We start from the raw sequence: 195753 nt of genomic DNA, 5'->3' as shown, positions 1-195753 counted from the left end.
GGAGGCGAACTATACCGGCCGGACGCAGGGTCGTCAACACCCTTTCTGACAAAAAACGGTAACTTTACGCTAAGCCACTGAAGAAAAAGGCAATAAAAAAACGGCGGGCTGCGCCCGCCGTTGATCTCTTTCTCCGTCCTACTTGCTGCCCCGCTTGCTGCGTGGTTTGGCAGCCGGTTTTCCTGCCGCCGGCGCGCTGCCACTGGCCGGCCGCTCCTGCACCAGCTGGAAGTCGATCTTCGAACTTTCCAGATCCGCGCGCACTACCTTGACCGTCAGCGGATCGCCCAGCTGATAGCGCATGCCGCTCTTCTCGCCCACGATGGCCTGAATGTCCTTGCGGAAGTGGAAGTAGTCCTTGCCCAGCTCGGAGATGTGCACCAGCCCCTCGACATAGACATCATCCAGCAGGACAAACACCCCGAAGCTGGTGACGGCATTGATCTTGCCCTTGAACACCTCGCCGACCTTGTCGCGCATGTAATAGGTCTTGAGCCAGGACTCGACATCGCGACTGGCATCATCGGCACGCCGCTCGGTCATCGAGCAATGCTCGCCCAGCACCGGCCATTTGCCTGGCTTGTAAGTCTCGCTGCGCAGGATGGCCTTGATGGTTCGATGCACCAGCAGGTCGGGATAACGACGGATTGGCGAGGTGAAGTGGGTATAGGCCTCATAAGCCAGACCGAAGTGGCCGGCATTGTCCGGGGTATAGACGGCCTGCTGCATGGAGCGCAGCAACATGGTCTGCAGCATCAGGGCATCCGGCCGACTGCGGATCTTGTCGGCCAGGTCGGCATAGTCCTTGGCACTGGGCTTTTCGCCGCCGCCCAGTGTCAGGCCGGCCAGACGCAGATAGGACTGCAGGTTTTCCAGACGATCAGCAGTCGGACCTTCATGCACGCGATACAGACATTTGTGCTTGTGCTCGCGGATGAATTCGGCGGCACAGACGTTGGCGGCCAGCATGCATTCTTCAATCAGTCGGTGGGCATGATTGCGCACCACCGGGACGATGCGGTCGATCTTGCCGTTGTCGTTGAAGATCATCTGGGTTTCGGTGGTATCAAAGTCGATGGCGCCACGCTTCTCCCGTGCAGCCAGCAGCACCTGGAACAGCTCATACAGCGTCTGCAGCTGATCCATCAGCGGTGTCGTTCCGCCCTCGCTCAGCCAGGACCAGACCTGGTTATAGGTCAGACGAGCGCGCGAACGCATCACGGCCGGGTAGAAACGGTAGCTCTTGACCTGACCCTTGGCATTGACCTGCATGTCGCACACCATGCACAGGCGCTCGACATCCGGATTCAGCGAACAGATGCCATTGGACAGTGCCTCGGGCAGCATGGGGATCACCCGGCGCGGGAAATACACCGAGGTACCCCGCTCGTAGGCGTCATGATCCAGCGCATCGCCCGGCTGGACATAGTGACTGACATCGGCAATCGCCACCACCAGACGGAAACCCTTGCCGACGCGCTCGGCATACACGGCGTCATCGAAGTCACGCGCGGTTTCACCATCAATGGTGACCAGCGGCAGGTCGCGCAGATCGACACGGTCTTTCAGATCCAGCTTGCGCACCTTGGCGGGCGTCTTTTTCGCCTGGGCCTCGGCGGCGTCGCTGAACCGATGGGGCAGCGCGTGCTTGCGCAGGGCAATTTCGATTTCCATGCCCGGGTCGGCGTAATCGCCAAGGATCTCCAGCACCCGGCCAATGGCCTGACGATGGCTGTCCGGCTGCACCAGGATTTCTGCCATCACCACCTGACCGTGCCGGGCCTTGCCCTCTCCCCCCTGCTCGATCAGGATATCCTGGTTAATGCGACGGTCCTCCGCCACCACAAACCAGACTCCCCGTTCTGCATAGATACGTCCGACCACCTGATTGACGGCCCGGTCCAGCACCTCGGCAACACTGCCCTCGGTACGACCGCGGCGATCCGTACCGGTAATGCGCACCATGACCCGGTCGCCATGCAGGACCTTGTGCATTTCGCGTTCGGACAGGAAGATATCTTCCCCCTCGCCGTCCTCCGGCACGGCAAAGCCGTAACCGTCACGATGCCCCATGACCTTGCACTTCACCAGATCCAGCTTTTTGGAAATACAGACCGCACCCTTGCGGTTGATGATGATCTGACCAGCGCGCTCCATGGCGCCCAGGCGACGATCAAAGAACTCCCGCTCCGAGCGATGGATCGACAACATCTGCGCCAGCTCGTCGGGAAACAGCGGCACCCCCTGCTCGGCAAGAATGGAGAGCAGATACTCACGACTCGGCAAGGGATTGGAATATTTGAGTTTTTCGCGTTCAAGATAAGGATCTTGCTGGCGAAGCGTCGGCGTTTTGGATTTTTTTTGTTTCGCGACCATTGACATCCTCTGTAAGGTCAATATAATTCGCACTTCGTTGCAGCGCGAGTCGCTGCGATGATACAGCATAAGCAAGCCCAGGTGGCGGAATTGGTAGACGCACTAGGTTCAGGTCCTAGCGGTGGCAACACTGTGGAAGTTCGAGTCTTCTCCTGGGCACCAGCTGATTATAATCGCCGGTGCCGTGCTGTAGGAAAATTTAGGTATGCCCAGGTGGCGGAATTGGTAGACGCACTAGGTTCAGGTCCTAGCGGTGGCAACACTGTGGAAGTTCGAGTCTTCTCCTGGGCACCAAATCAAAACAACCCGCATTCGCGGGTTTTTTGTTGCCCGCCGTTTTTGCATCCGGCAGATTGCCTTTTCCCCATCGCTGATTCATCCTCGCTGCATTGTCTTGCGGAGGTTCCATCATGCCCACCCCCCCTACCCTGAATGTCGCGCTCTCCGGCTATGGTTATGCCGGCAAAACCTTTCACGCTCCCCTGATCAGCGCCACGCCCGGCCTGACCCTGCACACGATTGTCAGCCGCCGCGAACAGGAGGTGAAGGCAGAGCGTCCGGGCAGTCAGGTCGTCCCGCATCTCGAGCAGGCACTGCATGACCCGGCCATTGATCTGGTGGTGATCGCCAGCCCGAACGAACTGCATTTCCCCCAGGCGCGTGCTGCCCTGCTGGCCGGCAAACATGTCGTGGTAGACAAACCCTTCACCACCACGCTGGACGAAGCATTGCGCCTGCATGCCCTGGCCGGCGAGACACAACGTCTGTTGTCGGTCTTCCACAACCGCCGCTGGGATTCGGACTTCCTGGCCCTGCGCACCCTTCTCGAGCAGGACACACTCGGACGCATCAGCCGCTTCGAGTCACGCTTCGACCGCTATCGCCCCCAGACCCGCCAGCGCTGGCGCGAGGAGGACCGCCCGGGCGCGGGCCTGTGGTATGACCTCGGCGCCCATCTGGTCGATCAGGCGATCCATTTGTTCGGGCTGCCGCTGGCTGTACACGGCATGTTGCTGCGCCAGAGAGAAGGGGCTCAGGTGGATGACTGCTTCGATGTCCGGTTGCGTTATCCGGATTTCGTTGCCAGCCTGCAGGCAGGCTGCCTGGTGCCGGGAGGTTCGCCGCGCCTGACGGTGCACGGCAGCAGGGCCAGCTATGTGAAATATGGGATGGATACCCAGGAGGCCGCCCTGAAACAGGGCCAGACACCGGACAGCGAGTCCTTCGGGGTCGACGGGCAAACTGCCCTGCTGTGGCAGGCGGATGGCGACAGCGCGAGCGAAACCCGTCTGACCACGCCCAGAGGTCGCTACGTCGACTATTACACCGCCGTGCGCCAGGCCATCCTCGGCCATGGCCCGAATCCGGTCACGGCACTCGAGGCGGCACAGGTCATTCAGGTCATCGAGGCGGTACAGGTCAGCCAGCGCGAGGGGCGGGAAGTCACCCTGGACACCTTCTGATGGTTTCAGCCGACGGCAGGATGCTGAAAGACCTGACGCAGATAAGCCAGAAAGGTTTCATCGCTGCACAGCGTCTTGCCCGGCGCGTCCGAGAGCTTGGCCACCGGCTGGTCATTACAGTTGACCAGCTTCATCACAATATTGAGCGGTTCCAGCCCGAGATCATTGGTCAGGTGGGTTCCGATGCCAAAAGCCACCTGAATGCGGCCGGCGAAATGTGCATGTAGCGCCAGTGCCGCCTCCACGGTCAGACCATCCGAGAACACCAGACGCTTGGTCATGGGATTGATGCGCAGCTTGCGGTAATGGGCAATCGCCTTTTCGCCCCATTCGTAGGGATCACCCGAGTCATGGCGCAGTCCGTCGAACAGCTTGGCAAAGTAGAGATCGAAGTCCGCCAGGAAGGCGTCCATGCCCACCACATCGGTCAGGGCAATGCCCAAATCACCACGAAACTCATGCACCCAGCCCTCCAGGGCAGCTTTCTGGAAGTCGCGCAGACGACTGCCGAAGGCCTGATGCGCCTGCAGATACTCATGGGCCATGGTGCCAATCGGCACCAGCCCGAAGCGCATGGCCTGATAGACATTCGAGGTCCCCTTGAATGCCTGGGGCAGCGCCTTCTGCAGGGTCTCGACCACTTCATCGTGCCAGCGTGCACTATAGCGCCGCCGCAGACCAAAATCGGAAAAGGCAAAGCTGGCGGCATCGCCCTGCGCATCCAGCGACGGACGCAGCCGTGCAATCTTGTCCGCCAGGCGTTGCCGCCCCTGCGCGAGAATGGCTGACTCCCGGCCGCGACTCAGACGGCGGAAATACAGCTCGTTGACGATATACAGCACGAAGATTTCAAAACCCATGACATGCACCAGCGGGCCACGGGCACGAATCATCAGCGACTCCCCTTCCACCCCGGTTTCAATGAAGCGGCGCTGAAAGCGGAACACATTGAGAAAATCGATGAAATCGCTCTTCAGGTAACGCAGCGTGCTGAGGTAGTCCAGCTCCTGCTGGGTAAACAGCATATTGCACAGATGATCCAGCTCCCGGTCCAGCTCGGCCTTCAGCTCGGTCAGCGGGTAGTGCGGATGGTTGCGACAGACGAACGCATACTCGGCCGTCGCACCAGGATGCTGGTGCAACAGGGCCTGCCACATGGTGAACTTGTACAGATCATTTTCCAGCAAGCTGCGTACAACGAATTGCGATGACATCGAGGTCTCCAGATCCATGGGGCTGCCAGCGCAATTTATCATGCGAGACGGGTTGACACCATACTAGCTTATAGGTATAGTGACCCTCCTCGGTTGCAGACATGTCTGCACCAGGCCCAGGTGGCGGAATTGGTAGACGCACTAGGTTCAGGTCCTAGCGGTGGCAACACTGTGGAAGTTCGAGTCTTCTCCTGGGCACCAGATTACAAAAACCCGTTGAGCACGCTCAACGGGTTTTTTCATTTCGGGGTCAGGTCTTTCATTGTGCATGCGGAATGCAAAATGAAAGACCTGACCCCGTCCGAAAAAAAACCCCGATGCTGGCATCGGGGTTTTTTGTCTCTGCCGGTCTTACAGACCGAACGGATGACGCAATACAATGGTTTCTTCGCGATCCGGACCGGTCGAGATGATGTCGACCGGCGCCTCGCAGATCGCTTCGATGCGCTGGAGGTAGGCGCGGGCATTGGCCGGCAGGTCTTCCCAGCGCTTGATGCCCACGGTGGATTCGCTCCAGCCCGGCAGCGTTTCGTAGATCGGCTCGCATGCCGCCACGGCATCGGCGCCAACCGGGAAAATGTCGATCTTCTCACCGTTGAGCAGGTAGCCCACGCACAGGTTGATGGTTTCCAGACCGTCCATGACATCCAGCTTGGTGACACACAGGCCGGAAACACCGTTGATCTGAATGGAGCGCTTGAGCAGTGCCGCATCGAACCAGCCGCAACGACGCGGGCGACCGGTCACCGAGCCGAACTCATTGCCACGCTTGGCCAGGAATTCACCCACGTCATTTTCCTGCTCGGTCGGGAACGGACCCGAGCCGACGCGGGTGGTGTAACCCTTGACGATGCCCAGCACGTAGTTGAGCATCTGCGGCGCCACACCGGCACCCGGGGCAGCCGCCCCGGCGACACAGTTGGAGGAGGTCACGTACGGATAGGTACCGTGATCAATGTCCAGCAGCGTGCCCTGCGCGCCTTCGAACAGCAGCGGCTTGCCGGCTTTGTTCATTTCGTACAGGGTACGCGAGACATCGGCCACCATCGGCTTCAGCCGTTCGGCCAGTTGCATGATGGTGTTGTACACCGTGTCGAAATCCACGGCATCGGTCTTGTAGAGCTGGGTCAGCTGGAAGTTGTAGAACGCCAGGTTCTCACGCAGCTTGTCGGCAAAGCGGGCCGGGTCGAACAGGTCGCCGACGCGCAGGGCACGACGAGCCACCTTGTCTTCGTAGGCCGGGCCGATACCACGACCGGTCGTGCCGATCTTGCTGGCGCCCTTGGCGGCTTCGCGAGCCTGATCCAGTGCGATGTGGTACGGCAGAATCAGCGGGCAGGCTTCGGCAATCTTCAGGCGGCCGGAGACGCTGACGCCAGCGGCTTCCAGCTCGTCGATTTCCTTGAACAGGGCTTCCGGCGACAGCACCACGCCGTTACCGATGAAGCACTCGACACCGGCACGCAGAATACCGGACGGAATCAGGCGCAATACGGTCTTTTTACCATTGACGACCAGGGTATGACCGGCATTGTGACCACCCTGAAAACGCACCACGCCCTGAGCGTGATCGGTCAGCCAGTCAACGATCTTGCCCTTGCCTTCATCACCCCACTGGGTACCAATCACGACAACGTTCTTGGACATAGGAAAGAATCCTTCTCTCTGTCTTGCTACAAAAATCAGTCAAACGGCACAACCTGCCAGCCTGCGGGACCGGCGATCAATTCACGATCGCAGTTCAGCGCGGCGGCAGATTCGCCAAGGTAATCAATCATCACGACTTCACCAGCCTTGCGCAGCGAGGCGATCTCGGCCGCCGCGGCATCCGCCACCCGGGCCGCCACACGAATGCCACTGGCACTGCTGCGCTCCGGCAGAATGCGCAACAGATCGCGCAAATCCAGGCTGAAACCGGTTGCCGGACGTGCACGTCCGAAGCGACGGCCGACATTGTCGTAGCGGCCGCCACGCGCCAGCTCGTCGGGCCAGCCCGGGGCATAGATCGCAAACATCAGACCGGTGTGATAGGCCGTACCACGCAGCTCGGTCAGATCGAAACTGATCTCGACCCGATCCTGCAGGGCATTGGCGATCGACTGCAGCTGGCCCAATGCCAGGTCCACCTCGGGAATCGACGGCAGACGGCTGCGCGCCCGATCGAGGATGGCACGCGGGCCATACAGTTCCGGCAAGGCCACAAAGGCACTGCGGTACGGCTCGGCCACGCTCTGCACCAGCAGGGCGACCCCGGCCGCATCCTTGCTGCGCAGGGCAGCGAAGACTTCACGGGTCAGTTCGGCCCCCAGTCCGGCGGCTGCGGCCAGGCCGCGGAAAATCGCGATATTGCCGATATCCAGCCTGGGCTGTTGCACGCCGACCAGATCCAGCGTATCGAGTGCCAGCCGGATAATTTCCAGGTCCGCCTCGATGCCGGCGAAGCCATACAGTTCGGCGCCGACCTGCAGCGGCTCGCGCGAACTCATCAGGCCGGCGGGACGTGCGTGCACCACACTGCCGGCATAACACAGACGGGTCACCCCGGTGCGTTCCGCCAGCAGGTGGGCGTCGATGCGGGCGACTTGCGGGGTAATGTCGGCGCGCAAGCCCATCTGGCGACCGGACAAATGGTCGTCGAGCTTGAAGGTTTTCATTTCCAGCGAGTCGTCACCTTCCGCTACCAGTGAATCGATGTACTCGATCATTGGCGGCAGCACCAACTCATAGCCCGCCGTACGGAACAGCTCCAGCATGGAAGACTTGGCAGTCTCCAGCTGGCGCGCGGTCGCCGGCAGAATATCGGCAATGTATTCGGGTAACAGCCAGTTTCGCATAGTGATCTGAAACACAATAAAAGGCGGGACGCTGGGACCCGCCTTGTTTGCCGGGACGCACGACGACCTGGGGTCTGACGTGGCGGTACCGGGAATGAATGTCTGGTTGCAGCCAACCCTGGATGAGGGTTTATAGGCCTGAGCCGGCAACGACAAGCGTCGCGGCTTCTGTGAATGACGTGGGCGCAAAAACGTCCACGCTCTTCAGGCAGTATTCTACGCGCATCTCGCAGAATATGCTCATATAAAAACAAAACATTACTGCCAGGACAGATCTTCGTCCTGTGTTTCGCCGGCCATTTCTGCCGGTGCAAAGCGCTCTGCCAGGGCGGTACGCAGCAAATCCAGACCGGCGCCGGTCAGCGCCGAAACGCGCACAGCGACCGGCAAACCGTCCGCATCCCGCTCTATACCGGGCTCCTGGCCCTTCAGATCGATCTTGTTCCAGACGATCAGCTGCGGTACATCGGCGGCACCAATTTCCTGCAGCACCTTGTCGACTTCTTCGATTTGCATGTCGCGCATCGGATTGGCAGCGTCTACAACATGCAACAACATGTCAGCCTGAACCGTTTCTTCCAGGGTGGCACGGAAGGCGGCAACCAGGGTGTGGGGCAGATTGCGGATGAAGCCGACAGTATCGGACAGCACCAGCGACAGCTCGGGATTCAGGTACAGCTTGCGACTGGTGGTATCCAGTGTGGCAAACAGCTGGTCAGCCGCGTAGCTGCGCGCCTTGGTCAGGCTGTTGAACAGTGTCGACTTGCCGGCATTGGTATAACCGACAATGGACAGCGAGGCGATGCCGGAGCGCTGACGCCCGCGACGCTGGGTATGGCGCTGACGTTCAACATGCTTCAGACGATCCTTGAGCAGCTTGACGCGATTGCCCAACAAGCGACGGTCGGTTTCCAGCTGGGTTTCACCCGGTCCGCGCAGGCCAATCCCCCCCTTCTGACGTTCAAGGTGGGTCCAGCCGCGCACCAGGCGCGTTGCCAGGTGCGACAGCTGAGCCAGTTCGACCTGCAACTTGCCCTCGTGGCTGCGTGCCCGCTGGGCAAAGATGTCCAGAATCAGGCTGGTACGATCAATCACGCGGCACTGCAACTGGCGTTCGAGGTTACGTTCCTGGGCCGGCGACAACTGATGGTTGAAGATCACCACGTTGGCAGCACAGCTGCGCACCACGGCAGCGATCTCCTCGACCTTGCCCTTGCCGGCGAACAGCGCGGCATCGGGGCGCTGCCGCTTGGCGGTCACGGTCTCGGCCACTTCCACGCCTGCACTGGTGACCAGCTCCACACACTCGGCAACATCCTCGGCAAAATCCGGCGTGCCAAAATCCAGACACACCAGAACAGCCCTGTCACCCACTTCCGGACGATCAAACACGTTCAACTTGCCTTCTGACAATTAAAAAGGGCCAACGCCACACTCCCTGCGGAGTACGGAGCGCCGGCCCCAGGCCTGGAGAGGAAGATTACTCTTCGCTCTGATCCAGTTTCTGTGCAGTGTAATGCTCGTGCGGGATGTTCACCGGACGGGCAGGCACCACAGTGGAGATGGCATGCTTGTACACCATCTGCGTCACGGTGTTCTTCAGTAGAACCACATACTGATCAAAAGACTCAATCTGCCCCTGCAGCTTGATACCATTTACCAGATAGATGGAAACCGGGACATGTTCCTTGCGCAGAGTATTCAGGAACGGGTCTTGTAACATTTGCCCTTTTGAGCTCATTCGTTATTCTCCGAAACGTCGATTGTTTTAATGATTGACTGCCAAGCCCGGCTACACGCTTACGTTTTAGCAGAAATCATACCAGTGTACTATTTTTTCACGTCTTTCATACGCTTATCGCGCGCCTTCTTTTCTGCCACCTTGGTTTTGTACTTTGCCAACGGGGACAGCTTGGGCTTGTGCTTGGCATCTTCCTTGTCGAAAGGATTGTCGCCGGTCTTGTACTGCACGCGCAGCGGGGTGCCCTGCAGTTTGAACACCTTGCGGAAGGTATGTTCCAGATAGCGGGTATAACTATCGGGGACATGCTCCAGCGCATTGCCATGCACGACGATGATCGGCGGATTCATGCCACCCTGGTGGGCATAGCGCATCTTCGGCCGCACAGGTCCGACTCGCGGCGGCGCCTGTCGTTCAATCGCCACTTCCAGCACCCGGGTCAGTTTCGGCGTGGCCAGCTTGGCCATCGCTGCCTGATAGGCTTCGTCGATCGACTTGAACAGATCGGCGATGCCCCGCCCTTCCAGCGCAGAAATATGGTGGAACTTGGCAAAATCGAGAAAAGTCAGCTTGCGGGCGATATCCCGCTTGATCTGCTCTTTCTTTTCATTGTCCAGGTGATCCCACTTGTTGACGGCGACAACCAGGGCACGGCCGGCTTCAAGCGCAAAACCGGCGATGGTGGCATCGTGTTCGGAGATATCCTGCTGGGCATCCAGCACCAGCACGGCCACGTTGGCATCTTCGATGGCCTTCATGGTCTTGATGACCGAGAACTTCTCGACCGCCTCATTGATCTTGGTGCGCCGGCGCACACCAGCGGTATCAATGATGGTGTAGTTGCGGCCAGATCGCTCGAAATCAATATAAATACTGTCGCGCGTGGTCCCCGGATGGTCGAAGGCAATGACCCGCTCTTCACCGAGAATGGCGTTCACCAGGGTCGACTTGCCCACATTCGGGCGACCGATCACGGCAAATTTCGGGTGGCGGGTGTTCTCTTCCTCGACCTCGTCGGGGAAGGGTTCGAGCACGCGGTCCATCAGTTCGCGCACCCCGTCACCATGGGCCGAAGAAATAGCCCAGGGCTCGCCCAGCGCCAGCTCATGGAACTCGGCAGTGGCAATCGCCTGATTGACCCCTTCCGCCTTGTTGACCACTAGATGAACCGGACGGTCCAGCTGACGCAGGCGGTTGGCGATGATCTTGTCCTGCGGCGTGACGCCGGTACGGCCATCCACCAGGAAAACGACGGCGTCGGCTTCATCGACGGCCTGCAGGGTCTGCTTGGCCATCTCGAACAGAATGCCCTCGTCGACCACGGGCTCGAAGCCACCGGTATCGATCACGAGATAGGGTTTGCCGCCGACGCGGCCATGGCCATAGTGGCGATCACGGGTCAGACCCGGCTGATCGGCCACCAGGGCATCACGGCTGCGCGTCAGCCGGTTGAACAGGGTCGATTTGCCGACATTCGGGCGGCCGACCAAAGCAACGGTTGGTTTCATCTAGAACTGCATTATCCAAGTGACAGCATCACCAGGCGGCCATTCGGTCCCTTGACCAGAGCCGATGTGCCCAGCGATACGGGTTGCGCGGTCTGGCCGTCGGTACCGGTACCGACACGACCGACGATACTGCCGCTCTCGTTGGACAGCAGGTGCGCATAGCCTTGCGCATCCACCACCAGCACGAAGCGACCCAGCATGGCCGGACCAGACAAACCACGGAATTTGAGCGCATCCTGTTTCCAGACATTGCGCCCCGTCTGGCGATCGAACGCCAGCACCGAATCATTTTCATCGGTGACGTAAACATTTTGAGCGTCCAGCGCAATCGCGCGGCTGGACGATACTTCGCGTGCCCAGACCAGATTGCCGCTGCGCGAATCGAAGCAGGCCACACGCCCCTGATAAGCAACGGCGCAAACCTGCTGATCGGCGAACTGCGGCCGGCTGACCACATCGGTCACGCGCTCCAGTTCGGTCGCCCCCTTCGGCGAGGCAACGACGCCCTCCCAGAGCACATTGCCGTTTTGCGCGGCGATGACCTGCATCTTGCCGCCGGACAGACCGGCCAGCAGCACATCCGACCCCGCCACGGCGGTGAGCGAGCCGGTATTGCGCACCAGCAGTTCGCCCTGGAAGTGCGGCAGCGACCACAACTGCTTGCCGTCACTGATCTGGAAACCGCTGATACGGTCGTCGTTGGTACGCACCACGGCCACCGAACCGCTCACGACCGGTGCCTCCAGGGTGACACTGGTCAGACGTTGCTGCCACAGGGTCTTGCCGCTGGCACGATCCACCGCCAGCAGGAAACCATCGCTCGTCCCCAGCAACACGGTATTGCCGGCCACACCCGGTCCGGCCGACAGCTCGCGCTTCAGGCCCAGACGGTTGCTCTGGCGACCGGTATCGGCATTGTAGATGCGCAGCTCGCCCTGCGGATCGGCCACCAGGACTTCCCCGCGGTCATAGGTCGGCAGGAAGCTGCCCGGTACGCCGGCAGAAGCCGACTCCGACCAGTTGACCTTCAGCGCCTGAACCTGCTGAATCGCCGCCAGCGGCGTCGGCTCGGGACGCGACGAAGACTGGAACCAGCTGGCGCAACCGCCGAGCATGGATGTGGACAACAATACCAACAGCAGACGTTGACGCATCAATCAGCCTCCCAGGGCATCGAGTTTGGTCTGGATATAATCGTGATTCGGGGCATCGTTGCCCAGCTTGGCCAGGGCGGCCTTGTAGGCGTCGCGCGCCGCAGCCTTGTCGCCCTTGAGCGAGAACACATCGCCCTTGGCATCGAAGAACAGCGCATCAAAGGCGGCATCGTGCGGCTGGTTCAGCTGAACAATTGCTGCATCGTATTGCTTTTGATCCATCAGCACACTGGCCAGACGCAACTGCGCCAGGGCCACCAGCGACGGCTCCTTGGCATGAGTGGCAGCCCAGCTCAGTTGCTCGCTGGCATAGGCCAGATCATGCTTGTCGAAACCTGCCTTGGCCGCCATCAGGGCAGCGCGGGCGGCATAGGGCGAAGCAGGATAATCCGCCTCGATGCTGGCAGTACCACGCTTGATGGCGGCCAGATCCTGCGCCCCTGCAGCCTGCTCCACCGTCGCGTAGATGGCGGCCGATGCTTCGATCTGCCGCGACTGGTAGAGGTTGTAAGCCTTGTAGCCGAGATAGCCGACAGCCAGGCAGCCGACGCCGGCGACAATCCATTTTCCCCACTGATTCCAGAATACTTTCAGCGAATCAATCTGTTCCTGTTCCTGCAAGTCGAACGCCATTGCGTCCCTCCCCTCAAACTTTGAACGCAGCGATGGCTGCCGCCACCTCTGCACAGGCCACGGTCACTTGCTCGGCCTCGTGGCGCAGCGGCTTCACGATAGCCAGACCACTGGCGATTTCGTTCTCTCCGACGATCACGGCACACAGTGCACCGCAACCATCGGCCTTTTTCATTTGCGACTTGAAACTGCCCTCGCCCAGATGCTGCATCACCGACAGACCGGCGGCACGCAACTGCTTGGCCAGCTTCATGGCATACAACGGAGCGCCTTCGCCCTGCTGCACCAGATAGACGTCGACACCCGGCTGCGCCGGAATCAGCCCCTTCTCCTGCAGCAGCAACAGCACGCGTTCCATGCCCATGCCGAAGCCGATCCCCGGCGTCGGCTTGCCACCGAGCTCTTCGACCAGGCCATCGTAGCGGCCACCGGCGCAGACAGTACCCTGAGCGCCCAGCTCACTGGTCACCCACTCGAACACCGACAGGTTGTAGTAATCCAGCCCACGCACCAGACGCGGATTTTCCACGTAGCGGATGCCCACCGCATCGAGCATGGCCTTCCAGCCATCATAGTGCGCCCGGGAGTCCGCACCGAGGTAGTCGGTCAAACGCGGCGCGGCATCGCAGATGGCCTGCAGCGCCGGGTTCTTGGTATCCAGTACACGCAGCGGATTGGTGTAAAGACGCCGCTTGCCATCTTCATCCAGCTGGTCGACATACTGCTCGAGATAGGCGATCAGGGCCGTGCGGTGGGCACTGCGCTCTTCGCGATTTCCCAGGGTATTGATCTGCAGCTCGACAAAATCGGCAATGCCGAGACGCTGCCACAGATCCGCGGTCATCAGCAGGATTTCGGCATCGATATCCGGCCCCGGGAAGCCCAGCACCTCGACACCGGTCTGATGAAACTGACGGTAACGTCCCTTCTGCGGACGCTCGTGGCGGAACATCGGGCCGGCATACCACAGACGCTGGGTGGCATTGTAAAGCAGGTTGTGCTCGACGGCGGCACGCAGCACGCTGGCCGTGCCTTCCGGACGCAGGGTCAGGCTTTCGCCATTCAGACTGTCGGTGAAGGTATACATTTCCTTTTCGACAATATCCGTCACCTCGCCGATCGAGCGCACGAACAGCGGCGTGGTTTCGAGCATCGGCGTACGGATATGCTGATAGCCATAGTCACTCAGCAGCTTGCGCAGAACGGATTCAAGATACAGCCATTGCGGAGAGTCGCTTGGCAGTACGTCGTTCATGCCGCGTACCGCCTGGATTTTTTGAGCCATGTTATTCAGTCTTTTCCATTCACTACCGGAGCCTCGCGGCTCACAATTGCCTGATCGGGATCGTCTTGCCGGACGGGGCGACGGCACGGCGGCTGCCACCTTCTCCGAAGCGTGACTGCACATATTGTTCGACGATGCGGGTAAACGCCTCGGCGATATTGTCCCCCTTGAGCGTGACGTCCTTCTGGCCATCCACATACACCGGGGCCACCGGCACCTCACCGGTTCCCGGCAGGGAAATGCCGATATCCGCCAGTTTGGACTCACCCGGTCCGTTGACCACGCAGCCCATCACCGCCACCTTCATTTCCTCCACCCCCGGATACTGCAGACGCCATACCGGCATCTGGGCGCGCAGATATTGCTGGATCTGCTCGGCCAGTTCCTGGAACAGCGTGCTGGTGGTGCGGCCACAACCCGGACAGGCGGTGACCAGCGGGGTAAACGAGCGCAGCCCCATGGTCTGCAGCAGCTCTTGCGCCACCACCACCTCGCGGGTGCGGGACTCGCCCGGCGCCGGCGTCAGGGAAATGCGAATGGTGTCACCGATCCCCTCCTGCAGCAGCACGCCCAGCGCCGCGCTCGATGCGACCACCCCCTTGGTTCCCATGCCCGCCTCGGTCAGGCCGAGATGCAGCGGGAAATCACAACGTCCGGCCAGATCACGGTAAACCCGGATCAGGTCCTGGACATGGCTGACCTTGCACGACAGCAGAATCTTGTCGGCCGACAAGCCGAGATCAATGGCCTTCTCGGCACTTTCCAGCGCCGAGACGATCAAGGCCTCGCGCATCACCTGATCCGCCGGCAGCGGCTGGCTCAGACGATTGTTGGCATCCATCAGGCGGGTAGCCAGTGCGGCATCCAGACTGCCCCAGTTCACGCCGATACGCACCGGTTTGTCGTATTCAATCGCCGTGCGAATCATGTAGGCAAACTTGTCGTCACCCTTGGCACCCTTGCCCACATTGCCCGGATTGATACGGTACTTGGCCAGCGCGCGCGCGCAGTCGGGGTGATCGCGCAGCAGCCGCTCGCCATTGAAATGAAAATCGCCGACCAGCGGCACATTGCATCCCAGATCATCCAGCCGCTGGCGAATTTCTGCCACGGCAGCCGCCGCCTCGGGCGAATTGACGGTAATGCGTACGATCTCCGAACCGGCCTCGGCCAGTTCGAACACCTGCTGCGCGGTAGCTCGGGCATCCGCGGTATCGGTATTGGTCATCGACTGCACCACGACCGGCGCATCGGAGCCAACAAGAACATGCCCCACCCGTACCTGACGAGTGGGGCGGCGAGCAATGCTCACGCTATCCATAACAAACTGCCTTGTCGCTATTTGAGTTCAACGTTGGCCGTTGCACCCTTGGTATGCTCGGCCAGGTCAACCGCCTGACCGTTGTAGGTGAGGGTCGCCTTCTCGGCATTGCCGATCCGGACCTTGAAGGGCGGCGTCCCGCTGACTTCGCGCGGCGTGCCCGGCACGACCATCGAATACACCAGTTTCTTGCCGTCGGCATCGACCACCGCCACCCAGGACGGCTCGGTCACCGACACGGTCACCTTGCCGGCCCCCGCCGAAGCCGGGTGCACCGCACCAGGCGCCGAGGCCGCACGGGCAGCCGCCTTGCTGGCGTTCAGTTTGGCCGCGGCGCGAGCCTTGGCACGGGCGGCGGCCGCCGAAGCATCGGTCTGAGCTGGCGCGGAGGCCGGCCGGCCCTGCACGGCGGGCGCCGAAGCAGCCTTGGCCACTGCCGGCGCGGAAGCCGCCTTGGCCATCGATGCCGAAGCAGGCGCCGTGGACACCACCGGCACGGAGGCCGCTGCCGCCAGATCCGAGGCGGTCTGTGCACTGACGACCGGAGCCAGATCAGGCTGCTGCTCACCGTGATGACCAAAGATCCACAGAACGCTGGCCCCCAGCACCACACCAACCAGCCCCACAACCATCCAGGTCCCCGAATTGGCTGCGCTTTCGCGCTTTTCGGCAGACTCCTCGGCATGCTCTTCGCGCGCCAGATTGGCGACTTCGGTGGCGGCCGAGGGGAAATGCGAGTCCAGCGCCTCCATCAGCGGCGTCGGGTCGATTTCCAGAAAACGAGCATAATTGCGTACAAATCCGCGCACGAACGTGGCGCCCGGCAAGGCACCAAAATCATCGCGTTCAATGGCATCCAGCTGCCGCAGCGACAGCTTGAGTCGCTCGGCCACTTCATTCAGAGACAACCCGGCGGCTTCGCGCCCCGCACGCAGGGCACTGCCCACGCTTACCGGATCCGGCTGATTATTCTGTTCGGATTGTTGTTCCATCCATCAGATCCCGCTCAACAACTGCTGTGTTTCCCTGGAGTCCGGAAAGCGAGTCTGCAACTCGCCAGAGAACGCCTCTTCCCGGACACGATCCCCGGACAGCCTAGCCACGCGCACTCCCAGCAGGAGGTCATCGGCATTCAGCGGCCCGGCATGCTCAATCAGACGGCCAAAGTAATAAGACGCTAGTGTGACGCTCCCCTGGTTGGTATACAAGGCCGCCAGCTGCCTCAGCGCCGGCGGGAAGGCCGGCCTGAGCTGCAGGGCAGACAGCCAGTGTTCAATCGCCTGCGAAGCCTGACCTGCCGACAGGCTGCAGCGCCCCAAATTCAAATAAGCCGACTCGCGCGCCTCATAGCGCGGATCCAGCAAGGCCCGCTTCAGGTGCACCACCCCCTCGTCCACCCGGGCGCGCTGACACAAGAACAGACCGAAATTATTGTTTGCCTCGCCATTGTCCGGCGCCAGATGCAAGGCCCGGCGATAGTCCTGCTCGGCCGCTTCGTCCTGAGACAAGGCCGCCCGGACATGCGCCCGCGCCAGCCAGGCCGGCGCAAAGGCTTCACCGGCATCGACGGCTCGCCCTGCCGCATCGAGCGCCAGCGCCAGCTGATCTGCCTTTGCATACTCAAAAGCCAGCTGGGCATGCACGGAGGCTAACTCATGTGACGGTGAGGTGGCAAATGCCCCGACAGAAAAAACCATCGGCAACAGCGCCTTTTCCCACCGGTATTTTTTCACTCTGAGTCGCTCTCCGCAATCCGGATCCACTTTTCCTGACGGCGCGTCTTGTCCTGCACCTGCCCGGCCAGCTGCCCGCAGGCAGCGTCGATATCGTCGCCGCGCGTCTTGCGCACCGTCACCACCAGCCCGGCGTCCTGCAGAATTTCCCGGAACGCCCGAATCGAATTGTTGCTCGAGCGGCCGTACCCGGAGTTCGGGAACGGATTGAACGGAATCAGGTTGAATTTGCAGGGCACGTCACGAACCAGCTGCAACAGCTGCCGGGCATGTTCGGGCCTGTCATTGACCCCGTCAAGCATCACGTACTCGAAAGTAATGAAATCGCGCGGTGCAAACGCCAGATACCGCCGGCAGGCTGCCATCAGTTCCGACAGCGGGTATTTTTTGTTGATCGGCACGATCTCGTCGCGAATGGCATCATTCGGCGCATGCAGACTGACCGCCAGCGCCACCGGACAGGCGGCCGCCAGACGATCCATCTGCGGCACGAGACCAGAAGTCGACAACGTGACACGGCGGCGAGAAAGACCGTAGGCATGGTCATCCAGCATGATCTGCAGGGCCGACACCACATTGTCGAAATTGGCAAGCGGCTCGCCCATCCCCATCATCACCACATTGGAAATGACCCGTTCGTTTTTCGGCGTCACGCCCATGGCCTTGTTGGCCCACCACAGCTGGCCGATGATTTCGGCGGTCGACAGATTGCGGTTGAAGCCCTGACGACCGGTCGAGCAGAACGTGCACTCCAGCGCACACCCCACCTGGGAAGACACACACAAGGTGCCGCGATCGTCTTCGGGAATGAACACGGTTTCCACGCCGTTCCCGGTACCGACATCCAGCAGCCACTTGCGTGTGCCATCACTGGCCTCCTGCCCGGCCATCAGCGACGGCACGCGCACCTCGGCCGACTCGTGCAGCTTGGCACGCAGACTCTTGGCAATGTCGGTCATGGCGTCGAAATCGTCTTCACCCATCTGATGCATCCAGCGCATGACCTGCTTGGCGCGGAAGGTCTTTTCACCCATCGCGGCAAAATGTTCGGTCAGCTGGTTCAGGTTGAAGTCGAGCAGGTTGGTTTTCATTTAAATCTCTTGCAGCAGAAACGGCGGTCGCCGAAACGACCGCCGTCTTGAATCAACGGGAGCAGATTTCGGAAGCCGCAAAGAAATAGGCGACTTCGATGGCAGCATTTTCAGCGCTGTCAGAACCGTGTACGGCATTGGCATCGATCGAGTCGGCGAAATCAGCGCGGATGGTACCGGCATCGGCCTTCTTCGGATCGGTGGCACCCATCAGTTCACGATTCTTCAGGACGGCGTTCTCGCCTTCCAGCACCTGGATCATCACCGGGCCGGAAACCATGAAATCAACCAGATCCTTGAAGAAGGGACGCTCTTTGTGCACGGCGTAGAAGCCTTCGGCTTCCTTGCGCGACAGCTGCTTCATGCGGGCAGCGATCACTTTCAGACCGGCCGATTCGAAACGGTCGTAGATCTTGCCGATCACATTTTTGCCGACGGCGTCCGGTTTAACGATGGACAGGGTGCGTTCAATTGCCATATAAATCTCCCAATTACCTTGTTGACTGGCTAAACTATCGACTTGCTTGCGCCAGAGCGGTTTAAGCCGAATTTGCAGAACCCGTTATATTACCAGTCTTTTTAGTCATTTGCCGCATAAAAATTAAGCACAATGAGCGACCAGCGCAGAGACCCGCCCCAATACGAAGATGACGAAGCCTCCGACTTCGGCGCCAAACTGAAAGTTCGCCTGGCCATTGCCGCCGGACTGGTCGGTCTCGCCCTGGCGGCCATTCCGCTCCTCGATACCGTCACCGGCAAGAAGACCGACATGGCCGACAACAATGCCGGCAATATTGTCAGCTCGGCCGGCCTGGCTGCGGTCCCGCCGGCCCCGGCGAGCGCCCCCACGGCCAGTGCGCCGGTGGCCAGCAGCCAGCCTGTCGGTACGGCCCCGTCCGGCCCGGATGTCAACCAGACACCGGGCATGACCGCCACACCGCCGCTGTCACTGCCGACAGCCACCACGCCGCCGCCGTCAGCGCCACCGGCCGCCAACCAGGCGACGCCGCAGCAGCACAGCAAAATGGTCACCGTACAGCCGGGTGCCCCCTCTGCGCCGCCCGCAGCCAATCGCGACAATACGCGTGCCTTCAAGCCTTCGACACCCGCCGTCACCGGCAACCAGCCCTATCGGGCGCCGGCGGCCCAGCCGCAGGCCATGCCCAACATTCAGCCGGTCCAGCCCCTGCCGCCACAGAACTCGGCCAGCCCGATCGCACGGCCATCCGGCAGCTCGGTGGGATACAACGTCCAGCTGGGTCTGTTCAGCAGCACGGAAAACGCCCAGAAGCTGATCAACGAACTCAAGAGCAAAGGCATTGAAGTGCAGAGCGAGACCCGGGTTCACCTGGCGCCCTTCCGCACCCGGGCTGAGGCCGAACAGGCCATGGCCAAACTCAGAGCCATGGGCTATGCCCCCATGCTCAACGTCCCCGGCAGCAACCAATAAAAATCCCGCAGACGCCTGACGGCGCTGCGGGATCATCACGAGAGGACCGGGGATTACAGATAACTGTCCTGATCCCACTCGTCACGTATCGAATCAGCAAAGGACTCTCTCTCCATCGCACTCATCGTATCGAGATTGTCCCTGGATGGCGCCAGCATCGACTCATCGAATTCTTGTTCATCCATGCCGCAATCTCCCGTAGACAAAAAAAGGGGAGTTCTAGTTATAGCAGGCAAAGATGAAAATTACATGTCAAAATCAGTCACTTAGCTGGCAAAAAGGACAGCTGCACCAGATGCGGCATGCGCAGCATCAGAAAGACAACCCCACCCCGAGATAAGCGCCATCGGCCAGGGTGCGATTGCGGCTGGCATCCTGACGCTCGATCTCGAACTGCCGGTAACCGGCCGTCAGCGTCAGCGGGCCGACTGGCTGCCACTGCACACCGGCCGAGCGATCAATCACCTTGCCGACACTGCCGCTGGCCAGGGCCGAAGGCGCCTGAAACGCGCTGGCATAGACGCTCAGTCCGTGCCCCAGCGCCAGACTGGCACGCGCCCCCGGCAGGGCTGCCGTCGCCGAGCCGGCATCGGTATCGATCGCCATGGCCTTGACCCCGCCGCCGAGGGAAACCGGTCCGAGCGACACCCCCATCATCAGACCAAGGCCCCCGGCGGAGCCCTGATGATCATGATGCAGATAATCCAGTGTAAAACCGGGAATGATCCCTTCCGGGGTACGAGAGAACTGTTGAAAATCCCGACCGGCTGCCACCCCGTACTCCGCCGCATGGGCAGAAACCGCCAGCGCCAGCAAGACACCACTCAGAACAACCTGTTTCATACACACTCTCTGACTCGGTGAAACAAGGCATGACTCCGGCAACGCCGCGGAGTTCCCGCTGACAGACAGAAGAGCGCGTCTCAAACCACGGGGCTAGGACGACTGTGCAATCGTGGCGATCACGGCATCCGCCCCGGCAGCAAAGCGATGCGACAGACCGGAAGGAATCTCGATCATCTCGCCGGTCCGCGCCTCACAGGCGCGCCCCTGCTCATCCTCCAACACCAGCGTCCCTTCGAGACAAAGCAGGAATTCATGATGCACATGGGACTCAAAAGCATACTGACCGGGGCGCAAATTGATCAGCAATAGTTGAGATGGCCGCAGTTGCGTCAACAGATGATCACTGTCCGGCATCAGCGAACGGCCAAGACTCGGCAGACGGTGCAAGATAAAAGCGCTCATGACAAATCTCCTTACGCGGTATGTAAACGGGGCACACCAGGTCGTCCTCACCTGCCTGCCCCTCCATGCCGACAAGCCCCATCAGAAGACCTGCCAAGACATCATCATCAATAAATCAAAAAGCATATTAATGCAATTTCACCAGCGGGCGCGCACGCTTCACCAGATAACGCGCCAGCGCCAGCACCCCCGTGCGCATCGTCCCCAGCACAGCACGGTGATGCAGCAGATGCAGACTCACATACATACAACGCGCCAGAAAGCCCTCCACAAACCAGGAGGCATCAAACAGATTCCCCATCAGGTTCCCGACCGAGGTCCGGGTGCCCATCGACACCAGAGAACCATAGTCACGATAGACATAGGATGCGGCCGGCTCGGCCTGCCCCCGAACGCGACGCAACAACAGACGGTACAGATAATCAGCCTGCTGATGCGCACTCTGCGCCCGCGGAGGCACCCACTTCCCCTCGGCATACTCGCAGGCGGCGCAATCCCCCAGCGCGAACATGTCTGCAAATCCCTCGACCTGCAGACGTCGATTCACCAGCAACTGCCCGCTCCTGGCCAGCGGCAGGCCAAGCGTCGCCAGCAAGGGAGGTGCCTTGATACCGGCGGCCCAGACAATCAGATCCGCCGGATACACATTCCCCTCACTATCCAGCACCTTGTCGGCATCAATCCGGGTCACCTTGCAGCCGGTATGCACCGTGATCTGCCGCTCGGCCAGCAATTGCAACGCCGTACGCGACACCCTGGCAGGCAACGGCGAGAGAATCCGCGCAGCACCCTCCAGCAAGGTAATGCGGACATCGCGCAGAGGGTCGAGCCGCGGATAACCATACCGCCCCTGCACCTCGCTGGCCTCACGCAACTCGGCCGCCAGCTCTACCCCGGTCGCCCCGCCGCCAATGATCACCACATCCACCGCCACCTGAGGATTCTGCGGCTTCTGCAAATCGGCCAGCGTCAGCAACTTAAGCATGCGCAGCCGAAACCACTCGGCGTCATGCGGGCCATTGAGGGACAAGGTGTGTTCGGCCGCACCGGGGACGCCAAAATAATTCGAAGTACTGCCGATCGCCAGCACCAACTGGTCATACCCCAGTTGCCGGGCAGGCAGAATCACCGAGCCATCGTCAGCCAGCGTCTCGCCGACACTGATCATGCGGCGCGGCGCATCCAGCGCCGTCAGCGCCCCAAACACAAAGGTAAAGCCGTTATCGTGCGCCAGCATCTGATAAGACAGGCCCTCCTGATGGATATCCAGCGTGCCGGCGGCCACCTCATGCAAGGAGGGCTTCCAGATGTGAAACAGATTGCAATCCACCAGCGTCACCGCAAGCGGCCCCAACTGACGTCCCAGTTTGCAGGCCAGCTCCAGGCCACCCGCTCCGCCACCGACAATCACGATTTTCATAGGCACTCTCTCTGCCCCCAGGGCTCGGTATGCAAAAAATACTCTGGGCAGCATGACGACATGCTGGCCGGATGACTCTTGTGCACCGCACCAATGTACTCAACTCCCTGCCGCAGAACAATCTTTCCTGCCGGACAGCAACAGATTCCTTCCCTATACCCCAAGAATATGGTCATCGGCGCGCGCAACCATGCCGCACCGCAACAAGCAATTTACTTGCACCCGCCCGGCAATCCCAAGAAACTCAAGGCATCCAGCGCCCCAGAGTCCCCCATGTCAACCCTGCACCTTTCCCGACAAGCTGCCCGCCACCTGCACCTGAGCGCTCAGGGACTGCTGAACCCGCCGCGCCGCCGGGCCACCCGCGCCGATGTCCTCGCCTGCATCCGCCGCATGGCCCTGCTGCAAATCGACACCATCAATGTCGTCGCCCGCAGTCCTTACCTGGTGCTCTTCAGTCGCCTCGGTCACTACCAGCCCGCCTGGCTGGATGAATTACTGGCAGAAGGTGCGCTGTTCGAATACTGGGCACACGAAGCCTGCTTCATCCCCATCGAAGACTACGGCCTGTTGCGCCACCGCATGCTGGACGCCACCTCGCTGGGCTGGAAATGCCCGAAAGACTGGCTGGCACGCCACGGCACGGAAATCGAAGCGCTGCTGAGCAGAATGCGCCAGCAGGGGCCGCTGCGCTCGACCGATTTTGCCCGCCAGCACGGCACAGGCAGCGGCTGGTGGGACTGGAAGCCGGAGAAGCGCCATCTGGAGGTGCTGTTCGCCCAGGGAAGGGTCATGGTCAGGGCCAGGCACAACTTCCAGCGCATCTACGACCTGGCCGAGCGCGTCTTGCCGCAGTGGGATGATGCACGCGACCTGCCGACGCCGGAGCAGGCCAGACAAACCATGCTGCAGCAAAGTTGCCGGGCCCTGGGCATCATCAGGGCGGGATGGCTGAGCGACTACTACCGCATCAAGGGGGGGCGTCACGAAGCCCTGCTGCATCACTGGGCCGATCAGGGCGAACTGATCCCGGTACGGGTCGAAGGCTGGCAGCAGGATGCCTTTGTACATGCCAGCCTGGCCCCCGAACTGGCGCGCGCCGAGGCCGGCAGCCTCAAAGCAGGCGCCACGGCCGTACTCTCCCCTTTCGACCCGGTCGTCTGGGATCGCAAGCGGGCACGCGAGCTGTTCGACTTCGACTATCGCATTGAATGCTACACACCCGCAGCCCGACGTCAGTACGGCTATTTTGCGCTGCCCATCCTGCATCGCGGCAAGCTGATTGGCCGGCTGGATGCCAAGGCACATCGGCAACAAGGTATTTTCGAGATTCGTCGTTTCCATCTGGAACCGGGCGTGCGCGTCAGTCAGCGGCTGCTCAAGGACCTGGGCCAGACCCTGCACAAGCTGGCCGACTGGCACGGCACACCTCAAATCCGAATGACGCACGGGCCGGACGGACTGATTGCCCCCCGGGGGGATGACACGGCATGAACAAGAAAGGTGGCGGCATGAAAAAACGGCGACATGGCTGGCGAGTCCTGTGGCTGGTGGCGGCATGCCTCTGCCCGCTGGTGCAAGGCGCACAACCGGTCTACCTGCCGCCGCCCGAATCCGTCACCGACCACCGCTCGGATTATCAGTTCCAGCTATTGCAGCTGGCGCTGCAGGAAGATGGCCATCGCTTCCAGGCGCTACGCGGTCAGCAAGCCATGCCCCAGGCGCGGGCACTGGGTGAACTGGCAGCCTGCCAGCCCGGCGTGGATGTCGTCGCCAGCATGACGACCATCGAACGGGAAAGCAGGCTGTTGCCGATTCGCATCCCGATCGACCGTGGCCTGATCGGCTGGCGCATCGCCCTGATCCGCGCAGAGCAGCCGGAGCGCCTGGCCAACGTTGACTCGCTTGCCACACTGGCGCAGCTGACTGCCGGACAGGGCCCGGACTGGCCCGACACCCGCATCCTGCGAGCCAATGGTCTGCCCGTGAACTCAAGCGGCCAGTACGATGCGCTGTTTCGCATGCTGCAGAACCGGCGTTTCGACTACTTCCCGCGCTCGGTCAACGAGATCTGGCCCGAACTGGACCGTTACCGGCAGGCCGGCCTGGGCGTGGATCGCCATCTTGTCCTGCACTATCCCGCTGCCGTGTATTTTTTCGTCTGCCCGCACAATCAGGTGCTGGCCGAAGCCATCCGCCACGGCCTGGAGAAAGCCCTGAGGGACAACCGCTTCAACCAGCTGTTCACGCAGTACTATCAGGACGCCCTGTCACGCGCCGACCTGGGCCATCGCACCATCATCGAACTGGCCAATCCCGAGCTGCCGCCGCAGACCCCCTTGCAACGACAGGATCTGTGGCTGCGCATCGAGGCATCAGGCCGTCAGCCGGGCAAATGAAACCCGTGAGCTTCAATCTCCACCAGCAGATCAGCGCGACAAATATCTGCCTGCACAAAAGTCAGCACGGCCGATGAGCCAATGATCCCGGCCAGAGTCTGCCGCACCAGGTCCAGGTCATCGGCATGGCGGATGTATACGCGATACACCAGCCCGTCCAGCGCAAACAGCGAGGCCCCGGCCAGTCGGTTGGCCTCGGCCAGCAACACCGAGATATTCCTCATACTTTCCCGCGTCTGCTCGGCCACATCCCCCTGGTGCATGGTCTGATGACCGACGATGCTCGCCGTGCCGGAGATCAGCAGAATCGACTGCTCTCCCGCACGCGCCAGTGCTGCCCGGGTAAAAGTCGGGCTGCGCGGACCATATTCCGCCGGATAGACAAAGGCACTGACCTGACGGGGATTTTCAATCTGCCGGGCCGGCGTGCGCGCCGCCAGAAAAGCAATCGACAGCGGTCCGGCAGCCACGCCCAGCGCACAGGCTGCCGGGCTGGCATCCACCGGACGCTCAAAGGCGCAGAAAGCCTGATGACGCCCGATATTGAACTGCCGATAACGTTCGAGCCCCTGGTCAATACGATTGATATCCGGCACGTAGTTCCAGACGCGCCAGAGATAAGGACAGGCCTCCTGCGCCAGCAGGGCAAAGATCTGTCGATAGGCACGTTCGGCAATCTGCTGCAATGCCGGGGCATCCCCCGCAGAAGTCGCGACATCGGCCTCATCGAGCTGAACCACACCAAACAGCAGGTTGGCCGAGGCGGCATAACGCACATCCTGGAACGTACCCTGACGGCAAGCGGCACTCACCCCCCACGATTCGACCTGCAGTGCATCCGTACCGAGCAGTGGCGTAGCGACCGATTGCAGCGGCACCGGGCCGGCCGGGCCGCAGGCCAATGCCTGCCCACCGATGACAGCCATGCCCAACAGCCCGGCCACGTTGTCCCCCGGCGGCAGGAAGGCCTGCGCACTCACCGCAGACTGGGTAAACCACAGAGATTCAGCATTCATGACAGAAAGAAAACAATGCGCAAATGGAAAACAGCCCGGCAGCGATCAGCCCCCCGGTCGGCAGGCATGACGCTTCAACCCGGAGCACCAGGCCGTGAAAAGCCCCAGCACGGTGCCGGCGAGCACATCCAGGGCCACATGCTGCTTGATCGCCATGGTGGACCAGGCGATTGCCAGACACCACAAGATATTCAACCCCTGCAACCAGCCGGGAAAATGCCAGAAACGGAAACGCCAGAACAGCCAGACGGCAGAAAAAACGGCGGTCGCCACATGCAGGGAAGGACAGGCATTGCCTGCCGTATCGACCTGCTTCAGAAAAGAGACGCCGGGGTGCAGCGCCCAGTCGATGCTGGCAGGCGCAATGGCATTGGGCCAGACATAAAATACCGCCAGACCCGCCAGGCAGGGCAGCGCCACCTTCGCCCCGTAACGGGCAATTTCCCGGCGCGACAACATCAAAACCGGCGGAAGAGAAACATAAAACCAGAGAGACAAGTAGACCGGCAGCGCAGCAGGGGAAAAATCCACCAAAGAATCAAACCATGTCAGCGGGATAATATGTACCGGGCCCGATGGATTTTTCAGCAGGTAAATATACCCGACAAAAAAAATCAGGGTAAAACCCATCGTTCCGAACATCTTGAACCAGAAACGGGTGAAAACCAGTTTCACCATATCAATCCGGTCTCGCGAGAACCTACCCTCTCCTTGGTTCAAATCAACTCCTTAAAGCAATTTCACACTATACCGGACGCTATTGATCTTGCTATAATTTTGCCCTTTTCCATCAGGGAAGTAGTTAGCCGCAATAACGGTCACGCCATCGGGTTCGAGATCATACCGAAACTGAATTGCCTTGGCGAATAACAGCCATCCCTGACCAACTCTTTTTCGCGAAATTACCATCATGGATATTCAAAACTCCGCAGACACCGCACATAACCCGGCGCTGGAGCAAGAAATTGCCGGCCTGATCGTTACGGCACTGAATCTTGATATTTCGCCGGAAGCCATTGTGCCAGAAGAGCCCCTGTATGGAGACAAGCTGGGCATTGATTCAATCGATATTCTGGAAATTGCCCTGGTGATGTCCAAACAATATGGCGTACAGCTGAAAGCCGACGGCGAAGACAACGCTCGCATTTTTGGTTCCCTGCGCGCCCTGGCCAACTATATTGCCGAGCACCGCAGCAAATGATGTCGTTGTGGCGCAAGGCGAAATTCCTGCTGCTGGCCATCGTGTTCGCCGCCTATGCCGGGCTGAGCTATCTGGCCTCGGCCTCGCACCACCCTCCGGTTCTGGCTGTCATTGTCGGCTCCCTGCCGCTGGCCACCGGGGTCGTGATTGCCTGCTGGCATTCCGCGTTCCGCTGGCCCGCGCTGGCCGGCTGCCTGGCCGCCACCATCGCCATTGCCCTCAACATTGACACCCTGCTGACCCATGCGGCCTGGCTGTATTTTGTCCAGCACCTGGCGGCCATGGTCTCGCTCGGCATCATGTTCGGCAGCACACTGGGCACCCACCATGGCGCCCTGTGCTCACGCATTGCCCGCATCGCCATCAGTGAGGTGCTGGATGCCGATTACCTGCGCTACACCTGGGGCGTCACGCTCGCCTGGACCATCTACTTTGTCGCCAGCGGGCTGATCTCCATCGGTCTGTTCTGCCTGGCACCGCTGCCGGCCTGGGCCTTCTTTGCCACCATTCTCACCCCGGTATCGCTGGGCATCATGTTTGGCGGCGAATTCCTGATCCGCTTGCGCCTGCTGCCGGACAGACCCCATTTCAGCATCGCCCAGACCATCGCCTCCTACCGCGAATACACCCGAAATCATCCGCCGGGCAAACCCTGGCAAACAGAAGCCAAAGCGCCGCGAGACTGTTGAATCCGTCACCATGAATGCCATTCCCCTGTTTCCGCCGCTCGACCCGAGTACCCCCTTTACCTGGCGCCAAGGTCAGGTCATCCGTCGCGGCCGATTCCAGCACGATGTCCTGAGCCTGGCGGAGAGACTGCCGGCCCAGGGCGCATTACTGAACCTTTGCCAGGACCGCTATCATTTCGCCGTCTCTCTTTTTGCGGCCTTTGCCCGCGGTCTGCTCACCGTACTGCCCAACTCGGCCGCCCCCGAGCACCTGGCAGCCGTTGCCGCAGAGCAAACAGACCTGCTGGTACTGGGCGACCAGGCAGACAATCCACTGCCGAGCCACCCGTTTCTGCACATCAACCTGGATGGCGAGGACCCGGCCGACTGGCGCCGCGACAACCCGCTGATCCCTGCGGGCCGCCGCGTCGCCTGTGTCTATACATCGGGCTCCACCGGGACGCCCAGCGCCCACTACAAGACCTTCGGCCGGCTGCGGCTGGCCATTCTGGCCGGCGCCGAACGAGTATGGGATACGGCGGGAGGCCGCTGTTCGGTACTGGGCACGGTACCAATTCGCCATATGTATGGCCTCGAATCCAGCGTCTTGCTGCCGGTCCTGGCCGGTGGCCGCATGTCGACCCGCCTGCCTTTCTTCCCGGCCGACATCGCCGCCAGCCTGGCAGAGATGACCGCCCCCAGACTACTGGTGATCACCCCCTTCCATCTGCGCAAACTGCTGGAAGCGGACATCACCTTGCCTCCCGTCGCGGCCATCCTGTCGGCCACCGCCCCCCTGAGCGTTGAGCTGGCCCGCCAGGCAGAAGCACGACTCGGCTGCCCGGTACTGGAAATCTACGGCTCGACCGAAACCGGCCAACTGGCCACCCGGCAACCCTGTCGCGACGACATCTGGCATAACGTCGCCGGGATTACCCTGCAACAACAGGGAGAAGACACCTGGGCTGTCGGCGAGGTCTACGAAACCCCGCAAATCCTCAACGATACGGTTGAATTGCTTTCGGCCGACACGTTCCGGCTCATCGATCGCAAAGCCAATATGATCAATGTGGCCGGCAAGCGCAGTTCGCTGACCTACCTCAACAACCTGATCACCCGCCTGCCCGGGGTGGAGGACGGCGTCTTCTGCATCCCCCGGACACGGCACGCACGCGAAGTGGAGCGCCTGGCCGCCTTTGTCGTGGCCCCGAGCCTGCAACGCGAGGCCATTCTGGCCGGCTTGCGCGCCCATATCGATCCGGTTTTTTTGCCCAGACCCATCGTTTTCGTGGACTCGCTGCCGCGAGATGGCAACGGCAAGATCCTGGCACGCACCCTGGAGGCACTGATTCAACAACACATTGACGGGCCGGAGTCGCCATGACCGAATTGCCACTGATCATCGCCAACGACCACCCGGCCTTTGCCGGCCACTTCCCCGGCCGGCCGATCGTCCCCGGCGTGGTACTGCTCGACCTGGCCCAGGCAGCCATCAGCCAGCATGAAGGGCTGACCCTGACCGGACTGGCCGTGGTGAAGTTCTACGCACCGGTCAGCGCAGGGGGAACGCTCAGCCTGCGCTACGAGGCCGGCCACGCACAGGTGGCCTTCAGTCTGTATCACGCAGCGCAAAAGGTCGCCGATGGCAAATTCATCGCAGAGGCAGCCGCCTGCCATGAGTGACCACATGCCTCGCCTCGCGGTCAAGGACACACCGGCCTGGATGCAGCGCAAGGAGCGCGGCAGTGCACTGCTGCTCGGCTTCATGAGTCAGCTCTCCCTGCGTCTTGGCAGAGCGGTTTCGCGCCTGGTGCTGTTCGGCATCGCCGCCTATTTCACCCTGTTCGGCGGCAAGGCAGGCCGTGCCTCGCGCCAATACCTGACACGCAGTCTGGGACGCCCGCCACGCTGGCACGAACGCTACCGCCATGTCCTGGCATTTGCCACGACCATCCATGACCGGGTCTATCTGCTGCGCGACCGCTTCGACCAGTTCGACATTGAGCTGGTCGGTGCCGAGGCCCTGCATCAGCACTGCGCCAGTGGCCAGGGCTTGTTGCTGTTCGGCGCCCATCTGGGCAGTTTCGAAGTCCTGCGCAGCATGGCGCGCCAGCGGCCGGACATGCGCGTCAGCATGGCCATGTACCCCGAGAACGCACGCCAAATCCAGCAGACACTGGCGGCCATCAATCCGGGGGCCGTTCAGGACATCATCCCCCTCGGCTCGCTGGATGCCATGCTCCGGGTCCACGAGCGGCTGAAGCAGGGCGCGCTGGTCGGTTTGCTGGCGGATCGGGCGACCGGCCCCGACACCTATGTGCCGCACCCCTTCCTCGGCACCCCGGCCCCCTTCCCCGGCGGACCATTTCGCATGGCGGCCATGCTGGGGCACCCGGTGTATTTCATTGCCGGTCTTTACCTGGGCGGCAACCGTTATCAGCTACACTTTGAACGTCTCGACGACCCTTCTGCCGCAGCAGGACAGCCGCGCGATGCCCTGGCCAGCGATCTGATGGCACGCTATGTCGCCGTACTGGCCCGACACTGCCAGGCGCAGCCGTTCAATTGGTTCAATTTCTACGATTTCTGGAATGAAGCTTAAAACGATCATGTTTGCCCATCGACTCTCCCCCCTGCTCGCCAGCCTGCTGCTGATCGCCGGCACCGCCACCTTCGCCGCCGACTGGGGCATGCCGGATCTGATGCAGATGCTGGGACAAAAAAAATCCGGCACGGCCACCTTCGTCGAAAAGAAAACCCTGGCCGTGCTCGACCAGCCGCTGGAGTCCTCCGGCGAACTGTCCTTCACCGCACCGGACCGGCTGGAAAAGCGCACACTGAAGCCAAAGGCAGAGGCCGTCATCCTGCAGGGTGACAAACTGATGCTGGAGCGCAGTGATGGCCGACGCATCACAGTCTCGCTGTCAGACCGGCCCGAGGTCGCCGCCTTCGTCGAGAGCATCCGTGCCACCCTGGCAGGGGATCGCAACGCCCTGGAGCGTTATTTCAACGTCAATCTGACTGGCCGTGCCGAGCAATGGCAGCTGACGCTGGTTCCCCTGCAGGCACGCATGCTGAAGCTCATCAGCCAGGTCCGTATCAGCGGCGCGCGGGCACAGGTACGCACCATCTCCTTCCTGCAGGCCGACGGGGACCGTTCTGACATGACCATCACCAGCACCCGATGAAAACCCGCTCGCAGAAACTGATCCTGACCCTGTGGCTGGCCGCCATGCTGGCCGCCTGCCTGGTCATCAGCCAGACCCGCTTTGTCGCTGATCTGTCGGCCTTCATGCCGAAAACCCCGAGCGCCAGACAGCAGATGCTGGTTGACCAGTTACGCGATGGCGCCATCGCCCGGCTGGTGCTGCTCGGTATCGAAGGGGGCAATGCCAGCCAGCGCACCCAGCTGTCGCGCGAGATGGTGCAGCGGCTGAACGGCAACGCCCTGTTCAGCGCGGTACAAAACGGCGACTCGGCCACCCAGCAACGCGATCAACGTTACTTCTTCGACAACCGCTACCTGCTGAGCCCGGCGATCAGTGTCGACCGTTTCAGCCCGGCCGGTCTGCACGAGGCCATTCAGACCTTGCTGCTGGACATGGCCGGCGACGGCGGCCTGCTGGTCAAACAGATTCTGCCCCGGGACCCCAGCGGCGAAACGCTGCGCATCCTGGATCAGTTCATCGGTGATGCCGCACCGCGCAGCGACGGCGAAGTCTGGATTTCGCGCGATGGCAACCGCGCGGTGCTGCTGGTCCAGCTGGCCGACTCTGGTCTGAACACCGATGCGCAGGCCCATGCGCTGGACACCCTGCGCCAGACCTTCGACCGGTTGCCGGGCAAAACGGCAGATACCCGGCTGGTCATGAGCGGCACCAGTGTCATGTCGGTCGCCTCGCGCGACACCATTCAGGATGAAGTCGGCCGACTGGCCACATTGGGCACCGCGCTGGTGGTCTGCCTGCTGTTATTGGTCTACCGCTCGCCCTCGCTGCTGCTGCTGGGCCTGCTGCCGGTGGTCTCGGGTGCCCTGGCCGGGATTGCCGCCGTCAGTCTGGGCTTCGGACATGTCCACGGCCTGACACTCGGCTTTGGCACCACCCTGATTGGCGAGGCGGTCGACTACTCCATCTATCTGTTCATTCAACGGGCGGGGGGCAGTCATCCACGCAGCTTCTGGCGCACCATCCGCCTGGGGGTTCTCACCTCGATCACCGGTTTTGCCGCCCTGCTCTGCTCGAGTTTTCCCGGCCTGGCCCAGCTCGGCCTTTACTCCATCAGCGGTCTGCTGACCGCCGCGCTGGTGACCCGCTATGTGCTGCCGATCCTGATGCCGGCCCGGGCCAGGCTGCGTGACCTGAGCCGGGTAGGCCGGACGCTGCAGGCCCTGCTGGACGGCCTGTACCGCTGGCGTGGCGTGGTCATCGTCATCAGCCTGCTGGCCGTGGTGCCTCTGCTGGTTCAGAAACAGGACATCTGGAGTCGCCAGTTGTCCGCGCTCAGCCCGGTTTCCGCCGCACAAAACCACCTCGACGCCCAGCTTCGCGGCGATCTCGGCGGCAACGATATGCGTTATGTCGCCAGTTTTGTGGCGCCGGACCAGCAAACCGCGCTGAGCCTCTCGGAACGTGCCGCCTCGACGCTGCAGACCCTGACCCGGCAACAAGTCATCGGGGGCTTCCACGCACCCAGCCAGTTGCTGCCCAGCCTGAAGACCCAGCACACGCGCCAGCAGGCACTGCCGGCGCCGGAGCAGGCTCGCCACACCCTGCAGCAGGCGCTGTCAGGCTTGCCCCTGCAGGCCGGTAAGCTGCAAGGGTTTCTGGCTGACCTGCAGAACGCCCGCCAGCATGCCCCCCTGACCCGTGCCGACCTGAAAGGCACCGCCTCAGGGATGCTGCTCGACTCCATGCTGATCCCGCGCCAGCACGGTTATCTGGTCCTGATGCCCCTGCGGCCGAGCGGCCTGGGCGCCCAGCCGGATCTCATGGATATCAACCAGGTGCAATCTGCCCTGGCGGCGGCAGGGCTGAGCCAGATCACCGTGATTGACCTGCTGCAGGAAACCACCGGCATTTTCGACAATTACACGCATGAAGCCTTGCTGCTCTCCGGCCTGGGATGTCTCGCCATCCTGCTGTTGCTGGCCCTGTCGTGCGGCCCGGGCCGGGCCGCACGCATTGCCCTGCCGCTGGGCTGTGCGGTGCTGTGCGTCGTTGGTCTGCTGCACGCCTGTGGCATTCAACTGACGATCCTGCATTTGGTGGGCTTGCTGCTGGTGGTGGCCATCGGCTCCAACTACGCCCTGTTCTTCGTCAGCGAACAGACACCGGAAACTGCCGGGGAACAACAACAGATCGAAACCTCTCTGCTGATCGCCAACCTGGCGACGGTCATGAGTTTCGGCTTGCTCGGGACATCCCGAGTACCGGTGTTGTCCTATATCGGCTCGACGGTGGCCATTGGTGCCCTGCTGACCCTGCTGTTTGCCGCAGCACTGACCCGGAAGCCCCGCCATGCGGCTGATACATGAACCCGTATGCGCCGGCTTGCACGCCAGGACCCTGCTGGTCCTGCTGCCGCCGGCCATGGCCAGGCCGGAGGACATGATCGAGCAGGGCATGGTGCAGGCCGTGCGAGCGCGCGGACTGAATGTCGACATCGTGCTGGCCGAAATCGGGTACCAGCAAGTCATGGCCCAGACCGTTGCCGCAGACATCGAACAAGCCATCCTGACGCCGGCAGCTCGTCAGGGCTACCGGCAGATCTGGCTGGCCGGCATTTCCCTCGGCGCCTTCAATGCCCTGCACTGCGCGGCAGCGCATGCCGACAAACTGGCCGGACTGATGCTGATCGCGCCCTACCCCGGCACCGGCGACGTTCTGGCGGAAATCCGTGCAGCCGGCAGCCCGGCAGACTGGGCCGGGCTGCCCGACTGCTCTCAGCATGACGAACGTCGCTGGTGGCACTGGTTGTGTCGGCAGCCGCGCACCGAGGACGCCATGCCCGCCATCTGGCTCGGCCTGTCGGATCAGGATCGTTTCCGGCAGGGTCAGGCCATGCTGGCCAGCCTGATCGCGGACAGACGAATACTCCACACCCGGGGGAAACATGACTGGCCTGCCTGGCAGGCATTGTGGTCCGGCTGGCTCGATCAGGGGCCGTTTGCTGACGAAGCGCAGGCGATCACATGACCATCCCGCCACTCACACCCTTTTTGCGCTTCTGTCTCGCCCTTCACCTGCTGGCGCTGGTGCTGCTGCTGCGCTGGCCGGCTCACTGGGACGCGGTTGTGCTGGCCTTGCTGCTGCTGCATGGCCTCATTGCCACCATCGGCCTGCTGCCCCGCAGCCAGTGGCTTGGCACCAATCTGACCCGCCTGCCTGACGCGGCGGCACAACGCAAGGAAATCGCCATCACCATCGATGACGGTCCCGACCCCGAAGTCACGCCTGCCGTGCTGGACATCCTGAAACAGCATGGCGCCCGTGCCACCTTTTTTTGCATCGGCACCCGGGCAGCCCGACATCCCGACCTCTGCCGGCGCATCCTGGCCGAGGGGCATCAGATCGAGAATCACGGCCAGCGACACCCCGTGTTGCTGGCCCTGTCCGGCCCGCGGGGCTGGCAGCGGGAAATCCTCGACGGCCGGCAGACGCTGCAGGCCGTCTGCGGCCATTCGACGGGCTTTTATCGACCGGTCGCCGGGCTGCGCAACCCCTTCCTTGCCCCCTGCCTGGAAGCCTCCGGCCTGATTCTTGTGAGCTGGACCCGACGAGGTTATGATACTCGGGATAAAAACCCGGATAACGTGTATTCAAAACTGATCCGCGGGCTGCAAGCCGGGGACATTCTGCTGTTGCATGACGGCAATGCCGCACGAGATGCCAATGGCCAGCCGATCATTCAGCAGGTTTTGCCTCGCTTGCTGTCGGCGCTGAAGGCACATGATCTGCATACCGTGACCCTGCGGCAAGCCTGCCAGCCGCCGTTGGCCCGTGATCTGCATGCCCTGCCCCTCTCTCTGAAACCCGACGCCAGCGCGTCTCACCCAACTGATCCGTCGTGACGTTATGATGCAAGCCCTCAGACTTAGTGCCTACACACTGACCAGCGCGCTTGGCGCCGGCATCGCCCCCCATGTGGATGCCCTGCGGCACCAGCGCAGCGGAATCGTGCGCCAGCGCTGGGAAACCATCTCATCCGAATTCTGCATGGGCGAGGTTGCCGGCCTCGACGATTTCACCCTGCGACCGGATCTGGCACGCTTTGATTGTCGCAACAACCGTCTGGCCCAGCTGGCGCTGGAACAGGACGGCTTCGCCGGACACGTCAGGCAGGCGATTGCCCGTCATGGTGCCCAGCGCGTGGCGGTGATTCTCGGCTCCAGTACCTCCGGCATCCTGAGTTCGGAAGTGGCTTACCGCTTCCGCGATCCGGAAACCGGCCGACTGCCGTCCGATCATCGCTATCGCGAAACCCACAATACCTTCTCGGTGGCAGACTTCGTCCGTCACTATTTCGGCATCAGCGGCCCCGCCACCGTGATTTCCACCGCCTGTTCTTCCAGTGCCAAAGTCTTTGCCGCCGCACAGCGCATGATCAGCCTTGGCCTGGTCGATGCCGCCGTGGTTGGGGGCGTGGACTCTCTGTGCCTGACGACCATCTACGGCTTTTCGTCCCTGCAGCTGGTCTCGGCCAGTCCCTGCAAACCCTGGGATGCAAACCGTGACGGCATCTCGGTCGGTGAAGGAGCTGCCTATGCCTTGCTGGAACGCCACGATCCGGCCGGCGTAGGCGACATTTTGCTGACGGGCGTCGGTGAAACCAGCGATGCCTATCACATGTCCTCGCCGCATCCGCAGGGTCTGGGCGCCCTCGCCGCCATGCAGGCGGCGCTGGACAGTGCCGGCCTGCAACCGGCACAGATCGACTATATCAACCTGCATGGCACGGCCACCCCGAGTAATGACGCGGCGGAAGATGCCGCGGTCAGCAGCCTCTTCGGCACACAAACCCCCTGCAGCTCGACCAAGGGGCACACTGGTCATACCCTGGGTGCCGCCGGCGGGATCGAAGCCGTGATCTGTGCCCTGCTGCTTGGCCATGGCTTCATGCCGGGCGGTGCCGGCACCCGGGAGACCGATCCGCGCCTGCAAGCCAACTATCTGCTGACCACACGAACGCAGCCCTTGCAGCACGTCCTCAGCAACTCTTTCGGTTTTGGCGGCAGTAACTGCAGCCTGATTTTTTCGCGCGTCGCATCATGAGCATGAACACTATCTATCTTGAAGGTATCAGTCTGATCGGTCCGGGCCTGCCCAACTGGTCTGACGCCCAGCCTGTCTTGCGTGGCGAGCAGCCGATCGACATGGCGCCGGTCGTCATGCCGGTGGCCGAGTTGCTTCCCGCCACCGAACGGCGCCGCGCGGGCAGTGCCATCCGTCTCTCCATGGCCATCGGCCTGGGCGCGGCCAGGGCCGCCGGACGAGACCCTGCCACACTGGCGAATATTTTTTCTTCCACGGGCGGGGACTGCGAGAACTGCCACAGCCTGCTGGATACGCTGGCTTCGGATGACCGCATGATTTCGCCGACCCGCTTCCATAACTCGGTTCACAATGCAGCCGCAGGGTATTGGGGCATCGCCACGCACTGCACCGCAGCCTCGACCAGCCTGTGCACCTACGATGCGACCTTCGGTGCCGCCCTGCTGGAAACGGCGTGTCAGGCACTGAGCAGTGGCCAGCCCTGCCTGCTGATCGCCTTCGACACCGCCTATCCCGAGCCTTTGTACTCCTTGCGCCCGATTCCCTGGCCCTTCGGCGTCGGTATGGTCCTGAGCCCGATGCAGACGGCGGCACACCAGCCGTCCTTGCGCCTGTCGCTCTGTCAGGAGCCAGCCGATACCCTGGCGCACAGCGATCTCGAGTCGCTGCGCCTGCAAGTCCCCTCGGCACGCAGTCTGCCCCTGTTGCAGCGCCTGGCCCGGGGCGGCAGCGGCCGTGTCGTCATCGACTATCTGGCGGAAACCAGTCTGGCCATTGAGGTGGCGGCATGATCGATCGTCAGTGGATCGCGGCACACATCCCTCATCAGGGCAAGATGTGCCTGCTGGACAGTGTGCGGGACTGGAATGAGCAGGAGATTTACTGTCTGACCGACAGCCACTGCCAGGCAGATAACCCGCTGCGTGCCCATGACCGGCTGGGGATCTCGACGGCAATTGAATACGCCGCCCAGGCCATGGCCGTGCATGGCGCCCTGCTGGCGCAAGCGTCGCCGGCTCCCAAGGCCGGTTTCCTCACCAGTGCGCGGGATGTGCGCTGGCATGTCGCGCGGCTGGATCAATCCACGGGTCCCCTGACGGTCCATGCCACCCGTTTGTCGGGCTCGGCGGTCAATGCCCTGTATCAGTTTGAAATCCTGGCGGACGAGCAGGTGCTGGCCAGCGGTCGGCTGGCCGCGATTCTCGATGCCGACGCCTATTCCCCGAAAGTCTGATCACCATGAAACGAGCCCTGATTACCGGTGGCAGCGGTGCCATCGGCGCTGCCATCAGCCAGCGACTGGCACGAGAAGGCTTCCATGTCATCGTCCACGCCAACCGCCAGCTGACGCAGGCACAGCATCTCTGTGAAACCCTGATCGCCGAGGGTTACTCGGCCGAAGCGGTGCAATTTGACGTGGCGGATGAGGCGGCCTGTGCGCAGGCCGTGGAAACCCTGCTGCAGCAAGGTCCGATTCAGGTCGTAGTGAATAATGCAGGGATTCACGACGATGCCGTGTTCCCGGGCATGAGCGCCGCTCAATGGCACAGGGTCATCGACGTGTCATTGCATGGTTTCTTTCATGTCACCCAGCCACTGACCATGCCGATGATCCGTACCCGCTGGGGACGCATCATCAATATCACCTCGGTGGCCGCCCTGGCCGGCAATCGTGGTCAGACCAACTATGCCGCCGCCAAGGCGGCGCTGCACGGGGCGACCAAGTCGCTGGCCCTGGAGCTGGCAAGCCGCGGCATCACGGTCAATGCCATTGCGCCAGGCGTCATCGAATCGGAAATGAGCAAGGACAGTTTTACCGAGCAGCAGATTGCCTCGATGGTACCGATGAAGCGCGCCGGCACGCCGGCGGAGGTGGCCGGCCTGGTCGCCTATCTGGCCTCGGAAGATGCCGGCTACGTCACCGGGCAGATCATTTCCATCAATGGCGGCATGATCTGAGCACACCAGGCAGGTTCAGCCTGCCAGTACCTGCTGGCGCGGCACATAGGCAATGGAGAGGTCGAGCTTGGCCACTTCCGTCGCATCCACTTGCACCCGTGCCGTCGCCTGCACCAGCGCCGGCGCCAGTTGACGGCACTGGATGTCAAATCTTACTTCGCTGTCCGGCCTGACCGGCTGCTTGAACCAGCAGCTGCGCACCCCTGCCAACACCCCGATGGAATCTTCCGGCAGGGTCTTGATATAGGGATCCCCCACCAGCAGACCGGCGCCGGTCAGCTGGGCCATCGCCTCGATCAGCAGTACGCCCGGCACGATGGGCATGCCGGGAAAATGCCCCCGGATCAGCGGATGATCAAGCGACCAGCGGGCCGTGCCTTCAAAGGCATGCGGCCCGTTGATCGTCAGTTGATGGCAAAAAAAGATATCGCCACGGTGCGGCAAGACCTGTTCGATCTCGGCGCGGGACAGCTGCAACGGGTAGTCTGGCTGTGCTTGGCTCATGGTTGATAACGTCTCGCCAGCAACGAGGCATTGCTGCCACCAAAGGCAAACGAGTTGGACATGACCGCCGACACTTCGACGCCCCGACGCGCTTCGCGCGCGATGTAATCCAGATCACAACGCGGATCGGCCCGGTCCAGCGTGGCCGTCGGCGGCAAGGCCCCCTGCTCCATGGCCATGACGCTGATGAGGAATTCCAGAATCCCGCTGGCGCCGATCAGGTGTCCGTGCATGGACTTGGTCGAGCTGACCGCCAGCGCATCGGCAGCATCGCCAAACACGGCGCGGATCGACTGCGTCTCGACCACATCACCGGCATCGGTGGCCGTCCCGTGGGCATTCAGATACTGCACCTCGGCGGCGGACAATCCGGCCTGGGACAGCGCCTGCTGCATGGCCACCACCTGCTCCTCGCTGGAAGGGGCCGTGAGATGGGCCGCATCACTGCTGCAACCGTAGCCCGCCACCTCGGCAATGCCCGCGGCACCGCGCTGCCGGGCCCGAGACTCACTCTCCAGTACCATGGCCGCCGCACCTTCGCCCAGAACAAAGCCGCTGCGATCCTGCGCAAAAGGTTTGCAGCTGCGCGCTACATCGGCGGGATCCGGTTTGGCCATCACCCGCAGGGCATTCCAGGCCAGCATGGCCCCCCCTGTCAGCATGGCCTCGGTGCCGATCACGACAGCGGCATCAAGGTAGCCATCACGAATAGCACGGAATGCCTCGCCGATGGCGACGGCAGACGAGGCACAGGCGACAGAATAGGTATTGCTCGGTCCGCGCAGACCATACTGCATGGAAACCAGTGCTGCCGCGGCATTGGACATCATGCGAGGCACGGACAGAGGATGGACCACGGTCGGGCTGCGCCCCTGCTGCAAAGTGGCCTGCAGCCTCGTGTAGAGCGCATCGACGGTACTGGCGCCACCGAAGCCGATGCCGACATACACGCCGATACGACGGGCATCTTCCGGTTGCGGGGTCATCCCGGCTTCAGCCAGCGCCTCGTTGGCCGCCACCAGGGCAAACTGGCTGGCCCGGTCCAGACCGGCATGCTTGTCACTCAGCAGACTGAGCGGATCAACCTTGACCGGGGCGGTCAGCACATGCGGCAACCATTTGGCAATGTCCTCTCCTGCCGGACCAATGGCACATTCGCCATTCAGTGCGGCGGAAAAGGTCTGATGGCGACCGACGCCCAGGGGGCTGATCGCCCCCATTCCGGTAATCAGGACGCGAGCCAATTATTTACCTGCCTGCAGAGCCATCTCCGGCAACTCGCCGTTATGATGCTCGCGAATGACTTGTTCAATATCTGCCAGCATTGCCTTGTAGCTCATACTGGCGTAACGCATCGGATCAGGCAGCTGGAAACCACAGCGATCTTCAATTTCAAACAGCATTTCCACCATATCCAGAGAATCCAGCCCCAGATCGGATACCGACAAATCGGGGTTGTCGAACAACGAGACATCCTTGCCTTTGGTAGAAATCAGGTAGTTTTTGACAATATCTTCTAGCATGAACATTCCAACATGAGGGATGGTGACATATCACAAACTTCAAGATTATAAAGTAAAAGTGTGCAAAAATGCTTGACCGGCATCCATAAATCCATGGACTGGCGTCGTAAATACGCGGATATCCAAGCAATGACGAAAACTGTCAATAGCAACCGTACTTGACTCGTAATGTCATCGGTCTTTTCAGGCCATATCATTGCCAGATTGTTTTTGAACCTTAAAGTTAATGCTGAAGCAAATCCATCGCCTGCATCAAATCATCCTGTTCTATTCCATGCTGTTATGGCTTGGCAGTATGTTGCTAGCTGGCAACCTGCTGGCACTGCCCTTGCTCCTGACGCCCCGGTGGCTGCGCGAGCCCCTGGTGCAATGGTCTATCAGCCTGATTTGCCGAATATTTCTCGACGGTGCGGCAGCCTGTCGGCTGATGCGTCTCGATCTATCGGCACTGGACGCACTGAATGGCCGTTCACGCATGCTGCTGGTCCCCAATCATCCCGGCATGATTGATGCCTTTCTGGTGCTGTCTCGGGTCCGGCAGGCCGTCTGTCTGATGAAGGCCAGCATCAGCAGCAATCTGTTTCTGGGGGCAGGCGCCTATCTGGCCGGCTATGTCTCCAACCGGCAGCCGGATCTGATGTTCCGCGCGGCCATACGCAGTGTGGAACAGGGCAATCTGCTGATGATCTTTCCGGAAGGCACCCGCACGACACGCCAGCCGGTCAACCCGCTGCAAGGCTCCGTCGCCCTGATTGCCAAAAAGGCCGCCGCGCCGCTGCAAACCATCCTGATCCGCACGAATTCTGCTTATTTGTCCAAGGGCTGGAAAATTTGGCGCCCACCTGAGTTTCCTTTGGTTTATCGTGCCGAATTGGGCGCGCTATTCGAGCCGGATGATAATCTGGCCATCACGACACTCAAATTGCAGCAATATTTTGAATCACAAATGACGCGATCGATTGATCCCGATCTGCGCATCCGGTGAGTTTCTTGACCATGCAATGGCATTTCAGCTATGTTCCAGCTCATTTTTACTGTGCCAATCTGGCCATTTTAATCCGGCTTTCCGATGAATAATTCCCCCAGCACCAGCCATCTGGTTTTGATCCCGAGTTACAATCCGGGCCCCAAAGTCATTGACACCGTCAAGGAAGCCCGACGCTTCTGGAATCCGGTCTGGGTGGTGGTGGACGGCAGTACGGACGGTTCCGCCGAGGCGCTCCAGGCCCTGGCCGCCGAGGATGACGGCCTGCGCGTCATGGTCTTGCCGCATAACGTCGGCAAAGGTGCCGCGGTCCTGCATGGCCTGGAAATGGCCAGTCAGCAGGGCATGACCCATGTGTTATGCATGGACTCGGATGGACAGCATCCGGCGCAGCGCATCCCCGACTTCATGCACTGCTCCCAGACGCACCCCGAGGCGATGGTACTGGGTGTACCGGTATTCGATGCCAGTGCACCCTCCCTGCGGGTCAAGGGGCGCAAAATCTCCAACTGGTGGGCCAACCTGGAAACGCTGGGCATGGGCATCGGTGATTCGCTGTTTGGTTTCCGTGTTTATCCGGTGGCTCCGTTGCGGCGCGTGATGCGCGGTCAGCGCTGGATGCGTCGTTTCGACTTCGACCCGGAGGCGGTCGTGCGCCTCTGCTGGCTTGGCGTTCGGCCAATCAACCTGCCTGCCGCGGTGAAATACTTCCAGCCAGGAGAAGGCGGGGTTTCCCACTTCAACTACTGGCGGGATAATCGGCTGCTGACCTGCATGCACATTCGTCTGATGATCGGATTCATCCTGCGCCTGCCAATGCTGACCGCGCGGCGACTCCTGACCAGAGTACGCCGGCAAGCCCGTTAAACGTACCACTGCCGAGTCAAGAACCGAAACCTGCCTGTCCATGTCCGCTACACAAATGTTCTACCACCTGCTGATGGAGCAGGTCATGCGCCATCCACTGCCCAGAGTCCCGGAGCACGATGCCGTCATGCGCGATCCGGCGCAGGTGCATGCTTTTGCCGATAGCGGACGTGATCAGGGCATCCTGCAGCCTCTGTATCTTTACCATGCCACGCAATGCCTGCCCGTTCTGCGCACGGGCGATACCGTGCTGGATCTGGCCTGCGGGCCGGCCAATCAACTGGCCTGCATGGCCCGGCTGAATCCGGACTGCCACTTCTTCGGCCTGGATGCCTCTCCGGCCATGCTTGATCTGGCGGGAGAAACGCTGCGGCAGCAGCAGATCGATAACGTCACGCTCATGCAAGGCGATATCACCAATCTTCATTTTCTCCATCAGGCCTCGCAGGATGCCGTGATGTGCACCATGTCACTTCACCATTTGCCCGATACCCGGTCGCTCGGACAGGCCAGCAGGGAAATCCGTCGAGTCCTGCGTCCTGGCGGCGGGCTGTATCTGGCTGATTTCGGGCGGCTGAAGCGCCTGGCCAGCCAACGCTACTTTGCCCATGATCGCGCCAGCGAGCAGTCCCCCGCCTTTACGCGCGACTTCCTGGCCTCGCTGCGCGCAGCATTCAGCGTGGCCGAAATGCGCCACGCATTACAGTCGGCCAATCTGGAAACCCGCACCGATCAAACGGCACTGGCCCCCTTTCTGATGATCTTTCGCAGTACCACGCGAAGACAAATTGACCGGCCCCTGCAACAGCGCTGGCAACAGGCGTGGCATACGCTGGACGCGCAGGCACAACAGGATTTTCACAACCTGGTGCGCTGGTTTCGCCTGGGCGGCCTGGCCTTGCCGCCAGGGATTCCGGGCTGAATCGACCCTCACCCCTGCACTTGCTGCAAGTCGCCCTGAGGGACAGGCTTGCCCCCCGATCGCTGCCCCAGCCATACCCCGAGCAAAATGGCCAGACAGGCCAGCCATTGCAGACGCGTCAGGCGCTCGTCCAGCAGCATGAAGGCCAGTGCCATGGAAAACAGCGGAATCAGGTTGGTAAAAACGGCGGCATGCGCCACCGGAACGCGGCTGATGGCCCAGGTATACAGCGCAAACGCCCCCAGGGTCACCACCGCCCCCAGATACACCAGCCACACACAAGGCCAGAACGGCCAGGCCGTCGGCCAGGTGCCCCATGGGGTCAACAGGCCGAAGCCAAACCACAGCAGGCCAATCATGGTCTGGATGAAAATAATGGTCAGCGGGGCATAGCGTGCGGCAAGACGTTTGAGCAGCAGCATATAGCCGACCCCGCACAGCACGGCCAGCAACTCCAGGAAATTGCCCAGCAAGGGATTCGGTGCATTGGCCGAGGCAGGCGAAGCCAGGGTCAGGGCCAGCGCGCCCATGGTGGAAATCACCACGCCAGCCCAGCTGCCGGCTCGCTGCGGTTCGCGCAGCCACAGCCAGGCACTCAGGGTCGCCAGCACCGGAATCAGCGCAGCCAGCACGGAGGCTTGCGAAGCACTGGTCAGCTTGAGTGCGGCAGACTCGAACAGGAAATACAGACAAGGCTGGCACAGCCCCAGCAGCAACAGACTGCGCCAGTCCTCGCGCCGAACGCGTAGTGAAACGCGCAGCACGCCGAGCAAGGGCAGCAGACAGAGCATGGCAATGGCCATGCGGGCAAACAGGACGAAAACCGGATCAAAGCTCAGGAAAATATACTTGACCGCAATAAAGGTACTGGCCCACAGCAGCATGGACAGCAGCAGGACAACATAAGGCATGACCAAACACTTTCATACGGAATAAATTATCTACCACTTTACTCCTATCCCCCTCAGGGAAGCGATGTCTTCCGCGCGCAGACTGCCGCCCAGCAGGCCGAGCGGCACCAGATCCAAAGACCATGCCTGCCACATGGACAATAAATCCACGTTGAAACTATACATATTCATTAATAGTATTAACTAAAACGATCACACCCAGACAACAAACCTTAAGCGTTTGCTAACAACGCAGACTGTCCCTCTCGCGGAGAACAAGAACATGAAACTGTCCACCAGACTGGCCATTATCGTCATCGCGGCGATTCTCGGCCTCATCACCATTGGCGGCGTGGCGCTGCACACCCTGAACCGAACCATTCTCGACGAGCGTCAGACCAGCCTGTCCCTGGTTCTGCGACTAGCCAGTCATGAGATTGCCACCTATCAGGCTCTGGAAAAATCCGGCAAGCTGACGCGCGAACAAGCGCAACAGCAAGCCATGAGCGCCATTCGTGGTCTGCGTGAGGCGGACGATTATGTGTTCATCCGTCGGATGGATGGCTACGTGCTGGTGCATCCGGACGCCCGCAAGGAGGGCAAGATCGATTCTGGCGGCACCTTGCCGGATGGCCGCACCAGTATGCAGGGTTATCGTGAGGCTGTTGCCCAGAGCAAGATCGGCTTCGTCAGCACCGTCACCAAACGTCCCAATGGCAATGATCTGGTCCCCAAGCTGGTGGGGATCACGCATATTGATGACTGGGACTGGCTGGTCGGCTGTGGCACCTATATCGATGACGTCAACACCATCTTCTGGCAACAGGCAATCAAATTCGTCTGTATCGGCCTGGTGGTCATGATGCTGGTGATCGCTGCCGCCGCACTGCTGGCCCGCCAGATCTATCGCCGTCTCGGCGGGGAACCCGACTATGCCGCCGAGGTGGCCACCGCGATTGCGCGCGGTGACCTGAGCCAGGAAATCCAGGGCTCCCCGGCCAGCGACAGTTTGCTGGGTGCCATCAACGTCATGCAGCACAATCTGCAGAAAGTGGTCCACGATATTCAACAGGGGGCACGCAAGCTGCACGACACGGCGCAATCGATCTCCGGTCGCATGGCCCAGATCTCCTCGGCCTCGCACGAATCCTCGACTGCCACCACCGCCACGGCCGCGGCGATCGAACAACTGTCGGTCAGCGTGGATCAGATCTCGGACAGTGCCCGCGAAACCGAAAGCAACTCGGCTCAGGCCAGCAAGCTGTCCGAACAAGGCGGACAGCTGGTCAATCAGGCCGCGCAGGAAATCCAGCGTGTCGCCAGCCAGGTTGAAGATGCCTCGCGTACCATTGCCTCACTGGATGAGCGGGCCGGCACCATCGACACCATTGCCAACGAAATCAAGGACATTGCCGACCAGACCAACCTGCTGGCCTTGAACGCAGCCATTGAGGCGGCACGGGCCGGTGAACAGGGACGTGGTTTTGCCGTGGTGGCCGATGAGGTGCGCAAGCTGGCCGAACGGGCCGGCAATGCGACCGGAAAGATCACCGAGATGATCAACGCCATCCAGCAGGACACGCACTCGGTGGTCGGCAGCATGCAGCAGATCAAGCCGCAAGTGGCCCTCGGGGTGGACAAGGCCTCGCAGGCCGCCGAAGCCTTGCGCCAGATCAGCGAGGGGACGTCGGAAACCCTGCACAAGATTCGCGAAGTGGCCCACTCGACCTCGGAGCAAAGCATCGCCAACAGCAATGTGGCCAGCAATGTCGAGAAAATTGCTCACATGGTGGAAGAGTCGGCCCTGTCAGTTCAGGCCGCGCGTGACAGTGTGCTGGAACTGGAAAAGCTGGCTGGTGAATTGAATCAGTCGGTGGCCAGCTTCAAGGTCTGAGTCATTCTGATGGACGGCCAAAGACCCCGGACGGGTTCCGGGGTCTTTGACCACTACTACCTGCCAGTCCGGCACGGTGCCGTGGGAGCGGACGGCGCGGACTGACGGGTTTAATCAGCCTGTGGCTGCGGGATGACCTTGGTCACGTCTTCTTCGGCCGACTCGGCCTTGTCAGAGCGGACCGACAGCAGGAACAGCGCCAGGGCAACGATCAAGGTCAAGGCCAGTTGACCCTGCGTCCCGCCGGCAATGGCGACAAAGCAGAACAGCATGCCGAGGATCGCGGCGGCAGTCAGCAAGGCACCCTTCTTTTCCTGACGCTTCAGCAGATACAGGATCGAGTAGAAGTACGGGAACAGGACAAACAGCGAAGCCAGTACAGCCGTGGTACCGAAAATCGAGACCAGGTTCTGCTTCATGATGATGGCGACGATCATGGCCGCGGTCATGATGGCAGCTTCAATGATGATGCCCTTGGCCGGCACACCACGTGCGTTGGTTTCAGCAAAGATTTTCGGCAGCGTGCCATCCTTGCCCGCGCGGGCGGCGGCTTCGGCCACGATGAAGATCCAGGAGCACAGCGAGGCAAAGCACAGCACCGACTCGGCAGCGGCCACCAACGGGCCCAGCTTCGGCGAGAACAGCGTGCTGACGGCCAGCACCCACGGTGCAGGCGTATTGGCCAGTTCCTTCATGGTGAACAGACCACCAACGACCGTGCACGACAGGAAGTAAGCCAGACATACCAGACCAACACCCAGCATGGTGGCCAGCGGAACGGTACGGGTCGGGTTCTTCACCAGGCCACTGTTGACGCTGGCGGTTTCAACACCGAGGAAGCTCCACAGGCAGACCAGAATGCCGGAGAAGATGGCCGACATGGAGCTGGTACCGGAGACATTCCAGTTCTGCGAGAACAGGGTCGGGCTGAAATCGACCCAGCCATAGGAGCCGACCGAGACAATCTGCAGCGCAATCATCACGACACCCAGCGTCGCCAGACGGGCCACCCAGCCAATCCCCATCATGGCGATAAAGGCCAGTATCCAGGTTTCGACAATAATGGCGATCGAGGAGACCAGCGGATCCTGCAGCACCGGGAACAGCATGCTGAAATAGGCGATCGAGGTGGCTGCGACGGCGAGGTTACCGGTCAGGTTGGCCAGAACGTAGAAAATCTGCGTCTGACGCCCAAGCACCGGCGAAACCTTGGAGGCATAGGCCACGACACCACCTTCGGCCGGATCGACAATCGCCAGCCGGGAAAACACCAGTGCCAGAGAAACAGCCCCCACGATGGCAATCAGCCAGCTGACCATCCCAATGGTGCCGATCGATGCCATATAGGCCGGAACCATGGAAATACCCGAGCCCAGCATATTTGCCATGACCAGAAACGTAGCTAGACCTACGCCAATTTTATATTCGGACTTCATTATTACCCCCAGTGCCAGGTTGATATTGCCAACAACGCTGCATGGCATGGTCTGTCATCGCACAAAGCAAAAAGAATGGATTGGCAAAATGACAGCTGCCAAGGAGAAACCATTAAAGGCTGACTGACCGGATTCCCTTACGGAAAACGGACAGGTTGGAATGGTCTGGTGCCTGACTCAAAACGTGCAGCACCAACCAGATCGGGGGTAGTAAAACAAGCGAGGCTGTTTTCGAATCACCAACTTCCTCGAGTCAAAGCCTATCTTAGCAATGACATATTTTCAAGACATTAAATAACTCTAATGCATATGTTTGACTTAAAGCAAAGGGGGTAATTCTGCCTGAATGCTAATAAAACCCGGCCTGAACAGCTGAATGAGCGAACCGTGATATCGCACAGAAGGACGCTGAATCAAGGGGATACCTCGCTCAGCCGGCGCATCAGACCGATCCTGGGCCGATGATGAAGCATGGGGAACAACAGGCACAGACAACGGTCAGATTCGGGTTACTCCGAACAAGCCCGCCGCACGCGACAGGAGCGCAATCCGCATGACCACGACCACCCCTTACGATACCCATCGCCTCTATCTGACGCTGCGAAAAACCGGTGTGGATGATGCGACCGCGAGCCGGGTGCTCAGACTGGTGGCAATGGTGACAGGCGCGATCCGCCAGGAGGCGGAAAACCGCTACGTCAGCCGCCCGGAGGCAGAGGCAGAGCGCAGCGCCATCGTACTGGCCATGGCAGATCTGCGCCGCGATCTGACGGCCGAGACCCAGAGCCTGCGCAGCGAACTCACCACTGAAACGCAGAACCTGCGCTGCGAACTGGCCGCCCAGGCCCAGAGCCTGCGCAGCGAGCTGGCCGCCGAGGCCCGGAGTCTTCGCAGCGAGCTGGCCAGCGAAGCCCAAAGCCTGCGCAGCGAGCTGGCCAGCGAAGCCCAAAGCCTGCGCAGCGAGCTGGCTGCCGAAACGCAGGGGCTGCGCTGTGAAATACATGATTTGCGAACCGAGATGCACGGGCTGCACAGCAACATGCACGCCACCATCAACCGCATGACCTTTGCCATCATTGGCGCCATGATCGCCATCGTTACCATCATGCCGGTGCTGGCACGGCAACTCGGGCTGGACGGAAGCTAGCCCCCCCTCCTCTGCTCAGCGCTGCAGAAAGGGCACCAGCGTCTCTGCCAGCACGACAGCGTCAAATTTCGAGACATAGGCATCCACGCCGGCATTGGCACCCATTGCCTTGCTGGCACTGGAAGACAGTGAGGAGTGCATGATGACCGGAATGCCATGGAAGCGCTTGTCCGACTTGACCTTGCGGGTCAGGGTATAACCGTCCATCTCCGGCATTTCCGCATCGACCAGAATGACCTTCAGATGATCGTGCAGGGTTTCGCCGTCGTCGAAACGGTGCCCGGCGAGCAGGTTGAGCCGCTCCCAGGCTTCGCGTCCATTATTGGCCTGCTGGAAGCGCACGCCCATTTTCTCCAGAACCGTGGTGATCTCCTTGCGGGCAATCACCGAGTCGTCACAGAAGAAGACATACTGATCCGGGGCAAGCGCAACTCTCGGCACATCCGGGATCACCGCCTCGCCGGTCACGCGCGTCAGAATCTGCTCGACATCCAGAATGGAGACCAGACTGCCGTCGTCCATTTCGGTCACGGCAGTAATCAGACCGGATTGCTCTGCCCCGGCACCGACCAGCATGATGCGATCGGGCGAGCGGATTTTCTCCCAGTCGACCCGGATGATGCGATCCACGGCATCCACCAGAAAGGCGTAGGAGCCGCGATTGAACTCGGTCACGATCATGGTGGGGTATTCCCGGTCTGCCGGGCCATGGATGAAATCAGCCAGCTTCAGCACCGGGATGATATGCCCACGCATCGACAGCACCCCGACCACCCCTTCCGGCATGTTCGGCGTCTTGGTAATGGCTGGTGCCTGAGCCACCTCACGGACCTTGAACACATTGATGCCGAAGATTTCCCGCGTTCCGAGTGAAAACAGCAGGATTTCCATGCCGCCGGCACTTTCACGTTGCCCGCCGGCAGGAGAAAACAGGGACACCTCTTTAGCATGCATGGAAACACCTCGACAGGGTTAAGGCCCGCACAATCAAAAGATTCGTCAGCGCAATCTGACAGGCGCTGGCTCACATGGCAATCTGCCGTGCACCAGAAAGACAAAAAGCCCGACTTCGCCAACCATTTTATCTGGTGTTGAAATCGGGCTTTTCAGAATGCTGGCGGAGAGAGGGGGATTCGAACCCCCGTCAGGGTATTACCCTGAACACGCTTTCCAGGCGTGCGACTTAAACCACTCATCCATCTCTCCGGATTGTCGCCTCTGAGCGAGTTTTCGACCTCAGAGGCTGCGCAGTATAAAAGCCCGGCCGGGTTTTGGCAAGCCTTTTGCTGAGGAATTCTCCTACGCCTTCAGGCGCCGTCTGCTCAGGCTCGGCCAAGACCTCAGCGACATCTTCGGGTAGAATCAATGCATCTGCCTATTGTTCAAGTTACCAACAATGCGTATAGCCCTTGCTCAGTTCAACCCGGTGGTCGGCGACATTGCCGGCAATACCGACAAGATTCTCGCCCTGGCCGAGCAGGCCATTGCCCAGGGGGCGGAGGTGCTGGTCACACCAGAGCTGGCGCTGACCGGCTACAGCCCGGAAGACCTGCTGCTGCGCGATCATTTTTACCGCGAATGCAGCAAGGGCCTGGGCCGTCTGATGGATCTGGATGGGATCACCCTGGTTGTCGGTCACCCCTTCAAACAGGGCAATGAGCGCTTCAATGCCGCCACCGTGCTGCGCGACGGCAACCGGCTTGGCACCTACTGCAAGATGATGCTGCCGAACGAAGAAGTATTCGACGAGTGCCGTTACTTCACCCCCGGCGCCGCGCCGCTGGTCTTCGAACAGAACGGTGTCAAAGTGGGCGTGGTGATCTGTGAGGATATCTGGCAGGTCGAACCGGCCGCCGCGGCGGCAGAAGAAGGGGCGGAGGTTCTGGTGGTCCTGAATGCATCCCCCTTCCATCGCAACAAGGTCGAAACCCGCCACGAGGTGGTGCGTTACCGCTGCGAAGAGACCGGCCTGCCGATTGCCTATGTGAACCTGGTTGGTGGTCAGGATGAACTGGTGTTTGACGGTGCTTCGTTTGCCCTGGACAAGTCAGGTCAGGTGGTGGCGCAGGCCGGCACCTGCCGCGATGAGCTGCTGCTGCTGGACATGGTCGATGGCGACTTCCGCCAGGGCAGCATGGCGCCCCTGCCGGACACACTGGAAAGCACCTACCAGGCACTGGTGCTCGGGGTGCGCGACTATATCGGCAAGAACGGCTTTCCGGGCGTCTTGCTTGGCCTGTCCGGCGGGATCGACTCGGCGCTGACCATGGCCATCGCCTGCGACGCCCTGGGCGCCGACAAGGTTCACGCAGTCATGATGCCCTCGCGCTATACCGCCGACATCAGCGTGAATGACTCCCGCCAGATGGTGCAGACCCTCGGCGTGAAATACGACGAGATCGAAATCTGGCCGATGTACGAACGGTTCATCGACGGCCTGGCCCCCGCCTTTGCCGGCCTGAAGGAAGACACGACCGAGGAGAACCTGCAGGCCCGTATCCGCGGGACCTTGCTGATGGCGCTCTCCAACAAGACCGGCAAGCTGGTGCTGACGACCGGCAACAAATCGGAAATGACCACCGGCTACTGCACGCTGTACGGCGACATGGCCGGCGGCTTTGCCGTGCTGAAGGATGTAGCCAAAACCCTGGTCTACCAATTGGCCAACTGGCGCAACCGTGATGGCGAGGTGATTCCGCAGCGCATCATCACCCGCCCGCCTTCCGCCGAACTGCGCCCGGATCAGACCGATCAGGACAGCCTGCCGCCTTACGATGTGCTGGACGCCATCATGGCGCGCTATATGGAAGACAATCAGTCGGCCGCCGAGATCATTGCCGCCGGCTTTGAGCGGGCCGATGTCGAGCGGGTGGTACGCCTGCTGAAAATCAATGAATACAAGCGGCGCCAGGCGCCGGTCGGACCGCGCATCACGCATCGCGGCTTCGGCAAGGACTGGCGCTATCCGATCACTAACCGCTTCAGCTGAGTTCCCATGAAAAAATTCCTACTTGCCGCCAGCCTGCTGGCGCTGGCCGGCAGCCTGCAGGCTGCGGCAATTCCTCAGCTCAAGGCCTTCATTGCCAGTACCTCGACCCTCACGGCCGACTTCCAGCAGGTCATCAGCAGCAAGGGCAAGCGCAACGAGGCCAGCGGCACCCTGTCGATCGCCCGCCCGGGCAAGTTCCTCTGGGTGTACACCAAGCCCTACGACCAGATTATCGACGGCGATGGCAAACGGCTGTGGATCTACGACAAGGAGCTGGCACAGGTCACCACCCGGCCGCTGAATGCCGCACTGGGCTCCAGCCCGGCGGCCCTGCTGGCCGGCAGCAATGCCATCGAGCGCGACTACAAGCTGAAGGAATCCGGCAGCGACAAGGGACTGGAGTGGCTGACCGCCACGCCGAAGAAGGATGAAAACACCTTCCGCGCGATCCGCATGGGCTTCAGCAACAATGTCCTGCAGGTCATGGAGCTGTCGGATACCTTTGGTAACCTGACCCACATCAGCTTCAGCAATATGAAGAAGAATCCGGACCTGCCGGCCAACCTGTTCCACTTCACCCCGCCCAAGGGCGTGGATGTCATCAGTGATCAGTAACCATGGCTGACCTGTTTGCCGCCGAACCCGCCAAGCCGCTTGCCGAGGCCCTGCGCCCCGACAAGCTGGATGCGGTCATCGGCCAGCAGCACCTGATCGGCCCCGGCAAGCCGCTGCGGGTGGCGATCGACAGCGGCATTCCGCACTCGATGATTCTCTGGGGGCCACCAGGGGTGGGCAAAACCACGCTGGCCCGCATTCTCGCCAATGGCTTCGCCGCTGAATTCATCCCGGTGTCGGCCGTGCTGGCCGGGGTCAAGGAAATCCGCGAAGCGGTCGAGCGTGCCCATCAGGTGCTGGCACTGCACGGTCGGCGTACCATTCTGTTCGTCGATGAAGTACACCGCTTCAACAAAAGCCAGCAGGATGCCTTCCTGCCCTTTGTCGAATCCGGACTGCTGACCTTTATCGGCGCCACCACGGAAAATCCGTCTTTCGAGGTCAACGCGGCGCTGCTCTCGCGTGCCCAGGTCTATGTACTGACACCGCTGGCCAACAGTGAGTTGCAGGCCCTGCTGGAGCGCGTGCAGCAGCTCGGCGAGCTCAGCGGCCTGCGCATCGAGCAAAGCGCTGTCGACACCCTGATCGGCTATGCCGACGGCGATGCCCGGCGCTTTCTCAATCTGATCGAACAGGCGCGCACGGCGGCGCGCGCGCGCAAAACCGACAGCATCGATGCGGCCTTCCTCAGTGAGGTGCTCTCGCTGAACGCGCGTCGTTTCGACAAAGGTGGCGATGCCTTCTACGACCAGATCTCGGCCCTGCACAAATCGGTGCGGGGCTCCAACCCGGATGCCGCGGTGTACTGGCTGACGCGCATGCTGGACGGCGGGGCCGACCCGCGCTATCTGGCACGACGGCTGGTGCGCATGGCCTGGGAAGATATCGGCCTGGCCGATCCGCGCGCCGCCCGCGTGGCACTGGATGCCGCTGACACCTTTGAACGTCTGGGCAGCCCGGAAGGGGAACTGGCACTGGCCCAGGCGGCGATTTATCTTGCCGTGGCCGCCAAGAGCAATGCGGGCTACATGGCGTATAATGCGGTTCGTGCCCATATTCGCCAGGACGGCTCGCGGCCGGTTCCGGTGCATCTGCGCAATGCCCCTACCCGGCTGATGAAAGAGCTGGGCTACGGCAAGGAATACCGATACGCCCACGACGAACCGCACGCCTACGCTGCGGGCGAAACCTATTTGCCTGACGGGCTGGAAGACCAGCAATGGTACTTTCCGGTCAATCGCGGGCTGGAAGCAAAAATTCAGGAAAAACTGGCGTTCCTGCATCAGCTCGATCAGGACGCCAAGGATAAACAGGACTAGCTATGCTCGACATTCAATTGCTTCGCACCGATCTGGACAATGTGGCCAAACGACTGGCCGGCCGTGGATATCAGCTGGATACCGCGCTGTTCTCGCAACTGGAATCCGAACGCAAGACCCTGCAGACCCGCATGCAGGAGCTGCAGGCGCAGCGCAACGCCAGCTCCAAGCAGATTGGCGAAGCCAAGCGCAAGGGCGAAGACGCCAGCGCCATCCTGGCGCAGGTTGCCACTTTGGGCGATGAGCTGAAAGCGGCGGAAGACGCTTTTGCCGCCGTACAGGGCAAGCTCGACCAGTGGCTGATGAGCATCCCCAACCTGCCGCACGAGTCGGTACCGGTCGGCAAGGACGAGCATGACAATACCGAAGTGCGCAAGGTCGGCGTACCGCGTCACTTCGAGTTCGAGGTCAAGGACCACGTCGATGTCGGCGCACCGCTGGGCATGGACTTCGAGACCGGCGCCAAGCTGTCCGGCGCCCGCTTCACCGTGCTGCGCGGCGGCATGGCCCGTCTGCATCGCGCCCTGGCGCAATTCATGCTCGATACCCACACCAGCGAGCATGGCTACCGCGAACACTACACGCCTTACATCGTCAACGCCGATGTGCTGTACGGCACCGGCCAGTTGCCGAAATTTGCCGAAGACATGTTCAAGGTCACCAAGGGTGGCGACGAAAACGGCCCGGATCAATACCTGATCTCCACCTCGGAAATCTCGCTGACCAACACCGTGCGCGAAAGCATCCTCAAGGCCGAAGACCTGCCGCTCAAGCTGACGGCACATTCGCCCTGCTTCCGTTCCGAAGCCGGCTCCTATGGCCGTGACACCCGCGGTTTCATCCGCCAGCACCAGTTCGACAAGGTCGAAATGGTACAGATCGCCCATCCGGACCACTCGATGGCCGCGCTGGACGAAATGGTCGGCCACGCCGAAACCATTCTGAAGAAGCTGGAACTGCCCTACCGTGTCATCACCCTGTGCACCGGCGACATGGGCTTTGGTGCCATCAAGACCTTCGACCTGGAGGTCTGGCTGCCAGCGCAGAACACCTATCGCGAAATCTCCAGCTGCTCGAACTGCGGCGATTTCCAGGCGCGCCGCATGATGGCGCGCTTCAAGGATGAAAGCGGCAAGAACCAGTACGTTCATACCCTGAACGGCTCTGGCCTGGCCGTGGGCCGCACCCTGGTCGCCGTCCTGGAGAACTACCAGAACGCCGATGGCAGCGTGACCATTCCGGCCGTGCTGCGCCCCTATATGGGCGGCATGGAAACCCTGCGCGCCTGATACCCGGCAGACAGTCATAAAAAAAACCGCCTCAGGGCGGTTTTTTTTATCGTGAGGCAGCCACCCGGCACAAGGCTCGGGCAACCTGCCGGCTATTGCAGCAGCGAGGTAAACGCAGCACGCCCCTCGCGACGCAGCAGGCTTTCAAAGGCCTCCGCTGTCATCGGGCGGCTGTAGAAGTATCCCTGGCCGGCATGGCAGCCCTGGGCGATGAGGAAGTCTCGCTGTTCGGGGCGCTCGACCCCTTCTGCGACCAGATCCAGCCCCAGGCTGTGGGCAATCGAGATAATGGCGCGGGTGATCGCCACATCATCACTGTCGGCGTGCAGATCCATGATGAAAGAGCGATCAATCTTCAGGCCCTGCACCGGCAATCGCTTCAGATAGGACAGCGAGGAATAGCCGGTGCCGAAGTCGTCAATCGACAGATACACCCCCAGCTGCTTGAGTTGCTGCAGCACGTCGGTCATGGCCTCACCTTCGTCCATGGCCACACTCTCCGTCACCTCCAGCTCCAGACATTCACTGGGCAGGTCAAACCGCTGCAAACTCTGGCGCACGGTATCGACGATGCTGCCGTACTTGAACTGACGACCGGATACATTGACTGCAATGCGTCCGGCAGGCAAGCCGGCATCGCGCCAGCGGCGCATATGCCCGCAGGCGGTATGCAATACCCACTCACCGATATTGATGATCAGGGAGCTGTCTTCGGCAATCGGAATGAACTCGTCCGGCGGCACCAGCCCCCGCTCCGGATGTCGCCAGCGGATCAGGGCTTCGGCACCGCACAGCTCACCGCTGCTCAGGTCCACCTTGGGCTGGTACCACAGCTCCAGCTCGTCCTGCGCCAGACCGCGCCGCAACGCCGACTCCAGGCTCAGTCGCTCCAGCGCACGGGCATTCATGTCCCCGGCGTAGAACTGGAAGGTATTCTTGCCACATTCTTTGGCCCGCACCATGGCGGCATCGGCATTGGCCAGCAGGCCCTGCGCCGAACGACCATCGGCCGGATACAGGCTGATCCCGATACTGGCTGACACAAAGACATCATGACCGGCAACCATGCGCTCGCCGGACAGCGCATCCAGCAGGTTCTGCGCCTGGCAGGCCACCTGCTGCACACTCTCGATTTCCGGAATCAGCACCACAAACTCATCGCCGGCCAGCCGGCCGCACAAGCTGCCCTCCGGCATCAGATCCTGCATGGTATCGGCCACCCGCGTCAGCAGCTCATCGCCCGCCTTGTGCCCCAGGGTATCGTTGAACAACTTGAAGCGATCCAGATCGACATACAGCAGCGCCAGGCTGATTTCATTGGTGGCGGCCTGCTCCAGAGCCTCCTGCAGACGTTCGGTAAACAGCAGCCGGTTGGCCAGCCCGGTCAGGGCATCATGACTGGCGAGAAATTTCAGGCGAGCCTCGGTCTGCTTGCTTTGGGTAATGTCAGAGAATACGCCGACGAAATAGTGCGCCTGCCCCTCCTCACCCGTCACGGCGGTGACACTCAGATGCTCGGTATACAGACTGCCGTCTTTGTGGCGATTGATGACTTCGCCCTGCCAGCGTCCTTCGCTGAGCAGGCAATGCCAGAAATGCTGGTAAAAACCAGGCGGCTGTTTGCCGGACGACAAAACCGACGGCGACTTGCCGACGACTTCGTCGGTCGCGTATCCCGTGATGCGGCAGAATGCCGGGTTGACGGACTGGATCAAGCCATCCCCGTCGGTAATCATGATGCCTTCGCGGGTCGACTCGAAAACCGTTTCCGCCAGCAACAGGCTGCGCTGCGATTCGGACAGTGCCCGGTCGCGCTCGAACAGCATCTGGTGCAGTTCCAGCAGAAAAGCCTGCTCGATGCTGTGCAGAATATCGGAGAAGCCGACCAGCCCGACCAGCTCGCCCTCGTTGTCCAGTACACCGAGGTGGCGAATGTGATGGGTGAGCAGCAGATTGCGGGCATCGGCCAGCGTGGTACGACCACTGACGGCCAACAGCGAGCGCGTGCAGTACGACGACAGCGGGCCCTGCGGCATGCCCTGCGCCATCAGACGCACGACATCACGCTGAGTCAGAATCCCATAGCTGGCACGCCCCAGGCGCACCACCACGGCATCACGACCTTGCGCACGCATCTGGCTCACGGCCTGCTGCAGCGCCTCGTGTCCGTCGAGCATGCAAGGCGTCTGCACCGGCACCGTATCCAGCCGGCGCAAGGCCAGAAAAGCGTCACTACCTTGTTGGCGAATGATGTCGGACATCGACAGGATGCCCAGGGGGTGCTGATCGTGCTCGATCAACGCATGACGAATGCGCTTGTCGTGAAACATCACTACGGCATCCTGCACAGTGGTTTCCGGCGGCAGGGTTGCCACCGGGGAGGTCATCACATCTGACAGGCGTAATGGGGCGACGGCGCCTTCATGCAACTCTGGGCGTACCGCGTCTGTCTCGGTCCAGATGCCCAGCGCTCGACCGGCTTCATCCACGATCAGAATCGCACTGCACCGGCGTTCGGACATGCGTTGGGCAGCCTCGGTCACCAGCATGGAGGGGGGGCCTGTAAGGATTTCCCGGCTCATGATGCTGCTGACAGGCTGAAACAAAATCGACATCATTTACTATTTAAACATTCTATTTAATATTACACCTGTAATTGAACAGCATTCTATTTATATCTGAGTTTACCCGCAATAACTATGACAAAGATGAATAGGTCGAGGTTCAGTCGATGGCGATTTGGCGAGCACAAAAAACAAGACCCCGCCGCCGGAAACCGGCGACGGGGTCGTATGCCATGACAATCAGGACTTGTCTTTGTCGCCGTAAGGCGGGAAGCCGAAGCCGGAGAACATCTGCTTGGCCTGTTCCTGCATGCGGGTCTGCATCTCCAGGTACATGCCGGTGCTCTGCTCGAGATAATTCGACATCATGTTCTGCATTGCCGGCCCCTGGAATTTCATGAACTCGCTCCAGAGATTGGTATTGAACATGGCGTTATCGCCATACAGCGCCTGAGCCTGCTCGCGGATTTTCAGCTGCAGCTGCTCGAACATCTGCAGGTTCTTCTCCAGGAAGGGCCCCATCATGCCCTGCATGGCCTGGCCATAGAAACGGATGAACTGGGTCAGTACCTCGTAGCTGAACATCGGGGCACCACCGTTTTCTTCTTCCAGGATGATCTGCAGCAGCACGCTGCGGGTGATGTCCTCTTGCGTCTTGGCATCCACCACCTGGAGGTCGACCTGGTCAAGCACCAGCTGCTTGACATCACCCAGAGTGATGTAGGAGCTGGTCGCCGTGTCATACAGGCGACGGTTCGGGTATTTTTTGATGACCCGCTTTTCAACACTCATTCAATACTCCCTGTATTGTGTGTGAGCCTACACTGTCGAATCTACCATAAATGCAACAGTCTAAAGCAATAGCACTAGAATTTTGGCAATTGTACATGATACATTCTGCCGTCATGTTGCGGTGCGTCAATTTATTATGGCCATCGCGCATTTTATCGACTCCTGCGAGGGTACAACATGTTTGCCATCAACGAATCATTCAGCCAGTTTTCCAGTAACGGTTTTGAAAACCTGCTGCGCCTGGCGCAGATCTCTCTGGACAGCAGCGAACGCCTGATCAAGCAACAGTTCGAGCTCTCCAAGCAGGTGCTTGAAGAGAATGTCAAGATTGCTCAGGAACTGAGCAGCCTGAAAGATCCGCAACAGGCGCTGGGCCAGATCAACAAGGTCTTCAGCCAATCCTTCCAGCAATCGCTGAAAAACTCCCGCGGTCTGTACGAGATCGTGTCGCAGACGCAAAGCGAACTGACTGCCCTGACCGAAGACAGCCTGGCTCGCCTGAACAAGTCTCTGCTCAGCTCGCTGGATACCCTGTCGCAGAACAGCCCGGCCGGTTCCGATGCCGCGCTCAATGCGATCAAGTCTTCGTTTGCAGCCGCCTCGGCCACCATCGGCAGTCTGACCCGTGCCGCCCAGCAAGTGGCCGAGTTTGCCGATACCAGCGTCAAGGCCGCCACCAGCGCCACGGCCGATGCCGCCAAGACCCCGACCAAGCGCGGTGCCGCCGCACAGGGCTGACCCCCCGCTTGCCGGTCTGACAGCGGCCACCCCTGGGTGGCCGCTGTTGCTTTGCACAGCGCCACCGCACAGGAAGTCATGCAAGGCAGGTCAGACAGGTTTACAATCCGGGGTTTTGAACCCTCCCTTCATGGTTCAGCGCATGAAAATCAGTCATAACTTCGATGCCGGTAGTATCGAGATCGTTTCCGCTCAACAATTCGACGATATCCAGCTGCGAATCCGTGCGGACAATGCCGCCAGTTTCGCCCAGTGGTTTTATTTCCGCCTGCAAGGCGCGGCGTACGAGAACTGTACCATCCGCTTCCTGAATGCCGGGGCCTGCGCTTACCCCAAGGGCTGGGTCGATTACCAGCCGATGGCGTCCTACGACCGCATCAACTGGTTCCGTGTCCCCGCCGAGTTTGATGGCGAAGTCATGACCATCGAACATGTGCCGCTGGCCAATAGCATCTATTACGCCTATTTCGAGCCTTACTCCTACGAGCAGCACCTGAACCTGATCGGTCAGGCACAGGGCTCGGGGCTTTGCCAGGTATCCTGCCTGGGATCGACCGTGGAAAACCGCGACATCGATCTGCTGACCATCGGCCACGAAGTCGAATCCGACCTGAAGGTCTGGATCATCGCCCGCCAGCATCCCGGCGAGACCATGGCCGAGTGGTTCATCGAGGGACTGCTCAACCGCCTGCTCGACACCCAGGACCCGACATCGCGTGCCCTGCTGGATCGCGCCACCTTCTACGTGGTGCCGAACATGAATCCGGATGGCGCCATTCACGGCAATCTGCGCACCAACGCCGCCGGCGCCAACCTCAATCGCGAGTGGCTGGCCCCGACCGCTGAACGCAGCCCGGAAGTCCTGCATGTCAGAGAGAAGATGCAGCAGACCGGCGTCGACCTGTTTCTCGACATTCATGGCGATGAAGGCCTGCCCTATGTGTTCTTCTCCGGCACCGAGGGTGTGCCTTCCTACGATGCGCGCATCGAAGCCATCGAAAACGAATTCAGGTCACTCTTCAAGCAGGCCAGCCCCGACTTCCAGGACGAGTTTGGCTACGCGCGCAGCGCACCGGGAACCGCCGATTTGTCGATGGCCACCAACTGGGTCGGCGAGCAGTTCCGCTGCCTGGCCTACACGCTGGAAATGCCCTTCAAGGACAATGCCAACCTGCCCGATGACGATTTCGGCTGGAACGGCCAGCGCAGCCTGCGGCTGGGCGAAGCCATGCTGAGCGCCATCTATGGCATTCTCGGCAAGGTACGCTAACGCCGATGCCCGCCGGGCATAAAAAAAGCGCCTGTTAGGCGCTTTTTTATTTGCCTGCCGGCAGAATCAGATTGCCAGATCCTGCATGGTTTTACCGGCGTTCAGCAGCTCCTGTACCCACACCGGCTTGCGGCCACGACCGGTCCAGGTCAGTTCCGGATGCTGCGGATGGCGGTACTTGGCCTCTACCGGCTTGCGCACACCGCCGGACTTGCCGAGGACTTCTTCGATGGTCAGGCCATGGGCCTTGGCCAGATCCATAATCTGCTTTTTAGCCTTGGCTTTTTCTTCTTGCTCGCGAGATTTGATCTCGACATCCAGTTTTGACTTCAAATCAAGCAACTCTGCATAGCTGAGTTTATTCAGTTCCATTTATCTGCCTACCTTGTCATGTTCATTGGGTATCCCACAGAAATATGCGGGAGATAGAATTCATGCATTTACACCTGTTTCGCCAGCCGAGTACCGGCGTACTGGCTGTGTTTTTTATTTATTTTATTCATCAGAAACTGAATAAGGCAAGGACTGAATTTCGATTTTTTGTGACAGCGCCTTATCGAGATAAATTCCCTCGTCAATTGTCGACAACTGAATAACGGCCAGTGCAAGGCTAAATCCAGGCTGCTCCCGCGCCACATTGACAATCGCCCCAACCGACTGATCCCCCATGCTTTGACAATATAAAGGGGCGCCGGAGACTGCCTCGCCGGGCAGGCGGATTTTCAGCATGCGGCGTTTGATTTTGCCAAGATATCGCGTACGGGCAATGATCTCCTGCCCGGGGTAGCAGCCTTTGGTAAAACTGATCGCATCGATCAGGTCCAGATTGACCATTTGCCCGACAAACTCATCCTGAACAGCCAGGGAAATCCAGGGCACCCCGGCCGCAATATCCAGCAGAGACCAGACCTCAGGTTCAACCGGCAGCCCGGCCTGCGGCAATACCACACCACCTTGCGCCGGAGACAACAGCAACAGGGCGCCATGACGCAAACGCAGCAGCATCGTTCCAGGCACAGCAGCAGTCAATTGCAGAGGAGATTCCGGAATCACATGCCCTTGCTGACTCAGCCAAGATTCCGCATCGGCACCATTCAACCCGCTCAGCACCCAGTCATCACAAATGGTCAATTTGACTTTCGAGCGCAGGATAAACATCGCCAATCTTCTTGCTATCGTTTCAGCCAAATCTGACGCAACAAGAAGATAATAATCTTCGCCAAATTGCCATAACAAAAAAGAGGCCAACAGACGTCCCTTGGCCGAGGAATAACCGGTATATTGAGCGTTACTACCATTGAGCAAACGGACATCATTGCTCAACTGCCCCTGCAGAAAACTCCCCGCCTCTTCACCCGTTACCCTGAGCAAGCGAAACTGACTCAGCGAACAAACCACGGAGGATTGCTGCAGGGCGGCCAACTGTGCCGGATAATCGGAAAAGACCATTTCAGCATCATGGCTTAGTGCACCAGATAACCCAGATTGCAATTCGCTGCTCATGGCTGGACTCCCTTTAGTTTTAATACTGAATATCCTACCAAAATGCCGACGTCAGCCATAGCAGGATCCTTGGCGCAGAAAAATGTCATTTTCATAATATATTTTAATTCATGGCCTTAGACACAAAGCTAAAATAATATCGCTGCCGACACAAATTATCGTTTGACACACTGCCAATTGGCCAGTATAGTTCTGCCTCACGATTCCCTGATAGCTCAGTTGGTAGAGCGACGGACTGTTAATCCGCAGGTCGCAGGTTCGAGCCCTGCTCGGGGAGCCAAATTCAAAAACCCCAGTCATGAATGACTGGGGTTTTGCATTTCTGACCGACAAAAAATGACAGAACGACCGCAACACGGCCTGAATTTTCAACAAATACGTCAGACAGACATTTAGACCACCAAACCAGCGACAACAGGCCCCGGCCGCCTTAGGCTTTCTTGACCACACCCCGGCTGCTGGCTAAGCTTCGGGCTTCTGCGCACCCACCCACATCTCACATCACCATGATCACACTCACGCTCAAACCCGGCCGGGAAAAATCCCTGCTCAATCGCCACCCATGGGTTTTTTCCGGTGCCATTGATCGCATGGACAGCCAGCCGACAAGCGGTGAAACCGTCCTTCTACGGGCACACGACGGTCGCTTTCTGGGCTACGCCGCCTTCAGCCCGGCCTCTCAAATCCGTGCCCGGGTATGGAGCGTCAACGAACAAGCGGTGATCGACGAGGCCTTTTTACACCGCCGGCTACAGCAAGCCATCGCCGCCCGACCCGCCATTCGCCACGATGCCGGGCAGCGCCTGGTCCATGGCGAGTCCGATGGCCTGCCGGGACTGGTGGTCGATCAATACGGTCCGGTTCTGGTCCTGCAAGCCCTGTCAGCCGGCATTGAGCGCTTCAAACCGGCACTGGTCGAATCACTGCGACAACTGACAGACTGCCAGTGCATCTATGAACGCTCGGATGTGGACGTACGCACCCTGGAAGGCCTGCCGCCTCAGGCTGGCGTCTTGTGGGGCCAGCTGCCGGCCGGGGTACTGAATATTGAAGAGTACGGTCTGCGCATGCAGGTGGATGTGGTCAACGGCCAGAAAACCGGCTTCTATCTCGACCAGCGGGAAAACCGCCGCCGCATCGGCGAACTGGCGCGTGACCGCGACATGCTCAATTGCTTCTGCTTCAGCGGCGGCTTCTCGCTCGCCGCCTTGCGCGGCGGGGCCAGGCACGTCGTCTCGGTAGACTCTTCGGCGGAAGCCCTGCAGCAGGCCGAACGCAACCTGCAACTCAACGGACTGGACCCGGCACGCGCCGACTGGGTAGAGGCCGACGCCTTCAAATACCTGCGTCTGCTGCGCGACCAGGGCCGCAGCTTTGACCTGATCATTCTCGACCCTCCCAAGTTTGCACCGACGGCACAGCACGTGGAAAAGGCTGCCCGCGCCTACAAGGATATCAACCTGCTCGGCCTGAAATTGCTGCGCCCGGGCGGCCTGCTGGCCACCTTCACCTGCTCGGGCGGCGTCAGCGCCGACCTGCTGCAGAAGATCGTCGCCTCGGCGGCGGTCGACGCCCGCTGTGACGCCAGCATTGTCGAGCGCTTCACGGCCGCCCCCGACCACCCGGTCGCCCTGTCCTTCCCGGAAGGCGACTACCTGAAAGGCCTGCTGGTTCGCAAGGCCGGTGCCTGATGATCCCCCTGCGCCGGGCCGTCGCCGTACGGTCCGGCGTCACGCCTGTCAGAAAATCGCTTCTGACGCGACTAACCTACAGACAACTTGCTGCCGCACATTCATCCATGCTACACAGGGATTTTTCCCCTGGAGACAGCATGACCGTCCATGCCGAGGAGCTGGAGCCACATCGCCAGGGTTTGCTGCGCTACGCACTGTTTCGCCTGCGAGACGAAGATGCCGCCCACGATCTGGTACAGGAGACATTTGTCGCCGCGCTGGAAAAACCGGACAGCTTCGCCGGCAACTCGGCGCTGGCCACCTGGCTGACCGGCATCCTCAAGCACAAGTTGCTGGATGCTCAACGCCGGCAAGGTCGCGAGTTGACGCTCACCCCTGATGAAGAGGAAGACCTGTCTGATCTGGCAACCCTGTTCGACCATACCGGACACTGGGGATCGGATGGACCAAGACGTTGGCAAAAGCCTGAAAGCAATCTGGAAGACCAGCAGTTCTGGCAAGTCTTCCGCGAGTGCAGCCAGCGCATGCCACCCCGCAGCGCCCTGGTCTTCACCCTGCGCGAGGTTCAGGACATGGAGATCGGCGAAATCTGCCAGCAACTGGAGATCACCGCGTCTCACTGCTCGGTACTGCTATACCGGGCACGCATGAGCCTGCGCTTATGCCTTGAGAAGAACTGGTTTGGAGAAACATCATGCGATTGACTTGCCAACAGGTGTCACGACTGCTGTCGCAGGCTCAGGATCAACCTCTGTCATTGGGTGAACACATCAAGCTGCGGCTGCACCTGAGCGTTTGCGATGCCTGCAGCAACTTCCGCCGGAGCCTCGGCTTCATCCGCCAGGCCGCCCGACGCACGCCCCCGCAGCCATAAATAGCGCGCAGAGAAGATGCCGCCCATACGACAAAGCCCGGTTACTCGATGAGTAACCGGGCTTTGAACTTGGAGGCGGGGGTCGGAATCGAACCGGCGTACACGGCTTTGCAGGCCGCTGCATAACCACTCTGCCACCCCGCCATGAGGTGTTGATCGCAATGCGATCCAGTCTGGAGCGGGAAACGAGGCTCGAACTCGCGACCTCAACCTTGGCAAGGTTGCGCTCTACCAACTGAGCTATTCCCGCGTAAAACTGTTTGTGTGTCGCTGGAGCGGGAAACGAGGCTCGAACTCGCGACCTCAACCTTGGCAAGGTTGCGCTCTACCAACTGAGCTATTCCCGCATACGGCACAACATTAAATTTTGGAGCGGGAAACGAGGCTCGAACTCGCGACCTCAACCTTGGCAAGGTTGCGCTCTACCAACTGAGCTATTCCCGCGTCGCTAAAAACTTTACCGGGGTGTTGGAGCGGGAAACGAGGCTCGAACTCGCGACCTCAACCTTGGCAAGGTTGCGCTCTACCAACTGAGCTATTCCCGCACTCCGGATTTCTTCCCGAAGCTTGCTTCGAGAGACTGCGAATTATAAAGATTAATCCGCTTCTGTCAACCGATTACAGATCAATTTTTTTACCTGAAAATTCACCGGCGGCCATTCGGAGGTAATAAACCATTGACCACAAAGTCAAAATGACGGCGACAACCATGCAAATATTTCCCAGCAGCAATGTGTCAAACCCCGGGATCACCGGACCTGCGTACAGCAGCAGCAGAATCGCCACCATCTGCGCGGTCGTCTTGAGCTTGCCGATATAGGCCACGGCAACGCTCTTGCGGCTGCCCATTTCCGCCATCCATTCGCGCAAGGCGGAAATGGCGATCTCCCGCCCGATAATGATCATCGCCATCCAGCCCGGGGTGCGATTGAGCTCGACCAGCAGGATCAGCGCCGCGGCGACGATCAGTTTATCGGCCACCGGATCCAGGAACGCACCGAATGCCGAGGTCTGCTTGAGGCGGCGGGCCAGATAGCCATCCAGCCAGTCGGTGATCGCAGCCAGGGCAAAGATCAGCGCGCCGACGATGTTGCGCATGTCGAAATTCAGCACCGTATCGGGCAGAAAAAAGACCGCGACGCAAATCGGAATCAAGGCGACCCGAATCCAGGTCAGTAATATCGGCAAATTGAACGGCATCGCACTGCTTCTTGTAATTTGCACTGCCAGGGCTAGTGCAAGGCGTTATAAATTTGTTCGGCCAGCGTCCGGCTGATTCCCTCGACCTGGGCCAGATCATCCTGACTGGCTGCCACCACCCCGCGCAATCCGCCAAAACGCATCAGCAGCCGCTGACGCCGTTTGGCCCCGACCCCCGGGATCTCTTCCAGGCTGGAGGCGATGCGTGCCTTGGCCCGTCGCGCACGGTGACCGGTGATGGCAAAGCGGTGAGATTCGTCACGGATGGTCTGAATCAAATGCAAGGCCGGATGGTCATGCGGCAATTGTACCGTTTTTTGCAAGTAGGGAAGGATCAGTGTTTCCAGACCCGGTTTGCGCTCCTCGCCCTTGGCCACCCCGACAATCGGCACATCAAAGCCCAGTTCGGCAAAAACCTCCAGCGCCACCCCCACCTGCCCTTTGCCGCCATCGATCAGCACCAGATCCGGGCGTTTGCCCTCACCGGCCATCACTTTGCCATAACGACGTGACAGAACTTCGCGCATGGCACCGTAATCATCCCCGCCCTTGGCGGTTTCGATATTAAAACGGCGATATTCCGAGGGCTGCATGTCCGTCTGGTCATACACCACGCAGGAAGCCACGGTGGCTTCACCCTGAGTATGGCTGATATCAAAGCACTCGATCCGCTCAACGCCTTCCAGCGACAACACTTGATTGAGCTGCGCCAGACGGTGCGCTTGATTGGCGTGACTGGCCAGTTTCTGCAGGATGGCCAGATCGGCATTTTTCTCTGCCATTTCCAGCCAGACACGGCGCTCGCCGATCGGGTTGTGTACCAGGGCCAGCCGGCGCTCGGCCTGCTCCTCCAGCCGTTCGCGCAGGGCGGCGGAAATCTCGCCATTGGTGACAATCAATGGCGGCAAGGGGGCACCGAGATAATGCTGCGCCAGAAAGGCCTCACGCACCGCGTCGAGATCCGCGCCCTCGTCATTGCTCGGGAACAGGCTCTTGTCGCCCAGATGGCGCCCACCGCGAATCATCACCAGATTGACGCAATACACGCCCTCGCGCGCCACCACCGCCACCACATCGGCGTCATGCTGGGCCGCATTGCTGGAAACGAATTGCTTCTCGCGCATGGTCGACAGCGCCTGAATCTGGTCGCGCAGCTCGGCCGCCTGTTCGAAGGCCATCTGTTCCGCCGCGGCCATCATGCGCTCGGTCAGGCGATCCGTCAGATCCGAGTCCCGTCCCTGCAGGAAGGCCACAGCGCTGGCAACATCGGCGGCATAGCCCTCCTGATCGATATGCGCCACGCAAGGCGCCGAGCAGCGCTTGATCTGATACAGCAGACAGGGCCGCGAGCGATTGGTGAAAACGGCATCCTCACAAGTACGCAGGCGAAAAACCTTCTGCAGCATCTGAATGCTCTCGCGCACGGCATAACTGTTGGGAAAGGGGCCGAAATACTGATGCGGCCGCTTTGGCTCGCCGCGGTAATAACGGATCTGCGGAAAGGCATGCGCCGTCAGCATCAGATAGGGATAGGACTTGTCGTCGCGGAACAGGATGTTGTAGCGCGGCGTCAGGGCCTTGATCAGATTGTTTTCCAGAATCAGCGCTTCGGCCTCGGAGCGCGTCACGGTGGTCTCGATGGCCGCAATCTGGCGCACCATCAGCTGGATGCGCGGCGACAGATCGCTTTTCTGGAAATAGGAACTGACCCGACGCTTCAGGTCGACGGCCTTGCCGACATACAGCACTTTGCCCTGGGCATCCAGCATGCGATAGACACCGGGCAACTGAGGCAGATTGGCCAGAATCGGTTTAGGGTCAAACGGGGGTGTTTTGCTCATGGCTTCCATGCTTGCGACTCGCGGTCCGGCCGCGCCCAGCGCTCATTCTATCAAGCATTTCAACCCGCTTGGCGTATGCTGCAAAAGCGGCTTGCCAACACAGGGTTTTGCATCCATAACCCTTGTACCTGTATAATGCTCATTTGCCGCAAAGGAAACGCCAGATGCGTATCATCGAGAAAGCCTATACTTTCGACGACGTTCTCCTCGTCCCCGCGCACTCCGCAGTACTGCCTCGCGACGTACAACTCTCCACCAAACTGTCCCGCAACATTCAGCTGAATCTGCCATTGCTGTCCGCAGCCATGGACACGGTGACCGAATCCCGCCTGGCGATCGCCATGGCCCAGGAAGGCGGCATCGGCATTCTGCACAAGAACATGACTGCGGAAAAACAGGCGCTGGAAGTCTCCAAGGTGAAACGCCACGAAAGCGGCGTCGTCAAAGACCCGATCACCATCGCCCCGGACATGCTGGTGCGCGATCTGGTGCTGCTGACCCGCCAACACAAGATTTCCGGCCTGCCGGTCATCGAGAACGGCAAGGTCGTCGGGATTGTCACCAACCGTGACCTGCGTTTCGAAACCCGTCTGGATCAGACGGTCGGTTCGATCATGACCCCGCGCGAGCGCCTGGTGACCGTCAAGGAAGGCGCCAGCATCGACGAGGCACGTGAGCTGATGCACCACCACCGCCTCGAGCGCGTGCTGGTGGTCAACGATGCCTTTGAGCTCAAGGGCCTGATCACCGTCAAGGACATCATCAAGACCAGCGAACACCCGTTCGCCTGCAAGGACAGCCAGGGCAGCCTGCGCGTCGGCGCCGCCGTCGGCGTCGGTGCCGGCACCGACGAGCGTGTCGAACTGCTGGTTGCCGCCGGCGTGGACGTGGTGGTAGTGGATACCGCCCACGGTCACAGCCAGGGCGTGATCGAGCGCGTACAGTGGGTCAAGAAGAACTTCCCGCACGTGGACGTCATCGGCGGCAACATCGCCACCGCCGCTGCCGCCAAGGCACTGGCCGACGTGGGCGCCGATGCGGTCAAGGTCGGTATCGGTCCGGGCTCCATCTGCACCACCCGTATTGTCGCCGGTGTCGGCGTACCGCAACTGACGGCCATCCACAACGTCTCCGAAGCCCTGCGTGGCACCGGCATCCCGATGATCGCCGACGGCGGCATCCGCTTCTCCGGCGACATCGCCAAGGCGCTGGCAGCCGGCGCCAACTGCGTGATGCTGGGCGGCATGTTTGCCGGTACCGAAGAGGCGCCGGGCGAAGTCGAGCTGTATCAGGGCCGCTCCTACAAGTCCTACCGTGGCATGGGCTCGCTGGGCGCCATGACCCAGGGCTCGGCAGACCGCTACTTCCAGGACAACGAAGCCAACACCGACAAGTTCGTCCCGGAAGGCATCGAAGGTCGCGTTCCTTACAAGGGTCCGATTGCTCAGGTCATCCACCAGCTGATGGGTGGTCTGCGCTCCTCGATGGGCTATCTGGGTTGCAACAGCATCGACGAGATGCACCAGAAAGCCGGCTTCGTCGAAATCACCTCGGCCGGCATGCGTGAATCGCACGTGCACGATGTGCAGATCACCAAGGAAGCGCCGAACTACCACGTCGACCGCTGATACCCGCCGTCCTGACAACAAAACGCCGCGAATCACTTCGCGGCGTTTTTTTATCGACCCGTCACGGGGAGGTCTCAGACAGGCATCAACAAGCGTTCCAGCATCTCGGCCTGGCTCTGCGCCTCCGGCGACCAGCTCACCCCCTGCAACAGAATGGTCTGTTGCAGCGTGCTGTCACCGGCATCGAACAGCTGCAGCGCCGTACCCTCGGTACCTGCTACCAGCACCGTATCCATGCCTTGCGGCAGATAGAGGTGATCGATACCCAATTCAAAATCGGTAATCGTATCGGTCCCGCCCAGCTCCTCGCGGTGCCAGAAGAACTCATCACGGCCCTCGCCACCGGTCATGAGATCCTCACCCGCCCCACCGGCAATACGATCATCACCACGCCCGCCCAGCAGCACATCATTGCCGTCGCGCCCCTCCAGTGAGTCATGGCCATCGCTGCCGTCGATGCGATCGTTACCGGCGGCACCATCCATGATCTCGCCGTAACGCCCCCCCTGCATTACGTCATCCTGATCGCTGCCATCGATAAACAGCGGCGGCACAAGCAGGGTGGTGCCATCTTCCACTTGAACGGCCGAAGTCGTGGACGACCAAACATTATGCTTTTGCATGGATTCGCTCCTATAAGATGAAAAGTGTGAACGCCTGCCATCCGGCATCCACGCTCTGAGAGCGACCCTGCGGGCGGAAATTTCCGCCTTGGCACGGCTTCAGTACCGACCGACGCAACCTGACTCCCTCGCCGTCAGCATCGCTACCGCAAGGGAATCCACAAATCCGTCTGCAACGCCATCGGCGCTGTCGTGCGCGGGTTGTTCAAATACTCCTCAATACAAGGCAAGTCGGCCGGCTCCTCGCCACTTTGCGGCAACCACTCGCGATACAGGCTGCGCCAGCTGCGGGTCAACTCATTGTACGGACCGGTGTGGCGGGTCGCTGCGAAACGGCCTGCTGGCAAGCGCCACAACACCAAGCCCTCCGGCGCGGGCCGATCCGCAGGCCAGCTCATGGCGGCTGCCGAGCGCAGGCGTTCGACCGGCACGCTGTCCGGATCGTCGTCATAGAGGCCGAATACGCGTGGCGACTCACCCGAACCACAGCCCGGCATGCCGCGCAGCATCAAATCATCAAAAGCCTCGCCAATGCGCATGTAATCGCCCTGATGCGGGCGCAACAGCAAGGTCATAGGATGGTCGAGCGTCACGATTCGAACAGTCTGCATAAACGTCTCCAGATCGAAGCGGGGGGCACGCCGGACTCCGGCGCGATAGCGGCCGGGCGACATGCCATAATGCCGGGCAAAACGCCGCACAAAGGCAGCCGGACTGCCATATCCTGCCTGTCTGGCCACCTGCTGCAGCGACAGATCGGCATGCGACAGCTGGCGCGCTGCCCGCAACAGCCTGGCACGCTGCACCGTATCAAACACGGTTTCCCCCATCAGTCCGCGATAAATACGGTGAAAATGACAGGGCGAGAAACAGGCCACCTCGGCCAGACGCTCGAGCGACACATCCTGATCCAGATTCGCCCACAGGAAACGCAAGGCCAGGCGCAATCGGGCCAGGTAGCGGAGATCTGTGTCATGACGACGGTAGCCAGTTTTCATGTTCACAGCCTAGCGGATCCTCATTGATCGTTTTTGCGCAAATGCACAGCCAGCCTGCGAGCTGGCTGATGTCGTTATAATCAGCGAAAACCATGACGAATGACCAAACATAATGCACACAACATGCCGTACCGAATCCTTGCTGCTGCGCCAGCACCGTTATCACATCCGCCACTGGGGCGATGAGGGAGCACCGAAACTGTTCATGCTGCACGGCTGGATGGACTGTGCGGCCACCTTCGAATTTCTGGTCGCAGCCCTGCAGCAATCCTGGCACGTGATTGCCCCCGACTGGCGCGGTTTTGGTGATAGTGAATGGAATCGCGACCATTACCACCCGGCCGATTACCAGGGTGATCTGGATGCCCTGCTGAGCCATTACAGCCCCGACGAACCGGCGCGCCTGGTCGGCCACAGCATGGGGGCCATGATCAGCGGCCTGTATGCCGGCATTCGCCCGGAAAGGGTCAGGGCGCTGGCGCTGGTCGAGGGGTTCGGTCTGCCGGACAGCAAGCCGGATGAGGCGCCGGGTCGCTATGCGCGCTGGCTGAAGGAGCTGCGTCAGCCACCGACCTTCCCGCCGCTGCCTTCGCTGGCGCAGGTGGCCGACAAACTGATCGAGCGCAACCGGCGACTGAGCCGGGAACGCGCCGACTGGCTGGCCGCCCAGCTGACCCGCCCGCTGCCTGACAACGAGCAGTGGACCTACCGCGCCGATCCGCGCCACAAAATGGTCAACCCGGTGCTCTATCGGCTGCGCGAAGCCCAGGCTTGCTGGCGCCGCATCACGGCACCCGTCCTGTGGGTCATGGGGGGCGATATGTGGGATCACCCGATGGCCAAAGGCGTATTTGATACGCTGGACCAGCGTCGAGGCTGCTTTGCCAATCTGCGCGAGGAAACCGTGGCCGATGCCGGCCACATGATCCAGTGGGAGCAACCCGAGGCACTGGCTCGGGTATTGGAAGATTTCTTCAGTCCGGGCAGCGCGGACGCAGACTGAAGCGCACATCGCGGCCGACCAGGCGTACGTCATCGATGGTGACGCGCTGCTTGTCGGCCAGGTCTTGCAGTGCCGGCCAGGCAAACAGGCCGCGGGCCGCATCCCCGGCCAGGGCCGGCGCCAGATACAGCACGATCTCATCCACCAGTCCGGCCCGCAGCAAGGCGCCATTCAGCCCGGCACCCGCCTCGACCATCAGATGATTGATACCGCGCTGCGCCAGCACACTCAGCAGCACGGTCAGATCGGCGCGCCCCTCCCGGGCAGGCACGCTCAGCAGCTCGACCCCGGGCAGCTGAAAACGCGCCCGCTTTGCCGCATCCGACTCACACGTCGCCAGCCAGGTCGGCAAACCCTGATAAATCCGGCTCTCCGGTGCCGTCACCAGCGCACTGTCCAGCACCACGCGTTGCGGCTGAGCGGCCTGGGCGATGTCGCGCACGGTCAGTTGCGGGTCATCTGCCAGCACCGTGCCACTGCCGGTGAGAATGCCATCATGGAAGGCGCGCAGCCGCTGCACATCCTGGCGCGCCTCCGGGCCGGTAATCCATTGGCTCTTGCCATTGAGCAAGGCGGTCTTGCCATCCAGCGTGGCCGCCGCCTTGAGGGTCACCCAAGGCCGCTGGCGCGACACACGCGACAAAAAACCGCGATGCACCCGCCGCGCCTCGGCCTCCAGCAAGCCGGACTGAGCGGGAATCCCTGCTGCCTGCAGCATGGCCAGCCCGCGGCCGGAGACTTCGTGATAGGGATCGACCATGGCCGCGACCACCCGCGCCAGGCCGTGGCGAATCAGGGCCTCGGCACAAGGCGGGGTACGACCGTAATGACTGCAGGGCTCCAGCGTGACGTAGGCCGTGGCCCCGGCCGGCGACTCGCCGCGCGCCGCACAGTCCTTCAGTGCCTGTACCTCGGCATGATCACTGCCGGCCTGCAAGGTGGCACCGCTGCCAATGATGCGGCCATCACGCACCAGCACGCAGCCCACCCCGGGGTTGGGCGCCGCACGGCGCGTGGCCGCCTCGGCAAGACGCAGCGCCTGCTGCATGAAGACATGATCATCGGCAGTGAACATAGATGGTATTCCGTGAAAACTCAGGACGCCTGCCGCGCACGCCATTGCGGCAGCAGCAGACCATAGATGGCATGGTCAAGGACACGTTCTCCCACCCATTCGCGACCATGCAGAATCCCCTCGAGCGTGAAGCCGAGATGCTCCGGCAAGGCGCGGCTCGGCAGGTTATCCACAGAGCAGGCAATCTGGATCCGATAGAGATTGAGATGGGTAAAGCCATAGTCGATCAGCGTCTGGCAGGCTCGCCGCATGATGCCGCGCCCCTGCCAGGCCGTACCGAGCCAATAGCCGATTTCGCTGCGGCGCATGGCGGGCTCCAGTGCAAAGAAACACAGCACCCCGGCCGGAAAACCATCCACACAGAGCAGCAGATTGAGAAAACGACCATCGCGATTGCCATCGCGGGAAAAGCGGATATAGCTCAGGCTGTCGGTCACATCGCGCATTTGCGCCAGCCAGGGCATCCACGGCGCCAGCAGTGCGCGGTTGTCGTTGATCAAGGCCAGCAAGGCCTCGGCATCGCTCTCTTCCGGCTCGCGCAGGACGATGCCGTCACCGACCGACAGCATCATCCCTGGCGACTGGACTTCTGCACTTCCTGGATGGCCTCGCTGAACTCGGCGACATCCTCGAAACTGCGGTAGACAGAAGCGAAGCGCACATAAGCCACCTTGTCCATGCGCGCCAGTTCGTTCATCACCATCTCGCCGATCTGGCGCGAGCTCACTTCGCGCTCGCCCAGCTGCAGCAGACGGTGGCTGATACGGTCGATGGCCTCATCCACCAGGGTGGTGGATACCGGACGCTTGTGCAGGGCACGCATGAAACTGGTACGCACGCGTTCCGGATCGAACTCGGCACGATGCCCGCCGGTCTTGACCACCTGCGGCATGCGCACATCGGCCGTTTCAAAGGTGGTAAAGCGCTTTTCGCACTTCAGGCAACGACGTCGGCGACGGATGCTGGTGCCGTCCTCATTGACACGCGAGTCAATCACCTGGGTATCGGCATGGCCGCAAAACGGGCATTTCATGGCTTTAAACCCCTGTTGACAGTCCGGAAAATGCGATCTTAACAGCAATAATATGCCAAGTTAATGATTTCGCCATCAAAATCGCAAAATGTGTCGCAATTAGTGCGGTCTGACGGAACATCTTGGGTCATGCCCCATGGGCACAAAAGAAAAACGCCACGACCTGCGTGGCGTTCTTTCCAGGACAACAAACCGCCGCTTACTTGCGGCCGTAAACCGGGAAGCGTTGGCACATGGCCTTGACCGCTTCGGCCACATTGGCCAGCACGGCCTCATCCTGCGGCGCTTCCAGCACATCGGCAATCAGATTGGCCAGTTCACGGGCTTCCTGATCACCAAAGCCGCGCGTGGTCATCGCCGGCGTACCGATACGGATACCGGAAGTCACAAAGGGCTTTTCCGGATCATTCGGAATAGCATTCTTGTTCACGGTGATATGGGCGCGACCCAGAGCGGCTTCGGCATCCTTGCCGGTAATCTTCTTGGCACGCAGATCCAGCAGGAACACATGGCTCTCGGTCTTGCCGGAGACAATGCGCAGACCACGCTCGATCAGGGTTTCGGCCATGATCTGGGCGTTCTTCTTCACCTGCTGCTGATAGGCCTTGAACTCCGGGCTGGCGGCTTCCTTGAACGCCACGGCCTTGGCTGCGATCACATGCATCAGCGGACCACCCTGCAGGCAGGGGAAGATCGCCGAATTAAGGATCTTCTCGTGTTCGGCACGCGACAGGATGACCCCGCCACGCGGCCCGCGCAGGGTCTTGTGGGTGGTGGTGGTCACGAAGTCTGCATACGGCACCGGGTTCGGATATTCACCGGCGGCAACCAGGCCGGCGTAGTGGGCCATATCGACGAACAGATAGGCACCGACGGCGTCGGCAATCTGACGCATCCGGGCCCAGTCGATCTTCAGCGCATAGGCCGAGGCACCGGCAACAATCATCTTCGGCTTGTGCTCGCGGGCCAGTTGCTCGACTTCTTCATAATTGAGCACTTCATTGGCATCGAGACCGTAGGTAATGGCGTTGTACAGCTTGCCCGAGATATTCACCGAGGCACCGTGGGTCAGGTGACCGCCGTGCGCCAGGCTCATGCCTAGAATGGTATCGCCCGGTTTCAGCACCGACACGTAAACCGCCTGATTGGCCTGCGAACCGGAATGCGGCTGAACGTTGGCATACTCGGCGCCGAACAGTGCCTTCAGGCGCTCGATGGCCAGCGCCTCCACCTTGTCGACATGCTCGCAACCACCGTAATAACGCTTGCCGGGATAACCCTCTGCGTACTTGTTGGTCAACACCGAACCCTGCGCTTCCATTACGGCCGGACTCACATAGTTCTCGGAAGCAATCAGCTCCACATGGTCTTCTTGACGGCGGTATTCGTCCTCCATGGCGGCGGACAGTTCCGGGTCATACTTGGCAATCGTCAGATCGGCTGCAAACATCTTGGCACATCCCATAAGGTGGGTTAACGATAACGGCGATTTTACATGATTTACCCACTACTGCGTCATGTCATTCCACGCATTTATTCAGGCAAAAAACGCATACAAATCAAGCACGGGCGGGCAAAACGATCTCTTCAATTCGAACCATTTCCACCTGACACTCATGCAGCAGCGCCAGCACGTCCTGTTCGATGCGTTCGACATGATCCAGCGGGGCCAGGGGCCAGACAAACCGCTCGGCCACGTCCGGCTGGTCGGCCGTGGCGATCGACAGCTGCAACTCTCCGCCCTCATGGGCCGACAAGGTCACCACCGGCTCACGACCCTCGCTGCGCAGCTTGCGCAGCAAGGCGCTGACAAACACCTGCATAGCGACCTCAAGGCGCGCCTGATTGCCGGCCACCATGGCCTGCATCAGCGGAGCAGGGGCACGGAAAATCGGGAACAGGGTCACCCCCTCGGTCTTCAGCGCCTCACCGAGGAACTTCATCATCGCCGTCCCCCAGGCACCGATACGGACTGAATAATCGACCGGCGCGACATGGTCCTCCTCACGGATCGCCACCCCGACCAGATAGCGCAGAAACACCCCCTCCTCCTTGACCGTCACCGCACTGGCCTCCAGCGGCAGCGGCAGCCCCCGCGCAGCATCCGCCAGCTGGCGGTGATAGCGGTAGAGCTGGGCCGGCGAAATGGCCACCACATCGTCCGGATGCAGCAGCTTGCCCGAGAGGAAGACCTCACTGTGTTCGGCAAAGACACCGTGCTGGCGCAGCAGGCCATTCAGACCGTCCACATCGGCAATCCGGTCCGGCAGCGTGGCACGCTGGCGCGAACCCGCGACCAGCACCAGCGGCATGGCAAACACCTCGGCATGCCGCCCCGGCACCTGCTCGACGGCCTGGCGCAGCGCCTGCCACAGCACCTGATATGCCGCCTGCGAAGGCGCCATGTTCAGTGCCACCGAGATCAGCAGCACCTCGTCCCGCGCCAGCAGATCGGCCATGGCGTCGCGCAAGGCCAGCTGCTCCAGCTCCCGGGCCTCCTCCGAGGCCGAGGCGAGCACGGTGCCGGCCATGTGGATCAAACGGTTACTGACACTGGCGGTGGGATACAGACGGGGATCGGGCAAATGCTTGGGCGTCATCATGTCATCCTGCTGCAATGCAAAAGCAGTATTGTCTCACAACAGACAGCGACAAAGACCCCTTGAAAATGGCGGTTATTTTCGTTTTCAAACATAAGGATTAGATAATAAGCGACAGAATTTTACATTTTCCGCGCACTCCCGAACGGCAGGAATTGACACTTCTCGGTGTGCTACGGATAATTCAGCCACGTTGAGATGCAGCAATTGCTTCTTGATAGTTTCTCCTCTATTTCTCCTTTGTAGACTTAGCGCGGACCCAAGGCCCGCGCATTTTTTTGCCTTTTTTCAGGCACTTACCCCAAAAAACGTCATTTCAAAACCCAAGATCATCCTGCAGACACCCCCCTTCGGCGGCCTGACCTTGAGCAAAATGCCAGCCGGCGACGGCCTCTCCTGGCGCCACCTATCACCGGCAAAACAATCGATTGTATACAGTTCGCTTTCTGACAAGTCAGCAACGAACCATGTTCGTCAGTGCGAAAAACGAACATTTTTCACCCCAAGTGGATGTCATACAGATAGCAAAAAGGCATTTTAATGCCAGACCTAATCGGATACAGGCCACGGACAGCCTGATCCGACCGGCAGGGAAGGACGTCAGAGACCTGGCCAGGCCTTGCGCAAGCGGGCCAGTGTGCCATCGGCCTGCATGCGCGCGAGGCCGTCATTGGCCGCTGCCAGCAGGGCATGATCGCCCTTGCGCACCACAAAGGCATAGGCATCCTGCCCAAAGGACGGACGAGAAATCAGCCGCAGGGACGGATCTTCGGCATCGGCACGCCGCAGGGCATGCAAATCGCCAAAGACGGCGTGCACATCGCCAGACTTGAGATCCGCCAGCATGGGGGGCAGACCGGGATAGAGACGCAGGGCGGCAGCCGGCACCCCCAGACGCTGCAACCAGCCGATGGCACTGCTGTCGGCCAGCACGCCGATGGACTCGATGCTGCGCGGATCTGTCCGGCCACCGCGCGCCGGAATCAGCAGCACTTGCGGCTCATAGAAATAGGGACGGGAAAAATCGAAGTGTTGTTGCCGCGCCGGTGTGATCGCCACGGCAGAAACCACCATGTCGACCCGGCCTTCGGTCAGCGCCGGCAACAACATCGGCCAGGCCAAATTCACCAGCTTGACGCTCTTGCCCTGGGTCTTCGCCCAGGCATTGACCACATCAATATCAAAACCGGACAGACGGCCATGATCATCCACCGACTCGAAGGGCGCGTAACTGGCGTTGATGCCGACTCGCACCACCCCGGCAGCCCAGGCAGATGAGAGACCAACCCACAGCAGCAACAGCAAGCTGACGAACCGATTCATTTTTCCTCCTGCTCATGACCATCCTGCAACAAAAAAACCGGCTGGCAAGGCCGAACCGGTTTTCCTGGCTTGCGACGGGCGTACTTTACCGCTTTTCTACCTGACTGACATCCCGTACCGCACCGGTCGAGGCCGAAGTCGTCATGGCGGCATACGCCCGCAAAGCCGGACTGACCAGACGGTCACGACGCTGAGGCCGCCAGCCCTGCTGCTCGCGTTCGGCGCGGCGACGCGTCAGGATCGCCTCGTCGACCGCCAGCTCAATCTTGCGCGCAGGGATATCGATACGGATCAGATCCCCCTCCTCCACCAGACCGATCAGGCCGCCCTCGGCCGCTTCCGGCGAAACATGGCCGATACTCAGGCCAGAGGTACCGCCGGAGAAACGACCATCGGTCAGCAGCGCACACGCCTTGCCCAGCCCCTTGGACTTCAGATAGGAAGTCGGATAAAGCATTTCCTGCATACCCGGCCCGCCCTTCGGCCCTTCGTAGCGAATCACCACCACATCACCGGCCTGAATCTTGTCGGCCAGAATGGCTTCGACAGCCGCATCCTGGCTCTCGAACACCCGGGCCCGGCCATCAAAGCGCAGAATGCTGTCATCGACGCCAGCGGTTTTTACGATGCAGCCATCCTCGGCCAGATTGCCAAACAACACTGCCAGACCACCATCCTGGCTATAGGCATTGGCCCGGCGGCGAATGCAGCCGGCGGCCCGGTCCAGATCCAGTTCGGGGAAACGCATGCTTTGCGAGAAGGCCAGCGTCGTGGCCACCCCGCCCGGCGCCGCGCGATAGAAACGCGTCGCGGTCTCATCCACGCCATCACGGGCCACATCCCACTGATCCAGCGCCGCCCCCAGCGACGGACTGTGCACGGTCGGCACTTCGCGCGCCAGCAACCCGGCACGGTCCAGCTCACCCAGAATGGCCATCACCCCGCCAGCACGGTGTACATCTTCCATATGGTATTTCTGCGTGGCCGGGGCCACCTTGCACAGGCAAGGGACCTTGCGGGAGATGGCATCGATGTCCGCCATGGTGAAATCCACCTGCGCTTCGTGCGCCGCGGCCAGCAAATGCAGCACCGTATTGGTCGAGCCGCCCATCGCCACATCCAGCGACATGGCATTGCCAAAGGCTGCGCGCGAGGCAATGCGGCGCGGCAGGACGCTTTCATCGTTCCCCTCGTAATAACGCCGCGCCAGATCCACGATCAGACGACCGGCTCGCAGAAACAACTCCTTGCGATCGGCATGGGTGGCCACCAGCGAGCCATTGCCCGGCAGCGACAGGCCCAGCGCCTCGGTCAGACAGTTCATCGAGTTGGCGGTAAACATGCCGGAACACGATCCGCAAGTCGGACAGGCGGAGCGCTCCAGCTCGGCCACCTCGGCATCGGAGACCGCCGGGTTGGCCGCCTCGACCATGGCATCGACCAGATCCAGCGCACGGGCCTCGCCCTGCCAGTTCACCTTGCCGGCCTCCATCGGCCCGCCGGAAACAAACACCACCGGGATGTTCAGCCGCAGGGCCGCCATCAGCATCCCCGGGGTAATCTTGTCGCAGTTGGAAATGCAGACCAGCGCATCGGCACAATGGGCATTGACCATGTATTCGACCGAATCGGCAATCAGGTCACGCGAGGGCAGGCTGTAGAGCATGCCGCCATGCCCCATGGCAATGCCGTCATCAATGGCAATGGTGTTGAACTCTTTGGCCACGCCGCCGGCGCGTTCGATTTCCCGGGCCACCAGTTGCCCCAGGTTATGCAGGTGCACATGCCCCGGAACAAACTGAGTGAACGAGTTGGCAATGGCGATGATCGGCTTCTGGAAGTCTTCATCCTTCATGCCGGTGGCGCGCCACAGTGCGCGGGCGCCGGCCATGTTGCGGCCGGCGGTAGAAGTTCTGGAACGATATTCAGGCATGACAATTCCTTGCTCTATTTCACTAAAATGCCAGCGTTTCCGGTCGCACTTTCAAAAGACGGGTCCAGTCAATCGGTGCGCCGTGCAAGGCGGCGGGGCCGTGGTATCAGCCCCGGAAATCGCATGCGAGGGTAATCGCCCGCGACGATATGCAACGCTTTCCGTATAATTCAGTCTCATCACTTTTACCGCAAACACGTACGACTGACAAATGATCATTCATCCGCAATACGACCCCGTCGCCATCCACCTCGGGCCACTCGCCGTGCATTGGTATGGCCTGATGTACATGGCCGGCTTCCTGCTGTTCATCCTGCTCGGCAATCGTCGCATCCGTGCCGGCCGCAGTTTCATGACCAGCAAGATGCTGGACGACCTGCTGTTTTACGGCGTGCTCGGCGTGGTGCTCGGCGGACGGCTGGGCTATGTGCTGTTCTACAAACCCGGCGAATACCTGCACAACCCGGCGGAAATCCTGCGGGTCTGGGAAGGCGGCATGTCCTTCCACGGCGGCTTCCTCGGCGTACTGATCGCCATGTGGCTGTTTGCCCGCCGCCATGGCAAGAGCTTCTGGGACGTGGCCGACTTCGTCGCCCCGCTGGTGCCGCTGGGCCTGGCCGCCGGCCGTATCGGCAACTTCATCAATGGTGAACTGTGGGGGCGGGTCACCAACCCGGATGCCCCCTGGGCCATGCTGTTCCCGCAGGCCCAGCAGGCAGACCGTGCCTGGGCAGCCACCCACCCGGAGTGGGTCGACACCTATGTCAAATACGGCGGACTGGCACGCCACCCGTCGCAGCTGTATGAGTTTGCGCTGGAGGGCATGACCCTGTTCTTCATCCTGTGGGGCTTCAGCAGCAAGCCACGTCCGCGCGCCGCCGTCTCCGCACTGTTCCTGATCGGCTACGGTGCCTTCCGCTTCATCGCCGAGTTCACCCGCGAACCCGATGACTTCCTTGGTCTGCTGGCCGCCAACCTGAGCATGGGACAATGGCTGAGCCTGCCGATGATCCTCGCCGGGCTGGCCCTCTGGGCCTGGTCGCGCAAGCAGCCGCAAGGCCACTGATTCACCATCACCTCGCAACATGGCCGGGCCTCTGCCCGGCCATGTTGTCATTTGCACGCCGCAACAACGTGCTCCAGCCGTTGATTGCCATCAAATCAAATCGATTTAGCACATACTGATATTCCCTGGCGCGTTACGCTTGCGGTCTGGATGCCGCGACAAGGTCACCCCTTGCCCGTGGCTCAGTGACACAGCGCGTGATCCGCCTGTGAACCGACAATACAAACAGGGAGTCAGGTATGAAAAAAACCCGCCTTTGCATGCAACTGACCATGCTGGCCTCGATGCTGGCAAGCCTTCCGGCCTTTGCCGTGCCGTCCGCACCGGACTATGTCGACGACAACGCCTATCTGGCCGCGGCGCGCAAACACATTCTGCCGCCAGATATCGCCTGGAACGGCAAGAGCGAACAATTCATCGCTGCCAAGAACGACCCCTATATCACCCCGATCGAAGCGTCCGATTTCCAGCACACCCCGACCTACACCGAAACGCTGGACTACCTGAAGAAACTGCAGGATGCCAAACCGGGCCTCATCAAGATGATGACCTACGGTGAAACCACCGATGCCGGCACCCCGTTCACCATGGTGATCGTCTCCAAGTCCGCCGACAAATCCGCCGCCGGCCTCAAGGCCTCGGGCAAACCGACCGTCTACGTCGAAGCCGAAATCCATCCGGGCGAAGCCAACGGCAAGGATGCCGGCCTGATGATGATTCGCGACATGACCGTCGGCAGCAGCCAGACCGCCCTGCTGGACAAGATCAACCTGATCTTCGTCCCGGTGGTCAACATCGACGGTGACCTGCGCAACGGCAAGTATGGACGCATCAACCAGAACGGCCCGAACAATACCGGCTGGCGCGTCAACTCGCGCAACCTGAACCTCAACCGCGACTTCGCCAAGCTCGACAGTCCGGAAATCCGCAACGTCGCCCGCATCCTCAACGAATACGACCCGGACTTCTTCATCGACACTCATTCCACCGATGGCGTGATCTACCAGTACGATGTCACCTACTGCAACAACGGCATGGGCTGGGCCAAGAACAGTACCACCTGGATGAACAGCGTCATGACCCCGCGCGTGTTCGCCGAGCTGAAAGACTATGGCCATCTGCCGAACGACTGCATCAGCATGAACGACAATGAGGATATGACCCAGGGGTACTATCCGTACTACAGCGACTATGCCCGCTTCTCCAACCAGTACGCCGATATCCGCGGCATTCCGGGCATCCTGGTCGAATTGCACGCCCTCAAGCCGTACCGCCAGCAAGTACTGGGCAACTACACCCTGTACAAGGCCATCTTCGAAGCTGTCGGCGACAACAAGGACAGCCTGGCCGCCGCGATTGCCAAAGACCGCGCTGTACGTGACAACCAGGTGGCGCTGACCTGGAAAGCCCCGGATGGCAAGCCGCAACTGGTCGACTTCAAGGGCGTGAAATACACCAAGGAATTGTCGCCGATCACCGGTGACAAGATCGTGCGCTGGACCAACAAGCCGCAGGATTACAAGATCCCTTACACCCCGCAGACCCAGCCGGACCTGATCGTACCGCGTCCGAAGGCCTATATCGTGCCGGCGCAATGGCATGAAGTGATCGACCGTCTCAAGGTCCATGGCATCCAGATGACCACCCTGAGCGCGCCGACGGCCTACGACGTGACGGTCTATCGCCTGGAAGACGTCAAGCTGGGCACCCCGTTCGAGCCCGACCGCGAGTCCGCCGACAAGATCCCGGGCTATGAAGGTCGCCTGCTGATCACCGGCAAACCGGTTCCGGAACACCGCAAGGTCACCTACCCGGCCGGCTCTGTGGTCATCGACCCGAACCAGCGTCTGGGCGTACTGGCCATGGACCTGCTCGAACCGGCCAGCCCGGACTCTTTCCTGAGCTGGGGCTTCTTCAATGCCAACCTGACCTCGGCCGAAGCGCCCGAAGCCTACGTCATGGAGCCGATGGCTCGTGCCATGCTGGCCGAAAGCCCGGCACTGCGTCAGGCCTTCGCAGAAAAGCTGAAGAAAGACAAAGCCTTTGCCAAGGATCGCAACGCGCGCCTGAACTGGTTCTACAACCAGACGCCGTTCGCCGACAGCAACCGCTATATGTACCCGGTCGGCAAGGTCGAGTGATATCGGTCTGCCTCTGAAAAAAAGCGGCCGGGCCATTGCCCGGCCGCTTTTTTTGTCGCAGCACCAGCCATACCGGGGGCAGGCCTCAACGCATTCGTCATGCAGCGATACCACAACTCAGCTACAATGATTCGGCAAGCCCCCCTCAAATGACAGGATGACCGATGATTGTTTCCGTCCTTGGCACCGCGGCCGGCAACGGCTCGCAAATCGCCACCTCCAGCTACCTGATCGATGTCAGCACCCTGATGGACTGCGGCAGCGGCGTGGAAACGCTGTCGACGGAAAGCCAACTGGCGGTGGAACGCGTACTACTGACCCACTCTCACCTGGATCATTGCAGCGGCCTGCCGGCACTGCTCGCCTGCCATGCTGCCCATGGCGGCAAAGGGCTGACCGTTCACAGCCAGCAGGAAACCATTGACGAGTTATTGAATGGCCTGATGGCCGAACCCGGCCATCAGGGCTATCTGCAGGCCCAAACCCCGCAAGGCGAGCCCCTGCTGCGCTTTGCCGCACTCGAAGTCGGCGATGCCATCCCGCTGGCAGACGGCATGGCCACCGCCCTGCCGGCCCAGCACAACATCGCCAGCATCGGCTGGGTCATTGAGGGCCCCTGGCGCGCCCTCGCCTATACCGGCGATTCGGCCCTGTGCCCGGCCTTCTGGCACTGGGCGGCCAATGTCCCGTCGCTGTCCGACATCATCTGTGAAGTCACCTACCCGAGCAGTGACCCGGAACGGGCCGCACAGGAGGGCCACATGACGCCGGCCACCCTGCTGCCCATGCTGGAGCTGATTCCGCCCAATGTGCAGATCTGGATCAGCCATCTGGACCCCTCGCTGCGCGAACAGGCTCTGGGTGAACTCAAGCGCCTGGCGCCGGCCGGCCTCAACATCGCCGAACTGCAGCACAGCAGCGTGATCGACCTCTAGTTCCCCGCCCCCTCCGCACCCGTCAAGACTCCCTGCGCGGGAGTCTTGTCGTGTCAGCCAGAGGCACCGGCCCGCCAGCGCTTGAGCAACAGCGCATTGCTGACCACCGACAGCGAACTGGCCGCCATGGCCGCCCCCGCCAGTGCCGGGCTGAGCAAGCCGCTGGCCGCCAGGGGAATACCAAGCACGTTATAGGCAAAAGCAAAAAACAGATTCTGCCGGATCTTGCCCAGCGTACGCTGCGACAGACTGACGGCATCGACCACATGCATCGGATCATTGTGCATCAGGGTCAGATCCGCAGCCTCGATGGCGACCTCCGACCCGCCGCCCATCGCCATGCCAACATCAGCCACCGCCAGTGCCGGCGCATCATTGACACCATCACCCAGCATGCCGACCCGCAAACCCTGCTCACGCCATTGCCGGATCAGGGTGGCCTTGTCCTCGGGCAACAGGCCGGCATGGACCTCGTCTATCCCGGCCTGAGCGGCGATATACCCGGCGGCAGCCGGGTGGTCGCCACTAAGCATTACCACCCGGATACCCATCTGCTTTAGCCGGAACACCGCCCCGCTGGCCGATGCACGCAAGCTGTCCGCCAGTGCCAGCACACCCAGCGGCTCACCATTGAGTGCCACGCCAATCACCGTCATGCCCTGCTCGCGCCACCGCGGCCAGTCGGCGAATGCCGGCACGCCCGCCCACTGGGGATGCCCGACGCGCAACTCGCCCAGATCCGGCAACTGCGCCGTGACCCCGGCGCCGGTCTGTGCAGTAAATCCGCTGAGCGGCAGCAGCGATACGTCCTGTGCCTGAGCAGCGGCCAGCAGGGCTTGTGCCAGCGGATGCGTCGAGCCCGCCTCGGCGCTGGCCGCCAGTTGCAGCAGCCGCGCCTCGCTGATACCCAATGCAGCCAGTTGAACCAGCCTTGGCCTGCCTTCGGTCAAGGTGCCGGTTTTGTCCATGGCCAACACCTGAAGGCGCCCGGTCTGCTCCAGTGCCTCGGCGCGGGCAAACAAAATGCCGTGCCGCGCCCCGTTACCCACCCCGACCATGACGGCGGTCGGCGTGGCCAGCCCCAGGGCACAAGGACAGGCGATCACCAGCACGGCGACCGCATGAATCAGCGCCCGCCCCCAGTCACCGCTCAGCGCACCGGTCAGCAGCAGTGTCAGCAGGCCGATCAGCAAGACCGCGGGAACAAACCACGCCGACACCTGATCTGCCAGACGCTGGATCGGTGCGCGGGACCCCTGTGCCTCACTGACCATGCGGACAATCCGTCCCAGCTGCGTATCACTGCCAACGCCGGTCGCGCGGATCTGCAGCAGCCCCGACTGATTCAAGGTGGCGGCATAGACCTGTGCGCCGACGCCCTTGTCCACCGGCAGGCTCTCTCCTGTCAGCATGCTTTCGTCCAGCGCGGCCTGGCCCTGCTCGATCACCCCGTCCACCGGCACGCGTTCGGCCTGGCGCACCCAGACCAATTCGCCGGGCTGCAGTTGGTCCAGCGGCACCTCCACCTGCTGTCCATCGCGTTCCACACGCGCTGTACGCGGCGCCAGGTCCAGCAGCGCCGCAATCGCATCGCCCGCCCTTCCTTTGGCGCGCCGCTCCAGCCACTTGCCCAGCATGACCAGCACCAGCACCCAGGCCGATGCCTCGAAATACAACTCATGCGCCTGACCGGACCAGGCCAGCCAGCAGGAGTAGCCGTACGCCGCGCTGGTCCCCAGTGCGACCAGCACATCCATATTGGCGGCGCCGCCACGCAAAGCCAGCCAGGCGCCACGGTAGAAGCGCCAGCCGAAAACAAACTGCAGCACCGACGCCAGTCCCCATTGCCAGAACAGCGGCAACATCGGCATGTCGGCCGCCGTCATCATGGACAGCATTGGCCACAACAGTGGCAGCGCCAGCAGCGCCGCCAGCACCACCCGCACCCCCTCGCGGCGCGACGCCGTCACCTGTTGCGCCCGCAGCGTCTCACGCTGCATAGCCTGCACCACACTGGCGGTAAATCCGGCCTGCTCCACGGCAGTCACCATCTGCGCCGCCTCACAGGCACCGGGGACAAAATGCACGCTGGCCTGCTCACTGGCAAAGTTGACCGTCGCACTCACCCCCGGCAGCCGGTTGAGCACCTTTTCGATACGTTGAGCGCAGGCAGCACAATGCATCCCGCCCAGTGCCAGGGCCAGCCGGGACGCCGCCACCTCGAATCCGGCGGCCCGGACGGCCGCGACGGCTTCATCCAGCGACGCCCCCTCGCCCAGCTCTACCCGCGCCGTCTCACTGGCAAAACTGACCGTCGCCTGCACCGCTGGCAGGCGGTTCAGCATCTTTTCAATACGCTGGGCGCAGGCAGCGCAGTGCATGCCCTTGATGGGTAATACCAGAACGGAATTTTGCATGATGATCTCCTGACCTGATCATATACCCCCATAGGGTATAAAAACAAGCCATTCTCATCCGCCGCATCTGCCGCAGCGCATCATGCCTTCGGCATATTTTCTGTGACAAATATCAATTTAATTTACCTATTTTCCTTACTAAACTTGTAATATTTATGATAACGTCGGGGAGGACCGAGTCATCGGGAAAAGTTCACCATGCGCCCCGAGGTAAAGATGCAGCCGATCACCCAGGAAATGCGAAACAGCACTATCCCCTTGCATTCGACCCACCTGGATCCCTTGCTGGATTGCCTGTTCGCCCTGGCTCGCCAATATGGCATCAATGCCACCCGCGAGTCCCTGGTTGCAGGCATTCCACTGACCAATGGCCGGCTCACGCCGTCCATGTTTTCGCGTTCAGCCCGACGCATCGGCCTGACCTCGCGCGTCGTGCGCAGCCCGCTCGACAAGCTGCGCGATGCCTTGCTGCCGGCGGTGATCCTGCTCAAGAACGACGAGGCCTGCATCCTGCGCGGCATTGACCACAAGACAGGGACCGCCCGCTTCAGCTTCTCCGAACTCCCGGAGTCCGTCGAAACCATCCCGCTCGAGCAACTGGGTGAAAACTACGCCGGCATCGCCATCTTCGTCAGGCCGCGCTTCAACTATGACCGTCGGGCACCGGAGATGGGGGATATCCGCTCGCGTCACTGGTTCTGGCATGCGGTCTATGGCGGCCTGCCGTTGTACCGTGACTCGCTGGTGGCCTCCTTCCTGATCAACCTGTTCGCCCTGGTCATCCCGCTGGTGTCGATGAACGTCTACGACCGTGTGGTGCCCAACCTCGCCTTTTCCACCCTGTGGGTTCTGGCCATCGGCAGCATCATCGTCCTGGTGTTCGACTTCCTGATGAAGATGACCCGTGGCTACATGCTCGACCTGGCCAGCAAGCGCATTGACGTTTCACTGTCCTCCCTGATCATGGAACGCGTGCTGGGCGTACGCATGTCGGCACGCCCGGCCTCGGTAGGCGCCTTTGCCGCCAATCTGCGCTCGTTCGAAACCATTCGCGACTTCATCGCCTCCGCCTCGATCACCGCACTGATCGACCTGCCCTTCGTTCTGATCTTCCTGCTGGTCGTGCTGTGGATTTCGCCGCTGATGGTCATCCCGGTACTGGTGGGCGCCGGCGCCATGATGATCTTCTCACTGCTGATCCAGGAGAAGATGAAAGTCCTGACCGAGTCGACGCTGCGCGCCTCGGCCCAACGCAACGCCCAACTGGTGGAAAACCTCGCCGAGCTGGAAACCATCAAGATTCTGGCCGCCGAAGGACAGCAACAGGCCCGCTGGGAGCAGGCCACCCTGTTTTTGTCGCAAATCGGCGCGCGCCTGAAATTGCTGGCGGCCTCCGCCAGCAACTTTGCCGGCTTCGTCCAGCAGATGGTCAGCATCGTGGTGCTGATCGTCGGGGTCTACCTGATCATGAGTGGAGACACCTCGCAGGGTGGTGTGATCGCCGCCGTGATGCTGTCTGGTCGCGCCATGGCGCCCCTGGGCCAGCTGGTCGGCCTGCTGACCCAGTACCACAATGCCAAGATCTCGCTCGGCTCGCTCGACACCTTCATGAAGCTGCCGGTTGAACGCGAGCAGAATGCCAACTTCTTCCACCGCACCAGCTTCCGGGGCGAGATCGAATTCCGCAATGTCAGCTTCAGCTATCCGGAGAACCCGGCGCAGGCACTGCGCAACGTCTCGTTCAAGATCAAGGCCGGAGAACGGGTTGCCATCATTGGCCGCATCGGCTCCGGCAAGTCGACCCTGCAGAAACTGATCCTCGGCCTGTACCAGCCCGATGAAGGTTCGGTACGCATCGACGGCATCGACATCAACCAGATCGACCCGACCGAACTGCGTCGCCACATCGGCTATGTACCGCAAGAATCGATGCTGTTCTACGGCACGCTGCGACAGAACATCACGATGGGCGCGCCCCACAGCCACGATGCCAGCATCCAGGCCGCTGCCGAACTCGCCGGCCTGTCGGAGTTCGTCAACAGCCACCCGCAGGGCTTCGACATGATTGTTGGCGAACGCGGTGAAACCATGTCCGGCGGCCAGCGCAAGGCTGTCACCATCGCCCGTGCCCTGCTCAATGCGCCGCCGATCCTGTTGATGGATGAACCCACCAGCAATATGGACAGCTCGGCCGAAGCCCATATCAAGCAAACACTGAACAAAATCATGCAAGGCAAGACCGTGATCCTGACCACGCACCATTCTTCGCTGCTGGAGCTGGCCGACCGACTGATCGTCGTCGACAACGGCACGATTATGGCCGACGGGCCCAAGGACGCGGTCATTCGTTCCCTGCAACAAGGTCAGGTCAACCGGGGGCAAGCACAATGAGCCAACACCGCCCCTTCTGGAAAAACTGGATTGTCCGCGGCCAGGAAAAAACCTCGCCATACTGGGATCGCCTGATGGACTGGGCTGCGGCTCGAGACCTGCAGGAGCACCTCGATTTTGCCACCGATGCCGACTGGGCCATTCTGGAGCAGAATCCAGGCCGGCCGCGGGTGTTTGTCTGGACCGTCACCGGCTTTTTCCTCGTTGCCCTGCTGTGGGCCGCCTTTGCCCAGATCGACGAAGTGACCAAGGGGGAAGGCAAGGTCGTCGCCTCCAGCCAGAACCAGCACATCCAGAGCCTGGATGGCGGCGTGGTGTCGCGCATCCTGGTGCACGAAGGACAGGTGGTACAGAAAGGCCAGTTGTTGCTGAACATCGACAACACCCGCTTCGTCTCCTCGCTGCAAGCCAGTCAGGCACAGTACCTGGCCTTGCTGGGCAAGGCGGCACGGCTGCGCGCCATTGCCGAAGGCTCCCCGCTCAACATGCCGGCCCAGGTCACGCAGGAAGCACCGGACATTGCCAAGCAGGAAAGCGACCTCTATCGAGCCAGACAGCAGGAGCTGGAAGACACGGTCCAGATCGCCCATCAGGAACTGAACCAGCGCACCCAGGAGCTGAGCGAAATGCGCGCCCGGCGGCAACAGGCCGACCAAAGCTATCAACTGACTGCCCGCGAACTGGAGCAAACCCGTCCCCTGCTGGACAGCGGGGCGGTGTCGCAGGTCGACCTGCTGCGGCTGCAACGCGATGTCTCGCGCTTCAAGGGTGATCGCGATATGGCCGAAGCACAGATTGCCCGCCTGCAGGCGGCCATCATCGAAGCCAACCGCAAGGTACGCGAAACCGAGTTGAGCTTCCGCAATCAGGCCAGCGCCGAACTGTCCGAAACCATGGCCAAAATCAACAGCCTTTCTGCCGACACCACCGGTCTGGCCAACAAGGTCAAGCTATCGGAACTGCGCTCTCCGGTACGCGGCGAAGTCAAGCAGATCTATGCCAATACGGTTGGTGGCGTGGTGCAGCCCGGCAAGGATGTGATGGAAATCGTGCCGATCGGCGACTCCCTGCTGGTGGAAACCCGGGTCTCGCCGCGCGACATTGCCTTCCTGCGCACCGGCCAGGATGCCAAGGTCAAATTTACCGCTTATGACTACACCATTTACGGTGGCATGGACGGCGTCGTCCAGGACGTCGGCGCCGATACCGAAACCGACGAACACGGCAACTCGTTCTACATCGTCAAGGTGCGTACCCGTCAAAGCTCGCTGGGTGACAAACACTTGCCGATCATCCCCGGCATGGTTGCCCAGGTTGACATTATGACTGGCAAGAAAAGTATATTGTCATATATGCTCAAGCCGGTACTGCGCGCCAAGACAGAGGCGCTCAGCGAACGTTAGCCTCGGCCATATCCGTCGTCGTACGCGTATGGCCGTAAAGATACAAACAGTGTTTCTCTGAACAATAGAGAACCTTATTCAACCCATTTTGCCGGAGTCGCTCATGGCTACCCCCGCACTGTCCGGTCGCATCGCCCACCTCAAAGGGGTGGTCAAGGTTATTGACGCTCAGGGTCATGAGCACATCCTCAAGGTCGGGGAGGTCATCCGCCCGGGGGAACAGTTGCTGTTCGACAAGGGCGCCAGCCTGACGCTGAGCCAGGATTCGGGGGGGACCGTCGTCCTCTCGGGAGAACAGGACCAGCCCTCGGCCCCGGCAAGCGACCAGCAAAACGCGGCGCAGACAGACGGCAATGGCGGCAACGCCAATACCGACGTCCAGCAAGTGCTGAACAACCTGGCCAGTGGCCAGGACCCGACAGCCCAGCTGGATCCGGCCAGCGCCGGCTTGCAGGCAGACACCTCGACCAGCAGCAATCTGGGCCATACCTTCATTACCCTGTCCTCGACAGACATCAGTAGCACCACCACCGTCAGCAGCCTGCGCAGCAGCAACAGCATTGCTTCGCTGGATAATTTCGGGCGCATCAGCAACAACCAGCCCCAACTGCTGGCACAACAAAGCAGCACTAACGGCGCCCCGCCTGCCAGTGTCAGCATTGCCGGCATCACCCTGACCAACCAGGTCGAACCCACCCTGCGCGGCACCGGCCAACCAGGACTCACCGTGCTGGTCAGCACCAGCCTCGGCACCGTGCTGGGCAGCGCCGTCGTCGCCAGCAACGGCACATGGAGTCTGACGCCGACCGTCCCGCTGGGCCAGGGCAGCACCACGCTGATTGCTTCGTCGACCAACACCGCCGGGCAGACTGCCGTCGCCTCGGCATCGGTCACCGTCGACTCCATCCCGCCCAATACGCCGACCGTCAGCATCATCGGGCACAACGGCGAGATTGGCGCCGCCGACGAGACCAATGGCAGAGTGCAGGTTCAGGTATCGCTGGACAATAGCGTTCATGCCGGCGATGTCATTCGCCTCAGCAACGGCAGCAGTACCCTCTCCCATACCGTCACCGCCGCAGAATTGAGCAGCGGACATGCCAGTCTGAATGTCACGGCACCGGGCAATGGCCAGACCATGAGCGTCTCGGCCACCATCACCGATGCTGCCGGCAATACCTCGGCCGCAGGCAGCGCCAGCGCCCTGGTCGACACCGTGGCGCCCAACACGCCGCAAGTCAGCATCCTCGGTCACAACGGCGAAATTGGCGCCGCCGACGAGACCAATGGTCAGGTCCAGGTACAGGTCACCCTCGACAACAGCGTGAAAGCCGGCGACAGCATCCAGCTGCGCACCGGCAGTGGTGCCACGATCGCCTACACCGTACTGGCTGCCGATCTCGCGGCGGGCCATGTCACACTCAATGTGACCGCTCCGGCCAACGGAGAAACCCTTGTCGTCAGCGCCACCATCACCGATGCCGCCGGAAACACCTCGGCCGCAGGCAGCGCCAGCGCCCTGGTCGACACCGTGGCGCCCGATGCACCGCAAGTCAGCATCCTCGGCCACAACGGCGAAATTGGTGCCGCCAACGAAACCAATGGCCAGGTCCAGGTTCAGGTATCGCTCAACAGCAGTGTTCAGATCGGCGACAGCATCCTGCTGACCACCAGCACCGGCGCCACCGTGGCCTATACGGTACAGGCTGCCGACCTGACGGCCGGTCATGCCACCCTGAACGTGACCGCCCCCGCCAGCGGACAAACCCTCGTCGTCAGTGCCACCGTGACCGACGGCGCCGGCAATACCTCGGCGGCAGGGACCGCCAGCGCCCTGGTCGACACCGTCGCCCCGGACACCCCCCAGGTATTCATCCAGGGACATAACGGTGAAATCGGCAGCGCCAATGAAATCAACGGACAGGTGCAAGTGCGGGTGGTTCTGGACAGCAGCGTCCAGGCCGGCGACACCCTGACCCTGTCGACCGGGAATGGCCAGCCCATCGTCTACACGGTGCAGGCCAGCGACCTGAGCGCCGGACAGGTACTGCTCAATGTCAGCGCACCGGCCAACGGCCAGACACTGACCGTCACGGCAACCCTGACCGACGCCGCCGGCAACACCTCTAGCGCCGGCAGCGCCAGCGCCCTGGTCGACACCGAGGCGCCCAACGCGCCTAACGTCACCATCGTCGACCACAACGGCGTCATCAGTACGCCCGACGAGCACAACGGTCAGGTACAGGTCCGAGTCTTCCTCGACAGCTCGGCCCGGGTCGGCGACATCCTGACCCTGCAAAGCAGCAATGGACAGAGTTACGCCCACACCATCAGTACAGCAGACATCCAGAACGGACAGGCATCCTTCAGTCTCAATGCCCCGGCCAATGGACAAACCCTGACAGTCACCGCCACTGTCACGGATGCTGCCGGCAACAGCTCGGCTGCCGGTAGTGCGTCTGCCGTGGTCGATACCACCGGCCCGAACACCCCGACCGTCACCATCGTTGACCATAACGGCGTGATCAGCACGCCGGATGAGCGCAACGGCCAGGTCACGGTACAAGTCGCTTTGGATGGTTCGGTCAAGGCCGGTGACACCATCAGTCTGACCGCCAATGGCGTCACCGTCTCGCATGTAGTCAGCAGTGCGGACCTGAACGCCGGTCATGCCAGCTTCAGCGTCGCCGCGCCCGCCGACGGCCAGAGCCTGAATGCTTCCGCCACCATCACCGATGCGCTCGGCAACAGCTCGGCTGCCGGTAGTGCGTCTGCCGTGGTCGATACCACCGGCCCGAACACCCCGACCGTCACCATCGTTGACCATAACGGCGTCATCAGCACGCCGGATGAGCGCAATGGTCAGGTGCAGGTTCAGGTGAACCTCGACAGCTCGGTCAAGGCCGGTGACACCATTTCGCTCACCGCCAATGGCGTCACCCAAACTCATGTGGTCAGCAGTGCGGACCTGAACGCCGGTCATGCCAGCTTCAGCGTCGCTGCCCCGGCCGATGGTCAGAGCCTGAATGCTTCCGCCAGCATCACCGATGCGCTCGGCAACAGCTCGGCTGCCGGTAGTGCGTCCGCCGTGGTGGATACCACCGGCCCGAACACCCCGACCGTCACCATCGTTGACCATAACGGCGTGATCAGCACGCCGGATGAGCCCAATGGTCAGGTGCAGGTTCAGGTGAACCTCGACAGCTCGGTCAAGGCCGGTGACACCATCAGTCTGACCGCCAACGGCGTCACCCTGAGCCATGTCGTCAGCAGCGCGGACCTGAACGCCGGCCATGCCAGCTTCAGCGTCGCCGCCCCGGCCGATGGCCAGAGCCTGAATGCTTCCGCCACCATCACCGATGCGCTCGGCAACAGCTCGGCCGCCGGTAGTGCGTCTGCCGTGGTCGATACCACCGGCCCGAACACCCCGACCGTCACCATCGTTGACCATAACGGGGTGATCAGTACGCCGGATGAGCCCAATGGTCAGGTGCAGGTTCAGGTAAACCTCGACAGCTCGGTCAAGGCGGGTGACACCATTTCGCTCACCGCCAATGGCGTCACCGTCTCGCATGTAGTCAGCAGCGCGGACCTGAACGCCGGTCATGCCAGCTTCAGCGTCGCTGCCCCGGCCGATGGCCAGAGCCTGAATGCTTCCGCCACCATCACCGATGCGCTCGGCAACAGCTCGGCTGCCGGTAGTGCGTCTGCCGTGGTGGATACCACCGGCCCGAACACCCCGACCGTCACCATCGTTGACCATAACGGGGTGATCAGTACGCCGGATGAGCGCAATGGTCAGGTGCAGGTTCAGGTGAACCTCGACAGCTCGGTCAAGGCCGGTGACACCATCAGTCTGACCGCCAATGGCGTCACCCAGACTCATGTGGTCAGCAGTGCGGACCTGAACGCCGGCCATGCCAGCTTCAGCGTCGCTGCCCCGGCCGACGGCCAGAGCCTGAATGCTTCCGCCACCATCACCGATGCGCTCGGCAACAGCTCGGCTGCCGGTAGTGCGTCTGCCGTGGTCGATACCACCGGCCCGAACACCCCGACCGTCACCATCGTTGACCATAACGGGGTGATCAGCACCCCGGATGAGCCCAATGGTCAGGTGCAGGTTCAGGTAAACCTCGACAGCTCGGTCAAGGCCGGTGACACCATCAGTCTGACCGCCAATGGCGTCACCCAGACTCATGTGGTCAGCAGCGCGGACCTGAACGCCGGTCATGCCAGCTTCAGCGTCGCCGCGCCCGCCGATGGCCAGAGCCTGAATGCTTCCGCCACCATCACCGATGCGCTCGGCAACAGCTCGGCTGCCGGTAGTGCGTCTGCCGTGGTCGATACCACCGGCCCGAACACCCCGACCGTCACCATCGTTGACCATAACGGCGTGATCAGCACCCCGGATGAGCGCAATGGTCAGGTCACGGTGCAAGTCGCTTTGGATGGTTCGGTCAAGGCCGGTGACACCATTTCGCTCACCGCCAATGGCGTCACCCTGAGTCATGTGGTCAGCAGTGCGGACCTGAACGCCGGTCATGCCAGCTTCAGCGTCGCCGCCCCGGCCGATGGTCAGAGCCTGAATGCTTCCGCCACCATCACCGACGCGCTCGGCAACAGCTCGGCTGCCGGTAGTGCGTCTGCCGTGGTCGATACCACCGGCCCGAACACCCCGACCGTCACCATCGTTGACCATAACGGTGTGATCAGCACCCCGGATGAGCGCAATGGTCAGGTCACGGTGCAAGTCGCTTTGGATGGTTCGGTCAAGGCCGGTGACACCATCAGTCTGACCGCCAATGGCGTCACCATCTCGCATGTGGTCAGCCGTGCGGACCTGAACGCCGGCCATGCCAGCTTCAGCGTCGCTGCCCCGGCCGATGGCCAGAGCCTGAATGCTTCCGCCACCATCACCGATGCGCTCGGCAACAGCTCGGCTGCCGGTAGTGCGTCTGCCGTGGTGGACACCACCGGCCCGAACACCCCGACCGTCACCATCGTTGACCATAACGGCGTCATCAGCACGCCGGATGAGCGCAATGGTCAGGTCACGGTGCAAGTCGCTTTGGATGGTTCGGTCAAGGCCGGTGACACCATTTCGCTCACCGCCAATGGCGTCACCCAAACTCATGTAGTCAGCAGCGCGGACCTGAACGCCGGCCATGCCAGCTTCAGCGTCGCTGCCCCGGCCGATGGCCAGAGCCTGAATGCTTCCGCCACCATCACCGATGCGCTCGGCAACAGCTCGGCTGCCGGTAGTGCGTCCGCCGTGGTCGATACCACCGGCCCGAACACTCCGACCGTCACCATCGTTGACCATAACGGCGTCATCAGCACCCCGGATGAGCGCAATGGTCAGGTGCAGGTTCAGGTGAACCTCGACAGCTCGGTCAAGGCCGGTGACAGCCTGACCATGCAGACATCCAGTGGGGATGTGTTTGTCCATGTGGTCACGGCCGAAGAAATCCACGCCGGCAATGTGACCCTGGCCGTCACCGCACCGCTCAATGGCCAGACGCTGGACGTCAGTGCCGTACTGACCGATGCCCTGGGCAACCAGTCGCAGGCTGGCAGCGACAGCGCCGTGGTCAATACCACCGCGCCCAACTCGCCCGAGGTCAGCATCCTGGACCACAACGGCGAAATCGGTCTTGGCAATATCAACCAGGGCCAGGTATCGGTACTGGTCTCGCTGGATGAATCGGTCAAAGCGGGCGACACCGTCCTGTTGAGCACGGGCAATGGCTTGCCTGTGAGTTATGTCCTGCAGGCCGCAGACATCAGCGCTGGCCAGGTCACGCTGCATGTTTCGGCTCCCGCCAATGGTGAAACCCTGCAAGTCAGCGCCACCATCACCGATACCCTGGGTAACACCTCGGATGCAGGCACCGATTCGGCGCTGGTGGATACACAGGCCCCGAATGCACCGCAAATCAGCGTTGCCGGCCACAATGGCGAAATCGGCATCGCCGATGTGCACAACGGCAAGGTATCGGTTCAGGTCGCACTGGATGGCAGCGTGCAGGCCGGCGACACCCTGACGCTAACCGGCAGTCCGGGTATCAACATCAGCTATACCGTTCAGCCTGCCGATCTGGTCAACGGTCACGTCAACTTTAATCTGACGGTACCGGCCAATGGCGCCACCTTGTCGCTCAACGCCACGCTGACCGATGCAGCCGGCAATACCTCCCCGGCCGGCACGGTCAGTGCGCTGGTCGACACTCAGGCACCCGACACCCCCAACGTGGTCATCCTCGGCCACAATGGCGAGATCGGCATCGCCGACGAACATCAGGGACAGGTGAGTGTACAGATCGGGCTTGATTCGGCGGTCAAGGTGGGCGACATCATCCACCTGAGTACCGGTGCAGGTGCCCAGATCAACTACACGGTTCAGGCCGGCGATCTGCAGGCAGGCCATGTCGTGCTGAACGTCACGGCCCCGGCCAATGGTCAAACCCTGCAGGTTGCCGCCAGCATCACCGATCTGGCCGGCAATACGTCCCCGGTCGGCACAGCCAGTGCGCTGGTCGACACCGTGGCACCACTGGCACCGACCATCACCATCATGGACCACAACGGCACCATTGCCGGCAGCGATGAGAGCAATGGACTCGTCAGCGTCAGGATCGGTCTTGATCATGGCGTACAAGTCGGCGATACGCTGACCCTGTTGTCAAGCAACGGCCTGCCGCTGTCCCATATCATCACCGCCAGCGAAGTACAAAACGGACAGGTACAGCTGAATCTGGCCGCACCGGCCAATGGGGCGACGCTAACCCTCTCGGCCACCCTCACCGATCAGGCCGGCAACGTTTCAGCGGCGGGCAGCGCCAGTGCGGTAGTGGATACCCAGGCACCGAATACGCCGGCGGTCACCATCGTCGATCACAATGGCGTCATCGGCAGCGCAGATGAACAAAACGGCATGGTCAGCGTCAATGTGGCGCTGGATGGCTCGGTCAAGGTCGGCGATACCATCACGCTGAGCAGCAATACTGGCAGCCAGATCAGTCACGTGGTCAGCGCCAGCGACCTCAGTGCGGGCCAGGTCGGCTTCAGTGTCGGCGCACCGGCTAATGGCGCCACCCTCAATGTCAGCGCCAGCATTGCCGATCCCTATGGCAACACCTCCGGAACAGGCAACAGCAGTGCCGTCGTTCATCTGGACCCGATTGGCAGTCCGAGCATCAGCCTGCTGCCCAACGGCCTGAGCGGCCAGTTCTTCAACGTCGCCGACAGCCATATCTCCAGCCCGCTGGCCGGACAGACCGCACTGTCGACCGTGCTGGCCGACCTGCAGGGCCGCAGCCCCAGCGCCAGCTTCATCGCCCAGGCGCTCAACTTCGGCGAGCAGGGCGGCGTCTGGCACGGCACCACCAATTTCAGCAACAGCCTCGGCAGCTCGCTCAACAATCTGAATGCCTTCCTCGGCAACAGTGCCAGCAATCTGCAGCTCAACGGCAGCTTCAACAGCACCCAGCAGAGCATCGTCACCCTCGGCGGCGCCTTCAGTGCCGCCGCAGGCACCTATACGCTCAACGTCAATGCCGATGACGGCTATCAGATCATCGTCGATGGTCATGTGGTGGCGCAGTTTGCCGGCAATCAGTCGCCGACCGTCGCCAACACCGCCATCACCCTCGGTCATACCGCCGGCGATCTGCACAGCATTCAGATCGTCTACTGGGATCAGGGCGGGCAGGCCACGCTGCAGGTCGGTCTGACACCGACCGGCGCCCCGGCCGGCACCGTGCCGACGCCGATCAGTGTCGCCCCGCCGGCAGGCAGCATGATTGCCGCCGTGGCGCTCGACAGCTCGGCGCAGAACGCCCTGGCTCATCATGGCGTGCTGTCGGTCAATGAAGGTCATGGCCAGACGGTGCAGCTGTCGTTCAACAGCGCCGGCCAGCTGGTCGACGGCAATGGTCTGGTCTATGCCTACCAGAATGGCACGGTCTATCTGCCGGTTCCGGCACCGGCCGCTGGTGAGACGCTGACGCTGAGCGCCAGCGTGGCCGATGGTGCCGGCAATCTGTCGCCCGCCGCCAGCACCAGCTATCAGGCGCTGAGCAGCCCGGTAGTGACCCTGGCCGAGCATCACAGCATGAACAATCAGATCAGCAGCAGCGATCTGAGCAACGGGCAGGTCCAGGCCAGCGTGACGCTCAATGCCGCCAGTCTGGCCGCCAATGGCAGTGCCAGTGTCACCGTCAATAGCGGCGGCAGCCTGTCGACCGTCACGGTGCACAGCGATGGCAGCATCACCAGCAGCAATAGCGCCATCACGGCCAGCTACAGCAACGGTGTGCTCACGCTCGGCCTGCCGCAGCCGGCCAATGGCGCCCAGGTGCAGGTCAGCGCCGTGCAGACCGATGCACTGGGCAACCACTCTGCCGCCGGCAGCGACAGCGGCACCCTCAATCTGACCGCACCGGCCACGCCGGTGGTCTCGATCGCCCAGCACTTTGATCATCAGGACGGGCAGATCGGCAACGACAATCTGGTCAATGGTCACATTCAGGCCACGGTGCAGCTGGATGCCGCCAGCCTCGCGGCTAACGGCAGCGCCAGCATCACCATCAATGCAGGCGGTACGCTGTCGACGCTGACGGTCGACAGCCAGGGCCATCTGAGCAGCAGCAATCCGGCCATCGGTGCCAGCTACGCCAATGGCGTGGTGACACTGAGCCTGCCGGAACCGGCCAATGGTGCCCAGGTGGCGATCAATGCCAGCCAGACCAATGCCCTGGGCAATGTGTCGGCCATCGGCAGCGACAGCGGCACGCTGGATCTGAGCGCAGCCAATGCACCGAGCATCAGCCTGCTGCCCAACGGCCTGAGCGGCCAGTTCTTCAACGTCGCCGACAGCCATATCTCCAGCCCGCTGGCCGGACAGACCGCACTGTCGACCGTGCTGGCCGACCTGCAGGGCCGCAGCCCCAGCGCCAGCTTCATCGCCCAGGCGCTCAACTTCGGCGAGCAGGGCGGCGTCTGGCACGGCACCACCAATTTCAGCAACAGCCTCGGCAGCTCGCTCAACAATCTGAATGCCTTCCTCGGCAACAGTGCCAGCAATCTGCAGCTCAACGGCAGCTTCAACAGCACCCAGCAGAGCATCGTCACCCTCGGCGGCGCCTTCAGTGCCGCCGCAGGCACCTATACGCTCAACGTCAATGCCGATGACGGCTATCAGATCATCGTCGATGGTCATGTGGTGGCGCAGTTTGCCGGCAATCAGTCGCCGACCGTCGCCAACACCGCCATCACCCTCGGTCATACCGCCGGCGATCTGCACAGCATTCAGATCGTCTACTGGGATCAGGGCGGGCAGGCCACGCTGCAGGTCGGTCTGACACCGACCGGCGCCCCGGCCGGCACCGTGCCGACGCCAATCAGTGTCGCCCCGCCGGCAGGCAGCATGATTGCCGCCGTGGCGCTCGACAGCTCGGCGCAGAACGCCCTGGCTCATCATGGCGTGCTGTCGGTCAATGAAGGTCATGGCCAGACGGTGCAGTTGTCGTTCAACAGCGCCGGCCAGCTGGTCGACGGCAATGGTCTGGTCTATGCCTACCAGAATGGCACGGTCTATCTGCCGGTTCCGGCACCGGCCGCTGGTGAGACGCTGACGCTGAGCGCCAGCGTGGCCGATGGCGCCGGCAATCTGTCGCCTGCCGCCAGCACCAGCTATCAGGCGCTGAGCAGCCCGGTAGTGACCCTGGCCGAGCATCACAGCATGAACAATCAGATCAGCAGCAGCGATCTGAGCAACGGGCAGGTCCAGGCCAGCGTGACGCTCAATGCCGCCAGTCTGGCCGCCAATGGCAGTGCCAGTGTCACCGTCAATAGCGGCGGCAGCCTGTCGACCGTCACGGTGCACAGCGATGGCAGCATCACCAGCAGCAACAGCGCCATCACGGCCAGCTACAGCAACGGTGTGCTCACGCTCGGCCTGCCGCAGCCGGCCAATGGCGCCCAGGTGCAGGTCAGCGCCGTGCAGACCGATGCACTGGGCAACCACTCTGCCGCCGGCAGCGACAGCGGCACCCTCAATCTGACCGCACCGGCCACGCCGGTGGTCTCGATCGCCCAGCACTTTGATCATCAGGACGGGCAGATCGGCAACGACAATCTGGTCAATGGCCACATTCAGGCCACGGTGCAGCTGGATGCCGCCAGCCTCGCGGCTAACGGCAGCGCCAGCATCACCATCAATGCAGGCGGTACGCTGTCGACGCTGACGGTCGACAGCCAGGGCCATCTGAGCAGCAGCAATCCGGCCATCGGTGCCAGCTACGCCAATGGCGTGGTGACACTGAGCCTGCCGGAACCGGCCAATGGTGCCCAGGTGGCGATCAATGCCAGCCAGACCAATGCCCTGGGCAATGTGTCGGCCATTGGCAGCGACAGCGGCACGCTGGATCTGAGCGCAGCCAATGCACCGAGCATCAGCCTGCTGCCCAACGGCCTGAGCGGCCAGTTCTTCAACGTCGCCGACAGCCATATCTCCAGCCCGCTGGCCGGACAGACCGCACTGTCGACCGTGCTGGCCGACCTGCAGGGCCGCAGCCCCAGCGCCAGCTTCATCGCCCAGGCGCTCAACTTCGGCGAGCAGGGCGGCGTCTGGCACGGCACCACCAATTTCAGCAACAGCCTCGGCAGCTCGCTCAACAATCTGAATGCCTTCCTCGGCAACAGTGCCAGCAATCTGCAGCTCAACGGCAGCTTCAACAGCACCCAGCAGAGCATCGTCACCCTCGGCGGCGCCTTCAGTGCCGCCGCAGGCACCTATACGCTCAACGTCAATGCCGATGACGGCTATCAGATCATCGTCGATGGTCATGTGGTGGCGCAGTTTGCCGGCAATCAGTCGCCGACCGTCGCCAACACCGCCATCACCCTCGGTCATACCGCCGGCGATCTGCACAGCATTCAGATCGTCTACTGGGATCAGGGCGGGCAGGCCACGCTGCAGGTCGGTCTGACACCGACTGGCGCCCCGGCCGGCACCGTGCCGACGCCGATCAGTGTCGCCCCGCCGGCAGGCAGCATGATTGCCGCCGTGGCGCTCGACAGCTCGGCGCAGAACGCCCTGGCTCATCATGGCGTGCTGTCGGTCAATGAAGGTCATGGCCAGACGGTGCAGCTGTCGTTCAACAGCGCCGGCCAGCTGGTCGACGGCAATGGTCTGGTCTATGCCTACCAGAATGGCACGGTCTATCTGCCGGTTCCGGCACCGGCCGCTGGTGAGACGCTGACGCTGAGCGCCAGCGTGGCCGATGGCGCCGGCAATCTGTCGCCCGCTGCCAGCACCAGCTACCAGGCACCCGCCAGCCCGGTGATCAGCATCGGCAGTGATGTCAACCACGATGGTGTCCTCAATGCCGCCGAGACCAATCATGGCACCGCCCCCCTGCATGCCACCGTCGCACTGGATGCCGGCTCGCTGGCCAGCGGCGGTCACGCCAATATCACCGTCAACGACAATGGGGTGATCAGCAATTTGCTGGTGAACAGCAATGGCAGCGTGAGCGGTGTTCCGGCCGGCATGACGGCCAGCTATGGCAATGGCGTGCTGTCGCTGACGGTGGCTGAACCGGGCGATGGCCACAGCCTGTCGATCAGCGCCGCCCAAACCGATGGCAACGGTTTTGGCAGCACCACTCAGCGTGCCAGCGTGCTGGAAGACATCACGGCCCCGACCCTGCCCGGTCTGCAGATTGCCACTGACCCGGCGGCCGCGGGCGTGATCACGGCCGGGGAGCTCAACGGCCACACCACGGTCAATACCAGCATCACGCTGGGCAGTAGTGCGCAAAGCGATCTGGCGGCCGGCGGCACGCTGAATATCACGACCACGCAAGACGGGATCAGCCAGAGTACGGTGCTGCACTGGAATGGCAACCAGCTGGTGGATGGCAACGGGCAGGTCTACAGCTACAGCAACGGGGTGGTGGTGATCCCGACCACGCTGAGCATCGATCATGGCAGCCTCACGCTCAGCGCCAGCCAGACCGATGCCGCCGGCAATACCTCCAGCCTGGCGGCAACCTCCGCCCTGGTGGTGGATAATCCGTCCATCTCGGTGGTGCCGTCCGCCCTGCCCTCGACCGGCCTGCTGTGGCAGACCTGGGCGCACGACAGCGTACTCAGCCTGGATCACAACGGCGGCTGGGGCACTGACCCGTATGCACTGCGTCTGGCGATCGATAACACCAGCACCCTGCCGACCAGCACCGGCACCCTGACCGACCTGGCACAAGCCAATGTGGCCGCCGGTACGGCCACGCGGGTCTCGGGACTGATCTATCTGGAAGCGGGTCACAACTATACGTTCAGCGGCACCGAGGATGATTCGTTCCTGCTCAAGGTGGGCGGCCATACACTGACCGCGACCTGGGGGGATGATCAGGGTGAGCTGGAGGGCAGCAGCTTCACGCCGCAGGCCAGCGGCTGGTACACCATTGCGGCCTATCACGACAATGAAGCCGGTCCGGGTCATTTCCAGGTTCAGGTCAGCGTGGATGGTGCTCAGGCCGTCGAACTGAATACGGCCAATTTCCACCTGGTCAGCAATCTGTCCGACCTGAGCAACGCCGGTCTGTCTGTAGGCAATATCGTGCCCTGGCACGGTCACAGCCTGGAGGGCTTCTACACGACAGCACAGAGCACGGCGGTCAGCGCCCTGCCCTCGGTCGGGCTGACCCAGCGTTTCTGGGCAGACCCCTGGTCGCCGCTGGAAAACCATAACTTTGGCAACAGCGAAAGTGCCTGGCAGCACCTGACCTCGCGCTCCGGTGACCAGCCGGATGACACGCGCCTTGTCAGTGGCGCAGGCGACACGCGCGCCACCGAGGGGCTGGGCACGGTACAGCTGTCCGGTCTGATCTACCTGCAGGCCGGCCACAGCTATACCTTCAGCAACAGTGGCAGTGATGCCTGGCTGGTCAATGTCGGTGGCCAGAACTTGTCGCAGGGTATTTTTGCGGCGGGTGCTGCCGGTGGCACCTTCCATGCCCAGACAGATGGCTGGTACACCCTGGCGGCCTACCATGCCTCGGACTTGCTGAGCTTTAATCTGCAGGTCAGTGTCGATGGCGGCAGCGCGCTGAATCTGAATACCAGCAACTTCCATCTGGTCAGCAGCGTCGCCGATCTGACGGCTGCCGGCCTGACGACCGGCAATCTGAACATTGCCGATCCGGGGGCAATGAATGGCTACTACCCGGGGGGGCATCCGAGCAGCTTCGACATCACGCTCGACACCCTGAACCAGAGCCTGCTGACCAATGGCGGCTCGGTGCACCTGACCAGTTCGACCGGGCTGGACACCACCCTGCACCTGAGCGGCAATGCCCTGGTCGATGCACATGGCCATGCCTACAGCTATCAGCAGGGCACCATCGGTTTCAGCCTGGACAGCAGCAGTGCCAGCACCACCGTGTCCGTCACCCTCACTGACGCGCACGGCATCAGCTCGGACACGGTCAGCACGACGCTGGTGAATGGCGACAGCACCATCAATGCCATTGCCGGTGTCGAGACCTTCAAATTCGAGTTGCCGCTGGATGGTCCGGCGGGTTCGCCGCACGTGGCCACGATCAACAACTTCAGCATGGGCAGTACCGCCGCCAATACGCCGGAGAGCATTCTGGACCTGCGCGACCTGCTGCAAGGTGAAAGTCATGCGGCGGCCGGCGCATCGCCGGTCGGCAATCTGGCCAACTATCTGCACTTCAGCACCGTCAATAGCGGCGGCATTGTCAGTACTGTGGTGCATGTCAGCGAGACGGGTCAGTTTGCCCACAGCAGCAGCCCGGCCAATGACACGGCACAGATCGTATTGCATAACGTCGATCTGACCCATCTGGGCACCACACTGCTGAGTGATCAGGCCATCCTGCAGAATCTGCTGGGTAACGGCAGACTGCAGACCGACTGAGCACTGGCAATGAAGAGGGGGTTGTCATCACTGACAACCCCCTCTTTTTTTGTACCGGTCAGCGCACCACCGGCCCGGTCAGGCAGTGCACGCCGATGGCCACCAGCATCTCCAGGTCTTCCCGGTCGTTGACGCCCTTGGCCTCGATCTCCACGGCCATCAGTGAAGCCATCTGCAACAGCCCGCGCACCAGTGCGGCACGGCCTTCATCGGCATGAATGCCCTGGGTCAGGGCATGGTCCAGTACCAGGTAGGCGATGCCGGCCTCATGGGTACGCGCCACCAGTCCCATGTCGTGCCCCTGGATCTCCACGGCCACGCGATGACCCCCGGTCCGGACCGACGCACTGAAGTTGACGAAGGCGGCCCACTGTTCATCCAGCCCGGTCTCATGAAACTCGAAATTGATCTGGCGATCCGGGTAGCGCTGCAACCACTGCAGGACGGCGGGCAGGAAATCATCGTGCGCCAGCGAAGCCGGTGACATATTGATGGCCAGGCGCCCGCGCGGCCCCAGGGTCAGCGCCAGCTCCAGGGTGTTCAGATCAATCTGGTAGGCCCGTCCCAGGCGCAGGGCATGCGAGACCAGGCGCAAGGCACTCATCTGCGGCAGGTCACCACGCTGAGGCCGGAACAGCATGCCCTCCTGCCAGAGTACGGCACCATCCGGATGGCAGACCGGATACCAGCGCAGCTGCAGGGAGCCATCATGACAGACCAGATCCAGCAACTGCTTCCAGTCGTGATCGCTGGCAGCGGCATCCGGCGCCTTGCCCCCCTCGTCCAGGGTCCAGCTGTTGAGCGCCTGTGCTTCGGCCACCGTCAGCGCCTGGCTGGCGCGCATCAGGGTCTGCCCGCTGTCGTCGCCGGAGTGGAAGTCGACAATGGCGATGTGGCCGACACCAGCCTGATCGGTCAGCCCCATGTCCTGATAGATCTCCCAGGCAGCGCACAACTCCTCGGCCAGCTGGCGGGCGCCGGAGACCGAGATTTCCGGACACAGCATGGCAAAATCCGCCCCGCGCAGGCGGGTGGCCATCCAGCCCCGGTGCGCCTGACAACGCGCCTGCAGATCCTCCGCCACCCGCTTGAGCAGGGCATCGGTCTTGCGCCCGCCCAGACGCTGATTGAGTTCGGCCAGACCGGAGACGCGGATCAGCAGTAAAAATCCGCTGACCGGATCATCCTGAGGAGCCAGCAGGGTGGCGAATGCCTGATCGAAGGCCTCACGGTTGGGCAAGCCGGTACTGTGATCCGTCAGCACCTTCTGACGGGTGCGGTCCAGCTCATCCCGCATTCCCTCCAGATATTTCTGCAGACGATCCACCATCTGGTTCATGGCGAACACCACTTCGGCCAGCTCGGGAATGCCGGGGACAGGCATTTTATGAAAACGCTGCTCACTGATGGCATGGGCCTGGCCGACCACCGCGGTCAGCTGACGCCGCAGCCGGCGAATGTCGATGGCACCGAGCAAGGCGGCCAGCACGCCGATGACGCATAACCAGAGTACGGTCTGCATCGCCCCCTGCCAGAGTGACTGATAGGCATAGGCCGGCTGGGCAATGACCACGATGCGGCCGGCCTGCAACCAGCCCCGGTTCACCGAGGCGGTGCCCGCGGCGGGCGTCAGCGGCAGCAGGGCGCGAAACCAGGCCGGCACATTGGTTACCGCGGCAGGCGCTTTGAGATGAATCGGCTCCCCCGCGCCCTGTCGCTCCCAGCGGATCTCGGCGAAATGCCCGAGGTCGAAGGTCGCATTGAGCAAGGTCTGTGCCATGACAGGGTCGGCATGGTACTGGGTCAGCATCAGGGCCAGTGAGTGTGCGGTATCGGCGCTCTGGGCACTCAGCTGCTGCTCCAGGTACTGGCGCGCGTTGAGCAGATTGGCAATCAGCGCGCCACCAATCGACAGGGCCACGACCAGCAGCAACAAGGTCCACAAGCGCTGAATCAGGGAAAATTTCGTCGTACTCACGGCAGCCTTCTCAGAAAGAAAAACCTTCAGCATTCAATTTGTCCAGCAATTGCTTCCAGCGGGCCAGTTGATTGACCTGGTCACTTTGCACATTGCCTACCCGAATATTGTCCATGTTGAAACTGAAGACCGGCGTCAGGTCCGGGCGTTGCGAGGCCGGCAGGATGCTGTCGACCAGATTGTCGAGAATCAGCGGCTCGGCAGCGGCGCTCGGGTAATAGGCCAGGACCATATGCGCTTCCGACACCTGACTGCCGGCCCCGCCGATCCGTGCCTTGACATAGACCAGCCGCAGCTTCTCCGGCGCCATGCCCAGCAGGCGCAGCGACACATACTTGTTGATGACGAAGCTTTTGCAGTCCCCTGCCCCCTTGCCAAACGTTTCCAGCGGGGTTGCCCAGTAATCTGCCTGATTCCAGACATTGCGGTTTTGCGCGAACACAATCCGCCGGTTGAAAAACAAGTTGATGCTCTTGAGGGCCTGTGCGTCGCCGCGACTGGCCAGGCTGAGCAGCAGGGTCTGCCATTGATGGAAGAGTTTCTGTGCCTGGGGACCATAACGGGCCACCGTGCTCTCGGACGGCAAGGTACTGGCCGTGACCGACAGCATCAGCCAGCCGCCCAGCAACGCCCAGACCAGCGCACGTACCAAAGCGGCCGGCAATGGGCGACGAACAGTCGGGCAAGAGGGCATTGCCGCACAGCGGATCATTTCGGACCTGTTCCGGGTGAATTATCAACAAAACGCGATTTCAGCACGGCATAATAGTGTAAAGTGCTTACGCGATGACATGCACGTATGAGGCGTTCTGAATGAATTGTATGCGAAATCCCCTGGGCTTGTTGGTCTCTGTCGCGCTGGGCGGGCTGGCGCTGTATAGCCCGGTGGCACTGGCGATCGGACTGAACGATGCGGTGCAGAGTGCGATCGTCAACCATCCGGAAGTGCTGCAGAAATTGCACGAGTTCCGCAGCCTGGAACAAGACGCCAACGTCCCGCGGGCAGACTTCTTTCCGACCGTGGATGTCAGCTATCAGGCCAATCGGCAGAAATTCGACTACTCGCCGGCATCGGGGGTGACGCCGCAGCATTACACCACGCGTGGCTGGTCGGTGAATGTGAACCAGAATCTGTTCCAGGGGATGCAAACCATCAACCAGGTCCGCCAGCTCGGCTATGAAAGTCAGGCCAGCTATTTCGGCTTTCTGGAAACCACCGAAAACATCGCCTTGCAGACCTTGCAGGCCTACCAGGATGTCCTGCTGTATCGACAGCTGGTCCAGATCGCCAAAGACAACTACGCCATTCATAAAGGCATCCTGAACCAGATCGCGCAACGTGTTCAGGCCGGCGTCGGTCGCCGGGTCGACCTGGAGCAGGCGGCAGGTCGTCTGGCTCTGGCGGAAACCAATCTGATTACCGATAACGCCACCTTGCAGGATGCCAATACCCGCTTTACCCGTCTGACAGGCCAGATGCCGCCGGCGGAAATGAGTGAGGTGCCGTCCCTGAGTGCGGCACTGCCCGCCGAGTCGGCCCTGATGGCCAATGCCATCCAACACAGCCCGGGTTATCTCGCCGCCATCGCCACCCTGCACTCGGCCCAGGCGGAGCTGAATGTCCGTCGCGGCGCCTTCGCGCCCACGCTGAATCTGCAACTGAGTAAATCACCGACTGAAAGCTACAACGGCTACCAGGGGCGCACCAACCTGTCCTCCGCGGCGGTGATTTTCAGCGTCAACCTGTTCCGCGGCGGGGCCGACAAGGCAAGACTCGGCTCGGCGGCAGAGAAGCTGAATGCCTCGCTGGATCAGCGCGAACTCGCCTGCCGCAACTTGCGCCAGACGCTGGGACTGGCCTGGGACAACGTCCTCAAGTACAAGGCACAGATGGCGTCGCTGCTGCAGCACCAGCTGTCGACGGAAAAAGCCCGGAATGCCTACCGCAAGCAGTTTGATATCGGACAGCGGACCTTGCTTGATGTGCTGGACAGCGAGAACGAGCTGTTCACGGCGCAACGCAATTACCTGGCAGCACAATCGCAGTATGTGGTCGCCCAGGCCAATGTGCTGAGCAATAGTGGCGGCCTGCTGGCGGCACTCAAGCTCAAACCGCTGGATGAGAGCCAGCCGGGCAAGGCGGCCAGCGAAGAAGACCTGACCAGCTGTGACAGTCATTTCGAGGCACCCAAGATGGTCGATGTTCAGGCCATCCCCGCGCGTCAGCTGAGTAATCCCGCCGGTGACGACGGCACCGATGACAATCCGTTGCCGGGCCTGCCGCCCTCACCGGGTACGGATGCGACCCGCAAGCCCGTCATCATCCAGCAAGCCAAATAAAGCAACGCCGCGCATACAGCGCGGCGTTTTTTCTTGTCCGGCCCAGGGCCTTACAGCTGTCCGGCCAGGAACTGCAGGGTACGCCCCTGGGCCAGGGCGGCATCTCGCTGACGGTACATCGGCCGCCCCCAGCAATTGAAGCCGTGCTCTGCCTGCGGGTAATCAAAGAAGGTGGCGTTGCTGCGCCCCTGGAAGGCCTGTTTGATCTGGTCGACCTGATCTTGCGTGATGTGACTGTCCAGACCGCCATGATGGAACAGCACCGGCTGGGTCAGCTCGGCGGCCAGCGCCAGGTGCTGGGCAATGCCGCCGCCGTAATAGGCGACGATGGCATCGGCCTTGGCCAGGATGCCGCCATGATAGGCCAGCAAGCCTCCCAGGCAGAAACCCAGTGTGGCCACTTTGCCGTCCAGTTGCGGCAGGCTGCGCAGATGTGCCACGGTGGCGGCCACGTCTGCCGCAGCCTTCGCCTTGTCGACCTGGCCATAGAGTTCAAAGGCCCGGGCGGAACCGGCCTGATCATAATCCAGCGACAGATGCGGCTGCTGGCGCCAGAAGATGTCGGGGGCCAGCACCACGAAGCCAGCCAGGGCATATTGCTCGGCCACGGCCCGAATGTGCTCGTTGACGCCCCAGATTTCCTGAATCAGGACAATCCCCGGCCCGCGGCCGGTCGGGGGCAGGGCCAGGTGAGCGGAAAAACTGTCGCCTTGTGGCGTGTTGATGGTGATCCAGTTGGCACTCATGCTTTCTCCTTGCTGCTTGATGGGCTTCACGACGACTGACTCAGGACAATGGCCATCGCCGGCAGGCTGGTTATGATTTTGTGTTCCTGTGCCGGAGATGCGCCATGCCAAATGTTTTGATTGTATATGCCTCGACCGATGGCCACACCGAAAAGATCTGCCGGCATATCGGACTGCGCCTGCAGGCCAGCGGGCATGACGTCACGCTGGCGAGCATCGGCGAAGCCCCCGGCCCGAACGGCTATCAGGGGCTGCTGCTGGGGGCGGCCATCCGCTATGGTCGACATCAGCCGGCCGTCCGCACGTATCTCAGCGACCATGCCGCCACGCTGCAGGCCATGCCCTGTGGCCTGTTCTCCGTCAACCTTTCTGCGCGCAAACCGAATCGCGCCACTGTCGCCGACAACCCCTATCTGCGCCGACTGCTCCGCCAGCTTGGCTGGCAACCCGCCCTGCTGGCCGTACTGGCCGGCAAACTCGATTACCCACGCTATCGCTGGGCAGACCGGCAAATGATCCGATTGATCATGTGGCTGACGGGCGGTCCCACCGACCCGCAGTGCGTGCATGACTTTACCGACTGGCAGGCAGTAGAGGCATTGGCGGCGAATTTTGCTCAGGCAGTGGCCGGGACAAAAAAAAGCACCGTCTGCCAACGCAGTACGGTGCCATCGCCATAAGGCCGGATATCAGGCGCTGATGGCTTCGCGGCCGAGCAATTCGGCCAGGACTTCGACAATCATGCTGTGGTCTTCACGCTGCTCCATGCCGGAAACGACAATCGAGCCGATATAGCCGGTATGCGAGACAGTGATCGGGAAACCGCCACCATGGCAGGCGTAATCACGGACCGGCAGCCCCATTTTCTGCTCCAGCGTTTCTCCCCCGAGACGATTCTGCAAACCGACGGCATAGGAGCTGCGGCGGGTCAGTTCCACCACATTGCGCTTGCGGCGCGCCCAGTCGGCATGCGCCGGGGTCGTGCCCGGCATGGCATGGTAGAACAGGATTTCATCACCGCGGCGAATATCGATCACCACGGCCGCGCCACGCTTCTGGGCGGCGGCACGCAGGGCAACACCGAGCTCCCATGCCGCAGCGGCATCAAAGCGCGGAAAAACCAGTTCGACTTCCTGGCGCAGAATTTTCTGCAACTCTTGATCAAGTCCCATTTCACTCTCCGGACACCCTCGGGTGCCACTGTCAGATAATGTGCGACAAGCAGACGCAATGCAAAAAGAATATCACGCATAACTAATAGACAGCAATAACGTGACCGTTTTGCCTGAAAAACCTGCGCTTATCTCGCCCGGACTCACTCGAAGAACAGGTGGTGGATATCGACACTGGCCTGGTGCCCGACCTGCCGGCCATGCTGTGCCAGCCACTGCTGGGCACGCTGGCGGCCGGCATCGCGCAGCCAGAGCAGGAAAGGCGTATGTGCCAGTGCTTTGCTGGCGGCATCCAGCTCAGTCAGCAGGTCATCGGCCTCGATCAGGTGAAAACGCGTCGCCAGCAGCCGGCGCTCCAGCTTGCCCTTGATCGGCCCGGACTCCTGCGCCATCTCGCGCAACAGGGCCAACAGGCGCATCTCGCGCAGAAAGGCACTGTTGAAGCCCAGGTTGAGGATGCGCTGGCGAATGTCTTCCGCACTGCGCGGTGTCGTACCGTGCGCCATCGGCGTCAGCAGGATCAGCAGAATGTCATCGGCACGGCAGTAGCGAATCAGCGGGAAGACGGCCGGATTGGCGGCAAAGCCACCATCCCAGTAGTCTTCGCCATCGATGCTGACGGCCTGCTGCAGACTGGGCAGGCAGGCGGAAGCCAGCAGCGCGTCGGTCGACAGCTGCTGCTTGTCGAACAGACGCAGGCGCCCGCTGTTGGCCTGGGTCGCGGCGATGTAGATCTTGACCGGCGAGGCCTGGCGAATACGGTCAAAATCGAACAGCTCGTCGATGATGGCCCGCAGCGGGTTGTAGTCGAGCGGATTCAGCTGGTAGGGCGAAAACCAGCGCGAGAATTGCAGGGCCATCTGCAGCCCGGGGGGAATGGACAGATCGTCGCCGGGCATCATGGGCTGCAGCATTTCCGGCGGCAGACTGGCGCCGACACGCAGCCAGAAGGTCTCGAGGGTCGCGCGTGCGGCATCGGGACCACCGCAGGCCAGGCCGTGTGCCACGGCCACGGCGTTCATGGCGCCGGCACTGGTGCCGCTCAGTCCGTCAAAGCGGTACAGCCCGCTGGCCAGCAAGGCATCCAGCACGCCCCAGGTAAAGGCGCCGTGGGCGCCACCGCCTTGCAGCGCCAGGCTGAGGGAGGGTAAGGGAAGACGACGTCCGAACATGCTTGCCCCTCGTTATTGCATCGCAACAAGCATGGCATATGGCCGGACGTCTCACAAGCAAAGATCAGGAACGGGCCAACGCGACCTCGGGCTTGACGGCAGACGGGCTGGTTTCTTCCAGCGTATCGCGCTCCAGGTAGAAGTTGAGCGCGGCCACGCCGATGGCACCACCGGCGATATTGCCCAGGGTCGCCGGGATCAGGTTGTGCAGGGTCGAGGCCCAGTCGGGCGTAACGCCGGCCGAGGCAAACCAGCTCAGGCTGAAGAATGCCATGTTGGCAATGCTGTGCTCATAGCCGCTGAAGAAGAACACGAACACCAGCAGCATGGTCATGGCCAGCTTGGCCATGTCGTTGGTCAGGCGCAGCGGTACCCAGACGGCCAGGCAGATGATCCAGTTGCACAGCGCGCCCTTGAAGAAAATCGCCCAGCTGTCGGCATGCACCTTGTGACCGATCACATCGAACAGCAGGTGATCGGCCGGCAGGTGAGCCAGGGCCCCGGTCTGGGCATACATCAGCGCCAGCAGCAGCGCACCGACGAAATTGCCGCCGTAGACCAGCAGCCAGCTCTTGGCCAGCTCCGGCCAGCTGACACGGCGCGACAGCACGCCGACGGTCATGTACATGACATTACTGGTAAACAGCTCGGTCTTGCTGACGATGATGGTGCACAGTGCGGTACCGAAGAAGCCGGCACTGGCGGCGTAGTACAGCGGCGACCCGGCCAGATGCAGTGTCTGCCCAAGCTGCAGGCTGACGATCAGCACCACGGCAATCAGGGCCCCGGCCATGACGGCACTCATGAAATAGCGCAGGGGGGCGGCATTCATGATCTGACGCTTGCGCGCGGATTCAGCAACAACGTAGGGAAGCGGGTGAAGAGTAGCCATAAGATTCCAAGCGCTCCGGATCGGCCGGGCCGATCAAATCAGTGGGTTTCGATGACGAAAAAATATTCCAAAACGAAAAAATACAACTGGAAGGTGCGTTTGCAATCACCAGGAGCCATTCGCCAACCGGCCAGCAAATCACTATATACATTGATTTTTTGAAAGATTACCCAGATTCAAAAAACAACACATTGATCTCAAACAAACATTTTATGTTCGTTTACGATCATTCCGGTGCGTAAAAAAACCCGCTTTTGCGGGATCTGCTTGCTGACAAACCTTTGTCTGCATCACGGACGCGCCCTTGCAGGGCAAGGGCGGGCATGCGTGCGAATCTTTGATTCGCTCAGCGGGGATTGAATTTCAATGGACAGGCGGGGAAATCAGTCCGTTGGCGACAGGGCCCGGCGGTGCCGGGCCCTGCAAACCGGTCGCCCTCCCCCTTTGCCAACACAGCCTGCCCCGCACCCAAGGGGCAGGATCATGGCTTTCCGGTCAGAGCTGCTGCAACTCCAGCAGGTAGCCAATGTTCTTCCATTGACTGACCTCCTGGCGCAGGGCATTGGCCGTCAGCGGGTTGGCCGCCAGCCAGTCGCGCTCCAGCGTCAGGGTAAAGCCGCGCGGATGGGGCTTGAGATCCAGCCGGCCGGGCAAGGTATTGTCATGGCGACTGCGATAGAACAGCACGGCCATGCGCAGGCAGACGATGGCCACCCACAGCATGCGGTCGTTGATATAGGGCAACAGCTTGCCCATGTCGCCACGGTGGCCCAGCACGATCTGGCCGAGCGCCGTTTGTTCGCGCCGGGAAAAACCGGGCATATCGGCATATTGCAGAATATAGGCCGAGTGCTTGTGATAGGCGGTATGCGCGATCGACAGACCGATTTCATGCAGACGGCCCGCCCAGATCAGCAGCTTGAGCCAGTCCTGGTCCAGATCTTCGCCGCACACCTTGCGGAACAGACTTTCAGCCAGAACGGTTACCCGCTTCATCTGCTCGACATCGACATGGTAGCGGCGGCAGAACTGATTGACCGTGGTTTCGCGCATATCGTGTTCGCGCTGGCGGCCGAGCAGGTCGTACAGCACCCCGTCGCGCAGCGCCCCTTCGGCCACCGTCATCTTGCTGATTTCCAGCTCCTCGAAGATGCCGATCATGATCGCCAGGCCACCCGGCAATACCGGGGCACGATCTGCTTTCAGGCCATTGAGCGTAATGTTCTTCACATGGCCGCGCCGCAGCATCTCGGCACGCAGCTGCTCCATGCCTTCCAGGGTGATGTCCGCCGGGGTGTAATCATTGATTTCGAGGATGTCGCGCAGCGAACGGGCCGTGCCGGAAGTCCCGACCGCCAGTTGCCACTCTTCCGGCCGGAAGGCGTGACGAATGCGCTGGATTTCGTTGCGTGCCGCCAGGGTGGCATCACGAAACTGGCTTTTGCCCAGCTTGCCGTCAGGGAAGAAGCGCAGGCTGTAGCTGACGCAGCCCAGCGGCAGGCTTTCCGTCACCAGGGCGCGATACTGGCTGCCGATGATGAACTCGGTCGAGCCGCCGCCAATATCGACCACCAGACGACGCTCGCGGGTCGCCGGCAGGGAGTGGGCCGCCCCCAAATAGATCAGACGGGCCTCTTCGCGGCCGGCGATGATTTCGATCGGAAAACCGAGCAGGGTTTCGGCCCGCTCGATGAAAGCCGGGGCATTCTTCGCCACGCGCAGGGTATTGGTACCAACCACGCGCACCTGACCGGGGGCGAAGCCGCGCAGGCGCTCGCCAAAGCGGGCCATGCAGGCCAGCGCGCGCTGCTGGGTATCATCGTCGAGCACCTTGTCTCGCCCGAGGCCGGCGCCCAGACGCACGGTTTCCTTCAGGGCATCCAGGGTATAGAGCTGATCGTCGACCAGGCGCGAGATTTGCAGCCGGAAGCTGTTCGACCCCAGGTCGACCGTCGCCAGCACGTCGTAAGAAGGTTGTGATTCGGTAGTCAAGGCAGCCCCTTCGGCGGAGGGTTTGGTGAATACCCCATGCCGGGGCATATCTTCATCATATAAGCATAAAAAAAGCGGCAACCGAATGTTACCGCTGTTTTGCCGAGGCCGTCACCCCTGTGTTTAGTACGTCGTCGTCATCAGACGCCCGTCGCTGCATTCAGCTTGGCTTCCGGCGGCAGGTGACGGATATCCGTCCCCTTGACCAGATAGACCACATACTCGGAGATATTGGTGGCATGGTCACCGATACGCTCGATGGCCTTGGCCATGAACAGGGTATCGATCGACATGCTGATGGTGCGCGGGTCTTCCATCATGAAGGTAATCAGCTGGCGCAGCTCGGCATTGAAATCGTCGTCCAGACGGCGATCTTCGCGCTCCAGCTCCTCGGCCGCACTGACATCCATGCGGGCAAAGGCATCCAGTGCGCGACGCACCATGCCCAGCGCCACCTCGGCCATCTTGCGGATCTCACGGAAGCGCGGCACCTGATAACGTTCGGTCTGGTAAATGGTCTTGCCCATGCGCGCGATTTTCTGCGCCTCGTCACCGATCCGCTCCAGATCGGTAATGGTCTTGATGACCGTCATCACCATGCGCAAGTCACTGGCCGCCGGCTGGCGGCGGGCAATGATGTGGGTGCAGTCGTCGTCAATGGAGACTTCCATGGCGTTGACCTGGGTATCCTGATCCACCACCTTCTGCAGCTTCTCGATATCGCCGGCCATCAGCGCCTCGATCGCCGAGCGGATCTGCTGCTCGACCAGGCCGCCCATCTGCAGCACGCGCGTACGCACGTTTTCCAGCTCGAGATCAAACTGTTTGGAAGTATGTTCAGCCATTTACGCCTCATGCATTTGAAACTGATAAACGCGGATTTTAAACCGGCCAGATGACAGTCAGATGACAGTTCATGCTGGCCGGATCAACAGCGAGATTACTTGAGAATTTCCACACCGCTCTGGCGGCCGAGTACCAACACGTCGGCACGACGTTTGGCAAACAGGCCGTTGGTGACGACACCGGCGATCTGGTTGAGGGTCTCTTCCAGTTCGACCGGTTTGCTGATTTTCAGGCCGTGCACGTCCAGAATGATGTTGCCGTTGTCAGTGACAAAATCCTTGCGCAGCTCCGGATGTCCGCCCAGGCGCACCAGTTCGCGCGCAACATAGCTGCGCGCCATCGGCACCACCTCGATCGGCAGCGGAAACTCGCCGAGCATCTCGACATATTTGTTTTCGTCGGCGATGCAGATGTATTGATCGGCCGCGGCCGCCACGATCTTTTCGCGCGTCAGCGCACCGCCGCCGCCCTTGATCATGTGCAGGTAGTGATTGATCTCGTCGGCGCCATCGATGTAGACCGGGAGCTGATCGACGGTATTCAGGTCGTAGACCGGAATGCCGTGCGCCTTGAGCCGCTCGGTACTGGCGTTGGAGCTGGAGACCGCTCCCTTGAGCCGGCCCTTGATGCTGGCCAGCTCATCGATGAACAGATTGACGGTGCTGCCGGTGCCGACGCCGATGATGGCTTCGTCCGGGATGAATTCCAGGGCCTTTTTGGCCACTGCAAGCTTGAGCTGGTCTTGGGTCAACATTCAACAATCTCCCGTAATGTGTTCATGTTATGACAGGACTGTACTTCATTATCCCAGATGAATGAAAAAAGGCATATGTCGCAGGTCATGCGCGTTGCAGCAAACAGATGGCCTGGGTCTCGATCGCTTCCTGGCGGCCAAGATAACCCAGTTTCTCATTGGTCTTGCCCTTGACATTCACGCAGGCCGGATCGAGCGCCAGAATGGCGGCAATCCGCCCGCACATGGCATCGATATGTCCGGCCAGCTTCGGCGCCTGGGCAATCACGGTGGCATCGACATTCACCAGCTGCCAGCCGGCGGCACGCACCCGGGCATAGGCTTCCTGCAGCAGCTTGGCACTGTCCGCACCGCGAAAGCGTTCGTCGGTATCGGGGAAGTGACGACCGATATCCCCCAGGCCGGCCGCGCCCAGTACGGCATCGGTGATGGCATGCAACAGGGCATCGGCATCCGAGTGCCCCAGCAGGCCGTGATCATGGGCGATTTCAATGCCACCCAGCATCAGAGGGCGACCCGGCACCAGCCGGTGCACATCATAGCCTTGTCCGACACGCCAGTCCGTCATGATTTTCTTGCCTCCAGAATGGCCCGCGCCAGCGGCAGATCACGTGGCCAGGTCACCTTGAAATTGCTGGCATCCCCCTCCACCAGCACCGGCTTGAGTCCCAGGCGCTCGATGGCCGACGCTTCATCGGTCACCCCGTCGCCCAGCTCCCCGGCCAGGGCATGGGACAGCGTACCGGCCCGGAACATCTGCGGGGTCTGTGCCAGCCACATCCCCTGGCGGGGCAGGGTCATGGCCACGCGTCCCTCGCGGTCGGCACGCTTGACGGTATCGGGTACCGGCATGGCCAGCAGGCCGCCGACCGCATCATCGCCGACCTGACTCAGCAGCCGCTCGACCATGGCCACCGACAGACAGCAACGTGCGGCGTCGTGCACCAATACCCAGTCTTCAGCGCTCAGCTGCAGCGCCTCCAGGCCGTTGCGTACAGTCAGGGCACGCGATGCGCCACCAACACGATGGACGGACAGCTTGGGCAAATCCCACTGGTAGTCGTCAAACCACTCGTCACCGGGCGAGAGAATCAGCACCACCTGTTCGATGGCCGCTACCTCGCACAGGGTGGCCAGCGTGTACCACATCAGCGGGCGGCCACCCAGCTGCAGATATTGTTTCGGGCAGGCGGCACCGAAACGCGAACCGTTGCCGGCGGCGGGCACCAGGGCCACATAGCGTGTCATGCCGTCCCCTCCCCGCCTTCCAGCGTCCGCCACAGACAGGCGCCCTTGACGATTTTGTCCAGATCATCGAGATAGCGCTGATGTTCGGCCAGCTCGGCGTCATCGGCGCGCAGCACCGACAAAGGCTTGCGCTCGAAACCTTCGCTGTGCATTTGCAGGTCCTGGCCATCATCCAGCTCGATGTCCATGACCAGGCTTTCCTGCCCGCGCGTCATGGACAGATAGACTTCGGCCAGCAGCTCGCAGTCGATCAGGGCGCCGTGCAGTGTCCGATTGGAACGATCGATGTCAAAGCGGTCGCACAGGGCATCCAGGCTGTTGCGCTTGCCGGGAAACTGATCCCGCGCCATGGCCAGGGTATCGATGACGCTGCTGCAGAGCTGCTTGACCGGCTCGATGCCGATGCGCTCGAATTCGGCGTTGAGGAAGCCGACGTCAAATGGTGCATTGTGGATAATCAGTTCGGCACCGCGAATGAACTCCACCACCTCGCGACCGCTGGAGGAAAAGCGCGGCTTGTCCGCCAGGAAGTCGAGCGATATGCCATGCACGCGCTCGGCGTCCGGATCGATGGCCCGGTCGGGATGGAAATACAGATGCAGATGCCGCCCGGTCAGTTTGCGGTTGATCATTTCCAGACCGGCAAACTCGATGATGCGATGGCCCTGCGAGGGTTCGAGACCGGTGGTTTCGGTATCGAGGATGATTTGTCTCATGCGATGCACCTGCGCTGCCGCCCGGCGGCAGAAAATTACAAAATGGACTCGACGCCGCGGTTGGCCAGTTGGTCCGCCCGCTCATTGAATTCGTGGCCGGCATGGCCCTTGACCCAGCGCCACTCGACCTGGTGCCGCTCACGGGCGGCATCGAGCAGTTGCCACAGGTCGGCGTTTTTCACCGGTTCCTTGCTGGCGGTTTTCCAGCCACGTTTTTTCCAGTTGTGGATCCACTCGCTGATGCCGTTCTTGACATACTGGGAGTCGGTATAGACCACGACACTGCAGGGACGGGTCAGGGCCTGCAGGCCCGCAATGACCGCCCGCAGCTCCATGCGGTTATTGGTGGTGTCCGGTTCGCCGCCGAACAGCTCTTTTTCCTGTCCGTTATAACGCAGCAGTGCGCCCCAGCCGCCCGGTCCGGGATTCCCCTTGCAGGCGCCGTCGGTATAAATCTCTACCTGATGTTGTGTCATGCGATCTTGTCTGATTGCTTGGATACCGGTTGATGGTGGTCCTTGCCGGCCACCATCAGTCCGGCTTTGGTCTTGCGCCACTTGGGCATGATCAGGCGCATGCCGCGACGCCGCTTGACGGCCTCGATGCCATAAACCCCCGCGGCCAACGGCCACCAGCGGTCACCGGCCGACTCCATGAAGCGGCAGTTCTCCAGCCAGTCGGTGCGCTCGAAGGGGGGAGCATAGGCCAGAAAAGCGCCCCCGCCCGGCTCGAGTTCGAGCAGGGCCAGCCAGTCCTTGATGCGCGGCAGCGGCAGGAAGTTGCCGCTCCAGGGCGAATAAAACCGCCCCTGTATCATGCGGCGCACGCCCCAGAGCGAGACCGGATTGAAACCGGTCAGCACCAGGCGGCCATCCGGCATCAGCACCCGCTCGGCCTCACGCAGCACCTGATGCGGCTGATCGGTAAAATCGAGCACATGCGGCAGCGCCAGCAGGTCCAGACTGGCGCTGGCAAACGGCAGCTGCGCCGGATCACAGACGACCTGAGCCCCCGGGTCCCGGCCGGCATGGCATTGCCAGGGGATACGGTTTTCGCGTAAAAAATCGACCTGCGGCACCCCGATCTGCACGGCATGATAGCCGAACACATCGGCCACGGCACGATCGAAATACGTCTGCTCCTTTGCCAGCAGATACCGGCCCAGCTCGCTTTGTGTCAGCCACTGGGAAAATGACTTGATCATCGCGAAAGGTCTCTGATCACCATGCTTGTGCTCTCTCCTGTCTCGGCGTTTTCCGACAATTATATCTGGGTTTTACACAACGGGTCGGACGCCCTTGCGGTGGACCCGGGCGATGCGCGCCCCCTGCTGGCATTTCTGCAGCAACAACAGTTGCAACTGCAGACCGTCCTGATCACACACCGCCACGACGATCATGTCGGCGGTCTGCCGATGCTGCGCAATCATTTTCCCGCCATGCAGCTGATCGGCCCCGCCACCCTGCCCGGCGTCGACCTGGCCGTCGATCACGGCCGACAGATCCGGGCCCTGGGCCTGGACATTGCCGTCATGGCGGTACCGGGCCATACCCTGGACCATCTGGCCTATTACGCTGCCCCCTGGCTGTTCTGTGGCGACACCCTGTTCGGCGCCGGCTGTGGCCGTCTGTTCGAGGGCAGTCCTGCCCAGATGGCCGCCTCGCTGAGCCAGCTGGCCAGCCTGCCGCCGGAAACCCTGGTGTGCCCGGCGCACGAATATACCTTATCCAACCTGCAATTCGCCAAGCACATTGAGCCATTCAACCAAGATATAAATCAAAGACTTGCCAATGATCAGGCTCGACGGAATCAGGCTCAGCCGACATTACCTTCGCGACTCTCGCTTGAATTGGCGACAAATCCATTTTTGCGCTGCCACACACCGTCTATACGCGAGCAGATTGAACGGCGGGAAAACAGGAAAATGGACAGCGAGGTTGAAATATTCGCGGCATTGCGCCGCTGGAAAGACGGCTTTAAAAGCCAAGATGTTTGATCTCCTGCCGAGCCGGACACAAGAGCGCCCCGCTCCCCTCCGGCCCCCTCCCTGCCAGAAAGCCAGGCAGGAAAAGGCTTTGGCCCGGACTCCGCGCCGGTCGGCCCGCGCCTGGACGCCCGCGCAGGCAAATCACGGTGATTTGTACAATTTTGCCGCAGACCACCGGTTAATCTGTGAAGCAGGTTAAACAGCCAAACGAGAATATTTCTTAAGTTGTCCGAAGCAAATTGACGCCCTCGGCGAGGGTATATTTATCGGATAAATACCACACTTTTAATGATGGAATGCCCGTCCTGCTTGCTATTGCGCCAGCAGATGCTAAAACCTTATGAAATTGTTTGCATTTTTCAGGTTGACACACCCATTTACGGTGGTTAGCATCGGCCAAAAATGAGAGATTCTGGGCCCGCCAAATGAAAAGATTCAAACCGTTGGCACTTGCTTTGTCGTTGCTCTTTGCCGCCTCCGGGGCCGCAAAGGCGGCAGCAGACACGCCGCCGCTGGCAGCCAGTGCCGACCAGGGGCTGGCCGCCGGGCTGGAAATGATGCTGCAAAACGCCAGCATGCTGCGAAACGGCAACAATGTCTGGGAGCGATTGCGCCAGGGTTTCCAGATGCCGGAAGTCAATGACAGCCTGATCAAACGCCAGACCGCCTACTACGCCAGCCACCCCGACGCCTTCAAACGCACCCTCAGCCGTGGTCACAAGTACCTGTTCTACATCCTGAGCGAAGTTGAACGCCGCGGCATGCCGACTGAAATTGCCCTGCTGCCCATGGTGGAGAGTGCCTTCAAGCCCTCCGCCACTTCACCGGTTGGTGCCGCCGGACTCTGGCAATTCATGCCGATGACGGGCCGTCAGTATGGTCTGGAGCAGACCTGGTGGTATGACGGTCGCCGCGATGTCACCGCCGCGACCAATGCCGCACTGGATTATCTGCAAACCTTGTATGCCCAGTTCGGTGACTGGAGCTTTGCGCTCGCCGCCTACAACTGGGGGGAGGGCAACCTGGCCAAGTCCATTGCCCGGACTCAGGCAGCCGGCTTGCCGGTCACCTATGAAAACGTCCGCATGCCGGCCGAGACCCGCAGCTACGTACCGAAGCTGCTGGCCATCCGCGATTTGCTGGCCGATCCGGCCAGTTACGGCGTCCGTCTGGACAAATTCCCCTACAAGCCCTATTTCGTCGCGGTCAGCCCTGGCCGCCACATGGACATCGATCTGGCGGCTCGTCTCGCCGGCATTTCGGTCAGCGAATTCATGGAGCTGAACCCGGCCTTCAATCTGCCGGTGTTTGCCTACAAGACCGGGCGCCAGATGCTGCTGCCCACGCATGCCGTTGATCGCTTCCAGGCCAACCTGGCCAAATGGGACAAACCTTTGCTGAGCTGGCAGGTGTACACCCCGAGCGGCGACGAGTCGGTCGTCGATCTGGCCGGTCGTACCGGCATGAGCAGCGCGCAGCTGCTCAGTGTCAACCACCTGAGCAGCAGTACTCTGCCGGCAGGTCGCCCGGTACTGATTTCGATGAAGAGTGGCGTCAATGACCTGCAGCCTCTGCCGGTCGCCGACACCCAGCTGGCGATGAACGAACCGGCCACGACAACTGACGCTGCGCCGCAGGCCGTCAATGTCGCGCCGCCGGTCAAGGCCACGCCGCCGCTGCTGGTCGCTCAGGCCACCAGCCCGGCGCCGGTCAGCATGGCCCCGTCAGCAAACGTCAGCAGCCCGGCCCCCGCCGCCGCAAGCGCCCCGACCCGGGTCGCCACGACGGATGCCATTGCAGCGCTGGCCGCTGAGCCTGTCTCCCCCCCCTCTGACAACCCCGGCAGCAACCGTCCGGCCAGCCCGAACGTGATCCGCGTGGCCATGGCCGATCCGGTTCCGCAGATGGCACAGGCATCGGCCAGCCAGCACATCGTGGCGCCCGGCGATACCCTCTACAACATCGCTCGCCGCAACAACCTGTCCGTGTCCGACCTCAAGCTGCTCAATGGCCTGACCAGCAACAATGTCCGCCTTGGGCAAGTGTTGCAGCTGAAATCCCGCGCCAGTCAGCAGGTCAGCGACAATGTCGCCGACAAGGCCGTCACGCTCGGCAACAGCCAGGCCTCGGCACAACCGGCACAGTATGTGGTGCAACGTGGCGATACGGTCTACAGCATCGCCCGGCGCTTCGGCATTGACCGGACCCAGCTGCAAAAGCTGAACGACCCCGATCAGCTCAACAGACTGCACCCTGGTCAGGTCGTGGTCATCAACGGCCTGTGACCCGCCGGTCGGCGCAACAAAAAAGGACTGCCTGGCAGTCCTTTTTTGTTGGCGGCGCCTCAATGCGGCAGGCCGGCCAGATAATCGGCAGTAAACCGATCGACATCGATTTGCCTCAAGCCGGCAGAAAAGCGGTCGGCCAGCTTTTGTCCGCGGCTCTCCCGCTTGAAGCAGACATACAAGCCCTGTACCTGCAGCGGCGGCTCCATGGTCTGCACCTTGCTGCCGATGCCGGCCAGTCGGGCGCTGTTGCTCAGCAGCCATTGCATCACATAACGATCGATGATGATCAGATCCACCCGGCCATGCACCAGCTTGACCAGATTCTGCTCATCGGAGGCGGCCACATCGACGCGCTGCACGCCCTTGGCCACATTGGCATCAAAGGCCTCGGTATTGTTGTAGCCGTTCACCACCCCCACCAGATAATGCCGCAGATCCGTCACCCCGCGCACGAGATAGTCTTTGCCTGTGCGCTTGGCCAGCACCACCGGGCTCTCGCCGGCGCGCTCCGACAGGAAACAGTTGCGGCGCACGGCAGGCGAGACATACTCCGGGAAATAGCCGTCAAAACGCGGATCGTGCAGCCCCTTGTAGACCGCCGAGTTCCAGGGCAGGGTCACCACCTCCAGCCGATAGCCCGACAGACGCAAGGCCTCGCGCACCAGGGCCGTATTGAATCCCCCGGCCGGCAAGGCTGCACTGTTATACGGCGGCCACTCCAGCGTGGCCAGTCGAACCAGACGCGCAGGATCGGCCGATGCGGCAGTCATCAGCGACAGCCCGCAGCAAAGCAGCACACGGCGCAGATATCGGGTCATGGCGGTCCATCCGGGCGATGACTTCAAGTATGGCATACCAATTTGAAATTCAATATTTCTAGTCAGGATCCCTGGAGTCCAGCCACAGCGTCACCGGACCGTCATTGACCAGCGCCACCTGCATGTCCGCCCCAAACACCCCGGTGGGTACCGGCCGCCCCATGACCTGCGACAGCTCAGCAACAAAGCGCTCGAACAGAGGCAGAGAAATGCTCGGCGCGGCGGCACGCGAGTAAGACGGACGATTGCCCTTGCGTACACTGGCATACAGTGTGAACTGGCTGACCGCCAGCACATCGCCCCCCACCTCCTGCACAGAACGATTCATCACACCGGCCTCATCATTGAAGATGCGCAGCTGGCTGATCTTGCGGCACAGCCAGTCGATATCCGCCTCGCCATCCGCCGCTTCAATACCGACCAGCACCAGCAGCCCCGTGCCGATCCGCCCAGTTTCCCGGCCATCGACGGTGACCGAGGCACACGACACCCTTTGCAGCAATGCCCGCATCATTAATCCTTTTTCCAAATCAAAACAGCTTATAGAATGCCAGACAGTTTGCCAGTCAATCCAATGAAGGACCCAACCATGTTAATGGTGATTTCTCCGGCCAAAACCCTGGACTACGATACGCCCGCCCACACTGCACAATTCAGCCAGCCCGAGCTGCTGAACCAGAGCGCGGAACTGATCCGCGTTCTGCGTACCCTGTCTCCGGCTGACCTGGCCGCACTGATGTCGATCAGCGATGCCCTGGCCGTGCTGAATGTCGGTCGCTTCCACGACTGGCAGCCCCCGTTTACCCCGGAAAATGCCAAGCAGGCTGTACTGGCCTTCATGGGTGATGTCTACGAGGGGCTGGATGCCGCCAGTCTGAATGAGCAGCAACTGAGCTGGCTGCAAGATCACTTGCGCATTCTGTCCGGTCTGTACGGTTGCCTGCGGCCGCTGGACCTGATGCAGGCCTACCGGCTGGAAATGGGCACCCGGCTGGCCAATCCGCGCGGCAAGGATCTGTACGCCTTCTGGGGTGAGCAAATCACCGAGCAGCTCAAGGCACGCCTGGCGCAGGACCCGGTGCCGGTGCTGGTCAACCTGGCCTCCAACGAGTACTTCAAGTCGGTCAAAACCGCCAAACTGGGCGTGCGCATCGTCACACCGGTCTTTCAGGATCTGAAGGGGGCGCAGTACAAGGTGGTCAGCTTCCATGCCAAGCGCGCACGCGGCCTGATGGTGCGCTGGGCGGTAGATCGCCAGATCGACGATCCGGAGCAACTCAAAGCCTTCGATGCCGAAGGCTATGCTTTCTGCCAGGCCGCGTCTGACGACGATCAGTGGGTTTTCCGCCGCGACCACGCGGGCTGATCGGCATCACCCGCCACACAACATCTGATCGTCCTGACATCCGGCGCCCCCCCTCCCGAACCGCCCGATATGCGCCGCGGGCATTTCGCCCCTCGCCGCACCAAGGCAGGCATTGCGCAGCATCCTGCCAAACAATTGATTAATCTGGCCAGATGCTACCAAGGGAGGGGAATCATCTGGTTGATTTCATCAGCGAGCCGCAGAGACAGCAATACGCGGCTTCCATGCAACATAATCAAAAAACGATTTATGTTTTTGCGACATACAGGTTCATTTTTGAGCCATGACAGCAAGGCAGACTGGTGCGGCGCAGACACTGCCCCCATCTGTGGAAACCCGGCATGCTCCACGAGCGGATCGGCGCCCGGAAACGGATGATCATCGTGGTCTCGCCCTGTGCAGGGTGAACTTTCAGAGACTGATCCTGTCGGCATGGCGCTGCGTCATGTCACCAACATCTGACATTAATCATATTTCCCGGCCCTCTCGCTGCCGTTCGTGTCAGACAAACGGCCTTCCCTGCCACGCCCCCAAGGCCGCAAAGTCAAATTTCTCTTTCAAATTCATAAAGTTGCAAAACAACGCACTGACCGTCACGCGCCGCAGGCGGCGGTCTGGTGAAGCGGTGACATTCATGCAAAAAACGCATGCAAAAATTCGCTGGGCGCATTACACGCACGCCTGATCTGACATGGGGAGCCCACAGCGCCTGGCAGCGGAACCGCGGCCGGGTCCGCTACTCGCCGGGCTGGCAGCACGGTCAGCCAATCGACAGGGAAAATTCTTCGCCAAAGGCTGACTGACAGGATTTTCCACGGCTGTCGGAATCGGCCAAAGCGCGTTAGCATCGCACCTGTCCGAAATGGGGTAGTGGCCGTACTCGCTGTCTGCCCCATCACGGCTAGCCAGGCAACACACTGGCACAGGGAAGCTTTACTGATACACAGGTCAGCGGTTCAGCCGTACCAGCCGCTGCCCCAGATGAGATGCCCCTGTCGCCTGGCTCATTCAATTGTTTGGATATCACGGAGTCACAAATGAAAAAAGAGCTGCCGAAAGGTGCATATGGAGGCATGGCCGGTAAGGACTATGTTCCTTACGTCACAGGCACCTCCACGCTCGGTGGAGGCATGGTCGTCTTCATCATCGGTCTGATTCTCGCTGCCGTCTTTGCTGCATCGACGGCTTACTCGGGCATGAAGGCCGGTCTGACCGTCGCGGCGGGGATCCCTGGCGCCATTCTGGGTACCGGTCTGGTGAACATGTTCGCCAGAAAGAACGGCATCCTGGGCAAGAACCTGATTCAAGGTATGTCCAGCGCGGGTGAATCGGTTGCCAGCGGTATGATCTTCGTCCTGCCGTCGATCCTGCTGATCGGCAGTCAGTTCTCCTTCCTCGAAGGCCTGCTGGCCGGTGTGGGCGGTGTACTGTTCGGGATTGGTGTTGCCTCGATCGTTCACAACTACCTGATCGTCGACGAGCATGGCTCGCTGATGTATCCGGAATCGATGGCCATCTCGGAAACCCTGGTGGCATCTGACTCCGGTGGTGAATCGCTCAAGTACATGGGTATCGGCTTCGGCATCGGTGGCGTGATCACCGCCGTGACCAGCGCAGTCTTCGGCTGGGTCAACAATGTCATGAGCTACATTGGCACCCAGGCCTACAAGTACCGCTTCGAAATGGAAGTCAACCCGCTGCTGCTGGGTATCGGCTTCATCGTCGGTCTGAAGATCTCGCTGACCATGTTCGCCGGCTCGATCATGTCGAACTTCGCCATCATCCCGCTGATCGGCTACTTCTCTGACATGGCTGCCCCGGGTCTGATGGTATGGAACAAGGGTCATGTGGCCGTTCAAGGCATGCCGGTTGGCGTCATTGCCAGCTCGTACGTCAAGTACATCGGCGCTGGCATGATGCTGTGCGGTGGCATTATCGGTGCCATCAAGCTGATCCCGGTCATCGTCGGCTCCATCAAGGAAACCCTGGGCGCCAAGACCAGTGCCGGTGACAGCAAGGACACCCAGTTCCTGAAGATCCTGCTGGCCGGTGCCGTGATTTCCTTTGTGGCCGGCTTCGTCGGCTCCGAAGGCAATGTGGCCATGGCCATCATCGGTACCGTACTGTGCCTGATCCTGATGGTACTGTTCGTGATCGTTTCGGGTCGTCTGACCGGTACCATCGGTACCTCCAACCTGCCGGTATCCGGCATGACCATCGCCTCGCTGGTGATCGTCACCATGACCTTCGTCAGCATGGGCTGGCATGGCCTGGCCGACAACAAGGCACTGCTGCTGTTCGGCAGCCTGATCGTTGTGGCCGTCTCCATCGCCGGTGGCTACATGCAGACCCAGAAGGTGACCTACATCATCGGCGGCAGCAAGAACGAAATGCAGCGCTTCTACGCGCTGGCCAGTATCGTTGGTGTCATCGTGGTCGTTGGTACCATCATGGTGCTGTCCAAGCAGCTGGCCAACACGGGCGCGGATGCCCAGTTCGGTCTGCCGCAAGCCAACCTGATGGCCACCCTGACCTCGGGCATCATGTCCGGCAAGCTGCCGTGGGTGATGATCTTCGTCGGTGTGTTCATGGCACTGGTACTGTTCTTCCTGGAACTGCCGATCATGACCATCGCCATCGGTTTCTACCTGCCGATCTCCACCACCTCGATCATCCTGGTGGGTTCGCTGCTGCGCGTGATTGTCGAAAAGACCGCCAAGAGCGAAGCAGAAAAAGATGCCAAGGTGGCGCACGGCGTCAGCCTGTCGTCCGGCCTGGTAGCCGGTGGTTCGATCATCGGTCTGATCGGCATCATCCTGCAGGTATCCGGCATCATCAACCTGAAGGATCCGGTGGGCTTTGTGGCCAGCAATGAAATGGCCATCGTGCTGCTGGCGGTCCTGTGCGTGCTGACGGTTCTGCCGCTGGTACTCGCCAAGACCTCGCATCATCAGGCTGAGAAGTAAGCAGGAGGCGGTCATGGAACACAACAATCCACTGGACGTGGTTTACGAAATCAAGGCCGGACTGGATTACGAGATCGATGACCGCCGCATCGTCACGATCCTGCGCAAGCAGGATCACTGGATCCAGCGTTTCGTACGCAAGCTGAAATTCAAGATTCCGGCTTATCGCCGCACTTCGCTGGATGACCAGGCCAGCCATGCGTTTCTCAGCATTGATGGCACGCGGACGGTGCAGGAAATTGGCGAGCTGATGGCAGCAAGGTTTGGCGATCAGGCCAATCCGCTGTACGAACGCCTGCTGATGTTCCTGAATCACATCGAGAAGAATGAACGCTTCATTGTCCGGAAGGCTGTTCAGCAAGACTGAATGCCCCGCCAGACGAGCAAAGCGGATTGTCCCCGGACAATCCGCTTTTTTCTTGCCTGCCTGCCCTTGCAGAGACACAAAAGCAAAAACCCGTTACGCAAGCGTAACGGGTTTTTTGGAATTCTTGGTTGCGGGGGCAGGATTTGAACCTACGACCTTCGGGTTATGAGCCCGACGAGCTACCAGACTGCTCCACCCCGCGTCATAAGAAAATCATCTTAACATTGAAGGATCTGACTGTCCAGAAATATCTGGATTATTTTTACCTGACGTTTACTTGGGCTACATAATCCAGCAACAGTGCCCCCCTATATTGGAGACAGTGACATCGGCTCACCGGATTTCTCGGGAGGCGTGAGGTCGCTTGTTATCTCTCTGCATCCGTAGTAACCCTCTTGTCATGGCCGCCACGCGCGGCCATTTTTTTATCTGTACGACATGAAAATCCCCTCGCGACAGCAGCCGGGAGGGGAGAACGGGATGACGGTTGAAACGGAGGAAAAACCGACGCGGAGCGGTCGGTCGTGACGGTCGCTCAGGCGGCCGCGGAAATGAATGCGTTGGCCGGATACAAGGCCGATGCCAGACCGGAAACCGTACGGAAGGTCACTTCAAACATCTTGCCCACCTGGGAGACGCTGACGACTTCGTAATGAATCACTTCACCGCTGTCGCGATGCTCAAGAATCTTGTGACCGGGTTGCAATTGGCTGATTTTCATATTTCACCTTTTTATTATGGTCCATCAAAAACTGTGTATTTACGATCGTTGAACTCAACGCTTAAACTAATTCGACATCAAGCTTCAAGTCAAGTTCCATTTAGCTCTAATATAAGCATAATCAAACAATGTGACGGCAAGATTGTGCCAAATTGACAAATCAAATAACAAAAGCCCTGGCACAAGGCCAGGGCTTTTGTTCTTCGTGCGGCACAAACTTAACTGAGACGCCAGCCCGGCAAGGCGCCGGCATCGACATCCAGCAGATGGAAGTCATGCTCCTCGTCCAGCCCGGCGCAGACAATCATCCCTTCCGACACCCCGAAACGCATCTTGCGCGGCGCCAGGTTGGCGACCACGATCACATTGCGGCCGATCAGCTTAGCCGGATCTGCATAGCTCTTGCGAATACCGGAGAAGATATTGCGCTGCTCGAAACCGAGGTCGACGGTGAACTGCAGCAGCTTGCTGGAGCCTTCGACAAACTGGCAATCCAGCACCTTGCCGACGCGCAGATCCAGCTTGGCAAAATCCTCGATACCAATGGTCGGGGCCAGCGGCTCCAGGCTGGACGCCGGCTTGGCCGCCTCGATCGACTGCTTGTTGGCCACGATCAGGGCATCGATCTGCGACTGCTCCACCCGAGTCATCAGATGCTGATACGGACGGATCTCATGCCCCAGCAACAGGGTCGCCGCATCTTCCCAGCGCAGCGGCGCCACTTGCAGGAAGCCCTCGACGTTTTCCGCCAGCTTCGGCAGGACCGGCTTGAGGAAGATGCTCAGCAGGCGGAAGGCATTGATCAGCACGCTGCACACCTCGTGCAGACGGGCATCGCTGCCCTCCTGACGCGCCAGCTCCCAGGGCTTGTTGGCATCCACATAGCCATTGACCTGATCGGTCAGCGCCATGATGTCACGCAGCGCACGGGCATACTCCCGTGCCTCGAAGGCGGCGGCGATCTCCTCGCTGGCCGCCTGCAGGGACTGCAGCAGCGCGGTATCAGCCAGCGACGGCGCCAGCTTGCCGGCAAAGCGCTTGCTGATGAAACCGGCAGCACGCGAGGCGATGTTGATGTACTTGCCAACCAGATCCGAATTGACGCGGGCAATGAAATCTTCCAGCGACAGGTCGATGTCCTCGATGCGGGCATTGAGCTTGGCGGCAATGTAATAGCGCATCCACTCCGGATTCAGACCACAATCCAGATAGCTCTTGGCGGTAATGAACGTCCCGCGCGACTTGGACATCTTCTGACCATCCACGGTCAGGAAGCCGTGGGCAAAAACGCTGGTCGGCGCACGCAGACCGGCATACTTCAGCATCGCCGGCCAGAACAGGGCGTGGAAATACAGGATGTCCTTGCCGATGAAATGTACCAGCTCGGCCTTGGAATCCGGCCCGAAGTACTCGTCGAAGTCCAGACCGCTGCGATCGCACAGATTCTTGAACGAAGCCATGTAGCCGATCGGCGCATCCAGCCAGACATAGAAATACTTGCCCGGCGCATCCGGAATCTCGAAACCGAAATACGGCGCGTCACGCGAAATATCCCAATCCTGCAGGCCGCCTTCAATCCACTCATTCATCTTGTTGAGCGACTCGGGCTGCAGGTGCGGCAGTTCGCGACCATCGGCCAGACGCGAGCTGCCGGCGGTCCACTTCTTCAGGAAGTCGGCACAATCGCCCAGACGGAAGAAATAATGCTCCGAGCTCTTCAGCACCGGCTTGGCACCGGAAACCACCGAATAGGGATGCTTCAGTTCGGTCGGGCCATAGGTGGCGCCGCACACTTCGCAGTTGTCACCGTACTGATCCTTGGCGCCACACTTAGGGCACTCGCCTTTGACGAAGCGGTCCGGCAGAAACATGTTCTTTTCCGGATCGTAGAGCTGCTCGATGGTGCGGCTGGCGATCTTGCCATTGGCACGCAGTGCCAGATAGATCTGCTCGGCAAACGCCTTGTTTTCCGGCGAGTTGGTGCTGTAATAGTTGTCGTAGCCGATATGGAAACCGCTGAAATCCGCCAAGTGCTCGCCGCGCACGCGCTCGATCAGCGCCTCCGGCTTCATGCCCTGTTTCTCGGCCGCCAGCATGATGGGCGTACCGTGCGTATCGTCGGCGCAAACATAGTGACAGGTATGGCCACGCATCTTCTGGAACCGAACCCAGATATCGGTCTGGATGTGCTCGACCATATGACCGAGGTGGATGGCACCGTTGGCATAGGGCAGTGCACTGGTCACCAGAATCTTGCGTTTGCTTGTCATTGTTTTCGTCCTTTTAGCGGTAACTTACAGCGTTCCAGTATAACAGCAGCGGCAGGCACCGATCACGCGCCCTTTTCTGCCAGACGACCGCCCGGTGCGCGGTCGGCCATGGCCACCCCCACCATGCGGCGCGACAGAAGGAAGAACATCAGCGCCAGCACCAGTACCAGCAGGGCATATCCGGCATAGCCCCCTTGCAGATAGGCCTTTTTCAGCCCCTCGATCCCGCAAGCGTAAACCGCCATCGAGATCATGGTCATGCTGGCTGCCACGGCCCCCTTGGCGATATCCGTCGCCGTCAGGGCAAAACGGTACAGTACGGCAAAAGCCAGGCCCTCACCCAGGGTAATCAGGCTCATGCCGGCAATCAGGAAATAGAACTTCACGGCCGGAAACAAGACCCCGGCCACAATCACTGCCACCCCCGCCAGGGCCGGCAGACGACCAACGGCCACCGAGTGGCCCAGCGGCCAGCGGTCGCCGAACTTGACCAGCAACAGATTGCCGGCGATCAACGCGCCGATCACCGGCAACTGCCACAGGCCATACTGCAGGATCGACATGCCGGCATCCTGCACCAGCATCACCGGCGACAACGCAATCCAGCCCAGCAGCGGCAGCGCCAGCAGCGGAATGCACAGGGCAGAGGCGACAAAGCGGCGATTGGCGAACACGGTGCGGTAATCACGTGCCAGCTTGCCGGCACTGAAGGCCTGCTCGCCGCGCACCACGGTTTCCGGCATCGAAGCAATCAGGCCCACGAACGAAATCGCCGCGAAAACCGCAATCACCAGGAAACTGGCGCGCCAGGGCCAGACATTCACCATGGCCGCACCGGCTACCGGACCAACCAGCGGCGCAATCAGCGCCACATTGGCCATCAACGCCGTCACCTTGACTGCGGCACGTTCTTCATACGCTTCCTGAATGGTGGCGTAGCCGACTGCCGAAATGAAGCACAGCCCCATACCCTGCAACACGCGCAGCACCATGAAACTGATGATGTCATGCGACCACAGGCTGCCCAGGCAGGCGAGAATAAAGAACGCCACACCCCACAGCATGACCGGACGACGGCCGATATGATCGGACAGCGGCCCCATCAGCCAGGGCAGCAAGGCGCCGCCGAGCAGGAAACCGGTCATCGAGGTCGGCACCCAGGAGGCATCGACACCGAATTCACGCACCACGGCCAGCATGCCGGGCTGAATCATGTCATTGGCGATGTAAACCGAGAATTCGAACAAAACCAGAGCGAGCGGGAACAACAGGGTAGCGGGAGAGAGCGCCGCGTGTTTCTGCATGACAAACCTTTCGAAAAAGAACAAAGAGGCCGCTCCCCTCCGGGCCGGCCTCCAGCGTGCCCGAAGCAAAAACCGGGCATGACGCTTAAATTCAACGACTTAGATTGTATCACATCAAACGAATCGACGATATACTGTCCGACAGACAACGCAGTCACCCCCATCTTGCCTCCGGCCAGACCCGCCGTCATTCAGCCAAGTCCGACAAAATGGCAGCGAACGCCAGCTGAATCGCGCTAAAATCAGGCCTGACGCAACGCAATAATTTGAGTAAAATACTCGGGTATTACACCACACGTCCACGGCACCGAGCACACACCATGAGCAAGCAGATCGATACCATTCTGGCCAGCCAGATCGACCCGATTACCCGCAAAGCCTACCGCTGCAAGAACCTGCAGCACGACGCGCAAGGCATCCGCTTCGATGTCGTCCTGCCCTACCCGGCCAACAGCCGCCTGGGCAAAGTACGCGCGCAGTTCGAGACCGCACTGGCCGAGGTGGCGGAAGGACGCCCGCTGACCATCAACGTCAGCAGCCAGGTGATCAGCCATGCCGCCCAGCGTGGCGTGCCGCTGATTCCCGGCATCAAGAACATCATCGCCGTGGCCTCCGGCAAGGGCGGCGTCGGCAAATCCACCACCGCCGTCAACCTGGCGCTGGCACTGGCCGCCGAAGGCGCTCGCGTCGGTTTGCTGGATGCCGACATCTACGGCCCGTCGCAGCCGCTGATGATGGGCGTGACCGGCAGTCGCCCCGAGTCGCCGGACGGCAAGCACATCAAGCCGGTGCTCAGCCATGGCGTGCAGGTCATGTCGATCGGCTTCCTGGTCGACACCGACCAGGCCATGGTGTGGCGCGGCCCGATGGTTTCGCAGGCACTGCAGCAATTGCTCAATGACACCCAGTGGGACGACCTCGACTACCTGGTGATCGACCTGCCCCCGGGTACCGGCGACATCCAGCTCACCCTGGCCCAGAAAGTCCCGGTCACCGGCGCCGTGATCGTCACCACCCCGCAGGACATTGCCCTGCTCGATGCCCGCAAGGGCCTCAAGATGTTCGAAAAAGTCGGCGTGCCGATCCTCGGGCTGGTCGAGAATATGGCCATTCATGTCTGCTCGCACTGCGGCCACGCCGAACACATTTTCGGCAGCGGCGGCGGTGAGCGCATGGCCAGCGAATATGGCGTCGAGCTGCTGGGCTCGCTGCCGCTGGATATCGCCATCCGTACCGCCACCGACCAGGGCAGCCCGACCGTGGTCAGCGCCCCGGACAGCGCCGCCGCTGCCAGCTATCGCGAGCTGGCGCAGCGTGTCGCCGTCAAGGTCGGCGAACAGGCGCAGGACTTCAGCAGCAAGTTCCCCAAGATCGTGATCAAGCACAACTGACCATGATTGCCATGTTCGACTCCGGCCTGGGCGGGCTCTCGGTCTGGCGTGCCGTGACCCGGGCCCTGCCACAGTGGCCGGTCAGCTATTTCGCCGACCAGGCCTACCTGCCCTACGGCGAAAAAACCCGCGAGCAACTGACCGAGCGCAGCCTGCGCATCGGCCGCTTCCTGGCCGATCAGGGCGCGGCCATTCTGATCGTGCCCTGCAATACCGCCACCAGCGCCGCCGTCGATGCCATGCGCCAGGCCCTGCCCCTGCCGATCATCGGCATCGAGCCGGCGGTCAAGCCGGCGGCCGCAGCCAGCCGCACCGGTCGCATTGCCGTGCTGGCCACCGAATTCACGCTGAAAAGTGCCCGCTTCCGCTCCCTGCTGCAGCGCCATGCAGGCAAGGTGGAAGTCCTGCCCCGTCCCGGCACCGGCTGGGTCGAACAGGTCGAGTCCGGCGACCTCGACAGCGCACAGGCGCGAGACACCGTGCGCCAGGTGATCGAACCTTTACTGACAGAAAATGTCGACCACATTGTTCTGGGCTGTACCCACTATCCGTTTCTGGCACCGCTGATCCGCGAGATCGCCGGCCCCGACGTGATACTGGATGACCCGGCGGACGCCATTGCCCGCCGCGCCGTGGCGCTGCTGGCTGGCAAGATGCCTGCCCAGCCCCATGACTACCGTTTTTACACCACGGCCAATCCGGCCGACATGTCCGACGTATTACCGGTTCTGATCGGACAACCGTACCCGGTGCAGCAAGCCGGCATCTGAGATTAAACCGGAAGGCCCCCGACCCTCCCTGTGGCAACATGGAGGGCGGGCGCGTTTTTTCATTTTTTGCGAGAAAGCCTTTCATGCACAAAACACCCAGCCCAATGCATTACCTGATGCTGATGGCCATTGCCCTGATCTGGGGGGCCCAATTCATCTTCAACCAGATCGTGATTCACGAACTGCCGCCGCTGACCCTGGCGGCCGGCCGGGCGGCCATCGGTGCCCTGACCCTGGCCGGCATCGGCCTGTTCATGCCGGATGAGCGCCGCCATGCCGCCGTGGCAGCCCGTCGCCTGCTGCCCACCTATCTGCTGCTGGCCTTCTTCGAAGCCCTGCTGCCGCTGTTCCTGCTCGGCTGGGGCCAGGCACGCGTGGAGAGCAGCGTGGCCTCGATCCTGATGGGCACCATTCCGATCTTCACCATCTTGCTGGCACCGGCCTTTGTCCAGGGCAAACACTGGAGCCTGTCCTCGATCACCAGCGTGGCCGCCGGCTTTGTCGGCATCGTGATCCTGGTCGCCCCCGGCCTGTCGGGCAACTGGGCAGACAACCTGCTGGGCGAACTGGCCGTGCTGGGCTCTGCCGCCAGCGTCTCGGTCAGCCTGCTGATGTTCAACCGCCTGGGCAATCTGTCGCCGGTCATCACCGTGCGCAACATCCTGGCGCTGGCCGCCTTGCCGCTGATCGTGCTGGCGCTGATCATCGACCGGCCCTGGCAGTTGCATGTCAGCCATCAGACCCTGCTGTCCCTGCTGATTCTCGGCGTCTTCTGCGCCGGCATCGTCTATCTGATGTTTGCCCGCCTGATCCAGATGGCCGGCTCGGTCTTCACCTCACTGACCAACTACCTGGTACCGCTGGTCGGCGTCCTGATCGGCGCCTTCATTGGCGGCGAGCGCGTCGGCCTGCACGCCTGGATTGCCCTGCTGTTCATTGCTTCGGCGCTGGTATTCAACCAGCCGGCCCTGTTGCGTCGCTGGTTCAAACGATGACCTCTCCCCCCTGCGGTGCCGGGCGCCGCAGGGGGAGGCATGCATTCAAAAATCCTTATTCGGATCGAATATTCCCCGGCAATGCCATTTGAGTAATTTTCATGCCAAGAAAGCGGGCTTCGTGGCAAAAAAACTGCAGGTTATGCATAAAAGTATGGTTGCCATACCAGATATGAAGACAGCTCGCAGCAGGATGTCTATAATCGCCCCCTAGCTCTTTCAGAGTTTTCCTCGCCTCTTATCAGAACAATATCAATACATTGACCGAGGCACGGTTCGTCGTTGCCACAGCGCCAGACAGCGCCATAACCATAACAGCCAGCTCCAGGCAACGACGTTTAATGGAACATGCTATCTCAAGGGACACAACACACTCATGAAGTCAAAGAAACTCACCCTGTTCATCCTGCTCGGCATGGTACTGGGCATCCTGACCGGGATGTTCGTCCGCTCCGGCACGACGGACCCTGCTGCACTCAAGTCCTTCGCCGACAACGTCGGCATGCTGACCGACATCTTCCTGCGCCTGATCAAGATGATCATCGCCCCGCTGGTCTTCACCACCCTGGTGGCCGGCATTGCCCGCATGGGCGATGGCAAGAGCGTGGGCCGCGTCGGTGCCAAGACCCTGATGTGGTTCATCTCGGCCTCGCTGCTGTCGCTGACCCTGGGCCTGATCATGGTCAACCTGTTCAAGCCGGGTGTGGCCGTCAACCTGCCGCTGCCTGACCTGCACGCCGATGCCGGCATCAAGGCCAGCGCCATGAGCGTCAAGGACTTCATCACCCACGCCTTCCCCAAGAGCGTGTTCGAAGCCATGGCCAACAACGAAATCCTGCAGATCGTGGTGTTCTCGCTGTTCTTCGGCACCGCCTGCGCAGCCCTGGGCGAACGCGCCAAGCTGCTGGTCGATCTGATGGACGTTGCCGCCCATGTCATGCTGAAAGTCACCGGCTACGTCATGGCCGTGGCCCCGGTCGCCGTCTTCGCCGCCCTGGCCGCCACCGTCACCAAGGATGGCCTGGCCATCCTCGGCACCTATGGCAAGTTCCTCGGCGAGTTCTACCTGTCGATCGGCCTGCTGTGGACCCTGCTGATTTTCATCGGCTTCCTGTTCATCGGCCCGCGCGTCCTGACCCTGGTGCGCTCGATCCGCGAACCGCTGCTGCTGTCCTTCTCGACCGCCAGCTCCGAAGCCGCCTATCCGAAGACCCTCGAGCAACTGGAACGCTTCGGCGTCTCCAACAAGATCGCCAGCTTCGTGCTGCCGATGGGCTACTCGTTCAACCTTGACGGCTCGATGATGTATTGCACCTTCGCCACCATCTTCCTGGCGCAGGCCTTCAATATCCCGCTGACCCTGACCCAGGAAATCACCATGCTGCTGATGTTCATGGTGACTTCCAAGGGCATGGCCGGTGTGCCGCGCGCGTCGCTGGTGGTGATTGCCGCCATGCTGCCGCAATTCAACATCCCGGAAGCCGGCCTGCTGCTGATCCTCGGCATCGACCACTTCCTGGACATGGGCCGCTCCGCCACCAACGTGATGGGCAACTCGATTGCCACCGCCGTCGTGGCCAAGTGGGAAAACGAGCTCAAGCACTGAGCATCCGAAACGCGACACTGACACGCCATGCCTGCCGGCATGGCGTTTTTTTTTGCCCGCCGCCGCCCTCCTCCTGCCATGTCCCACTGTTTTATATAAGCAAATGAGATTAAGTTCTTTTTCTTTAGATCATTTGGTTGCTAGATTGACCACAGTCGTCACAATAAAACCCTGCAAGGAGAGAAAGAATGAGGCACTGGACTACCCGCGTACTGCTGCTCGGCGCACTGAGCCTGAGCACCACCCTGGCCGCCGCCGGCGACAGCATCACCGTCGGCTATCAAACCGGCATTGACCCGACCAAGATTCCCCAGGCCGATGGCGCCTACGAAAAAGCCACCGGCAGCACCATCAACTGGCGTAAATTCGAAAGCGGCGCCGAAGTCATCGCCGCCGTCGCTTCCGGCGATGTCGTCATCGGCAACATCGGCTCCAGCCCCCTGGCCGCCGCCGCCAGCCGCGGCCTGCCGATTCAGGCCTTCCTGGTCGCCGATGAAATCGGCGATGCCGAAGCCCTGGTGGTACGCAACGGCAGCAAAATCAGCAAGCCCCAGGACCTGATCGGCAAGAAAGTCGCCGTCCCCTACGTCTCCACGGCGCATTACAGCCTGCTGACCGCCCTCAAGCACTGGAACATCGACGCCAGCAAGGTCAACATCATCAACCTGCGGCCAAGCGAAATCACCGCCGCCTGGCAGCGCGGCGACATTGACGCGGCCTATGTCTGGGACCCGGCACTGGGCAAGGTCAAGGTCAGCGGAAAAGTCCTGACCAGCTCCAGCCAGGTCGCCCAGTGGGGAGGCCCGACCTACGATATCTGGATTGTGCGCAAGGACTTTGCCGAGCAACACCCGGAAATCGTCCAGCGCTTCACCAAGGTCTCGCTGGACGCCATTGCCCAATATCAGGCCAACCCGCAGGCCTTCATCGCCAACACGGCCAATCTGGAGAAAATCAGCCGTCTGACTGGTGCCGCACCGGCCGATGTCATTGCCGGCCTGAAGGGCAACCGCTTCCTGGGGCAACGTGAACAGCTGGTCCGCCTGCAAAAACAGTTCGTCAGCGATGTCACCCATACCGCCCAGTTCCTCAAGGCCCAGGGCAAGGTTGACAGCCTGCAGTCCGACTACAGTCCCTGGATCAACAGCCAGTTCGTCAAGGCAGCCCGCTGATATGAGCCTCTCCGTCCGACACGCCAGTGTCTTCTACCCGGGCCAGGCACAGGCCGCGCTCGCCGATGTCTCGCTCGACATCGGCGAGCAGGACCTGACCGTCGCCATCGGCCCCTCGGGCTGCGGCAAAACCACCCTGCTCAACCTGCTGGCCGGCTTCCTGCAGCCCACCCAGGGCCAGGTACAGTTCGACGGCCGGCCGGTACTCGGCCCGGATGTGGCACGCGCGGTGGTCTTTCAGCACGATGCCCTGCTGCCCTGGCTGAATGTGCGCGACAACGTGGCCTTCGGCCTGCGACTGCAGGGCGTACCGCGTGCGCAGCGCCACCAGCGAGCCGAATCGGTCCTGCAACTGGTCGATCTGGCCGGTGCCGGCGATCGTCAGATCTGGCAACTGTCCGGTGGCCAGCGCCAGCGCGTCGGCATCGCCCGCGCACTGGCCAGCGCCTCGCGCGTCCTGCTGATGGACGAACCCTTTGGCGCCCTGGATGCCTTCACCCGCGAGCAGATGCAACAACTGCTGCTCAAGGTCTGGGCACAGAGCGGCCGGCGCATCTTCCTGATCACCCATGACATCGAAGAAGCCCTGTTCCTGGCAACGGAGCTGCTGCTGATGTCGCCCGGCCCCGGCCGGGTGGTCGAAACCCTGCGGCCGACATTCAGCCAGCGCTTCCGCGATGGGGAATCCGCCCGCGCCATCAAATCCGACCCGACGTTCATCGCGCTGCGCGAACACCTGCTCGACACGCTGTTCGGTCAACGTCAGGCGACACAAGCGGAGGCCGCATGAATCTGCTGGAAACCCCCTATCCGCAAGAAGGAGCGCCACTGGCCACGCTCAGCGCCACGCCGGCCCCGGTGGCCAAACCACGGCGCCCCCTGCCGGGCGCCGTGCTGAGCACCGCCAGCCTGGCACTGCTGCTGGCCGTCTGGTGGCTGCTGGCACACAGCGGTCGCATCGCCCCGCTGTTCCTGCCCTCACCCGAGGCCGTGCTGAGCAAACTGCAACTGGTCGCCAGCCATGGCTTCATGGACGCCACCCTGTGGCAACACCTCTGGGCCAGCCTGCAACGCATCCTGCTGGCCATGAGTGCCGCGGTCCTGCTGGGCATTCCGCTGGGCGTGCTGATGGGCTCCAGCCCGCTGGCTCGCGCCCTGCTCGACCCGCTGGTCGAAGCCTGGCGCCCGGTGCCGCCGCTGGCCTACCTGCCCCTGATCGTCATCTGGTTCGGCATCGGCGAACTGTCCAAGATCCTGCTGATCTTCCTGGCCATTCTGGCGCCAGTCATCATTGCCAGCGCCCATGGCGTCGCTCATGCCGACCCCGAGCGCCGCCGCGCCGCCCTGACCCTCGGCGCCAGCCGCTGGCAGCTGCTCTGGCATGTCACCCTGCCCGAGGCCCTGCCCCACATCCTGACCGGCATCCGCATCGGCCTGGGCACCGGCTGGTCCACCCTGGTGGCCGCCGAACTGGTCGCCGCCACGCGCGGCCTGGGCTTCATGGTGCAATCCGCCGCGCAATTCCTGGTCACCGACGTCGTGGTACTGGGCATTCTGGTGATCGCGCTGGTGGCCTTCGCCCTGGAACTGGCCTTGCGCCTGCTGCAAAACACCCTCTCGCCGTGGTATCGGCGCACACACTGAACAAGGACCCATGATGAGCCTTACCCTGACCCGTCTCTCCCCGGCGCTGGGCGCCATCGTCGAGGGCATCGACCTGGCGGCGCCGCTGGATGCGCCAGCCCTGCAGCAACTGCGCCAGGCCCTGGTCGAACACCAGGTACTGTTCTTTCGCGGCCAGGACCTGAGCCCGCAGGCCCAGCGCGACTTCGCCGCCCGCTTCGGCGACCTGCACACCCACCCGATTTACCCACAACACCCCGATGCCCGGCAGATCATGGTGCTGGACACCGAAGCCTTCGACCTCAAGGACAATGCCATCTGGCACACCGATGTCACCTTCATCGAGACCCCGCCCCTGGGTGCCGTGCTGGCCGCCCGCCAGTTGCCCCCGCAGGGCGGCGATACCCTGTGGGCCAGCGGCTTTGCCGCCTGGGATGCGTTGTCCGACCGACTGAAAACCCTGCTCGATGGCCTGACGGCGACGCATGACTTCACCAAGACCTTCCCGCTGAAACGCTTCGGCCTGACCACGGCCGACCGCGAACGCTGGGAGGAAACCCGCCGCACCCACCCGCCGCTGAGCCACCCCGTGGTACGCACCCACCCGGAAAGCGGCCGCAAGGCCCTGTTCGTCAATGCCGGCTTCACCACCGCCATCAATGAACTGCCGGAAGAAGAAAGCCAGGCCCTGCTGGCCTTCCTCTTTGCCCATCAGTCCCGCCCGGAATTCGGCCTGCGCTGGCGCTGGCAGGCCGGCGACGTGGCCTTCTGGGACAACCGCTCCACCATCCACTACGCCATCGACGACTATCGCCCGGCACGCCGCATCATGCATCGCGCCACCATCCTGGGCGACCGCCCCTACTGAGCCTCCGCCACGGTCGGCAGCCACAGCTGCCGGCCCCGCTTCTCCCCCCGATCAGGGCGACGGCCCCTGGCCGGACATCCTGCTGCTGCATACCAGCGGCGACCTCAAACAGCCGACCAACGCTACGCCCGCCGCCAGGCCGATCAGGGCGATGCCGTCCTGCTGCCGGCCCTTCTCGACGCCGACGGCATCACGGCACAGACCCGGCGCGACGCCTTCACCCGCTGCGCCCAGCCGCTCTATCAGGATCTGGCCGACAGCCTGACGCAACTCAGCCAGCAGCCCCAGGTCGCGGGACGACCACGGGGCACCATCGGGTTGTCCAGCGGGGGCTATTTTGCCTTGTGGCTGGCCGCCACCGGCCGGGTCAGGACGGAGAATTGTTACTACGGTGTGCTGAGCGGTGCCGGCACAGATCAAAACCTGAGGCGCTTTGCCGCGGTGCTTGAGCGCCACAGCAGCCCGGTACTGGTCCTGCATGGCGATAAGGATAATGCGTTGCCAGCCGCACTGGCGCTGCAACTGGCGCAGTCGCTGCAGGTCTATGCGGGCGCCGGACACCGCTTCGAGCGCGAAACGGGCGCGGCCAACCAAGCGGCAGCAGACGACGCCTGGCAACGTTCACTGGCCGGGTGGCAGCAGCATCTCAGCCCTTTAGCTTCCCCTGCAGGTGCTGGCGAATCCAGACCTCGGCGGCGGCTTCGCTGGTAAACACCTCCAGCGGACCGACGTCTTCATACACGGTATGCAGCACCACCTCCATCACGCTGCGCCCTTCCAGACCGGGCGCCAGTACCCAGGCGGTGGCCACCCGGCCGGTCGAACGGGTATCGCGCTGAGCCGCCGCGCGCAGTGACAGCAGGGCATCAGGCGCACACACCGTACTGCCCAGCACCACCACGATCAGCCCCCAGGGCGCATGCAAAGGTTGCACCGCACGCGCCTCCTCGAATACATCCCGCGCCAGCCGGACCCGCTCCGCATCCCACGGCCCTTCGACAAACAGCCAGGCCAGATTGGCACTGAAGCGGGTACTGACAAGACTTGGTTCCGGCAGTCCCTGAAACATCGGTCATTCCCCACGCTGAAGACAACTTTCACCATACATTACAACAGCATGTTTTGCTTGCCATGGTGCTTCTATTCAACATCAGTGGAGGAAAACCCGTGGCACAGCCAGAACAGGCGTTTTCCCTCAGAAAAATTCGTTGACAAGGCGAAAAGGCGTCCGTAGAATTCGCATCTCACTGAGCAGCGGAGAGGTGCCGGAGAGGCCTAACGGCCCTGACTCGAAATCAGTGGAGGACGCGAGTCCTACGTGGGTTCGAATCCCACCCTCTCCGCCAGTGACCCTACATCAAAGCCCCGAGCAATCGGGGCTTTTTTGTTTTTCCTCTTCTGCGACTGCTGCTGAAACGGCGCTGACTACTCTTCTAATATCTTGGATTTGTTTCTAATAAAACGCCGTTCCCCCCCCCTCAGCTGACATGGCTCACGCAAAGACAACATTTTAAGCCATTAATTCTATTAAAAATAACTTTCACACATTGACATTGACACCGCTGACTTGGCCTCTAATACGATTCATTGGGATGCCCAAGCAGCTTGAAGCATGAGCGAGACAGAGGCACTAAACTGTCTCAAGCACCACCAGTTTCCCACCGCAGTGAATCGCCCCGAGCAAAATGGCGCCACACAGTAAAATGAAATAACCAAGGCCGCCGGGCATCATCTCAATTGGGGAGAGTAGTCGTTGACCATCGCACACGCTGGTACTAATCTGTTGCCGCTGCCGTATAGGGATCGTATCTGAAGACACTTGGGCCACCATGGCTAAGGCATTCAGCATCAAGCCTTCAGCCCAAAGCCCTCCCTTGACTTGAGTTACATCGTCTTTGCCAATCCTTGTGAGCACTACATGTCCCTCAAAGACCAAATAGAAAAAACATTCGGCCACGAGGCCTGTAGCGACGGACTGTTTTATCGCTTTCCTGGCGGGCTACGCTTTGAACTGTCAGAGAGCGGCACATCAATGGAGATGGTTTTGGGCGCTCTTTGGAAAGCAAAGGCGATCTTTGAATTTACTTTCACCCCAAGCAACGAGGTTTTAGTGTGTCTGCGCCGGTTCATGGGGGAAAGCCCCTATTCGCTTCGTTCGGCTCTGCGCGAACTAGAGATCGCGGATATCTCGATTCCTGCCAATCGTGAGTATTGGTTGGAATCGATCGCACCTAAGGATAGGTTCGACGAAAATACGGAAGAGTGGTACGCATATCTCGCATTCGAATTGCCCGTTGCCAAACTTGAGCCTCTCATCTGGTGTGCCGTCGCCACAGATTTTCCGCAACTTCATCCCAATCCACATTGCTCGGTGTATGTTATAGACATTAAACAACGCCTATTGGCGCATCCATATGACGATAGAGGAATGGATATCATTGGACCTAATACTCAGCGCCTCTCTGAGCTCTATGCTCAGTTCAATTCAATGCTCCTAGACTATGACCGTTCGACAATGGACAAGAGCTTTAAAACAACGAACAACCAAAAGCATGAAAACTCGTGAGGCGATGGCGCAGGTTTTGCCAAGACTGAATTTAGGTCATTAGATACATAGTGTCGGAATGACTGCACCGATTGCAGTGCGGGGATCAATGGGTTGATACAACATCACAAAGAAGAGGTTGTCCGCAGTACATTCTCTCTTGCCTAACGCTGACGAGCTCTACTCAGATCCACAAATTTACTCACTCAAGTCAAAACAAGCTTCTAATAAACAGCAGTCGATTTAGCAATTCCGGCACTTCCAAGCCATAAAAACAGGAAAATATTAGAAGCCATCATCGGATAACCTACTGATTCTGTACCATTTACGCCATAACTCGAAATCCGTGGAGGACGCGAGTCCTACGTGGGTTCGAATCCCACCCTCTCCGCCAGTGACCCTACATCAAAGCCCTGACTTGTCAGGGCTTTTTTGTGCTTCATCATGAAGCGGATTGACCATCTGCACTTCGGGTATTGCCGACTCAGCTCAGCATCCTGTCGCTGCGCAGCCCCTCCCTGCCATCGCAGACAGCCACGCAATCTCTGCGCGCACCTCTTGAGATTCACCGCACTGGCTTCATCTAAGTTGTTTATTCAACACGCCGTAAACCCTTGCTGCGTACCAACCTTTCACTCAGGAAAAAGACATGTCCATTCTCGTTAACGGCGTCGAAATCACCGAAGAGATGATTCAGGCTGAACAGAACCTCCATACCGATGCGCCGGAGCCGCGCGAGGCCATCATCCAGGAACTGATCCTGCGTGAACTGTTGCTGCAGAAGGCTCGTGAAGCGGGGCAGGACACCAGCAATGTCAGTGACGCCATTGGCGCGCTGATGGAAAAGGAAATTCAAGTCGATCCGGTCGATGAGGCCACCTGTCGCGCGTTCTACGAACAATATCCGGAACGCTTCAACAGCGGCGAATCCGCCGAGGCCAGCCACATACTGTTCCCGCTGACGGGAGGGGACGAGCTGTCCAACATGCTGACCAAGTCCAAAGCTGAAGGCGTGCTGGGCGAAGTGCAAGCCGCGCCATCGCTGTTTGCTTCGCTGGCAGAACAGCATTCCTCCTGCCCGTCCGGCAAGCAAGGCGGCAACCTCGGCCGCTTCGGCCGTGGCCAGATGGTGCCGGAATTCGAACAGGCCGTGTTCAGCACCGAGGCCGGCCAGATCACCCCTCACCTGGTTCAGACCCAGTTCGGCTACCACATCATCCAGGTCAACGAGCGTCACCCGGGCGAACAAATCAGCTTTGACGACGTCAAGGGACGGTTGCAGCAATACCTGACCCAGATGGCGAGCAGCCAGAAAATGCATCAGTACCTGAGCGGCCTGGTCAAAGCGGCCAACATCGAAGGCTATACCATGCCGTCGCTGTAAGACGTCCCCCCTGTTGCCAGGCAGCGCAGCCGGACACGATTGCACTGCCTGGCAATACGGCAGATGACCGCAGCAAAATGCAGCAGGCCACGGGCACCCGCGTCATGCGGGACAGACAGTTCGCGACCTGACGGCTCACACCGCTTCCCGCTGCAGACGGGTCTGATGACGCAAGCTCTCGGCCAGCGCCATCACCGCCGGGTCGAACTGCAGACACTCCTCACCAAAGACCAGATACAGCGGCGTCTTGCGCACCTGCCCGGCCGCCAGCGGCAAGCGGCGCAATACCCCGCTTTTCTCCAGCGCCCCCACGCTGTGCAGAGGCAACCAGCCATACCCCACGCCGTGCCCCACGGCCTCGATGGCCGCCTCCATGGTCGTGAACGACCAGACGGAGCGGGTCGCACGCATCTGGATGCGCTGGATGGTGCGATCGGTAATGACCACCAGCGGATACTGCTCCAGCTGCGCGGCCGTCAGCGGTCCAGGCAATTGGTGCAGGGGATGATGGACCGCGGCCATGGCGACAAAGTCGATATCGATCAGCAGGTCGGCAGCGTTGGCCTCGTTCGCCGGGCGGTGGGTCGTGATATACAGCTCGGCCTCCTGCCGGGCCAGCGCCGTCGCAGTTTCGGTACGCAATACCTCGGCCACATGCACCTGCACCTCGGGCCAGTCCAGTTGAAAGGCACGCAGGGCAGCAAAGAGCATTTTCTTGGGGAAAGCGGTATCGACAATCAGCGAGATGTGGGAACGCACCCCGGCGCGCAGGCCGGCAGCCAGTGATTCGAGTTGGCGGAAGGCGGCGAGCAGGGGTTGTGCCTGCGACAACATCAGGCGGCCATCTTCGGTGAGTTCTGCCTTGCGCCCGACGATCTGCAGCAATTCGACCCCCAGCCGCTCCTGCAGCAGCGACAGGGCATAACTGACAGAAGAGGTGCTGCGGCACAGGCGCTCGGCAGCCCGGGCGTAACTGCCCTCCTCGACCACGGTCTGCAGCACGACCCATTGTTCGACGGTGGTTCCGGGCATCATGAATGTCATCCTATCGTTCAAAAAATCAGAACATTTATCACAAAAATCAGCGTCAATATCACTAATTTTAGCTCATAAAATGGTGGCACTTATCCTTCATATCCCGGAGTACACCATGGCCACGTTCGACACGCAGGATCTCTCCGCCTTCGTTGGCAAACATATCGTCTACACCTACGACAATGGCTGGCAGTACGAGGTCTACATCAAGAACGATCACACCATCGATTACCGCATCCACAGCGGGATCGTCGGCAACCGCTGGGTGAAAGATCAGCGCGTGTTCATCGCCCGCGTTGGCATCAATACCTGGAAAATCTCCTGGACGGAGCCCACCGGCACCGATGTCAGCCTGATCGCCAATCTGGATGACATGATCTACCACGGCACAATTTTCTTCCCGCGCTGGGTGATGAATGACCCGAAAAAGACGGTCTGCTTCCAGAATGATCACCTTGCCCAGATGGAAGCCTATCGCACCGCCGGCCCGACCTACCCGACCGAGGTGATTGATGAATTTGCCACCATCACCTTCGTGCGCGATTGCGGAATGGACGACGACACGGTGATCAACTGCCCCGCCAGCGAGCTGCCGGCCAACTTCCCGGACAATCTGAAGTAAGCAGCGCCGTCCGGCGAATGCTGCGCAAAACGACCCCATGACCAGGCCCGCCATCCGCGGGCCTGGTCACATGCACGACCGTTCCGGCCTGGCCCCCATCGCGGAGATTTCACTCCTTAGTTTACTATTTAGTTGAATACGACTATAGTAAACAAAACTTCGGGAGGAACCCATGAAATATCTGATCATTGGCGGGGTGGCCGGCGGGGCCACGGCGGCGGCCAGGCTGCGCCGCAACGACGAACAGGCCGAGATTGTCATGGTGGAGCGCGGCCCCTACATCAGCTTTGCCAACTGTGGCCTGCCCTATCATCTGTCCGGGGTCATCGCCGAGCGCGACGCGTTGCTGGTGACGTCCGAAGCCGCCTTCAGCCAGCGTTATGCGCTGACCGTTCACAGCCGTACCGAGGCCCTGGCCATCGACCGGCAGGCCAAAACCGTGCGTCTGCGTGATCTGGCAACGGGTGAGGAGCGTGACGAATCCTACGACAAGCTGCTGCTGGCACCGGGCGCCGAGCCGATCCGTCCCAGGCTGCCGGGCGCCGACAGTGCCCGTGTGTTCAGCCTGCGCAACCTGCCGGATCTGGACCGCATCATGGGCTATCTGCAAGACCAGTCGCCGCGCCGTGCCGTGGTGATCGGTGGCGGGTTCATCGGGATCGAGGTGGCAGAGAACCTGCACCAGCGCGGCATCGCTACCAGCATCGTCGAGGGCGCACCACAAATCCTGGCCCCCATCGATGAGGAGATGGCCGCCATCGTGCACCAGCATCTGCGCGATCAGCAGGTCGGACTGTATCTGTCCGACCGCATCGAGCGCCTGGAAGAGCAGCCAGACCACGCTGAGGTCGTGCTGCAAAGTGGCCAAAGGCTGGCCGCCGATCTGGTGATCATGGCGATTGGCGTGCGCCCGGAAACCACGCTGGCCAGCCAGGCAGGCCTGACGCTCGGCAGTACCGGCGGCATTGCCGTCAACGGCTGGCTGCAAACCAGTGATCCGGACATTTATGCCGTGGGGGACGCTGTGGAAGTGACAATGCGTGTCAGTGGCCAGCCGGCGCTGATTCCCCTCGCCGGCCCGGCCAATCGCCAGGGACGGCTGGCAGCCGACAATATGTCGCAGGGGAATCGGCAGACGTACGGCGGCACGCAGGGGACAGCCATTCTCAAGGTCTTCGACTATGCAGTGGCCAGTACCGGGCTGAATGAAAAGCAATTGCGCAAACTGGGTCTGCCCTGGCACAGCACCATGATTCATGGTCAGTCGCATGCCAGCTATTACCCGGGGGCCCGCCCGCTGAGCATCAAGCTGCTGTATGCGCCGGATGGCAAGCTGCTCGGCGCGCAGGTGGTCGGTATCGAGGGGGTGGACAAGCGCATCGATGTCATCGCCACGGCACTGCATGCCGGTCTGACCGTCGGGCAGCTGGCCGATCTGGAGCTGGCCTATGCCCCTCCCTTCGGCTCAGCCAAGGACCCGGTCAATATTGCCGGACAGGTGGCTCTCAATACCCTGCAGGGCCGGCACGAGGTCATCGACTGGGCCGGACTGAATGCCCTGCCGGCGGATGCAATCCAGTTGCTGGATGTGCGCACGGCGCAAGAACACCAGCTGGGCACCATTCCCGGGGCACGCCATCTCGAGCTGGATCAGCTGCGCCGACAACTCAATCAGCTGGACCGGCAGAAACCGGTGGTGGTGTTCTGTCAGGTCGGTCTGCGCGGCTACCTAGCCTACCGCATTCTCAAGCAACACGGCTTTCGGGTGCGCAACCTGAGCGGCGGCTACCAGACCTGGCGTCTGGCCAGCGTGCCACAGCACAATCCGCAGCCACCCGAACCAGCCCCCCTGCCGGCCGCGGCGGCACAAGCAAACACCATGGAGGCACCACCGATGACCTACCCCACACCGCATACACTCGACGCGGTCGGCTTGCAGTGTCCGGGGCCGATCATGCAGACCAACCGTGCCATGGCAGCACTGCAGGATGGCGAACAACTGCAGGTCACGGCCTCCGACCCGGCCTTTGGCCGCGATGTGCAGTGCTGGGCGGAACAGACCGGCCATCAGCTGCTGTCGGTCTCGCGGGCCGAAGGGCTGGTAACGGCATTGTTGCGCAAGGGACAGCCCGAAGCGTTGCCGCAAACCCTGCCCGGGGTCGCCACCCGCGATAAGACCACCCTGGTGGTGTTCAGTAGCGAGCTGGACCGTGTCATGGCCAGCCTGATCATTGCCAATGGCGCCCTGGCCATGGGCAAGCCGGTCAGCGTGTTCTTCACCTTCTGGGGGCTGAATGTGCTGCGCAAGGAGACGCCGCCAGCCGTGCGCAAATCATTCATGGACCGGATGTTCGGCGCCATGATGCCGCGCGGCGCCGCGCGGCTGAATTCGATCAGCAGGATGAACTTCGGTGGTCTGGGCGCCGGGCTGATCCGCAAGGTGATGCGCGACAAGCAGGTCGACCTGCCGGGCAAGCTGCTGCAGGATCTGGTAGCAGGCGGGGCACAGCTGATTGCCTGCCAGATGTCGATGGATGTGATGGGCATTCGTCACGAAGAGCTGATCGACGGTGTGGAACTGGGCGGCGTGGCCACCTTCCTCGGGGAAGCCAGCGAGTCAGCCACCTCGCTGTTCATCTGAGGCACGGCGGCGCCCAGATTCAGATTGATTTCTCGGCGGCGACAGGCGACCATCAGGCGATCAGCCGGCACAGACCGGCCAAGCAAACGGACTGCACCATGTTGGCATTCAGCCTGAGCGCCTGCGCACTTACCCTGCAGGCAGGCTTGCTCTCGACACTCTCGCCTGTCTCCCTGCCGATGCTGCCGGTCGTCATGGCCGCCGCACGCACCTTTCCGCAGCGGGTGCTGCGGCTATTGGCCGCGCTGGCCCTGACTGATGCCCTGAGCAGTGCCAGCCTGGTACGCAGCGGCACGGTGCTGCTGCTTGATCCGGCGCTCTGCCGCCTGCTGGCGGCCACCTTGCTGGGCGGGCTGGGGCTGTGTCTGCTGCGCAGCAAGATCTCGCCGGGCCTGTCGCAGGCAACCCCCTGGCTGATCGGCCTGCTGCTCGGTCTGGCCTGGCCACCCAGCATCAGTCCCACACTGGGCATCGCCATGGTGCTGGTCAGTCAGGGCCAGAGCCTGCTGTCCCTGCTGCTGATGATGCTGGTCTTCGGCGCCAGTGCCGCCCTGCCGCTGTGGGGCTTGTCCGCCGTGTCGCGACTGGGTCTGACCGCGCCGGCCGGACCGCGCTGGCTGGGCGGCACCTTGTTGCTGTTGGCGCTGCTGGTCTTGCCCGGTCTGGACATGACGCTGAAAGGCTGGCTGCTGGCGCAGACCCCGTTCTGACTCACGGCTTTGCGGCACGGATTGAAAGCACGGCAGGCTCAGTCCCACAGAATGGCACGGTCGATTTGATCAATCCGGGTGACGCCGCAGAGCGCCATGCTGGTTTCCAGCTCTTTCTGGATGAGGTGCAGGCACTGACTGACCCCGGGCTGACCCAGTGCCCCCAGGCCGTACAGGAAACTGCGTCCGATCAGGGTGCCACGCGCACCGAGCGCCAGGGCGCGCAGCACGTCCTGACCACTGCGAATACCGCCATCCATCCACACCTCGATGTCCCGCCCGACCGCCTCGACAATGGCCGGCAAGGCCTCGACCGACGCCGGCGCCCCGTCCAGCTGTCGCCCGCCGTGATTGGACACCACCAGGGCATCGGCGCCGCTGTCGGCCGCCAGACGGGCATCGCGCTCATCCAGGATGCCCTTGAGAATCAGCTTGCCGCCCCACTGACGCTTGACCCACTCGACATCGGCCCAGCTGAGGGTCGGGTCGAACTGTTCGGCGGTCCAGGCGCTGAGCGAGCGCAGGTCGGTGACGTTCCTGGCATGGCCGACGATATTGCCGAAGCTGTGCCGGCGGGTGCCGAGCATGCCCAGACACCAGCGCGGCCGGGTAGCCAGATGCAACAGATTGGCCAGGGTCAGCCGGGGAGGGGTGGACAGGCCGTTTTTGATGTCCTTGTGACGCTGACCAAGGATCTGCAGGTCCAGTGTGAGCATCAGTGCACTGCAGTTGGCCGCGCGCGCACGCGCGATCAGCTGTGCCATGAATTCGCGGTCGCGCATCATGTAGAGCTGAAACCAGAACGGTTCCGGGCTGTGGGCGGCAATGTCCTCGATCGAGCAGATGCTCATGGTCGACAGGGTAAACGGCACACCAAACGCTGCCGCGGCCCGGGCGGCGAGGATCTCGCCGTCGGCATGCTGCATACCGGCCAGACCGGTCGGCGCCAGCGCCACCGGCATGGCCACCGGCTGCCCGATCATCGTGCCGGCCGTGCTGCGCCCGGTCATGTCGACGGCCACCCGCTGGCGGAAGCGGATCGCCTGCAGGGCCTGCTCATTGGCACGATAAGTCGACTCGGTCCACGAACCACTGTCCGCGTAGTCGTAGAACATGCGCGGCACGCGCCGCTGCGCCAGCCGGCGCAAATCTTCGATGCAAGTCATCACGGCCATCACCATCCTCCGGATAAAAATGCCACACTGGCCAAGCCATGACCTTAACCCGCCATTCCATTGGCATCAAGCGACTTTTCCCACCCATTCGGCCTGTCGTTCAGACACTTAACAGAAGAGTATTTTTTGGTGATTTCCCCGCCTTCTGCTACCATCCCTCCCCTGATTTGCACTGCCAAAATCCAATAAATAACTAAAAAAGCATTCCTTCACGAGAGAAAACAGATGTCATACCCACAACAGTGCCTGCCGCGTCTGCGCGTCGGCATGCTGGCTCTGCTGCTGTCCGGCAGCGCCCTGGCCTCCGGTTACAATTTCGGTTCGCAGAGCGTGTCGGCTCAGGGCAGCTCGCATGCCAATGGCGCCGAAGCCGCCGATGCCTCGACCCTGTATTACAACCCGGCCGGCATGACGCGCCTGGCCGGCGATCAGCTCAGCTTCGGCATGACCACCGTCATCCCGCAAACCAGCTATGAAGATCAAGGCTCGACCTACCCGGTCTTCCATGGCGGCACACAGCAGCAAACCGCGGCAACCGGCGACAACGGCGGCCACTTTGCCCCGTCATCGGTCACCGTCCCCAGTTTCTATCTGACACACCAGGTCAACGACCGCCTGCACCTGGGCTTTGCCCTGTTTGTGCCTTATGGCGCCCAGCTCAACTACGGCAGCAGCTGGGTGGGCCGCTACGCCATGGAAAGCGTCAAGCTGGAGTCGGTAAACTTCAATCCCTCGCTGGCATTGAAGCTGGATGAACGTCAGTCGGTCGCCCTCGGCGTGTCGGCACAATACATGCGGGCCCATCTGCAAAAGGCCGTCGATCTGGCGGCCCTGACCCCGCTGGCAACCCAGGATGGGCAGGCCTCGTTCTCGGCTGACTCCTGGGGCTATGGCTTCAATCTGGGCTATCTGTTCGAACTGGACGATCACACCCGCTTTGGCCTGGCTTACCGCTCGCGCATCAAGCAAGCGCTGAGTGGCTCGGCACACTGGGACTTCTCCGGCAATCCGAACTTCATCCAGACACTGGGACGTACCTGGCACCCGGATTCGTCCGCCACCACCGATGTCACCACCCCGGCCTCGGCCAGTGCCAACTTCTATCACGACCTGACCGACAAGCTGGCTGTGATGGGCAATATCACCTGGACCGGCCACTCGGACATGCAGAGCATCACCATCAAGCTGCCGGGCACCACCCAGGGCGATATGGTGATCAATCAGCAGTGGCGCGACTCCTGGCTGTATGCGCTGGGTGCCAACTACAAGTGGAATGAGCGCCTGATGCTGCGCACCGGCGTGGCCTATGATCAGTCTCCGGTGTCGGACGATACCCTGCGTCACCCGGCCCTGCCGGACAGCGATCGCTACTGGATCTCGCTGGGTGCCAATCTGCGGCTCGACAAGCAATCCTCGCTCGACTTTGCCTACAGCTACGTGTTCTTCCGCGACGCGACCGTCAACTACAGCGACCGTTGCGCCCCCCAGGCGGCGGCAGTCACCGCCTGCACCGGCAATGGCGAAACCACTCGCGGTACCTACAAGACCTCGCTGCAGTTGCTCGGTCTGCAGTACAACTATCGTTTCTGATCGCGCTTGACCAAGCACAGGGGGTCAGGTCTTGTTTTTTGCACTACATGCAAAAAACAAGACCTGACCCCCTGTGCGTTTTTAGGCTTCGACCCGCGCCTCCGTCATGGCGGCAGACTGGCGTCCTTGTGCGTCGAGCAATTGCGGCAAGTGGTGCTCGATCCAGTCGGTCAGTTGCTGGACATGCAGGCCGATACCCTCGCCCAGCGGGGTCAGCGAATACTCGACATGCGGCGGTACCACCGGGAAGGAGATCCGCCGGACGAAGCCGTCCTGCTCCAGCTGCTGCAGGGTCTGCGCCAGCATTTTTTCACTCACGCCACCGATTTTGCGCCGCAGTTCGCTGAAACGGTGCACGCCATCCATCAACGCCATCAGCACCAGCGTGCCCCACTGGCTGGTCACATGTTTGAGAATATCGCGCGACGGACACTCCGCCGCGAGCACATTGCCCCGGCGCATGGCGGCGGCCAGCACCCCTGACTGTCGGTCTTCCATATACTTACCTTTTTGTGTGTACTTACTTTTTGAAAGTATAGCCGATATGCTGGCCGTGTTCACTTCAACACGCAAAAAGGAAAACAAGATGATTGCCATTACCGGTGCCACTGGCCAGCTCGGCCAACTCGTAATCCGCGCCTTGCTCGACAAAGTGCCTGCCGGGCAGATTGTCGCCATCGTGCGCAATGTGGACAAAGCGCGCGATCTCGCCGCCCTCGGCGTCACCGTGCGCCAGGCCGACTACAACCAGCCCGCAGGCTGGCCGGATGCACTGCAAGGGGTGGAAAAACTGCTGCTGATCTCCTCCAGCGAGGTGGGACAACGCACACAGCAGCACCGCCATGTGATCGATGCCGCCGGGCAAGCTGGCGTCCAATTGCTGGCCTACACCAGCCTGCTGCATGCGGACAGCTCGCCGCTGGGACTGGCCGAAGAGCATCGCGCCACTGAAGCCGCGATCCGCGCCTCCGGTCTGCCCTTCGTCCTGCTGCGCAATGGCTGGTATACCGAGAATTATGCGATGGGAATTGGCGCCGCGCTGGCCCTGGGTTCCCTGTACGGCAGCGCGGGCGAGGGACGGATTGCCTCGGCCAGCCGCGCCGACTATGCCGAAGCGGCTGCCGTGGTATTGAGCAGCGGACAGCAGGCAGGCAAGGTCTATGAACTGGCCGGTGACACGGCCTATACCCTGGGTGATTTCGCCGCGGAAATCTCGCAGCAGACTGGCCGCAGCATCCCCTATGTCAACCTGCCGGAGCAGGATTACAAGCAAGCCTTGCTGGGGGCCGGCCTGCCTGAACCGTTGGCCGGCTTGCTGGCCGACTCCGATGCCGGTGTGGCCAAAGGGGGACTGTTTGATGCCGGTCGCCAACTGAGCCAACTGATCGGCCGGCCGACCACCGCCTGGCAAAGCGAAGTCACTAAAGCGCTGTCCTGAACCACATCAACAGACGGGGTCAGGTCTTGAATCGTGCATTCACGCAAAATTCAAGACCTGACCCCGTCTTGAGGTTCGGTCGTATCAGGCCGTGATTGCCTGCGCCACCGCTTCGGCGACCTTGATGCCGTCGATGCCGGCCGACAGGATGCCGCCGGCGTAACCCGCCCCCTCTCCGGCCGGGTACAGTCCCTTGACGTTCAGGCTCTGGCAGTCTTCGCCCCGGGTGATGCGCAAGGGCGAGCTGGTGCGGGTTTCCACCCCGGTGAGCACCGCATCGTGCATGGCAAAGCCGCGGATCTTCTTGTCAAAGGCCGGCAGGGCCTCGCGCATGGCGGCAATGGCATAGTCCGGCAAGGCGGTGGACAGGTCGGTCAGGTGCACGCCGGGCTGATAGGACGGGATCACGGCACCAAGTTTGGTGGAGGGGCGCCCGGCCAGGAAGTCACCGACCAGCTGGCCCGGCGCCTCGTAGGTACAGCCCCCCAGTTGATAGGCGTGGCTTTCCAGTGCGCGCTGGAAGGCGATGCCGGCCAGCGGGCCGCCCGGATAGTCATCCGGGGTGATGCCGACCACGATACCGGCATTGGCGTTGCGCTCGTTGCGCGAGTACTGGCTCATGCCATTGGTCACCACCCGTCCCGGTTCGGAGGTGGCTGCCACCACCTGTCCGCCCGGGCACATGCAGAAGCTGTAGACCGAGCGGCCGTTGGCGGCATGGTGAACCAGCTTGTAGTCCGCCGCACCGAGAATCTCGTTGCCGGCGTACTTGCCCCAGCGCACCTTGTCGATCAGCGACTGCGGATGCTCGATGCGGAAGCCAACCGAGAACGGCTTGGCTTCCATGAAGACACCGCGCTCATGCAGCATCTCGAAGGTATCGCGCGCACTGTGTCCCAGCGCCATCACGACGTGATCGGCGCGGATTTGCTCACCGCTGGCCAGGGTCAGGCCGCGCACCCTGCCGTCTTCGATCAGAACATCGGTCACGCGTTGCTGAAAGCGGATCTCGCCGCCCAGCGACTCAATCTCGGCACGCATTTTTTCCACCATGCTCACCAGACGGAAAGTGCCGATGTGCGGCTTGGCGATGTAGAGGATTTCTTCCGGCGCACCGGCCTTGACGAACTCGGTCAGCACCTTGCGGCCGAGGAAGCGCGGGTCTTTGACCTGGCTGTAGAGCTTGCCGTCGGAGAAGGTGCCTGCCCCGCCTTCGCCGAACTGCACGTTCGATTCGGGATGCAGATTGTTCTTGCGCCACAGGTCCCAGGTGTCCTTGGTGCGTTCGCGCACTTTCTTGCCGCGCTCCAGCACCAGCGGCTTGAAGCCCATCTGGGCCAGGATCAGGGCGGCAAAGATGCCACAGGGGCCAAAGCCGACCACCACCGGGCGGTGTTCGATCTGTGCCGGCGCCTGACAGACAAAGTGGTAGCTGGTATCCGGAGTGGGCAGGATGTGCGGATCGCCCTGGAACTTGGCCAGCAGCTTGTCTTCGTGCTCGACCCGGGCATCGATGATGTAGGTCAGCATCATCATCGACTTGCGCGCATCGTAGCTGCGCTTGTAGACGGTGAAGTCGTGCAATTGGGCGGCCGGAATGCCGAGGCGGGTCAGAATGGCGGCCTGCAGGGCCTCCGCCGGGTGCTCCAGCGGCAGCTTCAATTCGGTAATGCGTAACATGGATTGTCCAAACGGGTTGGTAGCTATTCAACAACCCGTCATTGTAGCTGGCTGCGGCAGCAAGAGAAATGCTCTTGCTGCCCGGCACGGTCATCTCACCGCCCGAAGCGCTGTCGGCTCAGGGACCCGTGTCAGCGCTTGCGCCCCGGCAGGAACCACATCACCACGGCACCAAGACATCCCCCGACCATGGACGCCACCACCATGCGCACGACGTCGATGCCCTGCACTGCGCTGCCGGCCCGCCACAGGGTGACACCGTTGAGCACGATGAACAGCAGGCTCAGGATGACGAAGTGCTTGAGGACAAAAAAGCGGAAGGTCGGCTTGCCAGCGGGATGCGATTGCGTCATGGGGGCTCCAGTGAAAACAGGCGGCGCCCAAAGCGCCGCCTCGCCATTGTAACGGTTGTTCGTGACGTTTTACTGCAGTGGATCAAGCTTGCTGCAGGTGTTCAGCGCCCGGCAACCACCACCCCGCAGCCCGCTTCCACGCCGCCTTCCCCCTCCTCACCCGGCATGACCGCCACGCAAGGGGTGGCCTGACGGTAACGCTGCGCCTTGTCCACCAGCCATTGCATGAAGATCTGCAATGCGGCCGAGGTGCTCTTGCGCTCCGGATAGACCAGGTAGTAACCGCGTTCGCTCTTCATCGAATGGGTGCAGGGCACCAGCAAATCCCCCGAGGCCAGTTCGCCCAACACGAAGAAGCGCGGCACCAGCGCCACCCCCAGTCCGGCCCGTGCGGCTTCTACCAGCATGGAGAACAGCTCGTAACGCGGCCCGCGCATGGCATTGATGTCGGCAATGTGCAGCATGTCGAACCACTGATGCCAGGCATCCGGGCGCGCCGACTGGTGCAACAGGGTGAAGCGCTTGAGGTCGTGCGGGTCGAGCGGCAGCTTTTCCTTTTCCAGCAGCTTCGGGCTGCATACCGGCACGATCTCTTCGCCGAACAGGAATTCGGCCACGGCCCCCGGCCAGACCGGATCGCCAAAGTGAATGGCGGCATCGAACGGGGTATCGGTGAACATGAACGGTTCGGCGCGGGTGGTCAGGTTGAGGGTGATTTCGGGATGCAGGCTGTTGAATTCGCCCAGGCGTGGAATGAGCCAGCGTGTGGCAAAAGTGGGAATGACCGCCAGTTCCAGGACCCCGCCCGCCCCTTCATGCGCCATCACCGACAGCGTGTCGCGCTCCAGCCGGGCCAGGTGTTCGCGTATCTGTTTGGCGTATTGCTGCCCGGCATCGGTCAGGCTGATGCGCTTCTTGATGCGGTTGAACATCGGCACACCGAGATACTGCTCCAGCCCGGCGATCTGGCGGCAAACCGCGCTCTGGGTCAGGTTCAGCTCGGCAGCGGCGCGGGTGAAGCTCAGATGGCGTGCCGCCGTTTCAAAAGCGATCAGCACATCTGTACCAGGGATTTTGCGGCGCATGGCAGTTCATTCCAAAAATGCACTATGTAGTGATTTTATATCGTTTGCTTCATAAGCGGGAACTAATAAAAATGGGAGCAACAGAAGTATTCGAGTTTGCTCATACAGAGTTGATGCGCCGCACGCACCAACCCATGCAAATAAGGCATCACCCGCGCAAACCCGGATGCAAAGGAATTATCAGCATCCTGCCGGTCCGACACAAGCCGACCGACAGAAGCCAGACACATCACAGGGAGATTTGTCATGCAAGACACCATCGTCATTGGCGTTATCGGTTCCGATTGTCACGCTGTCGGCAACAAGATTCTGGAAAACGTGTTCGCCCGCGCCGGCTTCAACGTCATCAATCTGGGCGTGATGGTCAGCCAGGATGAATACATCGACGCTGCCATCGAAACCAATGCCAAGGCCATCCTGATCTCCTCGATCTACGGTCACGGCGAAATCGACTGCATCGGCATGCGCGACCGCTGTACCGAACGCGGTCTGGACGGCATCCCGCTGTTTGTCGGTGGCAACCTGGTGATCGGCAAGCGCGAATTCAAGGATGTGGAAGTGATCTTCAAGGGCATGGGTTTTGACCGCGTCTTCGGCCCGGATGTCGATCTGGAACAAGTGGTTCAGTTCCTGCGCCAGGACATCGCCACTTACACCCGCGAACATCTGGCTGTTGAGGCTGCAGCATGAAAACCGTCTCCATCGATATCGGCTCCACCTGGACAAAGGGTGCGTTGTTCGAGGTCGGGGATCGAAAGCTGCAACTGCTGAAACGGACGGTCCATCCGACCACCGTGCAACATCTGGCCAATGGCTTCTATCAGGTGCTCAATGAGCTGCTGAATGACGACAACGCCATCGAACGCATCCGCTCGGGTGAAATCACGCTGAACTACTCCTCGTCGGCCAAGGGTGGCCTGGCGGTGGCAGCCCTCGGGCTGGTACCGGCCATCACCCTTGAATCGGCCCGGGTCGCCGCCTACTCCGCCGGTGCCAAGATCACCCAGGTTTTTGCCTATCGCATGAACCGGTCTGACATCCGCGCGCTGGAACAGAATCCGCCGGACATCCTGCTGTTTGCCGGCGGGACGGATGGCGGCCACTTTGACACCATTCGCCACAATGCCTCGCTGCTGGCTGCCTCCGCGCTGGACTGCTCTATCGTCTACGCCGGCAACCGTGCGGTACAGGACGAAGTCACCGACCTGCTCGGCGACAAGGATCTGGTGGTGGTGGAAAACGTGCTGCCGGCACTGGATCAGCAAAACCCGGATCCGGCCCGCGAGGCCATGCGTTCGATCTTTCTGTCGCGCATCGTCAAGGGCAAGGGCCTGGACGAAATCATTGCCGCCACCGGCTCCGAACCGGTTCCGACGCCTTATGCCGTATATGAGTTCACCCGGCATATCCAGGAAAACGTCCCGGGCTGGAACGACTTCATGTTGCTCGACATGGGGGGGGCCACCACCGACGTCTACTCTTCGCACAACCAGTGCCCGCCGCCGGGAGCGATCCAGCGCGGTCTGCCGGAACCGCTGATCAAGCGCACGGTGGAAGGCGATCTGGGGATGCGGGTGTCGGCCGAGGCCGCCAGCGAAACCGGCGAAGCGCTGATTGCCGAGCATCTGGAGCATGATCCGGCACTGATCACTGCCTTCCACGACTATGTGGAAAAGGTGACCGCCGAACCGGATTACCTGCCGGACGACGCCACGGGCAAGCGTTTTGACACCTTGCTGGCAGGAGCCTGCGCAGCCTATGCCTGCGAACGGCATGCCGGGCGCTCGACCCAGGTCTACACGCTGGAAGGCACGGTCGACGTGCAGACCGGCCGTGATCTGACCGGCGTAAAGAAGGTCATCGGCTCCGGTGGCTGGCTGTCGAACAGCAAGGATTTCAATGTCGGCGAGTGGATCCGCGAACGCAAGGTCGACAGCAAGGGCAAGACCGTGCTGCTGCCGGCCGAGGTCGAGTACTTCCGCGACGAGCAATATCTCTTTCCGTTGCTTGCCAACGTGGCAAGAAACTACCCAGAGGCTGCCGCCTTTACCGGTGTCAGCATGCTGGCGCAATCATGATGGGAAACACCATGGAACTGATCAACAAGAAAATCGAGCTGTCGGACTTCCTGGCAGAACGCGAACAGGTGCTGATGACCTGGCCGACCGGCAAGGACGTCAAGTTCGCTGATGGCGTGAAGTACCAGCAATCGCTGCCGGAGCACAAGCGCTTCGCGGCGGTCCTGAAGAAGGCCGACGACGAGGGCAAGACCCTGTCGCAACCGCGTGCCGGCGTGGCACTGGTTGATGAGCACATCGCGCTGCTGCAAGGTCTGCAGACCGCCTGCGATCTGCTGCCCTCCACCATCGATGCCTATACCCGTCTGAACCGTTACGACGAAGCCGCCAAGGGCATCGCCAAGTCGCGCGAAGCCGGCACCTCGCTGCTCAACGGCTTCCCTGCGGTCAACCATGGTCTGGAAGAATGCCGCCGTGTGGTCGAAGCGGTCGACAAACCGGTGCAAGTGCGCCACGGCACCCCGGATGCCCGCCTGCTGGCGGAAATCACCCTGGCCGGTGGCTTCAGCGCCTACGAGGGTGGTGGTATCTCCTACAACATCCCCTACGCCAAGAAAGTCTCGCTGGAGAAGTCGATCCGCGACTGGCAATACTGCGACCGTCTGGTCGGCCTGTATGAAGAACATGGCGTGCGCATCAACCGCGAACCGTTCGGCCCGCTGTCCGGCACCCTGGTGCCGCCGTTCATCTCGCACTCGGTGGCCATCATTGAAGGGCTGCTGGCGCTGGAACAGGGCGTGCGCTCGATCACCGTCGGCTACGGCCAGGTCGGCAACATGGTGCAGGACATCGCCGCCATCCGCGCCCTGCGCGAACTGGCTGACGAATACTTCCGCGCCGCCGGCTTCGACGACTTCGAACTGACCACGGTGTTCCACCAGTGGATGGGCGGTTTCCCGGAAAACGAATCGATGGCTTTCTCGGTGATCTCCTGGGGCGGCGCCATTGCCGGCCTGTCGGGTGCCACCAAGGTCATCGTCAAGACCCCGCACGAAGCCCGCGGCATTCCGACCATGGAAGCCAACCGCGCCGGTCTGAACGCCACGCGCCAGATTCTGAACATGGTGCAGGATCAGGTGTTCCCGAACAGTGATGCGCTGGCCTTCGAAGTGGATCTGATCAAGCGCGAAGTGCGCGCGGTCATGAGCAAGGTATTCGAACTGGGTGAAGGCGATCTGGCCGTCGGTACCGTGCGTGCCTTCGAAGCCGGCGTGATCGACGTGCCCTTCGCCCCTGCCGCCTGCAATGCCGGCAAACTGCTGCCGGTGCGCGACAACCACGGTGCGGTCCGTGTCTTTGAAGCCGGCAATGTGCCGCTGCCGCAAGACGTACTGACCCTGCACCGCGACCTGATTGCTGAACGTGCCCGTGCCGAAGGCCGTGACCCGTCGTTCCAGATGGTCGTTGACGATATTTACGCTATTTCCAAGAGTACCCTGATCGGGAGACCGGCAAAATGAAAATTATTCGCGCATTGTTTGTAGCAGGCTATTCCTCCTTCTACTTCGACGACCAGCAAGCCATCAAGAATGGTGCCGGTCATGACGGCTTCAACTACACCGGTGCACCGGTGACCCCGGGCTTCCGCGCCGTACGTCAGGCGGGTGAATGTGTCTCGGTCCTGCTGCAACTGGAAAACGGCGCCATGGCCGTCGGTGACTGCGCCGCCGTGCAATACTCCGGCGCCGGCGGCCGCGACCCGCTGTTCCTGGGCGAACAGTTCGTGCCCTTCCTGGAAAAGCACATCAAGCCGCTGCTGGAAGGCCGTGATGTCGGCACTTTCCTGGAAAACGCGCGCTTCTTCGACAACCTGCAAGTGGAAGGCAAGCGCCTGCATACCGCCATCCGCTACGGTCTGACCCAGGCCCTGCTGGATGCCACCGCCCTGTCGACCGGCCGCCTGAAGGCTGAAGTGATCTGCGCCGAATACAATCTGCCGGTGATCGCCGAACCGATCCCGCTGTTCGGCCAGAGTGGCGACGACCGCTACAACGCCGTCGACAAGATGATCATCAAGGGCGTGGATGTCCTGCCGCACGGCCTGATCAACAATGTGGAAGAAAAGCTGGGCTTCAAGGGTGAAAAGCTGCAGGCCTACGTCAAGTGGCTGGCCGAACGCGTCAAGCAACTGGCCCCGGACAACAGCTATCGTCCGGCGCTGCATATCGACGTCTACGGCACCATCGGCCTGATCTTCGACAATGACCCGATCCGCGTGGCGCAATACATTGCCGGTCTGGAAGACTTCGCCGGTGGTCTGGCGCTGTACATCGAAGGTCCGGTCGACATGGGCGAGAAGGCAGCCCAGATCGAGTGCATGGCCAAGATCACGGCCGAACTGACCCGCATGGGCTCGCCGGTCAAGCTGGTGGCCGACGAATGGTGCAACACCTACGAAGATATCGTGGACTTCACCGATGCCAAGTGCTGCCACATGGTTCAGATCAAGACCCCGGACCTGGGCGGTATCCACAACATCGTCGACTCGGTGCTGTATTGCAACCAGAACGGTATGGAAGCCTACCAGGGCGGCACCTGCAACGAGACCGACGTCAGCGCCCGCACCTGCGTCCACCTCGCCGTGGCCGCCCGTCCGATGCGCATGCTGGTCAAGCCGGGCATGGGCTTCGATGAAGGTCTGAACATCGTTTACAACGAAATGCACCGCACGATTGCCCAGCTCAAGGCAAAAGGGAGCGCAAAGTGAAACCCGCATTCAAAATCCTGTCGCCGACCGCGATTCTGGGTTATGGCTTCCCGGAAGAAAGCTTCCGCCGTGCCATCGCCGAAAAACCCGACCTGATCGCCGTTGACGGCGGTTCCTCCGATCCTGGCCCTTACTATCTGGGCGCGGGCAAAGCCTTTACCGACCGCACCGGTGTCAAGCGCGACCTGCGCTTCATGATCACCGAAGGGGTGAAGAACGGCATTCCGGTGGTCATCGGCACCGCCGGGGGGTCCGGCGCGGCACCGCATCTGGAATGGTGCCGCCAGATCATCCTGGAAATCGCCGCCGAAGAGCAGCTGAGCTTCAAGATGGCGGTGATCCCGACCGATGTCTCCAAGGAGGCCGTCCATGCGGCGCTGGATGCCGGCAAGATCGAGTCGCTGGAATTCGTGCCGCCGCTGACCCACGAAGCCATCGACGCCACCACCAATCTGGTGGCCCAGATGGGTGTGGAACCGTTCATCAAGGCCCTGCAGGCAGGGGCACAGGTGGTGCTGGGCGGTCGTGCCTATGATCCTTCCTGCTTCGCCGCCCTGCCGATCATGCTGGGTTACGATGAAGGTCTGGCGCTGCATTGCGGCAAGATCCTCGAGTGTGCCGCCATCGCGGCCACCCCGGGCTCGGGCTCCGACTGCGCCATGGGCATCCTGGACGAAACCGGCTTTGTGCTGAAAACCTTCTCCGATGAACGCAAGTTCACCCCGGAATCGGCTGCCGCCCATACCCTGTACGAGAAATCCGACCCCTATCTGCTGCCCGGCCCGGGCGGCGTGCTGAACCTCAAGGGCTGCAAGTTCGAAGACATCGGCAATGGTCAGGTGCGCGTCACCGGCTCGCGCCACGAACACACCCCCTACAAGGTCAAGCTGGAAGGCTCGCGTCCGATCGGCTACCGCACCGTCGCCATCGCCGGTGTGCGAGACCCGATCATGATCGCCTCGATCGAGGAGATCCTGCAGGCCGTGCGTGCCCGCGTCGAAAAGAACCTCGGTGCCAACGCCGATGCCAGGGTGTTCTTCCATATCTATGGCAAGAACGGTGTGATGGGCGATCTGGAACCGGTCAAGCAGACCCAGACGCATGAACTGGGGATCGTCGTGGAAGTGGTTGCGCCGACGCAGGAAGCGGCCGATACCGTCTGCTCGCTGACGCGTTCCACGCTGCTGCACTACGGCTATCCGGGTCGTGTCGCCACCGCCGGCAACCTGGCGCTGCCGTTCTCGCCGTCGGATATCCGCGCCGGCGTGGTGTACGAGTTCTCGGTTTATCACCTGATGGATCTGCCGCAGGAAGAGCTGTTCCCCTTCCACATGCAACAGGTCACCCCGCAAGGAGTTTCGGCATGAAACACGGCATTCTCGATATCGCGCGCGTCGTGCGCTCGAAGAACTCCGGACCATTCGAGCTGGTGCTGGACGTGATGTTCAAGGATCACACCATCTACGAAACGCTGCGCGAGACCCGTCAGTTCACCAAGGAACGCGTCGCAGCCGCCTACGGCATCGCCCCGGAGGATATCCATAACATCGTCTGGTTTGCCCCGGCCCATGCGGTCAAGGTGGTGATGCAGCGTCGCATTGTTTCCGGTGCACCGGGCGACTCGGATGTCTATGGCGCCCAACAGCATGCCCCCCTGCTCGGGCTGACTTTCGAGCTCTGAGCCAAAAAGCGCGGGCCTCTCCGGCCCGCGCTTTTTTGTTTCCTCCGCGCGTCTCACCCGCATCCCCGGCAGAAAGATGACCGCAAGGAAAACCTGCCCCATTCCATGCCCGGCAGACAGGCTCGCAGCACAATGACCATACCTACTGATTGCATTGTCATCCAAGAGTCTGATCCTACCCCCTCAGCCGGACATGCTCGATGAGATAACGCCACTGGCACTGCTCAATCTGCGCCTGATGCTGCCTGTCGCGCTCGGCGCGCTCGTCCCCGCGGAGATGGGCATAACCTTGCAGGACCCGCACCGAACGCAGGCAAAAGCGCCGGACAGATTCGCTGCGACGCTCGGCACTGGCAACCTCTGCCAGCACGGGCTCACCCAGCAGCCAAAGCAGACTGGCCAGCACAGCCATCTGAAGATGTTTCATCATCATACTCCCAGGCTGGCCACGCTTTGCCGGCACCGAGGGTCGGCGGGTGGCCGAAAAGAAAAAGCCCCGGACCTGGCCGGGGCGAATGTGAGCCATCAGCGTGCGGCCGCGCCGTGCTCGACCATGTAACGCCGGTAGCAGTCCTCGATCACCTCGCTGAATTCACGGTCTCGCGACGCGCGCTCGGCCGAGGGCAACTTGGCATAGTTCAGCCGGGCCTGGACAATACCGGTGCAATGACGGTTGATCTGCAGATTGCGTTTGTTGAGCTCGTCGGCACTGGCCTGGACCTGAGCCAGGGTGACGCCGCTGAAGAGCGCCAGCGTCATAAACAGGCAAGACAGTTTTTTCATTTGCAGCTCCTTTTTTAAAGATCAATCTTAAACAAATTGTTTAAGCATAGACGTTATAAAACTGCAAAATCCACGACGTCAAGTCGATGCAACCTGCGGCCAATCCTCTGCTCTCCGACTACATAAGCCCCCACAGAACGGGTAAAATAGGCCGATGCCAACCAAGGCTCATCCCGACAGGACACTTCATCCATGAGTAGCATTCTGGTCACCGGCGGTGCCGGCTATATTGGCAGTCATTCCCTGCTGGAGCTGATGGCAGCCGGTCACCGCGTGCTGGTTGTCGACAACTTCAGCAACAGCAAACCGGCAGTTCTGGAGCGTGTCGCCCAGCTGAGCGGCCAGCAGGTGGCCTTCCGGCAGCTGGATCTGCTGGATCGTCCGGCACTGCAGCAATTGTTTGAGCAGCATGCCATCGATGCGGTGATTCACTTTGCCGCCCTCAAGGCGGTCGGCGAGTCGGTGGCCCAGCCGTTGCGCTACTATCACAACAACCTCACCGGCACGCTCAATCTGCTGGGCTGCATGCAACAGGCCGGGGTGCGGAGAATCGTCTTCAGCTCATCGGCCACGGTGTATCGCGATGCCGGGGGACAGGCCATCGGCGAGGACTTCCCGCTGGGGCCGACCAACCCCTATGGCCAGACCAAGCTGATGACCGAAACCTTCCTGCGTGATCTGGCCATCAGCGAAGGCGGCTGGGACATTGCCCTGCTGCGTTACTTCAACCCCGTCGGCGCCCATCCCAGTGGCCTGATCGGCGAAGACCCCAATGGCATTCCGAACAACCTGCTGCCCTTCGTCAGCCAGGTGGCGGTCGGCAAGCTGGCCGAGCTCAAGGTATTCGGCAATGACTACCCCACCCCGGATGGCACCGGTGTACGCGACTATCTTCATGTAGTGGATCTGGCGCGGGCCCACGTCAAGGCACTGGATCTGATCCGCGCACAGAGCGGGGTCCATACCCTGAACCTGGGTACCGGCCGCGGCTATTCAGTGCTGGAGATGATCCGCGCCTTCGAACGCGCCAGCGGCCGCAGCATCCCCTTCCGGGTGGCAGAGCGGCGACCGGGCGATATTGCCTGCTGTTTTGCCGACCCGACACGGGCGCAGCAGCTCATGGGCTGGCGGGCGGAATACGATCTGGATGATATGTGCCGCGATGCCTGGCGCTGGCAGCAGCAGAATCCGCAGGGATATAACTGAGACAAACCAAAGGGCCGGTCAGACTGACCGGCCCTGTCATTTTCAACCATCGCTTCAGGCAATACGCGGCGTATCGACCTTCACATCACCACACTGTGCACGGTGACGCAGCGCATGATCCATCAGCACCAGCGCCAGCATGGCCTCGGCAATCGGGGTCGCACGAATGCCGACACAGGGATCGTGGCGGCCGTGGGTTTCCAGCGTCACCGGGTTCCCCTGCCTGTCGATCGAACGCCGTGGCGTGGCGATGCTGGAAGTCGGCTTGATGGCGATGGAAACGTCGATGTTCTGTCCGGTAGAGATGCCACCGAGGATGCCGCCGGCGTGGTTGCTGAGAAAGCCCTGCGGCGTCAGCTCGTCGCCATGCTCGCTGCCCAGCTGGGCAACGCTGGCAAACCCGGCACCGATCTCCACCCCCTTGACGGCATTGATGCTCATCATGGCATAGGCAATCTCGGCATCCAGCCGATCGTAGACCGGTTCACCCCAACCCACCGGGACCTTCTCGGCCACCACCCGCAAGCGTGCGCCCACCGAATCCAGACGCTTGCGAATACTGTCCATGTAGGCCTCCAGCGCGGGAACCGTGGCGCTATCGGCAGCAAAAAACGGATTGCGCGCCACTTCAGACCAGTCGGTGAACGGGATCTCGATGTCACCGATCTGGGTCATGTGGCCGCGAATCACGATGCCGTATTGTTCATGCAACCACTTCTTGGCAATGGCGCCGGCGGCGACGCGCACCGCGGTTTCACGCGCAGAAGAACGCCCGCCGCCACGCGGATCGCGCACGCCGTATTTGTGCCAGTAGGTGTAATCGGCATGCCCCGGGCGGAAGGTATCGGCAATATTGCCGTAATCGCGCGAGCGCTGATCGGTGTTGCGAATCAGCAGGGCAATCGGGGTCCCGGTGGTTTTGCCCTCATAGACACCGGAAAGAATTTCGACCTTGTCTTCTTCGCGGCGCTGGGTCACATGGCGGCTGGTGCCCGGCTTGCGCCGGTCCAGTTCCAGCTGGATATCTTCCTCGCCAAGCGCCATGCCCGGCGGACAGCCATCGACGACGCAGCCGATGGCCGGACCATGGCTCTCGCCGAAGGAGGTGACTGTAAACAACAAGCCGAAGGTGTTTCCCGACATCCTGGTTTCTCCATGATTCAAATCTGTTTTCAGCCGATTCTAGCATGCAGAGCGGCACACACCTGTCGGCAATCTTTACAGATTCTCCGCCACCTGGTCGTGGCGGCCGGCCAGCCAGTGCAGCACCAGGAGGAAATGTTCCTCGACCGCGTCGGGATGGGTCAGCAGGGAGGCATGGTCATAATCATGGCGGTAGCCGGTCTCCCGGCCGAGCAGATGCAGACGGGACAGGTGCGGCCCGGACTCATCGCGGAAACGTCGCACATCGTCGCGGTGCCCCAGACAGGGATCATCGGCCGCAGCGAAATACAGGGTGGGCGGCAGGGTGTGTCGTGCCGCCGCCGCGCCGTAATCGTAGCCGTCCACCGGATCGACCCAACGATCATCCTGAACCCAGCGATTGCTGTGACCATGGCTGGCGGCACTCTCGTTATCCGGCCCCAGCCCCATGGCGCGTGACGGCAGATAGCCGACCACCGAGACGATGGCACGCGCCAGATAGTTCCAGAACAGATCCACCTTGAGATAGCGCTGAAGATTGCGCACACGCACGCTGCGCTTGGAGGCGAAGTAAACACAGGAGGCGACATCGTCGATCAGCGCCGGGGCACGCAGCAACGCACTGTGCATCAGCACCCCGCCCCAGGAGTGCCCCATCCAGTGAACCGGAACCTGGCCCTTGATGGCACGAATGGCCCGATGTGCCGCCGGGATATCATCACGGATGCTTTCGGTCTGACCATGGCGCGCCCGGGCATCAATCCGCGGGGTGCTGCCCCCGCGACCGCGCAGGTCGAGCACGAACACATCGTAACCGGCTCGCGCCAGGTAATGCGCCAGCCCCTTGCCGGAGCTGGAATAGAAGATCCGGCCGTTGGCCATGGCACCATGCACCATCAGCACCGGCGCACCGGCCCCTTCGCGGTAGATCCGTTTGATGCGCAGGGTATCGTCTGCCGTCACCGGCACGTAGAGGTCTTGCTGCAAATTGTTCACGGCCATCCCATGGTCAAGTTCGATCGCCGTCTGACGCGGCAATTCAAGCAAACGCTTGAATGATTACCGTAGCCAGCGGCTGACGTCAAGCCATGGTCATTGGCCGTAGGCCGCCGCCTCAGCGGGACGACGGCGTGGCACGCCCTGCCGTCAACCAGGACAGCAGCGCCAGGGCCACGCCAATCATCAGCATGCCCGAGGCTTCGGGCGGATTGGGGACCTCCCCCATTTGCAGCCAGGCCAGCAGTACCGCCACGGCGGGGATCGCCAGCACATTCAGTCCGGCCATACCGGCCGTCAGCCGTGACAGCAAGACCATCCACAGCAGCCAGCCCAGTCCGGAGGCCAGCACGCCGAGGTAGAGCAGCAGGCCGACCAGTGTCCAGCTGACATGCACGGGCGGAGCCGGGATCAGCCAGGCCAGCAACCCCAGCGGGATCAGCCCCCAAAGCATCTGCCAGAAGGTCAGCGCCAGGGTATCGACCCGGTGGGCCTTGCGCAGCAGCTTGGCTTGAACAGCCGCCAGCGCCCAGGACAGACCACTGGCCAGCGCCAGCAGATCGGGCAGCAGGCTGCCGTGCAAATGCCAGGGCTGAATGATCAGCACCAGACCTACGGCAGCCACCAGGACAGCGCCCCACTGCATGGACGACAAACGTTCATCCAGCGTGACGCGCGCCAGCAGCAGGGTCCAGAACGGCATGGTGTAGGCCAGTACCGAAACCTTGCCGGCACCGCCGGCCAGCAATGCCATGGTGGCCAGGGCGCCGAAGCCGGCAGTCTGCCCCATGCCGAGCCAGAAGGTCGGCCAGAAGGGGGTCGGCCGCACGCTGCGACCGGTCAGCAACAGGGCACACCCCAGGGTCACCAGACCAAGCAAGGTGCGCCAGAATGCCAGTTGCAAAGGTGACATATAGGGCAGGCCCAGCTTGCTGGCCGTCCAGCTGTATCCCCACACCAGCCATAGCCCGAGCAGCAGCATCAGGCTGGCGCCACGCGAAGGCGTTTTCACGGTATCTCCCCAAAAGCTTTGCCATTGAATGAAAAAACGGGCGTGATCGCGCACGCCCGTCCGGATGGCCGCCCCCGCAGGGGCGGCATGATCATGCCTGTTCGAGGTTCTTCGACACGATCTCGAACACGTCCTTGGACAGCTTGGCGGCCGCCATGCGTTCCAGTTCTGCCTTCATCAGGGCCTGACGCTGCGGCTCGACCTTCTTCCAGCGGTTGAAGGCCGCCACCAGGCGACTGGCCACCGACGGGTTGAGGGCATCAATCTGCAGCACCTGGTCGGCCATGAAGCGATAGCCACTGCCATCGGCAGCATGGAAATGCTGGATGTTGCGGCCGAAGGTCCGTTGCAGCGAGTAGACCTTGTTCGGGTTCTTGATCGAGAAGGCCGGATGTTCCAGCGCCCCCTTGACATGTTCCAGGGCACAAGGAATCTGGCTGCTGGCCAGCAGGGCAAAATACTTGTCCATCACCAGCGGATCATCGATCCAGCGCTCGGAGAAGGTCAGCAGGCAGTCGGTACGCTCGGTCGAGTCACGATCGCGCAGGGCAAGCAGCGCGCCCATCTGGTCGGTCATGTTGTCGGCAGCCAGGAACTGCTTCTTGGCGGCCTCCAGCGGCCAGGCCTCATCCAGCAGGCACAGCATGGCCAGGGCATGGTTCTTCAGTGCACGGCGGCCGGCATCGGCAGGACGGTACTCACGGGTCTGGTTCAGCTCGAAGGTCGAGCGCCATTCGGCACGCAGTGCCTGCGCCAACTGACGCAGCACGAAATCGCGCACGTGGTGGTTGGCAGCCGGGTCGGCGCCATCGAACCACTCCAGCATTTCACCCTCGCCCGGCAGGGTCAGCATCAGCGCCTTGAAGGCCGGATCGGCCAGGGTATCCTTCAGCACGGCGGCAAAGGCGGCGGTAAAGTGCTCCGGCACCACCAGGGCGCGGCCGGCCTGATGATCGGCCACCATCTGACGCAGCACACGCTGCGACAGGGTCTGCCCCGCTTCCCAGCGCGCAAAGGCGTCGGAATCGTTGGCCATCAGGAAGGCCAGCTGGGCATCGGTCAGGTCGATGTGCAGATTCACCGGTGCGGAGAAGTCACGCAGCAGCGACGGGACTGGTTCGCACGGCACATTGATGAACACGAAGCGCTGTTCGGCCTGCTTGATGTCCAGCACGCGGGTGGTGGCACCGGCGGTGCTTTCACCCTGCAGCTGCAGCGGCAGATCCTTGCCATCCGTTCCAATCAGGCCGAGCGACAGCGGAATGTGCATCGGCTGTTTGTCCGTCTGACCCGGGGTGGCCGGGCAGGACTGGCTGACATCCAGCTGATAGGTACGTGCGGCGGCGTCATACTGGCCCTTGACCGTCAGCACCGGCGTGCCGGCCTGACTGTACCAAAGGGCAAACTGGCTCAGATCGACATCGTTGGCGTCGGCCATGGCGGCGCGGAAGTCATCGCAGGTCACGGCATGGCCGTCATGGCGCTTGAAGTACAGGTCCAGGCCCTTGCGGAAGCCGTCACGGCCCAGCAGGGTCTGGTACATGCGCACCACTTCGGCACCCTTCTCATACACCGTCATGGTGTAGAAGTTGTTCATTTCGATATAGCTGTCGGGACGGATCGGATGGGCGGTCGGACCGGCATCTTCCGGGAACTGCATGGCACGCAGCCCCTTGACTTCCTCGATGCGCTTGACAGCGCGACTGGTCATGTCGGCACCGAACTCCTGATCACGGAAGACCGTCAGGCCCTCCTTGAGCGACAGCTGGAACCAGTCGCGGCAGGTGACACGGTTACCGGTCCAGTTGTGGAAGTACTCGTGGCCAATGACGCGCTCGACACCTTCAAAGTCGAAGTCGGTGGCGGTTTCCTGGCGCGCCAGCACGTACTTGGTATTGAAAATGTTCAGGCCCTTGTTCTCCATGGCGCCCATATTGAAGTCGCCCACGGCCACGATCATATAGATGTCGAGGTCGTACTCCAGGCCAAAGCGCTCTTCGTCCCACTTCATGGCGTGCTTGACCGCCTCCATGGCGAACAGCACCTTGTCCTGATCCGCCGGTTCGGTCCAGATTTCCAGCGCCACTTCCCGACCGCTCATGGTGATGAACTTGTCTTTCAGCGCGGTCAGCTTGCCAGCCACCATGGCAAACAGGTAGGACGGCTTGCGATACGGATCAACCCACTTCACCCAGCGGCGCTTCTTGTCGACCATCCCTTCGCCGACCTTGTTGCCGTTGGACAGCATGGCCGGGAACTTGACCTTGTCAGCCACGATGGTGGTGGTGAACTTGGCCATCACATCGGGACGATCCAGATAGTAGGTGATCTTGCGGAAGCCTTCCGGCTCGCACTGGGTAAACAGATTGCCATTCGAGGCATACAGCCCCATCAGGCTGGTATTCCTGGCCGGCTCGATTTCGGTTTCGACTTCAAGGATGAAGCTGTCCGGCACATTGCGGACGGTCAGCTGGTCATCGACCAGCTGATAGCGGTCTTCGCCCAGGGCCTGGCCATCCAGCACCACACCGGTCAGTCGTGCCGAACCATCGAGCACCAGATCAGCGGCCGTCTCGGCCGCCGGATTGCGATTGATCACCAGGCGCGAGGAAACCCGCGTCAACTCGTCTTCGATATCAAACTTCAGATCAACCCGGTCTACCAGAAAAGCGGTCGGGCGGTAATCATGGCGATACTTGACTTGAGGCTGGAGTGTCATTTTCAAACTCACTTTTACGAGGTCGATACGGCAGGGCAGATGCGCTGCCAACCATCCGCTATGCTGCGGATTTCACTGAGCCGGCCAGGGGCCGGTTTTTTTCATCAGGGACAAACGGCAGACATCGGGCTGCTGAGCCAGCGGGGTCACGCTCAGCGTCAGCAGTTCGTCGCGACGGAAGGCATGCACGCTGACACGCTGACCCGGCACCAGACGGGCCTGCATCTTGTCGGCATCGGTGACACGCAGACCGTCAACGGCCACGATGACATCGCCGCCGGACAGACCGGCCGCCTGGGCGGCCCCGCCATCCCAAACCTGCTGCAGACGCACGCCCAGGGCGTCGGCCGTGGCCTTGATGCCCAGCGTCGCCCGCGGTGTTTCCGGTGCCGGCTTAGCAGCACCAAAGCCCCCCCGGTCTGAGGGCGAGGCAGCCAGATCCAGGCTGAGCGTCACGCCCTGGGTCGCCAGCAACTCGGCCAGGGGCAGATCCCGCGTCGAACGCAGGGCATGTTCGAAGAAGTCCGTCAGGTCGAGGCCGGTGGCCTCGGCAGCCAGTTTTTCCCACTCATCCTCGGCAATGCCGGCGCCATCCCGTAGCCATTTTTCCCACATGTGGCGCATGACATTGTCCAGAGACTTGGCCCCACCGGTCTTGTCGCGAATCAACAAATCCAGTGCCAGCGCCACCAGGGCACCCTTGGTGTAATAGCTGACGATACTGTTGGGGCTGTTCTCGTCCTGGCGGTAATACTTGGTCCAGGCATCAAAGCTGGACGCTTCCAGTGTCTGCTTGGTACGACCATTGCCGCGCAGGACGCCGGTGATGGTTTCAGCCAGCAGGCCGAGATAGCGTTCGCGATCGATCAGACCGCTGCGCAGCAGTGCCAGGTCGTCATAGTAAGAGGTGATGCCCTCGAAGGCCCACAGCAGGCGGGTGTGATTTTCCCGTGTCAGGTCATAGGGCTGGAATACGGCCGGCTTGAGTCGCTTGACGTTCCACGAGTGGAAATATTCATGGCTGATCAGACCCAGCAGGCGCAGATAGCCATCACTGACCGCCTTGACCCCGGGTTGCGGCAGATCATCGCGTTCGGCCATCAGCGCGGTAGAGCTACGGTGCTCCAGCCCCCCATAGATCTCTTTGCCGGCCAGCAGCATGAAGACATAGCGCTCGAAGGGGGCCGGCTCGCCAAACAGACGGATATGCCATTCGCAAATTTTCTTGACATCACGCGCCAGGCGCTTCAAGTCGGCGGTAAAGTGGCCGGCGATGACAAATTCATGCGGCACGCCACAGGCCTTGAACGACACGGTCTGGAAGGTACCGATCTCGACCGGGTGATCGATCAGCTCATCGTAGTTCTCGGCCCGGTAACGGCCAAATCCGCCGCGCTTTTGCTTGTCGGCACGGGGCGTGAGACTGGTGGCGACCCGCCAGTCCTGGTAGCCCTTGCCGCGCGGGGCCTCGATGTCGACTTCACAGCGACTTTGCTCATAGCCCTCGACCGACAGGAACACGCTGGTGCCATTGAAAAAGCCGCGTTGCTGATCGAGATAAGCGCCGCGCACCGACAGATCGTAGGCATACACCTGATAGTGCAGGGTCAGCGGTCCGCTGACCGGATCGGCTTGCCAGCTGTGCTTGTCCAGCTGGTGCAGCGCCACCGCCTGCCCTTCGCTCTCGGCACGCAGTGTCACGATATGGCGCGCAAACTCGCGAATCATGTAACTGCCGGGAATCCAGGCTGGCAAATGGAACAGCTGACCTTTTTTGGCGGGCTGACTGACGGTGAGGGAGACTTCGAACAGATGTGCTTCGGGCGACAGGAGACGAATGCGATAGAGAACGGGCACCGACATGAGAAACCATCCTGCAATGCAAAAACGGCATTCTAACATTGCTAATGGCATTGTGCTGGGCGCCAAAAGAAATTGATGCAGGTCAACTAATGTCGACACCATGACATTATACTGCAAATGTTGTTGGTATTAGTTTAATAACAAAGCAAGCCTGCAAGCCGCCGGGGTCAATGAACCTTGCGATTTTCATGACCACTGAAATTCGCTGGTGTTTGGCGAATGTTAATAGAATAACGGCATAGGCATTACGGGATAAATTCGGTTCGCTGCTTGGCGAACCAAGGGATATGTCTCAACGAGGAATCTGCCGGACATCGGATCGCGGGTAATCCCGGTCAGATGTCTTCTGCGGCGTTGCAGTGTTTTTCACGTTCTGAGTTCGCAACCTTGGAGAAAACCATAAATGGAAACGCAATCCACTTATAATTATAAGGTGGTGCGCCAGTTTGCCATCATGACCGTTGTATGGGGCATAGTCGGCATGCTGGTGGGCGTCATTATCGCGGCCCAGATGGTGTGGCCGGAGCTCAATTTCGGGCCCTGGTTCCACTTCGGTCGTCTGCGCCCCTTGCATACCAACGCGGTGATCTTTGCCTTCGGCGGCAGTGGCCTGTTCGCTACCTCGTATTATGTGGTTCAGCGCACCTGCAACGTCCGGCTGATCTCCGACAAACTGGCAGCCTTCACCTTCTGGGGATGGCAATTCGTGATTGTCTGTGCGGCCATCTCCTTCCCGCTCGGCATTACCTTCGGCAAGGAATACGCCGAACTGGAATGGCCGATCAAGATCATGATCGCCGTGATCTGGGTGGTGTACGCCATCGTGTTCTTCGGCACGCTGGCCATCCGCAAGGTCAAGCACATCTACGTCGCCAACTGGTTCTACGGCGCCTTCATCCTGGCGGTAGCCCTGCTGCACATCGTCAACAGCGCCTTCATCCCGGTGACGTTCCTGAAGTCCTACTCGGCCTACTCCGGCGCCGTCGATGCCATGGTGCAATGGTGGTATGGCCACAATGCCGTGGGCTTCTTCCTGACCGCCGCCTTCCTCGGCATGATGTACTACTTCGTCCCGAAACAGGCCGGTCGCCCGATCTACTCCTACCGTCTGTCGGTGGTGCACTTCTGGGCGCTGATCTTCACCTATATGTGGGCGGGTCCGCACCATCTGCACTACACGGCGCTGCCTGACTGGACCCAGTCGCTGGGCATGGTGTTCTCGCTGGTGCTGCTGGCACCGAGCTGGGGCGGCATGATCAACGGCATCATGACCCTGTCCGGCGCCTGGCACAAACTGCGTACCGACCCGATCCTGAAGTTCCTCATCGTTTCGCTGTCGTTCTACGGCATGTCGACCTTCGAAGGTCCGATGATGTCGATCAAGACCGTGAACGCCCTGTCGCACTACTCCGACTGGGGTATCGGCCACGTGCACTCCGGTGCGCTGGGCTGGGTGGGCTTCATCACGATCGGTGCCATCTACTACCTGATCCCGCGTCTGTGGAACCGTGAAGAAATGTTCAGCATCAAGCTGATCGAAGTGCACTTCTGGATTGCCACCGTCGGCGTGGTGCTCTACATCGCCTCGATGTGGATTGCCGGTGTGACCGAAGGTCTGATGTGGCGTGCAATCAACCCGGACGGCACCCTGACCTACGCCTTCGTGGAAGTGGTCAAGGCAGTTCACCCGTACCTGATCGTCCGGACGCTCGGCGGCCTGTTCTATCTCGCAGGCATGCTGATCATGGGTTACAACGTGTTCCGCACCATCAATGCAGGCAAGGCTGTCGACGCCAAGATCCCGGCGCTGGCTGGCCAAGGCCACTGAGCGGAAAGGCAGAATAAAAAATGGATAAGATCCAGAAACTTGTCGAAGAACATGTCGGCTTCCTGATCGTGTTCACCCTGATCGTGATCAGTATTGCCGGCCTGGTGGAAATTGTTCCGCTGGCCTTCCAGAAATCCACGACCCAGCCGATCGCCGGTCTCAAGCCGTACAGCGCGCTGGAGCTGACCGGTCGTGACATCTATATCCGCGAAGGCTGTTATGTCTGCCACTCGCAGATGATCCGTCCGTTCCGCGCCGAAACCGAGCGTTACGGTCACTACTCCGTCGCCGGCGAATCGGTGTACGACCATCCGTTCCAGTGGGGCTCCAAGCGTAACGGCCCGGATCTGGCCCGCGTTGGTGGCCGCTACTCCGACGAATGGCATCGTGTCCACCTGATGAATCCGCGTGATGTCGTGCCGGAATCGAACATGCCGGCATTCCCGTGGCTGGCCAAGAATCTGGCGGATTCGGATGACGTTCAGGCCAAGATGCGTGCCCTGCGCATGGTCGGTGTTCCGTACACCGATCAGGACATCGCCAATGCCAAGTCGGAAGTCGAGGGCAAGTCCGAAATGGATGCGCTGATCGCCTACCTGCAAAGCCTCGGCCTTGCACTGAAGAACGTGCGTTAAGCCATGGACTGGACCAATTTTGCCCGTGAGCTGTTTACCGTTTTCTGCTTTGCATCGTTTCTGGTGTTTGCCTGGGTGGCTTACAGCAAGCGCTCGAAGAAACGCTACAACGACGTTGCGAAGATGATCATCGACGACGATGACACGCCGCGAGATAACGGTGAACAACAATCCGGCAATGGAGCGAGATGATGAGTGATTTTGTCAGCGGTTTTTGGGGGATCTACATCACGGTAATCGTGATCGTCGGCTTTATCGGCATGGCCGCGCTGTTGATTACCCAGTCGAAAACAACGGTCAAGCCGGGTGAGCAGGCCGAAACCATGGGCCATGTGTGGGACGGGGACCTGCAGGAGTACAACAATCCCCTGCCGCGCTGGTGGATGATGCTGTTTTATCTGACCCTGGCCTTCGGCGCCGTGTACCTGGTGCTGTACCCCGGTCTCGGCACGTTCAAGGGCTTGCGCAACTGGACGTCGGTCGGTCAGTACAATGAAGAGCGTGCCCAGGCCGAAGCCAAGTACCTGCCGATGTACAACAAGTACCTGTCGATGGACCTGAAGGCTGTCGCCGCCGATCCGCAGGCACATGAAATGGGGCAGCGTCTGTTCCAGACCTATTGCATCCAGTGCCATGGCTCGGATGCCCGCGGTGCCAAGGGCTTCCCGAACCTGGTTCACCACGACTGGCAGTATGGCGGGGATCCGCAAACCATCAAGACCACCATCCTCGGTGGCCGTCATGGCCAGATGCCGGCCTGGGGTTCGGTACTGGGTGAAGAGAAGGTCAAGGATGTGGCCAACTACGTGCTGTCCATCGCCGGCAAGAAGCATGATGCCGACCGTGCCGCCCGTGGCGAGTCGACCTTCAAGACCATCTGCGCCACCTGCCACGGACCGGATGGCCATGGCAACCAGCAGCTTGGTGCGCCGAACCTGACGCACCCGAGTGGTGTATGGCTGTATGGTGGTACCGAGAAGACCATCATCGAAACCATCACCAACGGCCGCAACAACCAGATGCCGGCCTGGAAGGACTTCCTGGGTGAAGGCAAGGTGCACCTGCTGGCCGCCTATGTCTGGGGTCTGTCCAATCTGCCGCAACAACCGGCTCAGTAATTCCGGTTGATCGCCACAGCCCGCGCAAGCGGGCTGTGGCGTTTCAACATAACAAATCATTCTAAGGTTATAACCTTAGAACCATAAGAATGATGTAAAATTCATAAAAGTGAACTTTAGATCATTCTCCTAGGGGAAACGACCATGTCGGATTCACTGAAGGACATCAAGGTCAAGGTGGAAAGCCCGAAAGAGCAATCCATTTCGTTGTACGAAAAATCTCGCAAGCTCTACCCGCGCGACGTGCGCGGGATCTTCGCCAAATGGCGCCTGCTGTTCCTGTTCGGCACCCAATTGTTCTACCTCGGCATGCCCTGGGTCACCTGGAACGGACGCCAGGCATTGCTGTTCGATCTGGTCAACCGCAAGTTCTACCTGTTCGGCCTGACCATCTGGCCGCAGGACTTCGTCTATCTGTCCGCCCTGCTGATGTGCTGTGCCTTCGGCCTGTTCCTGTGGACCACCATCGCCGGACGTCTGTGGTGTGGCTACGCCTGTCCGCAAACCGTCTACACCGAGGTCATGCTGTGGATCGAACGCCTGGTGGAAGGCGACCACATCAAGCGGCAAAAGCTCGACAAGCAGGCCATGAACGGACGCAAGTTCGTCACCAAGACCATCAAGCACGGCATCATGATCGTGTTCTCGCTGTGGACCGGCTTTACTCTGGTCGGCTACTACACGCCAATCCGCGATCTGGTGGCGGCCGCCCCGACCTTCAACTACGGTCCCTGGGAAACCTTCTGGATCTTCTTCTACGCCGGCTTTACCTATCTGTTTGCCGCCCATATGCGCGAGCAGGTCTGTAAGTACATGTGTCCCTACGCCCGCTTCCAGAGTGTGATGTTCGACCGCGACACGCTGATCATTTCTTACGACGAAGCCCGCGGCGAACCACGCGGAGCACGCAAGAAAGGGATCGACCCGAAGGATGCCGGACTGGGCAGTTGCATCAACTGCGGTATCTGTGTCCAGGTCTGCCCGGTGGGCATCGACATCCGTGACGGTCTGCAATATGAATGCATCGGCTGTGCCGCCTGTATTGATGCCTGTGACGAAGTCATGGACAAAATGGGCTACCCGCGCGGCCTGATCAGCTACACCACCGAAAATGTGCAGGAAGGCAAGTTCACGCGGGACCAGATCAAGCAGCGCATCCTGCGACCGCGCGTCATCATGTATTCGCTGGTTTTGCTGGTGGTCATCACCACGGCGGCGACGGCATTCTTCCTGCGCCTGCCCTTCAAGGTAGACATCATCCGCGACCGCGCTTCTCTGGTACGGGAAACCGATGATGGCTGGCTGGAAAACAGCTACAGCATCCGCATCATGAACGTCACCGACCAGCCGCAGCGCTTCACGCTGACCGTTGACGGCATGCCGGATCTGCGACTGCAGGCCGATGAGAAGGAAATACTGGTTCGCCCGGGCGATAACCGCTTGGTCGGTGTGCGTGTTCAGGCACAGCCGGAAGTGGCCACCAAGGGTAGCCACGAAATTCACTTCACCATCAGTCGGGCGGATGATCCGTCGCTGAAGACCCGGGAAAAATCGAGCTTCATCGGCGAGTAAGCCGATTCCCGGTCCACACAACGCCGTCGTCAGCGACGGCGTTATTGCATCCGCGCGGCAAATGACGTCCAATGCCGCTTTCGTTTGCCAAACAGGAGAAACACCATGTTGTCCGTCAAACCACTGTTGACCGCCCTGTCCTGCGCCCTGTTGCTCGCTGCCTGCGCCAGCACGCCCTACCAGCCGGCCAGCCTGAACGGCAACATTCAGTTGCCGGCCAGCCTGATGACAGCCAAAGAGCTCATGGTGCGGCAACGCCTGCTGGATGTCAGCGGCAGCGGTGGTGCCGCCAGCGTGCTGAGCGAGCAGTTTATCAACCGCCCGCAGAAAAACCCGCTGGTCTATGCCCTGCCCTATGACCGCCAGGCTATCCACAGCGGGGGTCATTACGAAATTGATACTCAGGTCTATGCCGGCGGTGAGCTGCGTGCGCATGCCACCCAGGCACTGACGGCAGGAAGCGATGGCCTACCGGCCACCGCAGACGTCCAGGCACAGCCTGTGGGCCAATAAAGCAGAACCTGTACAACCGGCATTGACAGAAGAATATCTATAATCAAGGAACAAACATCTGGCCGGCGCGGCACGACCGGCCGGCGCAAGGGGGGAATCACATGAAACGCCAGTTTTCGCTGACCCAGCAACTGACGGCCACGCTGGCCCTGGGCTTTTTTGCCCTGCTGCTGGTCGGACTCATCGGCATGCTCAAGTTGTCGCAATCGCAGGACCGCTTTGACTACAGCATGAAATATGTCATCCCGGCCATCCAGCAGATGAGCGACCTGGCCGCCGCCTCGGATCAGTTGCGCATCAACGCGCTGCTGCTACCGATCGCCACCCCGGCAGCCCGCCCGGACATCGAGAAAAAAATGGCCGACATCGATGCCTCCATGGACAAGACCATGTCGCAGTACGTCTCGAGCTATACCGATGAGGACGTGCGAGCCATCGGTCAGGCCAAGGTCGATTATTACTCGGCACAGGACCCGACCCTGTTCAAAGAGGATGTGGCCGCGCTCAAAGCCTGGCGTGCCGAGCGCGATATCTTCGTCAAGGCGGTACATGCCAATGACCAGGCCGCCATGCAGGCCAGCTACACCGGCTTTGCCCAGGCCAGCGACAATCTGACCAAGGCCTTCGCCAGCCACCTCAAGATGAATTACGACCTCGGTGTGGACGTGTCGGATGCCAACAAGGCCAACTATGAGCTGGCACGCAATTTCATGCTCGGCCTGATCGTTATCTCCGGCGCCCTGTCGGCCCTGTTCGGCATTCGTATGGTGCGCAATATGCGCAGCAGCCTGCTGGCACTGAAGGACACCATGAAAAATGTCCGGGAAAGTCTGAACCTGACCCAGCGAGCACCGGTTCTGCGCCGGGACGAAATCGGCGAAACATCGGCCAACTTCAACGAGCTGCTGGAGCGGCTGCAGGACAATCTGCGCACCATCCTGCAGGGGGCGGACCGCGTGGCGCTGCTGGCCAACTCGGTGACACAGGCCTCCAATAAAGTCTCGCAGAGTGCCAATGTGCAGAGCGAGGCCTCCTCGGCCATGGCAGCCTCCATCGAGCAGATGACCGTCAGCATCACCCATGTGGCTGATCGTGCCAGCGATACCCGTGACGGCGCGCAAAACGCCGGAGAGAAGGCCAAGCAGGGGGCGGCTTCGATCAGTGAAACCATCAGCGATATCCACAATATCGCCGACGTGGTGGAGGAGGCGGCAGAGAGCATCCGCAAGCTGGACGAAGAAAGCACCCAGGTGGCCAACGTCATCCAGATCATCCGTGACATCGCCGACCAGACCAATCTGCTGGCGCTCAATGCCGCCATCGAGGCAGCCCGTGCCGGCGAACAGGGACGCGGTTTTGCCGTGGTCGCCGACGAAGTGCGCAAGCTGGCGGAGCGCACGGCGCAATCGACGCTGGAAATTGGCGCCACCATCACCAAGATGCGTGATTACGCCCACAGCGCCACCAATCAGATGTCAAATGTGGAGAACCTGGTCCAGACCGGTGAGCAACGTGCCGACCTGGCCGACAAGTCGATCCGCGAAATCGGCGAGGCCACGCGCCTGGCCTCCGAGCAGGTCGGTGAAATCAGTCAGGCCATCAGCGAACAAGGTGCGGCCAGCCAGACCATCGCTGCCCGGGTGGAGCAAGTGGCCGGCATGGCCGTGGAAGCCAGCCAGGCATCGGAGGAAACCGCCCGACTGTCCGATGAACTCGACGAGCTGGCCAAGGAGCAAATTCGCATTCTGAAGAGTTACACCCTCTGACCGCGCTTCTTCGGGGTTGCCCGGGTACACCGCTTACCTGAGCAACCCTGCCGCCTGCCGCTGTTCAGCTTCCTTCCTCTCCATTTTCCGATACAAATCCATCACGCCGATGTCACCTGTCTTCTGGGCCGTGTCACGGGGGTTCGACCCATCGCGCCATGGTGCCAGAACCCCTTTGAGCAACGCTTGGGCCGGTTCCGTGTCAATGGCCAGCAAAACCTGGCAATACTCGATCAGTCTGGCGGAAGAACCTTCACGCAAGGTCCTACAGTGGTCAGCATCCAGCTTCAGGGCATTCACGACCTCCACATCGCTCAGTAAGCCACAACGGGATAATTGCTGCAGCAGCGCCCCAAAACGTTTGATATTCCCGGAGAGTGGGTTCTGGAACAACAAGTTTTCCAACAGCAAGGGCCCCCCCGCTGCGCCAATCAGCTTGCGGACTTGCTCACCTGTCAGTACCTTCTCCCGCACCAGCATCGCCAGCATTTGGGCATAGTGTGAATAATCCTGTGACAGGCTGTTGGTCAACAAATTGAGCACCCCCTGCCCCAGCCAGTCTGTCAGCTTTGACATGGCCGTCTTCGAGCTGCGCTTCATGGCCACCAGAACCTCGCCAACTTCAGGCGTGAGCCGGGGCTGGCTCTCGGAGAGCAAGGTCTGCCATTGGTCTACCCCCAAACGCACGGGGGGAAGCTCGGCGGCAAGATTCGGCACGATTTGCAGCAATTTCTGCCTCACCCAGGCAGCATGCAGCTGTGCCTTGGCCCGCGTCTCAACCGGCCACGCATTGTCTAGCGTCGGCAGCAGAAAGGACGCCAAATTCTTCTGGTCCAGACATTTCAGTTGGTATAACGCCGCGCAGAACGAGGCATATTGCTGCAGCAGGATCGTCTCCTGCGGACTCTTTGGCGTCTGCCAGTGACTCAGCAGCCGGGGGCGCAGCAGGCTTAACCCTGGATGGCGCAGACATCCCTCTACCCATCGTTCGCCAAGGGTTTCACCCTGTTTCAGCATGGTCAGCAACTTGTCATAGAGTGTCGCCTGGTTTGCCATCAAAGGATGGCAGTGCGATTGCAGCCAGCCCCCCTCTCCCGCCTCGGCCAGTTGACGGTATAGGTTCATACAGGTGTCCTCCAGCCCCGCATGGATGCCCGTCTTCAGCACCGTCAGCGAGGCGGCCAGATAGCGCTGGCCAGCCTCGACAGAGCTCAGCACGTTCCAGGGCTGCCGCTGCAGATACTGATGCGCCCGTTCAGGTCCCAGCCGGCACAGAAAACGCGTCAGACATGCCGGATCCCTCAGCAAGGCAGCCGGCATGGCCAGCAAGTCATCGGGCGGAGCGTGCTCGATCAGTTGATCGACCATCTGGGGCAGGTAGCGGCGCAGCGCGCTGTGCAACGGATGCTCCCGCCCGGCATCCAGTGCCTGTACCAGCTGGTTGAGGTCTGCGACTTGCAGCGGACGGGGTTGGCTATTCCGGGCATCCCCCGATAGCGCATCTTGACACCAGAATACGTCGGCCTGGGCGACCAGGGTGGTGGACGCCTGATTCTGCGACCATTTGACGAGATGCACTTCGGGATAGGCCTCTGCCGGAAAGCAGTTGCCTGCCATCTGCCGGAGGATACGGCGGGTAATCAGGCTCGGATCCGTCGGCACGCCGGCTGGCATGTAGTCTTCGTCCAGGCGGGTGACATCGGACATCTCCAGATCAATCGAGGTCTCCTGGCGGATCGCCGCCAGTTGCTCCTCGTCCAGACAGCCCGCATGGGCTGGCGTCAGCGCGGCCTTCAGCTTTTCCTGCACCTGGCCGGCCAGTTGCCAGGCCACCGCCCCCGGATGCAGCCTGGTCAGCAATGCCTCCAGACACTCGTTAATGAGCTCATCATTCAATTGCGCCTGCCAGACATTGCTGTAGACCTCGCCGCAGATGCTCAGGCCAATACTGGGTGCCAGGCGGTTTTTCAGCGCGTTCACGATATGCACTTCATTATATGGATAGGCGTCCAGGTGTCCGAAATAGCGTTCGGCAAAGACCTGGCAGCACTGGTCGGTGATTTGCTCCTTGATCTTCTGCACCTCGCCGGGGAGCCCCGAGAGCCGCAGGCTCAAGGCCTCGCAAGTCCGATACAGGGCACTGAAGGCGCCAGGACCGCAAGCCTGCACATTGTCCCCCAGATCAATCAGCAGGCGGGCCCGCTCATCTTGCGGGATGCCGCCTTTGGCAAGCAGTGAACACAGCAATTCCAGATATTGCTTGCCCTGACCCAGCAAGCTCTCCATGTCATGCTGGCTGTAGCTGGCAGTCACGATTCTGTCGATCAGCCCCTGCAAATGCTGCTGGCAGCGATGGCTCGTGTTCTCTGTCCCGATCGCCTGGCTGGCGGCCTCCTTCAACTGTCTGATTCCGTCCTTGAACTCCGCCAGGCAGCACTGACCCTCCCGGGTCTTTATGAACTCAGACCAGCTCATGCCGCTGGCAGAATGAAAATAATGCCGCGGGCGATCTCCACCCGGCAGATCCTTCGCCGGTGGCGCACTGGGTCCATGAACAGCGCTAGCGGCAGGGCTCGCATTGGCCGCCAGACAAGTATAAAAATCTGCCCTGGGAGAAATGGCTAGCATGACATCCTTTCACTTAGAGTCATCGGATAAGAGGCGTCCATCGGGATGGACTGGGCATGCACGCGCATTCTTCGACCATCCCTGCCGGCGGTCTTTGGTGAAAGCACCGCGGTTTTGCGGTTTTGCGGTTTTGCGGTTTTGCGGTTTTGCCTGATTGACACCACTGGCTGTCAGCATGAAAAAAGGCGCCCGAGGGCGCCTTGTTCTCCAGCCGGACAGCAGGACTCAGACTGGCTTGAGGCGGGCGGTGAAGTGACGCAGGATCGGCGGTTCGTATTCGAAGGTCAGACCACGAATGCTCTTGGCACGTGCGTTCAGGTCGATCAGGCAATCGGCGATGTAGTCCATGTGGTCATTGGTGTAGACACGACGCGGAATGGTCAGCCGCAGCAGTTCGAAGGAAGAGGGCTCCTGTTCACCCGTGGCCGGATTGCGTCCCAGCAGCAGCGAACCGATTTCCACACCACGAATCCCGCCTTCCAGATACAGTTCGCAGGCCAGCGAATGGGCCGGGAACTGGTGCGCCGGGATATGCGGCAGCATCAGCTTGGCATCGACAAACACGGCATGTCCGCCGGTCGGGGTCTGCACCGGCACCCCTCCCTCGGCCAGACGCTCACCCAGATAGGCCACCTGGGCAATACGATAGCTGAGGTAGTCGTGATTCATGCCCTCTTTCAGACCGATGGCCAGCGCTTCCATATCGCGACCGGCCAGGCCACCATAGGTGACGAAGCCTTCCATGGCCACGCAGCGCACCTGTACCGCACGGAACAGATCCAGGTCGTCGCGGAAGCAGCACAGACCACCGATATTCACCAGGCCGTCTTTCTTGGCAGACATGGTAAAGATATCGCCATAGCTGAACATTTCACGCACGATGTCCTGGATCGGGCTGTCAGCGTAATCGCGGTCACGGTGCTTGATGAACCAGGCGTTTTCCGAGAAACGGGCGGCATCCAGAATGACCGGAATACCATGCTGGCGGGCCAGCTGGCTGACGGCACGAATGTTGCCCATCGAGACAGGCTGACCACCGGCACTATTACACGTCACCGTCACGATCACACCGGCGACGTTGTCCACGCCATGGGTGCTGATCGCGGTTTTCAGGCCTTCCAGGTCGAAGTCGCCCTTCCAGTCATAGGCTTTCTGGGTATCCAGTGCGGCAGGTGTCAGAACATTGAGTGCGCGGGCGCCGGCCATTTCGACGTGGGCCTTGGTGGTGTCGAAATGGTAGTTGGACAGGAACACCGGCGACTTGCCGGCTTTGCGCTTGACCAGCTCCGGGAACAGGATCTGTTCCGCACCACGACCCTGGTGGGTCGGCATCACGTGCTGGTAACCGAACACTTCGCGTACCGTCTGTTCCAGATGGTAGAAGTTGCGGCTGCCGGCATAGGATTCGTCGCCCATCATCAGGCCAGCCCACTGCCGGTCGCTCATGGCGCCGGTTCCGCTGTCCGTCAGCAAATCAATGTAGACATCATCGCCATGCAGCAGGAACGGGTTCCAGCCGGCCTCGGCCAAGGCCTGGCGGCGGTACTCCGGGGTGGTCTGGTGAATGGGTTCAACCATCTTGATACGGAACGGTTCAGGAATACGACGAGCCATGTTTACTCTCCCTGGGCGCAACGAGGCCTGCCTGCATTGGCAATGGCATGTTGGCCACACATTAGCGAAATCTGAATTTTTGGAAAAAACGGGCTGCGCAAGCGCGCAAGGGAATCAGACGCGAGGAAAGTCGTAGGTCAGGACGATGTCGACCGTATACCAGTTCGGGATCACGGCCCGATACGTGTGAGCATCCATCTTCAACTCGAAATCAGTGGGTTAGGACAAGTGTGCTTTTTGTCAGCACTATCTCAGACTACTCCATCACCCATTTCTCATACAAGAAAAAAATATTCCATGAGTTTGCTCAGACGCAAACACGCCTCATTCAGCATCAATCGTCAAAACGCCATGCCCACATTGGCCATTTATGTCAACCGATTAGTAAAAATCCACAGACTTATATCAAAAAATCAGGAAACAATCCTCTTGTCATTACATTTTTATGGAAATATTACCAATGAAAATAAGAATATCGCTATGATGCAAAACCCCATCGAAGCGTCAAATGAATGGGACATAACAAAAAAACATAATGTCGTTGGTCTTCTCAAGTTCGCGGACAAGGAAATCTTTTCATGATCAAACAATCACATCCCAAGGGGCTGTACCTGCTCTTCGTGACTGAAATGTGGGAACGTTTCAGCTACTACGGCATGCGCGCCATTTTCGTACTTTTCATGGTCAAGGCCCTGATGCTGGACAAGGCACATGCCTCCAGCGTCTATGGCACCTTTACCAGCCTGGTCTATCTGACCCCGCTGGCCGGTGGCTACATCGCCGACCGTTTCTGGGGTAATCGCCGCTCGATCATTGCCGGCGGGCTGCTGATGGCAGCAGGCCAGTTCCTGCTGTTCTTCTCCGGCTCGGTGTTCAGCCAGTCGATCGCTTCGGCCACCACCCTGATGTACATCGGTCTCGGGGTTCTGATTGCCGGCAACGGCCTGTTCAAGCCGAACATCTCCTCCATGGTGGGGCAGCTGTACCCGGCCGGCGACAAGCGCGTCGATGCGGCATTCACCATCTTCTACATGGGCATCAATGCCGGTGCACTGATTGCACCGCTGGTCTGCGGCACGCTGGGGGACACTGGCAATCCGCATGACTTCAAGTGGGGCTTCCTGGCAGCAGGCTGCGGCATGCTGTTCAGCCTTGCCATTTTTGTCACGCTGAAGAATGCCCTGCTGGTGACCCCGGAGGGTCGTGCCATCGGTCTCAAGCCGGCACGCGATGCCGACGGTCAGAGTGCGGTCAGCCATGAGCCGCTGACACGCAAGGACTATGAACGCCTGGCGGTCATCCTGATCGTGTCGCTGTTCGTGATCTTCTTCTGGTCCGCCTTCGAGCAGGCCGGGGCGTCGCTGACGTTCTTCGCCGACGAGCAGACCAACCGCAACCTGCTGGGCTTTGTGGTGCCGGCTTCGTACTTCCAGTCGATCAACCCGGTGGGTATCGTGCTGTTCGCCCCGGTGTTTGCCTGGCTGTGGGGCAAGCTGGGTCAGCGCGGCATGGAGCCGGCCTCGCCGACCAAGATGGCCATCGGCCTGTTCCTGCTGGCCGTCGGTTATCTGGTGATTGCGTTCGGTGTCGATGGCCTGCAACCGGGCGTCAAGGTCAGCATGATGTGGCTGGTCAGCCTGTACATGCTGCACACCTTTGGTGAACTGTGCCTGTCGCCGGTCGGCCTGTCGCTGGTGGTCAAACTGTCGCCAGCCCGCTTTACCAGCCTGATGATGGGGATCTGGTTCCTGTCCAACTTTGCCGCCAACAAGTTTGCCGGTGTGCTGTCCGGTCTGTATCCGGATCCGAAAATGGCCCCGCCGGTTTTCCTCGGCTACACCATCACCAACCTGCATGACTTCTTCATGCTGTTTGTCGTGATGGCCGGCTTTGCCTCGCTGATTCTGTTCCTGCTGTCGCGCAAGCTGCAGAAGATGATGCATATCGAAGCCTGACCGACACGGAACCGGACGCTTCAATCAAGCCACAGCGGCTGCTGTGGCTTTTTTTATGCGGTTTTTTTTGTGGGAAAGCGTCAGCTTTAAAAGCATATTAAGCCTTGCTGGTATAAAATCGCAGGTTGCTATAAACACGGCTGGCAGGAATTGACATGGACAAGACCAAACGGCGCGTGGTGATGGTGTTGCTGGCGCTGCTGACAATCCGGCTGCTGGCGATGTTTTTCATCCCGCTCAACGACACCACGGAAGCGCGCTACGCGGAAATCGCCCGCAAGATGCTGGAGACCGGCAACTGGGTGACCCCGCTGCACGACTATGGTGTGCCGTTCTGGGCCAAGCCCCCCCTGTCGACCTGGCTGTCCGCTGCCTCGATGGGGCTGTTTGGCGTGAATGCTTTCGCCGTGCGTCTGCCGGCGCTGCTGCTGGGGATCGCGACCGGCTGGCTGACCTTTCTGCTGGCGCGTCGCCGTCAGGGTGAGGAAGCGGCCTGGATTGCCGTGCTGGCCCTGGCCGGCGGCGTGCTGTTCTATCTGTGCGCCGGTACGGTGATGACCGACCCGTCGCTGCTGTTCTGCGTGACGCTGGCCCAGGTGGCCTTCTGGTTTGCCCTGCGCGAGAACAGCCGGCTGTGGGGCTATCTGTTTTTTGCCGCCCTGGGGCTGGGCCTGCTGGCCAAGGGGCCGCTGACCATCGTGCTGGTCGGCATGCCGATCTTCATCTGGCTGTGTCTGCGGCGCGAATGGATGACCATGTGGCGTGGACTGCCGTGGTTCGGTGGTCTGTTGCTGCTGCTGGCCATCGGGGTGCCCTGGTACATCCTGGCCGAAATCCGCACGCCGGGCTTCCTCAACTACTTCATCATGGGCGAGCACGTTCACCGCTTCCTGGACCCGGGCTGGAAGGGGGATCGCTATGGTTTTGCCCATGCCACGCCGCACGGCATGATCTGGCCATTCGCTTTTGCCGGGCTGCTGCCCTGGTCGCCGCTGGCAATTTTCTGGCTGCTGCGCCGTCGTCCGGCCCTGCCGGGCGAGCCGAATGATGGCTGGATGTCCTATATTGGCTTGTGGTCGCTGATGACTCTGGCTTTCTTCACCTTGTCCGGCAACATCATTTTTCCCTATCCGCTGCCGATGGTGGCGGGATTTGCGCTGCTGTTCGCCGAACTGTGGCGCCGCCGCCGGGCCGGGGCCGGTCTGGTCATCGGGCTGGGGCTGTCGGCCGGTGTACTGACGCTGGCGGCCACACTGGCCTTCCAGCTCTGGCCTGGCAAGGTTGGTCGTTCCCAGGTGTCGCTAGTACGCGCCTGGCAGGCGGATCATCCCGCGCCCTACAGCCATTTGCTGTATTGGGATACCCGTCGCGAATTCTCGGCAGAGTTCTATTCGCAGGGACGGGTCCACACCAGTATCGAGCCGCAGGCAGCGCTGGCGCTGCTGGACGACAATACGGTGGATTACATTGCCACTTCACTCAGCGATTATCCGACCCTGCCCCAGGCGGTGAAGGACGCTTTTGAAGAAATCGGACGCTTTCACAACCCGGGTGAAGTCACCCTGCTGTTACGTAAAAAACACGGCGCTGCCTGACCAGGATCTGTCATGACCGACGATTTCGTTCCAGAATATCTTTTGCAATTGCGTGCATCCGAGCGGCCAGCCGACCCGCTGGTCAGCTGCATCGTCCCCGCATTCAACGAGGCCGACAATATTGTCCCCCTGCTGCAGACCCTGCATCAGATCCTGCAGGCAGAAGGCCTGCGTCATGAGCTGATCGTGGTGGATGACGGCAGCCGCGACGCCACGGTGGAGCGGGTACTGGGGATCAAGGAGCACCTGCCGGTCACGCTGGTGCAACTGTCACGCAACTTCGGCAAGGAGCTGGCACTGACCGCCGGTATCGACCTGGCGCGTGGTGATGTGGCCGTGCTGATCGACGGTGACTTCCAGCATCCGCCCGAGATGATTCCGGCCTTCCTGGCCAACTGGCGCAAGGGCTATGACATGGTCTACAGCGTGCGCGCCAGTCGTGACGGCGAAACCCTGGCCAAGCGCTGGTTTACCCGTGTGTTCTATGCCCTGCTCAATACCGGCGCCCAGCTGAAGATTCCGGAAAACACCCAGGATTTCCGTGTGCTGGACCGCTGCATTCTGCATGCCCTGCGCCAGATGCCTGAGCGCAACCGTTTCATGAAGGGGCTGTACAACTGGGTGGGCTTTACCCGGCTGGGGGTGGAAACCCACACCAACGACCGCCGCGGCGGCAAGAGCAGCTTCAACCTGTATCGTCTGCTCGGCCTCGGGCTCACCGGCCTGACGGCCTTCTCCAATGTCCCCCTGCGCGTCTGGACCCTGATCGGCAGCTGCATCTCGCTGGCCTCGATCGCCTATGCCCTGTTCGTGCTGGTGGAAACCCTGCTGTTTGGCAATGACCAGCACGGCTGGCCGACCCTGACGGTCGGCATCATGTTCCTCGGCGGCGTGCAGTTGCTGTCCATCGGTGTGCTGGGCGAGTACATCGGCCGCATCTTCACCGAGGTCAAGCTGCGTCCGGCCTATTTTGTCAGCCGGATCACCCATCTGACCGGCAGTGCCGAGGGCCGCGAGTGAAGCAACAGCTGTTCTGGTTCGGCGTGGTCGGCATCAGCGCACTGATCGTGCACTTCGTGGTGGTGACAGTTTTTTTGACGCCGCTGGGGCTGGCCCCGCTGCTGGCGAATATCGTCGGCTTTCTGGTGGCCTTTCAGGTCAGCTACTGGGGACACCGCCAGCTGACTTTCGGCCAGGTCTCGGTACCGCACCACCAGGCTTTGCCGCGCTTTTTCGGCATTGCCTGCCTGAGTTTTGCCGTCAATGAAAGCCTGTATGCGCTGCTGTTGCGCTATACCCCGCTGGATTACCGCGTCGCTTTGCTGATCGTGTTGTTCACGGTCGCTGCCCTGACATTTGTGCTGAGCAAACTGTGGGCCTTTCGCAGCCGGAGTGCCGCCTGATGCGCCGCCTGATTCTCTGCGCCGATGATTTTGCCCAGTCCCCCGCCATCAGCCGCGGCATTCTGGCACTGATCGATGCGGGCAGGTTGTCGGCCACCAGTGTGTTTTCCTTGTCGGATTGCTGGCCTGAGCTGGCCCCGGAACTATCAGACCGTGCCGTGGATGTCGGCCTGCATTTCAACCTGACCGAAGCACTCGGCCAGCCGGTGCGCGGACTGGGCTACTGGCTGCTGATGAGCCAGCTGCGGACCCTGTCCCGGCAGCAGCTGTGCCATCAATGGCTGCAGCAGATCGATGCCTTCGCCGACAAGCTGGGGCGCTTGCCGGATTATCTCGATGGCCATCAGCACGTGCATGCCCTGCCGGTGGTACGCGCCGCCATGACCGATGCCATCGCCCTGCGCTGGCCTGCCGCGGACAAGCCTTATATCCGGCGCCCGGACCGACTGGCTGATGCCGGTGACAGCGCGTTCAAAGGACGGGTACTGCGGGGATGTTGCGCCGGTTTCTCGGGCCACTTGCAACAACATGGCCTGCAAGGGCCGGACTGGTTTGCCGGCCTGTACTCGCTGACGCCGGCGGCCGACTTTGCCGGTCTGATGCGTCACTGGCTGCAGACCATGCCGGATGGCGGACTGATCATGTGCCATCCCGGAGACCCCGATGAGCGCCCGGACCCGATCTCGGCCACGCGCCCGCTGGAGTGGGCCTGGCTGGCCGGTGACGGCTTTGCGGACGACATGGCCAGCGCCGGGGTGACCCTGAGCCGCTACACGCCGGTCTAAAGCCGGTCGCGCAGGTTCGCCGGACGCCAGTCTGCCTGCGTCAGCAGGGCATGCAGGGCCGGCAGACGAAACCATTCGCCCTCGGTTGGCGGACATTCGAAATCAAAGACCTCTTCCCCCAGACGAAAGCGCAGCGACCAGGCATGCAGATAGCCGCGATCGACCGGCGGCTGGCTGGCCGGATGATAGAGCGGATCGCCCAGAATCGGTGCCCCCAGACTTTTCATGGCCACCCGCAGCTGGTGGGTCTTGCCGGTCAGCGGCTTGAGAAAGAACAGCCGGATGCCCGGCTGCAGCGACGTACTGAGGAAGCGGGTGCGCGCCGGCTGGTGCTGCGCACTCGTCAGCCGCCAGGCCCCGCCCCTTCCCTTGAGCATGTCACCGCTGATCAGTCCCTGTTTCTTGCCCGGCTTGCGATCCGACAGCGCCAGATAGAGCTTGTCCATCTGCCGCTCAGCCAGTTGTTGCGACAATGCCCGCGCCACGTCGGGTGAACGTGCCAGCAACAGCAAGCCCGAGGTCATGCGATCCAGGCGGTGAACCGGCCAGACCTCCCCCAGCCCGGCGCGCACTGCCTCCACCAGCCCGGTTTCTTCCCCCTGATGGTGAAAGCTGACTCCCGCCTGCTTGTCGATCAGGAAAAAGCGCGGATCTTCATGCACAAGACGGAACAAGGCTATTCTCCCCGGTAGCGCACGCCCAGCGCACTGCGCGCCTGATCCAGCAGGGCAATCATGCGCCGCGAGTGCGTGTGGCTCAGAATCGGGCTTTCCAGTCCGCCGGCCCGCAGCAACTGGCAGAAATGCGCGGTTTCATAATTCAGGCCGCCACCGCTGACCGGTTCATCCAGTTCGACCACGCGGCCATCCTGGTACTGAATGGTGGCCCGGGCCGGATTCCACCACTTGTCGTGCAGGGTGACATGCCCGCGCGTCCCGGCGAGCAGGGCGTCCCCCTTGCCGCAGACATCCAGCCCGCTATACAGCTGGGCAAAGCCGTCGTCAAAACCGACATTCAGGCTGGCAAACAGATCAATGCCCTCGCCGCTCAGGCGACCCAGGGTCTGCACTGTACGCGCCTCACCCAACCAGTCCACGGCCAGAAACGCACCGTAGATGCCAACGTCCAGCAAGCCACCACCCGCCTGCTCATGACGAAAGACACTATGACCGGCCGGCAGGCCGGCACTGGCAAAGCCGGCGCGCACCAGCCGGACCGGACCGATCGGGTCTTTGGCAAGCTGCTGGCGCAGACGCTGATAGAGGGGGAAAAATGGTGGCTTCATGGCCTCCATGAAGAGCCGGCCATGCTGTCTGGCACATTGCAGCACCTGCTCCAGCTGACGGGCATTGAGGGCGGCAGGTTTTTCGCACAGCACGGCCTTGCCGGCGGCCAGCGCCTGGCAGGCATAGTCGGCATGACTGTCGTGCAGGGTGGCGATGTAGATCGCCTCCACCTCGCTGGCCAGCAGGTCCGCCAGCCCGGCGCAGACCTGGGCCTGCCCCCGTGCCGCCAAGTCGGCGGCAGCCTCGGGACGGCGTGCCCAGACATGGGTCAGGCAGGCCTCGGGCACCGCCTGCAGCGAATCGACAAAGCGGCGCGCAATGCTGCCGGCACCGATGATGCCAAAACGCACTGGCGGGCGTGAAAAGTCGGACATGGTGACTCCATCAGAACAGGGCAAGCATTGTGCCTGCCGCCCCGGGCCGGATCAATCGTCTGCCAGCTCGCGCATGCGCGCTTCGGCCTCGATGCGCATCTTGCGGCGGATTTCCGCCTGGCGAAAACGCTTTTTCTGCTCGTCGGTTTCCAGTGTCAGAGGAGGCACGGCAACCGGCTTGCCCTCTTGCAGGGCGACCATGGTGAAGTAACAACTGTTGGTATGACGAACCATGCGCTGCTGGATGTTCTCCGCCACCACCTTGATCCCGACCTCCATCGAGGTGCGGCCGGCGTGATTGACGCAGGCCAGAAAGGTCACCAGCTCTCCGACGTGGATCGGCTGCTTGAACAGCACCTGGTCGACCGACAGCGTCACCACATAACTGCCGGCATAGCGACTGGCACAGGCATAGGCCACCTGATCCAGCAGCTTGAGCAGCACGCCACCGTGAACGTTACCGGAAAAATTCGCCATGTCGGGTGTCATCAGCACCGACATCACCAGCTCTCGCTCAGCCATTCGCGTCTCCTGAGTAAACAAGCACCATGATGCCATCCGTCATGTGGTGCTATGATAAAGAATCACAAGGTGTTGATTCCATGTCGATATCAAGCATATCTGCCAGCAGCTACAGTGGCTTCCCTGCACCGACGGGCAGCAATGGCCAGCCGCTGACACCGGCGCAGCAAAAGCAGGTGGCCGATTTGCAGGCCGCCGACCGCGACGTGCGTGCCCATGAACAGGCACACATGGCGGCCGCCGGCGGTCTGGCGACCGGTGGCGCCAGCTTTACCTATCAGACCGGACCGGATGGCAAGCAGTATGCCATTGCCGGCGAGGTGCCGATCGCCATTTCCACCGGCAGTTCGCCGCAGCAAACCATTGCCCTGGCACGCCAAATGGAAAAGGCGGCGCTGGCACCGGCTGATCCCTCGCCGCAGGATCGCAAGGTGGCTGCCAGCGCCCAGCAGATGATCGCCAGGGCGGAGGCGCAACTGCGCGAGCAACAGATGCAAAAACAACAGGCTGGCAGCCCGGATCAAGCTGCCAGCCCCACCTACTCGGCCAGTGGTACCACCGAAAGTGCTACCGCCACGAGCGGCAGCCTGATCAACACCTACGCCTGATCTCCGCGCTGACCTGCCAGCCGCAAGCCATTGCCGACCACCATCAGACTGGCGCCCACATCGGCAAACACCGCCATCCACAAAGAAGCATGACCTGCCAGCGCCAGGGCAAAGAACACCAGTTTGATCGCCAGTGCCAGCCCCAGATTGAAATACAGTACCCGCATGGTACGGCGTGCCAGGGCAAACATTGGCGGCAGCTTGCTCAGGCGATCCTCCATCAGGGCGACCGAGGCGGTTTCCAGCGCCGTATCCGAGGCCGCGCCCATGGCGATACCCAGATCGGCCCGTGCCAGCGCCGGCGCATCATTCACCCCGTCGCCAACCATGGCCACGACACCGTAACGGCGCTGCAGCGCTTCGATCTGCTGCAGCTTGTCCTGTGGCAACAGGGCACCGTGCGCCTCCTCGATGCCGGCCACCTGGGCCAGGCTGTCCACGACGCGCTGGTTATCGCCGGACAGAATGACGCTGTGCACCCCCAGTGCCGCGAGGCGTGACACGCTGTCGGCCGCGTCATGACGTGGCTTGTCCGCCACGGCGATCAGTGCCAGCACCTGCTGCTCAGCCATCAGCACCAGGGCGGCCTGCCCCTTGGCCTCGACATGATCCAGAGCCTGCAACAGCGCTTCATTCAAGGCACCGGCCTGTTCGGCCATGCGCCGGCTGCCCATGGCATACAGGCGCCCATCGATGCGTCCCTGCACTCCCAGACCAGCCTGTTCGCTCAGGCCTTCGGCCACGGGCAAGCTCAGGGCCCGCTCACTGGCCGCGCGTTGCAGGGCGCGCGCCAGGGGGTGTGTGGAATGGGCATCCAGGGCGGCGGCCAGCGTCAGGACGGCTTCTTCGCTCTGCGCATCAAAGGGCTGGATCCCCACCACCTCGGTCTGCCCGGTGGTCAGGGTACCGGTCTTGTCGAAGGCCACGGCCTTGACGCGGGCGGCAGTTTCCAGCGCCTCGCCACCCTTGATCAACAATCCCTGCCGCGCGGCAGAAGCCAGCGCACTGACCAGCGTCACCGGCGTGGCAATCACCATGGCGCAAGGGCAGGCAATCACCAGCAGCACCAGCGACTGATAGAACGCTTCACGTGCCGGCATCAGTCCGAACCAGGGCAGCAGGATTGCCGCCGCCACGGCCAGCAGTACCACGACCGGCGTGTAAATCAGCGCAAACCGGTCGATGAAGCGCTGGGTCGGCGCACGCGAGGCCTGGGCATCGCGGACGCTGTCGATGATGCGCGCCAGCACCGAGCCGTCCGCGGCGGCATGGCTGACCATTTCGATCAGGCCCTGGCCATTGATGCTGCCGGCAAAGACAGTGCCCCCTACCCCCTTGTCGCGCGGCAGACTCTCGCCGGTAATCGGTGCCTCATTGAAGCTGCTTTCGCCCGCGATGATCTCGCCATCCAGCGGCACGCGTTCGCCCGGACGCACCCGCAGTCGGCTGCCGACAGCCACCTCGGCCACCGGCACCTCGCGCCAGCCGGACCGGGCATCGGCCAGCCAGGCCGTGGCCGGAGCCAGGCTCATCAATTCACGCACGGCCTGTCCGACCCGGGCCAGCGACATGGCCTCGAGTTTTTCCGCCAGACTGAACAGGAACAGCACCATGGCCGCTTCCGGCCACTGACCGATGATCAGCGCCCCGGTGACCGCCAGGGCCATGAGGAAATGGATGTTCATCACCCGCGAACGCAGGGCAATCCAGCCCTTTCTCAGCGTCGGCAGACCGCCGCAGGCAATCGAGATCAACACCAGGACGATCACCAGCGGATGATGATCGGTCGACACCCAGGCCACGCCTTCGGCGGCCACCGCAGCCAGGCCGGAAAGGAGGAAACCGGTTTCACGCAGGGGATGACGGGCCGTAGCCACCGGCGCGTCCACTGCCTGCAGAGGCTCGGCCTGCATGCCGACATGGCCGATGGCACGGATGACCTGGTCGATGTCGAGCTGATGGTGCTCGATGGTCAGGATGCGTTCGAAGAAGTCAAAATGCAGCCCGGTCACACCCGGCACCTGGGCCAGTGCTTTTTCAATCAGCCGCGCTTCGGTCGGACAGTCCATGGCCTGGATACGCAGCGACGTCCGCAGCGCGCCAGTCTGTTCGCTCAGACGGCTTTGCAAGGCGGCCTGACTGCCGCAGCAGCCACCCGCGGCATGCTCATGCTGGTGCTCATGCCCATGCTCATGCTGGTGCTCATGCCCATGCTCATGCTGGTGCTCATGCTGGTGCTCTTGCTTCGGCTCGCAGGCATGTCCCTGGCAACCGCAGCCCTGCTTCCGGAAAATCGACTCGCTCATCACGCTATCCTTGCCGTGCATTACTGTTGTAGCGAATTCCACACCCTGAAGCTACTATAGGGTCAAGCACTTTTTTGTGAGAGTCATGATGCTGATTGGAGAACTGGCCAAACTGGCAGGCTGTGAGGTGGAAACCATCCGCTTCTACGAGAAGGAAAAACTGCTGTCGGCGCCCGAGCGCAGCGCCTCGGGCTATCGCCATTATCGCAGCGACCACCTGGGTGAGCTGAACTTCATCCTGCACTGTCGTTCGCTGGGCATTTCCCTGGCCGAAATCCGTCAGCTGGCCAATTTCCGCGCCGACCCTTCACTGGCCTGCGAAGAGATCAACCAGTTGATCGACCAGCATATCAAGAGTGTGCACCAGCAACTGGAGTCGCTGCGACTGCTGGAGCAGCAACTGCTGACCTTGCGCCAGCGTTGCCAGCACAGCAGTGATGCCGCTCATTGCGGGATTCTGCAGACGCTGGTACAGGCCGCCGAAGGTGAGCCCTGTGCCTGTCATGGCGCCCTCCCGTCGCAGACGGCGAATTGAACCCTGCCCCCTCGTCCTTTACACGGGCTTGATACCAAAGATCAGTAGTCCATCGCTGGCACGATCTCTATTTTTTATCCGGATGTAATCACACATCCGAATATTTACAACAGCTATAGAAAAATAGAGAGCCATGGAAACTGTCAATCGATTACTCATCGCCAATCAGGCCTGGGCAGAACGCTGCCGGGCCCGCGACCCGGAGGCGTTTCTGCACCTGAGCCGCGGGCAACGGCCATCGGTCTTCTGGGTCGGCTGTGCCGACAGCCGGGTACCTGCCGAGCGACTGACCAACGCCGCACCCGGCGAACTCTTTGTTTATCGCCATATCGCCAACTTGCTGCTCGATCAGCATGGCACCGCCATGAGCGCCCTGGAGTACGCGGTCGAGGTGCTGCAAGTCCCGCATATCGTGATCTGCGCCCATAGTGGTTGCGGTGGTGTGCGAGCGGCACTCGAGGGCAGCTTTGCAGAAGACTCTTCACTGGGGCGTCATTTGCAACCACTGGTACAGTTGGCCCGGCGTCATGCCAGCG

General features: G+C 61.2%; 167 protein-coding genes and 12 tRNA genes (1 of these 179 only partly in view). 89 read left to right on the top strand and 90 right to left on the bottom strand.

Annotation, left to right across the window (positions count from 1 at the left end; translation table 11 throughout):
* Nucleotides 1-138: 138 nt before the first annotated feature.
* Nucleotides 139-2382, bottom strand: a complete 2244-nt coding sequence (gene rnr / locus AACH39_RS17120) for a ribonuclease R (RefSeq protein ID WP_215777126.1) — start codon at nt 2380-2382, stop codon at nt 139-141.
* A 69-nt stretch (nt 2383-2451) separates the two neighbouring features.
* Here rnr and AACH39_RS17115 point away from each other — a divergent pair.
* The 3 genes from AACH39_RS17115 to AACH39_RS17105 all read left to right on the top strand — a co-directional run bounded on the left by AACH39_RS17115 (nt 2452) and on the right by AACH39_RS17105 (nt 3839).
* Nucleotides 2452-2538 (top strand) — tRNA-Leu (locus tag AACH39_RS17115).
* Between the two features lie 45 nt (nt 2539-2583).
* Nucleotides 2584-2670, top strand: a tRNA-Leu gene (locus AACH39_RS17110).
* Between the two features lie 116 nt (nt 2671-2786).
* On the top strand, nt 2787-3839 hold the full coding sequence (locus AACH39_RS17105; RefSeq protein ID WP_215777128.1) for an oxidoreductase: 1053 nt from the start codon (nt 2787-2789) through the stop codon (nt 3837-3839).
* Between the two features lie 5 nt (nt 3840-3844).
* Here AACH39_RS17105 and pncB read toward each other — a convergent pair whose 3' ends face one another.
* Nucleotides 3845-5053 carry a nicotinate phosphoribosyltransferase gene (gene pncB / locus AACH39_RS17100; protein ID WP_338620641.1) on the bottom strand — a complete coding sequence of 403 codons (1209 nt, stop codon included), beginning with the start codon at nt 5051-5053 and terminating at the stop codon, nt 3845-3847.
* Nucleotides 5054-5167: 114 nt separating this feature from the next.
* On the opposite strand from pncB, the gene AACH39_RS17095 reads away from it, so the two are divergent.
* Nucleotides 5168-5254, top strand: a tRNA-Leu gene (locus AACH39_RS17095).
* Nucleotides 5255-5404: 150 nt separating this feature from the next.
* On the opposite strand, the gene AACH39_RS17090 is transcribed toward AACH39_RS17095, so the two are convergent.
* The 13 genes from AACH39_RS17090 to ndk form a co-directional block, all read right to left on the bottom strand.
* Nucleotides 5405-6700: an adenylosuccinate synthase gene (locus tag AACH39_RS17090; protein WP_215777134.1), complete on the bottom strand. Its 1296-nt coding sequence runs from the start codon at nt 6698-6700 to the stop codon at nt 5405-5407.
* A 35-nt stretch (nt 6701-6735) separates the two neighbouring features.
* On the bottom strand, nt 6736-7887 hold the full coding sequence (locus AACH39_RS17085) for an ATP phosphoribosyltransferase regulatory subunit (protein ID WP_215777139.1): 1152 nt from the start codon (nt 7885-7887) through the stop codon (nt 6736-6738).
* Nucleotides 7888-8145: 258 nt separating this feature from the next.
* A complete protein-coding gene (gene hflX / locus AACH39_RS17080; RefSeq protein ID WP_215777143.1) occupies nt 8146-9279 on the bottom strand; it encodes a ribosome rescue GTPase HflX in 1134 nt (377 codons plus the stop codon).
* A gap of 88 nt (nt 9280-9367) precedes the next feature.
* Nucleotides 9368-9628, bottom strand: coding sequence for an RNA chaperone Hfq (gene hfq / locus AACH39_RS17075; protein ID WP_215777148.1), 261 nt, complete (start codon nt 9626-9628; stop codon nt 9368-9370).
* 89 nt (nt 9629-9717) lie between these two features.
* The gene (gene der / locus AACH39_RS17070) at nt 9718-11136 is read right to left on the bottom strand and encodes a ribosome biogenesis GTPase Der (RefSeq protein WP_215777152.1); all 1419 of its coding nucleotides are present in this window, start codon (nt 11134-11136) and stop codon (nt 9718-9720) included.
* 11 nt (nt 11137-11147) lie between these two features.
* Complete coding sequence (gene bamB, locus AACH39_RS17065; RefSeq protein ID WP_215777156.1) at nt 11148-12290, bottom strand: outer membrane protein assembly factor BamB; 1143 nt, start codon at nt 12288-12290, stop codon at nt 11148-11150.
* A gap of 3 nt (nt 12291-12293) precedes the next feature.
* Nucleotides 12294-12923 carry a tetratricopeptide repeat protein gene (locus AACH39_RS17060; protein WP_215777160.1) on the bottom strand — a complete coding sequence of 210 codons (630 nt, stop codon included), beginning with the start codon at nt 12921-12923 and terminating at the stop codon, nt 12294-12296.
* Nucleotides 12924-12936: 13 nt separating this feature from the next.
* Nucleotides 12937-14208 carry a histidine--tRNA ligase gene (gene hisS / locus AACH39_RS17055; RefSeq protein WP_215777164.1) on the bottom strand — a complete coding sequence of 424 codons (1272 nt, stop codon included), beginning with the start codon at nt 14206-14208 and terminating at the stop codon, nt 12937-12939.
* Between the two features lie 40 nt (nt 14209-14248).
* Nucleotides 14249-15529 (bottom strand): flavodoxin-dependent (E)-4-hydroxy-3-methylbut-2-enyl-diphosphate synthase, encoded by a 1281-nt coding sequence (gene ispG, locus AACH39_RS17050; protein ID WP_215777167.1) that lies wholly within the window; start codon nt 15527-15529, stop codon nt 14249-14251.
* Nucleotides 15530-15546: 17 nt separating this feature from the next.
* Nucleotides 15547-16521, bottom strand: coding sequence for a helix-turn-helix domain-containing protein (locus tag AACH39_RS17045; protein WP_215777171.1), 975 nt, complete (start codon nt 16519-16521; stop codon nt 15547-15549).
* Nucleotides 16522-16524: 3 nt separating this feature from the next.
* Nucleotides 16525-17226, bottom strand: a complete 702-nt coding sequence (gene pilW, locus AACH39_RS17040) for a type IV pilus biogenesis/stability protein PilW (RefSeq protein WP_256444977.1) — start codon at nt 17224-17226, stop codon at nt 16525-16527.
* A gap of 32 nt (nt 17227-17258) precedes the next feature.
* Nucleotides 17259-18353 (bottom strand): 23S rRNA (adenine(2503)-C(2))-methyltransferase RlmN, encoded by a 1095-nt coding sequence (gene rlmN / locus AACH39_RS17035; RefSeq protein WP_215777177.1) that lies wholly within the window; start codon nt 18351-18353, stop codon nt 17259-17261.
* Nucleotides 18354-18405: 52 nt separating this feature from the next.
* The gene (gene ndk / locus AACH39_RS17030) at nt 18406-18831 is read right to left on the bottom strand and encodes a nucleoside-diphosphate kinase (RefSeq protein WP_215777182.1); all 426 of its coding nucleotides are present in this window, start codon (nt 18829-18831) and stop codon (nt 18406-18408) included.
* A gap of 132 nt (nt 18832-18963) precedes the next feature.
* Between ndk and AACH39_RS17025 the strand changes: the two genes are divergently transcribed.
* Complete coding sequence (locus AACH39_RS17025; protein WP_338620640.1) at nt 18964-19803, top strand: SPOR domain-containing protein; 840 nt, start codon at nt 18964-18966, stop codon at nt 19801-19803.
* Nucleotides 19804-19856: 53 nt separating this feature from the next.
* Here AACH39_RS17025 and AACH39_RS17020 read toward each other — a convergent pair whose 3' ends face one another.
* From AACH39_RS17020 to AACH39_RS17005, 4 genes are all read right to left on the bottom strand, one after another.
* Nucleotides 19857-19988, bottom strand: coding sequence for a hypothetical protein (locus AACH39_RS17020; RefSeq protein ID WP_256444945.1), 132 nt, complete (start codon nt 19986-19988; stop codon nt 19857-19859).
* A gap of 127 nt (nt 19989-20115) precedes the next feature.
* A complete protein-coding gene (locus AACH39_RS17015; protein WP_338620639.1) occupies nt 20116-20646 on the bottom strand; it encodes a YfaZ family outer membrane protein in 531 nt (176 codons plus the stop codon).
* Nucleotides 20647-20739: 93 nt separating this feature from the next.
* Complete coding sequence (locus tag AACH39_RS17010) at nt 20740-21051, bottom strand: cupin domain-containing protein (RefSeq protein WP_215777192.1); 312 nt, start codon at nt 21049-21051, stop codon at nt 20740-20742.
* A 127-nt stretch (nt 21052-21178) separates the two neighbouring features.
* Nucleotides 21179-22471, bottom strand: a complete 1293-nt coding sequence (locus tag AACH39_RS17005) for an NAD(P)/FAD-dependent oxidoreductase (protein ID WP_215777196.1) — start codon at nt 22469-22471, stop codon at nt 21179-21181.
* A 273-nt stretch (nt 22472-22744) separates the two neighbouring features.
* Between AACH39_RS17005 and AACH39_RS17000 the strand changes: the two genes are divergently transcribed.
* Nucleotides 22745-23965, top strand: a complete 1221-nt coding sequence (locus AACH39_RS17000) for a winged helix-turn-helix domain-containing protein (RefSeq protein ID WP_338620638.1) — start codon at nt 22745-22747, stop codon at nt 23963-23965.
* Nucleotides 23962-24870 carry a hypothetical protein gene (locus AACH39_RS16995; protein ID WP_338620637.1) on the top strand — a complete coding sequence of 303 codons (909 nt, stop codon included), beginning with the start codon at nt 23962-23964 and terminating at the stop codon, nt 24868-24870. Before AACH39_RS17000 ends, AACH39_RS16995 begins: the two co-directional genes overlap by 4 nt.
* On the opposite strand, the gene AACH39_RS16990 is transcribed toward AACH39_RS16995, so the two are convergent.
* The gene (locus tag AACH39_RS16990) at nt 24855-25886 is read right to left on the bottom strand and encodes a hypothetical protein (RefSeq protein ID WP_252346066.1); all 1032 of its coding nucleotides are present in this window, start codon (nt 25884-25886) and stop codon (nt 24855-24857) included. The genes AACH39_RS16995 and AACH39_RS16990 overlap by 16 nt on opposite strands.
* A 45-nt stretch (nt 25887-25931) precedes the next feature.
* Nucleotides 25932-26564: a phosphatase PAP2 family protein gene (locus AACH39_RS16985; RefSeq protein WP_215782712.1), complete on the bottom strand. Its 633-nt coding sequence runs from the start codon at nt 26562-26564 to the stop codon at nt 25932-25934.
* A gap of 232 nt (nt 26565-26796) precedes the next feature.
* Between AACH39_RS16985 and AACH39_RS16980 the strand changes: the two genes are divergently transcribed.
* From AACH39_RS16980 to fabG, 13 genes are read left to right on the top strand one after another with little or no spacing between them, the layout of a single operon-like run.
* Nucleotides 26797-27087, top strand: coding sequence for a phosphopantetheine-binding protein (locus AACH39_RS16980; protein ID WP_215777205.1), 291 nt, complete (start codon nt 26797-26799; stop codon nt 27085-27087).
* Complete coding sequence (locus AACH39_RS16975) at nt 27084-27776, top strand: hypothetical protein (protein ID WP_338620636.1); 693 nt, start codon at nt 27084-27086, stop codon at nt 27774-27776. The genes AACH39_RS16980 and AACH39_RS16975 overlap by 4 nt, the downstream gene beginning before the upstream one ends.
* Nucleotides 27777-27786: 10 nt before the next feature.
* Entirely contained in the window at nt 27787-29139 is a 1353-nt protein-coding gene (locus AACH39_RS16970) for an AMP-binding protein (protein ID WP_338620635.1), read from the top strand.
* Nucleotides 29136-29438 carry a beta-hydroxyacyl-ACP dehydratase gene (locus AACH39_RS16965; protein WP_338620634.1) on the top strand — a complete coding sequence of 101 codons (303 nt, stop codon included), beginning with the start codon at nt 29136-29138 and terminating at the stop codon, nt 29436-29438. The genes AACH39_RS16970 and AACH39_RS16965 overlap by 4 nt, the downstream gene beginning before the upstream one ends.
* Before the next feature lie 4 nt (nt 29439-29442).
* The gene (locus AACH39_RS16960) at nt 29443-30357 is read left to right on the top strand and encodes an acyl-CoA synthetase (protein WP_215777221.1); all 915 of its coding nucleotides are present in this window, start codon (nt 29443-29445) and stop codon (nt 30355-30357) included.
* A 7-nt stretch (nt 30358-30364) separates the two neighbouring features.
* Nucleotides 30365-30943, top strand: coding sequence for a LolA-related protein (locus AACH39_RS16955; protein WP_338620633.1), 579 nt, complete (start codon nt 30365-30367; stop codon nt 30941-30943).
* A complete protein-coding gene (locus AACH39_RS16950) occupies nt 30940-33291 on the top strand; it encodes an MMPL family transporter (protein WP_338620632.1) in 2352 nt (783 codons plus the stop codon). Before AACH39_RS16955 ends, AACH39_RS16950 begins: the two co-directional genes overlap by 4 nt.
* On the top strand, nt 33275-33952 hold the full coding sequence (locus tag AACH39_RS16945; protein WP_215777232.1) for an alpha/beta hydrolase: 678 nt from the start codon (nt 33275-33277) through the stop codon (nt 33950-33952). The genes AACH39_RS16950 and AACH39_RS16945 overlap by 17 nt, the downstream gene beginning before the upstream one ends.
* Complete coding sequence (locus AACH39_RS16940; RefSeq protein ID WP_338620631.1) at nt 33949-34827, top strand: polysaccharide deacetylase family protein; 879 nt, start codon at nt 33949-33951, stop codon at nt 34825-34827. The genes AACH39_RS16945 and AACH39_RS16940 overlap by 4 nt, the downstream gene beginning before the upstream one ends.
* 4 nt (nt 34828-34831) lie before the next feature.
* Nucleotides 34832-36028, top strand: coding sequence for a beta-ketoacyl-[acyl-carrier-protein] synthase family protein (locus AACH39_RS16935; protein WP_252346068.1), 1197 nt, complete (start codon nt 34832-34834; stop codon nt 36026-36028).
* On the top strand, nt 36025-36819 hold the full coding sequence (locus AACH39_RS16930) for a beta-ketoacyl synthase chain length factor (protein ID WP_338620630.1): 795 nt from the start codon (nt 36025-36027) through the stop codon (nt 36817-36819). Before AACH39_RS16935 ends, AACH39_RS16930 begins: the two co-directional genes overlap by 4 nt.
* Nucleotides 36816-37262 (top strand): 3-hydroxylacyl-ACP dehydratase, encoded by a 447-nt coding sequence (locus AACH39_RS16925; protein WP_215777242.1) that lies wholly within the window; start codon nt 36816-36818, stop codon nt 37260-37262. The genes AACH39_RS16930 and AACH39_RS16925 overlap by 4 nt, the downstream gene beginning before the upstream one ends.
* A 5-nt stretch (nt 37263-37267) precedes the next feature.
* Entirely contained in the window at nt 37268-37987 is a 720-nt protein-coding gene (gene fabG / locus AACH39_RS16920) for a 3-oxoacyl-ACP reductase FabG (RefSeq protein WP_215777244.1), read from the top strand.
* A gap of 15 nt (nt 37988-38002) precedes the next feature.
* Here fabG and AACH39_RS16915 read toward each other — a convergent pair whose 3' ends face one another.
* Genes AACH39_RS16915 through AACH39_RS16905 form a run of 3 tightly spaced genes read right to left on the bottom strand, consistent with a single transcriptional unit; the run spans nt 38003 to nt 40014 of the window.
* The gene (locus AACH39_RS16915; RefSeq protein WP_215777247.1) at nt 38003-38491 is read right to left on the bottom strand and encodes a 3-hydroxyacyl-ACP dehydratase; all 489 of its coding nucleotides are present in this window, start codon (nt 38489-38491) and stop codon (nt 38003-38005) included.
* Nucleotides 38488-39735, bottom strand: coding sequence for a beta-ketoacyl-[acyl-carrier-protein] synthase family protein (locus AACH39_RS16910; RefSeq protein WP_338620629.1), 1248 nt, complete (start codon nt 39733-39735; stop codon nt 38488-38490). The genes AACH39_RS16915 and AACH39_RS16910 overlap by 4 nt, the downstream gene beginning before the upstream one ends.
* On the bottom strand, nt 39736-40014 hold the full coding sequence (locus tag AACH39_RS16905) for an acyl carrier protein (RefSeq protein ID WP_215777253.1): 279 nt from the start codon (nt 40012-40014) through the stop codon (nt 39736-39738).
* A gap of 226 nt (nt 40015-40240) precedes the next feature.
* Here AACH39_RS16905 and AACH39_RS16900 point away from each other — a divergent pair, with 226 nt between their 5' ends.
* From AACH39_RS16900 to AACH39_RS16890, 3 genes are all read left to right on the top strand, one after another.
* Nucleotides 40241-40999 (top strand): lysophospholipid acyltransferase family protein, encoded by a 759-nt coding sequence (locus tag AACH39_RS16900; RefSeq protein WP_215777256.1) that lies wholly within the window; start codon nt 40241-40243, stop codon nt 40997-40999.
* Nucleotides 41000-41083: 84 nt separating this feature from the next.
* The gene (locus tag AACH39_RS16895) at nt 41084-41866 is read left to right on the top strand and encodes a glycosyltransferase family 2 protein (protein ID WP_338620628.1); all 783 of its coding nucleotides are present in this window, start codon (nt 41084-41086) and stop codon (nt 41864-41866) included.
* Nucleotides 41867-41906: 40 nt separating this feature from the next.
* Complete coding sequence (locus tag AACH39_RS16890; protein ID WP_338620627.1) at nt 41907-42788, top strand: methyltransferase domain-containing protein; 882 nt, start codon at nt 41907-41909, stop codon at nt 42786-42788.
* 8 nt (nt 42789-42796) lie between these two features.
* On the opposite strand, the gene AACH39_RS16885 is transcribed toward AACH39_RS16890, so the two are convergent.
* Entirely contained in the window at nt 42797-43699 is a 903-nt protein-coding gene (locus AACH39_RS16885; RefSeq protein ID WP_215777264.1) for a DMT family transporter, read from the bottom strand.
* 262 nt (nt 43700-43961) lie between these two features.
* Here AACH39_RS16885 and AACH39_RS16880 point away from each other — a divergent pair, with 262 nt between their 5' ends.
* Complete coding sequence (locus AACH39_RS16880; protein WP_338620626.1) at nt 43962-45572, top strand: methyl-accepting chemotaxis protein; 1611 nt, start codon at nt 43962-43964, stop codon at nt 45570-45572.
* 110 nt (nt 45573-45682) lie between these two features.
* Here AACH39_RS16880 and AACH39_RS16875 read toward each other — a convergent pair whose 3' ends face one another.
* A complete protein-coding gene (locus tag AACH39_RS16875) occupies nt 45683-47008 on the bottom strand; it encodes an amino acid permease (protein ID WP_338620625.1) in 1326 nt (441 codons plus the stop codon).
* Between the two features lie 553 nt (nt 47009-47561).
* Between AACH39_RS16875 and AACH39_RS16870 the strand changes: the two genes are divergently transcribed.
* Complete coding sequence (locus tag AACH39_RS16870; RefSeq protein WP_215777271.1) at nt 47562-48155, top strand: coiled-coil domain-containing protein; 594 nt, start codon at nt 47562-47564, stop codon at nt 48153-48155.
* 15 nt (nt 48156-48170) lie between these two features.
* Here the strand turns inward: AACH39_RS16870 and AACH39_RS16865 are convergent, their stop codons facing one another.
* Nucleotides 48171-49109: a chemotaxis protein gene (locus AACH39_RS16865; RefSeq protein WP_215777274.1), complete on the bottom strand. Its 939-nt coding sequence runs from the start codon at nt 49107-49109 to the stop codon at nt 48171-48173.
* A gap of 161 nt (nt 49110-49270) precedes the next feature.
* A tRNA-Ser gene (locus AACH39_RS16860) sits at nt 49271-49361 on the bottom strand.
* A gap of 190 nt (nt 49362-49551) precedes the next feature.
* On the opposite strand from AACH39_RS16860, the gene AACH39_RS16855 reads away from it, so the two are divergent.
* Genes AACH39_RS16855 through serS form a run of 4 tightly spaced genes read left to right on the top strand, consistent with a single transcriptional unit; the run spans nt 49552 to nt 54367 of the window.
* Complete coding sequence (locus AACH39_RS16855) at nt 49552-51144, top strand: NAD+ synthase (protein ID WP_215777277.1); 1593 nt, start codon at nt 49552-49554, stop codon at nt 51142-51144.
* Nucleotides 51145-51150: 6 nt separating this feature from the next.
* The gene (lolA, locus tag AACH39_RS16850; protein WP_215777280.1) at nt 51151-51759 is read left to right on the top strand and encodes an outer membrane lipoprotein chaperone LolA; all 609 of its coding nucleotides are present in this window, start codon (nt 51151-51153) and stop codon (nt 51757-51759) included.
* A 2-nt stretch (nt 51760-51761) separates the two neighbouring features.
* The gene (locus AACH39_RS16845) at nt 51762-53078 is read left to right on the top strand and encodes a replication-associated recombination protein A (RefSeq protein ID WP_215777283.1); all 1317 of its coding nucleotides are present in this window, start codon (nt 51762-51764) and stop codon (nt 53076-53078) included.
* Nucleotides 53079-53080: 2 nt separating this feature from the next.
* Nucleotides 53081-54367, top strand: coding sequence for a serine--tRNA ligase (gene serS / locus AACH39_RS16840; protein ID WP_215777285.1), 1287 nt, complete (start codon nt 53081-53083; stop codon nt 54365-54367).
* A gap of 92 nt (nt 54368-54459) precedes the next feature.
* On the opposite strand, the gene AACH39_RS16835 is transcribed toward serS, so the two are convergent.
* Entirely contained in the window at nt 54460-56949 is a 2490-nt protein-coding gene (locus AACH39_RS16835; protein WP_338620624.1) for an EAL domain-containing protein, read from the bottom strand.
* A gap of 222 nt (nt 56950-57171) precedes the next feature.
* Nucleotides 57172-57723 (bottom strand): polyhydroxyalkanoate synthesis repressor PhaR, encoded by a 552-nt coding sequence (gene phaR / locus AACH39_RS16830; protein ID WP_215777288.1) that lies wholly within the window; start codon nt 57721-57723, stop codon nt 57172-57174.
* Between the two features lie 177 nt (nt 57724-57900).
* Between phaR and AACH39_RS16825 the strand changes: the two genes are divergently transcribed.
* Together AACH39_RS16825 and AACH39_RS16820 are read left to right on the top strand one after the other, a co-directional pair.
* Nucleotides 57901-58461, top strand: coding sequence for a phasin family protein (locus tag AACH39_RS16825; RefSeq protein WP_215777290.1), 561 nt, complete (start codon nt 57901-57903; stop codon nt 58459-58461).
* 142 nt (nt 58462-58603) lie between these two features.
* Nucleotides 58604-59731 carry a M14-type cytosolic carboxypeptidase gene (locus AACH39_RS16820; protein ID WP_215777293.1) on the top strand — a complete coding sequence of 376 codons (1128 nt, stop codon included), beginning with the start codon at nt 58604-58606 and terminating at the stop codon, nt 59729-59731.
* Nucleotides 59732-59797: 66 nt separating this feature from the next.
* Here the strand turns inward: AACH39_RS16820 and AACH39_RS16815 are convergent, their stop codons facing one another.
* Nucleotides 59798-60103, bottom strand: a complete 306-nt coding sequence (locus AACH39_RS16815; protein WP_215777295.1) for an H-NS histone family protein — start codon at nt 60101-60103, stop codon at nt 59798-59800.
* Between the two features lie 123 nt (nt 60104-60226).
* Nucleotides 60227-61234, bottom strand: a complete 1008-nt coding sequence (locus AACH39_RS16810) for a hypothetical protein (RefSeq protein WP_338620623.1) — start codon at nt 61232-61234, stop codon at nt 60227-60229.
* A 204-nt stretch (nt 61235-61438) separates the two neighbouring features.
* Here AACH39_RS16810 and AACH39_RS16805 point away from each other — a divergent pair.
* From AACH39_RS16805 to AACH39_RS16790, 4 genes are all read left to right on the top strand, one after another.
* Nucleotides 61439-61514: transfer RNA gene (locus tag AACH39_RS16805), tRNA-Asn, on the top strand.
* A 226-nt stretch (nt 61515-61740) separates the two neighbouring features.
* Entirely contained in the window at nt 61741-62925 is a 1185-nt protein-coding gene (locus AACH39_RS16800; RefSeq protein ID WP_215777302.1) for a class I SAM-dependent rRNA methyltransferase, read from the top strand.
* 140 nt (nt 62926-63065) lie between these two features.
* Complete coding sequence (locus tag AACH39_RS16795; RefSeq protein WP_338620622.1) at nt 63066-63632, top strand: sigma-70 family RNA polymerase sigma factor; 567 nt, start codon at nt 63066-63068, stop codon at nt 63630-63632.
* Nucleotides 63623-63802, top strand: a complete 180-nt coding sequence (locus tag AACH39_RS16790; protein ID WP_338620621.1) for a zf-HC2 domain-containing protein — start codon at nt 63623-63625, stop codon at nt 63800-63802. Before AACH39_RS16795 ends, AACH39_RS16790 begins: the two co-directional genes overlap by 10 nt.
* A gap of 70 nt (nt 63803-63872) precedes the next feature.
* On the opposite strand, the gene AACH39_RS16785 is transcribed toward AACH39_RS16790, so the two are convergent.
* The 7 genes from AACH39_RS16785 to uvrC all read right to left on the bottom strand — a co-directional run bounded on the left by AACH39_RS16785 (nt 63873) and on the right by uvrC (nt 66843).
* Nucleotides 63873-63946, bottom strand: a tRNA-Cys gene (locus tag AACH39_RS16785).
* Between the two features lie 30 nt (nt 63947-63976).
* Nucleotides 63977-64052: transfer RNA gene (locus tag AACH39_RS16780), tRNA-Gly, on the bottom strand.
* Between the two features lie 21 nt (nt 64053-64073).
* Nucleotides 64074-64149 (bottom strand) — tRNA-Gly (locus AACH39_RS16775).
* 21 nt (nt 64150-64170) lie between these two features.
* Nucleotides 64171-64246: transfer RNA gene (locus tag AACH39_RS16770), tRNA-Gly, on the bottom strand.
* Nucleotides 64247-64271: 25 nt separating this feature from the next.
* Nucleotides 64272-64347: transfer RNA gene (locus AACH39_RS16765), tRNA-Gly, on the bottom strand.
* A gap of 73 nt (nt 64348-64420) precedes the next feature.
* A complete protein-coding gene (gene pgsA, locus AACH39_RS16760) occupies nt 64421-65002 on the bottom strand; it encodes a CDP-diacylglycerol--glycerol-3-phosphate 3-phosphatidyltransferase (RefSeq protein WP_215777309.1) in 582 nt (193 codons plus the stop codon).
* Between the two features lie 32 nt (nt 65003-65034).
* Nucleotides 65035-66843 (bottom strand): excinuclease ABC subunit UvrC, encoded by a 1809-nt coding sequence (gene uvrC, locus AACH39_RS16755; RefSeq protein ID WP_215777312.1) that lies wholly within the window; start codon nt 66841-66843, stop codon nt 65035-65037.
* A gap of 164 nt (nt 66844-67007) precedes the next feature.
* Between uvrC and guaB the strand changes: the two genes are divergently transcribed.
* A complete protein-coding gene (gene guaB, locus AACH39_RS16750; protein ID WP_215777314.1) occupies nt 67008-68471 on the top strand; it encodes an IMP dehydrogenase in 1464 nt (487 codons plus the stop codon).
* 74 nt (nt 68472-68545) lie between these two features.
* Here the strand turns inward: guaB and AACH39_RS16745 are convergent, their stop codons facing one another.
* Together AACH39_RS16745 and AACH39_RS16740 are read right to left on the bottom strand one after the other, a co-directional pair.
* Complete coding sequence (locus AACH39_RS16745) at nt 68546-69094, bottom strand: hypothetical protein (protein WP_338620619.1); 549 nt, start codon at nt 69092-69094, stop codon at nt 68546-68548.
* A gap of 143 nt (nt 69095-69237) precedes the next feature.
* The gene (locus AACH39_RS16740) at nt 69238-70092 is read right to left on the bottom strand and encodes an AraC family transcriptional regulator (protein WP_215777318.1); all 855 of its coding nucleotides are present in this window, start codon (nt 70090-70092) and stop codon (nt 69238-69240) included.
* 112 nt (nt 70093-70204) lie between these two features.
* Between AACH39_RS16740 and AACH39_RS16735 the strand changes: the two genes are divergently transcribed.
* Nucleotides 70205-71095, top strand: coding sequence for an alpha/beta hydrolase (locus AACH39_RS16735; protein WP_215777320.1), 891 nt, complete (start codon nt 70205-70207; stop codon nt 71093-71095).
* Here AACH39_RS16735 and ribD read toward each other — a convergent pair.
* The 7 genes from ribD to ilvD all read right to left on the bottom strand — a co-directional run bounded on the left by ribD (nt 71067) and on the right by ilvD (nt 79059).
* Complete coding sequence (gene ribD / locus AACH39_RS16730) at nt 71067-72170, bottom strand: bifunctional diaminohydroxyphosphoribosylaminopyrimidine deaminase/5-amino-6-(5-phosphoribosylamino)uracil reductase RibD (RefSeq protein WP_338620618.1); 1104 nt, start codon at nt 72168-72170, stop codon at nt 71067-71069. The two genes, AACH39_RS16735 and ribD, sit on opposite strands and share 29 nt — an antisense overlap.
* Nucleotides 72171-72190: 20 nt before the next feature.
* Nucleotides 72191-72742 carry a GNAT family protein gene (locus AACH39_RS16725; protein WP_338620617.1) on the bottom strand — a complete coding sequence of 184 codons (552 nt, stop codon included), beginning with the start codon at nt 72740-72742 and terminating at the stop codon, nt 72191-72193.
* Nucleotides 72739-73203, bottom strand: coding sequence for a transcriptional regulator NrdR (gene nrdR / locus AACH39_RS16720; protein ID WP_215777327.1), 465 nt, complete (start codon nt 73201-73203; stop codon nt 72739-72741). The genes AACH39_RS16725 and nrdR overlap by 4 nt, the downstream gene beginning before the upstream one ends.
* A 199-nt stretch (nt 73204-73402) precedes the next feature.
* Nucleotides 73403-74653 (bottom strand): serine hydroxymethyltransferase, encoded by a 1251-nt coding sequence (gene glyA, locus AACH39_RS16715; protein WP_338620616.1) that lies wholly within the window; start codon nt 74651-74653, stop codon nt 73403-73405.
* Between the two features lie 109 nt (nt 74654-74762).
* Nucleotides 74763-75806 (bottom strand): hypothetical protein, encoded by a 1044-nt coding sequence (locus AACH39_RS16710; protein ID WP_338620615.1) that lies wholly within the window; start codon nt 75804-75806, stop codon nt 74763-74765.
* A 597-nt stretch (nt 75807-76403) separates the two neighbouring features.
* Nucleotides 76404-77126 (bottom strand): transporter substrate-binding domain-containing protein, encoded by a 723-nt coding sequence (locus tag AACH39_RS16705; RefSeq protein WP_338620614.1) that lies wholly within the window; start codon nt 77124-77126, stop codon nt 76404-76406.
* Between the two features lie 85 nt (nt 77127-77211).
* Entirely contained in the window at nt 77212-79059 is a 1848-nt protein-coding gene (gene ilvD, locus AACH39_RS16700; protein ID WP_338620613.1) for a dihydroxy-acid dehydratase, read from the bottom strand.
* A 211-nt stretch (nt 79060-79270) separates the two neighbouring features.
* Between ilvD and lgt the strand changes: the two genes are divergently transcribed.
* The 3 genes from lgt (at nt 79271) to AACH39_RS16685 (ending at nt 83201) form a co-directional block, all read left to right on the top strand.
* Nucleotides 79271-80125 (top strand): prolipoprotein diacylglyceryl transferase, encoded by an 855-nt coding sequence (gene lgt / locus AACH39_RS16695; protein WP_338620612.1) that lies wholly within the window; start codon nt 79271-79273, stop codon nt 80123-80125.
* A gap of 239 nt (nt 80126-80364) precedes the next feature.
* Nucleotides 80365-82266, top strand: coding sequence for a M14 family metallopeptidase (locus AACH39_RS16690; RefSeq protein WP_215777340.1), 1902 nt, complete (start codon nt 80365-80367; stop codon nt 82264-82266).
* A 164-nt stretch (nt 82267-82430) separates the two neighbouring features.
* On the top strand, nt 82431-83201 hold the full coding sequence (locus AACH39_RS16685) for an MBL fold metallo-hydrolase (RefSeq protein WP_215777342.1): 771 nt from the start codon (nt 82431-82433) through the stop codon (nt 83199-83201).
* A 53-nt stretch (nt 83202-83254) separates the two neighbouring features.
* On the opposite strand, the gene AACH39_RS16680 is transcribed toward AACH39_RS16685, so the two are convergent.
* Nucleotides 83255-85618 (bottom strand): heavy metal translocating P-type ATPase, encoded by a 2364-nt coding sequence (locus AACH39_RS16680; RefSeq protein WP_338620611.1) that lies wholly within the window; start codon nt 85616-85618, stop codon nt 83255-83257.
* 198 nt (nt 85619-85816) lie between these two features.
* Between AACH39_RS16680 and AACH39_RS16675 the strand changes: the two genes are divergently transcribed.
* The 3 genes from AACH39_RS16675 to AACH39_RS16665 all read left to right on the top strand — a co-directional run bounded on the left by AACH39_RS16675 (nt 85817) and on the right by AACH39_RS16665 (nt 103360).
* A complete protein-coding gene (locus tag AACH39_RS16675) occupies nt 85817-88009 on the top strand; it encodes a type I secretion system permease/ATPase (protein WP_252346071.1) in 2193 nt (730 codons plus the stop codon).
* Complete coding sequence (locus tag AACH39_RS16670; RefSeq protein WP_215777347.1) at nt 88006-89412, top strand: HlyD family type I secretion periplasmic adaptor subunit; 1407 nt, start codon at nt 88006-88008, stop codon at nt 89410-89412. The genes AACH39_RS16675 and AACH39_RS16670 overlap by 4 nt, the downstream gene beginning before the upstream one ends.
* Nucleotides 89413-89515: 103 nt before the next feature.
* Complete coding sequence (locus AACH39_RS16665; RefSeq protein WP_338620610.1) at nt 89516-103360, top strand: Ig-like domain-containing protein; 13845 nt, start codon at nt 89516-89518, stop codon at nt 103358-103360.
* Between the two features lie 58 nt (nt 103361-103418).
* Here the strand turns inward: AACH39_RS16665 and AACH39_RS16660 are convergent, their stop codons facing one another.
* Nucleotides 103419-105338, bottom strand: coding sequence for a LapD/MoxY N-terminal periplasmic domain-containing protein (locus AACH39_RS16660; RefSeq protein ID WP_338620609.1), 1920 nt, complete (start codon nt 105336-105338; stop codon nt 103419-103421).
* Nucleotides 105339-105348: 10 nt separating this feature from the next.
* Nucleotides 105349-106050: a transglutaminase-like cysteine peptidase gene (locus AACH39_RS16655; protein WP_215777355.1), complete on the bottom strand. Its 702-nt coding sequence runs from the start codon at nt 106048-106050 to the stop codon at nt 105349-105351.
* Between the two features lie 110 nt (nt 106051-106160).
* Here AACH39_RS16655 and AACH39_RS16650 point away from each other — a divergent pair, with 110 nt between their 5' ends.
* The gene (locus AACH39_RS16650) at nt 106161-107678 is read left to right on the top strand and encodes a TolC family outer membrane protein (protein WP_338620608.1); all 1518 of its coding nucleotides are present in this window, start codon (nt 106161-106163) and stop codon (nt 107676-107678) included.
* A gap of 50 nt (nt 107679-107728) precedes the next feature.
* Here AACH39_RS16650 and AACH39_RS16645 read toward each other — a convergent pair whose 3' ends face one another.
* A complete protein-coding gene (locus AACH39_RS16645) occupies nt 107729-108424 on the bottom strand; it encodes a dienelactone hydrolase family protein (RefSeq protein ID WP_338620607.1) in 696 nt (231 codons plus the stop codon).
* A 104-nt stretch (nt 108425-108528) separates the two neighbouring features.
* Between AACH39_RS16645 and hemG the strand changes: the two genes are divergently transcribed.
* Nucleotides 108529-109104: a menaquinone-dependent protoporphyrinogen IX dehydrogenase gene (gene hemG, locus AACH39_RS16640; protein WP_215777363.1), complete on the top strand. Its 576-nt coding sequence runs from the start codon at nt 108529-108531 to the stop codon at nt 109102-109104.
* A gap of 9 nt (nt 109105-109113) precedes the next feature.
* Here hemG and AACH39_RS16635 read toward each other — a convergent pair whose 3' ends face one another.
* The 11 genes from AACH39_RS16635 to AACH39_RS16585 all read right to left on the bottom strand — a co-directional run bounded on the left by AACH39_RS16635 (nt 109114) and on the right by AACH39_RS16585 (nt 118420).
* Nucleotides 109114-109596: a heme-degrading domain-containing protein gene (locus AACH39_RS16635; RefSeq protein ID WP_215777366.1), complete on the bottom strand. Its 483-nt coding sequence runs from the start codon at nt 109594-109596 to the stop codon at nt 109114-109116.
* A gap of 143 nt (nt 109597-109739) precedes the next feature.
* The gene (locus tag AACH39_RS16630; RefSeq protein WP_215777369.1) at nt 109740-110768 is read right to left on the bottom strand and encodes a patatin-like phospholipase family protein; all 1029 of its coding nucleotides are present in this window, start codon (nt 110766-110768) and stop codon (nt 109740-109742) included.
* A 64-nt stretch (nt 110769-110832) separates the two neighbouring features.
* Entirely contained in the window at nt 110833-111660 is an 828-nt protein-coding gene (locus AACH39_RS16625) for a formate/nitrite transporter family protein (protein ID WP_215777372.1), read from the bottom strand.
* Between the two features lie 495 nt (nt 111661-112155).
* Nucleotides 112156-113652 carry an exopolyphosphatase gene (gene ppx, locus AACH39_RS16620; protein ID WP_252346073.1) on the bottom strand — a complete coding sequence of 499 codons (1497 nt, stop codon included), beginning with the start codon at nt 113650-113652 and terminating at the stop codon, nt 112156-112158.
* Nucleotides 113653-113792: 140 nt separating this feature from the next.
* A complete protein-coding gene (gene phoU, locus AACH39_RS16615; RefSeq protein WP_215777376.1) occupies nt 113793-114497 on the bottom strand; it encodes a phosphate signaling complex protein PhoU in 705 nt (234 codons plus the stop codon).
* A gap of 95 nt (nt 114498-114592) precedes the next feature.
* Nucleotides 114593-115252: a ribose-5-phosphate isomerase RpiA gene (gene rpiA / locus AACH39_RS16610; protein ID WP_215777379.1), complete on the bottom strand. Its 660-nt coding sequence runs from the start codon at nt 115250-115252 to the stop codon at nt 114593-114595.
* Nucleotides 115253-115337: 85 nt separating this feature from the next.
* The gene (gene ispF, locus AACH39_RS16605) at nt 115338-115820 is read right to left on the bottom strand and encodes a 2-C-methyl-D-erythritol 2,4-cyclodiphosphate synthase (RefSeq protein WP_215777381.1); all 483 of its coding nucleotides are present in this window, start codon (nt 115818-115820) and stop codon (nt 115338-115340) included.
* Entirely contained in the window at nt 115817-116500 is a 684-nt protein-coding gene (gene ispD, locus AACH39_RS16600) for a 2-C-methyl-D-erythritol 4-phosphate cytidylyltransferase (RefSeq protein WP_215777384.1), read from the bottom strand. The genes ispF and ispD overlap by 4 nt, the downstream gene beginning before the upstream one ends.
* Nucleotides 116497-117216, bottom strand: coding sequence for a DNA polymerase III subunit epsilon (dnaQ, locus tag AACH39_RS16595; RefSeq protein ID WP_215777386.1), 720 nt, complete (start codon nt 117214-117216; stop codon nt 116497-116499). The genes ispD and dnaQ overlap by 4 nt, the downstream gene beginning before the upstream one ends.
* A 35-nt stretch (nt 117217-117251) precedes the next feature.
* Complete coding sequence (gene rnhA, locus AACH39_RS16590; RefSeq protein WP_215777388.1) at nt 117252-117692, bottom strand: ribonuclease HI; 441 nt, start codon at nt 117690-117692, stop codon at nt 117252-117254.
* Entirely contained in the window at nt 117689-118420 is a 732-nt protein-coding gene (locus AACH39_RS16585; protein WP_215777391.1) for a methyltransferase domain-containing protein, read from the bottom strand. Before AACH39_RS16585 ends, rnhA begins: the two co-directional genes overlap by 4 nt.
* Nucleotides 118421-118441: 21 nt before the next feature.
* Here AACH39_RS16585 and gloB point away from each other — a divergent pair, with 21 nt between their 5' ends.
* Both gloB and AACH39_RS16575 read left to right on the top strand, forming a co-directional pair.
* Nucleotides 118442-119212: a hydroxyacylglutathione hydrolase gene (gloB, locus tag AACH39_RS16580; RefSeq protein ID WP_338620606.1), complete on the top strand. Its 771-nt coding sequence runs from the start codon at nt 118442-118444 to the stop codon at nt 119210-119212.
* 416 nt (nt 119213-119628) lie between these two features.
* Entirely contained in the window at nt 119629-121488 is a 1860-nt protein-coding gene (locus tag AACH39_RS16575) for a LysM peptidoglycan-binding domain-containing protein (RefSeq protein ID WP_338620605.1), read from the top strand.
* Between the two features lie 59 nt (nt 121489-121547).
* Here the strand turns inward: AACH39_RS16575 and AACH39_RS16570 are convergent, their stop codons facing one another.
* Nucleotides 121548-122309: a transporter substrate-binding domain-containing protein gene (locus AACH39_RS16570; protein WP_215777397.1), complete on the bottom strand. Its 762-nt coding sequence runs from the start codon at nt 122307-122309 to the stop codon at nt 121548-121550.
* Nucleotides 122310-122367: 58 nt separating this feature from the next.
* Entirely contained in the window at nt 122368-122820 is a 453-nt protein-coding gene (dtd, locus tag AACH39_RS16565) for a D-aminoacyl-tRNA deacylase (RefSeq protein WP_338621286.1), read from the bottom strand.
* 78 nt (nt 122821-122898) lie between these two features.
* On the opposite strand from dtd, the gene yaaA reads away from it, so the two are divergent.
* From yaaA to AACH39_RS16550, 3 genes are all read left to right on the top strand, one after another.
* Nucleotides 122899-123675 carry a peroxide stress protein YaaA gene (gene yaaA / locus AACH39_RS16560; RefSeq protein WP_338620604.1) on the top strand — a complete coding sequence of 259 codons (777 nt, stop codon included), beginning with the start codon at nt 122899-122901 and terminating at the stop codon, nt 123673-123675.
* 1037 nt (nt 123676-124712) lie between these two features.
* On the top strand, nt 124713-126641 hold the full coding sequence (locus tag AACH39_RS16555; protein WP_215777402.1) for an oligopeptide transporter, OPT family: 1929 nt from the start codon (nt 124713-124715) through the stop codon (nt 126639-126641).
* A 13-nt stretch (nt 126642-126654) separates the two neighbouring features.
* Complete coding sequence (locus tag AACH39_RS16550) at nt 126655-127008, top strand: PqqD family peptide modification chaperone (protein WP_215777404.1); 354 nt, start codon at nt 126655-126657, stop codon at nt 127006-127008.
* Between the two features lie 125 nt (nt 127009-127133).
* On the opposite strand, the gene AACH39_RS16545 is transcribed toward AACH39_RS16550, so the two are convergent.
* From AACH39_RS16545 to AACH39_RS16530, 4 genes are all read right to left on the bottom strand, one after another.
* Nucleotides 127134-127210 (bottom strand) — tRNA-Met (locus AACH39_RS16545).
* 333 nt (nt 127211-127543) lie between these two features.
* Nucleotides 127544-127729 (bottom strand): hypothetical protein, encoded by a 186-nt coding sequence (locus AACH39_RS16540; protein ID WP_215777406.1) that lies wholly within the window; start codon nt 127727-127729, stop codon nt 127544-127546.
* A 218-nt stretch (nt 127730-127947) separates the two neighbouring features.
* Nucleotides 127948-129999, bottom strand: coding sequence for a methionine--tRNA ligase (metG, locus tag AACH39_RS16535; RefSeq protein ID WP_338620602.1), 2052 nt, complete (start codon nt 129997-129999; stop codon nt 127948-127950).
* 62 nt (nt 130000-130061) lie between these two features.
* On the bottom strand, nt 130062-131303 hold the full coding sequence (locus tag AACH39_RS16530) for an MFS transporter (RefSeq protein ID WP_215777410.1): 1242 nt from the start codon (nt 131301-131303) through the stop codon (nt 130062-130064).
* 320 nt (nt 131304-131623) lie between these two features.
* Between AACH39_RS16530 and apbC the strand changes: the two genes are divergently transcribed.
* The 8 genes from apbC to tauD all read left to right on the top strand — a co-directional run bounded on the left by apbC (nt 131624) and on the right by tauD (nt 139728).
* Nucleotides 131624-132694 (top strand): iron-sulfur cluster carrier protein ApbC, encoded by a 1071-nt coding sequence (apbC, locus tag AACH39_RS16525; RefSeq protein ID WP_215777413.1) that lies wholly within the window; start codon nt 131624-131626, stop codon nt 132692-132694.
* A 2-nt stretch (nt 132695-132696) separates the two neighbouring features.
* Entirely contained in the window at nt 132697-133464 is a 768-nt protein-coding gene (gene murI, locus AACH39_RS16520) for a glutamate racemase (protein ID WP_215777415.1), read from the top strand.
* A 104-nt stretch (nt 133465-133568) separates the two neighbouring features.
* Nucleotides 133569-134459, top strand: a complete 891-nt coding sequence (locus AACH39_RS16515; protein ID WP_338620601.1) for a DMT family transporter — start codon at nt 133569-133571, stop codon at nt 134457-134459.
* 376 nt (nt 134460-134835) lie between these two features.
* Entirely contained in the window at nt 134836-136065 is a 1230-nt protein-coding gene (locus AACH39_RS16510) for a dicarboxylate/amino acid:cation symporter (protein ID WP_215777420.1), read from the top strand.
* 188 nt (nt 136066-136253) lie between these two features.
* On the top strand, nt 136254-137237 hold the full coding sequence (gene tauA, locus AACH39_RS16505) for a taurine ABC transporter substrate-binding protein (RefSeq protein WP_338620600.1): 984 nt from the start codon (nt 136254-136256) through the stop codon (nt 137235-137237).
* Between the two features lies 1 nt (nt 137238).
* On the top strand, nt 137239-138027 hold the full coding sequence (tauB, locus tag AACH39_RS16500; RefSeq protein WP_338620599.1) for a taurine ABC transporter ATP-binding subunit: 789 nt from the start codon (nt 137239-137241) through the stop codon (nt 138025-138027).
* On the top strand, nt 138024-138881 hold the full coding sequence (gene tauC / locus AACH39_RS16495; RefSeq protein WP_215777426.1) for a taurine ABC transporter permease TauC: 858 nt from the start codon (nt 138024-138026) through the stop codon (nt 138879-138881). The genes tauB and tauC overlap by 4 nt, the downstream gene beginning before the upstream one ends.
* Before the next feature lie 10 nt (nt 138882-138891).
* Nucleotides 138892-139728, top strand: a complete 837-nt coding sequence (tauD, locus tag AACH39_RS16490; RefSeq protein ID WP_338620598.1) for a taurine dioxygenase — start codon at nt 138892-138894, stop codon at nt 139726-139728.
* A 51-nt stretch (nt 139729-139779) separates the two neighbouring features.
* Here the strand turns inward: tauD and AACH39_RS16485 are convergent, their stop codons facing one another.
* Together AACH39_RS16485 and AACH39_RS16480 are read right to left on the bottom strand one after the other, a co-directional pair.
* On the bottom strand, nt 139780-140322 hold the full coding sequence (locus tag AACH39_RS16485; protein ID WP_338620597.1) for a hypothetical protein: 543 nt from the start codon (nt 140320-140322) through the stop codon (nt 139780-139782).
* A 52-nt stretch (nt 140323-140374) separates the two neighbouring features.
* Entirely contained in the window at nt 140375-140797 is a 423-nt protein-coding gene (locus AACH39_RS16480) for a hypothetical protein (RefSeq protein WP_215777431.1), read from the bottom strand.
* Between the two features lie 187 nt (nt 140798-140984).
* On the opposite strand from AACH39_RS16480, the gene AACH39_RS16475 reads away from it, so the two are divergent.
* The 3 genes from AACH39_RS16475 (at nt 140985) to AACH39_RS16465 (ending at nt 143657) form a co-directional block, all read left to right on the top strand.
* Nucleotides 140985-141074 (top strand) — tRNA-Ser (locus tag AACH39_RS16475).
* Nucleotides 141075-141646: 572 nt separating this feature from the next.
* Nucleotides 141647-142294 carry a DUF3885 domain-containing protein gene (locus tag AACH39_RS16470; RefSeq protein WP_215777434.1) on the top strand — a complete coding sequence of 216 codons (648 nt, stop codon included), beginning with the start codon at nt 141647-141649 and terminating at the stop codon, nt 142292-142294.
* 628 nt (nt 142295-142922) lie between these two features.
* Nucleotides 142923-143657 (top strand): peptidylprolyl isomerase, encoded by a 735-nt coding sequence (locus AACH39_RS16465; protein WP_215777436.1) that lies wholly within the window; start codon nt 142923-142925, stop codon nt 143655-143657.
* A gap of 135 nt (nt 143658-143792) precedes the next feature.
* Here AACH39_RS16465 and AACH39_RS16460 read toward each other — a convergent pair whose 3' ends face one another.
* A complete protein-coding gene (locus AACH39_RS16460; RefSeq protein WP_215777438.1) occupies nt 143793-144692 on the bottom strand; it encodes a LysR family transcriptional regulator in 900 nt (299 codons plus the stop codon).
* 115 nt (nt 144693-144807) lie between these two features.
* Between AACH39_RS16460 and AACH39_RS16455 the strand changes: the two genes are divergently transcribed.
* From AACH39_RS16455 to AACH39_RS16445, 3 genes are all read left to right on the top strand, one after another.
* A complete protein-coding gene (locus AACH39_RS16455; RefSeq protein WP_215777440.1) occupies nt 144808-145314 on the top strand; it encodes a phenolic acid decarboxylase in 507 nt (168 codons plus the stop codon).
* 172 nt (nt 145315-145486) lie between these two features.
* Nucleotides 145487-147955: an FAD-dependent oxidoreductase gene (locus tag AACH39_RS16450; protein WP_338620596.1), complete on the top strand. Its 2469-nt coding sequence runs from the start codon at nt 145487-145489 to the stop codon at nt 147953-147955.
* A 98-nt stretch (nt 147956-148053) separates the two neighbouring features.
* Entirely contained in the window at nt 148054-148665 is a 612-nt protein-coding gene (locus AACH39_RS16445; RefSeq protein WP_338620595.1) for a hypothetical protein, read from the top strand.
* Between the two features lie 38 nt (nt 148666-148703).
* On the opposite strand, the gene AACH39_RS16440 is transcribed toward AACH39_RS16445, so the two are convergent.
* Complete coding sequence (locus tag AACH39_RS16440; protein WP_338620594.1) at nt 148704-149840, bottom strand: alpha-hydroxy acid oxidase; 1137 nt, start codon at nt 149838-149840, stop codon at nt 148704-148706.
* Between the two features lie 225 nt (nt 149841-150065).
* Between AACH39_RS16440 and AACH39_RS16435 the strand changes: the two genes are divergently transcribed.
* Entirely contained in the window at nt 150066-151430 is a 1365-nt protein-coding gene (locus AACH39_RS16435; RefSeq protein WP_338620593.1) for an outer membrane protein transport protein, read from the top strand.
* Between the two features lie 81 nt (nt 151431-151511).
* Here the strand turns inward: AACH39_RS16435 and AACH39_RS16430 are convergent, their stop codons facing one another.
* On the bottom strand, nt 151512-151928 hold the full coding sequence (locus tag AACH39_RS16430; RefSeq protein ID WP_252346076.1) for a helix-turn-helix domain-containing protein: 417 nt from the start codon (nt 151926-151928) through the stop codon (nt 151512-151514).
* 88 nt (nt 151929-152016) lie between these two features.
* On the opposite strand from AACH39_RS16430, the gene AACH39_RS16425 reads away from it, so the two are divergent.
* Entirely contained in the window at nt 152017-152868 is an 852-nt protein-coding gene (locus tag AACH39_RS16425; protein ID WP_338620592.1) for an SDR family oxidoreductase, read from the top strand.
* 84 nt (nt 152869-152952) lie between these two features.
* Here AACH39_RS16425 and AACH39_RS16420 read toward each other — a convergent pair whose 3' ends face one another.
* From AACH39_RS16420 to gcvA, 3 genes are all read right to left on the bottom strand, one after another.
* Entirely contained in the window at nt 152953-154548 is a 1596-nt protein-coding gene (locus tag AACH39_RS16420) for an NAD(P)/FAD-dependent oxidoreductase (protein ID WP_215777451.1), read from the bottom strand.
* A gap of 131 nt (nt 154549-154679) precedes the next feature.
* Nucleotides 154680-154901, bottom strand: a complete 222-nt coding sequence (locus AACH39_RS16415; RefSeq protein ID WP_215777453.1) for a hypothetical protein — start codon at nt 154899-154901, stop codon at nt 154680-154682.
* Nucleotides 154902-155002: 101 nt separating this feature from the next.
* Nucleotides 155003-155986 carry a transcriptional regulator GcvA gene (gene gcvA, locus AACH39_RS16410; protein ID WP_215777455.1) on the bottom strand — a complete coding sequence of 328 codons (984 nt, stop codon included), beginning with the start codon at nt 155984-155986 and terminating at the stop codon, nt 155003-155005.
* Between the two features lie 246 nt (nt 155987-156232).
* Between gcvA and glmS the strand changes: the two genes are divergently transcribed.
* The 6 genes from glmS to AACH39_RS16380 are packed head-to-tail and all read left to right on the top strand — an operon-like array spanning nt 156233 to nt 162452.
* Nucleotides 156233-156676 (top strand): methylaspartate mutase subunit S, encoded by a 444-nt coding sequence (gene glmS / locus AACH39_RS16405; RefSeq protein WP_215777458.1) that lies wholly within the window; start codon nt 156233-156235, stop codon nt 156674-156676.
* Nucleotides 156673-158064 (top strand): methylaspartate mutase accessory protein GlmL, encoded by a 1392-nt coding sequence (glmL, locus tag AACH39_RS16400; RefSeq protein WP_215777461.1) that lies wholly within the window; start codon nt 156673-156675, stop codon nt 158062-158064. The genes glmS and glmL overlap by 4 nt, the downstream gene beginning before the upstream one ends.
* Nucleotides 158065-158075: 11 nt before the next feature.
* Complete coding sequence (locus tag AACH39_RS16395) at nt 158076-159524, top strand: methylaspartate mutase subunit E (protein WP_215777463.1); 1449 nt, start codon at nt 158076-158078, stop codon at nt 159522-159524.
* On the top strand, nt 159521-160771 hold the full coding sequence (locus AACH39_RS16390; protein WP_215777465.1) for a methylaspartate ammonia-lyase: 1251 nt from the start codon (nt 159521-159523) through the stop codon (nt 160769-160771). Before AACH39_RS16395 ends, AACH39_RS16390 begins: the two co-directional genes overlap by 4 nt.
* Nucleotides 160768-162138: an acyclic terpene utilization AtuA family protein gene (locus tag AACH39_RS16385; RefSeq protein WP_215777466.1), complete on the top strand. Its 1371-nt coding sequence runs from the start codon at nt 160768-160770 to the stop codon at nt 162136-162138. Before AACH39_RS16390 ends, AACH39_RS16385 begins: the two co-directional genes overlap by 4 nt.
* Entirely contained in the window at nt 162135-162452 is a 318-nt protein-coding gene (locus AACH39_RS16380; RefSeq protein WP_215777467.1) for a DUF4387 domain-containing protein, read from the top strand. Before AACH39_RS16385 ends, AACH39_RS16380 begins: the two co-directional genes overlap by 4 nt.
* 175 nt (nt 162453-162627) lie before the next feature.
* Here the strand turns inward: AACH39_RS16380 and AACH39_RS16375 are convergent, their stop codons facing one another.
* Entirely contained in the window at nt 162628-162879 is a 252-nt protein-coding gene (locus tag AACH39_RS16375; RefSeq protein ID WP_215777469.1) for a hypothetical protein, read from the bottom strand.
* A gap of 98 nt (nt 162880-162977) precedes the next feature.
* On the bottom strand, nt 162978-163235 hold the full coding sequence (locus tag AACH39_RS16370) for a hypothetical protein (RefSeq protein ID WP_338620591.1): 258 nt from the start codon (nt 163233-163235) through the stop codon (nt 162978-162980).
* Between the two features lie 192 nt (nt 163236-163427).
* On the opposite strand from AACH39_RS16370, the gene galE reads away from it, so the two are divergent.
* A complete protein-coding gene (galE, locus tag AACH39_RS16365) occupies nt 163428-164441 on the top strand; it encodes a UDP-glucose 4-epimerase GalE (protein WP_338620590.1) in 1014 nt (337 codons plus the stop codon).
* 54 nt (nt 164442-164495) lie between these two features.
* Here the strand turns inward: galE and aroC are convergent, their stop codons facing one another.
* The 5 genes from aroC to AACH39_RS16340 form a co-directional block, all read right to left on the bottom strand.
* Complete coding sequence (gene aroC, locus AACH39_RS16360; protein WP_215777475.1) at nt 164496-165584, bottom strand: chorismate synthase; 1089 nt, start codon at nt 165582-165584, stop codon at nt 164496-164498.
* A 75-nt stretch (nt 165585-165659) separates the two neighbouring features.
* Nucleotides 165660-166586, bottom strand: coding sequence for an alpha/beta fold hydrolase (locus tag AACH39_RS16355; RefSeq protein ID WP_338620589.1), 927 nt, complete (start codon nt 166584-166586; stop codon nt 165660-165662).
* A gap of 112 nt (nt 166587-166698) precedes the next feature.
* Entirely contained in the window at nt 166699-167592 is an 894-nt protein-coding gene (locus tag AACH39_RS16350) for a DMT family transporter (protein ID WP_252346077.1), read from the bottom strand.
* 91 nt (nt 167593-167683) lie between these two features.
* On the bottom strand, nt 167684-170311 hold the full coding sequence (gene pepN, locus AACH39_RS16345) for an aminopeptidase N (protein ID WP_215777480.1): 2628 nt from the start codon (nt 170309-170311) through the stop codon (nt 167684-167686).
* A 72-nt stretch (nt 170312-170383) separates the two neighbouring features.
* On the bottom strand, nt 170384-172174 hold the full coding sequence (locus AACH39_RS16340) for a PDZ domain-containing protein (protein ID WP_215777482.1): 1791 nt from the start codon (nt 172172-172174) through the stop codon (nt 170384-170386).
* Between the two features lie 403 nt (nt 172175-172577).
* On the opposite strand from AACH39_RS16340, the gene ccoN reads away from it, so the two are divergent.
* The 7 genes from ccoN to AACH39_RS16305 all read left to right on the top strand — a co-directional run bounded on the left by ccoN (nt 172578) and on the right by AACH39_RS16305 (nt 179606).
* The gene (ccoN, locus tag AACH39_RS16335) at nt 172578-174002 is read left to right on the top strand and encodes a cytochrome-c oxidase, cbb3-type subunit I (protein ID WP_215777484.1); all 1425 of its coding nucleotides are present in this window, start codon (nt 172578-172580) and stop codon (nt 174000-174002) included.
* A gap of 20 nt (nt 174003-174022) precedes the next feature.
* A complete protein-coding gene (gene ccoO / locus AACH39_RS16330; protein ID WP_215777486.1) occupies nt 174023-174637 on the top strand; it encodes a cytochrome-c oxidase, cbb3-type subunit II in 615 nt (204 codons plus the stop codon).
* A gap of 3 nt (nt 174638-174640) precedes the next feature.
* Nucleotides 174641-174829, top strand: coding sequence for a cbb3-type cytochrome c oxidase subunit 3 (locus tag AACH39_RS16325; protein ID WP_215777489.1), 189 nt, complete (start codon nt 174641-174643; stop codon nt 174827-174829).
* On the top strand, nt 174826-175755 hold the full coding sequence (gene ccoP, locus AACH39_RS16320) for a cytochrome-c oxidase, cbb3-type subunit III (protein ID WP_338620588.1): 930 nt from the start codon (nt 174826-174828) through the stop codon (nt 175753-175755). The genes AACH39_RS16325 and ccoP overlap by 4 nt, the downstream gene beginning before the upstream one ends.
* A 144-nt stretch (nt 175756-175899) precedes the next feature.
* On the top strand, nt 175900-177327 hold the full coding sequence (ccoG, locus tag AACH39_RS16315) for a cytochrome c oxidase accessory protein CcoG (RefSeq protein ID WP_338620587.1): 1428 nt from the start codon (nt 175900-175902) through the stop codon (nt 177325-177327).
* Nucleotides 177328-177432: 105 nt separating this feature from the next.
* Nucleotides 177433-177840, top strand: a complete 408-nt coding sequence (locus AACH39_RS16310) for a YbaY family lipoprotein (RefSeq protein ID WP_215777496.1) — start codon at nt 177433-177435, stop codon at nt 177838-177840.
* Nucleotides 177841-177941: 101 nt separating this feature from the next.
* Entirely contained in the window at nt 177942-179606 is a 1665-nt protein-coding gene (locus AACH39_RS16305; RefSeq protein ID WP_215777498.1) for a methyl-accepting chemotaxis protein, read from the top strand.
* A 33-nt stretch (nt 179607-179639) separates the two neighbouring features.
* On the opposite strand, the gene AACH39_RS16300 is transcribed toward AACH39_RS16305, so the two are convergent.
* Together AACH39_RS16300 and AACH39_RS16295 are read right to left on the bottom strand one after the other, a co-directional pair.
* Nucleotides 179640-182006 (bottom strand): hypothetical protein, encoded by a 2367-nt coding sequence (locus tag AACH39_RS16300; protein WP_338620585.1) that lies wholly within the window; start codon nt 182004-182006, stop codon nt 179640-179642.
* Nucleotides 182007-182459: 453 nt separating this feature from the next.
* Nucleotides 182460-183848 carry a tryptophanase gene (locus AACH39_RS16295; protein WP_215777504.1) on the bottom strand — a complete coding sequence of 463 codons (1389 nt, stop codon included), beginning with the start codon at nt 183846-183848 and terminating at the stop codon, nt 182460-182462.
* 297 nt (nt 183849-184145) lie between these two features.
* Here AACH39_RS16295 and AACH39_RS16290 point away from each other — a divergent pair, with 297 nt between their 5' ends.
* From AACH39_RS16290 to AACH39_RS16265, 6 genes are all read left to right on the top strand, one after another.
* Complete coding sequence (locus tag AACH39_RS16290) at nt 184146-184430, top strand: hypothetical protein (RefSeq protein WP_215777506.1); 285 nt, start codon at nt 184146-184148, stop codon at nt 184428-184430.
* Entirely contained in the window at nt 184427-185803 is a 1377-nt protein-coding gene (locus AACH39_RS16285) for a peptide MFS transporter (RefSeq protein ID WP_338620584.1), read from the top strand. Before AACH39_RS16290 ends, AACH39_RS16285 begins: the two co-directional genes overlap by 4 nt.
* Nucleotides 185804-185958: 155 nt before the next feature.
* Nucleotides 185959-187398, top strand: coding sequence for a glycosyltransferase family 39 protein (locus tag AACH39_RS16280; RefSeq protein ID WP_215777511.1), 1440 nt, complete (start codon nt 185959-185961; stop codon nt 187396-187398).
* A gap of 12 nt (nt 187399-187410) precedes the next feature.
* The gene (locus AACH39_RS16275) at nt 187411-188418 is read left to right on the top strand and encodes a glycosyltransferase family 2 protein (RefSeq protein WP_215777513.1); all 1008 of its coding nucleotides are present in this window, start codon (nt 187411-187413) and stop codon (nt 188416-188418) included.
* Nucleotides 188415-188801: a GtrA family protein gene (locus AACH39_RS16270; protein ID WP_215777515.1), complete on the top strand. Its 387-nt coding sequence runs from the start codon at nt 188415-188417 to the stop codon at nt 188799-188801. The genes AACH39_RS16275 and AACH39_RS16270 overlap by 4 nt, the downstream gene beginning before the upstream one ends.
* Complete coding sequence (locus AACH39_RS16265; protein ID WP_338620583.1) at nt 188801-189586, top strand: ChbG/HpnK family deacetylase; 786 nt, start codon at nt 188801-188803, stop codon at nt 189584-189586. Before AACH39_RS16270 ends, AACH39_RS16265 begins: the two co-directional genes overlap by 1 nt.
* On the opposite strand, the gene AACH39_RS16260 is transcribed toward AACH39_RS16265, so the two are convergent.
* The 3 genes from AACH39_RS16260 to AACH39_RS16250 are packed head-to-tail and all read right to left on the bottom strand — an operon-like array spanning nt 189583 to nt 191804.
* Nucleotides 189583-190260 (bottom strand): TIGR01621 family pseudouridine synthase, encoded by a 678-nt coding sequence (locus AACH39_RS16260; RefSeq protein WP_215777518.1) that lies wholly within the window; start codon nt 190258-190260, stop codon nt 189583-189585. The genes AACH39_RS16265 and AACH39_RS16260 overlap by 4 nt on opposite strands.
* Before the next feature lie 2 nt (nt 190261-190262).
* Nucleotides 190263-191246, bottom strand: a complete 984-nt coding sequence (locus AACH39_RS16255) for a Gfo/Idh/MocA family oxidoreductase (RefSeq protein WP_338620582.1) — start codon at nt 191244-191246, stop codon at nt 190263-190265.
* A gap of 51 nt (nt 191247-191297) precedes the next feature.
* Nucleotides 191298-191804: an acyl-CoA thioesterase gene (locus AACH39_RS16250; RefSeq protein ID WP_215777524.1), complete on the bottom strand. Its 507-nt coding sequence runs from the start codon at nt 191802-191804 to the stop codon at nt 191298-191300.
* 44 nt (nt 191805-191848) lie between these two features.
* On the opposite strand from AACH39_RS16250, the gene AACH39_RS16245 reads away from it, so the two are divergent.
* Nucleotides 191849-192376: a putative metalloprotease CJM1_0395 family protein gene (locus AACH39_RS16245; protein WP_215777526.1), complete on the top strand. Its 528-nt coding sequence runs from the start codon at nt 191849-191851 to the stop codon at nt 192374-192376.
* Here the strand turns inward: AACH39_RS16245 and AACH39_RS16240 are convergent.
* Nucleotides 192367-194682 (bottom strand): heavy metal translocating P-type ATPase, encoded by a 2316-nt coding sequence (locus AACH39_RS16240; protein ID WP_338620581.1) that lies wholly within the window; start codon nt 194680-194682, stop codon nt 192367-192369. The two genes, AACH39_RS16245 and AACH39_RS16240, sit on opposite strands and share 10 nt — an antisense overlap.
* Nucleotides 194683-194767: 85 nt before the next feature.
* Here AACH39_RS16240 and cadR point away from each other — a divergent pair, with 85 nt between their 5' ends.
* Nucleotides 194768-195217: a Cd(II)/Pb(II)-responsive transcriptional regulator gene (gene cadR / locus AACH39_RS16235; RefSeq protein ID WP_338620580.1), complete on the top strand. Its 450-nt coding sequence runs from the start codon at nt 194768-194770 to the stop codon at nt 195215-195217.
* A gap of 133 nt (nt 195218-195350) precedes the next feature.
* On the top strand, nt 195351-195753 hold the 5' portion of the coding sequence (locus tag AACH39_RS16230) for a carbonic anhydrase (protein WP_215777532.1). Its footprint extends 188 nt past the window's final position; the window shows 403 of its 591 coding nt (coding positions 1-403); it begins with the start codon at nt 195351-195353; its stop codon lies beyond the right edge, outside the window.

The organism is Paludibacterium flexuosum (genome assembly GCF_037076605.1).
Lineage (GTDB): Bacteria > Pseudomonadota > Gammaproteobacteria > Burkholderiales > Chromobacteriaceae > Paludibacterium.
This window is presented reverse-complemented; position numbering and strand designations above follow the sequence as displayed.

Excerpts from the sequence above, each read along its gene's own strand:
- rnr (WP_215777126.1), bottom strand. The coding sequence starts at position 2,382 with ATGTCAATGGTCGCGAAACAAAAAAAATCCAAAACGCCGACGCTTCGC.
- AACH39_RS17105 (WP_215777128.1), top strand. The coding sequence starts at position 2,787 with ATGCCCACCCCCCCTACCCTGAATGTCGCGCTCTCCGGCTATGGTTAT.
- pncB (WP_338620641.1), bottom strand. The coding sequence starts at position 5,053 with ATGTCATCGCAATTCGTTGTACGCAGCTTGCTGGAAAATGATCTGTAC.
- AACH39_RS17090 (WP_215777134.1), bottom strand. The coding sequence starts at position 6,700 with ATGTCCAAGAACGTTGTCGTGATTGGTACCCAGTGGGGTGATGAAGGC.
- AACH39_RS17085 (WP_215777139.1), bottom strand. The coding sequence starts at position 7,887 with ATGCGAAACTGGCTGTTACCCGAATACATTGCCGATATTCTGCCGGCG.
- hfq (WP_215777148.1), bottom strand. The coding sequence starts at position 9,628 with ATGAGCTCAAAAGGGCAAATGTTACAAGACCCGTTCCTGAATACTCTG.
- der (WP_215777152.1), bottom strand. The coding sequence starts at position 11,136 with ATGAAACCAACCGTTGCTTTGGTCGGCCGCCCGAATGTCGGCAAATCG.
- bamB (WP_215777156.1), bottom strand. The coding sequence starts at position 12,290 with ATGCGTCAACGTCTGCTGTTGGTATTGTTGTCCACATCCATGCTCGGC.
- AACH39_RS17060 (WP_215777160.1), bottom strand. The coding sequence starts at position 12,923 with ATGGCGTTCGACTTGCAGGAACAGGAACAGATTGATTCGCTGAAAGTA.
- hisS (WP_215777164.1), bottom strand. The coding sequence starts at position 14,208 with ATGGCTCAAAAAATCCAGGCGGTACGCGGCATGAACGACGTACTGCCA.
- ispG (WP_215777167.1), bottom strand. The coding sequence starts at position 15,529 with ATGGATAGCGTGAGCATTGCTCGCCGCCCCACTCGTCAGGTACGGGTG.
- AACH39_RS17045 (WP_215777171.1), bottom strand. The coding sequence starts at position 16,521 with ATGGAACAACAATCCGAACAGAATAATCAGCCGGATCCGGTAAGCGTG.
- pilW (WP_256444977.1), bottom strand. The coding sequence starts at position 17,226 with ATGGTTTTTTCTGTCGGGGCATTTGCCACCTCACCGTCACATGAGTTA.
- rlmN (WP_215777177.1), bottom strand. The coding sequence starts at position 18,353 with ATGAAAACCAACCTGCTCGACTTCAACCTGAACCAGCTGACCGAACAT.
- ndk (WP_215777182.1), bottom strand. The coding sequence starts at position 18,831 with ATGGCAATTGAACGCACCCTGTCCATCGTTAAACCGGACGCCGTCGGC.
- AACH39_RS17025 (WP_338620640.1), top strand. The coding sequence starts at position 18,964 with ATGAGCGACCAGCGCAGAGACCCGCCCCAATACGAAGATGACGAAGCC.
- AACH39_RS17020 (WP_256444945.1), bottom strand. The coding sequence starts at position 19,988 with ATGGATGAACAAGAATTCGATGAGTCGATGCTGGCGCCATCCAGGGAC.
- AACH39_RS17015 (WP_338620639.1), bottom strand. The coding sequence starts at position 20,646 with ATGAAACAGGTTGTTCTGAGTGGTGTCTTGCTGGCGCTGGCGGTTTCT.
- AACH39_RS17010 (WP_215777192.1), bottom strand. The coding sequence starts at position 21,051 with ATGAGCGCTTTTATCTTGCACCGTCTGCCGAGTCTTGGCCGTTCGCTG.
- AACH39_RS17005 (WP_215777196.1), bottom strand. The coding sequence starts at position 22,471 with ATGAAAATCGTGATTGTCGGTGGCGGAGCGGGTGGCCTGGAGCTGGCC.
- AACH39_RS17000 (WP_338620638.1), top strand. The coding sequence starts at position 22,745 with ATGTCAACCCTGCACCTTTCCCGACAAGCTGCCCGCCACCTGCACCTG.
- AACH39_RS16995 (WP_338620637.1), top strand. The coding sequence starts at position 23,962 with ATGAACAAGAAAGGTGGCGGCATGAAAAAACGGCGACATGGCTGGCGA.
- AACH39_RS16990 (WP_252346066.1), bottom strand. The coding sequence starts at position 25,886 with ATGAATGCTGAATCTCTGTGGTTTACCCAGTCTGCGGTGAGTGCGCAG.
- AACH39_RS16985 (WP_215782712.1), bottom strand. The coding sequence starts at position 26,564 with ATGGTGAAACTGGTTTTCACCCGTTTCTGGTTCAAGATGTTCGGAACG.
- AACH39_RS16980 (WP_215777205.1), top strand. The coding sequence starts at position 26,797 with ATGGATATTCAAAACTCCGCAGACACCGCACATAACCCGGCGCTGGAG.
- AACH39_RS16975 (WP_338620636.1), top strand. The coding sequence starts at position 27,084 with ATGATGTCGTTGTGGCGCAAGGCGAAATTCCTGCTGCTGGCCATCGTG.
- AACH39_RS16970 (WP_338620635.1), top strand. The coding sequence starts at position 27,787 with ATGAATGCCATTCCCCTGTTTCCGCCGCTCGACCCGAGTACCCCCTTT.
- AACH39_RS16965 (WP_338620634.1), top strand. The coding sequence starts at position 29,136 with ATGACCGAATTGCCACTGATCATCGCCAACGACCACCCGGCCTTTGCC.
- AACH39_RS16960 (WP_215777221.1), top strand. The coding sequence starts at position 29,443 with ATGCCTCGCCTCGCGGTCAAGGACACACCGGCCTGGATGCAGCGCAAG.
- AACH39_RS16955 (WP_338620633.1), top strand. The coding sequence starts at position 30,365 with ATGTTTGCCCATCGACTCTCCCCCCTGCTCGCCAGCCTGCTGCTGATC.
- AACH39_RS16950 (WP_338620632.1), top strand. The coding sequence starts at position 30,940 with ATGAAAACCCGCTCGCAGAAACTGATCCTGACCCTGTGGCTGGCCGCC.
- AACH39_RS16945 (WP_215777232.1), top strand. The coding sequence starts at position 33,275 with ATGCGGCTGATACATGAACCCGTATGCGCCGGCTTGCACGCCAGGACC.
- AACH39_RS16940 (WP_338620631.1), top strand. The coding sequence starts at position 33,949 with ATGACCATCCCGCCACTCACACCCTTTTTGCGCTTCTGTCTCGCCCTT.
- AACH39_RS16935 (WP_252346068.1), top strand. The coding sequence starts at position 34,832 with ATGATGCAAGCCCTCAGACTTAGTGCCTACACACTGACCAGCGCGCTT.
- AACH39_RS16930 (WP_338620630.1), top strand. The coding sequence starts at position 36,025 with ATGAGCATGAACACTATCTATCTTGAAGGTATCAGTCTGATCGGTCCG.
- AACH39_RS16925 (WP_215777242.1), top strand. The coding sequence starts at position 36,816 with ATGATCGATCGTCAGTGGATCGCGGCACACATCCCTCATCAGGGCAAG.
- fabG (WP_215777244.1), top strand. The coding sequence starts at position 37,268 with ATGAAACGAGCCCTGATTACCGGTGGCAGCGGTGCCATCGGCGCTGCC.
- AACH39_RS16915 (WP_215777247.1), bottom strand. The coding sequence starts at position 38,491 with ATGAGCCAAGCACAGCCAGACTACCCGTTGCAGCTGTCCCGCGCCGAG.
- AACH39_RS16905 (WP_215777253.1), bottom strand. The coding sequence starts at position 40,014 with ATGCTAGAAGATATTGTCAAAAACTACCTGATTTCTACCAAAGGCAAG.
- AACH39_RS16900 (WP_215777256.1), top strand. The coding sequence starts at position 40,241 with ATGCTGAAGCAAATCCATCGCCTGCATCAAATCATCCTGTTCTATTCC.
- AACH39_RS16895 (WP_338620628.1), top strand. The coding sequence starts at position 41,084 with ATGAATAATTCCCCCAGCACCAGCCATCTGGTTTTGATCCCGAGTTAC.
- AACH39_RS16890 (WP_338620627.1), top strand. The coding sequence starts at position 41,907 with ATGTCCGCTACACAAATGTTCTACCACCTGCTGATGGAGCAGGTCATG.
- AACH39_RS16885 (WP_215777264.1), bottom strand. The coding sequence starts at position 43,699 with ATGCCTTATGTTGTCCTGCTGCTGTCCATGCTGCTGTGGGCCAGTACC.
- AACH39_RS16880 (WP_338620626.1), top strand. The coding sequence starts at position 43,962 with ATGAAACTGTCCACCAGACTGGCCATTATCGTCATCGCGGCGATTCTC.
- AACH39_RS16875 (WP_338620625.1), bottom strand. The coding sequence starts at position 47,008 with ATGAAGTCCGAATATAAAATTGGCGTAGGTCTAGCTACGTTTCTGGTC.
- AACH39_RS16870 (WP_215777271.1), top strand. The coding sequence starts at position 47,562 with ATGACCACGACCACCCCTTACGATACCCATCGCCTCTATCTGACGCTG.
- AACH39_RS16865 (WP_215777274.1), bottom strand. The coding sequence starts at position 49,109 with ATGCATGCTAAAGAGGTGTCCCTGTTTTCTCCTGCCGGCGGGCAACGT.
- AACH39_RS16855 (WP_215777277.1), top strand. The coding sequence starts at position 49,552 with ATGCGTATAGCCCTTGCTCAGTTCAACCCGGTGGTCGGCGACATTGCC.
- lolA (WP_215777280.1), top strand. The coding sequence starts at position 51,151 with ATGAAAAAATTCCTACTTGCCGCCAGCCTGCTGGCGCTGGCCGGCAGC.
- AACH39_RS16845 (WP_215777283.1), top strand. The coding sequence starts at position 51,762 with ATGGCTGACCTGTTTGCCGCCGAACCCGCCAAGCCGCTTGCCGAGGCC.
- serS (WP_215777285.1), top strand. The coding sequence starts at position 53,081 with ATGCTCGACATTCAATTGCTTCGCACCGATCTGGACAATGTGGCCAAA.
- AACH39_RS16835 (WP_338620624.1), bottom strand. The coding sequence starts at position 56,949 with ATGAGCCGGGAAATCCTTACAGGCCCCCCCTCCATGCTGGTGACCGAG.
- phaR (WP_215777288.1), bottom strand. The coding sequence starts at position 57,723 with ATGAGTGTTGAAAAGCGGGTCATCAAAAAATACCCGAACCGTCGCCTG.
- AACH39_RS16825 (WP_215777290.1), top strand. The coding sequence starts at position 57,901 with ATGTTTGCCATCAACGAATCATTCAGCCAGTTTTCCAGTAACGGTTTT.
- AACH39_RS16820 (WP_215777293.1), top strand. The coding sequence starts at position 58,604 with ATGAAAATCAGTCATAACTTCGATGCCGGTAGTATCGAGATCGTTTCC.
- AACH39_RS16815 (WP_215777295.1), bottom strand. The coding sequence starts at position 60,103 with ATGGAACTGAATAAACTCAGCTATGCAGAGTTGCTTGATTTGAAGTCA.
- AACH39_RS16810 (WP_338620623.1), bottom strand. The coding sequence starts at position 61,234 with ATGAGCAGCGAATTGCAATCTGGGTTATCTGGTGCACTAAGCCATGAT.
- AACH39_RS16800 (WP_215777302.1), top strand. The coding sequence starts at position 61,741 with ATGATCACACTCACGCTCAAACCCGGCCGGGAAAAATCCCTGCTCAAT.
- AACH39_RS16795 (WP_338620622.1), top strand. The coding sequence starts at position 63,066 with ATGACCGTCCATGCCGAGGAGCTGGAGCCACATCGCCAGGGTTTGCTG.
- AACH39_RS16790 (WP_338620621.1), top strand. The coding sequence starts at position 63,623 with ATGCGATTGACTTGCCAACAGGTGTCACGACTGCTGTCGCAGGCTCAG.
- pgsA (WP_215777309.1), bottom strand. The coding sequence starts at position 65,002 with ATGCCGTTCAATTTGCCGATATTACTGACCTGGATTCGGGTCGCCTTG.
- uvrC (WP_215777312.1), bottom strand. The coding sequence starts at position 66,843 with ATGAGCAAAACACCCCCGTTTGACCCTAAACCGATTCTGGCCAATCTG.
- guaB (WP_215777314.1), top strand. The coding sequence starts at position 67,008 with ATGCGTATCATCGAGAAAGCCTATACTTTCGACGACGTTCTCCTCGTC.
- AACH39_RS16745 (WP_338620619.1), bottom strand. The coding sequence starts at position 69,094 with ATGCAAAAGCATAATGTTTGGTCGTCCACGACTTCGGCCGTTCAAGTG.
- AACH39_RS16740 (WP_215777318.1), bottom strand. The coding sequence starts at position 70,092 with ATGAAAACTGGCTACCGTCGTCATGACACAGATCTCCGCTACCTGGCC.
- AACH39_RS16735 (WP_215777320.1), top strand. The coding sequence starts at position 70,205 with ATGCACACAACATGCCGTACCGAATCCTTGCTGCTGCGCCAGCACCGT.
- ribD (WP_338620618.1), bottom strand. The coding sequence starts at position 72,170 with ATGTTCACTGCCGATGATCATGTCTTCATGCAGCAGGCGCTGCGTCTT.
- AACH39_RS16725 (WP_338620617.1), bottom strand. The coding sequence starts at position 72,742 with ATGATGCTGTCGGTCGGTGACGGCATCGTCCTGCGCGAGCCGGAAGAG.
- nrdR (WP_215777327.1), bottom strand. The coding sequence starts at position 73,203 with ATGAAATGCCCGTTTTGCGGCCATGCCGATACCCAGGTGATTGACTCG.
- glyA (WP_338620616.1), bottom strand. The coding sequence starts at position 74,653 with ATGTTTGCAGCCGATCTGACGATTGCCAAGTATGACCCGGAACTGTCC.
- AACH39_RS16710 (WP_338620615.1), bottom strand. The coding sequence starts at position 75,806 with ATGATGACGCCCAAGCATTTGCCCGATCCCCGTCTGTATCCCACCGCC.
- AACH39_RS16705 (WP_338620614.1), bottom strand. The coding sequence starts at position 77,126 with ATGAATCGGTTCGTCAGCTTGCTGTTGCTGCTGTGGGTTGGTCTCTCA.
- ilvD (WP_338620613.1), bottom strand. The coding sequence starts at position 79,059 with ATGCCTGAATATCGTTCCAGAACTTCTACCGCCGGCCGCAACATGGCC.
- lgt (WP_338620612.1), top strand. The coding sequence starts at position 79,271 with ATGATCATTCATCCGCAATACGACCCCGTCGCCATCCACCTCGGGCCA.
- AACH39_RS16690 (WP_215777340.1), top strand. The coding sequence starts at position 80,365 with ATGAAAAAAACCCGCCTTTGCATGCAACTGACCATGCTGGCCTCGATG.
- AACH39_RS16685 (WP_215777342.1), top strand. The coding sequence starts at position 82,431 with ATGATTGTTTCCGTCCTTGGCACCGCGGCCGGCAACGGCTCGCAAATC.
- AACH39_RS16680 (WP_338620611.1), bottom strand. The coding sequence starts at position 85,618 with ATGCAAAATTCCGTTCTGGTATTACCCATCAAGGGCATGCACTGCGCT.
- AACH39_RS16675 (WP_252346071.1), top strand. The coding sequence starts at position 85,817 with ATGCGCCCCGAGGTAAAGATGCAGCCGATCACCCAGGAAATGCGAAAC.
- AACH39_RS16670 (WP_215777347.1), top strand. The coding sequence starts at position 88,006 with ATGAGCCAACACCGCCCCTTCTGGAAAAACTGGATTGTCCGCGGCCAG.
- AACH39_RS16665 (WP_338620610.1), top strand. The coding sequence starts at position 89,516 with ATGGCTACCCCCGCACTGTCCGGTCGCATCGCCCACCTCAAAGGGGTG.
- AACH39_RS16655 (WP_215777355.1), bottom strand. The coding sequence starts at position 106,050 with ATGATCCGCTGTGCGGCAATGCCCTCTTGCCCGACTGTTCGTCGCCCA.
- AACH39_RS16650 (WP_338620608.1), top strand. The coding sequence starts at position 106,161 with ATGCGAAATCCCCTGGGCTTGTTGGTCTCTGTCGCGCTGGGCGGGCTG.
- AACH39_RS16645 (WP_338620607.1), bottom strand. The coding sequence starts at position 108,424 with ATGAGTGCCAACTGGATCACCATCAACACGCCACAAGGCGACAGTTTT.
- hemG (WP_215777363.1), top strand. The coding sequence starts at position 108,529 with ATGCCAAATGTTTTGATTGTATATGCCTCGACCGATGGCCACACCGAA.
- AACH39_RS16635 (WP_215777366.1), bottom strand. The coding sequence starts at position 109,596 with ATGGGACTTGATCAAGAGTTGCAGAAAATTCTGCGCCAGGAAGTCGAA.
- AACH39_RS16630 (WP_215777369.1), bottom strand. The coding sequence starts at position 110,768 with ATGTTCGGACGTCGTCTTCCCTTACCCTCCCTCAGCCTGGCGCTGCAA.
- AACH39_RS16625 (WP_215777372.1), bottom strand. The coding sequence starts at position 111,660 with ATGGCTACTCTTCACCCGCTTCCCTACGTTGTTGCTGAATCCGCGCGC.
- phoU (WP_215777376.1), bottom strand. The coding sequence starts at position 114,497 with ATGGCTGAACATACTTCCAAACAGTTTGATCTCGAGCTGGAAAACGTG.
- rpiA (WP_215777379.1), bottom strand. The coding sequence starts at position 115,252 with ATGTTGACCCAAGACCAGCTCAAGCTTGCAGTGGCCAAAAAGGCCCTG.
- ispF (WP_215777381.1), bottom strand. The coding sequence starts at position 115,820 with ATGACGGACTGGCGTGTCGGACAAGGCTATGATGTGCACCGGCTGGTG.
- ispD (WP_215777384.1), bottom strand. The coding sequence starts at position 116,500 with ATGACACGCTATGTGGCCCTGGTGCCCGCCGCCGGCAACGGTTCGCGT.
- dnaQ (WP_215777386.1), bottom strand. The coding sequence starts at position 117,216 with ATGAGACAAATCATCCTCGATACCGAAACCACCGGTCTCGAACCCTCG.
- rnhA (WP_215777388.1), bottom strand. The coding sequence starts at position 117,692 with ATGACACAACATCAGGTAGAGATTTATACCGACGGCGCCTGCAAGGGG.
- AACH39_RS16585 (WP_215777391.1), bottom strand. The coding sequence starts at position 118,420 with ATGATCAAGTCATTTTCCCAGTGGCTGACACAAAGCGAGCTGGGCCGG.
- gloB (WP_338620606.1), top strand. The coding sequence starts at position 118,442 with ATGCTTGTGCTCTCTCCTGTCTCGGCGTTTTCCGACAATTATATCTGG.
- AACH39_RS16575 (WP_338620605.1), top strand. The coding sequence starts at position 119,629 with ATGAAAAGATTCAAACCGTTGGCACTTGCTTTGTCGTTGCTCTTTGCC.
- AACH39_RS16570 (WP_215777397.1), bottom strand. The coding sequence starts at position 122,309 with ATGACCCGATATCTGCGCCGTGTGCTGCTTTGCTGCGGGCTGTCGCTG.
- dtd (WP_338621286.1), bottom strand. The coding sequence starts at position 122,820 with ATGCGGGCATTGCTGCAAAGGGTGTCGTGTGCCTCGGTCACCGTCGAT.
- yaaA (WP_338620604.1), top strand. The coding sequence starts at position 122,899 with ATGTTAATGGTGATTTCTCCGGCCAAAACCCTGGACTACGATACGCCC.
- AACH39_RS16555 (WP_215777402.1), top strand. The coding sequence starts at position 124,713 with ATGAAAAAAGAGCTGCCGAAAGGTGCATATGGAGGCATGGCCGGTAAG.
- AACH39_RS16550 (WP_215777404.1), top strand. The coding sequence starts at position 126,655 with ATGGAACACAACAATCCACTGGACGTGGTTTACGAAATCAAGGCCGGA.
- AACH39_RS16540 (WP_215777406.1), bottom strand. The coding sequence starts at position 127,729 with ATGAAAATCAGCCAATTGCAACCCGGTCACAAGATTCTTGAGCATCGC.
- metG (WP_338620602.1), bottom strand. The coding sequence starts at position 129,999 with ATGACAAGCAAACGCAAGATTCTGGTGACCAGTGCACTGCCCTATGCC.
- AACH39_RS16530 (WP_215777410.1), bottom strand. The coding sequence starts at position 131,303 with ATGCAGAAACACGCGGCGCTCTCTCCCGCTACCCTGTTGTTCCCGCTC.
- apbC (WP_215777413.1), top strand. The coding sequence starts at position 131,624 with ATGAGCAAGCAGATCGATACCATTCTGGCCAGCCAGATCGACCCGATT.
- murI (WP_215777415.1), top strand. The coding sequence starts at position 132,697 with ATGATTGCCATGTTCGACTCCGGCCTGGGCGGGCTCTCGGTCTGGCGT.
- AACH39_RS16515 (WP_338620601.1), top strand. The coding sequence starts at position 133,569 with ATGCATTACCTGATGCTGATGGCCATTGCCCTGATCTGGGGGGCCCAA.
- AACH39_RS16510 (WP_215777420.1), top strand. The coding sequence starts at position 134,836 with ATGAAGTCAAAGAAACTCACCCTGTTCATCCTGCTCGGCATGGTACTG.
- tauA (WP_338620600.1), top strand. The coding sequence starts at position 136,254 with ATGAGGCACTGGACTACCCGCGTACTGCTGCTCGGCGCACTGAGCCTG.
- tauB (WP_338620599.1), top strand. The coding sequence starts at position 137,239 with ATGAGCCTCTCCGTCCGACACGCCAGTGTCTTCTACCCGGGCCAGGCA.
- tauC (WP_215777426.1), top strand. The coding sequence starts at position 138,024 with ATGAATCTGCTGGAAACCCCCTATCCGCAAGAAGGAGCGCCACTGGCC.
- tauD (WP_338620598.1), top strand. The coding sequence starts at position 138,892 with ATGATGAGCCTTACCCTGACCCGTCTCTCCCCGGCGCTGGGCGCCATC.
- AACH39_RS16480 (WP_215777431.1), bottom strand. The coding sequence starts at position 140,797 with ATGTTTCAGGGACTGCCGGAACCAAGTCTTGTCAGTACCCGCTTCAGT.
- AACH39_RS16470 (WP_215777434.1), top strand. The coding sequence starts at position 141,647 with ATGTCCCTCAAAGACCAAATAGAAAAAACATTCGGCCACGAGGCCTGT.
- AACH39_RS16465 (WP_215777436.1), top strand. The coding sequence starts at position 142,923 with ATGTCCATTCTCGTTAACGGCGTCGAAATCACCGAAGAGATGATTCAG.
- AACH39_RS16460 (WP_215777438.1), bottom strand. The coding sequence starts at position 144,692 with ATGATGCCCGGAACCACCGTCGAACAATGGGTCGTGCTGCAGACCGTG.
- AACH39_RS16455 (WP_215777440.1), top strand. The coding sequence starts at position 144,808 with ATGGCCACGTTCGACACGCAGGATCTCTCCGCCTTCGTTGGCAAACAT.
- AACH39_RS16450 (WP_338620596.1), top strand. The coding sequence starts at position 145,487 with ATGAAATATCTGATCATTGGCGGGGTGGCCGGCGGGGCCACGGCGGCG.
- AACH39_RS16445 (WP_338620595.1), top strand. The coding sequence starts at position 148,054 with ATGTTGGCATTCAGCCTGAGCGCCTGCGCACTTACCCTGCAGGCAGGC.
- AACH39_RS16440 (WP_338620594.1), bottom strand. The coding sequence starts at position 149,840 with ATGGCCGTGATGACTTGCATCGAAGATTTGCGCCGGCTGGCGCAGCGG.
- AACH39_RS16435 (WP_338620593.1), top strand. The coding sequence starts at position 150,066 with ATGTCATACCCACAACAGTGCCTGCCGCGTCTGCGCGTCGGCATGCTG.
- AACH39_RS16430 (WP_252346076.1), bottom strand. The coding sequence starts at position 151,928 with ATGGAAGACCGACAGTCAGGGGTGCTGGCCGCCGCCATGCGCCGGGGC.
- AACH39_RS16425 (WP_338620592.1), top strand. The coding sequence starts at position 152,017 with ATGATTGCCATTACCGGTGCCACTGGCCAGCTCGGCCAACTCGTAATC.
- AACH39_RS16420 (WP_215777451.1), bottom strand. The coding sequence starts at position 154,548 with ATGTTACGCATTACCGAATTGAAGCTGCCGCTGGAGCACCCGGCGGAG.
- AACH39_RS16415 (WP_215777453.1), bottom strand. The coding sequence starts at position 154,901 with ATGACGCAATCGCATCCCGCTGGCAAGCCGACCTTCCGCTTTTTTGTC.
- gcvA (WP_215777455.1), bottom strand. The coding sequence starts at position 155,986 with ATGCGCCGCAAAATCCCTGGTACAGATGTGCTGATCGCTTTTGAAACG.
- glmS (WP_215777458.1), top strand. The coding sequence starts at position 156,233 with ATGCAAGACACCATCGTCATTGGCGTTATCGGTTCCGATTGTCACGCT.
- glmL (WP_215777461.1), top strand. The coding sequence starts at position 156,673 with ATGAAAACCGTCTCCATCGATATCGGCTCCACCTGGACAAAGGGTGCG.
- AACH39_RS16395 (WP_215777463.1), top strand. The coding sequence starts at position 158,076 with ATGGAACTGATCAACAAGAAAATCGAGCTGTCGGACTTCCTGGCAGAA.
- AACH39_RS16390 (WP_215777465.1), top strand. The coding sequence starts at position 159,521 with ATGAAAATTATTCGCGCATTGTTTGTAGCAGGCTATTCCTCCTTCTAC.
- AACH39_RS16380 (WP_215777467.1), top strand. The coding sequence starts at position 162,135 with ATGAAACACGGCATTCTCGATATCGCGCGCGTCGTGCGCTCGAAGAAC.
- AACH39_RS16375 (WP_215777469.1), bottom strand. The coding sequence starts at position 162,879 with ATGAAACATCTTCAGATGGCTGTGCTGGCCAGTCTGCTTTGGCTGCTG.
- AACH39_RS16370 (WP_338620591.1), bottom strand. The coding sequence starts at position 163,235 with ATGAAAAAACTGTCTTGCCTGTTTATGACGCTGGCGCTCTTCAGCGGC.
- galE (WP_338620590.1), top strand. The coding sequence starts at position 163,428 with ATGAGTAGCATTCTGGTCACCGGCGGTGCCGGCTATATTGGCAGTCAT.
- aroC (WP_215777475.1), bottom strand. The coding sequence starts at position 165,584 with ATGTCGGGAAACACCTTCGGCTTGTTGTTTACAGTCACCTCCTTCGGC.
- AACH39_RS16355 (WP_338620589.1), bottom strand. The coding sequence starts at position 166,586 with ATGGCCGTGAACAATTTGCAGCAAGACCTCTACGTGCCGGTGACGGCA.
- pepN (WP_215777480.1), bottom strand. The coding sequence starts at position 170,311 with ATGACACTCCAGCCTCAAGTCAAGTATCGCCATGATTACCGCCCGACC.
- AACH39_RS16340 (WP_215777482.1), bottom strand. The coding sequence starts at position 172,174 with ATGTCGGTGCCCGTTCTCTATCGCATTCGTCTCCTGTCGCCCGAAGCA.
- ccoN (WP_215777484.1), top strand. The coding sequence starts at position 172,578 with ATGGAAACGCAATCCACTTATAATTATAAGGTGGTGCGCCAGTTTGCC.
- ccoO (WP_215777486.1), top strand. The coding sequence starts at position 174,023 with ATGGATAAGATCCAGAAACTTGTCGAAGAACATGTCGGCTTCCTGATC.
- AACH39_RS16325 (WP_215777489.1), top strand. The coding sequence starts at position 174,641 with ATGGACTGGACCAATTTTGCCCGTGAGCTGTTTACCGTTTTCTGCTTT.
- ccoP (WP_338620588.1), top strand. The coding sequence starts at position 174,826 with ATGATGAGTGATTTTGTCAGCGGTTTTTGGGGGATCTACATCACGGTA.
- ccoG (WP_338620587.1), top strand. The coding sequence starts at position 175,900 with ATGTCGGATTCACTGAAGGACATCAAGGTCAAGGTGGAAAGCCCGAAA.
- AACH39_RS16310 (WP_215777496.1), top strand. The coding sequence starts at position 177,433 with ATGTTGTCCGTCAAACCACTGTTGACCGCCCTGTCCTGCGCCCTGTTG.
- AACH39_RS16305 (WP_215777498.1), top strand. The coding sequence starts at position 177,942 with ATGAAACGCCAGTTTTCGCTGACCCAGCAACTGACGGCCACGCTGGCC.
- AACH39_RS16295 (WP_215777504.1), bottom strand. The coding sequence starts at position 183,848 with ATGGCTCGTCGTATTCCTGAACCGTTCCGTATCAAGATGGTTGAACCC.
- AACH39_RS16290 (WP_215777506.1), top strand. The coding sequence starts at position 184,146 with ATGAGTTTGCTCAGACGCAAACACGCCTCATTCAGCATCAATCGTCAA.
- AACH39_RS16285 (WP_338620584.1), top strand. The coding sequence starts at position 184,427 with ATGATCAAACAATCACATCCCAAGGGGCTGTACCTGCTCTTCGTGACT.
- AACH39_RS16280 (WP_215777511.1), top strand. The coding sequence starts at position 185,959 with ATGGACAAGACCAAACGGCGCGTGGTGATGGTGTTGCTGGCGCTGCTG.
- AACH39_RS16275 (WP_215777513.1), top strand. The coding sequence starts at position 187,411 with ATGACCGACGATTTCGTTCCAGAATATCTTTTGCAATTGCGTGCATCC.
- AACH39_RS16265 (WP_338620583.1), top strand. The coding sequence starts at position 188,801 with ATGCGCCGCCTGATTCTCTGCGCCGATGATTTTGCCCAGTCCCCCGCC.
- AACH39_RS16255 (WP_338620582.1), bottom strand. The coding sequence starts at position 191,246 with ATGTCCGACTTTTCACGCCCGCCAGTGCGTTTTGGCATCATCGGTGCC.
- AACH39_RS16250 (WP_215777524.1), bottom strand. The coding sequence starts at position 191,804 with ATGGCATCATGGTGCTTGTTTACTCAGGAGACGCGAATGGCTGAGCGA.
- AACH39_RS16245 (WP_215777526.1), top strand. The coding sequence starts at position 191,849 with ATGTCGATATCAAGCATATCTGCCAGCAGCTACAGTGGCTTCCCTGCA.
- AACH39_RS16240 (WP_338620581.1), bottom strand. The coding sequence starts at position 194,682 with ATGAGCGAGTCGATTTTCCGGAAGCAGGGCTGCGGTTGCCAGGGACAT.
- cadR (WP_338620580.1), top strand. The coding sequence starts at position 194,768 with ATGATGCTGATTGGAGAACTGGCCAAACTGGCAGGCTGTGAGGTGGAA.